This is a genomic window from Mesorhizobium sp. M1329, from assembly GCF_040318035.1.
In the GTDB taxonomy this organism is placed as follows: domain Bacteria; phylum Pseudomonadota; class Alphaproteobacteria; order Rhizobiales; family Rhizobiaceae; genus Mesorhizobium.
This window is the reverse complement of sequence record NZ_JAMYLN010000001.1, coordinates 112,005-340,989: the sequence shown is the minus strand read 5'-3', so window position 1 is coordinate 340,989 and position 228,985 is coordinate 112,005. Positions and strand designations below refer to the sequence as shown.

At 61.3% G+C, this 228,985-nt stretch carries 213 protein-coding genes, 1 tRNA gene and 7 pseudogenes (2 of these 221 only partly in view); 112 read left to right on the top strand and 109 right to left on the bottom strand.

Annotated features, from left to right (window positions below; translation table 11 throughout):
- A protein-coding gene (locus NKH21_RS01685) for a GntR family transcriptional regulator (protein WP_352862862.1) crosses the window boundary here: on the bottom strand, positions 1-841 show its 5' portion. The gene continues 71 nt to the left of window position 1, outside the view; 841 of the gene's 912 nt are visible here — the first part of the coding sequence; its start codon is at positions 839-841; its stop codon lies beyond the left edge, outside the window.
- 167 nt (positions 842-1,008) lie between these two features.
- Here NKH21_RS01685 and NKH21_RS01680 point away from each other — a divergent pair, with 167 nt between their 5' ends.
- From NKH21_RS01680 to NKH21_RS01650, 6 genes and pseudogenes are all read left to right on the top strand, one after another.
- Positions 1,009-2,061, top strand: coding sequence for an ABC transporter permease (locus tag NKH21_RS01680; RefSeq protein ID WP_352862861.1), 1,053 nt, complete (start codon positions 1,009-1,011; stop codon positions 2,059-2,061).
- Positions 2,058-2,843 (top strand): ATP-binding cassette domain-containing protein, encoded by a 786-nt coding sequence (locus tag NKH21_RS01675; RefSeq protein ID WP_352862860.1) that lies wholly within the window; start codon positions 2,058-2,060, stop codon positions 2,841-2,843. The genes NKH21_RS01680 and NKH21_RS01675 overlap by 4 nt, the downstream gene beginning before the upstream one ends.
- Before the next feature lie 93 nt (positions 2,844-2,936).
- Positions 2,937-3,851, top strand: coding sequence for a sugar ABC transporter substrate-binding protein (locus tag NKH21_RS01670; RefSeq protein ID WP_352862859.1), 915 nt, complete (start codon positions 2,937-2,939; stop codon positions 3,849-3,851).
- A gap of 93 nt (positions 3,852-3,944) precedes the next feature.
- Positions 3,945-4,970, top strand: a complete 1,026-nt coding sequence (locus NKH21_RS01665; RefSeq protein WP_352862895.1) for a zinc-binding alcohol dehydrogenase family protein — start codon at positions 3,945-3,947, stop codon at positions 4,968-4,970.
- Positions 4,971-5,299: 329 nt separating this feature from the next.
- Positions 5,300-5,527, top strand: a complete 228-nt coding sequence (locus NKH21_RS01655; RefSeq protein ID WP_023718512.1) for a ribbon-helix-helix domain-containing protein — start codon at positions 5,300-5,302, stop codon at positions 5,525-5,527.
- A pseudogene (locus NKH21_RS01650) lies at positions 5,524-5,941 on the top strand (TA system VapC family ribonuclease toxin); the annotation flags it as partial. The gene NKH21_RS01655 and the pseudogene NKH21_RS01650, both read left to right, overlap by 4 nt.
- A gap of 406 nt (positions 5,942-6,347) precedes the next feature.
- On the opposite strand, the gene NKH21_RS01645 reads toward NKH21_RS01650, so the two are convergent.
- Both NKH21_RS01645 and NKH21_RS01640 read right to left on the bottom strand, forming a co-directional pair.
- Positions 6,348-7,475 carry an NAD(P)/FAD-dependent oxidoreductase gene (locus NKH21_RS01645; RefSeq protein ID WP_352862858.1) on the bottom strand — a complete coding sequence of 376 codons (1,128 nt, stop codon included), beginning with the start codon at positions 7,473-7,475 and terminating at the stop codon, positions 6,348-6,350.
- A gap of 64 nt (positions 7,476-7,539) precedes the next feature.
- The gene (locus NKH21_RS01640; RefSeq protein ID WP_352862857.1) at positions 7,540-8,541 is read right to left on the bottom strand and encodes an SIS domain-containing protein; all 1,002 of its coding nucleotides are present in this window, start codon (positions 8,539-8,541) and stop codon (positions 7,540-7,542) included.
- A gap of 101 nt (positions 8,542-8,642) precedes the next feature.
- On the opposite strand from NKH21_RS01640, the gene NKH21_RS01635 reads away from it, so the two are divergent.
- The 4 genes from NKH21_RS01635 (at position 8,643) to NKH21_RS01620 (ending at position 13,331) form a co-directional block, all read left to right on the top strand.
- A complete protein-coding gene (locus NKH21_RS01635) occupies positions 8,643-9,509 on the top strand; it encodes a PfkB family carbohydrate kinase (protein ID WP_352862856.1) in 867 nt (288 codons plus the stop codon).
- A gap of 159 nt (positions 9,510-9,668) precedes the next feature.
- A complete protein-coding gene (locus NKH21_RS01630; protein WP_352862855.1) occupies positions 9,669-10,505 on the top strand; it encodes an ABC transporter substrate-binding protein in 837 nt (278 codons plus the stop codon).
- Between the two features lie 76 nt (positions 10,506-10,581).
- On the top strand, positions 10,582-12,111 hold the full coding sequence (locus NKH21_RS01625; protein WP_352862854.1) for an amino acid ABC transporter permease/ATP-binding protein: 1,530 nt from the start codon (positions 10,582-10,584) through the stop codon (positions 12,109-12,111).
- A 110-nt stretch (positions 12,112-12,221) separates the two neighbouring features.
- Positions 12,222-13,331 (top strand): LacI family DNA-binding transcriptional regulator, encoded by a 1,110-nt coding sequence (locus tag NKH21_RS01620; protein WP_352862853.1) that lies wholly within the window; start codon positions 12,222-12,224, stop codon positions 13,329-13,331.
- 171 nt (positions 13,332-13,502) lie between these two features.
- Here NKH21_RS01620 and NKH21_RS01615 read toward each other — a convergent pair whose 3' ends face one another.
- The 14 genes from NKH21_RS01615 to NKH21_RS01550 all read right to left on the bottom strand — a co-directional run bounded on the left by NKH21_RS01615 (position 13,503) and on the right by NKH21_RS01550 (position 25,052).
- On the bottom strand, positions 13,503-13,712 hold the full coding sequence (locus tag NKH21_RS01615) for a hypothetical protein (RefSeq protein WP_352862852.1): 210 nt from the start codon (positions 13,710-13,712) through the stop codon (positions 13,503-13,505).
- A gap of 500 nt (positions 13,713-14,212) precedes the next feature.
- Positions 14,213-14,416 (bottom strand): hypothetical protein, encoded by a 204-nt coding sequence (locus NKH21_RS01610; RefSeq protein ID WP_352862851.1) that lies wholly within the window; start codon positions 14,414-14,416, stop codon positions 14,213-14,215.
- A 1,068-nt stretch (positions 14,417-15,484) separates the two neighbouring features.
- Complete coding sequence (locus NKH21_RS01605) at positions 15,485-15,907, bottom strand: hypothetical protein (RefSeq protein ID WP_352862850.1); 423 nt, start codon at positions 15,905-15,907, stop codon at positions 15,485-15,487.
- Positions 15,908-16,084: 177 nt separating this feature from the next.
- Positions 16,085-16,720 carry a ribbon-helix-helix domain-containing protein gene (locus NKH21_RS01600; RefSeq protein ID WP_502911833.1) on the bottom strand — a complete coding sequence of 212 codons (636 nt, stop codon included), beginning with the start codon at positions 16,718-16,720 and terminating at the stop codon, positions 16,085-16,087.
- 212 nt (positions 16,721-16,932) lie between these two features.
- Entirely contained in the window at positions 16,933-17,526 is a 594-nt protein-coding gene (locus tag NKH21_RS01595; RefSeq protein ID WP_352862849.1) for a hypothetical protein, read from the bottom strand.
- Positions 17,523-18,113 (bottom strand): L,D-transpeptidase, encoded by a 591-nt coding sequence (locus tag NKH21_RS01590; protein WP_352862848.1) that lies wholly within the window; start codon positions 18,111-18,113, stop codon positions 17,523-17,525. The genes NKH21_RS01595 and NKH21_RS01590 overlap by 4 nt, the downstream gene beginning before the upstream one ends.
- The gene (locus NKH21_RS01585; RefSeq protein ID WP_352862847.1) at positions 18,097-19,260 is read right to left on the bottom strand and encodes a CpaE/TadZ family protein; all 1,164 of its coding nucleotides are present in this window, start codon (positions 19,258-19,260) and stop codon (positions 18,097-18,099) included. The genes NKH21_RS01590 and NKH21_RS01585 overlap by 17 nt, the downstream gene beginning before the upstream one ends.
- Positions 19,257-19,892, bottom strand: a complete 636-nt coding sequence (locus NKH21_RS01580; protein WP_352862846.1) for a TadE/TadG family type IV pilus assembly protein — start codon at positions 19,890-19,892, stop codon at positions 19,257-19,259. The genes NKH21_RS01585 and NKH21_RS01580 overlap by 4 nt, the downstream gene beginning before the upstream one ends.
- Positions 19,893-19,894: 2 nt before the next feature.
- Positions 19,895-20,422 (bottom strand): TadE/TadG family type IV pilus assembly protein, encoded by a 528-nt coding sequence (locus NKH21_RS01575; RefSeq protein WP_352862845.1) that lies wholly within the window; start codon positions 20,420-20,422, stop codon positions 19,895-19,897.
- Between the two features lie 5 nt (positions 20,423-20,427).
- A complete protein-coding gene (locus NKH21_RS01570) occupies positions 20,428-21,912 on the bottom strand; it encodes a TadE/TadG family type IV pilus assembly protein (protein ID WP_352862844.1) in 1,485 nt (494 codons plus the stop codon).
- Positions 21,913-21,986: 74 nt separating this feature from the next.
- Positions 21,987-22,268, bottom strand: coding sequence for a hypothetical protein (locus NKH21_RS01565; protein ID WP_352862843.1), 282 nt, complete (start codon positions 22,266-22,268; stop codon positions 21,987-21,989).
- Positions 22,255-23,700: a type II and III secretion system protein family protein gene (locus NKH21_RS01560; RefSeq protein ID WP_352862842.1), complete on the bottom strand. Its 1,446-nt coding sequence runs from the start codon at positions 23,698-23,700 to the stop codon at positions 22,255-22,257. Before NKH21_RS01560 ends, NKH21_RS01565 begins: the two co-directional genes overlap by 14 nt.
- A gap of 57 nt (positions 23,701-23,757) precedes the next feature.
- The gene (gene cpaB, locus NKH21_RS01555; protein ID WP_352862841.1) at positions 23,758-24,795 is read right to left on the bottom strand and encodes a Flp pilus assembly protein CpaB; all 1,038 of its coding nucleotides are present in this window, start codon (positions 24,793-24,795) and stop codon (positions 23,758-23,760) included.
- 83 nt (positions 24,796-24,878) lie between these two features.
- Positions 24,879-25,052 (bottom strand): Flp family type IVb pilin, encoded by a 174-nt coding sequence (locus NKH21_RS01550; protein ID WP_352862840.1) that lies wholly within the window; start codon positions 25,050-25,052, stop codon positions 24,879-24,881.
- Between the two features lie 537 nt (positions 25,053-25,589).
- Here NKH21_RS01550 and NKH21_RS01545 point away from each other — a divergent pair.
- The 7 genes from NKH21_RS01545 (at position 25,590) to NKH21_RS01515 (ending at position 31,595) form a co-directional block, all read left to right on the top strand.
- Positions 25,590-26,972, top strand: coding sequence for a TadA family conjugal transfer-associated ATPase (locus NKH21_RS01545; RefSeq protein WP_352862839.1), 1,383 nt, complete (start codon positions 25,590-25,592; stop codon positions 26,970-26,972).
- The gene (locus NKH21_RS01540) at positions 26,972-27,943 is read left to right on the top strand and encodes a type II secretion system F family protein (protein WP_352862838.1); all 972 of its coding nucleotides are present in this window, start codon (positions 26,972-26,974) and stop codon (positions 27,941-27,943) included. Before NKH21_RS01545 ends, NKH21_RS01540 begins: the two co-directional genes overlap by 1 nt.
- A gap of 20 nt (positions 27,944-27,963) precedes the next feature.
- Positions 27,964-28,905, top strand: coding sequence for a type II secretion system F family protein (locus NKH21_RS01535; RefSeq protein ID WP_352862837.1), 942 nt, complete (start codon positions 27,964-27,966; stop codon positions 28,903-28,905).
- Positions 28,906-28,959: 54 nt separating this feature from the next.
- Positions 28,960-29,511 (top strand): tetratricopeptide repeat protein, encoded by a 552-nt coding sequence (locus tag NKH21_RS01530; protein ID WP_352862836.1) that lies wholly within the window; start codon positions 28,960-28,962, stop codon positions 29,509-29,511.
- Positions 29,512-29,520: 9 nt separating this feature from the next.
- Positions 29,521-30,027 carry a prepilin peptidase gene (locus NKH21_RS01525; RefSeq protein ID WP_352862835.1) on the top strand — a complete coding sequence of 169 codons (507 nt, stop codon included), beginning with the start codon at positions 29,521-29,523 and terminating at the stop codon, positions 30,025-30,027.
- A 121-nt stretch (positions 30,028-30,148) separates the two neighbouring features.
- Positions 30,149-30,946, top strand: a complete 798-nt coding sequence (locus NKH21_RS01520; protein ID WP_352862834.1) for a sterol desaturase family protein — start codon at positions 30,149-30,151, stop codon at positions 30,944-30,946.
- A gap of 19 nt (positions 30,947-30,965) precedes the next feature.
- Positions 30,966-31,595, top strand: a complete 630-nt coding sequence (locus tag NKH21_RS01515) for a methyltransferase family protein (RefSeq protein ID WP_352862833.1) — start codon at positions 30,966-30,968, stop codon at positions 31,593-31,595.
- Positions 31,596-31,660: 65 nt separating this feature from the next.
- Here the strand turns inward: NKH21_RS01515 and NKH21_RS01510 are convergent, their stop codons facing one another.
- Positions 31,661-31,987 carry a hypothetical protein gene (locus NKH21_RS01510; RefSeq protein WP_352862832.1) on the bottom strand — a complete coding sequence of 109 codons (327 nt, stop codon included), beginning with the start codon at positions 31,985-31,987 and terminating at the stop codon, positions 31,661-31,663.
- Here NKH21_RS01510 and NKH21_RS01505 point away from each other — a divergent pair.
- Positions 31,986-32,675, top strand: coding sequence for a phosphatase PAP2 family protein (locus NKH21_RS01505; protein WP_352862831.1), 690 nt, complete (start codon positions 31,986-31,988; stop codon positions 32,673-32,675). The genes NKH21_RS01510 and NKH21_RS01505 overlap by 2 nt on opposite strands.
- A 292-nt stretch (positions 32,676-32,967) precedes the next feature.
- On the opposite strand, the gene NKH21_RS01500 is transcribed toward NKH21_RS01505, so the two are convergent.
- From NKH21_RS01500 to NKH21_RS32760, 16 genes and pseudogenes are all read right to left on the bottom strand, one after another.
- The gene (locus NKH21_RS01500) at positions 32,968-33,375 is read right to left on the bottom strand and encodes a thermonuclease family protein (RefSeq protein ID WP_352862830.1); all 408 of its coding nucleotides are present in this window, start codon (positions 33,373-33,375) and stop codon (positions 32,968-32,970) included.
- Positions 33,376-34,028: 653 nt separating this feature from the next.
- Positions 34,029-34,196 (bottom strand): annotated as a pseudogene (locus tag NKH21_RS32765) (hypothetical protein); the annotation flags it as partial.
- 234 nt (positions 34,197-34,430) lie between these two features.
- Positions 34,431-34,898, bottom strand: coding sequence for a hypothetical protein (locus NKH21_RS01495; protein WP_352862829.1), 468 nt, complete (start codon positions 34,896-34,898; stop codon positions 34,431-34,433).
- Positions 34,899-34,907: 9 nt separating this feature from the next.
- Positions 34,908-35,270 (bottom strand): LacI family DNA-binding transcriptional regulator, encoded by a 363-nt coding sequence (locus NKH21_RS01490; RefSeq protein ID WP_352862893.1) that lies wholly within the window; start codon positions 35,268-35,270, stop codon positions 34,908-34,910.
- Between the two features lie 306 nt (positions 35,271-35,576).
- Complete coding sequence (locus NKH21_RS01485) at positions 35,577-35,846, bottom strand: PIN domain-containing protein (protein ID WP_352862828.1); 270 nt, start codon at positions 35,844-35,846, stop codon at positions 35,577-35,579.
- 166 nt (positions 35,847-36,012) lie between these two features.
- Positions 36,013-36,237 carry a type II toxin-antitoxin system Phd/YefM family antitoxin gene (locus tag NKH21_RS01480; protein ID WP_352862827.1) on the bottom strand — a complete coding sequence of 75 codons (225 nt, stop codon included), beginning with the start codon at positions 36,235-36,237 and terminating at the stop codon, positions 36,013-36,015.
- Positions 36,238-36,570: 333 nt separating this feature from the next.
- On the bottom strand, positions 36,571-37,641 hold the full coding sequence (gene gmd, locus NKH21_RS01475) for a GDP-mannose 4,6-dehydratase (RefSeq protein ID WP_352862826.1): 1,071 nt from the start codon (positions 37,639-37,641) through the stop codon (positions 36,571-36,573).
- Positions 37,642-38,112: 471 nt separating this feature from the next.
- Positions 38,113-38,685 carry an FkbM family methyltransferase gene (locus NKH21_RS01470; RefSeq protein ID WP_352862825.1) on the bottom strand — a complete coding sequence of 191 codons (573 nt, stop codon included), beginning with the start codon at positions 38,683-38,685 and terminating at the stop codon, positions 38,113-38,115.
- Between the two features lie 842 nt (positions 38,686-39,527).
- Positions 39,528-40,316, bottom strand: coding sequence for a phosphatase PAP2 family protein (locus tag NKH21_RS01465; RefSeq protein ID WP_352862824.1), 789 nt, complete (start codon positions 40,314-40,316; stop codon positions 39,528-39,530).
- 45 nt (positions 40,317-40,361) lie between these two features.
- Positions 40,362-41,699 (bottom strand): NAD(P)H-dependent oxidoreductase, encoded by a 1,338-nt coding sequence (locus NKH21_RS01460; RefSeq protein ID WP_352862823.1) that lies wholly within the window; start codon positions 41,697-41,699, stop codon positions 40,362-40,364.
- Between the two features lie 42 nt (positions 41,700-41,741).
- Positions 41,742-42,275, bottom strand: coding sequence for a dTDP-4-dehydrorhamnose 3,5-epimerase (gene rfbC, locus NKH21_RS01455; protein WP_352862822.1), 534 nt, complete (start codon positions 42,273-42,275; stop codon positions 41,742-41,744).
- Positions 42,276-42,380: 105 nt separating this feature from the next.
- On the bottom strand, positions 42,381-43,538 hold the full coding sequence (locus NKH21_RS01450; RefSeq protein WP_352862821.1) for a GHMP family kinase ATP-binding protein: 1,158 nt from the start codon (positions 43,536-43,538) through the stop codon (positions 42,381-42,383).
- A complete protein-coding gene (locus NKH21_RS01445) occupies positions 43,495-44,547 on the bottom strand; it encodes an NAD-dependent epimerase/dehydratase family protein (protein ID WP_352862820.1) in 1,053 nt (350 codons plus the stop codon). The genes NKH21_RS01450 and NKH21_RS01445 overlap by 44 nt, the downstream gene beginning before the upstream one ends.
- Complete coding sequence (locus NKH21_RS01440) at positions 44,540-45,808, bottom strand: HAD-IIIA family hydrolase (RefSeq protein ID WP_352862819.1); 1,269 nt, start codon at positions 45,806-45,808, stop codon at positions 44,540-44,542. The genes NKH21_RS01445 and NKH21_RS01440 overlap by 8 nt, the downstream gene beginning before the upstream one ends.
- Positions 45,805-46,458 carry an SIS domain-containing protein gene (locus tag NKH21_RS01435; RefSeq protein WP_352862818.1) on the bottom strand — a complete coding sequence of 218 codons (654 nt, stop codon included), beginning with the start codon at positions 46,456-46,458 and terminating at the stop codon, positions 45,805-45,807. Before NKH21_RS01435 ends, NKH21_RS01440 begins: the two co-directional genes overlap by 4 nt.
- A 167-nt stretch (positions 46,459-46,625) precedes the next feature.
- Positions 46,626-47,793, bottom strand: a pseudogene (locus NKH21_RS32760) (helix-turn-helix domain-containing protein).
- A 200-nt stretch (positions 47,794-47,993) separates the two neighbouring features.
- Between NKH21_RS32760 and NKH21_RS01415 the strand changes: the two are divergent.
- The 8 genes from NKH21_RS01415 to NKH21_RS01380 all read left to right on the top strand — a co-directional run bounded on the left by NKH21_RS01415 (position 47,994) and on the right by NKH21_RS01380 (position 57,929).
- Complete coding sequence (locus tag NKH21_RS01415; protein WP_352862814.1) at positions 47,994-48,782, top strand: WecB/TagA/CpsF family glycosyltransferase; 789 nt, start codon at positions 47,994-47,996, stop codon at positions 48,780-48,782.
- 162 nt (positions 48,783-48,944) lie between these two features.
- Positions 48,945-50,264, top strand: coding sequence for an oligosaccharide flippase family protein (locus NKH21_RS01410; protein WP_352862813.1), 1,320 nt, complete (start codon positions 48,945-48,947; stop codon positions 50,262-50,264).
- Positions 50,265-50,274: 10 nt separating this feature from the next.
- On the top strand, positions 50,275-51,999 hold the full coding sequence (locus NKH21_RS01405; protein WP_352862812.1) for a GumC family protein: 1,725 nt from the start codon (positions 50,275-50,277) through the stop codon (positions 51,997-51,999).
- A complete protein-coding gene (locus tag NKH21_RS01400; protein ID WP_352862811.1) occupies positions 51,996-53,336 on the top strand; it encodes an O-antigen ligase family protein in 1,341 nt (446 codons plus the stop codon). Before NKH21_RS01405 ends, NKH21_RS01400 begins: the two co-directional genes overlap by 4 nt.
- Positions 53,337-53,603: 267 nt before the next feature.
- Complete coding sequence (locus NKH21_RS01395; protein WP_352862810.1) at positions 53,604-54,902, top strand: polysaccharide biosynthesis/export family protein; 1,299 nt, start codon at positions 53,604-53,606, stop codon at positions 54,900-54,902.
- Between the two features lie 23 nt (positions 54,903-54,925).
- Positions 54,926-56,107 (top strand): glycosyltransferase family 4 protein, encoded by a 1,182-nt coding sequence (locus tag NKH21_RS01390; protein WP_352862809.1) that lies wholly within the window; start codon positions 54,926-54,928, stop codon positions 56,105-56,107.
- A 285-nt stretch (positions 56,108-56,392) separates the two neighbouring features.
- On the top strand, positions 56,393-57,421 hold the full coding sequence (locus NKH21_RS01385; RefSeq protein WP_352862808.1) for a glycosyltransferase family 4 protein: 1,029 nt from the start codon (positions 56,393-56,395) through the stop codon (positions 57,419-57,421).
- 103 nt (positions 57,422-57,524) lie between these two features.
- The gene (locus NKH21_RS01380; RefSeq protein ID WP_352862807.1) at positions 57,525-57,929 is read left to right on the top strand and encodes a recombinase family protein; all 405 of its coding nucleotides are present in this window, start codon (positions 57,525-57,527) and stop codon (positions 57,927-57,929) included.
- Positions 57,930-57,958: 29 nt separating this feature from the next.
- Here the strand turns inward: NKH21_RS01380 and NKH21_RS01375 are convergent, their stop codons facing one another.
- Complete coding sequence (locus tag NKH21_RS01375; RefSeq protein ID WP_352862806.1) at positions 57,959-58,873, bottom strand: right-handed parallel beta-helix repeat-containing protein; 915 nt, start codon at positions 58,871-58,873, stop codon at positions 57,959-57,961.
- Between the two features lie 151 nt (positions 58,874-59,024).
- Entirely contained in the window at positions 59,025-59,186 is a 162-nt protein-coding gene (locus tag NKH21_RS01370; RefSeq protein ID WP_352862805.1) for a hypothetical protein, read from the bottom strand.
- Positions 59,187-59,388: 202 nt separating this feature from the next.
- On the opposite strand from NKH21_RS01370, the gene NKH21_RS01365 reads away from it, so the two are divergent.
- From NKH21_RS01365 to NKH21_RS01345, 5 genes are all read left to right on the top strand, one after another.
- A complete protein-coding gene (locus NKH21_RS01365) occupies positions 59,389-61,050 on the top strand; it encodes a GMC family oxidoreductase (RefSeq protein ID WP_352862804.1) in 1,662 nt (553 codons plus the stop codon).
- Between the two features lie 34 nt (positions 61,051-61,084).
- A complete protein-coding gene (locus tag NKH21_RS01360) occupies positions 61,085-62,245 on the top strand; it encodes a glycosyltransferase (protein WP_352862803.1) in 1,161 nt (386 codons plus the stop codon).
- 435 nt (positions 62,246-62,680) lie between these two features.
- A complete protein-coding gene (locus NKH21_RS01355) occupies positions 62,681-64,126 on the top strand; it encodes an undecaprenyl-phosphate glucose phosphotransferase (protein ID WP_352862802.1) in 1,446 nt (481 codons plus the stop codon).
- 522 nt (positions 64,127-64,648) lie between these two features.
- Complete coding sequence (locus NKH21_RS01350) at positions 64,649-65,737, top strand: PqqD family peptide modification chaperone (RefSeq protein WP_352862801.1); 1,089 nt, start codon at positions 64,649-64,651, stop codon at positions 65,735-65,737.
- Complete coding sequence (locus NKH21_RS01345) at positions 65,728-66,735, top strand: nucleotidyltransferase family protein (RefSeq protein WP_352862800.1); 1,008 nt, start codon at positions 65,728-65,730, stop codon at positions 66,733-66,735. The genes NKH21_RS01350 and NKH21_RS01345 overlap by 10 nt, the downstream gene beginning before the upstream one ends.
- 1,932 nt (positions 66,736-68,667) lie before the next feature.
- Here NKH21_RS01345 and NKH21_RS01335 read toward each other — a convergent pair.
- Positions 68,668-70,410 (bottom strand): hemolysin, encoded by a 1,743-nt coding sequence (locus NKH21_RS01335; protein WP_352862799.1) that lies wholly within the window; start codon positions 70,408-70,410, stop codon positions 68,668-68,670.
- Between the two features lie 375 nt (positions 70,411-70,785).
- On the opposite strand from NKH21_RS01335, the pseudogene NKH21_RS01330 reads away from it, so the two are divergent.
- Positions 70,786-71,036: pseudogene (locus tag NKH21_RS01330) on the top strand (DegT/DnrJ/EryC1/StrS family aminotransferase); the annotation flags it as partial.
- Between the two features lie 284 nt (positions 71,037-71,320).
- Here NKH21_RS01330 and NKH21_RS01325 read toward each other — a convergent pair.
- On the bottom strand, positions 71,321-71,833 hold the full coding sequence (locus NKH21_RS01325) for an aspartate/glutamate racemase family protein (RefSeq protein WP_352862798.1): 513 nt from the start codon (positions 71,831-71,833) through the stop codon (positions 71,321-71,323).
- Positions 71,834-72,296: 463 nt separating this feature from the next.
- Here NKH21_RS01325 and NKH21_RS01320 point away from each other — a divergent pair, with 463 nt between their 5' ends.
- Both NKH21_RS01320 and NKH21_RS01315 read left to right on the top strand, forming a co-directional pair.
- Positions 72,297-73,097, top strand: coding sequence for a LuxR C-terminal-related transcriptional regulator (locus tag NKH21_RS01320; RefSeq protein WP_352862797.1), 801 nt, complete (start codon positions 72,297-72,299; stop codon positions 73,095-73,097).
- 326 nt (positions 73,098-73,423) lie between these two features.
- Positions 73,424-73,690, top strand: a complete 267-nt coding sequence (locus NKH21_RS01315; RefSeq protein WP_352862796.1) for a hypothetical protein — start codon at positions 73,424-73,426, stop codon at positions 73,688-73,690.
- A 120-nt stretch (positions 73,691-73,810) separates the two neighbouring features.
- Here the strand turns inward: NKH21_RS01315 and NKH21_RS01310 are convergent, their stop codons facing one another.
- The 4 genes from NKH21_RS01310 to NKH21_RS01295 all read right to left on the bottom strand — a co-directional run bounded on the left by NKH21_RS01310 (position 73,811) and on the right by NKH21_RS01295 (position 78,317).
- Entirely contained in the window at positions 73,811-74,569 is a 759-nt protein-coding gene (locus tag NKH21_RS01310) for a LuxR C-terminal-related transcriptional regulator (RefSeq protein WP_502911831.1), read from the bottom strand.
- 732 nt (positions 74,570-75,301) lie between these two features.
- Positions 75,302-75,958 (bottom strand): Crp/Fnr family transcriptional regulator, encoded by a 657-nt coding sequence (locus NKH21_RS01305; protein WP_352862795.1) that lies wholly within the window; start codon positions 75,956-75,958, stop codon positions 75,302-75,304.
- Positions 75,959-76,291: 333 nt separating this feature from the next.
- Positions 76,292-77,368 (bottom strand): FAD-binding oxidoreductase, encoded by a 1,077-nt coding sequence (locus NKH21_RS01300; RefSeq protein WP_352862794.1) that lies wholly within the window; start codon positions 77,366-77,368, stop codon positions 76,292-76,294.
- A gap of 91 nt (positions 77,369-77,459) precedes the next feature.
- The gene (locus tag NKH21_RS01295; RefSeq protein ID WP_352862793.1) at positions 77,460-78,317 is read right to left on the bottom strand and encodes a LysR family transcriptional regulator; all 858 of its coding nucleotides are present in this window, start codon (positions 78,315-78,317) and stop codon (positions 77,460-77,462) included.
- A 133-nt stretch (positions 78,318-78,450) separates the two neighbouring features.
- On the opposite strand from NKH21_RS01295, the gene NKH21_RS01290 reads away from it, so the two are divergent.
- The 7 genes from NKH21_RS01290 to NKH21_RS01260 all read left to right on the top strand — a co-directional run bounded on the left by NKH21_RS01290 (position 78,451) and on the right by NKH21_RS01260 (position 86,188).
- Positions 78,451-79,533: an amidohydrolase family protein gene (locus NKH21_RS01290; protein WP_352862792.1), complete on the top strand. Its 1,083-nt coding sequence runs from the start codon at positions 78,451-78,453 to the stop codon at positions 79,531-79,533.
- 11 nt (positions 79,534-79,544) lie between these two features.
- Positions 79,545-79,898 carry a Rieske (2Fe-2S) protein gene (locus NKH21_RS01285; RefSeq protein ID WP_292653661.1) on the top strand — a complete coding sequence of 118 codons (354 nt, stop codon included), beginning with the start codon at positions 79,545-79,547 and terminating at the stop codon, positions 79,896-79,898.
- A gap of 112 nt (positions 79,899-80,010) precedes the next feature.
- On the top strand, positions 80,011-81,618 hold the full coding sequence (locus tag NKH21_RS01280; protein WP_352862791.1) for an ABC transporter substrate-binding protein: 1,608 nt from the start codon (positions 80,011-80,013) through the stop codon (positions 81,616-81,618).
- A gap of 100 nt (positions 81,619-81,718) precedes the next feature.
- A complete protein-coding gene (locus tag NKH21_RS01275) occupies positions 81,719-82,765 on the top strand; it encodes an ABC transporter permease (RefSeq protein ID WP_352862790.1) in 1,047 nt (348 codons plus the stop codon).
- Entirely contained in the window at positions 82,762-83,646 is an 885-nt protein-coding gene (locus NKH21_RS01270; protein ID WP_352862789.1) for an ABC transporter permease, read from the top strand. Before NKH21_RS01275 ends, NKH21_RS01270 begins: the two co-directional genes overlap by 4 nt.
- Positions 83,636-85,267 (top strand): ABC transporter ATP-binding protein, encoded by a 1,632-nt coding sequence (locus NKH21_RS01265; protein ID WP_352862788.1) that lies wholly within the window; start codon positions 83,636-83,638, stop codon positions 85,265-85,267. Before NKH21_RS01270 ends, NKH21_RS01265 begins: the two co-directional genes overlap by 11 nt.
- A 186-nt stretch (positions 85,268-85,453) precedes the next feature.
- Positions 85,454-86,188, top strand: coding sequence for a protein-L-isoaspartate O-methyltransferase family protein (locus NKH21_RS01260; RefSeq protein WP_352862787.1), 735 nt, complete (start codon positions 85,454-85,456; stop codon positions 86,186-86,188).
- A 211-nt stretch (positions 86,189-86,399) separates the two neighbouring features.
- Here the strand turns inward: NKH21_RS01260 and ftsH are convergent.
- From ftsH to NKH21_RS32750, 6 genes and pseudogenes are all read right to left on the bottom strand, one after another.
- Positions 86,400-88,333 (bottom strand): annotated as a pseudogene (gene ftsH, locus NKH21_RS01255) (ATP-dependent zinc metalloprotease FtsH).
- Between the two features lie 371 nt (positions 88,334-88,704).
- A pseudogene (locus NKH21_RS01250) lies at positions 88,705-88,980 on the bottom strand (NADH dehydrogenase ubiquinone Fe-S protein 4); the annotation flags it as partial.
- Positions 88,981-89,085: 105 nt separating this feature from the next.
- Positions 89,086-89,580 carry an Hsp20/alpha crystallin family protein gene (locus tag NKH21_RS01245; protein WP_352862786.1) on the bottom strand — a complete coding sequence of 165 codons (495 nt, stop codon included), beginning with the start codon at positions 89,578-89,580 and terminating at the stop codon, positions 89,086-89,088.
- Positions 89,581-89,655: 75 nt separating this feature from the next.
- Positions 89,656-90,126 carry an Hsp20 family protein gene (locus tag NKH21_RS01240; RefSeq protein WP_352862785.1) on the bottom strand — a complete coding sequence of 157 codons (471 nt, stop codon included), beginning with the start codon at positions 90,124-90,126 and terminating at the stop codon, positions 89,656-89,658.
- A 244-nt stretch (positions 90,127-90,370) separates the two neighbouring features.
- Positions 90,371-90,550 (bottom strand): hypothetical protein, encoded by a 180-nt coding sequence (locus NKH21_RS32755; RefSeq protein ID WP_502911830.1) that lies wholly within the window; start codon positions 90,548-90,550, stop codon positions 90,371-90,373.
- A 45-nt stretch (positions 90,551-90,595) separates the two neighbouring features.
- Positions 90,596-90,733 carry a hypothetical protein gene (locus tag NKH21_RS32750; RefSeq protein ID WP_352974341.1) on the bottom strand — a complete coding sequence of 46 codons (138 nt, stop codon included), beginning with the start codon at positions 90,731-90,733 and terminating at the stop codon, positions 90,596-90,598.
- 242 nt (positions 90,734-90,975) lie between these two features.
- Between NKH21_RS32750 and NKH21_RS01230 the strand changes: the two genes are divergently transcribed.
- Positions 90,976-92,370, top strand: a complete 1,395-nt coding sequence (locus NKH21_RS01230; RefSeq protein ID WP_352862784.1) for a Do family serine endopeptidase — start codon at positions 90,976-90,978, stop codon at positions 92,368-92,370.
- Positions 92,371-92,551: 181 nt separating this feature from the next.
- Here the strand turns inward: NKH21_RS01230 and NKH21_RS01225 are convergent, their stop codons facing one another.
- The 3 genes from NKH21_RS01225 to NKH21_RS01215 form a co-directional block, all read right to left on the bottom strand.
- The gene (locus NKH21_RS01225; RefSeq protein ID WP_352862783.1) at positions 92,552-93,241 is read right to left on the bottom strand and encodes a glutathione S-transferase family protein; all 690 of its coding nucleotides are present in this window, start codon (positions 93,239-93,241) and stop codon (positions 92,552-92,554) included.
- Positions 93,242-93,263: 22 nt separating this feature from the next.
- Positions 93,264-93,497: a hypothetical protein gene (locus NKH21_RS01220; protein WP_352862782.1), complete on the bottom strand. Its 234-nt coding sequence runs from the start codon at positions 93,495-93,497 to the stop codon at positions 93,264-93,266.
- Positions 93,498-93,583: 86 nt separating this feature from the next.
- Entirely contained in the window at positions 93,584-94,372 is a 789-nt protein-coding gene (locus NKH21_RS01215) for an IclR family transcriptional regulator (protein WP_352862781.1), read from the bottom strand.
- A 252-nt stretch (positions 94,373-94,624) separates the two neighbouring features.
- Between NKH21_RS01215 and NKH21_RS01210 the strand changes: the two genes are divergently transcribed.
- The 4 genes from NKH21_RS01210 to NKH21_RS01195 are packed head-to-tail and all read left to right on the top strand — an operon-like array spanning position 94,625 to position 99,134.
- The gene (locus NKH21_RS01210) at positions 94,625-95,677 is read left to right on the top strand and encodes an ABC transporter substrate-binding protein (protein WP_352862780.1); all 1,053 of its coding nucleotides are present in this window, start codon (positions 94,625-94,627) and stop codon (positions 95,675-95,677) included.
- 18 nt (positions 95,678-95,695) lie between these two features.
- A complete protein-coding gene (locus tag NKH21_RS01205; protein ID WP_352862779.1) occupies positions 95,696-97,204 on the top strand; it encodes a sugar ABC transporter ATP-binding protein in 1,509 nt (502 codons plus the stop codon).
- The gene (locus tag NKH21_RS01200) at positions 97,201-98,166 is read left to right on the top strand and encodes an ABC transporter permease (RefSeq protein WP_352862778.1); all 966 of its coding nucleotides are present in this window, start codon (positions 97,201-97,203) and stop codon (positions 98,164-98,166) included. The genes NKH21_RS01205 and NKH21_RS01200 overlap by 4 nt, the downstream gene beginning before the upstream one ends.
- Positions 98,163-99,134: an ABC transporter permease gene (locus tag NKH21_RS01195; protein ID WP_352862777.1), complete on the top strand. Its 972-nt coding sequence runs from the start codon at positions 98,163-98,165 to the stop codon at positions 99,132-99,134. The genes NKH21_RS01200 and NKH21_RS01195 overlap by 4 nt, the downstream gene beginning before the upstream one ends.
- On the opposite strand, the gene NKH21_RS01190 is transcribed toward NKH21_RS01195, so the two are convergent.
- Positions 99,108-100,049 carry an amidohydrolase family protein gene (locus NKH21_RS01190; RefSeq protein ID WP_352862776.1) on the bottom strand — a complete coding sequence of 314 codons (942 nt, stop codon included), beginning with the start codon at positions 100,047-100,049 and terminating at the stop codon, positions 99,108-99,110. The genes NKH21_RS01195 and NKH21_RS01190 overlap by 27 nt on opposite strands.
- Positions 100,050-100,123: 74 nt before the next feature.
- Between NKH21_RS01190 and NKH21_RS01185 the strand changes: the two genes are divergently transcribed.
- From NKH21_RS01185 to NKH21_RS01160, 6 genes are all read left to right on the top strand, one after another.
- Positions 100,124-101,440, top strand: coding sequence for an alanine racemase (locus tag NKH21_RS01185; protein ID WP_352862775.1), 1,317 nt, complete (start codon positions 100,124-100,126; stop codon positions 101,438-101,440).
- A 44-nt stretch (positions 101,441-101,484) separates the two neighbouring features.
- Positions 101,485-101,829 (top strand): RidA family protein, encoded by a 345-nt coding sequence (locus tag NKH21_RS01180; RefSeq protein ID WP_352862774.1) that lies wholly within the window; start codon positions 101,485-101,487, stop codon positions 101,827-101,829.
- A gap of 9 nt (positions 101,830-101,838) precedes the next feature.
- Positions 101,839-102,849 carry a succinylglutamate desuccinylase/aspartoacylase family protein gene (locus tag NKH21_RS01175; protein WP_352862773.1) on the top strand — a complete coding sequence of 337 codons (1,011 nt, stop codon included), beginning with the start codon at positions 101,839-101,841 and terminating at the stop codon, positions 102,847-102,849.
- A 55-nt stretch (positions 102,850-102,904) separates the two neighbouring features.
- The gene (locus NKH21_RS01170; protein ID WP_352862772.1) at positions 102,905-104,083 is read left to right on the top strand and encodes a hypothetical protein; all 1,179 of its coding nucleotides are present in this window, start codon (positions 102,905-102,907) and stop codon (positions 104,081-104,083) included.
- Positions 104,084-104,352: 269 nt separating this feature from the next.
- Positions 104,353-104,604, top strand: coding sequence for a helix-turn-helix domain-containing protein (locus tag NKH21_RS01165; protein ID WP_023718464.1), 252 nt, complete (start codon positions 104,353-104,355; stop codon positions 104,602-104,604).
- The gene (locus NKH21_RS01160; RefSeq protein WP_352862771.1) at positions 104,604-105,911 is read left to right on the top strand and encodes a type II toxin-antitoxin system HipA family toxin; all 1,308 of its coding nucleotides are present in this window, start codon (positions 104,604-104,606) and stop codon (positions 105,909-105,911) included. Before NKH21_RS01165 ends, NKH21_RS01160 begins: the two co-directional genes overlap by 1 nt.
- Before the next feature lie 76 nt (positions 105,912-105,987).
- Here NKH21_RS01160 and NKH21_RS01155 read toward each other — a convergent pair whose 3' ends face one another.
- Entirely contained in the window at positions 105,988-106,431 is a 444-nt protein-coding gene (locus NKH21_RS01155) for a MarR family winged helix-turn-helix transcriptional regulator (protein WP_352862770.1), read from the bottom strand.
- A gap of 98 nt (positions 106,432-106,529) precedes the next feature.
- Here NKH21_RS01155 and NKH21_RS01150 point away from each other — a divergent pair, with 98 nt between their 5' ends.
- Positions 106,530-108,131 (top strand): FAD-dependent monooxygenase, encoded by a 1,602-nt coding sequence (locus tag NKH21_RS01150; RefSeq protein WP_352862769.1) that lies wholly within the window; start codon positions 106,530-106,532, stop codon positions 108,129-108,131.
- Positions 108,132-108,325: 194 nt separating this feature from the next.
- Here the strand turns inward: NKH21_RS01150 and NKH21_RS01145 are convergent, their stop codons facing one another.
- Positions 108,326-108,799 (bottom strand): phosphatidylglycerophosphatase A family protein, encoded by a 474-nt coding sequence (locus NKH21_RS01145; protein ID WP_352862768.1) that lies wholly within the window; start codon positions 108,797-108,799, stop codon positions 108,326-108,328.
- Positions 108,800-109,072: 273 nt separating this feature from the next.
- Between NKH21_RS01145 and NKH21_RS01140 the strand changes: the two genes are divergently transcribed.
- The 3 genes from NKH21_RS01140 to NKH21_RS01130 all read left to right on the top strand — a co-directional run bounded on the left by NKH21_RS01140 (position 109,073) and on the right by NKH21_RS01130 (position 110,682).
- Entirely contained in the window at positions 109,073-109,699 is a 627-nt protein-coding gene (locus NKH21_RS01140; protein WP_352862767.1) for a CDP-alcohol phosphatidyltransferase family protein, read from the top strand.
- A 69-nt stretch (positions 109,700-109,768) separates the two neighbouring features.
- Positions 109,769-110,203 carry an antitoxin Xre-like helix-turn-helix domain-containing protein gene (locus NKH21_RS01135; protein ID WP_352862891.1) on the top strand — a complete coding sequence of 145 codons (435 nt, stop codon included), beginning with the start codon at positions 109,769-109,771 and terminating at the stop codon, positions 110,201-110,203.
- Positions 110,200-110,682, top strand: coding sequence for an RES family NAD+ phosphorylase (locus NKH21_RS01130; RefSeq protein ID WP_352862766.1), 483 nt, complete (start codon positions 110,200-110,202; stop codon positions 110,680-110,682). Before NKH21_RS01135 ends, NKH21_RS01130 begins: the two co-directional genes overlap by 4 nt.
- Positions 110,683-110,733: 51 nt before the next feature.
- On the opposite strand, the gene NKH21_RS01125 is transcribed toward NKH21_RS01130, so the two are convergent.
- The 6 genes from NKH21_RS01125 to NKH21_RS01100 all read right to left on the bottom strand — a co-directional run bounded on the left by NKH21_RS01125 (position 110,734) and on the right by NKH21_RS01100 (position 116,129).
- Positions 110,734-111,753, bottom strand: coding sequence for an LLM class flavin-dependent oxidoreductase (locus tag NKH21_RS01125; protein WP_352862765.1), 1,020 nt, complete (start codon positions 111,751-111,753; stop codon positions 110,734-110,736).
- Positions 111,754-111,909: 156 nt separating this feature from the next.
- Positions 111,910-112,116 (bottom strand): hypothetical protein, encoded by a 207-nt coding sequence (locus NKH21_RS01120; RefSeq protein ID WP_352862764.1) that lies wholly within the window; start codon positions 112,114-112,116, stop codon positions 111,910-111,912.
- Between the two features lie 18 nt (positions 112,117-112,134).
- On the bottom strand, positions 112,135-113,277 hold the full coding sequence (locus NKH21_RS01115) for a DegT/DnrJ/EryC1/StrS family aminotransferase (RefSeq protein ID WP_352862763.1): 1,143 nt from the start codon (positions 113,275-113,277) through the stop codon (positions 112,135-112,137).
- A 253-nt stretch (positions 113,278-113,530) separates the two neighbouring features.
- Positions 113,531-114,454 (bottom strand): carbohydrate kinase family protein, encoded by a 924-nt coding sequence (locus NKH21_RS01110; protein WP_352862762.1) that lies wholly within the window; start codon positions 114,452-114,454, stop codon positions 113,531-113,533.
- Positions 114,451-114,897, bottom strand: a complete 447-nt coding sequence (locus tag NKH21_RS01105; protein WP_352862761.1) for an RbsD/FucU family protein — start codon at positions 114,895-114,897, stop codon at positions 114,451-114,453. The genes NKH21_RS01110 and NKH21_RS01105 overlap by 4 nt, the downstream gene beginning before the upstream one ends.
- A 2-nt stretch (positions 114,898-114,899) precedes the next feature.
- Positions 114,900-116,129 carry an ROK family transcriptional regulator gene (locus tag NKH21_RS01100; protein ID WP_352862760.1) on the bottom strand — a complete coding sequence of 410 codons (1,230 nt, stop codon included), beginning with the start codon at positions 116,127-116,129 and terminating at the stop codon, positions 114,900-114,902.
- A 228-nt stretch (positions 116,130-116,357) separates the two neighbouring features.
- Between NKH21_RS01100 and NKH21_RS01095 the strand changes: the two genes are divergently transcribed.
- From NKH21_RS01095 to bglA, 10 genes are all read left to right on the top strand, one after another.
- On the top strand, positions 116,358-117,374 hold the full coding sequence (locus NKH21_RS01095; RefSeq protein WP_352665933.1) for a sugar ABC transporter substrate-binding protein: 1,017 nt from the start codon (positions 116,358-116,360) through the stop codon (positions 117,372-117,374).
- 89 nt (positions 117,375-117,463) lie between these two features.
- Positions 117,464-118,546 carry an ABC transporter permease gene (locus tag NKH21_RS01090; RefSeq protein WP_352862759.1) on the top strand — a complete coding sequence of 361 codons (1,083 nt, stop codon included), beginning with the start codon at positions 117,464-117,466 and terminating at the stop codon, positions 118,544-118,546.
- Positions 118,543-119,331, top strand: coding sequence for an ATP-binding cassette domain-containing protein (locus NKH21_RS01085; protein ID WP_352862758.1), 789 nt, complete (start codon positions 118,543-118,545; stop codon positions 119,329-119,331). The genes NKH21_RS01090 and NKH21_RS01085 overlap by 4 nt, the downstream gene beginning before the upstream one ends.
- A 175-nt stretch (positions 119,332-119,506) precedes the next feature.
- The gene (locus NKH21_RS01080) at positions 119,507-121,975 is read left to right on the top strand and encodes a glycogen/starch/alpha-glucan phosphorylase (protein ID WP_352862757.1); all 2,469 of its coding nucleotides are present in this window, start codon (positions 119,507-119,509) and stop codon (positions 121,973-121,975) included.
- Positions 121,976-122,120: 145 nt separating this feature from the next.
- Complete coding sequence (gene glgB / locus NKH21_RS01075) at positions 122,121-124,334, top strand: 1,4-alpha-glucan branching protein GlgB (RefSeq protein ID WP_352862756.1); 2,214 nt, start codon at positions 122,121-122,123, stop codon at positions 124,332-124,334.
- A gap of 35 nt (positions 124,335-124,369) precedes the next feature.
- Complete coding sequence (gene glgC / locus NKH21_RS01070; protein WP_352862755.1) at positions 124,370-125,635, top strand: glucose-1-phosphate adenylyltransferase; 1,266 nt, start codon at positions 124,370-124,372, stop codon at positions 125,633-125,635.
- Between the two features lie 3 nt (positions 125,636-125,638).
- Positions 125,639-127,084: a glycogen synthase GlgA gene (gene glgA / locus NKH21_RS01065; protein WP_352862754.1), complete on the top strand. Its 1,446-nt coding sequence runs from the start codon at positions 125,639-125,641 to the stop codon at positions 127,082-127,084.
- A 3-nt stretch (positions 127,085-127,087) separates the two neighbouring features.
- Complete coding sequence (locus tag NKH21_RS01060; protein WP_352862753.1) at positions 127,088-128,716, top strand: alpha-D-glucose phosphate-specific phosphoglucomutase; 1,629 nt, start codon at positions 127,088-127,090, stop codon at positions 128,714-128,716.
- A complete protein-coding gene (gene glgX, locus NKH21_RS01055; protein ID WP_352862752.1) occupies positions 128,716-130,749 on the top strand; it encodes a glycogen debranching protein GlgX in 2,034 nt (677 codons plus the stop codon). The genes NKH21_RS01060 and glgX overlap by 1 nt, the downstream gene beginning before the upstream one ends.
- Positions 130,739-132,367 carry a beta-galactosidase BglA gene (gene bglA, locus NKH21_RS01050; protein WP_352862751.1) on the top strand — a complete coding sequence of 543 codons (1,629 nt, stop codon included), beginning with the start codon at positions 130,739-130,741 and terminating at the stop codon, positions 132,365-132,367. Before glgX ends, bglA begins: the two co-directional genes overlap by 11 nt.
- A gap of 16 nt (positions 132,368-132,383) precedes the next feature.
- Here the strand turns inward: bglA and NKH21_RS01045 are convergent, their stop codons facing one another.
- Both NKH21_RS01045 and NKH21_RS01040 read right to left on the bottom strand, forming a co-directional pair.
- Entirely contained in the window at positions 132,384-134,168 is a 1,785-nt protein-coding gene (locus NKH21_RS01045; RefSeq protein WP_352862750.1) for a pilus assembly protein TadG-related protein, read from the bottom strand.
- A gap of 1 nt (position 134,169) precedes the next feature.
- Positions 134,170-134,589, bottom strand: coding sequence for a TadE family protein (locus tag NKH21_RS01040; protein ID WP_352566541.1), 420 nt, complete (start codon positions 134,587-134,589; stop codon positions 134,170-134,172).
- 441 nt (positions 134,590-135,030) lie between these two features.
- Between NKH21_RS01040 and NKH21_RS01035 the strand changes: the two genes are divergently transcribed.
- From NKH21_RS01035 to NKH21_RS01020, 4 genes are all read left to right on the top strand, one after another.
- Positions 135,031-136,623, top strand: coding sequence for a peptide ABC transporter substrate-binding protein (locus tag NKH21_RS01035; RefSeq protein ID WP_352490800.1), 1,593 nt, complete (start codon positions 135,031-135,033; stop codon positions 136,621-136,623).
- A gap of 166 nt (positions 136,624-136,789) precedes the next feature.
- Positions 136,790-137,713 carry an ABC transporter permease subunit gene (locus tag NKH21_RS01030; protein WP_352490801.1) on the top strand — a complete coding sequence of 308 codons (924 nt, stop codon included), beginning with the start codon at positions 136,790-136,792 and terminating at the stop codon, positions 137,711-137,713.
- Positions 137,706-138,824: an ABC transporter permease gene (locus NKH21_RS01025; protein ID WP_352454280.1), complete on the top strand. Its 1,119-nt coding sequence runs from the start codon at positions 137,706-137,708 to the stop codon at positions 138,822-138,824. Before NKH21_RS01030 ends, NKH21_RS01025 begins: the two co-directional genes overlap by 8 nt.
- Before the next feature lies 1 nt (position 138,825).
- Positions 138,826-140,445: an ABC transporter ATP-binding protein gene (locus tag NKH21_RS01020; RefSeq protein ID WP_254819906.1), complete on the top strand. Its 1,620-nt coding sequence runs from the start codon at positions 138,826-138,828 to the stop codon at positions 140,443-140,445.
- Here the strand turns inward: NKH21_RS01020 and NKH21_RS01015 are convergent.
- Both NKH21_RS01015 and NKH21_RS01010 read right to left on the bottom strand, forming a co-directional pair.
- Complete coding sequence (locus tag NKH21_RS01015) at positions 140,366-141,238, bottom strand: site-specific integrase (protein WP_352862749.1); 873 nt, start codon at positions 141,236-141,238, stop codon at positions 140,366-140,368. The two genes, NKH21_RS01020 and NKH21_RS01015, sit on opposite strands and share 80 nt — an antisense overlap.
- 708 nt (positions 141,239-141,946) lie before the next feature.
- Positions 141,947-142,023: transfer RNA gene (locus NKH21_RS01010), tRNA-Pro, on the bottom strand.
- Between the two features lie 204 nt (positions 142,024-142,227).
- Between NKH21_RS01010 and NKH21_RS01005 the strand changes: the two genes are divergently transcribed.
- Complete coding sequence (locus tag NKH21_RS01005) at positions 142,228-143,742, top strand: phosphomannomutase/phosphoglucomutase (protein ID WP_502911827.1); 1,515 nt, start codon at positions 142,228-142,230, stop codon at positions 143,740-143,742.
- Between the two features lie 17 nt (positions 143,743-143,759).
- Positions 143,760-146,030 carry an AGE family epimerase/isomerase gene (locus NKH21_RS01000; RefSeq protein ID WP_352862747.1) on the top strand — a complete coding sequence of 757 codons (2,271 nt, stop codon included), beginning with the start codon at positions 143,760-143,762 and terminating at the stop codon, positions 146,028-146,030.
- Here NKH21_RS01000 and betB read toward each other — a convergent pair.
- The 5 genes from betB to betI are packed head-to-tail and all read right to left on the bottom strand — an operon-like array spanning position 145,994 to position 152,295.
- On the bottom strand, positions 145,994-147,457 hold the full coding sequence (gene betB / locus NKH21_RS00995) for a betaine-aldehyde dehydrogenase (RefSeq protein WP_352862746.1): 1,464 nt from the start codon (positions 147,455-147,457) through the stop codon (positions 145,994-145,996). The genes NKH21_RS01000 and betB overlap by 37 nt on opposite strands.
- Positions 147,458-147,515: 58 nt before the next feature.
- A complete protein-coding gene (betA, locus tag NKH21_RS00990; protein ID WP_352862745.1) occupies positions 147,516-149,168 on the bottom strand; it encodes a choline dehydrogenase in 1,653 nt (550 codons plus the stop codon).
- A 3-nt stretch (positions 149,169-149,171) separates the two neighbouring features.
- Complete coding sequence (locus tag NKH21_RS00985) at positions 149,172-150,179, bottom strand: threonine/serine dehydratase family protein (protein ID WP_502911826.1); 1,008 nt, start codon at positions 150,177-150,179, stop codon at positions 149,172-149,174.
- Entirely contained in the window at positions 150,179-151,708 is a 1,530-nt protein-coding gene (gene betC, locus NKH21_RS00980; protein ID WP_352862743.1) for a choline-sulfatase, read from the bottom strand. The genes NKH21_RS00985 and betC overlap by 1 nt, the downstream gene beginning before the upstream one ends.
- A complete protein-coding gene (gene betI / locus NKH21_RS00975; RefSeq protein ID WP_352862742.1) occupies positions 151,705-152,295 on the bottom strand; it encodes a choline-binding transcriptional repressor BetI in 591 nt (196 codons plus the stop codon). The genes betC and betI overlap by 4 nt, the downstream gene beginning before the upstream one ends.
- 224 nt (positions 152,296-152,519) lie before the next feature.
- Between betI and NKH21_RS00970 the strand changes: the two genes are divergently transcribed.
- Positions 152,520-153,686, top strand: coding sequence for an acetyl-CoA acetyltransferase (locus tag NKH21_RS00970; protein WP_352862741.1), 1,167 nt, complete (start codon positions 152,520-152,522; stop codon positions 153,684-153,686).
- Positions 153,687-153,711: 25 nt separating this feature from the next.
- A complete protein-coding gene (locus tag NKH21_RS00965; protein ID WP_352862740.1) occupies positions 153,712-154,716 on the top strand; it encodes an asparaginase in 1,005 nt (334 codons plus the stop codon).
- On the opposite strand, the gene NKH21_RS00960 is transcribed toward NKH21_RS00965, so the two are convergent.
- On the bottom strand, positions 154,709-156,085 hold the full coding sequence (locus NKH21_RS00960) for a TIGR03808 family TAT-translocated repetitive protein (RefSeq protein WP_352862739.1): 1,377 nt from the start codon (positions 156,083-156,085) through the stop codon (positions 154,709-154,711). The two genes, NKH21_RS00965 and NKH21_RS00960, sit on opposite strands and share 8 nt — an antisense overlap.
- Positions 156,086-156,216: 131 nt before the next feature.
- Here NKH21_RS00960 and NKH21_RS00955 point away from each other — a divergent pair, with 131 nt between their 5' ends.
- A complete protein-coding gene (locus tag NKH21_RS00955) occupies positions 156,217-156,690 on the top strand; it encodes a GreA/GreB family elongation factor (protein ID WP_352862738.1) in 474 nt (157 codons plus the stop codon).
- On the opposite strand, the gene NKH21_RS00950 is transcribed toward NKH21_RS00955, so the two are convergent.
- The 4 genes from NKH21_RS00950 to NKH21_RS00935 all read right to left on the bottom strand — a co-directional run bounded on the left by NKH21_RS00950 (position 156,687) and on the right by NKH21_RS00935 (position 160,929).
- The gene (locus tag NKH21_RS00950; RefSeq protein WP_352862737.1) at positions 156,687-157,076 is read right to left on the bottom strand and encodes a type II toxin-antitoxin system death-on-curing family toxin; all 390 of its coding nucleotides are present in this window, start codon (positions 157,074-157,076) and stop codon (positions 156,687-156,689) included. The two genes, NKH21_RS00955 and NKH21_RS00950, sit on opposite strands and share 4 nt — an antisense overlap.
- Entirely contained in the window at positions 157,073-157,294 is a 222-nt protein-coding gene (locus NKH21_RS00945) for an AbrB/MazE/SpoVT family DNA-binding domain-containing protein (protein ID WP_352862736.1), read from the bottom strand. Before NKH21_RS00945 ends, NKH21_RS00950 begins: the two co-directional genes overlap by 4 nt.
- 72 nt (positions 157,295-157,366) lie before the next feature.
- Positions 157,367-159,490, bottom strand: coding sequence for a methylmalonyl-CoA mutase (scpA, locus tag NKH21_RS00940; protein ID WP_352862735.1), 2,124 nt, complete (start codon positions 159,488-159,490; stop codon positions 157,367-157,369).
- On the bottom strand, positions 159,487-160,929 hold the full coding sequence (locus tag NKH21_RS00935; RefSeq protein WP_352862734.1) for a methylmalonyl-CoA mutase subunit beta: 1,443 nt from the start codon (positions 160,927-160,929) through the stop codon (positions 159,487-159,489). The genes scpA and NKH21_RS00935 overlap by 4 nt, the downstream gene beginning before the upstream one ends.
- A 275-nt stretch (positions 160,930-161,204) precedes the next feature.
- Here NKH21_RS00935 and NKH21_RS00930 point away from each other — a divergent pair, with 275 nt between their 5' ends.
- Positions 161,205-162,737, top strand: coding sequence for a helicase HerA-like C-terminal domain-containing protein (locus NKH21_RS00930; protein WP_352862733.1), 1,533 nt, complete (start codon positions 161,205-161,207; stop codon positions 162,735-162,737).
- Between the two features lie 249 nt (positions 162,738-162,986).
- On the opposite strand, the gene NKH21_RS00925 is transcribed toward NKH21_RS00930, so the two are convergent.
- Positions 162,987-163,859, bottom strand: coding sequence for a LysR family transcriptional regulator (locus NKH21_RS00925; RefSeq protein WP_352862732.1), 873 nt, complete (start codon positions 163,857-163,859; stop codon positions 162,987-162,989).
- Positions 163,860-163,976: 117 nt separating this feature from the next.
- Between NKH21_RS00925 and NKH21_RS00920 the strand changes: the two genes are divergently transcribed.
- From NKH21_RS00920 to NKH21_RS00905, 4 genes and pseudogenes are all read left to right on the top strand, one after another.
- Positions 163,977-164,585, top strand: a complete 609-nt coding sequence (locus NKH21_RS00920) for an isochorismatase family protein (protein ID WP_352862731.1) — start codon at positions 163,977-163,979, stop codon at positions 164,583-164,585.
- Between the two features lie 126 nt (positions 164,586-164,711).
- Complete coding sequence (locus NKH21_RS00915; protein WP_352862730.1) at positions 164,712-165,059, top strand: DoxX family protein; 348 nt, start codon at positions 164,712-164,714, stop codon at positions 165,057-165,059.
- Positions 165,056-165,937 carry a pirin family protein gene (locus NKH21_RS00910; protein ID WP_352862729.1) on the top strand — a complete coding sequence of 294 codons (882 nt, stop codon included), beginning with the start codon at positions 165,056-165,058 and terminating at the stop codon, positions 165,935-165,937. The genes NKH21_RS00915 and NKH21_RS00910 overlap by 4 nt, the downstream gene beginning before the upstream one ends.
- A gap of 163 nt (positions 165,938-166,100) precedes the next feature.
- Positions 166,101-166,253, top strand: a pseudogene (locus NKH21_RS00905) (helicase HerA-like domain-containing protein); the annotation flags it as partial.
- 83 nt (positions 166,254-166,336) lie between these two features.
- On the opposite strand, the gene NKH21_RS00900 reads toward NKH21_RS00905, so the two are convergent.
- The 3 genes from NKH21_RS00900 to NKH21_RS00890 all read right to left on the bottom strand — a co-directional run bounded on the left by NKH21_RS00900 (position 166,337) and on the right by NKH21_RS00890 (position 168,711).
- Entirely contained in the window at positions 166,337-166,684 is a 348-nt protein-coding gene (locus NKH21_RS00900; RefSeq protein WP_352862728.1) for a hypothetical protein, read from the bottom strand.
- Between the two features lie 352 nt (positions 166,685-167,036).
- On the bottom strand, positions 167,037-167,861 hold the full coding sequence (locus NKH21_RS00895) for a L,D-transpeptidase (protein WP_352862727.1): 825 nt from the start codon (positions 167,859-167,861) through the stop codon (positions 167,037-167,039).
- 187 nt (positions 167,862-168,048) lie between these two features.
- Entirely contained in the window at positions 168,049-168,711 is a 663-nt protein-coding gene (locus NKH21_RS00890; protein ID WP_352665873.1) for a haloacid dehalogenase type II, read from the bottom strand.
- A gap of 151 nt (positions 168,712-168,862) precedes the next feature.
- Here NKH21_RS00890 and NKH21_RS00885 point away from each other — a divergent pair, with 151 nt between their 5' ends.
- From NKH21_RS00885 to NKH21_RS00870, 4 genes are all read left to right on the top strand, one after another.
- Positions 168,863-169,741 (top strand): branched-chain amino acid aminotransferase, encoded by an 879-nt coding sequence (locus NKH21_RS00885; protein WP_352862726.1) that lies wholly within the window; start codon positions 168,863-168,865, stop codon positions 169,739-169,741.
- A 107-nt stretch (positions 169,742-169,848) separates the two neighbouring features.
- Positions 169,849-170,445 carry a superoxide dismutase gene (locus NKH21_RS00880; protein ID WP_023677850.1) on the top strand — a complete coding sequence of 199 codons (597 nt, stop codon included), beginning with the start codon at positions 169,849-169,851 and terminating at the stop codon, positions 170,443-170,445.
- A gap of 173 nt (positions 170,446-170,618) precedes the next feature.
- Positions 170,619-171,062, top strand: coding sequence for a c-type cytochrome (locus NKH21_RS00875; protein ID WP_254819933.1), 444 nt, complete (start codon positions 170,619-170,621; stop codon positions 171,060-171,062).
- A gap of 9 nt (positions 171,063-171,071) precedes the next feature.
- Entirely contained in the window at positions 171,072-172,022 is a 951-nt protein-coding gene (locus NKH21_RS00870; protein ID WP_352862725.1) for a cytochrome c, read from the top strand.
- 12 nt (positions 172,023-172,034) lie between these two features.
- Here NKH21_RS00870 and NKH21_RS00865 read toward each other — a convergent pair whose 3' ends face one another.
- The 3 genes from NKH21_RS00865 to NKH21_RS00855 all read right to left on the bottom strand — a co-directional run bounded on the left by NKH21_RS00865 (position 172,035) and on the right by NKH21_RS00855 (position 175,396).
- Positions 172,035-172,418 (bottom strand): SET domain-containing protein, encoded by a 384-nt coding sequence (locus NKH21_RS00865; protein ID WP_352862724.1) that lies wholly within the window; start codon positions 172,416-172,418, stop codon positions 172,035-172,037.
- A 144-nt stretch (positions 172,419-172,562) separates the two neighbouring features.
- On the bottom strand, positions 172,563-173,189 hold the full coding sequence (locus NKH21_RS00860) for a LysE family translocator (RefSeq protein WP_352862723.1): 627 nt from the start codon (positions 173,187-173,189) through the stop codon (positions 172,563-172,565).
- Between the two features lie 80 nt (positions 173,190-173,269).
- A complete protein-coding gene (locus tag NKH21_RS00855) occupies positions 173,270-175,396 on the bottom strand; it encodes a S9 family peptidase (RefSeq protein WP_352862722.1) in 2,127 nt (708 codons plus the stop codon).
- Between the two features lie 676 nt (positions 175,397-176,072).
- Between NKH21_RS00855 and NKH21_RS00850 the strand changes: the two genes are divergently transcribed.
- Positions 176,073-176,498, top strand: a complete 426-nt coding sequence (locus tag NKH21_RS00850; protein WP_023677844.1) for a Ros/MucR family transcriptional regulator — start codon at positions 176,073-176,075, stop codon at positions 176,496-176,498.
- A 102-nt stretch (positions 176,499-176,600) separates the two neighbouring features.
- Here the strand turns inward: NKH21_RS00850 and NKH21_RS00845 are convergent, their stop codons facing one another.
- Together NKH21_RS00845 and NKH21_RS00840 are read right to left on the bottom strand one after the other, a co-directional pair.
- The gene (locus NKH21_RS00845) at positions 176,601-177,026 is read right to left on the bottom strand and encodes a SufE family protein (protein WP_352862721.1); all 426 of its coding nucleotides are present in this window, start codon (positions 177,024-177,026) and stop codon (positions 176,601-176,603) included.
- A 112-nt stretch (positions 177,027-177,138) separates the two neighbouring features.
- Positions 177,139-177,507, bottom strand: a complete 369-nt coding sequence (locus tag NKH21_RS00840) for a DUF5330 domain-containing protein (RefSeq protein ID WP_352862890.1) — start codon at positions 177,505-177,507, stop codon at positions 177,139-177,141.
- 519 nt (positions 177,508-178,026) lie between these two features.
- On the opposite strand from NKH21_RS00840, the gene NKH21_RS00835 reads away from it, so the two are divergent.
- The 3 genes from NKH21_RS00835 (at position 178,027) to NKH21_RS00825 (ending at position 180,963) form a co-directional block, all read left to right on the top strand.
- On the top strand, positions 178,027-179,772 hold the full coding sequence (locus NKH21_RS00835) for an ATP-binding protein (RefSeq protein WP_352862889.1): 1,746 nt from the start codon (positions 178,027-178,029) through the stop codon (positions 179,770-179,772).
- Positions 179,747-180,520, top strand: coding sequence for a peptidoglycan-binding domain-containing protein (locus NKH21_RS00830; protein WP_352862720.1), 774 nt, complete (start codon positions 179,747-179,749; stop codon positions 180,518-180,520). The genes NKH21_RS00835 and NKH21_RS00830 overlap by 26 nt, the downstream gene beginning before the upstream one ends.
- 95 nt (positions 180,521-180,615) lie before the next feature.
- Positions 180,616-180,963 (top strand): DUF1491 family protein, encoded by a 348-nt coding sequence (locus NKH21_RS00825; protein WP_352862719.1) that lies wholly within the window; start codon positions 180,616-180,618, stop codon positions 180,961-180,963.
- Between the two features lie 11 nt (positions 180,964-180,974).
- On the opposite strand, the gene NKH21_RS00820 is transcribed toward NKH21_RS00825, so the two are convergent.
- The 5 genes from NKH21_RS00820 to NKH21_RS00800 all read right to left on the bottom strand — a co-directional run bounded on the left by NKH21_RS00820 (position 180,975) and on the right by NKH21_RS00800 (position 186,740).
- On the bottom strand, positions 180,975-181,985 hold the full coding sequence (locus NKH21_RS00820) for a DUF2336 domain-containing protein (protein ID WP_352862718.1): 1,011 nt from the start codon (positions 181,983-181,985) through the stop codon (positions 180,975-180,977).
- A gap of 387 nt (positions 181,986-182,372) precedes the next feature.
- A complete protein-coding gene (locus NKH21_RS00815) occupies positions 182,373-182,921 on the bottom strand; it encodes a DUF1254 domain-containing protein (protein ID WP_352862717.1) in 549 nt (182 codons plus the stop codon).
- The gene (locus tag NKH21_RS00810; protein WP_352449049.1) at positions 182,914-183,498 is read right to left on the bottom strand and encodes a DUF1214 domain-containing protein; all 585 of its coding nucleotides are present in this window, start codon (positions 183,496-183,498) and stop codon (positions 182,914-182,916) included. The genes NKH21_RS00815 and NKH21_RS00810 overlap by 8 nt, the downstream gene beginning before the upstream one ends.
- A 96-nt stretch (positions 183,499-183,594) precedes the next feature.
- The gene (locus NKH21_RS00805) at positions 183,595-185,754 is read right to left on the bottom strand and encodes a transglycosylase domain-containing protein (protein ID WP_352862716.1); all 2,160 of its coding nucleotides are present in this window, start codon (positions 185,752-185,754) and stop codon (positions 183,595-183,597) included.
- Positions 185,755-186,164: 410 nt separating this feature from the next.
- On the bottom strand, positions 186,165-186,740 hold the full coding sequence (locus tag NKH21_RS00800; RefSeq protein ID WP_352665887.1) for a cupin domain-containing protein: 576 nt from the start codon (positions 186,738-186,740) through the stop codon (positions 186,165-186,167).
- 19 nt (positions 186,741-186,759) lie between these two features.
- Here NKH21_RS00800 and NKH21_RS00795 point away from each other — a divergent pair, with 19 nt between their 5' ends.
- Positions 186,760-187,464: a TetR/AcrR family transcriptional regulator gene (locus NKH21_RS00795; RefSeq protein ID WP_352665888.1), complete on the top strand. Its 705-nt coding sequence runs from the start codon at positions 186,760-186,762 to the stop codon at positions 187,462-187,464.
- A gap of 80 nt (positions 187,465-187,544) precedes the next feature.
- Here the strand turns inward: NKH21_RS00795 and NKH21_RS00790 are convergent, their stop codons facing one another.
- The 3 genes from NKH21_RS00790 to NKH21_RS00780 form a co-directional block, all read right to left on the bottom strand.
- A complete protein-coding gene (locus NKH21_RS00790; protein WP_352525670.1) occupies positions 187,545-187,706 on the bottom strand; it encodes a hypothetical protein in 162 nt (53 codons plus the stop codon).
- A 78-nt stretch (positions 187,707-187,784) separates the two neighbouring features.
- Entirely contained in the window at positions 187,785-189,404 is a 1,620-nt protein-coding gene (gene groL / locus NKH21_RS00785; RefSeq protein ID WP_352665889.1) for a chaperonin GroEL, read from the bottom strand.
- Positions 189,405-189,506: 102 nt separating this feature from the next.
- Positions 189,507-189,869 (bottom strand): co-chaperone GroES, encoded by a 363-nt coding sequence (locus tag NKH21_RS00780; RefSeq protein ID WP_352862715.1) that lies wholly within the window; start codon positions 189,867-189,869, stop codon positions 189,507-189,509.
- Positions 189,870-190,113: 244 nt separating this feature from the next.
- Here NKH21_RS00780 and NKH21_RS00775 point away from each other — a divergent pair, with 244 nt between their 5' ends.
- Together NKH21_RS00775 and NKH21_RS00770 are read left to right on the top strand one after the other, a co-directional pair.
- The gene (locus tag NKH21_RS00775) at positions 190,114-190,386 is read left to right on the top strand and encodes a hypothetical protein (RefSeq protein ID WP_292658482.1); all 273 of its coding nucleotides are present in this window, start codon (positions 190,114-190,116) and stop codon (positions 190,384-190,386) included.
- Positions 190,383-190,649, top strand: a complete 267-nt coding sequence (locus NKH21_RS00770) for a DUF1488 family protein (RefSeq protein ID WP_254819951.1) — start codon at positions 190,383-190,385, stop codon at positions 190,647-190,649. The genes NKH21_RS00775 and NKH21_RS00770 overlap by 4 nt, the downstream gene beginning before the upstream one ends.
- Before the next feature lie 66 nt (positions 190,650-190,715).
- On the opposite strand, the gene NKH21_RS00765 is transcribed toward NKH21_RS00770, so the two are convergent.
- Together NKH21_RS00765 and NKH21_RS00760 are read right to left on the bottom strand one after the other, a co-directional pair.
- On the bottom strand, positions 190,716-190,853 hold the full coding sequence (locus tag NKH21_RS00765; protein ID WP_352665891.1) for a hypothetical protein: 138 nt from the start codon (positions 190,851-190,853) through the stop codon (positions 190,716-190,718).
- A gap of 44 nt (positions 190,854-190,897) precedes the next feature.
- Complete coding sequence (locus tag NKH21_RS00760) at positions 190,898-191,146, bottom strand: hypothetical protein (protein WP_352862714.1); 249 nt, start codon at positions 191,144-191,146, stop codon at positions 190,898-190,900.
- A 234-nt stretch (positions 191,147-191,380) separates the two neighbouring features.
- On the opposite strand from NKH21_RS00760, the gene NKH21_RS00755 reads away from it, so the two are divergent.
- From NKH21_RS00755 to NKH21_RS00715, 9 genes are all read left to right on the top strand, one after another.
- The gene (locus NKH21_RS00755; protein WP_352665893.1) at positions 191,381-191,791 is read left to right on the top strand and encodes a DUF3168 domain-containing protein; all 411 of its coding nucleotides are present in this window, start codon (positions 191,381-191,383) and stop codon (positions 191,789-191,791) included.
- 374 nt (positions 191,792-192,165) lie between these two features.
- Positions 192,166-192,465, top strand: a complete 300-nt coding sequence (locus NKH21_RS00750; protein WP_352490848.1) for a hypothetical protein — start codon at positions 192,166-192,168, stop codon at positions 192,463-192,465.
- A gap of 64 nt (positions 192,466-192,529) precedes the next feature.
- Positions 192,530-193,195, top strand: a complete 666-nt coding sequence (locus NKH21_RS00745) for a response regulator transcription factor (RefSeq protein WP_023718390.1) — start codon at positions 192,530-192,532, stop codon at positions 193,193-193,195.
- 10 nt (positions 193,196-193,205) lie between these two features.
- The gene (locus NKH21_RS00740) at positions 193,206-194,618 is read left to right on the top strand and encodes an ATP-binding protein (RefSeq protein ID WP_352862888.1); all 1,413 of its coding nucleotides are present in this window, start codon (positions 193,206-193,208) and stop codon (positions 194,616-194,618) included.
- A 122-nt stretch (positions 194,619-194,740) separates the two neighbouring features.
- Positions 194,741-195,175 carry an RT0821/Lpp0805 family surface protein gene (locus tag NKH21_RS00735; protein ID WP_352862713.1) on the top strand — a complete coding sequence of 145 codons (435 nt, stop codon included), beginning with the start codon at positions 194,741-194,743 and terminating at the stop codon, positions 195,173-195,175.
- Between the two features lie 222 nt (positions 195,176-195,397).
- The gene (gene ccmI / locus NKH21_RS00730; protein WP_352862712.1) at positions 195,398-196,534 is read left to right on the top strand and encodes a c-type cytochrome biogenesis protein CcmI; all 1,137 of its coding nucleotides are present in this window, start codon (positions 195,398-195,400) and stop codon (positions 196,532-196,534) included.
- 3 nt (positions 196,535-196,537) lie between these two features.
- On the top strand, positions 196,538-196,981 hold the full coding sequence (gene ccmE, locus NKH21_RS00725; RefSeq protein ID WP_352862711.1) for a cytochrome c maturation protein CcmE: 444 nt from the start codon (positions 196,538-196,540) through the stop codon (positions 196,979-196,981).
- A gap of 71 nt (positions 196,982-197,052) precedes the next feature.
- Positions 197,053-199,041: a heme lyase CcmF/NrfE family subunit gene (locus NKH21_RS00720; protein WP_352862710.1), complete on the top strand. Its 1,989-nt coding sequence runs from the start codon at positions 197,053-197,055 to the stop codon at positions 199,039-199,041.
- Positions 199,038-199,499, top strand: a complete 462-nt coding sequence (locus tag NKH21_RS00715; RefSeq protein WP_352862709.1) for a cytochrome c-type biogenesis protein — start codon at positions 199,038-199,040, stop codon at positions 199,497-199,499. Before NKH21_RS00720 ends, NKH21_RS00715 begins: the two co-directional genes overlap by 4 nt.
- On the opposite strand, the gene NKH21_RS00710 is transcribed toward NKH21_RS00715, so the two are convergent.
- The gene (locus NKH21_RS00710) at positions 199,496-199,636 is read right to left on the bottom strand and encodes a hypothetical protein (protein WP_352862708.1); all 141 of its coding nucleotides are present in this window, start codon (positions 199,634-199,636) and stop codon (positions 199,496-199,498) included. The genes NKH21_RS00715 and NKH21_RS00710 overlap by 4 nt on opposite strands.
- A complete protein-coding gene (locus NKH21_RS00705; RefSeq protein WP_502911824.1) occupies positions 199,633-199,884 on the bottom strand; it encodes a CopG family ribbon-helix-helix protein in 252 nt (83 codons plus the stop codon). Before NKH21_RS00705 ends, NKH21_RS00710 begins: the two co-directional genes overlap by 4 nt.
- 205 nt (positions 199,885-200,089) lie before the next feature.
- Between NKH21_RS00705 and NKH21_RS00700 the strand changes: the two genes are divergently transcribed.
- From NKH21_RS00700 to NKH21_RS00680, 5 genes are all read left to right on the top strand, one after another.
- Complete coding sequence (locus NKH21_RS00700) at positions 200,090-201,646, top strand: Do family serine endopeptidase (protein ID WP_352862706.1); 1,557 nt, start codon at positions 200,090-200,092, stop codon at positions 201,644-201,646.
- A gap of 301 nt (positions 201,647-201,947) precedes the next feature.
- Positions 201,948-202,622, top strand: coding sequence for a response regulator transcription factor (locus NKH21_RS00695; RefSeq protein ID WP_254819962.1), 675 nt, complete (start codon positions 201,948-201,950; stop codon positions 202,620-202,622).
- A 6-nt stretch (positions 202,623-202,628) separates the two neighbouring features.
- Positions 202,629-204,098 carry an ATP-binding protein gene (locus NKH21_RS00690; RefSeq protein ID WP_352862705.1) on the top strand — a complete coding sequence of 490 codons (1,470 nt, stop codon included), beginning with the start codon at positions 202,629-202,631 and terminating at the stop codon, positions 204,096-204,098.
- Positions 204,098-207,064 carry a bifunctional [glutamine synthetase] adenylyltransferase/[glutamine synthetase]-adenylyl-L-tyrosine phosphorylase gene (locus NKH21_RS00685; protein WP_352862704.1) on the top strand — a complete coding sequence of 989 codons (2,967 nt, stop codon included), beginning with the start codon at positions 204,098-204,100 and terminating at the stop codon, positions 207,062-207,064. The genes NKH21_RS00690 and NKH21_RS00685 overlap by 1 nt, the downstream gene beginning before the upstream one ends.
- 146 nt (positions 207,065-207,210) lie before the next feature.
- Complete coding sequence (locus tag NKH21_RS00680; RefSeq protein ID WP_352862703.1) at positions 207,211-207,666, top strand: EF-hand domain-containing protein; 456 nt, start codon at positions 207,211-207,213, stop codon at positions 207,664-207,666.
- A 255-nt stretch (positions 207,667-207,921) separates the two neighbouring features.
- Here NKH21_RS00680 and NKH21_RS00675 read toward each other — a convergent pair whose 3' ends face one another.
- A complete protein-coding gene (locus NKH21_RS00675) occupies positions 207,922-210,249 on the bottom strand; it encodes a PAS domain-containing sensor histidine kinase (RefSeq protein ID WP_352862702.1) in 2,328 nt (775 codons plus the stop codon).
- Between the two features lie 330 nt (positions 210,250-210,579).
- Entirely contained in the window at positions 210,580-213,225 is a 2,646-nt protein-coding gene (pepN, locus tag NKH21_RS00670) for an aminopeptidase N (protein WP_352862701.1), read from the bottom strand.
- 154 nt (positions 213,226-213,379) lie between these two features.
- Here pepN and NKH21_RS00665 point away from each other — a divergent pair, with 154 nt between their 5' ends.
- Positions 213,380-213,604, top strand: a complete 225-nt coding sequence (locus tag NKH21_RS00665; RefSeq protein WP_352862896.1) for a hypothetical protein — start codon at positions 213,380-213,382, stop codon at positions 213,602-213,604.
- Positions 213,601-214,578, top strand: a complete 978-nt coding sequence (locus tag NKH21_RS00660; protein WP_502911823.1) for a DMT family transporter — start codon at positions 213,601-213,603, stop codon at positions 214,576-214,578. The genes NKH21_RS00665 and NKH21_RS00660 overlap by 4 nt, the downstream gene beginning before the upstream one ends.
- Here NKH21_RS00660 and NKH21_RS00655 read toward each other — a convergent pair whose 3' ends face one another.
- The 3 genes from NKH21_RS00655 to NKH21_RS00645 form a co-directional block, all read right to left on the bottom strand.
- Complete coding sequence (locus NKH21_RS00655; protein ID WP_352862700.1) at positions 214,579-215,397, bottom strand: helix-turn-helix domain-containing protein; 819 nt, start codon at positions 215,395-215,397, stop codon at positions 214,579-214,581.
- A gap of 106 nt (positions 215,398-215,503) precedes the next feature.
- Complete coding sequence (locus NKH21_RS00650) at positions 215,504-216,385, bottom strand: uracil-DNA glycosylase (protein ID WP_352862699.1); 882 nt, start codon at positions 216,383-216,385, stop codon at positions 215,504-215,506.
- Between the two features lie 37 nt (positions 216,386-216,422).
- Complete coding sequence (locus NKH21_RS00645; protein ID WP_352665909.1) at positions 216,423-217,067, bottom strand: hypothetical protein; 645 nt, start codon at positions 217,065-217,067, stop codon at positions 216,423-216,425.
- Between NKH21_RS00645 and NKH21_RS00640 the strand changes: the two genes are divergently transcribed.
- The 3 genes from NKH21_RS00640 (at position 217,018) to NKH21_RS00630 (ending at position 219,694) form a co-directional block, all read left to right on the top strand.
- Positions 217,018-217,200: a hypothetical protein gene (locus NKH21_RS00640; protein WP_352490949.1), complete on the top strand. Its 183-nt coding sequence runs from the start codon at positions 217,018-217,020 to the stop codon at positions 217,198-217,200. The genes NKH21_RS00645 and NKH21_RS00640 overlap by 50 nt on opposite strands.
- 106 nt (positions 217,201-217,306) lie before the next feature.
- Complete coding sequence (locus tag NKH21_RS00635) at positions 217,307-218,986, top strand: electron transfer flavoprotein-ubiquinone oxidoreductase (protein WP_352862698.1); 1,680 nt, start codon at positions 217,307-217,309, stop codon at positions 218,984-218,986.
- Between the two features lie 111 nt (positions 218,987-219,097).
- Complete coding sequence (locus tag NKH21_RS00630; RefSeq protein WP_352862697.1) at positions 219,098-219,694, top strand: DUF922 domain-containing protein; 597 nt, start codon at positions 219,098-219,100, stop codon at positions 219,692-219,694.
- A 30-nt stretch (positions 219,695-219,724) separates the two neighbouring features.
- On the opposite strand, the gene NKH21_RS00625 is transcribed toward NKH21_RS00630, so the two are convergent.
- From NKH21_RS00625 to NKH21_RS00605, 5 genes are all read right to left on the bottom strand, one after another.
- The gene (locus tag NKH21_RS00625) at positions 219,725-220,762 is read right to left on the bottom strand and encodes an endonuclease/exonuclease/phosphatase family protein (RefSeq protein WP_352862696.1); all 1,038 of its coding nucleotides are present in this window, start codon (positions 220,760-220,762) and stop codon (positions 219,725-219,727) included.
- Positions 220,763-220,841: 79 nt separating this feature from the next.
- Complete coding sequence (locus tag NKH21_RS00620; protein ID WP_352490870.1) at positions 220,842-222,344, bottom strand: AMP nucleosidase; 1,503 nt, start codon at positions 222,342-222,344, stop codon at positions 220,842-220,844.
- A 190-nt stretch (positions 222,345-222,534) separates the two neighbouring features.
- Positions 222,535-222,729 (bottom strand): hypothetical protein, encoded by a 195-nt coding sequence (locus NKH21_RS00615; RefSeq protein ID WP_352862695.1) that lies wholly within the window; start codon positions 222,727-222,729, stop codon positions 222,535-222,537.
- A 30-nt stretch (positions 222,730-222,759) separates the two neighbouring features.
- Complete coding sequence (locus NKH21_RS00610) at positions 222,760-222,912, bottom strand: hypothetical protein (protein WP_023718367.1); 153 nt, start codon at positions 222,910-222,912, stop codon at positions 222,760-222,762.
- Between the two features lie 209 nt (positions 222,913-223,121).
- Positions 223,122-223,466, bottom strand: coding sequence for a DUF2147 domain-containing protein (locus NKH21_RS00605; RefSeq protein ID WP_352490872.1), 345 nt, complete (start codon positions 223,464-223,466; stop codon positions 223,122-223,124).
- Between the two features lie 459 nt (positions 223,467-223,925).
- Between NKH21_RS00605 and NKH21_RS00600 the strand changes: the two genes are divergently transcribed.
- Both NKH21_RS00600 and NKH21_RS00595 read left to right on the top strand, forming a co-directional pair.
- Positions 223,926-224,192: an SEL1-like repeat protein gene (locus NKH21_RS00600; RefSeq protein ID WP_010915070.1), complete on the top strand. Its 267-nt coding sequence runs from the start codon at positions 223,926-223,928 to the stop codon at positions 224,190-224,192.
- Between the two features lie 382 nt (positions 224,193-224,574).
- Positions 224,575-225,696 carry a branched-chain amino acid ABC transporter substrate-binding protein gene (locus tag NKH21_RS00595; protein WP_352862694.1) on the top strand — a complete coding sequence of 374 codons (1,122 nt, stop codon included), beginning with the start codon at positions 224,575-224,577 and terminating at the stop codon, positions 225,694-225,696.
- A gap of 98 nt (positions 225,697-225,794) precedes the next feature.
- Here the strand turns inward: NKH21_RS00595 and NKH21_RS00590 are convergent, their stop codons facing one another.
- The 4 genes from NKH21_RS00590 to NKH21_RS00575 all read right to left on the bottom strand — a co-directional run.
- Positions 225,795-227,783 (bottom strand): acetyl/propionyl/methylcrotonyl-CoA carboxylase subunit alpha, encoded by a 1,989-nt coding sequence (locus NKH21_RS00590; protein ID WP_352862693.1) that lies wholly within the window; start codon positions 227,781-227,783, stop codon positions 225,795-225,797.
- A 112-nt stretch (positions 227,784-227,895) separates the two neighbouring features.
- Positions 227,896-228,270 (bottom strand): hypothetical protein, encoded by a 375-nt coding sequence (locus NKH21_RS00585; protein ID WP_352862692.1) that lies wholly within the window; start codon positions 228,268-228,270, stop codon positions 227,896-227,898.
- 44 nt (positions 228,271-228,314) lie between these two features.
- Positions 228,315-228,695 carry a hypothetical protein gene (locus NKH21_RS00580; RefSeq protein WP_352665920.1) on the bottom strand — a complete coding sequence of 127 codons (381 nt, stop codon included), beginning with the start codon at positions 228,693-228,695 and terminating at the stop codon, positions 228,315-228,317.
- A 31-nt stretch (positions 228,696-228,726) separates the two neighbouring features.
- A protein-coding gene (locus NKH21_RS00575; protein ID WP_352862886.1) for a hypothetical protein crosses the window boundary here: on the bottom strand, positions 228,727-228,985 show its 3' portion. 116 nt of this gene lie beyond the right edge of the window; 259 of the gene's 375 nt are visible here — the last part of the coding sequence; its start codon lies off the right edge, out of view; it ends in the stop codon at positions 228,727-228,729.

The following is a 228,985-nucleotide window of genomic DNA, read 5'->3' as shown; positions in this document are numbered from 1 at the left end:
GCGCTCGGCAGGCCACCTCAATCCGAGTGGAGTTGCGGCTCTCAAGCGCATCGATATAGGCAATGTGTTCGTGGATTGCGGCAAGGTTGCGCTGCTTTTCGTCCTGCTTGTTCCACTGATAGTGATAGTGAAAAATGAATGTGATGATGTCGTAGAAATCATCGATGAAGCGGTTCGGCGACGCCTCGTTTATGAGCCGGTGAAACCGGTTGTCCAGGCCGGAGAAATCGTGAAAACGGCCTTCAATTCGCTCAAGCAGGTCGGCATGCGCCATCTTGAGCGCGGCGAGTTTCGACCATATCGGAGAACTGTCCGGCTGCAGTGAAAACAGCTGTGCCGAACGCAGTTCGAACATTACCCGGATCTCGAAGAGCTCAAGTGCGAAGTCTTCGGTGAAACCCTTGAAAAGCCAGCCTGTATTCGGCCTTTTCTCGATCAATCCAAACCGGCTGAAGCGGATTAGGAATTCGCGAATTCCATTGGTCGCAACGCCGAATTGGCGCGCAAGCTCGAGCTCATTGATGCTGGTTCCAGGCCTGGTGTCACCCCGCAGCATCCACTCCATGAACTGCTGTTCGACGTGCTTGGCGCGAGGCGTGGTTTCGGCGTCCGGATAGTGGTCGTTGTCGCTGACCGGGCGGCCCGTCGACCTGAGGCCGTTACGCTCGGTGACAAGTTCGCGGTGAACCAGTTCCCGCAAAACCTTTCTGACGGTTGTGCGGCTGACGCACATTCGCCGTCTAAGCTCATTTTCGGAAGGAAGTTCACCGGCCAGTTGCCCGTCGCGCAGCATATTTGCAGCTCGATTGAAGGCCTTCTTGTAGACGGTGTCGGTTCTCATCGGATTTTCCCTGCAACAATACCTTGTCCTTTTTAGCATGAACTTTATCCATAAAAAACAACTTGACCCGACCCGGCTGGTTGTTTTTTATCGATAAGAAGAGGACCTGAACACGAATTGAGTTTTTGACGACGCGGCTCCGGGGCGCCGCGGCGGGGAGGGGAAATTTGCCTGAAACGGGAAACACCGGCACGACTGTCGGCGAAGCCGCGTTGCAAGCATCCAGGAAGTCAGAAGCCGTCCCCGGCCTTTCGCTTGGCCTGATGCTGCTGAGCGCTGGTCCGGTGGTCATCCTGGTGCTGCTGATCGCCGTCCTCAGCTTTCTGTCACCCTATTTCCTGACGGGACGCAATCTCAGCAACATCCTCGCCCAGACGGCCGTCATCTCGGTTGTCGCGATGGGCCAGCATCTGGTCATCCTGACGCGCGGCATCGATCTCTCCGTCGGCTCGAACCTTGCACTGGCATCCGTCGTCGGCGCGCTGAGCTTTCATGCCGGCGCGCCCGCCATCCTTGTGATCGCCGTGATGGTTGGCTGCGGTGCCGCGGTCGGCGCCGTCAACGGGCTTTTCTACGTCTTCGGCCGGCTGCCGCATCCTTTCATCATCACGCTGGCGACGTTGAGCATCGCCAAGGGGCTGGCGCTGCAACTGGCCGACGGGCGCGCCATTCCCGGCATGCCGGATTCCATCGATGCGCTTGGCCGCGACGCGGTCTGGGGTCTGCCTGGATCGGTGTTCGTCGTTGCGGGCGTTGCCGCGGTTCTTTTCATCATGGCAAAAACCATGGTCTGGGGGCGCTGGATTTATGCCGTCGGCGGCCGGCCCGACGCTGCATTGCGCATGGGTATTCCCGTGTCCTGGGTCCTGGTTTCCGTCTATGTCATCTCAGGCCTGTGCGCCGGCATCGGTTCCGTCATCCTTGCCGGCCGCACCGACGCCGGTTCGCCGCTGTTCGGCAATCTGCTGGAACTGGATACGATCGCGGCGGTGATCATTGGCGGCGCCAGTTTTCTTGGCGGTCGCGGCCACCTCGGCCATGCCTTGATCGGCGCCATCATGATCGGCGTTATCCGCAACGCGCTCAACCTGCTCAACGTCAACGTCTTCTTCCAGCTCATCGTCATCGGCGTGGTTATCGTCATAGCGGTCGAGTCCGACGTGCTGCGCAATTACCTCGAAGGGCGCGTGCGTTTCCTGCAAGCCGGGAGGCAGTCATGAGCGCCGTTGCGGCCAAAATCGATCACGCGGTCACCGCGGACAATCCCGTGCTAGCGGTACGTGGTGCTACGAAGCGTTTCGGTTCGGTTCTGGCCCTGGACGATGTCAGCATCGAGGTGCGGCGAGGCGAGATCGTCGGCCTGCTCGGCGACAATGGCGCGGGTAAGTCGACGCTGACCAAATGCATCAGCGGGGTGCACCAACTCGATGCCGGCGCGATCCTTTTGGACGGTGCGCCAACGCAGATACGCTCCCCTGCGGATGCGCGCTTCGCCGGCATCGAGACCGTCTACCAGGATCTGGCGCTGTTCGACAATCTGACGCCGGGACAGAACTTCTTTGCCGGTCGCGAGCTAGCTAGGCCGCAATGGCTTCCGCGCGGCCTACGATTTCTGCAGCAGCGCCGGATGGACGCCGAGACCCGCGCTCTGCTGGCAAACCTGAAGGTTACATTGCCGCGGCTGGATGCCGTCGTCGCCATGATGTCTGGCGGTCAAAGGCAAGCGATCGCCGTGGCCCGCTCGACCGTGTTCGCCCGCAAAGTTGTCATTCTGGATGAGCCGACCGCCGCGCTTGGCCTGCGTGAATCACGCCAGGTGCTCAATCTGGTCGCTGCGCTTCGCGACCAGGGCAATGCCGTCATCCTGATCACTCACAACATGGAACATGTCGTCGAGCTCGCCGACCGCGCGGTGGTGCTTCGCCAAGGCCGCAGGGTCGGCGAGCTGGTGCCGACCAAGGGCAACAAACAGGAACTGGTTTCCATGATCGTTGGAGCCTGACCCGTTCGAAATTTGGGGACCTTTCCGGTCCGCAAATGCCTGAAGCGTCTCCCGCCGGGAGGCGTCTCAATCCAAGGGAGGAATACAATGCCAATGAACCGAAAACTGTTCGCAGGGCTGGCGATCGCCGTTGCGTTTTCCGTACCGGCTTCGGCCGCAGACAAGATCAAGGTCGGCCTGATTACGAAATTCCCGGTGCCGTTCTACTCGACCATGGAGGACGCCGCCAAGAAATACGCGGCCGCTCATCCGGAGATCGAACTGGTCACCGGCCAGGGCCAGGCGGCTACCGACATTGAAGGCCAGATCGCTCTGATCGAATCCATGATCACGCAAGGCGTCAAGGGGCTTGCAATCACGCCGGTCGACCCGACGGTCGCGCCAGCGCTCGACAAGGCGGTGGCCGCCGGCATCAAAGTGGTTCTCGTCGACAACAGCATCCCCAACTGGAAAGGCCAGACGGCGTTGGTATCGACCAACAACCTCAATGGCGGCAAGATCGCCGGAGAGTATCTTAAGACGGTGCTCAAGAGCGGTGACAAGATCGGTATTTTGCAAGGCGTTCCCGGGGTGCCGGCTCTGGATGACCGGGTCACGGGCATGATGGAGGGACTGGGCGACGTCAAGGTCGAGGTCGTCGGCAAGGGTGCAACCAACTGCACGCTGGAACTTGGCACGTCAGTGACCGAAGACATCCTGACCGCCAATCCTGATCTCAAGGCAATCTACGCGGCCTGCGGACCGCCGATCCCTGGCGCCGTCAAGTCGATCAGCAATGCTGGCATTGCCAACGACAACCTCATAGTGGTCGGGTTTGACGCCTGCTGCGGTGAGATCGAAGCGATCAAGTCGGGGGCGGAGGACGCCAGCGTAGCTCAATTTCCCGCAAAAATGGGCGAGCTTGGCATCGACACCGTCGTCAAGGCTATCCGTGGGGAACCCGTCGAGGCCAATGTGGATACCGGCGCCGGCCTGGTGACGCTGCAGAACGTCAAGGACTTCGAGTAATCCACAAGCGGTCCGGCGGATTGCACCGCTGGACCACTTCCTGTTGCCGGACCCCAGCTTAGCTAGGGGTGAATTGCAGTCATGGACCCCACCATCAAAGTCGTGCGATGCGCCGAGCCCGGCAGACTGGTGTTTGAGGAGCAGCAGGCACCAGGGGCTCCGCCCGAAGGCTGGGCACTGGTCAATGTCGCCTTTGTCGGGATATGCGGAACCGACTACCACATCTTCGAGGGCAGGCATCCTTACCTCGCCTATCCACGCGTCATGGGCCATGAGGTTTCGGGAACAATCGCGGCAATCAACGCGCCCGTGGACCTGTCGGTCGGAGAGCAAATCCTCGTCAATCCCTATCTTGCCTGCGGAAATTGTGCCGCCTGCCGCCAGAGCAAGCCTAACTGCTGCATGTCGATTGAGGTGCTTGGCGTGCACCGTGACGGTGCCATGAGTGAGCAGATTCTCGTGCCGGCGCAGAACTTGATACCAGCGGCCGGCCTGTCACCGGTCGAGGCTGCCACGGTCGAGTTTCTGGCCATCGGTGCCCACGCGGTCCGCAGATCCATGGCGGGGCCGGGCATGCGCACCTTGGTTATCGGCGCCGGGCCGATCGGCCTCGGCACCGCGCTTTTTGCGCGCATCGCGCAACAGAACGTGACCGTCATGGACGTCGATACCGAGCGGCTGACCTTTGCCGCGAGGCAATTGGGTTGCCTGGTGATCGACGGATCGAAGGGATCGATCGCCGAAACGATAGCGGAGCGAACTGCGGGAGCAGCTTTCGACGTCGTCTTCGACGCCACGGGGAACAGCCGTTCGATGCAGTCTGCCTTTGCCTATGTTGCCCATGGCGGCGTCATGGTGATGGTCAGCGTCGTGCCGGACGACATAACCTTCTCAGATCCAGAGTTCCACAAACGGGAAATGATGCTGATCGGCAGTCGCAACGCGACGCGTAGCGATTTCCAGCACGTCATTACCTCGATCCGCGCTGGAAAAATACCAATCGACCAGCTCGTCACCCACCGCACCACCCTGCGCGACAGCCCACGCGACATCGCAATCTGGGCGCAGCAGAAGTCCGGTCTGATCAAGGCCGTTATCGACGTAGCGGGATCTGGCTGACTTCGGCAACACTATCAAGACATGTCATCGCAGCCCTGGCGCTGCATTGTAGGAGGGGGAGTTGCTCGGTGACGCAAGGCTAAGCGTCGCGCTTGACACGGTATTCGGCGTGGTTTTCCTCAGAGAACAATTGTTCCTGCCGAACTGGCTTGGCGTTTCGCTGATTACCGCGGGCGCAGTTTTCGTCGCATAAAGGTTGAAGCCGCGGAGCGACGATCTTTCCGGCAAAACGTGTTCCACGCAAATCCGCCGGGTATTCGCACCGCTTGAGTGTCCGACGTAGCTAGTCCACATCATGCGTGATGTTTGATGCGCGTCAGGAGAGTGATGTGAGAACCACACTGGCGATTGATGACGACGTCCTGGTCGCGGCCAGGGCCATGGCCCGGCAGCAGGGTCGTAGCCTCGGCGAGGTCATTAGCGATCTCGCCCGGCGCTCGCTGCGCCGGCCTCAAGCTGGCGGCGAGCGCAACGGGATTCCTCTTCTGTCGCCTCGGCCGCATGCACCTCCTGTCACGCTTGAGACGGTCAACGCCTTGCGAAACGAACTGCCTTGACCTTCCTGCTCGGTGTCAATGTGCTGATCGCACTGATCGATCCTGGTCACGTCGCCCATGGCGACGCGCATGGCTGGTTCGAAGAGACGGGCAATGCGGCATGGGCTACTTGTCCGATCACCGAAACGGCGTCCTGCGCATCGTCGGCAACCAAAGATATTCCAAATGTCCCGGCTCGCCCGCCGTCGTTGCGCAAATCGTTACTAAGTTGCGGACTCTGCACGGGCCAAGCTTCTGGCCCGACGATGTGAGCCTGGTTGGCTCCGCGGCATCGATGCTGCGAAAATCCCGACCTCGGCGCAGGTGACGGATACGTACCTTCTCGCCCTCGCCAAGGCGCGCGGCGGCCAACTTGCCAGCTTTGACCGCAAGCTGTCAGCGGCGGCCGTGAAGGGCGGCAAGTCTGCACTGCATTCTGATTCCCACAAGGTTGACCGCCGGACTCTTCGGTGCAGTCTGCCTTTCGATCTTCTTGGCTTTGAATTGAGGATTCCGGAACTTGTCGCACTCAGCGCACTCCAGGGGATCGCGAGCGGCTATCTGACCATAGTTTATGGGGCATTCATCTCTCCCCTGCGCGTTCGCGCTTGGACGCGCGGCGCTGACACTCGTCGCCGTCTCTGTTGCCGTAAGACGACAACCCGATAAAACGATCATGTCACCTATCTCTCGGCAAGGTCACCTCAGCTTCTTAACCTAGACCGCCCTCCGACCAACGTTGAAACCGCGGGAGACGGATATTCGCTGTTAGCGATTCTTGATAAGATTCCTCAGGCGCGCGGTCCATCTGGACAGTTCGACCTCGGCCGCGATTGCCCTTTCAGCTGAAACGCTTTGCGCGGAAGCTTGCAAGCATGGGATGGGGATTTCCGGAAACAATTTCTTTGGCAAGCAATTCGCCGACGATCAATCCGAGCGTGGCGCCGCTGTGGCTAAAGGCGACGTGAAGGCCGGCGACGGTCTCGACGAAGCCAAGCACTGGCTCGCCGTCACCGGGGATTGGCTTCGGGCCAACGGCATAGGTAGCGAGTTGAAGCCGCGGATTGCCGTCGAGCACGGCACTAGCCTCGTCGAGCAGTCCTTTGACCGTCTTGTCGTGCACGGCGTAGGTTCCGTCAGAGTTGACCACGACCTCTTCCTCCGACCACGCCGAATCCAAAACAAGTGCGCCATCCGGCGTCGGGCGTACCGCCACGCGCGGCGTATTCAGCACGGCACGGAGCTCGGTCTTGACCGGTTTGGTCTTCAAGAGAAGTGAAATCGGCGTGGCATCAGGGACATCGACTCCGATCTCCGCAAGCATGGCAGGCGTCGCTGGCCCAACGGCAAGGACGACTGCATCCGCCTTTACCGGCACACCGTCAGCAGTGACCACGCCACGCGCGCGACCACCGGTGGCATCTATCCGCACCCGTCCAGCGTCCTGAGCAAGCCTGCCGCCGCGGGTGCGGAATTCATTGAGCAGCAGATCGATAAGCAAGGGCAGGTCAACCCATCCTTCGCCAGGATTGAAGATGGCACCCTGCGGAGTGATTGCGTTGGCGTTGACACCGGGCGTCACTGCGCCGACTTCGGCAGGGCCGAGCAGAAGCGCGTCATACCCAATATCCTGCTCCAGCTGGCAGATGGAGGCAATCTGGTTCGTCTCATCATCCGCATCCCAGGTGAGGCCGCCGTCAAAGCGAAGCCACGACGCCGTTTCCGGCCTTGTGGCCGCCAGGGTCCGATAACGGTCGATGCCCGCAAGCCTCAAGCGGTGGTAAGCAGTGTCAGCACGTCGCGCTGAGTTCAGCCAGGAAAGTGAACGGCCGGATGCACCGTTGGCCGGTGCGCCGTCGTTGACAATGGTTACATCAACGCCAAGACGAGCGAGGTGCAGCGCGGAAGAGATGCCGACGATACCTGCGCCGATGACGACGACATGGCGCGGCTTTGGGGATGCAGTCATGGAGAAATCCTTCTTCGCGGAAGACGGGCTGGGGGTTGTTGGATGGCTGCAGAGTGCTGCGGAACTAGTAATCCGTGAGCTTCTTCATGTAGCGCCGGCCCTCGAGCATTGGCTGGCCGCGCAGACCGGCCAGCTCGTAGGCAAAACGCCATAGAGTGTCGAAGAAGACCAGGGGCACGAGATAAGGTTTGATGTGTTCGCACATACCGCTGAGGTCGAGTTCCGTTCCATCGAGCACCAGGATGTTTTCCCGGCTGCCGTGCTTGAAAAGGAAATCGCGGGCGCGTTCGGAAAGGCTCCGCGTTTCGTCCAAACCCAGCAAGACCACGAAGCAAGCGTCCCGATCCACCACCTCAAAAGGGCCGTGGAAAAACTCGTTAGCGTGTATGGCCTGCGAGTCGTACCACTGCATCTCCATCAACACGCAGATAGCGTAGGAATAGGCCGCGCCATAGCTTGCACCGCTGGCCAGTGTGTAGATCGTATTGCACGGCGCGAAACGGGGTACGAAGGCCTTAAACCGGTCGGCATAGGTCCGGTGCGCACGTTCGATCGCCGGCTGAAGATGGCTCAGGCTCATCAGCAGATCGGCGGTCAGCCCGGCATTTTCCCGAGCATCGATCAAGCCGGCGAGCAACATGTAGAGCACGCCGTAATTGCTGCGGGCTGCATCGATCGGTTTGCCCGTCGTGTAGGAGGCCTGGTACGCCACAGGGTGGTCGACGGAGCGCGCGAGGGGCGATACTTGGTCAAGCGTCATGCCGATTGTCGTTGCGCCTCGATTTCTTGCGTGATTGGCCGCTCGGACGGTCTCCTTGGTGGTTCCGGTCTGCGAGCAAAGAACAACGAGTGTGTCAGGTCCCAACCGTCGTGGGTCTCGGCAAACGAACTCATCCGCGTTGTAGATATCGCAGGCGAATGTACCGCTGCGACGATCGATGAAGTATTTGCCTGCCATCATGATCGAGAGCGAGCCGCCGCACGCCACGAGGAATAGATGCGAAAACTGCCTGCCCGCCGTAGCGGTCAGCGCGCGTTCCACGTCGGCGGGCAGGGTGGAAATCATGAGCTTCCTCTTTTCGTTGACAGAGCTTGGGCCGGCGCATAATTGACAAACGGCGGCCATTGTGTGAACGTTCTCATATCCATTAAACTGAAAGTCCTGCGATGGTCAAGATTGCCGCGATAGGCGATAACGTGGTCGATTGCTATCTCGCTCGCGGCGAGATGTATCCTGGCGGAAATTGCCTCAATCTATCGGTGTATGTGAGCCGCTTCGGCGGACAATCTGCCTATGTTGGATCAATCGGCAAAGACCGGGCCGGGGACTTGATCCACGCCGTACTCAAGTCCGAGCGCGTGGACGTCACCCGATTGCGACGCCTCGAGGGGGCGACCGCTTATTGCCTCATAGGTCACCGCAACGCCGATCGGATTTTCCTGGATTTCGATCTCGGGGTGTCGATGTTCACGCCAACGCAAGAAGATCTGGATTTTCTCTCAGGCTTTCAGGCCGTCCACATCGGCCAGTCCAGCGGGTTAGACCCGTGGGTTGCCGCGGTGTCGGGTAAGTCACTGTTGTCTTACGATTTTTCCACGCGGCGCGAACGGGAACATCGACGCGAGATCGGGCCTTATTGCTATCTGGCTTCCGTTTCGGGTGACGGCCTCTACGACAAGGAATTGACTGCAATCGCAGCCGAACTGCTTGCATATGGTTCAAAGTGGGTCCTGGTGACTCGCGGTCGAGCCGGCGCCGCACTCTACCGGGACTCGACCTCCTACAGCACGCCGGCGCGACTGGTCGAAACCGTCGACACGCTGGGCGCGGGCGACACCTTCATCGCCAGAACGTTAGTCGGCCTGCTCAGGGAAGAGGCGCCTCAAGCCATTCTCGATCATGCGGCGGAGGCAGCAGCCGCTACGTGCCAGTACTACGGGGCGATTGGCCACGCGACAGCGATCGACATAGGGACAATGACGCCAGAGATCCTCCGCGGAGCGGGGCACCTTCGAGGCGGGAAAGCCATCTAGCTGCGAAATTCCACGGAACAATTGACGCAAGAAATAGACAATGCTAGAGAAAGTGATAACGTTCTCATTCGTTCGCGGAGGCGCCCCCAAGAGCGTTTGACGGATGAGACTTCGAGTGGGACCGCAGGCCGAGTTCGGCCAATCGTAAGAGGAGAAGACATGCAAACGAATTCGAGCAGGCGCCAACTGATGAAATCCGGTCTGGCGCTGACGATCGCGCTGGTGACAGGACTTGGCGCGCTGGCCGCACCAACGCAGGCAAAAGCGGCCGACAACCCCTACAACCTGATCGACCCGACGGTGATCAGCGTCGGAACCATGGGCGATGCGAAACCCTATGTCTTCACCGACGCCAACGGCAACTTCACCGGCTTCGACGCTGAACTCTTCCGCGACGTGGCGCGCCGGCTCGGGTTCAAGGAGGAGCAGGTTGTTTTCACCGGCCAGGAATTCTCGGCGCTCCTGCCGTCTGTCGCCAACGGCCGCTTCGACGTCGCTGTCGCCGCTATTGGGACGACCGCGGAGCGCAAGAAGACCGTCGATTTTGGCGACGGCTATCTCGCCGGCTACCTGTCGATCATTTCGGCTGATCCGGCTCTGACGAGCAATGAGAGCACCGCCGGAAAGCGCATCGGCGTGATCCAGGGAACGCTCCAGGAAATCTATGCCGAGAAGAACCTGAAGGGCGACATCGTCAAATTCCCCGACAACAACACTGCGGTGGCGGCGCTGAACAACGGGACGATCGATGGCCATTTCACCGACTATGAGTCGGCCAAGCAGTATGTGGAGCGCTACAAGAACCTTAAGATAACAATGAATGTGCCGTCCTTCGACGCGCCTGCCGGGTTCGTGGTCAAGAAGGGCAACGACGCTTTCCGCGAAGCGCTCAACAAGGCACTGCGCGAGGCCATGGACGATGGCACCTGGAAACGGCTTCACGAGAAATGGTTCCCGGGTACCCCGATGCCGGATCAATATCTGCCAAAGAAGTAAATTCGCGCGTATTCGTTATCGTTTCCGGCCGGGCCCGTGAGCAACGGTGCCCGGCCGAGTTATAGATGGACTTGATATGAGCTGGTTCGACAACTTCGCCCGCAGCTTTCTTGATTTCCAGGCGATGGCAGAAGTTCTGCCGAACATGGTGATGGTCGGCCTCAAGAACACCCTGATCCTGGCCCTTGCCTCGACGTTTTTCGGGACGCTGATCGGTATCGTACTCGCCGTGATGGGGATTTCCGAGAACCAGCCGCTGAAAATCCTTGCGCGGGTCTATACCGATATCTTTCGCGGGCTCCCGGCCATTGTCACGATTTTGATCATTGGCCAGGGCTTCGCGCGGTTGGGCCGAGAGCTGTTCGGTCCATCGCCTTATCCGCTAGGCATTCTGGCACTCAGCCTGATTGCGGGCGCCTATATCGGGGAGATTTTCCGCGCCGGCATTCAAAGCGTCGAGCGTGGTCAGATCGACGCGACCCGCACTCTTGGTATGACGTATGGCCAAGGCATGCGCTTGGTGGTGATTCCGCAAGGCATCCGCCGCGTCCTGCCTGCACTGGTCAACCAGTTCATCGGCAACGTCAAAGACTCCAGCCTGGTCTATTTCCTTGGCCTGCTCGCTTCCGAACGCGAACTGTTCCGCGTCGGCCAGGACCAGGCCGTGCTGACCGGCAATCTGTCACCGCTGTTGCTGGCCGGCGTGTTCTATCTCGTGATCACGGTCCCGCTAACCCACCTCGTCAACTATATCGACGCGCGCATGCGCGTTGGCAAACGTATCACCGCCGTGCACAGCGGCCTCAAGGAAGTCGCCGAGCTTGCCGAAGCGATCGTGCCGGGCGCAGCGACGTTGCCTGTAGCAGCGCCCACACGCTTCAAGGGCGGCGGCATCGAGGTGAAGAATATCGACATGGCTTACGGCGTCGTCCAGGTGCTTCATGACGTCAGTCTGAAGGTGCAGCCCGGGACGGTCACCTGCCTCATCGGTCCGTCCGGCTCGGGCAAGTCGACCTTGCTGCGTTGCCTCAATCGCCTCGTAGAGTGTCGAGCCGGTGACATTCTGCTCGACGGCGAAAGCATCTACAAACAAACCCCTGACCAACTCCGGCGGCGCGTCGGCATGGTTTTCCAGCAGTTCAATCTGTTCCCCGACCGCAGCGCGCTCGCCAACATCACCCTGGCTCTGCGCAAGGTGAAACGCATGTCGCGCGAGGAGGCTGAGGGCGCGGCCTTGGCGAGGCTGCATGAAGTCGGACTGCTGGAGCGCAAGGATCACCGGCCAGCCAATCTCTCGGGCGGGCAACAGCAGCGGGTGGCCATCGCGCGTGCGCTCGCCCTCGAGCCCGAAATCATGCTGTTCGACGAAGTCACCAGCGCGCTCGATCCTGAATTGGTCAAGGGTGTCCTCAATTTGATGGCCGATCTCGGTCGCGGCGGGATGACGATGGTGGTCGTCACACACGAGATGAACTTTGCCCGCAAAGTCGCGAACCAGGTCGTGTTCATGGACGAGGGGCGGATCGTCGAGGCAGGACGGCCTGAGGACCTTTTCGACAATCCGCAGAGTCCACGTCTTCGGCGCTTTCTGTCAGAGGTACTGTGATTGCAATGATGTGCGCAACCGCGGGGGTTGCAGTGTTCGGCCTTGCGGGGCGGGCTTAACTGCCGCTAGGTCGCCGTCACAACGCGCGCCTTGGCGGCGGAGTTTGCCGAGTGACTGAAAGATTGTCGAAAAACGCAACCATCATAGAGGTCGCTCGCCGGGCCGGGGTGAGTTCCGCCACGGCGGGGCGTGTACTTGGTGACTACGGCTACAGCAGCCCCGAGGTCCAGGAGAAGGTGCGTGCCGCTGCAGCTGAGCTGGGCTATCGCCCCAATCGCCTGGCCAAAGGTCTGATCACCGGTAAGACGCAGACTATCGGAGTTGTGGTTGGCGACATCGAAAGCCCGTTCTACGCGAGCGTGCTTCGCGGAATAGGGGATATGGCGCGCCGTGGCGGCTTCGGGGTTATCGTTACGAATAGTGACGAAAATGCCGAGCTCGAGCGAGAGGCGGTGCAGCTGCTGCTGGAAAAGCAGGTCGACGGTTTGATTGTCTCATCGACTTTCGTGGACGAACCGGATCATCTTCGTGAGGCAGTCGCAGCCCGCTGTCCCGTCGTGCAGTTCGACCGCGTGGTTGCGGGCCTGGAAACCGATTCAGTCGTGGTCGACAATGTTTCCGTAACGCGTAGCAGCATCGCGGCGATGATCGGTGCCGGACACAGCCGCATTGGAATTCTGGCCGAGCTCGGGCCGGGCCAACGCGATGGTGTTGGCTCGTTTGTGGCAAATGCCGATCTCTCCAGCGCTGATATTCGCTATCATCATCCAAGCTGGCAAAGGCTATTAGGTTACCTCGAAGCCCATCGCGCCGCGGGCATTACGCCGGATCCGCAGTTGATCCGCCGCGTGGCGATCTATTCTAGCGAGGCGGCCCGCAAGGAGGCACTCGATCTGCTGACAATGCGCAATGCGCCGTCCGCCCTGTTTACCGCCGATGGCGTGATGTCGACAGGCGTTCTGGAGGCCACATCGGCACTGAAGCTTGTGATCCCAGGAGACCTTTCGCTGCTTTGCTTCGACGATCTCGACTGGATGCAATTCGTGGCACAGGGGATCACAGCCATCGCGCAGCCGGCGCATTTGATCGGAGCGGCCGCGGCGGAGCTTCTCTTGAGGAGGTTAGGGGAGGCCACTTTGCCTTTCGAGCACCGTGTGCTGGCGGCCCGCTTGGTGGAGCGTAACTCAATTGCGGTCCATCGCAACCGCCAGGCCGTCTGATCTCCGGCCGCGACGGTCCGGCTGGAGCTGAATTGCAGCGCCTCTACGCCGGGGTCGATGCCATCCAGGGAGATTGTACTGCCTTGTCGCCTTCGCTTACCTACAGTAACACCGGCCGGTGCGGATCGGCTCGGCTGAATGACAGCCCAGGCGGACTGCTGGGCACGACTACTACTGCTTACGATGCCCCGGCGTGAGCTGCGCAAGAAAACGGGTGAGAACATCCGGGTTCCCGTTGCGGATCTCGATGTCGTTCTTGCGCCGGATAGCGCCGCGCACAAGTCTGGCGCCGAGATAGCGGAACGGCTCTGGAGGCAATGCCAGCCGCCGGTCGATCCCGACCAGACCGCTGGCGCTCCGCCGATCCTTGCGCTCGAGCACCAGACTGGCCAGGACGCGGCGACGCGGCCGCCGATCGGCGTCTGTGCAATGCCGGTTCCGTTGAAGCCCATGCCATAGAAGATGTTGGGATGACCCCGCAGATGATCGAAGACGGGAACATGCTCGGGCACGAGCTAAGGCAATCTTAGCTATACCTCAGAGTCCTGTCGGATCCGCCAACAATTCGCAAAAGTTCGGGGTTCCAGTCGGGCGACCGCCAGAAGGGAGCGGGAATCTCGCCTACGAAGTTGGCGCATTTCGCTCGGTGTGCCGAGCAAACGGCGCCCTCTCCACCGTGGCGCGCAACTAGATCGTCGTGTGGAAACAAGGCGACGACGGGACGTGGCGCCTGCATCGGGACATCTGGAATTTAGGTGCGGCCCAATAGGAATCTCGCGCGGCAGCGTTCAAGCCGTGTCCTGTAACGGCAGAGCATCGCGCACAAAACTTCGCCGCTGCAAGGAGCGTACTTGATAAGGCACCAAGAAGAGGTGCTGTCGCTAACCGCGCGGTTTGGCCTTCGGTTCTGGCGAGCTTTCCGACGGGTTTGCAGCCAAATTCGCAGATCGCCGATCTTTTAGCCACAGAGACTTCTTTCTTGCCAGTAAATCGTCGCGAACGCCTTCAGCGGTAGCTCGGCTAGGCATCGCAGCAATGGCATAGTCGGCCCTATTCGTTCGATAGTCTTCCTTCTGCACCGTCATCGTTTGCTCCCAATTTCCTGCCCCTCTTTTGTCAGGACCAACCGGGCAATTAACTGCCGGTGCATCACACGAGTCAATCGATTAAAGATGCACTCCGCAGTCGCGCCTACATGTCGTTATGCTTGCGCGAGAAGGCTGGAGCCGCGGGCCGGTTAGGCTTGAGATTCTCAAGCTCCCAAGGAATTGCATCTAAAAATCCAAGCGTTCGAGGCGGCTATTTCGCCGTAAGGAAGACCGCTAAATTAGTAGCGCCAGCCCTGCTTGAATTCATCGACAAACCATCGCTCCACGTCATCGCGCACTGGAGTGCTACTCCGGAATTTCAGGTGACCAGGAGACTTCTGCTCAAGCTAGGAAAAGAAGTCGGAAAAATTTGGATTCTCAGGCGCATGAGGAAGTCCGCGCTCCTCGGCCCATTTCGTACAGAAATAGCGAACGGCCTGTTCCGCTTCATCCTTGGTCATGAGGGATGATGACACGCGATCCCACCAACGCAAGTACCTTGCCACACGGCTTCTAATTATCGGCAACGACTGTGAAGTAGGCCACGACAGCTAATCCTGCAGAGACTGGCAGCCAATCGAGAGCAGCATGGAGACCGAACTTGTAGGCGTGCGAAGCCAAGGTGCGGCGAACATCAAAGCTGCGGCATCGATGATGGAAATGGGGCCCAATGGGTCTGCAGGGTAGCCAAAAACTTGCCAAGGCTGCGCTGTTGACGGGCTCAGGTCTCGTATCGGAAGAGCCGTTTGTCGTTTGGCGCAGTCAAGTTCGAACCTGGAGTTTACGCCGATTTTCTGTTCGGCGACGGTATGGTGATCAGCCCCTATGCGCGAGCGGATATCCAGGAGCGCTTCGGCTATTCCAACACGGCAAGCGTTGAGGGCAGAGAGAGTGAGTTTGAAGACGCAGACTTCTCGTGGCAATGTCACAATGTCGTCTGGGTTCAACGCAATCGACCACGCTCAGCAGTGAAATTCGCGGCCAGTGGTCTCAAGACAGTTCCACTGTCAGCGGCAGGCCAGGTGTCAAGATCGCCTTCTGAATCATCGAACGAGGGAACACTCGCTAATTCGAAATGGCGAGCGCGGACGAATACTGGTTTTTGCCCGCTGCCCTTGCTCGGCCCCTGCCAATTCGATCATTCAGGCCGTCGGCAGGTTCAGCCGATAACTCGCCTTGAGTCAATGCGGCGACAAGTAGAGAGCAATCGAGTTCCTCAAGGAACGGAGCCTTCTGGTCGCTCTGAGCTGCCATCCGAAGCGATCTCAATCTTGCTGTCTTTTCGGTACGTTCGGCATGCTCAGCTTCGGCAATGAGCTTCGCGGAGCGGTTAAGCCTTCTATTTTCCAGCCAACACATGTGTTCGGTCCTGCGAAATGTCTTCTTGGACGCAGCCTTTCGCCGCGGATTCGCGCGGCGATCAGCCCGCTTCGGATCCAATTCCGCTTTCCGCTCGCCAAGCCTTCTCTGGCGCCAGTACGTCGTCATGCCCTCTCTCTTCGAGGTTGTCGCCCTTCATTGTAATGAAAGAATCCGCTCCTGCGGCGTGGGCCGTCGGGCTGGCCATAGCGGTCGGGTCCAAGCGAAGGCGCGCAGACAGTTCCTATTCGCCCGAAATGAGGCATCTTCAGCCCGGATTGAGCCTCGCTCCCTGAGGCCGCAGCTCTAACCGTTGACGAACGCCATCAACAACTCCGGTTCTGGTACGGGCGCCCGTACCATATTCAATTGACCTCGATACCGACGTTCGCCGGCCGCGATTACAAAGCCGCTGGCGATCGGTACTTCGCCGGCGTCGAGTTGGGCAAAGATGTCGGCGACATTAAGATCCAGCGCCAGCTTGAGATTTAGTCGTGCATCATTGTTTGCTCCGATCGGCAACTGACGCTTGACCAATTGCTGGAACGAAGCATTGAACGTCAGGATCTTCTTCGATGACGCCAAGGCAAAAGCGGGCGAGGGGCAGGCAAGCAATATGGCATTGATCGTCCTGATCGATGTAAGCTTCCGCAGGACGATGTTTTCATCGGCGAGCCCGTTTATGCAAGCCACCCGTATCGCCGATGTCAGGTTACCAGTGTTGGTCGCACTTTCGGCGATCTCCTCGATCAGCATGCCAATAGTGCATTTCCTACTTTCAGCCATCTGCTTCAGAGATATCCAGAAAGCCTTTTCCAGACGGATGCCGCGGCGTATGCCGCCACGCGCGACCACCCGGAATTCCAGCCCGAAATCCTCTTTCGTGATCGTTAGAAGCAGCCGATCACGATTGGTGGGAGGACAGGTGGCGATAGCGCTCACTCATGATCTCCTGACGCCTTGATGGTCGGCTTCAAAAGGTAACTCAGTGTCGTATTGCCCGTCTCGATGTCGACTGAGCACATCATGTCCCGGATGACCAAATAAGTCTTGCCTCCCTTTCGAGCGTCGATTCGTCTGTCGCGACACGCGCGACGCCAAAAGCGGCGGACGATCTTCTCTGGCAAGCATTCCCTACGCTCCCGTATCCCGCTCTAATCGATCTTGCGATAATACACCTTGCCGTCAGGCTGCTCTATGCGCCGGTAGGAGGAGCTTGGGGCAGGAGGCACCGGTGTTGCGCTCCTCTTTTTGGGCGGGCGTGGTGCTTCCACGATACTGCGTTCGGTCGCTTCTTCACCATCGAGATCGCTGAGCGGCTCCGCCGTGGCGCTGGTCGTCTCAACAAGAGGCTCCGCCACGCTAGAAGCGTCGTCGTGGACCAGCGGCAAGTTCTGTTCAATCCGGGCAATGCTGCCGTTGATCTGGCTGAAGCTACCCTGCAGTTGATTGTCCAGTTTTTCGAACCGGCTTTGGAAACCGTTATTGACGGTGTCGAGCCGGGCCGCAATCCGTTGCTCGAACGATCCGAGCTGTTCCAGCCTCCCTTCGACAGAGCGCAGCTCGTTGATGCCGCTGAAGAGATAGATCGCGGCTGTTAAATTTGCGGCTGTGATCAGCAAGGCGCCTGCAGCGACAACGCCGATTATCGTGACATTGCTCGGTTTCCCAGCGACAGCTTGCTCTATAGGTTGGGTCCCAGGCCCAATGTCGATCGCCGGCATGTCCGGGTCGCTAATCATCGTCATTGGACCACCACCTTTGCACCGACCGAGACGCGCCTGAAAAGATCGATCACATCGGTGTTGGTAAGACGAAAGCATCCCGATGTGCCGTCGAAGCCAACGCCTGAAGGGTCGTTGGTGCCGTGTATGCGATAAAGCGTGTCGTGCCCGTCTCGCGATAAGTAGAGCGCCCGTGCGCCGAGCGGATTGTAGGGACCGGCCGGCACCATCTCCGGCAGCTCCGGCTGGCGCGCGCGCATTTCTCTCGGTGGGCGCCATTCCGGCCATTCGGTTTTCGCCCCCACTTCAACAGTGCCGGTCCAGCCAAATCCGTCACGCCCGACGCTGATCTGGTAGCGCAGCGCCTCACCCTCTCGGGTCACAAGATAGAGCGCCTTCTCCTGCTTGCGGATAATGATCGTGCCCGGCTGTTCCGCGGTTTGGAAAACAACGAACTTGCGCAGGCTGGGGCCCATGGCTGGCAGCGGCGGCTGGTTCGATAGCGCGGAGCGGGCATGGGCGCAGTCCCAGGCCGGTGCCCCCAACGCCAGGCCCAGGATGCAGGCGCCCGCAAGCGTTGGAACGAAGCGATATCTACCGGGCAGTGTCATCGAGCCGCTCTTTGAACATCCGCTTCAGATCCTTGTTGAAGCGTGCCCGCCCGTCCACCTCGGAAGGCATGATGGCTCGGTTCAGCGCATCGGTCAGCAGCGCATTGTCCAAGGTAACCGATTTTATGTGCGGTGCCTTGAATATCCTTTCGAGTTCGCTGCGCGAAAAGTGGTTGCCGAACCATTTGCGCCTGTGCTTGTTGGCGACCAGCGTGATGTTCACCGAATTGCCGCGCAAATCGCGGATCTTCTTGTAGAGCCGCTTGCCCTGCCGCAGCGAGGCGACGTTGAGCTCGAACACGATGAAGATCGCGTCGCTCGTGGAAAGCACAGGATTCTGCCAGGGAGTTTCGATGTTGGGCAGGTCGATGACGATGTCATCGAAGCGATAGGCGACGAGGTCCAGCAGCCGGAACACGAAATCCGCGCCCTGCGGCTCGAATGGGAGTTGCGGCCGTTCGAAGGCGTACAGCGTCAGGCCGGACGGGCGCGAGAGCTTGATGACGTCCATCAGTTCAACATCGAGCCGTTCCGGCTGGCCGATGATGCCGGCAAGGTCGAACTGGTTGAAGAGGTTGAGATAGGCGCCACAATTGGCGCTTTGGAAATCGAGGTCGACGAGGCAGGTCGAAGCTGCACGTTCGGTGGATTTCGAGGCCAGGAAGTCCGCGGCCGACAAAGCGAACGTCGTGGCGCCGGCGCCGCCGCTAGCGCTGATGAAGGTGATGATGCGGCTCTTGGTGCCCTGGTTGCCGGTGTCGTGAAAGGTGACCGCATTCAGAAGCTCCTTGGCATCGAGTGGTTTGTGCAGCCAGTCCGAGGCGTTCATGCGCACCAGGATGCGCGTCTGTTCAGAGGTCAGCTCGTCTGAAACCGCAATCAGCGGCACGGCCGCCCACAGGGCGCGCCCCTCGACAATGCCGGGCTTGCCAAGCAGATCGCCATTTGCAAAGTCGAGGATTACGATGCCCGGCCGCGTGTCGGGGGTCGGGCCTTTGAGAAAGTCATCCGTTTCGGAAATCCGGACATCATAGATCGCCAGCGCATCGAGCCGCGTCGCCACGTCGTGTCTGAATTGCGAATCCGACGAGAACAGGGCGACCTGCTTTCGTTTGGTTGGGAGAACCTTGGTGTTGATAGCGTTCATGGTGATGTGCTCTTCAGGTCTTCGCCCGTGACCGTGCTTAGCATGGACGGCATGGTGACGTTCGCAAAGCCCATCAGCCCTTGCAGAAAGAAGAACTGAAAGGTCACGTTTTGAAGACTTACGGTGATTGTCGGCACCGGTCCGCCCAGCCGGGTCTGATAGCTCAAGCCAGTCGCGCTGTAGGTGACCACCACGTTGTCGCGGCGCAAGCGCGGAAAGAAATGGCACATTCCGGGCCGTTGATTTGCTGCGAGTGGGGGACAGGCATCGTTGTTGGTGTTTGCCGTGTCCCCGCGGAAGACACGGCTGAAGTTGGCGGCATTGAATACGCCCCCGTTGGTGCAAGCCCCTGTACCAGCAGTATATGTGCAGACGAAGGGCCCATATGCCGCGGCAACGACTGGCGCACCCGGTGTCGTCGTCGGCGCCGCAGTCGCAAGGGCCGTCGCAATGGGGTCTGAAATCGAGGCCATCCGGGCGCCGAGCTGGACCGCCTTGGTAGCAGCGTTCCATTGGTAGAAGGCGTGAGCGAAATCGACGAAACCGAGGACAAGGGCAAACAGCAGCGTCGAAACGATGGTCATTTCGACCATCGCCGCGCCGTCGTCCGATTCCGCAAAACGCTTGATCATGATCAGAACCGGATCAGCCGCTCCTCGTGAGAGCCGTTCAGCGTGATCGGGCCGATGCCGATGATCGATAGCATGCCGACCCCGCTGTACGCCAAGGTACCCGCAGCCCTGACGATACAGACCTGCGCGGTGGTTGATCGATATTGGGCGACGCCGGCGACCACAGCGTCATGGCAGGAACCGGCGGCAGCGATTGTCACCGTCACATTCGATTTCTGCCAGCCGCTGACGCGTGCACTGCCTGTTCCCGCCGCATTGCCGAACACAGCGATATTTGCAGCAATGTCGGCGCAGTTGATCGCTGCAAGCCCGGCTTGTGTATACAATTGGCTGTTGCAGCGCGCGGCGAAGCGGCTTGCATCTGAAAGCCCGGCTTCCATCAGGAGTTTTTCGTGAATCAGATTGCCGAATTCGAACACGCCACTCGCCAAAATCAGCATCAGCGGCGTGATCAGCGTCATTTCGATGAGCACTGCACCGCGCTGGTCGCATCGAAATCTATCGAGATGACGCAACAGCGTTCCAAACATGGCCATCACCGGTAAAGCTGAGCTTCGTCGCGGAGGAAATTGTCAAGCGTGCCCTGGCCACCACCCCCAGTAACGTCCACCAGTTCAACCATCACGGATGCATCTTCCGATGGGGACGCAACTGGTTCAGTGAGCAAAAAGCTTGCAAAAGCTTGGACCGGCAGATCCGTGCTGTGGCCGGACAGATTGTTGCCGGCAGCTTGGAGTGCATTGCAGTTCAGGATCGCGCCGTAAATCAACCGACGGTCAACCGTCGTGACAGCGGGCTGGCAAGCTGCCGACGGGGTTCCGATCTCTCCACCGGTCGACGCCGTGCCTACCAACCCGGCCGATATTTCGTAACGGTAGACCTGATAGCGCGTCGGCTTGGTCGTATTCCATGAAGATGGGTAGGCAGCGGAACCAAAGTTGGTGCTCCAGTAACCTGAGAAATTCCAATTTCCATCGCCCATCCGGCCGCCGAGGTATGGAGTGGCCGCGTCGCGTGGAAGGCCCATTGTTCCAGCTTGGGTGAATGAAAGTTGGTTCATGGAAGGACATTGGTTTGCGCTTCCTCGGGTCTTGATTGCCCCTTTGCGGACGTTCGCGGCTGGACCGTATTCAGCACTATTGAAATGGTTGCCGCTTGCCGCAATGCCGAAACGAACATTGAAGGCGTCTTGCACTGGGCCGGCGTTTTGGCCAGTCTTCGTGGTAACGCTGGCGGAACTGTAGCAACCAACTGGCCTTGATGTTGCAATCGTCTGAGCGAGAGCTTGAGCACCGTTCCCCACACCGGCCGGAGGTTCGAGGAAGCCGAAGTTACCAGGACCAGCGGCAGCCCCGTTTCCGACCTTCCTCAGTTCGATCAGTCGACGATGGACAGCCGGATTTGCGATGGCTTGCTCAAGTGTGTATCCGCCCGCTGCATTCGTCCCGTTCACCGTCTCGTAGGGGTTGCACATAAAGACCGGCGTGAAATCGCAGACGCCGGAGGTGAAGCCCGCCACAGCGACTGCGCCGACATTGAAACTGTTGCTCGCGCGGGATGACAAGAAGGAAGCCGGGAAGATTGCGGCAAACCCGACCGGGGTTACAGTGACTTCAACAAAACGGGCAAGTTTGGCGTCATTCAGCTCGTCGGTGATCACATTGGCGGGCACAATGGGGAGATTGTCGGTGGCCGGCAACGAGCGAAGATATCGGCGTGTTACTCCGGCGGAAGCGAGCGTTTGAGGAGGGCCGGCGGTCGAGAAGGTGTATCGATTGCTTACCAGCGTAGCGATCGCCCTGTCAGCACGGCTGATAGCGTCCGATGTCCCATCCAGCTCAGCCGCGCCTGCCAGCGCAAACGCATCAGCCCCCTTCTGCAGATCGTTATGCAGGTTGTTGACCCGGCTCATATCGATCACCAGCAGAGAAAATCCGATGATCGCCGGCAGCATGACGCTGACCAATATCAGCGCTATTCCGCTCTGATCGTGCCAGAACGCGCGAATAATACGCAGCATGGCCTTGCTCTTTTGCTCCTTGACGCCAGGATCCTTCGTTTACCTGACGCGCTGATCCCTTCCGTTCAATCCGCTCAGTCTTTCGGCGTCCCGACATTGACCGTGATCGCCGGCGGCGGCGGCGGTGGCGGTGGGAACTTGTAACTCTGGGCAAGAGCTGCAGCGCGCGCGCCATCCCCCTCAATAGCGGTCCTTTTCGACGCCGGATTGAGAGGGTCGACCGTCTGCAGAAGCGAATTGTATTTCTGGGTGTCGCCCGCGGCCAATGTCACCGTGTCGTAGCGGTTCAGATAGTCCGCGCAGCCCGTCAGCCCGCTGGCGCACAAAAGCATGATCAACACCCTATTTCTTGACATAGATCATCTTGTCCTTGGATTTCAGGTCGAGCATGTGGCCATAGGGGCCGACGACGCCTTCGCCCAGTTCATATTTGCGCACCATGTCCTTGGTTACCTCCAGTTGGCCGAGCACGAAAAATTCCGGGTCGTTGGCCGGCCGTGTCTTGTCGAATGGGGTCGCCAGTTGCTCGCCGGGTTTCACCGGGCGAACGATATGCGGGGTGACGATGACGACCAGTTCGGTCTCTTCCTTCTGATTGCTTGAATTGTGGAACAGCGCGCCGACAATCGGCACTTGGCCCAGCCATGGTACCTGCCTCTGGATTTTGGTATTCTTGCTGGACAAGAGCCCGCCGACGGCGAAACTCTGACCGTCGCGCAACTCGACGACGGTCGCCAGCTTGCGGGTGGTGAAGATCGGGTCGCCGGCCGGCGTGAAGCCGTTCAGGTCACTTACCTCCGGCGCTAGCTCGATATGGATCTTGTCGTCGTTGAGCACGATTGGCGTGAACTGCAGATTCACGCCGAACTGCTTGTACACAATGTTGATCTGGCCATCGCTGTTGAGGCTGCGGATGGGTACTTCACCGCCGGCGTTGAAGCTGGCCGACTCGCCGGAAAGTGTGGTGAGATTGGGCTCGGCCAACATGCGCACGACACCCTTTGCCTCAAGCGCCTCGATGATCAGATCGACCTTGATGTTGCTGTCGATGACGCGAGTGATCAGCGCCGCGAATGGATTGGTATTCGACAGCAGGCCAGTGAGCAGACCGCCCGGTCCGAGCACCACGTTATCTTCATCGACGGCGGCAATGCCCGTTCCAGTTCGGGTCGTTCCGCTGTTGTTCGTGCTCCGGATCGACACACCAAGGTCGCGACCGGCATTGCGCTTGGCCTCAAGCACGCGCACTTCCAGATTAACTTGCTGGCTGTCATCAACGGTAACGGCATTGATAATCGCGTCGGGACCGTATTGCTGGGCCACTTCCAGGATCGACGCCAGCGTGGCACCGTCCTTCACATGCCCGCCAAGCCGGACCTTGCCATTGACCGAGCCGATATCGATCCGCGATCTGGGCGCTACCTGTCGAATTGCCTGCGCCATATCATTGACGTCGACGCCGACCTCGATCTGGATTACGCCAAGCGAGCGCTTGTCTTCGGAAAAGAGATTGACGGTGGTGGTACCGGCGCCCTTGGCAATGACATAGAGCGTCTTGTCTGTCATCGGCTGGGCATCTGCGATCTTCTCGTCGGCGACGACGATATCGCCAAGAGTGGCGTTCACTTCGATCGTCACTGATTGCGACATGGGCAGGAAGATACGATGGACGCTGGGGTTCGACACGTCGATGCGGCGATCGGCTGCCGTAGCCTCAAGGCCGATCGGCAGTAATATCACCGAACAGGCCAGCGCGGCGGCTGCCAGTGTTTCCCGGACCGTTCGCATCTACGTTCCCCTCTTTTTGGCGGCTCTTCGGACGCTCTTTATCCCAATATACCAGAGTTATCTTTGTCGCGGTACATCATATGTTTCGAGCTTCACGCCCCGAAAAACGCCGATAGTCGCACGGGCTGACGGCTCCGGCTGCACATATTTGATCACTTCCTTAACGACCTCTTGCGCCTCGGGTGCCGAGGTCACGGCCGGAGCAGGCTTTGCTTTGCTCAAGTCGTCGAGCCGGGTTCCGACCTGTTCGACGGCCCGAGTCAGGCCATTGATCTTGTCGTCCGCTCGCTTGCGCTCGGCTGCCGCAGCAGCATCGGCTGTCGCCTGCCTGGCGAGTTCGGCCTGCCTGGCTGCGACATCGGCCGGCGTTTCGCCGGTCAGGTCGGAAAGGGTGATACGTTGGGTGATCTCGTCCTTGCTGGCTGCTGCCTGGCGAAGCGCCAGCGACAACTGGCCGGCGCCGGCGGCCAGCGTCAGCTTCTGAGCGTCCTTGGTGCTGGCCTCTACGGTCACCGATTTCACCACTGTCGGACTATCCGTGCTTTCATCGGCGACCTGGTCGACGGCGAGCACCTTCATGCTCTGCAACAGCACGTCGACGAAACTCTGGTCCGCACCTCCAGCATTTCGCACGGTCCGGGTCAAGAGCACGTCGACCCGATCACCTGGGAAAACGAATCCTGCGACGCCGAGCACGTCGTTGACTCTGATGGAAACAGCTTTCATGCCTTCGCCGAGCACCGCCGAAAGCGTGGCGCGCTGGCCAGGGCCGGTAATCTTGGTGGCGAGAACGGGTTCATTGGCGCCGATCGCCTGCAGCGCCTGCTTTGTGCCTTCGCCAGCGAGTAGATCTTTTGTCGTCTTGAAAGCACCGGCCGGAACCGCCCCCGCCGGCCATGTGATTTCACGCAGCTTATCGGCCGACAGCGTGTCGCCGAATTTCAACGACACGGCTGCCACCACAATGGTGTCGCGCGGCACGTCCGTGTTCGCCATAGCGCTGCGTTGACTGGTCAGCCAGATATTGGCGAGAACCACTGCGAGCACGCCGAATACGCCGGCGAGAACGATCATAATGACAGTGTTTGCACGCACTTTCTTTCCCCGCCAGACTCCTTCACCCACCGCCTGGATCGACGCCGGGAGAGCCCCCGGCGTCGATAATGACAATCAAGATATCACGGCAGCTGCCCTAGGAGCGTTGTCCATTGGCCGGCAACCCAGGCACCGACAAGAATGATGGTAGCGATCACTGCGACCGTGATGATGCCGAGCAGGATAGTATATTCGACCATGGCAGCGCCGTGTTCGTCATCGCGGAACTGCCGGGCCATTGTCATGAGCTTCTTCATGCCAATTCTCCCTTTGGAGGTTCAAACCCCGACGAGACGAGCCAAGGATGAAATCGCATACCTGAGCATCCTCCGTCGACTTAATCGTAGTGGCCGATAAAAAGCAGAGTCAATAAGTTAGGGGTCCTTTAACCTCTTTATACCTGTGCTGTGCCTGAAATAGTAATAACGTTTCGAGGTTCTGTCTGCAGCAAGACATTGAATCTGCCTGTTTTTCGCCTGTCTTTGACCATCCGTTCAGAATTTCGCCGCGCCTGTGGCAGAAGCGAGGCGATATTAGCGGATAGGCATATGCCATTATATCCAACGGGTTGCGCGAGCCCGCAAAGCGCCTTTGTGGCCAAAAAGACACAGGGAATGTTTTGGCACGCCCTTGTATACTTACGGCCGGACGCCTCGTTCGAATAGATGAGATGTTTCTTTGACATAGATGTTAAATATGCAAGAAGTATTGAGTTCGGGAACGTGCTCGGTGCCTGCCGTCTTGCGGGGTTGACGTTTGGTTCCCCAAAGCGTGTCCAAGGGGGGTAGCGCAAAATGCTGGGCCGATTCACGAAAGGGCCAAGCGAGCCGCGGGTCGATCCGAAACTCGATCCGATCGTGCCGGCAGTCCCCGCACTCTCCCGTTCTGCGGCATTCGAATCGCCGGGGGATGATTTCCTCACGCTCAAGGTCGAACTCCATCGCCACTTGATTGATCGCTTCAACCTGACCGCCCTGGAAAGTGCGTCCAAAGAGGAAATCCTGAACGAGATCCGCCCGATCGTGCGGGAATTCGTTCGTGCTCGCAACGTGCCGCTTAACGCCCGCGAACTTGACCAGTTGACCAGCGACACCGCTGACGAGATGCTCGGGCTGGGTCCGATCGAGCCGTTGCTCAAGGATGATTCGATTTCCGATATTCTGATCAACACCCACAAGCGAGTCTTTATAGAGCGGCGTGGCGTCATAGAGGAGACGGCGATCCGCTTTCGCGATGAAGCCCATCTGCTGCGTGTCATCAACAAGATCGTCTCGGCTATCGGCCGGCGCGTCGATGAATCGGCGCCAATGGTCGATGCGCGGCTGGAAGATGGGTCGCGAGTCAACATAGCGGTGCGGCCGATTTCGGTGGATGGCCCGCTGGTCTCGATTCGCAAGTTCTCCAAGAACCCCTATTCGCTCGAACGCCTGATGGCGTTTAATTCGATCCGCCAGCCGATGGTCGACCTGTTGCGCATTGCCGTGCAGGCCCGCAAGTCGATCCTGGTTTCGGGCGGCACAGGCAGCGGCAAGACGACCCTGCTCAATGCCCTGTCGAGCTACATCCCAGCCAGGGAGCGCCTGATCACCATCGAGGACGCAGCGGAACTGCAACTGCAGCAGCCGCATGTGGGCCGTCTCGAGACGCGTCCGCCCAATGTTGAGGGAAAGGGCGAAGTTCGCCAGCGCGAATTGCTGAAAAACGCGCTTCGCATGCGGCCGGACCGCATCATCGTCGGCGAGGTGCGCGGCGAGGAAGCCTTCGACATGCTGCAGGCTATGAACACCGGCCATGAAGGTTCAATGACCACCATTCATGCCAACACGCCCCGGGATGCAATATCGCGATTGGAACAGATGGTCGGTATGGCCGGCATGCCGATGAGCCACGATTCAATACGGGCTCAGATTGCCTCAGCCATCGACGTCATTGTGCAGACGCAACGGCTTTCAGATGGTGGAAGGCGGGTTGTTTCCATATCAGAACTCACGGGTATGGAAGGCAATGTCGTACAGGTTCAGGAGCTTTACCATTTCGTCCGCCGCGATGTGACTGCAGAGGGCCAGATCGTTGGGGAATTTCGTGCGACCGGCATTCGTCCGCGCTTTGCCCAGGAAGCGGCGACCCTTGGCCATCAGTTCGCCAAGGACGCGTTCAACCCACAGGTCCCGCTCTAATGCCGACCGGCCAGACGTTGCTCTACTTCATCTATGTACTGGCGGCTGCGTCGCTCATCCTCGCTGCCGAGGCTCTGTACGTGACTTATTCCAAGCGGCGCTCAACGGTCAGTACGATCAACCGTCGGCTGAAGCGGCTCGTCGATGACGCTCCGGCCGAACAGACCTTGCAGCGATTGCTGCGAGAACGTGGGCTTACCGGCTCGGGCGATTTTCTTTTCAATGCTGTTGGCCTGAACAGGCTGTACACCCAATCCGGCGTTACCGGGAATCCGCTGTCGTTCGTCGCGACATTTACTCTCGGTGGACTTGCCCTGGCACTGGTATTTGCGTTCCTGCTGCACTTCTCCACCGTGGTTTCGTTTATTATCTTTCTGCTCATCGGATTCGTCCTACCGTTTCTGGTTCTCCGTCGCGCGCGCGCCAGGCGTATCCAGAAATTCGCGAAGCAATTGCCGGATGCCCTTGAGATGATCGTGCGTTCGCTGCGTGCCGGTCATCCGACTTCCGTGGCTATAAGCCTTGTCGCACGAGAAATGCCTGATCCGTTGGGCACCGAATTCGGCATTGTTTCCGACGAGATCACCTTTGGCCTCAGCCTTGAAAACGCCGTGCGAAAACTCTCGCAACGCGTCGGTTTCGAAGGTCTGCATTTGCTGTCGGTGTCGCTGTCGATTCAAGCCAAGACAGGCGGCAATCTTACCGAAATTCTGTCGAATCTCTCAGCGGTGCTGCGTGAAAGGCAGAAACTTAGGTTGAAGATTAGGGCGCTCTCTGCCGAGGGGCGAATGTCCGCGTGGATCATTTCCCTGTTTCCTCTTTTGATGCTCGCCATCCTCACGGGCCTGGCCCCCAGCTACTACGGTGATGTTTGGGGCAGCCCCTTGATCATGCCTGTGTTCCTGATTTTCGGGCTCTGGGCGCTGCTCGGCGACTTCATCATGTACCGAATGGCCAATTTCGATTTTTGAGGGGTCGGAGCTATGGAGTTGTGACCCAGGATCTGAGCCTGCTGGTGTCCATTGCCGTCTTCCTGGCGGCCGTAGCGCTTTTCCTGGTTGGCGCGCTCATCTTCTTGCCGGCGCTGCAGACGAGGAAACTGGTTGCGCAAAGCCTGATGGCAGAGGGCATTCCCAACCGCCGCTCGCTTTTGGGCCAGGAAGAACTGGCGAAGATTTCAGCACAGCGGCCGGTCGACGCCTATTTCAGATCGATCGAAAAGGAACGCGACGAGCCCAGCGCGCTGGACGCAAAACTCTTTCGCGCGGGCTTCTATCAGTCAAGCGCGCCATTGATCTATACTCTGTCGCGCCTTGGCGCGGTCTGCCTTGGCTTTTCCGTGACGTATGCGCTCCTGTCGCGGATATTGCCACCCGAACTTCCCGGTCTTGTCGCCTTTGCAGGCGCTGCACTGCTTGGGCTGGGATGCATCGTCATTCCGAGCATCGCTCTCGATCGGTTCGAAAAGGGACAAAAGCAGATCTATCGTCGCGGCTTTCCGGATTTCATGGACATGATGATCACCTGCGCCGATGCCGGCATGAGCCTCGAAGCGGCTGTCGAGCGTGTCGGCAGCGAACTGGCTGGCACCCATAGATGGCTCGGCATCCAACTCGCGATCATGAATCTTCAGTTGCGCGCGGGCAAGCCGTTGCGCGAGGCCCTGCGCGAACTATCCGACCGCGTTGGACTGGAGGAGGCGCGCGCGCTGGCCGTGCTGTTCCGTCAATCGGAAGAGCTCGGCACCAGTTTGACCGACGCCTTGCGCGTCTACAGCGACGAAATGCGGGGACAAAGAATTCTCTTCGCCGAGGAACGCGCCAATGCTTTGCCTGTCAAGATGATGATACCGCTGGGGCTATGCATCTTTCCTGTTGTGATGATGGTCGTGATGCTTCCGGTGATCATTCGAATGAAGGGCATTTTCTTCTAGACAGGGATGTGCTTTGGTCAGGGGCAGGATCGGAAAGATTCCTTGGGGGATAAAATGACAAGGCCAATGTGCCTCGTTGCCGCTGCCAGTTTGCTGGCTGTCGTGCTTTCCGGTTGTCAGTCGAATGCGACGGACCCAACGGGAGTCGTCCGCACTAACGAGCCGGCGAAAGTGGAGCTTACTGCCTTCGGCGATGCCTTCGACGGACTGAAGACGGTCAGCGACGTCGAATATTATGCCTCGGACCAAGCCGTTGCCGAAGCCAAGAACCAGTTCCGCTCGGAAAATTATGGCAATGCGGGCGCCTTGTTCTACAAGGCGACGCAACTTGCCCCCAACGATGGTGTTGCGTGGCTGGGCCTGGCCGCCTGCAGCGACCGCATCCACCGCTTCGATCTCGCCGACAGGGCCTATGGCCATGCCTTCCGGCTGATTGGGCCTACGCCCGAATATTACAACAATGTCGGCTATTCCTATCTGCTGCGCGGCAAGCTGCAGGATGCGCGCAGCAATTTCCTTAAAGCATACGAACTGGCCCCCAACGATCCGACCGTCGCCAACAATTTGCGGCTCCTGTCGTCCAGCGTGAAGAATCTCGAACGATAAGGCGCTAGCATGTTGCTTGCCGGAGCGCTGCTGATGAAAGGGCTGGCGGTTTCCTTGCTTGCAAGGATTGCATGGCTCGACTTCACCACCCAAAAAATATCTAACCGCGACGTGCTGCTGCTTTTGTGTCTTGGGCTGGGTTCGCTGCAGTTTATGTCGATCCTAACCGGGTCGTGGTGGGACATGGGCCTGAGCGCGCTTGCCGGCCTTCTGCTGTTCGTTGCGCTATTGCCGTTCTGGGCCATGCGCAAAGTCGGGGCTGGCGATGTCAAGCTAATGGCGGTGGTTTCGTTTCTGATCGGCGGCAGCGGGCTCCTGGCGTTTTCCGTGCTGTTGCTGGTCTTCGCGCTTGCGACCGCGTTAGTCGTGAAGAACCCCTTGATGCTGCCCGAAGGCGCCTTCCGCCTCTACGCTGAGCATCTGGATCGCAAAGGCGTCGTCCCCTTCGGCGTGCCAATCTCGATCGGTGCCATCTGCACGCTAGGGCTTCAGATTTATGGCAACGCACGGTTCTAGGCGGGCTCTCAGTCTGACATGTTTGGCGCGCAAACTAACTTTCAATCAAGCTGGGAGAAACCATTAGCTTGCGCTCAAATTGGCGAAGTGCTTGGATTGCGTCTTGCCGGCGGGACGCCGTATGGACATTCTGAATATCAAAGCGCTCTTAATTGCGGTTCTGATCTTCGTTCCGATCGAATACCTGTTCGCTCTGCGCCCCCATCAAAAGATATTCAGGAAAGCCTTTTTCAATGATCTCATCTATGCGCTGTTTAATGGGATCCCGATAAGCCTTGGCCTGATCGCGGCTATCACGCTAGCAACGAGTACGGTGGGGCGGCTGGTGCCGGCCTACGTCGGCGGCGCAGTATCATCGCAACCTGTTTGGCTCCAGGTGTCAGAGATCATTGTCATTGCGGACATTGGCTTTTACCTGGCCCACCGCACCTTTCACGCCGTTCCCTTTTTGTGGCGCTTCCATTCGATTCATCACAGCATTGAAGAACTGGACTGGTTGGCAGCGCACAGGATTCACCCTGTTGATCAGGCTCTGACAAAGAGCGCGTCACTCGTGCCTGTATATCTGCTGGGTTTCAGCAGCTCGGCGATCGCCCTGTTTGCAATAATTTTTCACGTCCACGGACTTTTGCTGCACGCCAACGTCAGGCTGAACATCGGCCCGCTTCGGTGGTTGATCGCGTCACCCCAGTTCCATCATTGGCATCACGCTCACGAGCGCGCCGCATACGACAAGAACTTCGCAGGTCAACTTTCATTGATCGATGCGCTCCTCGGAACGATGTACCTGCCCGGTAACGCTGTCCCGGAGCGCTATGGCGTCGATGATCCGATTCCATCGACTTACGTCGAGCAACTCGCCTATCCAGTGATCCCGAAGGGCAGAATCAATGAAACTCCCTCCACCGGAGATACGTGATTTCATCGGGCGTGCAGCGATGACCCTTTACTTCACGATCTGCGCGACTTTGAAGGCCGCAACATTTTTGGTAGCTCTTTCCGGCGCAGAATGGACAGTGGCGTGGATTATCGATCTCACCGCACATGTCGCCGCTCTCGGCTTTCTCCTGCTCGTCGTTGTGATGACAGTAGCGCGTCTTCCGCCCCTGGAAACAGCGCAGGGAGTTGAACCCCGAATTTCTGCGCTCATCGGATGCTTTGCCACGGCAACTTTGATCGCAGTCCCTCGCATCCAAGCAGCTCCGCAGATCGAGTTTGTTGCGGACCTGACCACCATAGTTGGGTTCGCTCTTTGCATCTTGTGCCTGTGGTGGCTCGGCAGATCCTTCAGCATCACTGCGCAGGCCAGACGGCTCGTCACGGCAGGCCCTTACCAAATTGTGCGCCACCCGCTCTACGTATGCGAAGCGATCGTCCTGCTCGGCATTTTTCTCGGCAATGCGACATGGCCGACCGTCGCAATCTGCGCCATTGCCCTCGCTTTCCAATATCGGCGGCTCGTGAACGAGGAAAGGGTCTTGCGAGCGGCGTTCCCCGAATACGAAGCCTATGGGCAGACCACGCCAATGCTCATTCCGTCTTTATCCTCATTGTGCTGGTGGCCGTGACTATGCCCATGCTGATCTGCAGTCTATGGATGTAAGGGCGTACCTGGTGATCTTACACGGCGCCGCTAGCAATGCTTCATTCGCTGACCTAGGTGTTGGAGCTCGAAATCACTAGTAATTATTGCCTTGGTCACAGCTCTTTTCGGGCTGATTGACATTTTTTGGTTGCCATTTTCTACAGTCGATTTTTCACCGAGGAACTGGATTGACCTAAGCAAGGTGGCCATTGTCCTCAGCGCATCTTGGATGGCATCCGCAATTGCGCTCCATAGATTGAGATCTGACACAAGCCCAATCGCCAGCGTAATCAAATATCTTTGTGGCTGCTTGAGAATCGTAGTCGTTTCCGCAGCAGCATTCATTCCGCTCGCCATTTCAACCACCGTCTTCATGTATCTGGCGTCGGCCACCTCAAGGCCGCTGGCGGACCCGGTTCTAGCTTCTATCGATTCCGGCCTCGGTTTCGACTGGCAGTCGTTCCTGGCCACGACCAACCAGCCGACTACAGCATCCGTCCTGGTTTTTGCTTATCACGCGCTGGCGTTTCAAATGCCGCTCATTTTGTTAGTCCACGCGGTGAGAAACCAACGAGAACGAGCACTGGAGTTTGTGGCTCTTCTAGCGGTTGCCTCGGTCTTCACAGGCGCACTGATGGCGTTGGCGCCAGCTGAAGGCGCTTATGCCTATTTCAAGCCGGCGCCCGGGCTATTTTCGAACTTCACCGCTGATGCCGGAATGTGGCACCATCATGTGCTTATGGCGCTGCGATCAGGCGAGCCGTTTGATCTAATTATGACTAAAGGCACAGGGCTCGTCACGTTCCCGTCGTTCCACACGGCACTTGGATTGGCGGTGGTCTATGCCGCGCGGACCATCCGGCCACTTTTTGTCGTGTTGGCCCTGGTGAATGCCGCCATGATTGTGGCCACGCTGCCGGAAGGCGGTCATCATTTGATAGATGTGATCGCCGGCACAATCATCGGCATTCTCTCAATCATTGCAGTCAAGATTCCTAGCTATGTGCTCGGAAAGGCCGACCGCGTTGCGAGATCAGCCGCGGGATCGGACGCGGGCCGCTGAGCGGGGCGTTGCCCTCTGACTGCCTGACAATGACGCCGCGGCGGCGAGGCACAAAGGGGCGCCGCAGAGAGGTGGCGTCGGCCCGAACCGTTTGCTGCCGACGTGCTCCGGTACCCCCAGTCATCAGCCGCTGCGGTTTCGACCATGCTTTGTCGCCAAATCAACATGGAATCATGGAATGAGCGTAACGCGTCGAAATACCTAATGGCTGGCCGACGTCCTTCAGGCGGCGCCCAACCTCGCAGAGCCCGTTTGGATAATTTTTGCTCCGGTGCCTTCTCTGGTTCTGCCTTCAACGCCTGAACCCGGTCGCAAGTGCTGGGGACCCTCGCCAATCCCACGGCTTCTGAAACGTTCCGGCCCACAGGCCGAGCTTCGCCGCTTGGGCATTCGCCTGAAGTCCTGCATAGGCACCGTGGCTGTAGCGAGGCCAGTCAAGCGCCTGGCCGTTCTCGACCTGCCAACCGGCAACGTCAGAGCCGTCAGCACGCGCACAGCTGCCAACATAACGGCCAAAGCGATCCCAACTCACAAACCTGCATTGGACCGGCTTTGACGACGAGAGAAAGCCGTCCAGCGCTTCAGCGGAGCGACGGCCGCATGCATATTCGAAGCCTTTGGCGTCATGGCAATATTGCTGCCTCTCGGGCGCGTCTATGCCATTATCGGATAAGGTGGCCTTGGATCTCGATCGTGTCACCGTCAGTGACCGAAGCTATCCCGGCGATCGGGGCCGTCGTCGGTCCGATCGAATTTGAGAGATTGGTCTCGGGGAGGCGGTCGCTGTGCTGGAGGACGAACTGCGTGATCAAGGCGGCCAGGGCGGCTACCGTCACTAAGACGACCCGCTTCGGAACGCCCGCCAGTTGGCGGGCACGCCGGAGCTTTGCTCCAGTGCGTCGGCGCCACCGATCGGAACGATTGTCGTAGCGAGACCTGTCCAAGACCGTTTTCACTCGCACCCAACGCCATCGTGATCGCCGTCGGGCCTGTTGGAATCACTGCCAGTGACATTTACCAGACCGGCCACGACCGGATTGTTTCCCTTGCCGCCTCCGAGTCCAAATCACCGCCGCCGCGCCGTGATGGCTGCGTCGGGGCGACCGAAAACGCCTAAAAAATTGATTGACGATCGCAGCGGCGCGTGCCGCCGCCTTCGATATGTTGTCGCTATTCGGATTGAACGGGTCAACGGTCTGTAAAAGCATATTGGCTGGTACGCATCGCCGCCGCGAGCGTCACCGTATCGTAGTGGTTCAAGTAGTCGGGCGTGCAGCCTGAGAAAAGCGCTGCGGACAACTCGCACGAAAATTCACCCACACGCATGAATGAATTCCTCAACTCTAGACGAAATTATGCGCTATTTGACTTTTGTTGTCGAATCCAGAATAGGTTCGACCGTGAGCGGACACGGTACGCGCATTTGGGTCGCGTGATGCGGACCATGCAAAGCTGCGCCGGAACCCAGTCGAGCGTGCTGCTCACGCTCTCACCCCTGGCATCAAGTGCGCCGCCCCAGCAAGTGCAGACCGTGCGCCGATGTCGACCAAAATATTCTCGCGCGGCAGATGATCGGGCAGCGTCTTACGATCGGACGGTCGCTCGGACGGCGACCTCTCGACGCCGGCTCGCCTCTCCCGCCGCGGGCAATATCGCCGTCGAGGCCTTCCAGGGCGAGAGCCAGTTGATCGGGTTCGGGGCCCTCTCTCGCTTTCACCCTGCAGAAGCCATATTTCTACAGCGTGTGATCTGGCTCTAGCAGCCTTCCGCCCGTAGGGATCGCACCATTCGCACCACGACGGGATCGTAGGGGATTTTTTCGGATCTGCTGTAGTTCATTGTAAAGAGCGCCGCACGGTCATTGCAGATCGCAATGACGCGTACATAGCGGATTTGCCCGTCCCTGAGGCCGGAATAACTGGCCCAAGTCGGCTTAACGCGCCGATAGGTCACTTTCCAGCCTGCCTTTTCGTCCTCGACAATTCGATGCTCTATTTCGGCGCGGAAACTGGCCTTTCCGAGCCTTGCGCCCCAAACAGCAAGAAAGGCCCCGTTTTTGCCCTGAAAAGCTGCCCCCTGGTCGGAACGCTGAGTCAGAACAAAGCCAGGGGGCACATCGAATACAAAGCCAAACTGCTTGACGCCGAAGGGCTGCCACTCTTGCGCATAAAGAAGCGGGGTGGAAAACAACATCGAGACGAAGCTAAGCAGCAAACGGCTCATAGTGTTTAATTAGGGTCGCGAAATATACCGTCCATACCTTGCCGGATCCTGGTCGCAAATTTTTTGCCAACGCGACCTAGCTTCGGCAAGCTGTCGCAGTCGTAGACACCGGCGGCGTTCACTCTTCCCAAAGTCTTTCGCCGATATGGGGCAGTTAAGCCGACGAGAGGCAATTGCCCGCTGCGCAGCGCCTGCGCGACGCGTTTGGCCCGACAGCCCAACCTGAAGCGCGGTCTCGTCGCCGACGTAACCATAACTGTTGAGCGCCCGCGCAGCCGTCGCCCGCGATACGTTTGCCGCGGCGGCCACCTCTTTCAGAGTGATCCCCTTCTGCGTCAAGGCTATCGGTCCTTCGGCGGACCCGGGCGGCATGCCAGGAGCATTTTGGGCCCCGGCATTGCAGCCACCCTTGTCCCGCATATCGGCGGGTTGTCGAACTGCCAAGGCCGCTTGTGCCCGTTTCTTTCCGCAAATAGGATCCTAACCGTGTTTCGGGCCGACCGGCGGTCAAGCGCCTCTGGGCACAAAATGCCTTCCTAGCCAGATGGCGCAGGTTCCCAGGTCGTTGTCGGTCAAAGTTCGGCGAGAAAATCTCGGCGGTCCAAGGGCAGCACGGAATCGAGAGCCGCGAAGGCTTCGGCACGTCGAACAACATAGGCAGGTGGTCGAGCGAAGCGGTCAGTTGCCATTCGCGAGCGGCCCGAGAATTCGGACTCCCTGGTGGCGCGCGGCAAGTGCGAGCTTGCGATCGAGGGTGGCCAGCGGCAACTCGGTTTCGATTGCCAGCGCAAGATAGGCGGCGTCATAGGCGCTGAGCCCGTGCGAACCCGCTAGCGTCAGCACTGCGCCGTCCGATCCGCTGCCGGCGTACTCCAGCGGCAATCGGCGCAGCCGTGCCATGGTGGTGGCAGCTTCGCCCGCCGTGATGCGGCCACGCCGCTCGGCCATCTAGACGACGTTCCGCGGCTCTCGCCAGAACAGGGAAGGGACAGGTGCCGTTGTTCCCGGCAATCGTTGCATCAGGGCGGTCGCCGCCTCGCTATCTTCATCAGGAAGAATCCAGGCAGCCGCCATGGAAAGGTCGACAACGAAAGGCATCAGACGATGATCACCATCAAGCGCGGCGTCCTTCATCGCGCCAGGCCCGAATTTCGTCCTGCGTCACGGGCTTGGCACGGGCGCGAGCGGCGCTGATCTCTTCGATGACGGCCTCGACATCGTTGCGCCGTTGAATCCGCGACAGTTTAGCGATGGGATCGTTGCCGCGTGAAATAATTACCTCCTCGCCGACCCTTGAAAGCAGTTCCGAGAGATGCGTCTTGGCCTCGCCAATGGCCATTTTCCTGTCCTTGTCCGCGTCGGGGCCATCGTGGCGAGCCGTGTGCATTGCCGTTGAGCTGAGTGTGGATTGCCCGACAATCGCTGCTCTGCGCGACAATAGGCGCAATCCTGGCCCGTGATCAAGGCTTGGTCAAGTCACTGGGCCAGGACGCTGCCGACCCTCGGTTCGCCTCGCCATAACCAGTGGATCGCGCCTCAATCCAAAGGGCATCACAAAGCAAAATTGCCCCTCAGTCGCCGGGCCACACCCGAGCCGACATCCCGCGTTGGCCAGCCACAAATATTCGTTTTGCGTCGAGCCGATATGGTAGTCCATGACCGGTGGCCCTTTCTAGACGCTACTGTCCCTGTGCCAGCTCTCTTGCTCCAGACGTTTCAGATCGGCGGCCACCATTTCCGCCACGAGGTCGCTGAACGTCGTCTTTGGCGACCAGCCGAGCTTTGAGCGGGCTTTCGCCGGATTTCCCATCAGGAGATCGACCTCCGTCGGACGGAAATGGCGTGGGTCGACCCGGACGAGGATCTCTCCTGTCTTGCCATCTCGGCCGATCTCGTTCACCCCCTTACCTTCCCACACGATGACGCGGCCGACTGCCCGAAAGGCACGCTCTACGAACTCTCGAACCGAGTGGGTTTCGCCCGTGGCGAGGACGAAGTCGTCTGGCTCGGCGTGCTGAAGAATCCGCCACATGCCCTCCACATAGTCGCGAGCATGCCCCCAGTCGCGTTTCGCATCCAGATTTCCAAGATAGAGGGCGGACTGGAAGCCTCGCTCGATACCGGCAACCGCACGTGTGATCTTGCGGGTCACAAACGTCTCGCCGCGCGTGGGGCCTTCATGATTAAACAGTATGCCATTGGAAGCGAACATTCCGTACGCTTCACGGTAGTTGATCGTGATCCAATAGGCATAGAGTTTGGCCGCCGCATAGGGAGAGCGCGGGTAGAACGGTGTCTCCTCCGTCTGGGGCACCTCCTGGACTTTGCCGAACAACTCGGAGGTTGACGCTTGATAAAAGCGCACCCGCTCTCCCATCTTCAGGATGCGGATGGCTTCAAGCAGCCTGAGTGTGCCAAGGGCATCGGCGTTGCCGGTATATTCAGGCGTCTCGAAGCTTACCTGGACATGGCTTTGAGCCGCCAGATTGTAGATTTCGGTAGGGCGAGTCTCCTGAATGATGCGAATGAGATTGGTCGCATCGGTCAGGTCGGCGTAGTGGAGAAAAAAGCGTGCGTCCGGTTCGTGCGGATCGACGTAGATGTCGTCGATGCGTTCGGTATTGAAGGAGGAGGATCTGCGTTTCAGTCCATGCACAGTATAGCCATTCTCCAGCAGCAGTCTGGCAAGGTAGGCCCCGTCCTGACCGGTCACACCAGTTATGAGCGCAATGCGATCAGTCATTTGGGTCCCATCCAATCTTTGAGGGCTGTGGTGGCGCCGTCGACCGACGGTCCGCCCCCGCACTCCTCTAATGAAAGGCGAAAGCGCTTTGTTCGACCAGAGTGTCATTGTGGCAGGCACGCCAGCAAAGGAGGTAATCCCCACTGCCTCGATGCCCGTCACGGCAACTTCCCGTGCGTCCCCTTTCTGCGTGGCTAGCCTCTTCGGCCTATGCTCGTAGCCGCCCTGCCGCGAGTGGTCAGTTCACAAGCGCGCTTGCGCCATCGCTTCTCCGCGAGCTGCTTGCCGGCCATCCTGCCGTCGGCAATGCCGAACATGTGGGTCGACTGACCAGTGCGGCGCGGGCGATGCCTGCTGAGAAACGGTTCGCGTCCGGCCTGCATCTCGGGTCACCTAGCAAGCGTGGCGTCAGATTGTTGCCGACGATCCCCGCCACCGAGGGTGGCTTGTCGAAAGTTCTCGTAAGGCTTGTTATCGCGTCAGCAAAAATGACAATTCGTGGCCCGCAGGAGAAACATGGAACAGGGTGTAACCCTGGCCCTTTATCGCTTCCACTGTTCGGTAGGTTTGCTCCACCGGAGTGCGGTGCCACCAGTGGTGAAACTCGACGAGAATCTGTCTCGGTAAAACACCAGATCCAAGCACCTCTGGAAGAACGTCGTGCTCTGCCCCCTCAACGTCGAGTTTCAGCACATCTATAGTTGCCAGTCCGAGCATATCCAGGATAGTAGAGTAACGCCTCACGTTGCAGACAATGCTCTTGCCTGTAATCATCTTCGTGGAAAAATTGCTGCGTGTATCATCTTCGGACACAGAAAACGTCTGCTCCCCGTCGAAATTAGATATTCCCAAGGGGTAGATCCGCACAGTGGGGGGTAATTCCTGAGCGGCAATCCAGTCAAGACTGGCCGGAGTCGGATCAAACCCAAAGACCTTTGCACCGAATACTTTGCTGATTTCCTGATCAAATGAAATGTCGTCCCCTAAGCCAAAGGAAAGAACAATAGGGGAGGGGACACCTAGAAGAGGCTCGACCGCAACCACCCAACCTCCATATACGGAGCCGAGTTTTTGTGTAGGAACAGAGCATTCGGGCCGGAGAAGGTGATCGAATCCTAAGGCAGCCCTTACAACGCGCTTACAATACCGGAGCCAATCTGGATTATACATCAATAGTGCCTTTGGCTTATTTATTGTAGCTGTTCCGCCTGACTGCGCCGTCCTCACCGTGTCCAAAATGGACCAGAGCGCCAGATGGGCTCAGTCTGGCCTAACGCGGAGCGGCTATCGCCCTGTAAATTTTACATCAATTCCCTCCCGCGACCAGAGTGCCATTGTGGCAGGCGCTCCAGCAAAAGGAGGTAATCCCATCGCTCGGAGTTCGTAACAGATGCTGCGGGAGCGTCGCCTTGGGGTGGGGTAACGTCTTCGTCCTACTGCATAGGAACTAGCCGCCCCGCTGCGAGCGCCGGCTCACGAGTCCCTACGCCGATGCCCTCGTCCGTAAGCTGTGCCGGCTACTGCGGAGCCGAAGAAGTGGCAATCCGGTCCTTGCGGAGCTGAACGCACAGGGCGGGCAGTTCGAATCGGCCTTGGCGGTTGCAACGAAATTGACCTGGGTTCGCCGAGCGGAGAGATCGAGCTTGTTGAACAGCGCGGCGCGCAATGTAAAATGGCAGAGGTGATACGGCCAGTGGAAGCCGTAGAGGGGCCTTATACAGCTTGCCGAATGCTTATGTTTTGATCCCTTGCATTGAGGTAATTCGCCGCTGTTGCGAACACCCTTCTGCATGATTGTTGTTTGGCCAAGCTGACGCTTCCAGCCCGGCGATGCACGCCCGATAAATTCGAGGTCGTCGTGTCGCTGGCCGGCTTCACACCAATTCCTACTGGAGAAGCCCTTTGGCAAGTTCGCGCAAGCCCTGGAACGCCACAACAACGTACGAGGCCAGAAAGCTGCACAGATAGAAGCTTGGTGGGGCGCCGCGCTCCCACAGGAGAACCAGGGCGCCGAGTTCAAGGCTCGGTCGCGTTTGTGCTAGCCATGCCAAGGTCGCGGCCAAGGCGAGGCTACCCAGAGCATTGGTCGGGTAATGCAGCCCCAAGTAGACTCGCGCAAGCTCTACCACCAAGGTGCAGGTCAGGGCGAGGAGTCCGAGTTCGAAGTGAACGTGAAGAATGGCGATCGCTAGACCCGCGAACAGAACCGCTCGCTCGCTGGGGAACCCGGGGGTGCCGGCGAACGGCGCTGAGCGCAGAACGGCAGCGTCGCCCAGAACATCCGGGATATGAAGCCCAAGTGCGGAGTCAAAAATCGGCTTTGGCGTCGTCGGCAGAGTGCTCTGCAGGAAATGCGCTACGAGCGCCGCGAGGACAGCTGCGCAGACGCCGCTCACCAGCCTTGCCCTCGATTCCGGCCCGTCATGGGCGAACCAGCAATACCAAAGCAAGGACACAGCTATAGCGCCCTCGGTTGTTGGGTAGACGGCAACGAAAGCGAGCCGGCTGGCGAAGGGCTGATTGGTCGCTACGGTATTGACGGCCTTTGCGAGGGGCCTGTCGATCCAATCCGGGTTAAGGGCCAGGAAAGTCGTACCCACAAAGAGGAGGCAAAGCGCGGCAGCATACGTCAGGCAATGTAAATCGGTTAACGTTCGCGCCATCGGTTCGGCCATCTCAACTCTCGGGTTCGGTCGGCGAAACAACTGGAGTCCTGCTAACTAAGCGGTCGCAGAAACCTCGCGACGCAGGGAGGCTGCAGAGCGCCCGAAGAAGGCAAGATCCTGCTCCCGGCGCAGTGCGTCGCAAAGCCGCCCGACCGGAAGCTCGATGTCGTCATAGCCGAGCACCTCGTCCCGCTTCACGTCGCGCAGCAGCCGGCACCCCTCGGCGAGCCCGATCGGCACAAGCCGCTCGGCGTGCACCGTCCGCGCGTTCTCGCAGAGCCCGTAGGTCATGTAATGTCCAAGGCCATCGAGGATCTCTCCGGCACTAAGATCCCGCTTTGCGGCGGCCACCACATCAACGGTCGGCGCACCCAGGGGCGCAATCGCAGCATCGCCGAATATTGCGGCTCTCGCCACCGTGGAGGGCACCTCGAAATGACACAGATGATAAGGCCAATAGAAACAGTAGAGCGGTCCGGGGCCCATCTTATAGAGTGAGAGATAGTGCTTCTCTACGGCATCCTCTGTGGTGCCAAGAACGAAGATACCGGGGTTGGGCATGGCGCCGACACAATAATCAACTATCCCTGGCCCCTCGAGGAGCTGATTGAGCGGATACCAGCCGACCGCCCCCTGGATCGGGCTACCAGGCTCGACCACAGGCCCGTACATGCCGCGCTTCGCCACCCGCATGCCGGTGGCGTTGGCTACGATGGCGTTCTCGAACGAAATCTTCGTGCCGTCCGCGAAGGAGGTGACCATCGGGGCCTTCATTCCCCACTTCTTGGCAAAACCCTCCTGGGTCGTCGGATTTCGGTAGGGATCGTGCAGGCCCTTGATGTTCCCGCAAAGCACCGGACGTATGCCCAGGCCTCTGACCCAACGGTAGAGGTTCATGATTACACCGGGCTGATCGCCCTCCACATTGGTGAGGACCACTCCTGCCCGGTCGGCATACACTTTCAGGATCGGTCCGATCGTGCCGTCGAGCTCGGCATTCATCAGGGCGACATGCTTGCTGTGCCGGATCGCGCGCATTGTGACGTGGGCAGCGAACTCGATCGCGCCTGTCGCCTCGACGATGACGTCGATGCCGTCGGCCTCGCAAATGTGCATCGGGTCCGCCGTGATCGCGCGGCGACCGCGCGCCACGAGATCCTCAAGCGCTTTGGTGCTGGTCGCCTCCGTCACATCGTCTTCGCCTGCAGCGGCATAGGCATCTCGCGCCTTTTCCACGTGCCTGTTGGAAATCGCCGCGAGCTCCATGCCTGGGACATATCGCAGCATCTGCAGCGCGATCCCTTGGGCCATGAACCCGGCCCCCACCATACCCACGCGAATTGGCCGCCCCTGAGCCTGGAGGCTCTCCAACTCCCTGTCGACAATGAACATTTACGTTCCCCTGTGCTGCTCCCGAAAGTGGGCGGCGAAAGGTTAGCGGTCATAATCCGGCCAGCTTCGGTCCTTGTCAGAAATCTGCGCTGGCGCATCCACCGGCCACATCACCGCGAAGGCAGGATCGTTCCAGCGAACACCGCGCTCGGCTGCCGGTGTGTAGAATTCGGAGACGAGATATGTCGCCTCGGAGTGGTCCTCCATGGTGAGAAAGGCGTTCGCGCAGCCCTTCGGTATGACCAGCATCCGTTGGTTCGCCGCTGAAAGTTCCACCGTGAGGTGCTCCTTATAGGTGGGCGATTGGGGCCGCAGGTCGATCAGCACGTCGTACAGGCTGCCCCGGATGCAGCGAAGCATCTTGTCCTCGCCATGGGGAGCCAGCTGATAATGAAAGCCGCGCAGTGTGTGCTTGTGCCTGTTGTATGAAATATTCATCTGCACGACACGATCCGGAAGCCCCTGCTCAGCAAACTCCCGCGAACACCAGCCGCGTGCGAAAGAGCCCCGCTCGTCTTCGAATTTCTCCAGTTCCACCAGGGTGGCGCCGGGAATATCGGTCTTTATGAAAAGCATCGTGGATCCATTGGTCAAATGAGTGTCACGTCGGGTCGCATCTCCCACGATCTCTCCTGAGGGTTGCTCGCGCCGGCGGTCCGCTTGTGCGATCGAAGGACCGCATCAGACTTGCGCCGGATGCAAGAGGCGCGAGCCGTGGACTTCATAGCCGATAGGCACATAGGCTAGGTGTGAGAGTGCGCGTCGGACACTTTCCCGGCGTTCCGGCTTGACCGCGAACATAAGGAATCCGCCGCCGCCGGCGCCACATAGCTTGCCGCCTTCCGCACCTGCATCCCTGGCGAGGTCGTAGTGGCCATTGATCTCCGCGTTGCTCACGCGAGACGCCAAACTCCGCTTCATCTCCCACCCTGCGTGAAGGACGGCACCGAAGCGTTCTATGTCGATGACGGGCTCCGAAAAGATCTCCTGAAGCATGAAGGCATCGTCCCGCATCCGCCTGAGCGTATCGAGATTGCTTGACGTTTTCGCCTTCTGCTCTGCCAGCACGGAACTGGCCGGTCGCTGATGCGATGTCCAGAACATCATCAGGTTGCTGAAGAGATGTTCGACGGCGCCATTGCGCACCCGCTGTGGCTCGACCGTTACCGCGCCGCCCGGCTGGAAGCGGAACAGGTTCATGCCCCCGAACGCGGCGGCATACTGGTCCTGCTTGCCAATCGGTTCCTTGAGGATGTCCATCTCGATGTGACATGCCTCTTCGGCCAGCTGGCCAGGGGTGACACGTTCTCCCCGGAATGCGTGCAGGGCGTTGAGCAGTCCCACCGTGAACGAGCTCGACCCCCCCATGCCCGTCGAGGCCGGCATGTCTCCGACCGTCGAGATGTAAATTGGCGGTTCGATCTCCAGGAAACGCAGGCATTCGCGAGCGATGTTGTTCTTGATCTCCCCTATGGTGTTTACCTGCTCCGTCTGTGAATAGTTCAAGCGGATGGGTTCGTTGAAGATCACGCTGTGACGCTTGACGGTGACATAGATGTACTTGTCCACTGCCGCGCTGAAGACCGCGCCGCAATCGAGATTGTAGAAATCGGGCAGATCGGTACCGCCGCCAGCAAAACTGACGCGCAAAGGAGTGCGTGTCAGGACAAGAGACGGCAGACGCTGTGCAGCGCGATCGATGATGGTCGGAAGGTCCAGTCCTGAGCGGCGCTCCACGACTTTGGTCCCGTCTAGCTGTTCCATATTTTGCCCTCGAAAATCGACGAAATGAAAATTAGGCAACACGCGGCTGTGCCGTTCGCCAGTGCAGCTGATCATCAAGCATCCCCGCCTTGAGCAAATGATCGAGCCAGCGCAGCCGCGTGAAGCGCTTGTCGGTAAAGTCTTCGAATGTAAGTGCGATCGAGCGGAATGCCTCATAAAGCTCCTGCGCTCGAATTCGCGCCGTCCGAAACTCGAAATCCGGGAAAGTCCGTGAAAACTTGCTGAAATCCGCCTTGTAGGTCCTTTGATCCGCGCCCGGCTTCGGTGTCATTGTGAGCTGCGCGCCGGGGACGGCCTCAACCGCGATCTCCGCTATCTCGCGCACCTGAAGATTGAGGCTTTCAACACCCATGTTGAAGGCCTCATTGTGGATGTCTTGTAGCGGCGCCTCCAGCATCAATTTGAAATAGCGCGCGACATCCTGAACATGAACCACGGGCCGCCATGGCGTGCCATCGCTATGGACTTCGACACGTCCAGTGGTGAAGGCGCTGCCCATGAAATTGTTCAGCACGGTGTCGAAGCGCATCCGCGGCGAGAAACCATAGACGGTGCCGTTGCGGCAATAGACGGGCGAGAACCGGTCGTCCGCCAGCGCGCGCAGCGCTTCTTCGGCAACAGCTTTCGATCTTGCGTATTCTGTTTGCGGCGCCAGCGGGGCGATTTCGTCGACGACGGCGGCGTCCGACATGCCATACATGATGCAAGAGGAAGAAAATACGAACCGCCGAATGCCGGCCGCCTTGGCCATCGTGGCCAGACGAATTGTCCCTTCCGCATTGATCTGCCTCGTCCAATCCGCGTTGAGATTTCCGATCGGGTCGTTCGAGAGTGCCGCCAGATGGATTACCGCATCAAAGCCCTGCAGATCCGGGGGTTCGATGGCGCGCAGATCCTTTGTGATCTCGGGCACACTGCCGTTGTCGGCTCCCAGGGTGCACGCACGAAAATATCCTACGTCTAGCCCGACCACCTCATAGCCCGCCGCCAGCAGCAGGGGCACCATGACAGAACCGAGATATCCACAGTGTCCGGTGACGAGAACGCGTGTTGGTTCATTCATGTCTGCCGTGCTCCGCTTTCGAAAGGAGTTGACGGGTGAGGTCCAGAAGCGAGCATTGCTCTCTTACTTGCGCATATAGGCAGTCTGCGGCTTCGGCCGCCTGACGGTCACGATCGTCATCGCCGACAAAGAGTGTGCGTGTGAGGTCGAGATCAAAGTCGCGCTGTGCCTGATACAGCATGCCGGGTTTGGGCTTGCGGCAGTCGCAGCCGTCGTCCCACCCGTGTGGGCAGTGGTAGATCTCCGCGATCTTGCCGCCGACGGCTTCGCACTCGGCGCACATGCGCTGGTGAAGCGTCTCGAGATCAGCGGCGGTCATTGCTCCGCGCGCTATCCCTGCCTGGTTGGAGATGATGATGATGCGGTAGCCGGCCTCGTTCAAAAGGGCCAACGCCTGCTTTGCACCCGGAACCCACGCCCACTGGTCCCATGAACACACATATTGAGCCCGTGGCGGTCTGCAGTTGAGTACGCCGTCCCTGTCTACGAGCATGGTCTTTTCGCGGCTCATAAAGCGCTCCGTCGCGGGTAGACGCTCGATCGAGCCCACGCTGTAATAGCGGTGCTCGCTCAAGAAGGCGGCGAGGCGATGCTGCGTCGCGAGCGGCGTGTAGATGGCCTCCTCGAAGAGGGTGTCCTCGTCGGGCAGGAGTTCGAGGGCGAGATCGGTCAGTATCGAATAGCTGATCTCGACTCCCTGCAGCCCGGGCGTGGTGCGGAGCCGGTCGAAGACGGTCACATTGTCGTTCGCATCAAGGATCACGCTGCCGCGTGAATAGCCGTCCTTGTTGCTGTAGACCGTGATCATTCCAGGCTTGCCAGCCGCACAGAAGCGTTGCCACAGCCGCTCCATGCGCATCGGCCAGTAGTTGTCGCAATACAGCAGCAGGAAACACGGATCTATGAGGTGACGGGCATTGGATACCCGGCTGCTGGTGAGGTCGTCGGGACGGGTGACGGCATATTCGATATTGAGGCCGAACCTGCTGCCGTCGCCGAAATGGTCCATCACCACATGGGGCAAATACCCGAGTAGAAGAAGAACCCTTTCGAACCCGTCCTGCCGCAGCTGTTCGATCTGGTATTCCAAAAAAGGGCGGCCGAGCACCGGCACCATTGGTTTCGGGCGATCGAGTGTGATCGGCCGCATGCGCGTGCCACGCCCGCCGGCCAGGATGACCGCCTGGCGGGGCCGGCTGTAGGTGCGCCCTTCGACATCCGCCTTTTGCAGGCAGGGAGAGCTCGGCAGGACAATATTCATTGACCGCGCTCCGGTCGGTCGGCGATGAGGTATCGCGTGATGGCATGACAGATCGCGGCGTGGACGTCCTCGACGAGTTCGTAGGCGCCTTTTTCGGACCGCACCCATACTGGCTGATCGACGAGCTCTTTAAGCCTGCCGCCGTCAAAACCGACAATGCCGATGGTGGCTACCTTCCTTTCGCGAGCGAGTTCGACTGCCCGCACGAGATTAAGCGAGTTCCCGCTGGCTGAAATCACTATGAGCACGTCACCCGGCTTGGCGAAGTTCTCCATCTGGCCGGCAAAGATACGCTCGTAGCCTTCGTCATTGCCGAGCGCTGTCATCCAGGAGACGTTGTCTGTCAGGCCTATCACCCGGATTGGCGGCCTTCCCGAGCGTTTCGTGGCCTTACCGAGGTCATTGACCCAGTGGGACGCTGTCGCTGCACTGCCGCCGTTGCCGGCGACGAAGACTGTGCCGCCCGCATCGCGTACGGCGCGCAGCAATTGTATCGCCTCCTGCACGGCGTCCGTATCGATCTGCGCCAATGCGATGCAAAGCGATGCCAGATAATCCTGCGTGAATTCTTTAGGGTGCAACCGGAGGGCATCATCTCGCGAACAGTTGCGACATGCCACCACTCCCTGATGGATCGCGAGCTCTGTCATGCCACCCTCGATTGCTGCAATGGTGAGCCATCATCACAGCGTGCGAGCACTTCGAGTTCAATTGCTATTCCGAACGGGAAGCTGGCGGGCGGCGCTCATCGGAGGTACCTAAAAGGAATATCCGTTGTTCTCTCCGTTGCCGCCGGCACGCCGGCAGCATATCGGCGTCAAGATCGTCGCGGTGTCGCCCGATGCCGTAGGCAACCCCCGGCGCTGCGGCGCACCAGCTTCATGCGCCTGGTACCGATGATGCCAAGTGGATGGGCGTGGAAGCGGAGCGCGATTTCACCATCCTCGGTTTCGGCGGCGACCGCTTCGCCGGCCAGCGCCTTGGAAACGTAGATGAAGCCGCCGTTCCGCCTGATCTCCATTGTGGCGCACGCTGCGCGCCACCGCCTCGGCCAGATTAGTCGGGCTCGGGCGGTGTCGTCGGGGCGAGGCGCGGTAATGCTGCGCCCGGGTGTCCGCCTCATGCGGACGCTCATAATTTGTAGGCGTGCCGAAAGGCCTCGAAGGCTTGCCCCTGGGCCGTTCTGTCGGCCTCCGGCACCTCGGCCAGCGGCAGCATCGTCAGGTGGAAGCGCTGGTGGCGGCCGTTCTGCTGCGGCTTGCCGGGCGCGATCCGCTCCAGCGTGATGCCGAGCTTGATGAAGCGCACCGCAAGCGGCGTCAACCCGGTGACGCCGGCCGACGCGAAGGGCGGGCCACTATCGCTTCTGAGCCGATCCGGCAGGCCATGCTGCTCAAACAGCCGCTCGAATACCGGCCAGGCATCGTCATCCGCCGTCGAGCCCGTCGCCTCGAGCGCACTAGGTAGCGGCTCGACGCATCCATCACCGTCAACGGCTCGCAGAGCTACCCGTCACGGGTTCGGAACCAGCCCTTGTGATCGCCTGTCCACACCGCGTTCGGCGCCTCGGCTTGCAACCACATGGTCGGTTGCCACAGGCCCGCAGCCGTGCCCGCTTGTGGACGCTGACAAGGCCGTGCCGCGCAAGGATCGCCCAGCCGTCGAGGTCGATGGCCAGGCCAACTCGGGAGCGATGCGCTTCAGCCGTACAACGATCTTCTTCCCCACGGCGGGTGGGTCTCGTTGGCCGCAACGATCTGTTCCACCAGATCCAAAGCCGTCGCCCGGCCATGATTGAGCGGCGCCCGCGGCAGGTCACGCAAATCTTCCGAGCCGAGCGCGCGATAGCGACCAAGCCATCTGTAGCCGGTCTTGCGCGACACCCCGAACTCAGCACACAGCTGCGTCATCGTCTCATCGCCGGTAAGGCACTCCACAACAAACCGAAGCCGCGCGTCCATAATGCCAGTCTCTTGCCGAACCATCGCCGGTCCTCCCGGCCGGCAAGAAAACTGTCACCTACGCAATCGATCCATTCTGTTACCTATCTATCCGGTTCGGAGAGGATTCCTTTTAAGTACCTCCGATGAGCGCAGCCCGCCAGCTTCCCGTTCGGAATAGCAATTGAACTCGAGATGCTCGCACGTTGTGATGATGGCTTACCATTGCAGCAATCGAGGGTGGCATGACAGAGCTCGCGATCGATCAGGGAGTAGTGCGCGAGCAAGTGCTTGGGGTACCGGTGCACGCCCTGGGCTTGGCGCAGGCAGTCAACTGCGTCTTCGACTGGGCCCTGCGGCGGGAGAGCCGAACGGTTTTCCTGTGCAATGCCCACAGTGTCGTCACCGCCCGCCGCAATCGCGCCCATGCCGAAGCGATGGATAGCGCCGACCTTGTCGCGCCCGATGGAGCACCGGTGGCCTGGATGCTGAGACGGCAGGGACACGCGGCTCAGCCGCGCATCGCCGGACCGGACCTGATGTGGATTTGTTGCCGGAGGGCATCGGAACTGGGCTCGGCAATGTTCCTGTACGGCGGCAGCCCCGGCACCCTCCAGCGTCTCGAACAGTGTATTCGAACCGAGTTTGCCGGCATAAACATCGTAGGCTCTTACTCTCCTCCGCTGCGCCCTCTGTCGGCCGAGGAGGATGAGGCAGTGGTCAGAATGATCAATAAGTCCGGTGCGAGGATCATGTGGGTGGGGCTCGGATGTCCCAAGCAGGAAAGCTGGATGCAGGCGCATCGCGGCCGGGTCAATGCGGTCATGTTGGGGGTAGGAGCAGCTTTCGATTTCCACGCCGGAGACGTCAAGCGGGCGCCGCAATGGATGCAGAAGAGCGGGCTGGAATGGCTGCACCGGCTCTTCCAGGATCCCCGCCGGCTGGCGAGCAGGTATCTCGTGACGAACAGCCTGTTCATCCTGGCTTTGCTGCAGGCATCGCTGCTTCCCAGGCGCAGACTTCGTGACGGTTAGAGGGAGGCGGGACCAGTGAGCACACTTGGACCGCCGTATTGCCGATCTGCGCCAACTCATTCACAGCCGGCTGTTCTTTGGCGCTGCTGCGGGGAGGCGGCGCTGCCATATCTGGACTGTGGGGTGTGCATTGCCTCGACAGGCACCTGACTGGAGGCTACCATGACTCTGAGCAAACAGGCCGCCAGTCTGGCTGTCCTGCATGTCACCGACGTGCTGCAGCCGCTGATCATCTTGCCCTATGCCGGGCGTGTCCTCGGACCCATGAGTTTCGGGCGCTACGCGTATGCGCTCGCCATCGGGCAACTCGCTGCCGTCGTCGTGGCCTATGGATTTCATTGGACCGCGCAACGCAGGGTTGCTTCCCTTCGATACGAGCCGGCGGCGATCGCGTCCCTGGTTGCTCAGGTCATGGCCACCAAGGCGGTGCTGTTCGTTGCTGTATGCCTGGTTGGCCTTGTGCTGGCCGGGGACGTGCTGGCGCTCAGTAGGTCGACATTCCTGTGCGCAATGCTCTCGGCCGCCGGCGGCATTATTTTTCCGGCTTGGCTCTTCGTCGGCCTGGAACGCGCCTGGCAGGCGGCCGTCGCGGTGGTTGTTGCTCGCGTTCTGGCGCTCGTTTGTTTCGTCGCCATGGTCGCATCACCTGACCAGGTCGCACTCGCCGTTGCCATCCAGAGCGCAGTTCCCATCATCAGTGGCGTCATCTGCTTACCTTTCATCCTTCCGATTGGGCTCGGCGGCTTCAGGTCCGTGACGCTTTCGACGATTGGAATGCAGCTGCGCAATGGCTGGAAGGGATGCCTCTTCATAGCGGTGGAGACTGCCCTCGTCACCCTTCCTGTCGCCCTTGTCCAGCATTTCGTAGGTTATGTCGCAGCCGGGCAATATTCTGTCGCCGAAAAATTCCTGTTAGCCGCGCGGGTATTTTTCAAGTTGCTTATGGATACTTTCATACCAAGAGTTTCATACTACGCCCATGTCGATCCGGCAGCTGGAGTGCGACTGATAAGGAGATCGCTATTCACCGTAGCAGGCGGGGCGGCGATGAGTATTGGAATGTTGTTTGTTGCTCCGTATATAATTTTGATTCTATTTGGAGACGAATTTTCAGGAGCAATTCCTATAGTGCGCGCAATGGCAATCATACCGTTGCTAATGAACATAAATACATTCACATCAAATATATTTATGTTCAGTTACGAATATGAAAATGAATGGGCCGCCCTTAATGCATCCGGTTTGCTAGTCTTCCTGGTGGCCGCATATTTTTTGTCTTTCGTCATGGCGGAGCAAGCCATTGTTTACGCCTTGGTGGCGAAGGAAGTCGTTGTGCTCGTGGTTTCAGGCGGCTTCTTCCTCATTGGCGGAGCGGCCGTCCTTCGCACGGCGGCCGCTTGCGACGCAGGCCGGGTGCGAGGATATTCCCCGGCCTCCCAATCCGCGCCGTTGGAGCACGAGGCCGATCATTTCCGGTCATAGGAGAGTCTGTATGTTCGCCACCGATCAATTTGTCGTTCAGCCGTCCGGGCCGCCTCACCAGCCGATCCCACCCAAGGATCGCGACGAGCTGACCGCGAAAGACATCTTGAGATTTGTTCGCCGCAGTTGGCGCCTTTGCTTCCTCTGGATGGTTGTGGGCCTGGGTGTCGGCGGCGCGTATACAGTCCTTTCGCCTGGATACTACACCGCCTATGCAACGATCCTCCTTTCATCTCCGCCCGCTCCGCAACCGGGCGAAGCTCAGGCGGATGAGCGGGTCTATGTAGAGAGCCAGATACAGGTCATTCAGTCGGACGAGGTCGTCGGACGCGTTGTTGACCACACTGGCTTAGCGGAAGACGAAGAGTTTGTGACGGATGACAGCTTCCGCACCCGGATCTCCAGCTATGTGCGGGGCCAACTGGCGTCTCTCTTCGGTATCGAACTGCCGACGGCGCAGCCAAATATTAGGCATGAGGCGATGGACCTTGTGAGGCGCGCATTTTCCGTTGGTCAAATGGGTTCCTCCACCGCCGTCGAGATCGGAGTCACCTCTTCCGATCCCCAGTTCTCGGCCATGCTCGCGAACGCGATCGCCGAAGGTTACATCGGAAATCAACGCGAACGCCGGCAGGCGGCTCGCGCGGAAGAAACATCTGATCTGAACAAGCGGCTGGTTGAACTTCGGGAAAAGGCGTTTGTGACCGAACCACCGATGAAACTTCCACCGGAGCCTGAATCTGCGGAGAGGGCAAGAGCCCTTGTTCGCGAGCAGCAGAGCGCGGCCGAGGTTTATCGCGCGCTTTACAGTACCCTTCTGCAGCGGACCCACTCCGATTTTAGCGCCTCGTCGCTGATCCCGAGCGCAAGGGTCATCACGCCCGCCGAACCACCTCCCCAACGCAGTTGGCCGCCAACGGCCCTGATGGTAGCCCTCTCCGTTATGGCCGGTGGGGTTGCCGGCGTTGGTCACGCATTGATCAGGCAAGTAATGAACCACCGCCTGATAACGGTCGAGGATGTGCACAGGTCGACCGGCCTTGATCGGATTGTAGGGATACGCAGAATTCCCCGCCGCAGGTGGAATGTTGTGGGGCCATGCGAGCAGTCTTTGCAGCGCGTCTACTCAAAGGACGCTCCCGAGCTTCACAGTTCGCTGAGCAAGATTGCCAGCCGTATGCGCGGAGTTCAGGGCCACCAAGGCGGATTTGTGATCGGCGTTGCTTCACCCCTCGCCAAGTCCGGAAGCTCCACGGTGGCGGCTCATCTCGCAAGGATCATTGCCGCGACCGGGCAAAAGACACTGCTCGTTGATGCGAATTGGCAAAAGCCATCAATGGACAAGCCAATGCTGAATGCGGAGCCAGGTCGCAAGCTCGCCAGGGCGTTTGCCACCATTCCCGCGGATCAGGAAGGGCTGGAAGTTCTGGTTCTCAGGCCTACGGGGTCAGTCCCCGAGTTGAATGCCTCGCTCTCCATCTCCGCTGCACTCCAGCATCTGCAGCAAGAATACAGTTGTATAGTGGCTGATTTTCACAGCACCGACCACACCGCTGATCTGGAAGCGGCCATGGGCGTCATCAGCGAGGTCCTCCTGGTGCTGCAGGCACGCCGCACTTTCGCGGATCACCTCAAGGGAATCCTGCGCATCATCCCTGCAGAGAAACTCTCGACAGTAATTTTGACCAGGATGAACCGTGCGGCTTTCAGTTCTAACCGCGAATACAGGTCATGACCTCGCCAGCGACATTGTCACGCAGGAAGGGTTCAAAGCCGGTCGACCTCGTTTGCAGCCATTCCCCTGACGTGCTCGACTACACCCTCTTTCTCTCGGGCATTTGGCTGGCCTGCGCCCTCGCAATATCCCTGCGCCTGCTTGGCCTTTTCTTCATAGTGGTCCCGGTCGGTGTCTGTCTGGCCTATGCCTTGCTGCGGCAAACGGTGCCGCCTCGTCTGCTCGCGGTTTACACCGCCTTCTGCCTCTTCATTGCCCTGCTGTCCAGATATGGGCTGATGCCGGATTCCTGGCAGGTTCACTTCCTTCAAGAAGCAGTCACAAGGCAAATCGTCCCGATTGTAGGATTCTTCGCCGTCGCATGGGCGTCCAAGGCTTATTTCCGCCGCAGGCTGATGAGCGGCAATGCCTTTTTTGGTGCACCCGTTTTCCTGTTCCTGTCTCTCGTTGTCGCGCCGGCGGTGATGTTTCAGCAGGACGTGCACTATCCGCGCGCATCTGGGCAAGCCGCGATAGTGATTCTTTATGGTGCGCTGATCAACAACATGGTCATTGCCGTGTTTTTCATTGCAGGCGGTATTTTTCTGACGAACGACTGGCGCCGATACAGCGGCATTTTGCTCCTTTTGGGAATAGCCCTCGCCAGCCCCTTGGCTCAGTTCAAGGTGCTTGCGGTCACGGTGATCGTCATTCTAATTGGCGTGCCCGGCCGGTTGATGGCCGCAGCTTTGGCGACCGCACTGACTTCGGCCTATGCAGTCGGGTTGAACTTCATACCTCAAACCTTTGCTCTGGACCCGAACTCCGGGATCAGACTCGCGTTCATTTCGGACGCACTCTCATCCGTTGCGGATACATACGGGTTTGGCATCGGATTTGGGAAGGAATCGGTCCGATGGCGATACGAGTTTCCCGGATTCGAGGATATTACCTTTCTTCCCGACACCCATAATATTACGCATGCCAGAATGCTTGAGATACTCTCGACAGGAATTCACAATTCGTTCTTTCAGGCTATATTGCGGACGGGGGTCATTGGTTTCATTTTGATCGTGTCTGCCATTTTGGTCGCCTTCCCGCCAAATCGACTGCCACGCGGTGTTCGCAATCATGCGTCCACAGTCTTCATCACGATTTTCCTCGCCATGTTCGTCAATCCGGCCCTGGAGAGCCCTCTACAGATTGTGGGAATTGCTTTCTCATACGGCTATTTGATCGCGCTTCGCGCCAGCGTTCCGGCCTTGGCTGTGGAACTTCCTCCAGTTGAACTCGGTCGAACGCAGCATTGCGCTTGTTCATACATTGGAACGAACATGGATGCGGCCCACCCGACATAGGGCGGGCTATCTGTCTCGGTAGAAGGGATCGCGTTGTGCGATTTTGGCGCGGCAGGAGCAGGAGAGCCGTCCGCTGATTTGCCCGCTCATACAGCCGTGCCGGTTCCATGAGGAGTGCCTCGAATGAGCCAGCGAACCAGCCATTTTCCTCGGCCTCGGCCATGCCTCCTCTGGTAGCATAGGCTGTCCATTGCGCAGGTTCGCCCGCGCCGGAGAAACCCGTGCTACGTCGCCCGTAGAGATACGGGGGACCCCGTTAGGTGACCCATGAACCTGTTGAGATTCTTGCTGTCGGCGCTATCGATGACCATGGCTTCGACCCGCCTCGCTTCGTTCGCTGGCGCTATCGCTCTGATTCCGACAGCGGCACTTGCCGACTACACGCTACAGCCCGGAGATACGCTGGAAATATCAGTCCCCGGTATTCCGGATTTCAGGCAGCGATTGCTGATCGGAGTGGACGGCGAGGTGAATTTAGCGCTGGTTGGAGCGGTTCACGTCAGTGGCCTTTCCATTCAACGAGCGCAGGCAATAATCGCTGACAGTCTCGCCAGTAAACAGTATCGGCGGGGGGCCGAGGACGGCCGTGAAATAACGCAGTTTATCCAGACCGACCAGGTCTTCGTTTCGCTTGCCGAATACCGGCCCATCTATGTTTATGGTGATGTGGCCAAGCCGGGAGAGTACATCTTCCGGCCGGGTATGACCGTCCGACAGGCTGTGGCGGTTGCGGGTGGCTACAGCGCTGCCCAGGTTCGCATCGCCAATCCGCTTATGGAAGCGGCCGATTTCCGTTCCGAGTACAAAGCCCTATGGGCGCAATTCGCAACGGAACAGACTCGCATTTGGCGCCTTCGCACCGAACTCGGCGAAGAAGTCGAATATGTCGAGAACGGGCAGGTGCCTGAGGCGCTCGCAGAACGATTGAAGCAAACGGCAACGGCGCATATCGAAGCTCGTCTGTCAGACAGTGAAAAGGACAAGGAGCTTCTGCGACGTGCTGTGGAGGACACCAGCCTGCAGCTGGGGCTCCTGTCTGAAAAGAAGAAGAAGGACGAAGAGGGAAGCCAGGCCGACACCGACGACTACGAGAGCGTCAGGACGCTGTTTCAGAAGGGCCTGGCGCCGACCACGCGACTATCTGAAGCCCGTCGAGCGGTGCTTATGTCATCAACCCAACTGCTCGATACGATCGTCCAGGCATCGAACATCGAGCGCCAGCGCGGCGAATATGTCAGACAGTTGAACAAGATCGACAGTGAACGACAAATCGCGGCCTTGGGAGAGCTACAGGAGGCCTATATGAATCTGGCCCAGATATCGGCGCGTCTTGAGGGTACTGCGCAGAAGCTGGCGCTTACGGGTCAAGGGCAATCCACCTTGCTGACAGCCGCGGGTCGGCCCGAGATCTCAGTCCATAGGAAGCGAGAGCAGGGCGCCGAGACGCTCCCCGCCAGCGAAGATTTCGGGCTTGCGCCCGGCGACGTTGTGGAGGTCGTTTTGCCAAAAGTCGACTTTTCCGGAGCCGTCGCGTCGTCGCCCCGGCCGTCCGGGGTGCCGAACTGAGATTCGGACGGGGCGGGACTGCAATGCGCGTCTTGATGGTTCATAATTTCTACCAGATAAGAGCCGGAGAGGACAGCGTGGTTCGGGAGGAGTTCGCGTGCCTCAAGCAGAACGGGATCGACGTCGAGCTGTTCTCCGCCACAAATGACGATATCGTGCGCGTCGCGCGGAGAATTTCTACCGCCCTGGGGGTTATATACAACCCTCATTCACGGCGGGCCCTGTCCCGAAAATTGGCGGAATTTTCACCGGATATCGTCCATATCCACAATTTCTTTCCTCTCCTGAGCCCCTCTATCCTGGATGCGTGCCGCGAGGCCGGCGTGCCATCAGTAATGACCTTGCACAATTTCAGGATTCTCTGTCCCAGCGCCTTGCTTTATCCCGATGAGAGGCTTCGGGAGCGAAGTCTGCGCCACGCCTGCTGGTGGACCGTTCCGAAGAAGGTCTACAGGAATTCCCTGGCGGGCACGCTCGCCGTTGCCGCAATGGTCGAGTTTCACAAGAGAGCCGGCACCTGGTCCCGCAAGGTCGACCGCTTCATTGCCCTTACCGACTGGGCCAGGCACAAGCTTGTGGAAGGCGGCCTGCCGGCCGAACGTATCGTCGTCAAGCCGAATGCCGTTGCCAGGCCGCCGAAATTCGGTGACCTTCGTCGCAATGGAGGGCTGTTCGTCGGACGACTGGATGAGCACCACAAGGGAGTGGCCACGCTGCTCGAGGCGTGGAAGAAGATCGACTATCCGTTACGGATCATCGGCGACGGGCCGTTGGCTCCGCTCGTCGAGCAATCTGCGGGCAAGCGGGTGGAATATCTCGGGCGTCAGTCGCGCGAGACGGTGCTGAAGGAGATGCAGGCTGCAGCATTCCTGCTCTTTCCGTCGAAAGGGTGTGAATTGTTTCCCATGACCGTCATCGAGGCCTTCGCAAGCCGGCTGCCGGTCATCTGCTCGAAGCTGCCGTGGATCAAAGGGGTCGTGGAGCCGGACGTCACCGGCCTTGTCGTTCCTGTCGGCAATGCCGGCGCGTTGGCCGATAAGGTGCGCTGGGCGCTTTCAAACCGATCTGCCTTGGAGGAAGTGGCAAGCCGGGCCTATGCCGCCTATCAGGAGCAATACACGCCCGAAGCAAACTTCAATCGTTTGATGGCCATCTATGAACCCCTGGTGAGGCGCCCGATCCGGGCCTTCGCGGCAGTCTCGTGAGGTGAGCCGGAACATGCGCCGGCAGGAAACGACTTTAGGGCAGATCAAGCTTTCACGCGTCAACGAGCGCAGGGCGGGCCGAGGTACTGCCCATTTGTCGTTTATCGATTGGCGCCGAGGATCGATCCTGCCGCCTCGCATACTTCGGAGAGGTCCTCATTTGCTTCCATTGCTGAGATACGGTGCAACGGGACGCAGCGGCCGCCCGCAGGCTGCTATTTTTGACGGTTTGATCGAATGCGCATTGTCTTGACCCGGCGCGAACCTTTGGATTCACCTGATGGCGTGAGCATCTTCATTGTGGCACTTGCCCAGGCGTTGCTCGAACTGGGGCACCAGGTGCAGATTGTGGTCGGCACCTTCGAAAGCCGCCCAAAATTCCAGCGACTTCTTTCGCCTCGCCTCGAGTTGCCGATAATCGGATTGAGCCGCACGCCGTTGACCGGACCGGCCTCAGTCGCGGCATGGCTGCGGGCGATCGGTATCATCAATCAGTTCCGGCCGGACCTTGTCATCCACAGCGAGACGATGCCGCTGCCGCTGCGTGGCACGATCGTCCAGGTCGTTCACGATCTCGAGAGGCGGAAAGGGGCGCTTGCGCCAGAATGGCGAGCCATTCGACGCGCGAGCATGCGGCGCTGCCATTACGTCGTCGCCACCACGACCGAGCTTCAGGAGGAACTGGTGCGAGATCTTGGGCTGCCAAGCGACCAAATCCTGAAAATTCCCAAATGCATCGATCTCGAGTCATATGCGTCTCGCGGGCTGGCAGAGCGCGAGCGGGCAATCGTTCACGCCGGCACCTCGCCGTACAAAGTGCCGGAGGCTACTATCCGGGCATTCGGCGCCCTCAATGACGCATCTGTAAGGCTCTACGTGACAGGTGACATCACAAGACCGGTGCAGGAGGCGGTCGATGCTCTTTCTGAACCGATAAGGGGGCGCGTAGTCCTTCTCGGCATGGCAGAGGGAGCATGCGTTCGCGAGCTACACAGCCGCGTTCGCGTCGCCGCTTTCCCCACGCGTTATACGGTTCCTGTCGGCTCGGCAACGGTGATGGAGGCGATCGCCAGCGGCACACCCATCGTCGGGACCTCAAGGCTCAGCCGGGATCTCCTGGCGGATGGGGTGAATGGGGCAGTGGTCGAGCCACAGCCCGAGGCGATGGCCGCAACACTAAAGGCGGTGCTGGACGATGATGACCTTTGGTCGCGCTTGTCGACAGGTGCCCGCCAGTGGGCGGGACGGTTCGATGCACGGGGAATCGCAAAGCAATATCTCGAGCTCGCGGATCTCTCCGGATATGGGAGATGATAAAGGGACTGCCGAGCCGCGGCAGCATTCAGGCTCCCAGATTCGGCGGCTTCGTCGAGCACCTTGGAGCCTCGCTGAAAGCTTCTTACGATTGGAGAATGCGATGATCATCGGCTACTGTCGTATCAACACCTTCGAACCCGCTGCCAGACTGGAAGCGCAAAAGCTTTATCTTGCCCGCTTGGGAGCCGAGAACTACTTTTGCGAGAAGACTAGCATATTCGGTTCGACGCCGGAGCTGGAGAGGGCGATCGAATGTGCCAGGAAAGGAGACGTGATTGCGGTCACGAAGCCGTACCGTGTTGCGCGTACAACCCGTGAAGTGCTGTCGCTCATCGAAAGGCTTGGCAGCAAGGATGTCGGTCTTCGCATCGTCGACACACCTATCGATACGAGCACGACGACCGGACGCATGATTCTCGCATCGGCGCCTCTCTGGACGCTTGGGATGTCGCCGTCGCGCTCAATGCTATTAGACCTGCTTCTCTTTTGGCGTCGTCGTCGGTAAGTCGGATTCGACGTACCAGCGCACTCTACTCACTGCCAGTTGAAGGCGAGCCGCAATGCCGGTCTGGGCTCAAATGGCTTGCGCTCGATGGACCAACCGGCATTCACGGCCGCCCTTTGCCAGATGATGTTGCCGGGATTGGCGAGTGCGTAGACGCAGCAGTCCCTAACACTGTGCTTTTCAGCGCCTTCTGATATCCGCGTATGGAACGACAGGCCGTTGGAGGTCGGGGCGTCCCTGCCGTCCCGTGGCTCATTGTACGTGTCCCGGCTCCGGCAGCGGTTGAACGCACAACCGCCACTGCCGACCTTACCCTGAGGAACGGCCGAGAAGGCGCCGTTGCCCTGTTGAACGGCATCGACGTCATCGACCAGACAATTGAAGCTTCCCTCCAGCATGACGCCGACGCCTGTGGGGCTGTTATTGTAGAAGACGAGTCCACGTCGAATTGTACAGCGGTCCGAGTGAAAGGCCGAAATGTTGTCCTCGGTCCAGGAGGTGGGACCGTTCTCGGCCGAGAATTCTTCCAGGCTGGTATCCGGAGAGCGGTCGAACTGCACATTCTGTCCACGGGGGAACGGCCCGCGCGCGTCGTGGAGTTCGAGGAAGCTCATCTGGGTGCCTGGAGACTCGAAGACATAGATATTGGAGGAGCCGCGGGACGCCTTGACACGGATGATGATCGCATCCGGGCAGCTTTCCAGCTCTATGTTGTTGCGGTTCCGACTTGGCCCGGTCACCGAGGGGGGAGCGCCGACATGATCGATCTCGAGATCTTGCAAGCGTATTCCGGCGGCTCCGCGGGCGTATATCCCGCTGCCCATGGCATGACGAATGCGGCAGCTGCGGACGATGACACCCTGATGGAGTGCCGTGATCCCGTTGCCATAGGGGGCGTAAATGTCAAGATTTTCAATGATCTGCCCATCCGCGCGCGTGAGCACGGGTCCGCTTGGACGCGGAAGGGAGACGGCACCCCCGAACCATTTATCGTCCGATTGCCCCTGGGCCAGAGGCACCGCTGCACCGACGGCACCCGAGGCAGGCAGCGCTAGCAGCCCGGCAAGGAGACGGCGCCGATTAAGGCGCCGGGGTTCAAGAGACTGCCGGCCGCGCGACATGGAATCTTTCAGCCCGCCCAGTTCGGGTGCTAAACGTCGACTCGGCTTGTGCCGAGACGTCGAGATGGCCAACGAGATGCAGATAGACCCTGCCTCTCGGCAAGGCGGCTTCTTCGACCAGGTTGTCGTCAGGCATCCCCATTTCCCCTGTGCGCCAGCGGCGCAGGTTCCCGAATGCACATCGGCGGCAGGCCGATGCACGCACAGCACTCCACACACCATCTCTCCATTCTGCCCGCCGCGGAAGCCCTTCATAAGGCTTAACCCCGATGGGCAAAGTGCCATCGGCCGGATTCCCTGCCATTCTTTGAAGCTGGTAACAAGCGGAGCGCGAGGCGATGTCGGTTGAAGGGGACGTCTTTGACTATGTGATCGTCGGAGCCGGGGCGGGAGGTTGCGTCTTGGCCAACCGTCTGGCGGCTGACGGGACCAATATGGTCTGCCTGCTCGAGGCGGGGCCGGCCGACAGCAGCATCCTGCTGCACATTCCGGCGGGACTCTACAAGACATCCTCGAATCCGAAATATGCCTGGCAGTTCGAAACGGAGCCTAGTCCGGGGACGGCCAACCGTTCTATTCCGATGTCGCAGGGCAAGACACTAGGCGGTTCGACCGCAATTAACGGCATGAACTACAACCGCGGCGCGGCTGCGGACTTCGACGAGTGGGCCCACGAGGGCAATCGAGGCTGGGGCTACGCCGACGTGCTGTCCTATTTCAAGAGAACCGAGCGGAGGCTTGGGGCATGCGATCCCTTCTACCGCGGGACGGACGGACTGCTTCCAGTTACCGATTGCGATTGGCGACATCCACTATGTGATGCATTCATCGAGGCCGCGGTCAATGCCGGCATCCCGCGTAATCCCGACTACAATGCAGCAAGCCAGGCCGGTGTGGGCTACTATCAGCGCTATATCGATAACGGATGGCGCGTGAGTGCAGCACGGGCTTTCCTACGACCGATCGCCAGAAAGAAGAACTTGGACGTCCGAACGAACGCGCAGGCCACTGCCGTCGTGTTCGAGGGAAAGCGTGCCATCGGCGTTCGATATGGACGAGGAGGGCCGGGTCATCCCACGAGCTGTGTGAGGGCCCGTCGAGAGGTGATCCTCTCCGCTGGCGCGGCGAACTCACCAAAGCTGCTGCAGCTGTCTGGCGTGGGTGCTGCGAGTATTCTCTCCGGACTTGGAATTCCGGTTGTGCACGAATTGCCCGGTGTCGGTGCAAATGTTCAGGACCACTACATAGTCCACCTGATCGCCCGGGTGGAGGGCATCGAAACGGTCAGCGGACACGGCTTCGCCCTCCTGCGCGAGGCAGCGAAATGGATGCTGGGCCGCCCTAGCTTTCTCGCCGTCAGCCCGTCGCTCGTCTACGGGTTCGCCAACTCGCGGGATCTTCACTCCAACCCCGATATCCAGCTTGACCTTGCCCTGGGCAATCTTACCGATCACGGCGGCGCGCGGCGGTTTCCGGTCATCAAGCTTGGCTATTATCAGTTGCGGCCGAAGAGCATCGGACATGTTCGGGCGGTCTCGGCAGATCCGTCTCAAGCGCCGCTGATCCAGCCCAACTATCTCGCCGATGATCAGGACCGACAGGTCGTCATCAACGGCATGAAGACTGTGCAGCAGCTGTTTAGGGCCCCCGAGCTCAGGCGCTACAACTGCACGGAAGAGCTTCCCGGCCCGAAAATAACGGACGACGCCGACCGGCTGCAGTTTGCCCGCGAAACCGGGCTGACAGCCTATCATTTGTGCGGATCGTGCCGGATGGGCCCATCCAAAAGTGTTGAATCTGTCGTGGACGACCAGTTGCGCGTCCACGGCCTCGAGGGCCTGCGGGTCGTTGATGCTTCCATCATGCCCTCCGTTCCCTCGGCCAACACTTCGGCCGCTGTCTTTATGATCGCGGAAAAGGCAGCAGACATGATCCTGGGTCGGCAACCCCTCCCGGCACTGGGGCACTATGCGCCGGGCCAACCTGTGGCGGCCGAATAGTTGAAAGTCGAATGACAAGTGCCGGGAGAATTCCTTGAAGAGACGTACACTGGTTGCCTCTGAATTCAATGCGAAGGATCGGGCTCACTTTGCGTCGGCGTATGAGTTTTGCCGTATCGTTGCCGAATGCGAGGATGCCGATCTGATCGCCCCTGGCATCGACAACTACCTAACGAGACGCTTTCACGCCATCTTGCCAAAGCACGACCGTCACAACGTCCAGCGTGACTTCAATAGACTGACAAACGCGTTTCGCAAAGGGCTGGGGTTAATGAACGCGCCTAGCATTGAGCATGTTCGGCTCACGCAAGATTATGACCTTTTCTTCTTCGTCGCCTGGAGTCCGCAAAGCCTTGTAGAATTGTCTCGGATCCACGACTGGCGCCGCCGATGCAAGGTTGCTGTCGCGTATCTATTCGAGCTCTGGTCGAGCACTCTCGAAGAGGACCGCCGATATCTGAAGCTCCTGGACCAGTTCGACCACGTGTTCCTGTTGCACAGCGCGTGCATACCGCGCCTGCCTCAATACACCCGCACGCCCTGTTCCTTTCTTGCCACGGCTGTCGACGGCCTCATTGCCACCCCGTATCTATCGCCGGTCAAACGCGTGATCGACGTATACTCGATCGGCAACCGAGCCGCGAAGATACACGGACAGCTTCTGAAGCTGGCCGAAGAGCGGGGCCTCTTCTATCTCTACGACACGCTCGCAAGCACAGATTCCCGGGTGAAGGCCTGGCATGAGCATCGTTTGCTGCTCGCCAATCTCATCAGGCGCACTCGCTATTTCATGGCTTTCAGTCCAGCGACGCTTGCAAACTCCAAGGCCGTCACGGTTGCCGGCGAGCAGGTGCTGCCTGCCCGTCTTTTCGAAGGGGCCGCGGGGGGCGCCGTCATGCTTGGGACCGCGCCGCAATGCGCCGAATTCGGCGCGCACTTCGACTGGCCAGACGCCGTGATCGAGGTATCACCAGACTCCAGCCATATCGCAGACGTAATTGGCGAACTCGACGCAAACCCCTGCCGTACGGAATTGTTGCGCCGGACAAGTACGGTCCGTTGCCTGGAGATGCACGATTGGGTCTACCGTTGGGATCACATCCTAGCCACGATCGGCATGGAGCCGCTCCCACGCCTCCACGCTCGCAAGCTCCAGCTGCGACGGATCGCCGCCGATGCTATGGCGCTCGCCTAGGCGATCAGGCCCGAAAATGAGACCCGGTTTCGGGTTCGGCGCTCAGCGACGCCCAAACAAAGAGAAAGGGCGGCAGTTTCGGACCGGTCGCTTCCATCGGAGCGTCCGCCGCCTCAGGCGTGCGCGCGAGAGTATATCATTTCGAGGTACTCGGAAGGCTAACAGGCGCCGGAAGCGGGCAAGGAAGGTCGGTGTGTCCGCCGGCTCTACCCTTTGGGGTTAGAGCTTATGCCGAATTGGATTCGCGCAGTGTCGCTGCCATTCTCTGGCCATTCCCCGTGCTACCGCAGCCACCGCAACCGAACTTCGCGTGAAGGGGCAATGATCGCAGGCGACGGGTGCCACGTCACGCTGGGCACTCCGGTGGTTTTCAGCAGAGGAGGGGGTCATCGCGATGTTGGTCGATGAGTGCGGCTTCGAACGCAGGTGAACGTCATGGCACTTCTTCATGAAGGCCCCCGTGCGGGCGCCACGTCAAACGCACCGCGGTGGAACGCGCACGTCAAGGTCAATGTTCTTCTGCAGTCGTTTCCGCTTCTCGAGGCAATATACGTCGTGCTGCTCAGCATCGTCTCGGGAATGCTATATGATTTTGTGAGTTTCGGACATTTCGGCGAGTACGGCCGGAACTTCGGGCTCGGTGTTGCTGTAGCCGCCCTTTTTTCGACTTCCGCATATGCGCGCGGCCTGTATCTGAGTTCCGAGCTGCGGTCGCTGGCCTCTCAGATCAAGGAGGTCGCGCTGATCTGGACGGCGGTCTTTCTTTGCCTGTCGGTTGTGGCGCTTGCACTCAAGGTGGGAGACATGTTTTCGCGCCAAGCCGTCATGCTGTTCTTCGTGACGGGACTTGGCGGCATCATCTTCGTGCGCCTGGGCGCCGGACGACTGTTTGCCTCCTTGACCAGGTCGGACATGCTTGCCAAACCGCAAGTAGTGATCGTAACGCAATCGGACGTGCGCGTGCCAAGTGGCGTTGTCCAGGCAATCGAGGCTTCCGGATGCCAGGTCTGCCAAACGATTACATTGCCGGCTGCATCCAGCGAGAGCTCGCTCCTTGAGTGTATGGATAAGCTCATTGAACATGTGCGTCGGCGTTCTGTCGACGAGATCGTCCTTGCTGTCAGTTGGGCTGACATATCCCTGATTGAGAAAATCACGGCCCACCTTTGCGTGGTCGCGGTACCCGTAAGGCTCCTTCCGGACCACGTCGTTAGCGCGCTCTTGAAGCGACCTGTCGTCAACCTGGGGGGGACGAGGGCGATAGAATTGCAAAGCGCGCCCCTGACGGCGCCTCAGCTCCTGATGAAGCGGCTCTTCGATCTTGTGCTGACCACTGTCGCCCTCCCATTTCTTCTGCCCCCTTTGGCCGTTGTAGCGGCGCTGATTGCGCTCGAATCCAGGGCACCGGTGCTCTTCTGTCAGCGTCGGGCCGGGTTCAATGGCCGCACGTTCAAGATCTATAAGTTCCGAACCATGACGATCCTGGAGGACGGGCCCGTTGTCCCTCAAGCCTGCAGGGGCGATCCCCGCATCACCCGCGTTGGGCGCATATTGAGAAGGTTCAGCATCGACGAGTTTCCACAGCTATGGAACGTGCTGAAGGGCGACATGTCGTTGGTAGGCCCACGGCCGCACGCGCTCGCGCATGACAGCGAATACAGCCAGATCATCTCTCTCTATCCGGCTCGGCACAAGGTGAAGCCGGGGGTCACCGGCTGGGCACAAATAAATGGCTGGCGCGGCGCCACGCCTGATGTCCACATGATGATCAAGCGTGTCGAACACGATATGTGGTACGTCAACAACTGGTCGGTCTGGCTCGACGTAAAGATCCTGCTTCTGACCGTCCCCCGCATCTGGACGGGGCGAAACGCCGTCTAGCCCAACTTGGCCGATTCGAGACCGCTGGAGGCGATTTTGTGTGGCAAGTGATTGATTTGCAAGGAGTGGCGGCTGGCCGACGATCCATCGATTAACTGCCAAGCGACACCTCATTCGGAAAAAGCGAACCTCTTCTTCGACCTTATCAGTTGAATACGACTTTGGGTGAGGCTCGACACCATGAGAGGTGCGGCTCTACTACAAAAGGCGCTGTTACAGAACAACCGAACGCAAGCGATGATCAGTGCGAAAAACAGCGACCGCTCAATGCATAATCTGCGACCTCAGGCAAAAGTGCCCGCACGGCAACGGCGTTGGCAAGTTGCCGCTTTGGGAGCGGAGGGGGAATGCTATGGCTCGAAAGGTTGACGAAGATCGTGTCTCTCTGGTCGTGAGTTCCACTCGAATCGAACGATCTCCACGCCCAGACAAACGAGGATGACGGCTTCTGTGAGCCCGCAACAAACCCGAACCACTGACCGAACTGCGGGGCCTCCCCTTGTAGAGTATGCTACGGCGAGGTTGGTTCCCCAAGGTCGGCTTGCATGCATCAAAGGGCAAAATATCCTGCTCAGTTCAAGGCAGGGGGCAGTTTTTACGCTCAACGACACTGCGGCGGATATCTGGCGCTCGCTTGAAGAAGGCGTGCCGGTCCAGGCTATCTTGGGCGAGATGGCAGCCCGTGGCGTTGATAGGCAAGAGGCCCATGGCTATGTCGAGGCTGCCCTTCAAGACTGGGAACAGCTCGGCCTAATCCAGCCGGCTCCACCGCCGGGCCCAACCGCAGCTCATCAACATATCTGCCAGGTCGTTGCTGTTCCAGGCGTGTGTGTGCGCATACTGTATCCGGCGGCCGTCGCCTTTCCGGCCTCGACCGTATTTCAGCATCTCGAAGTTCGAAACAGTGCCGTCGACGTCCTATTCCATCTGGTTGAGCGTGGGCAGCGGATCCACCTGTTCCGAAACGGCCACTGGACTGATTCCTGTGGTCGAGACGAGATACCCATTATGGTCAAAGGGCAACTGCTGGCCGAAGTGCTTGGGCACAGTGAATATGAACTCGCTCTGCATGCGGCGGCGCTGTTCAAGAACGGCCGCACGCTCCTCCTTTGTGGTAACCCTGGCTCGGGCAAGACCACCCTGACACTGGCGCTGGTCCACGCGGGGTTTGGCTTCGCGGCAGACGATGTGACACTTCTCGACTCGGCCGGACAAGGTGTCGGCCTTGCTTTTGCGCCTTCAGTCAAATCGGGATCATGGTCCATTCTCGGACAATATTTCCCCGAACTCGGCAGGTCTCGGGTTTACCGGCGTCCCGATCGCAGGCGTGTGCGTTTTCTTGTGCTTCGGGATCATGTCCCTCCCGTTCCCCGGCCGGTGGGCTGGGTGGTCTTGCTCTGTCGGACGCAGGATGCCAAACCTTCCCTGCGGGTGATTGACCCGACCGAGATCCTGCGTGGCTTGCTGAACGGTGCCTTTGCGCGGAATAATGAGCTAAGTAGCACTGCGTTCGACGTTCTTTGCCAAGTCATCCGATCGGCAGAGGGGTTTTGCCTGACCTATGCCAACTTGGGTGACGGCTTGGAACTGCTGAAGGCGGCATGCCGATGAAGCCCACCAGGGATGCGCTGGAGGCCCTGATCGCGGGACTTAACGGCCGCCTGGTGGTAACGGCCGACTGGCTGGCGGTAATTGCACTCGCCAACCACACTCTGCTTACGCCCGTCTTGTTCGCCACTCTTGCGCACACGGGCCAGCGTGACCGGCTCCCCGAAGAGGTGGGCCAGTATCTTCAGTTCATTTACCGCTGCAACCGGGACCGCAATTTGCGCTTGCGCAGGCAGCTGAATGAAGCCGTTGCTGCCCTCAATCAGGGGAGCGTCGTTCCGGTCCTGCTCAAAGGGGCCGTTCCCTTGTTCCTTTCATCGAGCGGCAGGGTTCCCGACAGAATCATGAGCGATCTCGACTTGGCTGTGGAAACAACCAAAGAAGGGGCTGCCCGGGCTTGTCTTGCCAAGCTTGGCTACGCCGAAGTGACGGTCGCTGGTGGCATGGCGCGCCCGCAAGATGTCGGTCTCCTGGAGCTCCGGCCATACCGCGAGATTGACCGTGAGCCCCCGAGACTTGCACGCCGTCACGGCCTTAGGGCGAAAATCCCCGCCCCACAGTCGCGGGCCCTCCACTGGATGATGCATGATCTCATCAAGGAGGCGGACTACTGGCGCGGAAGGACCGACTTTCGCCACCTTTATGATCTGGCACGGCTGGCGGAACAGCATAAGCTGGATTGGGCGGCGCTCCGAACATCCTTGCCCGACCAGAGCGCGCGGAATGCGTTCGATACTCAACTCTTGGCCTTGAGTCACTTCTTTGGCGTCAGCGCACCGGCGCAATATGTGCGGCGTCCATGGGTTCGCTTTCAACACTGGCGGCGCGTCTTCCCCTTGTACCATCCCGTCCTCGGCGTTCCATTGCGCCTGGTCGGCAATTCGCTGTGGGGTATGTGGCGACTCCTACATGGCGATGGTTTGGGCCGACGGAGTCCGCTCGACTTTGGACGGCGCGCCACCACCATCCTCCTTGACGGCGATCTCGGGTCAAAAGCGTAGTAATACTTAATTTCCTGAATTGTATCTTGATGGCGCCTTGTCTTCACGAAAGGCAAATGTCAAATTAGGGCGCTGGATTTATTACTCAAGGATGGGAGCAAGTTCGATGAAGCGCGGGGAGACAGACAACCATACCCAGGAAGAACAGGCGCGTCGAGAATTTCTAAAGAATGCCGGGCGTTTTGCTGTTGTAACGCCTCCATCCATTGCTCTGTTGCTTGGCACGAGCTTAAACTCGCAAGCTATTGCCGCATCGCATGGCGCACGTCCCGGCAATGGAGGGGGCGACACGAACCACATCCACTCTGGTCCACCTGGCCGCAATTGACCCTTCCGCGTCTGCGCGGTCCATCCTGATCCGGTCTAAGGAAGGGTCGGCCGTAAGGATGTCAGCAGCGCATGCCGAAACTGAACGCGTCTTAGAGGTTGCTCAAGTAGGGGAGCACGGTCCGCGTTACTTCCTCCTGAAGCGCGTCCGCCGGCAACGGTCTGCACCTCGCCGATCGCGACCGGCGTCGAGAGCGCCTTGAACGAAGGCTGTCGGATCCCGGCAGGAAGGCCCTCGGCAACATTGTTGATGTCGATTGTTGATGTCGACCGGCGACTCTTCGCCGAACGGTCAGAGTGCCGTCATCAGGATGATCTCCAGCAAGGTTTCGCCGGCGCGAACCCACGGCTCCGATCGTGTGTATCTTAAAGCCGACAACGCTCCCGGACCGCGGTGCGCGTATTTCGGTCGGTTGAGCACGTCATCTGCTTTTCGCCAGCTTCGGCGAGCTTGGCGACTTGTCTCGGCAGTCGTGACCAGTTGCTGCCGTCGCTCGTCCGCCCGAACGTAGCGCCGGCACCGCGGCAGCCCGTCTGGGATGGAGAGCGCGCCGGACCGCCGGCGTCAGAGGCATGCGTCCGGCAATCGGCGGGTTCTCGTGGAGTATGCGTTCCAGGCGCACATGGGCGCGCTGCGCGCGGACACGATACTTTTCCATTGCCATGATCTCAATCGGGGCAAGGGCCCGACCACAATAAGCGACGCCGCAAACAGGACGCCCCCCGGAGATTTCCTAGTTAATAGCTCCCGCAGCGCAAGCGGACGCGCCGCGGCGCTTAGGCGGAATCGGCGGCTCCTCGCAGTGGACGATAGAGCTGTTCCCGACCCCCTACGCAGATCTGGGCGTAGCGATCCGACCGGATCGTAATGCCCGCATGAATAAGCTCGGAGTTGCACGAACTTCCTCAGAGGCGTCCGCTGCTTCAAGGATCAGGGTATCCGTTCGATGAGAAGACATGTCGCGCATCGCGAAGCCGGCGACCCAGGCGCCGGCAATACGCAGTCGACACGTCCTAGCCCTCGCGCAGCTCCAGGATGAAATCGTGAGCGCCGACGAGCCCCCCCGGCTTCATGGGCACAGCCGGATCGGCGAACGCGATGTTCTGGCGAATGGACCCGTTGAGGAGCACGTTCTCTTCAAAACGACGCCGATCTCGCGCCGAAGCCAGATTGGGTTGACCATCGGCGCATCGACGCCATCGACCAGCTTCACAGGCCGGCTCGCGTCGACACACCATAGGCCCGCACCGCAAGGCTGGGGAAAAAACGTCGCTCGATGGCCGAAAGAGCCAGCTCCTCTCAGCGCCGCGCCATCAGACGGGCATTCTTGTGGATGTTCATTTAGTACCCTGCGGTGAGTGCTGAAACTTGGCAACTCCAGTCTCCTCGGTTCGGTCCGCATGAACTACGGAAAGCTCACAACTCCAGTCAGTTCCATCCCGATGACATCGGGATGGAACTCCATTGAGCGTGATCTTCTCGGAAAACCGGGCTCCGCTTTTGGTACGCTGACCTTCGCTTCGGGATCGTGGCTTTGAGGTACTATGATCCAGTTCTTATTCGGCCAGGGCAGGCTCGCGGGATGTTAGTTCCCGCGTAGTCCTTCAGGTCACATAGAACGAGGCTGCGGTGAGCGACAAATGTGGGGAAAGGGTGGCGAACTGTGTTTGAGATGCGCCGCCACCTCCGTCACTGTCGAAAGAGAGAGCCCCGGTTGCACTGTCGTAGATAATATGATCGGAGCTGTCATGCGCGGCTGCACCAACAAAGAAGGATTTGAATGGAAGCCCTCCCGGCTGAAGCCCGGCGAAAACGGTATCGCTAAGATGGAATGTGTCCTGGGAGCGCTTGAAGTCGGTGATCTTATCGACATTGCCCGTTCCAAGAGCAGTATTGAACGAAAAGGCATCGTGGCCTCCGTAACCGGTCAAGACGTCAGCGCCGAGCCCGCCGTTGATGACATTGTTGCCGGCATTGCCCTCGATGGTCTGGGCGAACTCGTTGCCGGTGAAGCTCACTGCCGTGGTGCCGGACGCGTTGTTGGTGGCGAGATGCTCGATCTCCGAGCCGGCCGAAAGCGCATAGCTCACCGAGGCGATCACACTGTCGTTGCCGCCGCCCACCGCCTCAACCGCCTTCTCGTTGGCATTATCGACATGGTACGTGTCGTCGCCGCCATAGCCGATCATCGTGTGGCCGCTGGTTCCATGCAATACATCGGCGCCGCTGCTGCCGTACAAGGTGCCATCGCTGGTGTCGCCGGAAGGAGCGACAATCCCGGTTCCAGACCCTGTCTCGGTCCCGGTCGAGCCAGTGATTGGGGTGGTGACGCTCGCGCCCGTGACAGTGTCGGTCGAGCTAGCCCCTGCGTAGTCCCAGGTGAACTGGTTGTCGACGTGTGCCACCGGGGTGGCGGTGGGATCCTCGTGGACGTCGGCTACGACCGCCTTTGACGCATCCCAAATGGTGTTGTTGGGATTGCCAGGGTTGGTGTAGCTCGAGTTCAGGACGCTGACCCCGCCGGAGCTTACATTCCAGATCAGTCCATTCGACGAGGGGAGCCCGCGGCCTTGATCCTCATTGATACCGTCGAACGACCTCGTGTGATCGAAGGTCACATCGCTCGCGTAGGAAGAGAACGCGCCATTGCCCTGATGGATGGCGTCAACGTGATCCACCCTGCCACCGGTCGATCCGTTCTCGAACATAACGGCCACGCCGGTCTGAGAGTTGTTACCGTCGATCACCCCATTTGAGATCGTCGTATTCGGGCTGCCGTATACGGAGACGATGTCCTCCGGATGCGAACTGCCGGCGTCGTTCACGGCATAGAAGTCGGTCAGCGTACTATTGCCCGAGTTGTTGAACTGGACGAACTGACCGCGCGGCATTGGGCCATGGAAGTCGTAGCCATCGACGTGCGAAAGACTCGCGCCGGGCGAGTTCACGAGATAGATGCCAGTCGAGCCTTCCCGCACCGTGGTATTACGAACGGTCAAGTTCGAGGCGTTTTCGGCGTTGATGTTGTTGATGTTCGGGCTCGTCTCAGGGTCAATTCCCGCCGGCGGGTCGGCGTTGATGACCTCGGTGTTCTCGATCGTCACGCCGTTTGCGCCGGATACCATCACCCCGTCGCCTTCGACGTGATGAATAAGACAATTGCGCAGGATGACATTGTCGTGCGTAATCGTGACCGCGTCCCCGTTGGTGACGTAGATGTCAAGATTTTCGATCACCTGGCCATCATACTCTGATTGGATCGGTGTGGTGGTGTAGGTAAGACCCTGCGCCGGCTGCGTGGTTGCCGTCGATGCGGAAGCGGTGGAAATGGGAGCTTCGGTCGTCACTCGGCTGCCTCCGTCGTCGCGCGTAAGTTGTTCAGCCTTTCCGGGTGTATCCCGAGTATTTCCTTGTCGCAACTCATCGATGTCATGTGGTTCTCCAGTTGAGTAGTAATTACTATAAGTATCTCTAAAGACACTCATCAACAATAAAACGATAATCTATCGTCTTAACGAAATTCTGAAAATACAACCAGAAATTTCATATGGAGATATAATGCTAACGTTCATGACCATAATACGGCCCGGATAAGGCTATACTGAGACTCTCCCGGGCGATTGGCGTTGCGTTCAAGCTTGCGCCTACGTCGAGTTGCAAACGCCGTCTAGTATCTCGGATCACGCGTGAACTTACCCCCGAGGAGACAAGGTCATGCACGCATGAGCGTTACCGACACGGTCCGGCACAGCTCGAAACAGGTGATCTACGAGGGCCATCCTGACCTCGGCCACAACTACCGACTGACCGACCTGCACGCTGCCATCGGCGTGAGCAACTGCAACGGCTTCCCGCACTCGTCACGCGGCGGGGGCAGCTCGCGGCGCAATTTGGTGAGCGCCTTCGCGATATCGCCGAACTGGAAACACCTGCCGAGCCTTGCTGGACTCGCAGCAACTGGCAAGGCTACTGTTGAAAATTCCCCCACTGGTTCGACCAGCGGGGCCGTCTGCCCCCCTGGAGGGCGCCGTGTTTGTCCTATTGCGATACCGAGGCGATGCGGGAGCTCCTCCCTGAGATCAGTCGGAGCGCCGACGACGGCGTGCATGCGGTGCTGATCCTCATCAGGCCGGATCGCATGTGACGCGGAAAAACATCACCCTGATGTTCATGCCGCCCGCTCACCGGAACTGAAACGTGCGGCAATTCATGACAAGGGGCTCTCCAACCGTATATTCAAGGACTACGACGAGATCCTCAATCATTGCTGCGCCGCAAAGAACAAGCTCCTTTTCCAACTCCGGAGGACCTACGGACCCTGTGAGCCGCCCCTCGCAATGTGGTTTTTGGCGGCAGCAAAATGTGCGAGACCGTGCCGTCTAGGCGACCGTTTTGATATGCGCCGGGGCGGCGTCCTGCCGCCAATCTGACAGCAACTGGGACAGGCTCGATGATCGGAATTGAGAAGCGGGAGCGCAATGCGACTTCGTGCACGGCAAGCGGTCCGCCACCGATGACGATTGCCTCTGCCGCGCCCTCCGAGATCGCAGCCTCACACGAGCGAACCAGGCTCGCTTCGAGGCGGACGGGATCCATTAGTCCGACAACGTCGCCTTGTGTAAGTCGCTCGCCGGTAAAGAGAGCCTCGTAACCATATTTGGCCACCCGCTCATGAATAGCCAAGACCAGACCCGGTGTAGTCGTCACGACCGAGAAATTCGGAGACCGTCGCTTGCCGCTTCGATGGTTCCTGCCTCGGCGATCCGGCAACCGGAATGCACGACTTTAGGATTCCAGGATCCCCGGCGCCGTGGTTCGCCGTGGTTCTGAGCCGTCATTCACGTGGACGACCTGACGCAGGGCTTGACGCGTCAGATGAATTAAGTCGCGAATCGACCAAGCCCTCAACCTTGGCAATCGTATCGAGGTAACCATAGCGGAACGGGCCGTCTCATGTTTTCCTTTCATCGGCCCGCGGGAAACCAAGCCGGTAATCCTCGCGGCCGCGCAATCCTTTGCCACGATGGGCTGAGTCGGTGAAACCACGAGCTCGGGTTCTTGACCAAAAGCCCAGGTTGAAGATCCGGGATACGCCTCGATGATGCTGCCCTACGCCTAATGAGGGTATTTTGGTGTACGGTTTTCCTGGCGTAAGGTCAAAAAAGAAACTGTGCGGTTGGCGCGTGGAGCACCTAATCGACGTGTGTGTCCCAAGCGCGCCAGGTGAGAAGCGATGATGACAAGGCAATCTTTCATAACCGTGCTTGTCGGGCCGAGCGAGTTACTTCGAGAAGGTCTTAGTCGAATCCTGAATGAAGAAGATTTTTGTGCCCTTTTCTCTGCGGCTTCTGTTAACGATCTTTTGCAAAGGCCGCTACCGCATCACCGGTCGATCTTGCTAATCATAGATATCGGCGGTGCTGATGCGGAAGCTGAATTCGCACAAATTGTTGAGTTTAAGGCGATTTACCCAGACAGCCATGTCGTTGCGCTAGCTGATCACTGTCGCACGGCCGATATAGTTTCAGCTTTTCGGGCGGGGGCTGACGGGTATCTGACAAAGACCGCTGCTTACGACACCTTCATCAAAGCTCTCGAATTGGTTATGCTTGGGCAAACGGTGCTACCTGCGGAAACTTCGATGGTTATTCAAAATATAAGGCAAGGTTCGAACAATGAACCGATAGCTGATGAGTTACCAAAGGTGGAAGGTAAAGTGGAGAGCGAGGATCAAGAAAAGGTAATTTTGTCGAATCGCGAGAACTGTATTCTGCGCCGTTTGATCGAAGGGGAGTCAAACAAAGCCATCGCGCGCGAAATTAACATTGCCGAAGCTACGGTGAAGGTACACGTCAAAGCCATACTTCGAAAGATTCGGGTCCGCAACCGAACACAGGCTGCAGTTTGGGCGATGAATCATGGTATGCTTACTCCACCGTCTGGCAACGGCGCGTCGGAGCGGTCTCACCATCGGCATGATCTACTTGAAGCAAAAAATGCATACCTCGTTTTCGACAATCGTCCTCCTATATGACCGACAGATCTTCGTTCTGGCTGGTGCAATCACTTGCAGAAGCCTCCCCGATCAAGAACGCATGGGCTCAAATCATTCCGGGCGGATGGCCGAAGAAGCGCGGTGGAAATCGTATCAGAGGGGCGTATCATCTGGATTCCGCCAATGTAACCACGACCCGTCTTAGATCCGGTTGTTTTTTTGCCCGTTGTCCTCTGTACTCAACAGCGTACTCAACAGCGGTGGATCACGAATTGGATCGCCTCAAACGGTTTGAACTCTGTGCGTGATTGAAAAAATAGACGGATCTTTACTGCCATTGTGAATTTAAGGGGATTTTTCATTAAATGGGCCAAACAAAGACTGTTTCTGGTTTGTCGTTCAGCGAAGCCCGGATCGGAACGGTTGAAGGCGGAGAATACGGCCTCCTGGTTTGGAAATGCGACCAACTGGTGGCGGTCCTTACCCAGATCGACGAGGAAGCCTACTCCACCAAAGGCAAATGGTTCCTCGAGACGGGATTCGGGCTGCTGAGCGGGCAGCACAAGAATTTCGATACGATCGAGGAGGCCATAAGATGGGTAGGAAGACACACCTTCCCCGACCCTGCTTAGTAGCAGATTAAGCCGCCGATTGCGCCCTTGGACTTTCACAATATATATAATCGATTGGGATGTACTCGATCGGGCAAACAGTCGAATACAGCCGCGAGAGTCACCCAAGGTGGCGTCGGCTCACTCCTCAGCCAGAGTTCCTTCTGCGAGAAGATCGTTGACCTTGCAGGCGACTTCGGTGCGGTTGGTCGCCTTTAGTTTCTTCATGATATTGCGGATGTGGACCTTCACCGTGCTTTCGCGCAAATTCAGTTCGTAGGCGATCATCTTGTTCGCCTTGCCGCGCCGGAGTGCTTGCGCAACCTCGGCCTGCCTAAGCGTGAACATGCCTGCCAAAGGCTGCGTGTCGCGGCTGCCCGAATCTATCAGGTGCCGCATAGCAAGGACACTGCTCGCCGGCACGAAGATGCCTCCCGCTGCCGCCAGGTTGATAGCCTCGACGCAGACATCGATTCCAACAGAGGTCGGAATGTAACCGCGTGCACCGCATTCGAGAGCGGTCAGTATCTGGGCAAGGTCTTCGGTGTCGGCCAGGACGACCACAGGGACTGATTTGAACTCGCACGAAATATGCCTGATCTCGTCAGCGATGCCACGATCGGTGACCTTCCGACTGCCAAGGTTGAAGAGTATGGCTGCAAGGGGAGGGGCCGAGCTCTTTCTGACGCGCCATTCCTCGAGGGACCCCAAGGCGGCGACATCCATGCCGAGTTCGTGGTCCACGAGAGCCGATGCGAGACACTCGCGGTCTAGAGCCCTTCCGTCCAAGATGAGGAGGCATTCCCTGCCTGTCTGCCTTTGGACGATTCCCGTTCCGCCGGACGGGACTTCTGACCGATTGGCCGAATTATAATTGTGCAGTCCTGCCGTGGCACCCATGTCAATACTCCCTCTTTCCCACACAAGTCGCCTTGCGCTGGCCGACATAATTTCCACATTCTCTCCCAGTGAAAGTCTGGTACTGCGCGTTTTGAAAGGTCGAGACTCGATTACCCCATTTGCGTCGTTTTCAGTTCCCCAACCCCCAGCGATAGCCAGCGTGGGTAAGTGTAGGGGTTATTTATAAGCAGTCTCTAACATAGATTGCTTTTTTCGTAATTTTCAGGGAACCGATGCCAAGCTGGACCCAATGGGCTTCTGTCCGAAAGACGCATGCATTGGACCACCTAGCCACAGGCAGCCGAATGTGAGTCAGCTGGTGCCTTCCGACATTTCACCGGCAGACCAGAACTGCCGAAAGTGCCCTTGACATTGTCGGAGGACAGTGCGGGTAGCCTTGGCTCAACACTTTCGTTCGAGCACGCCGTGGTAAACGGCCCATTGCGCATATTTCGGCAGCACGCCGCCCTCGCAATAGGCCAAGCTGCCGCGGTCATGATGACCTCGCCTTGTCACACTTTGATCAGCAGGAAGGGGGTTGCGTTCCGCTCGGCCCAAGCCTTCGACCGCCTCGAACCGGATACCGCTGCCGTCGAGACATACCATGCTATGCTAGGTGTCCGGCGCACGACCAGCCCTCCGTAAATGTCGTCTCGAACTGTTCCGGCTACGGAACGATCGTTTTCAGCGGAAATTTTGGCTTCCATGTGCTGGCATTCAAGCAGCTAGCCGCTACCTGAGATACTCGCTGTCGAATCCGGCTGTTTCGACCAGCTTCTTGCGGTTGATCACCTCAACATGGCCTGACTTGAAAGAGACGAGATCCGCCTTGCGGAGCTCCCTTAAAGTTCGGTTGACGTGAACCGTGGTCATTCCGAGGATATCGGCCAGTTCATGCTGGGCAAGAGGACACTCATATCTCCCATCCACCGACAGCCCAACCATGGAGAGCCTCTCCTCCAACTCGAGCAGGAAATGGGCGGTACGCCTCATCGCGTTCCGCCGGCCGGTATTCATGAGATGTTCGGCAAGGATGGCGTTCAGGCGCGCCAGCGAGCTGGCGATTTTCTTCCCGATGCGGCCGTCCGACAGGATGGCCTCGACCAGTTCCTTACTGGAAATTTCATAAACAGCTAGTTCGGTTATGGACGCCAGCGACGCAAGATGGGGTCCGTCCAAGCCACGGAAACCGACGACGTCCCCCTTGAGGGGAGTGTCTATGATCTGCCGCTGTCCGTCCGGCAGTGCGTGATAAAGAATTGCCCAACCCGATTTTACAATGAATAACTCACTGTCGTCGTCATCCTGGCGGCATATCACCGAATGGGGTTTATAGATTTTTGCGGTAACACCGAGAAAATCGTTGTTCCCCCACTCGTTTTTCGACAACGTTCCCCCTATGGGATGCGAGCACATGAACTCCAATAGTGTCTGCATGAAGAATCGCGAATCTGCTTCTGTTGCCACACGACTGACAATAGTTTCTCCCGGACACATCGACAGAACGACCTCTTAGCCTAAAGGCGGGTTGGCCCACTGTCCTCGTCTGTTCGAATGAGGTAAACTGCCGTTAACCTAGAGAGTGTTCAGGGGCGGTCAAGTCTCCCGGTAAGGCCAGAAAACGGGCTCCGAAACGCCAATCACTTTGCGACGCAGTAGTACGGCTTGGTTGTGCAATACTAAGGCTGATCCGATTTCGTCCCGCTATGCGGCACGTGACAATTAGAGATCAAGCAAAACGTCCCCTTGCGGGCGGCTGCAGCACGCCAGGACGTAGCCTGCCGATTTGTCTTCCGATGACAGCCCGCCCAAGTCATCCATGACAACTTCGCCGGACAGCTTGGCGATCCGGCACGTACCGCAAACTCCCTGTCGGCAAGCGGTCGGAACGTAAACTCCACATTGGCGCGCAGCTTCCAGCAGGGTCTCCCCGGTCGCGCAGTGATGCGCAATGCCTGAGCGGGCGAAGCGGACCGAAGACGAAACCTTTGAATCCGACACCGAGCGCGAAACGTTGCCGCCTCCGAAGCTCTCCTCATGATACTGTGAAGGAGCGACGCCGATTGCCTCCAGCCAGCCGCGCGCTGCCTTCATGTAGGATTCCGGCCCACAGGCAAAAACCGTGCGGTTGTGCAGATCGGGAACCAAGGTCAGGAGTATCTCACTGTTAATTCGCCCGGTTGGACCCGTCCAGGCCGGGTCTTCCTTACTGCAAATGCAAGTCACTTGAACATTGGGAAAGCGAGCGGCAAGTGCGTCCAGTTCAAGCCGAAAGATGATGTCGTCCGGCGTTTTCGCACTGTGAATGAAGCGGATATCCTGGTCGGCTGCGCGGTCGGTAAATGCGCGCAGCATCGACATGACGGGAGTTATCCCGCTGCCACCCGAAAGGAAAAGGGACTTTCCGTGCGGCAGATCATCGAGATTGAACGAGCCGAGCGGCCCTTCGATCTCGATCCCATCACCCGGCTTCAAATTGTCATGGAGCCAATTCGAAACGAGCCCGCCCGGCGTCCTTTTCACGGTGATCTGCAGGTCTAGCGGCCGCGTCGGTGGTGACGAAACAGAGTAAGAGCGCGTCACTGCGGCACCGTCGATCCTCAGGTGCACCAGAACATACTGGCCAGCGCTGAAGCAGAACATCCGATCTGAATCGGGTGTGAGAACAAATGTTTTCACATCGTGCGTCTCGTCGATCACGCGCCGGCAGAGCACAAGCTGCGGCGTGGTCTGTGCCCACTGCCGGTGAAGCCTTGTTGGGGCGAAGCCGGGGGCGCCTAAGGCCGCATGTGCGTTCATCATTCAACTCGGGTTTGAAGTCGAGCCAAGATGCCACTTCAAAACCCGCCGAACAGCCGCGCAATCCTGCCTTTATGATCGGTAATTTCGATTAAACTTCCAGGGACATTACAGCCACCTGGAGAGCTCGAATGCCCTTGCGAATAATGGGTTCGTGTTTGCGGCGCGCAAGTATCGCGGTGTGGACTGGCTGGTGCAGCGTCGGCGCTCCCTCGACGAGGAACGATGGGAGCTCGGCCGTGAACCGGCGCGCATCGTCGCTGCGCATATAGCAGGTGCCGCCCGTTCGCCGCAGCATGATCTCCGCCAGAGTTTCCGATCCCGTCGAAAGCCGGCAGATCGCCAACTGGGCCAGCAGCTCTGCGTGCGTCTTTTCCAGCACGGCGGTGTAGCCCGGGCGAATGTAGGTGTCAGGGTCGACGTCGGACAGCGTTCTGGCAGCCGTCGAAACCATCACATATTCCTCGACCATCAGATGTTCGTAGGCGATCTCAGGCAGGTAACGAGGCGCATAAAGCACGGCGATATCCAGATTTCCCATGCTTAGGTCGCTGACCATCTGGTTCGAATAGTCCGACTCGACATGGATCGAGGATTTGGGAAGGGCCTGGCACAGTGTCTCGACCCATCCGGGCAGGACCGAGCGGGTCATGCCCACCTGTGCGGCGATGCGCAAGGTGCCCTCGAAACGGTTGAACGCTCGCACATCGTGTCGAGCTTGCGACCAGGTCGACAGTAGGGATCTGGCGTAGGCTTCGAACCGCCGTCCTGCGGCTGTCGGCTCAGCACCGGCACGCCCGCGCTGAAAGAGCTCGGACCCGATGGCGCTCTCCAGATTCTTGATGCGGGTGCTGATCGTCGACTGGGTCAATCCCAACCGATCGGCGGTGCGATTGAAGTTTCGCGACTCGATGATGTCGAGAAAGGTTTCGATGTGATCTAGCTGCACGTGACTTCCGATCGAAAAAGTCGATCATATTGCGCAGGATCATAAGCTTGATCAAACAATACTCAAGGCGGAAGCTGCACGCAGTGAGATCGGCCGGCAGATCGACCAGGCTGAAGCTACGGAGCTGAGCAACGTGTTCATAGTCGACTGCGATTGTCACAATTACTGGTCAAGCGCGACCGTATTGGAGCCTTACCTTTCCGGCCTATGGAAGGACATGTTCGTCGAAGGCGAGAAGACAGGTCCCGTTGGCGCCTTCCCGCATGGCCATCGTCCCTGGTTTCATCCGCAGGACTTCTCCCGCAAGGACGTCCGTCCGAAAACAGAAGCCGATAACTATCTCATCATGAAGGAAAAGCACCTGGACAAGTACAAGGTCGATGTGGCGATCCTGACCGGCGACGAGCCGATCGAGGCTTCCACCCTCGCTAATCCTTATTATGCCAGCGCCCTCGTCAGCGCCTACAATGACTACCAGATCGACCAGTGGCTGCCGAAGGACGATCGTTTCATGGGCTCGATCATCATCGCGCCACAGGATCCGAAGCTCGCGGCCGCCGAGATACGCCGTCTGGGCAATCACCCGCGCATGGTTCAGGTTCTCGCTTCGCAAGGCTCCGTCAAGCCCTATGGCGATCCGTTTTATCATCCGATTTATGAGGCTTGCGCCCAGGTGGGGCTGCCCTTTGCCATTCATTTGGGCGGCCATGGCGGCGTGAATTCGACGGCGATTGCTCCGGCCCCGACGACGTTCTTCTGGGAGACGCATGCCATCCTGCACATGTCGGCCATTTCGCATGTCGCAAGCATGATTGCGCATGGCGTCTTCGAAAAATGGCCGGACCTCTACTTCGTGGTCATCGAGTGCGGCGTCGCCTGGGTGCCGTCGGTATTGTGGCGCCTGGACGCCGATTACAAAGCGCTACGCAAAGAGACGCCATGGCTGAAGATGCTGCCGTCCGAATACTGCCGGCGCAACATCCGCTTTTCCACGCAGCCGCTGGAGCAGCCCGCAAATATCCAGCATCTCTGGTCCACTCTCGAGGCGATGGATGGCGAAAATACGCTGATGTTTGCCTCCGATTATCCGCATTGGGATTACGACGATGCCAACACGCTGCAAATCCCCCCTGCTTGGAAGAGCAAGATCATGGGGCTGAACGCGCTGGAGGTCTACAAGCGCATCCCCCGCGCGCAAGCGGCGAATGCCGCCTGAGGAAGCAGACGATGCCCGAGAAAACATACATCTGCAGAGTCGACGAGATCGAAACCGGATCTCCCTTCATCGCCAAGATCCGCAGCCTTTCGGTCGGCGTTTTTCGCATCGGAGACTCATTCCACGCGCTGCTGAACGTTTGTCCGCACCGAGGCGCTCCGCTTTGCGAGGGGCCGCAATGCGGAACAACTGCACCGGTCGAAGAGGCGCAATTCATCTATCACCGCGAAAACGAGATCGTGCGCTGCGCCTGGCATGGCTGGGAATTCGACATCAAATCAGGCGCGGCCCTGGTCGATCCGTCCGTTCGTGCGCGCACATTTCCAGTCACCGTCGAGGCGGGCAGCATCTATGTGACGGCCTGATTGAGGTACGGATTCGACGAGTAGCAGAAAGGGTGATCGCGGCTAACGGGCAGATTTCTTCACAGGGTGCGTGACGAACAATAACGCGGAAAATCCGCAATGGGAGAATCAAATGTCAGAATCTGAATACAAGCTTGGTATCGCTCAAAGCCTGATTGGCCGCGGCAAGATTTCCCGTCGCGACTTCATTCATCTGGGGCTAGCCGCTGGGCTTACGCTCACCGCTGCGGACAAGCTCTTCGTCAGCACGGCCCGGGCCGAACCGCTGCAGGGCGGCTTCGCCAAGCTCGGCATGGCACATGGCGCAACGACGGATTCGATCGATCCGGCCGGCTACCTGGACACCTTCACACAGACAGCGTTCTCGGGCTCGATGTCCAACAGCCTCACCGAGGTCGACGCGAAAGGCAACGTCCAACCGGACCTTGCCGAGAGCTTTGAATCATCCGATGGCGCCAAAACCTGGGTTTTCAAGCTGCGCAAGGGCGCAACCTTCCACAACGGCAAGAATGTGACGGCGGACGACGTCGTGACTTCGCTGCGCTATCATATGGGCGACGAAACCAAATCGGCAGCGAAGCCGCTGCTTGAGCCCGTCGCCAGCATCAAGGCGGATGGTCCGCAGACGGTTGTCTTCACGCTGAAAAGCGGCAACGCCGATTTCCCCTACATCATGAGTGACTACCATCTGGTCATCATGCCGGCCAAGGACGGCAAGGCGGATTGGGGATCGGGCGTTCGCACCGGCGCTTTCGTGCTTGAGAATTTCCAGCCCGGCGTTTCGGCCAAACTCAAGCGCAATCCCAACTACTTCAAGAACGGCAAACCCTATCTCGACGAGGTGGAGTTTATCGCCATCACCGATCTCGCCGCTCGCATGGCCGCGTTATCGACAGGGGAGGTGGACTATATTGGCCGCGCCGACCTCAAGACCCTCGGCATGTTGAAACGCAACCCCAAGGTGGAGATCGTCGAGGTCACCGGCTATGGCCACTATACCTTGCCGATGAATGTCACGATGGCGCCGTTCGATAATCCGGACGTCCGAATGGCCTTAAAGTGGGCGATCAACCGTCAGGAGATCGTCGACAAGATCTTTCTCGGCCACGCCACTGTGGCCAACGACAACCCGATCGCGCCGGCGATTAAATTCGCCACAAACCCGCAGCCGCAACACAGTTTCGATCCGGAGAAGGCCAAGCACTATCTGAAAAAGGCCGGGATGGAAAAACTGAAGGTGGACCTCTCGGTCGCCGATGCCGCTTTTGCGGGCGCTGTGGACGCGGCTGCGCTCATCCGCGAGACGGCAGCCCAGTGCGGCATCGACGTAAACGTCGTGCGTGAGGCCGAGGACGCCTATTGGGACAATGTCTGGCTCAAGAAACCCTGGTGCGCTTCCTATTGGAGCGGTCGGGCGACGGCCGACTGGATGTTCACGCAAGCCTTCGCCGCGGACTCCAGCTGGAACGAGTCGTTCTGGAAGAATCCCCGCTTCAACGAGTTGCTTGTCCAGGCGCGCGCCGAGACGGACGAGGCCAAGCGGGCGGCAATGTATGCCGAGATGCAGCAACTGACCCATGATGATGGCGGCAGCATCGTGCTGGTCTTCAACAATTTCGTCAGCGCCAAATCCAATAAGCTCGCACATGGCGAAGTGGCGCCGAACTGGGAGAATGATGGACTGAAGATGGCCGAACGCTGGTGGATCGCCACTGCGTGAGAGTGCGGGCCGGACCCGCGATGGCTACTGGGCTCCGGCTTGCAGCCGCGTGCCCTGCCGGGTGTGGCAGGGCAGCGACGGCAACGGGAAACGCGTCCAAATGAACCCCGTCGCAAGAACGGTTCTGCAGCGCCTTGGCCTCGGCCTGGTCACGCTTTTCATCGTGTCCATCATTATCTTCTCTGCGATTGCAATGCTGCCGGGCGACTTCGCCAAGGCGATGCTCGGACAATCCGCAACACCCGAAACGGTCGCCGCCTTCCAGCGAGAAATTGGCATCGACCGTCCGCCTGTCGAGCGCTACTTCGTCTGGGTCGGGCAGATGCTTCACGGTGATTTCGGCTCTTCCTTCGCGAGCCGCACCGGATATCGGCGCACCGTCGCCGAGATCATCGCGCCACGCCTCTATAATACGATGTTCCTCGCATCGATGACTGCGCTGATCGCAGTTCCGCTGGCCCTGGGACTGGGCATCCTCGCTGCGCTCTACCGCAATGGCTGGTTCGACCGGCTGGTGAACGCAGTGACGCTGACAACCATTTCGTTCCCGGAGTTTTTCGTCGCCTATATGCTTGCCTACCTGGTCATCTCGCGCGACACATTCATCGGATCCGAGTTCGCACAATCCCTGCCGCATTGGCTCGCAGTGTCACTGAACTGGCTACTCAACGCAGTTCCCAAATTCCCGACATTGTCCAACGTGAACGACCAGACGCCGTTCTGGGACCACGTCTGGAAAGTAGCCTTGCCGGCGACCACGCTTACGCTCGTCATCGTGGCACACATGATGCGCATGACACGAGCGGCGATCATCAACATGCTCGCAAGCCCCTATATCGACATGGCGCGTCTCAAGGGAACGTCGCCCATGGCCATCGTGCTCAGGCATGCCTTGCCCAACGCATGGGCTCCGATCGTCACGGTGGTGGCGTTCAATCTTGCTTATCTCGTCGTCGGAGTGGTCGTGGTCGAAGTGGTGTTCGTCTATCCCGGCATCGGTCAGCTGATGGTCGACGCGGTCAAATCAAGGGATGTTCCAGTTGTCCAGGCTTGCGCCCTGATTTTCGCGGCGACCTATATCCTCCTCAATCTGACTGCCGATATCATTTCCATCGCCACCAATCCCAGGCTCTTGCATCCGCGATGACCAGCTACGAACCCATCGCTCAGGTTCACAGGCTGAGGCGCTCGCGCGCCACCCGGGTCAAAACGGCACTGAAGAAGGCACCGTTCAGTGCCTGGTTCGGCATCCTCGTGATCATCGGCTATGTCATCGTTGCGATCTTCGCGCACTGGATCGCCCCATACGGCGAAACGCAGGTCTTCAGCGAAGCCTTCGCACCGTGGAGCCAAGAGTTCAAGTTGGGAACCGACCAGCTCGGCCGCGATATGCTCACGCGCTTGATTTACGGTGCGCGCAACACCATCGGTATCGCCATCGCGACCACACTGCTGTCCTTCGCAGTCGGCGTCTCGCTCGGCCTTCTCGCTGCATTGTACAGGGGATGGCTGGACCAGATACTCTCGCGTGCCGTGGATGTGTTGATGTCGATCCCAAGCCTGATCTTCGCCCTGGTGCTGCTCTCGATTTTCGGCTCGTCGATCACCAGTCTGATAATCATCATTGCGCTGCTCGATTCTACCCGTGTCTTTCGGCTCGCACGCGCCGTCGGGCTCAACGTGGCAGTGATGGAATATGTCGAAGTGGCGCGATTGCGCGGCGAAGGCCCGAAATGGATCATCGCCAAGGAAATCCTTCCCAACGTGATGCCGCCGCTGGTTGCGGAGTTCGGCTTGCGATTTTGTTTCGTATTCCTCACGATCGCGGCACTGTCCTTCCTGGGCGTCGGTATTCAGCCACCGACCGCCGATTGGGGATCGATGGTGCGCGAGAATGCGACCCTGATCACCTACGGCGATGTCACGCCGCTGCTGCCGGCCGGCGCGATTGCCCTCCTCACGGTCTCCGTGAATTTCGTCGTGGACTGGTTCCTGCACGCAACAAGCGGGTTGCGGGATGAAAAATAGCGCTCCCGGATTGCGCGAAAAAGGCAAGGATCTGCTTCAGATCCGCAATCTGCATGTGGAGGGGTTCTCGGACGAGCGATGGCATCCCATCGTCCGCGGGGTCGATCTGGCGCTGAAGCGGGGGGAGGTTCTTGGCTTGATCGGCGAGTCGGGCGCCGGCAAATCCACCATTGGCCTCGCCGCGATGGGTTACGCCAAGCCGGGCTGCCGTATTACTCAGGGCTCGATCCTGTTCGACGGGATCGATCTTCTGGCACTCAGCGAAACAGGGCGGCGTCGCCTCAGAGGCTCCCGTATCGCCTATGTCGCGCAAAGCGCCGCAGCCTCTTTCAATCCGGCCCACCGGCTCCTCGATCAGACTATCGAAACTGTGGTGGCGCATGGGATTGCCAGTCGAGAGAAAGCGAACCGCAGTGCGGTCGATCTTTATCGTCGTCTTCAGCTTCCAGATCCGGAGACCATCGGCTTTCGCTATCCACATCAGGTATCCGGCGGACAGTTGCAACGGGCAATGACCGCGATGGCGATGGCTTGCCGCCCGGACCTCATCGTTTTCGATGAACCAACGACGGCGCTCGATGTGACGACACAGGTCGAAGTTCTCGCCTCCATTCGCAACATCGTGGAGGAATTCAACACCGCTGCAATCTATGTGACGCATGATCTGGCGGTGGTGGCCCAAATGGCGGACCGCATCATGGTTTTGCGCCATGGACTTACCGTGGAAGAGGCAGAAACGCGCCAGATGCTCGCCTCGCCCCGCCAGGAATATACCAAAACGCTCTGGGCCGTGCGCAAGCTCGCGAAGCCCGAAGTTCCAGCCGATGAATATCTGCTTACCATAGACAACATCACGGCGGCCTACGGCCGGGCGGTTAAGGTGCTCCAGGATGTCTCCATCAAAGTTCCACGTGGAAGAACAGTGGCTGTGGTCGGCGAATCCGGTTCCGGGAAATCGACGCTCGCTCGCGTTGTTACCGGGCTGCTGCCCCCGCTTTCGGGGTCGATTTCCTTTGCCGGCCAGACCCTTTCCAAGACCCTGAAGTTGCGCCCAAAAGAGATCCTGCGCCGCATACAGATGATTTATCAAATGCCCGACAACGCGCTAAATCCGCGCCAGACGGTCGAAGAAGTCATAGCGCGACCGCTTGAATTCTATCTTGGCCTCAAGGGTGCGCAGCGGGACCGGCGGATCGGCGAACTCATGCACATGGTCGAGATGAGCGAAGCTTACCTTGATCGTCTGCCAGCCGAACTGTCGGGCGGCCAGAAGCAGCGCGTTTACATCGCCCGAGCGTTGGCCGCCGATCCGGAACTCATCATCTGCGACGAAATCACGTCCGCGCTCGACCAGATTGTGCAGGAAGAAATCCTGAAGCTCTTAATGCGGCTTCAGCGCGAGCTCGGCATGAGCTACATTTTCATCACCCATGACATTGCCACCGTGCGAGCGATCGCCGACGAAATTGTCGTCATGCACCAGGGTAAAGTCGTTGAGCAGGGATTAAAGAGCGAAATTCTCACGCCGCCGCATGCCCCCTATACCGAACGGCTTTTGTCCTCCGTGCCGGAAATGGATCCGGATTGGCTGACAAGGCTGCTGGCCAGCCGGAGGATGTGATCGTCGGGCAGAGTGTTCTTCCATGTCGCCACGGTTTACAGTCTCGCGGTAGGCGCTCGGCGAAGCCGCGCTCGATCGCAAACGGACAGCGCGCATCGCCCCGTCCAAACGAGGTGAGGGACCCTTTGCCGTCACTCGGTTTTCTGAGAGCATGACTGAGTACGCGCAATCCGGAGCCGATATTCCATGCCGACAAGAACCGATGCTAGTGAAGCGCGCCGGTGGTTTGCCGAAGACCTGCGTGTCGCATCACCTGTCTTGCACAACCCTGCGGTCATCGAGGCCTTCGCAAAGGTTCCGCGCGAACACTATCTTGGCAACGGGCCCTGGCGTATCCATTCGCGATTGCAAATCGGGGCGGTCCATACCAGCCCTTCAGCCGCACTTCATGAGATTTATCACGACGTTCTGGTCTTGCTTGACGAAAAACGCGGACTAAACAGCGGCTTGCCGTCGCTTTGGGCATTGGTTTTCGACCATCTGAACATCGCTCCCGGCCAGACTGTCCTTCAGGTGGGCGCCGGTGTCGGCTATTTCACCGCCATCCTCGCTGAACTGACGGGTTCAGAAGGACGCGTGATCGCCTATGAGATCGACGAAGAACTAACTCGGCGCGCGCAAAGCAATCTTGCTCATTATGCCCATATCGAAGTGGTGTCTGGTGATGCAACGCAGGCGGTCGATCTGCCAGACCTCGATGTCGTGATCGCTTTTGCCGGAGTGACGCACGTGCCGGAACGGTGGCTTTCAAATTTGTCCGATGCTGGCCGGATGGCATTGCCGTTCACAGGTGAAGACCGACGAGGTTTCATGATGCTTCTGGAAAGGGCTGGCGATACGTTTCCCGTACGATCACTGGTGCCATGCGGGTTTTACCCCTGCAGCGGAGCCAGGCGCAGTGACGAAGAAAAAAGGCTTTGATGGCCGCCCTCAAGGCTGCGCGAGGCAAGGTCACCCATCTCGCCCAATATCACCGAGGGCGACCAACAAACGGCTCGAGAACGCTTGGTTGGTGACCGACACATACTGGATTTCGAAGGCCTAGAGATCGACATCGATCTCGCGTGTCGCCGTCGTAGCGTGCGGCACGGCGTTCCACGAAGGATCTATACCAGCGGGCGCAGTCCGGAACTCATTGCGTCCCGAATTTCCCCGATCCGCGCGTGGGGATTGCAGCCGCGGTCCTGGCCGGCTGCAGCGCAGGCTTTCTCTTGTCCGACGATTGACTAGACCTATCCCGTACAGCGCGATCCGCCGCCGAGACATCTCCGACCAGCGACGCAAGTTCGGTCTCATCGAGCGTCTCGGTCTCGAGCAGCCTGCGTGCCGCCCTTTCCAGCACGTCGCGCCGCTCGATGAGCAGGCTGACGGTTCGTTCGAACGCGGCCTCCACAATGTCGCGCACTTCCGCGTCGATGGCATCGGCGGCGGCTTCGCCGTAGTCGTGCTCGCGCGGTCCGCCGGCGAGCGGGTTGGGGCTCAGGAAGGAGCGTGGATCCTTTTCCAGCGCCACGTGCCCGAGTTTTGCCGACATGCCGTAACGCGTCACCATGGCGCGCGCTATGTCGGTTACCTTGGCGAGATCATCGGCGGCTCCGGTGGACAGATGGCCGAATACGATCCATTCGGCCGCCCTGCCGCCGAGCAGCACCGCCATCTTGTTGTCCAGCTCCTCGCGCGTCATCAGGAAGCGGTCCTCGGTCGGACGCTGGATGGTGTAGCCGAGCGCGCCGACGCCGCGTGGTATGATCGACACCTTGTGCACCGGGTCGACGCCAGGCAGGACCATGGCTACCAGCGCATGACCCATTTCATGGTAAGCGACGATCTCGCGCTCCTTCGGGTTCAGGAGCCGATTGCGCTTCTCCAGTCCCGCGACGATGCGCTCCACCGCATTGTTGAAATCGTCCATCGTTACCGCATCCGCCTTGCGGCGCGTGGCGAGCAACGTCGCCTCGTTCACGAGATTGGCCAGGTCAGCACCGGTGAAACCGGCCGTCAGCGCCGCCACTTTTTCCGCATCGACATCCGTCGCCAGCTTGGCCTTGCTCATGTGAACCTGCAGGATCTTGATGCGACCCTGCTTGTCGGGCCGGTCGACCAATACCTGGCGGTCGAAACGGCCGGCGCGCAGAAGTGCCGGGTCAAGGATTTCAGGACGGTTCGTCGCGGCCAGCAGCACGACGCCGGTCTGTGGATCAAACCGTCTAGTTCGACCAGAAGCTGGTTGAGCGTCTGCTCCTTTTCGTCATGGCCGCCGACCATGGTCCCGCGGGCGCGGCCAAGCGCGTCGAGCTCGTCGATAAAGATAATCGCGGGGGCCTTGGACCGCGCCTGTTCGAAAAGATCGCGCACGCGCGCGGCCCCGACCCCCACGAACATCTCGACGAACTCCGAACCGGAGATCGAGAAGAACGGAACCTTGGCTTCGCCCGCGACGGCCTTGGCGAGCAGGGTCTTGCCCGTGCCCGGCGGGCCGACCAGCAGCACGCCTTTGGGCATGCGGCCTCCGAGGCGGCCGTATTCGCCTGGGTTCTTCAGAAAATCCACAATCTCCTGCAGCTCGGCCTTGGCTTCATCGACCCCCGCCACATCGTCGAACGTCACCCCGGTATTGGCTTCGACATAGACTCTGGCCTTGCTCCGGCCGATTTGCATCAAACCTCCGACGCCGCCATTCATGCGTCTTAGAAGCAGCATCCACAGGCCGAAGAAGACGAGCACCGGCACAACCCAGGAAAGAAGGTCGCTCAGCAAGGTGCTCTCGACCTGGCCGGTCACAGTGACACCGTGCTCCTGCAGGTCACGGGCAAGGTTCGGCTCGACGCGTGTGGTGATAAACAGCGGCCTGCCGTCTTGTGGCTCCTTGAAACGGCCCTGGATGAAGCGGTCCGAAACCTGCACCTCAGCGATTTTGCCGGCGTTCAGCAAGGCCTCGAACTGGCTGTACGGTATTTGGGCGACGTGCTGCGTCGTGGCATAGATGTACTGGACGACCATCACGCCCACGAACGCCGCGACCCAGTACCAGATATTGAACCGCGTCTTTCTGTTGCTCATGTCCATGGCCGCCTCCAGAAGGAAACGGATATAGGTCGCCTAGCCCGCGCGGCATCGGTGTAGGCGGGGTCCGGCGCAAAAAAGTGGGAGGCCCAGACCAGCCGGCGACGATAATGGGCCTGTCATTGTCCTTTCCTGCCCGGCCAACGCGTCGTGCCGTTTCTTCCGCTGGATAGAGTCCGTCATGCGTTGTTGAAATGGCGGTTGACGGCTGCATTGCACTCGCCGGTAAGCGCCTGCGAAATGGCGGCGCTGCTGCTCTGCAGCAACGCCGGGCGGTTCCAGACAAGGTGTGCGCGGCCTGCAGCCCCGTTTCCGCATCGGACGATTCGACGCTGGACTTTTCGGCCGCCGGGCTCCCTTGAACCGTGTAGGCAGCGTTCGGCATAGTCGATAGCCGCCTGAGCCGTCGGAAAATCGAGCTCCACCTGGGTCAGCGTGTCACCACTTCCGGTGTAGCCCATCAGCGGTTCAATGACCGGCGCAGTACGCCACTCGAACACCAGCCGCCAGCCTTTCGGCCGCGCACGGCCCGAGGTCATGACTGAGCGGCAAGGCTTGTAGATCCGCGCGACCGGATCATGCGGGAACTCGGATCGACCGAATGACAGCGCTCGCCCGCGGTTGTCGTTTGCCGCTCCGAGATTTTCCACGACTGGTGTGACTTATCTTTCTTGCTTCTGCATCATTCATCCCTCCCATTTTGGCGAAGGATGCGCCGGAGGCGGCGGCCTGCCGCCTCCGACTTACTCCATGGGTCAGTGGGTGATCGGGATGCGCTTCACCTTCGACTGTTCGTTCGGGTTCTTCGGCAGTGTCAGGGTCAGGACGCCATTGGCAAAGGACGCCTTGACCTTGTCGTCCTCGACCTCGTAGCTGAGGGGTATGCGCCGCTCGAAGTGACCGTAGAAGCGCTCGGAGTAGTCCTTCTCGTCGGTCTCCGACCGCTTTTCGCCACGCAGGGTCAGCACGTCCTCATCGAGCAGGACTTCGATATCCTTCTCTTCCATACCGGGGACTTCGGCGGTGACGCGAAGCTCATTATCCGACTCCGAAATCTCCACCTTCGGCCAGCCGCTATCGAAAGGCAAAAGCTGTCCCGCAGTAGGCAAGCGCGTCTCGAAGCTCCTCAACATATCGTCAAAGAGCCTGTTTACCTCGCGGTGAAGCGAAAGAAAGGGATCGCCACCGCTATAGGTGCTCGGGGCCTGGTTGCTGTTGCGGCCCCACGGGATAAGGTCACGCATGTTCATCTTCATTCACCTCCACGTTCAACCGCGCGGCACCGGGCGAATGCCGGTGCCTGTCGCTTCTGATTCACTCTGACCTCAGGCTGCGTTCTTTTCGGCGTCAATCTGCCGCGGCGCTGCCTTAGCCGTGCTGCCGACGATGGCGATCCGGCGCTGTTTCATCTCTTCGGGAAGCTCGCGCTTGAGATCGATGTTCAGCAGCCCATTGTCCAGGCTGGCGCCGACGACCTTCACATGGTCGGCCAGTTTGAACCGACGCTCGAAGGCGCGCCCGGCAATGCCGCGATAGAGATACTGGCCGTTATCGTCGCCAGATTGTGACCCGCTCACAACCAGCAGGTTGGGCTGATGAGTGATGGTCAGCTGATCCTGCGAGAAGCCGGCGACCGCCATGGTGATGCGATAGTCGTCCTCACCAGTCTTGGCGATGTCATAGGGCGGCCAATCGTCTATCGCAGTGACACGGCTCGCATCTTCCAGCATGTTGAAAATCCGGTCGAAGCCGATGCTGGACCGGAACAGAGGGGTAAAATCGAGGTTTGTCCTCATAGCCACATCCTCCTTTGAGCAACATGGATACAAGAAGCGCCAAGAGCGCCTTGACGCCTCCTGGACTTACGCCGGACCCGTTTGGCGACCGGCAATTACTTATTTATAACAGTGCCTTACGCGTTCAAGAGGGCTATAGGAAAATTTTCAGCCAGACGACTAGGTCGCAGAGAACACCTCACCCGCCCGCGAGTTCCTCGCCAGCGGGCGGATGCCTCGGATGCTGAGAGTGGCCGCGTTCAACTCAAAGTCGATCGACGGATGCTGTAAAACCGGTGATCGCGATGCTGTCGATCTCACGACCCCGACCGGCGCCGGGAAGCTTCCCCAATTGGTCCAATTGGCGCAACGCGTCCATGATGGCATCGAAGCTGACCGGTTCGGTGACTCCCGGCGGCATGCGCAGCGCCGGGACCGATTCCACTGCACAGGCATCCGATGCCCATGACGAAAGGGTTGCGCGCTTCTCCTAGACGTCCAGCGTCACGTCGGTCAGCACGTCCTGAGGTCGCTCGAAATGCCGCGCCGGATGGAGCAACCGGTCAAGAAAAACATCCGGTCCCTCGGGCCCGATTGGGGGAAAACTCGTCGAAATGGCACCTTCCATCGATAGTCCTCCGCTTTGAAAGTCTCCTCTGTTGACGTCATCTTTGGTGGCTCTCGCGATTCCCACCAACTGAGATTTTGGAGAGTTTCGACCAAATTTCAATGGCCTCGCGAGGACACATCCTCGCAGTTCAGCCCCCATCAACATTTTTTCGAACCGGTGAAACAATCGGCGTGAATGTCAGTTCTTGCGTCTGGGACAAATCGCAGCAGCGCCAGGGCGGTCGGGCAGGAGAATCAATCATGTCTTACATTTGCAGGAAGCGACTGTGCATTGGCCTCGTCGCAGGAATTTTGATGCTCTCGGCTGGTGGCTTTGCTCCGCTTTCAGCACAGGATATCCCGAACGACTTCAGCGCAATCGTGCGTCAGAAGCTGCCGGCCGTGGTCGCGATCACGACGAGGCAGATCATCCAGGACCAAACGATGCTCGACGATTTTCTCAACCCCTTCGACAGCCGCGGGCCCGCTCAGCCGCAGGTGCGAGAAGCTCTTGGCTCCGGCTTCGTGATCAGTCCCGAGGGCTACATCGTCACCAACAATCATGTCGTGGCCGACTCCACCGAAATCCACGTCGTATTCTCCGATAAGGAGACTTCGCCGGCGCGACTGGTAGGCCGCGATCCAGCAACCGACATCGCGGTGCTGAAGGTCGATCCACGCCCCAACATGACGACCACCGCCTGGGGTGACTCTGACGCAATGCAGCCGGGTGCCTGGACGATCGCGATTGGCAGTCCCTTCGGGCTCGGGGGAACCGTTACCGTCGGCGTTCTTTCCGCCCGCTCGCGCGACATCCAGGCCGGCCCTTACGACGATTTTCTCCAGACAGACGCCTCGATCAATAGAGGCAATTCCGGCGGCCCGCTGTTTAACGCGCGCGGCGAAGTGATCGGCGTCAACACGGCCATCGTCTCGCCGTCGGGCGGCAGCATCGGCATCGGTTTCGCCGTGCCGTCCCGAACTGCTCGAAGCGTCGCCGATCAGTTGATCCGCACCGGCCGGATCGAGCGCGGCTTCATCGGAGTGCGTCTCCAGGAGGTGACGCCGTCGCTTGCCCAGGCGCTTGGCATATCGAGCACCAAGGGAGCGCTGGTCGCCTCGGTCGAGCCCGGCAGCCCGGCGGAGAAGGCAGGCTTACAATCGGGCGATGTGATCACCCGGTTCGACGGCCAGGACATCCAGGGCGTCCATGACTTGACGCTGGCGGCAGCGAACGAAAAGCCAGGGTCGAAAGCGACGCTGACGAGGAACCGCGGCGGCTCCCAGCAGGAGGTTGAACTAACCGTCGGTCAACGCAAGGACGAGGAGGTACAGACTGGTGCCGTTCCGAGTCCGGAAGGGGCGGACCAACGCCTCGGGCTGTCGCTCAGCCCCATTCCGGATGAAGCGCGCCAGCAACTCGGTCTCCAGCCGGGTACCACCGGGGTGTTTATCCAGGAAGTGGCGCCGAATAGCCCCGCTGCCGAGAACGGCCTTCGGCCAGGCGACGTCATCGTCTCGGCCAACAACCGCAATGTGACGCAGTCGTCGGATATCCAGCAAGAGTGGGCGAAATCCCGTCAGCAGAAAAAGCCCGTCCTGTTCCGCATCGAAAGGCAAGGACAATCGCTTTTCATTGCAGTGGCCGCCTCCTGACGCGGTGCTGCGTCAGGCCATGCGCGGTGACGAAGAAGTGGCCTTGATGGCCACCCTCAAGGCTGTCCTGGCAAGATTACCGGACTCGCGCAGTATGATCGAGGCCGACCAGCAAATGGTCGCGAGAACGCTTTGGCTGGTGACCGGCACATACTGGATTTCGAAAGCCTGGCGATCGATATCAATCTCGCGTGTCGCCGCCGTAGGGTGTGCCATGCATTGAAGGGCGTTCCACGAAGGATTTATACCATTGCGCCAGTCGTGGCCTTCCCTGCAGGAAGTCCGCCAGTCCGCGGAATTCCGGCCAGCTTAGACGAGTGGCGAGCGCGATGTGGCCGACATGGAGCGGCGCGTCGAATTCGACCTCGCGTTCCACGAAGTCATAGGATTCGATAAGCTTCGTCGTCATGCCTGCGCCCAAGGCGGGACAACGCAGATGTTCAGGGCGACGCTTGTTTTCCCAGCGGATGGAAATGCCTGCGTCGCACATGCCGCCGGCGAGCGCCTGGAGGCGCAAGGCGGACCACTTGGCCCGCCCTGTTTCGGGCATGAGCCGACAATTGCTTTCGAGATTGTCGAGATAGTCGCAGATTACGCCTGAATCGAAGATCGCATAGCCGTCCTCCAGAACGAGAACGGGCACCTTGCCAAGCGGATTGATCGCAAACACATCATCATTGCGATTGATCGGGCTCGTCTCCTGATGAATGACGCACAGACGTCCGGCAAGCCCAGCCTCGTGGGCAAAGACCAGAACCTTGCGCGCGTAGGGGAGTGAGTCTGGTAGATGAGTTTCATGGACCGGTTCTGCGTTAGGTCTGGAACGCGGGCAACTCGAGCAGTCCGTGGCCCAGCCGCTCTTCTGCTCCATGGTTCCCGGTTCGGCGCCATCGTCATGCGTCCTTTTCCAGTTCGGACTCGGTCACGATGTTCAGCACCCGGCTCGACCGGTCGAGCGCAAGCTCCTGCGACATGCCGGAAGCCGCGACGGCCGTGGCGAGACCGGCAAGGCCGGCGGCACCCGAAGGGGTTGTGCCTGGACCGTTTGCCTCGCGAAGCCGGCTCTTCGCGTCGGCAAGCGCCGCTTCGGAGACGGTTATGACCCGAGCGTTGGCTCGGCGGAGCACGTCCGCCCTAGGGCTAGCTCCGGTGGACGTGGGATCGCACGCATCGATCCGGGACCTTCTTAGGGTCGTTCCCGTACCGATTTGTACTAGCTTCCCGCCAGCGACAACCCGCGGGCGCGCTCGCATAGCAGGACAAGCAATTCACCCCGTCGCGCTTCCGGCGTGTCGACGGGCAACACGAAGCAAAGAGTCTTGTTGATCGCCCCGTTGCCATCGCGGATGGGCGCGGCCATGCACCAGGTGAAGCGGTCGGCCAGAGCAGCCGTCTCACTGAAACCTTGCTGGCGCGCCAGAGCTACATCGCCGAAGAACTCGGCTGGCGCAATGACGCGGCCGTCGGGAAGCTTGTAGTCGCCAGGCGGAATGAAGTCCTGTATTTCCTGCTTGCTCATATGGCCGAGCAGCAGCCTTCCAGACGCCGTCCACGGGATCGGCACCTCGACTCCAACATCGCTTGAGATCCGGAACGGGCCGGGCGAGTCCCGGCAATCAAGGACGACGTATTTGTTCCCGCGCAGGCCACACAGTTGGACGGTCTCGCCCGTCTCCGCGCCTAGTCTGTCCAGGGTTTCGATGATGCGCCGATAATGGGCATTATGATGTGAGTAGGCCCAGCCGAACAGATGCATCGCCTTTCCGAAATAGACATAGCCTTCCGTCCCGACGTTCTCGAGCATTTCGGCTTCCAGCAGGCTGTTGACGATCTCATAAGTGGTCGAACGCGGCGCGCCGATCATCTTGGCGATATCGCCGACGCGCATCGGCGCGCGCTGCCGCAGAAGCGCTTCAAGCAGCGTGATGACGCGGTCAATCCCGCGGCGCCGTTCGCCATTGCGCGGCTCGGTGCGGACTTCCCTTTCGATCAAACCAGTCACGCCATCGCTCATGTGGGCCGCACCCCGCGCAAAATCATTTCGGCACTCGTCCCAAGACGCTTGAAAGATGTCAAGGCTCAGTCTAGCATCCGATCTGTCCGATATACAGGCCTATTGTCTGGAATATCGGACAATAACGAGCCAGGCGCAGAAACTCCTGACGAGAAAAAGCGCGGTTTCCGAGATGCGGCAACCGGCGAGTTTTCTCGTCTCGACCCCGCACGTCAGGCATAACCTCAGAAGGGAACAATCATGACCAAATCATCGTTTTTCGCATCCGCCAGCGCCCTTTGCCTCGGTCTTCTCCTCAGCGTTGGCGCCGGTTCGCAGGCCAACGCCGCCGCTAAATGCATCAAGGGCGACCGCAAGGCGCCGTATACGATCGGCTGGGCCAACATCTATTCAGTGCCGACCTGGATGAAGCAGACACAGGGCACGATCGAAGCCGAAGTCGAGACTTTGAAGAAGCAAGGCTTGGTCGACAAGCTCGTCGTGACCGACGCCCAAGGCGATGCCAACGTCCAGATTCAGCAGATCCAATCGATGATCGATTCCGATGTCGATGCCATCATCCTGATCGCTGGCTCGTCGACTGCGCCGGCGCGCGTGCTGGCGGACGCCTGCGCCAAGGGCATCGCGATCATCAATTTCGACAGCCTCGTCGACACCGACCAGGTGACCGCCAAGGTCAACACCGATTCCTCACAGTGGGGCGATCAGGCGGCCAAGTTCCTGATCGACGCCATCGGCGGCAAGGGCAAAATTTTGATCCTCAATGGCCCAGCCGGCGTTTCGGTCAGTGACGACCGGCGCAAAGGCGCCGATGCCGAGCTTAAGGCTCATCCCGATGTGAAGGTGCTTGCCGAAACGAACACGCCCTACAATGTCGCGCCCGCCCAGGAAGCCGTCACCAGCCTGCTTTTCGCCAATCCCGAAATCGACGGCATCCTGTCGCTCGGCGGCGCTCTGTCGGCGGGTGCCGTGCTCGCGCTCGACAAGCAGGGTCGCGACCAGGTGCCGATCACCGGCGAGAATGCGCGCCAGTTCCTCGAACTGTGGAAGGAAAAGGGCTTGAAGAGCTGGGCGACGATGCAGCCGAACTGGCTCGGCGCTTTCGCCACCTACACGGCCGTACAGGCGCTGGACGGCAAGGATGTGCCGGCTTTCGTCAAGATCCCGCTGCCGGTGATCGACAATTCCAACATCGACGAATATCTCGCCCGGGCTAAGGATTTCCCGGCTGACGGCTACATCTATTCGCCGTACGATGAGGATCTGTTCAAGAAGCTGCTGGCCCAGAAATAGGCCTGAAGGGTTGTAGCATTGACAACCACGGCTACGCTTCTCGCCGCGCGGGGGGTGTCGAAGTCCTTCTTCGGCAACCCCGTCCTGCGCAACGTTTCCATCGCTCTGCAGCCGGGCCGCGTGCATGCGCTGCTCGGCGAGAACGGCGCGGGGAAGTCGACGCTGATCAACCTTTTGTCCGGCGCTCTGCGCCCGGAGGGCGGGGCGATCGAGGTTGATGGACGCCCGGTATCGCGCATGAGCCCCGCTCATGCGCGGCACGCCGGGATCGCGGTTGTCCAACAAGAACTCAGCCTGACGGCCAGTCTCTCGATCGCCGAAAATATCGGGCTCGGCGCCTATCCCAAGAGATTCGGGTTGGTCGATTACACCGAACTCGCCGCACGGGCCAGGGCCGCATGCGATCTTGTCGGCCTTCGCGAACCGCTGTCGACGCCGGTGGGGCATCTGTCGCTCGGCCGCCGTCAGATGGTGGAGATCGCCAAGGCGCTTTACCGGCGGCCGCGCGTGCTCATTCTCGACGAACCCACCTCATCGCTATCGGCAACCGAGACAAAAACCCTCACGGACCTGCTGGAAAGGCTTCGGGCCGAGGGCATCGCCATTCTCTACATCTCACACCGGCTGAACGAAGTGATGACGCTGTGCCAGCATGTCACCGTACTGAAGGACGGCGCCTGCACGGCGGACCGCTCCCTGGAAGAAACTGATGCCGCCGGGCTGGTGCGGCTGATGGTCGGCCGCGACCCCGGCGATCTGTTTCCACGATGGCAGCCTTCGCCATCGCCAGCCAACTCCATCTCGGTTCGTAATTTTTCGGCCGGCCTGATGCGCGACGTCGATCTCGACATCAGGACGGGCGAGGTGCTTGGGATCGGCGGTCTGGTCGGGCAGGGGCAGGAGGATTTGCTGCTTGGCCTCTACGGCGCGATCCCGGCTAGGACGGCATTCGCGACCGTAAACGGTGCTTCGGGTTTGCCGGGCGGCGTGCCGAAAGCCAATGCGCTCGGCCTCGCCTATGTCCCGGCCGACCGCAAGCGCGAAGGCCTGCACCTGATCCATCCCATCATCACCAACATGATGCTACCAGCCTTCGCAAGGCTGCCGGCGTTGAAGCTGCGCAGCCGGCGTGCCGAGCGCGATATGGCGAGGGGACTCGCCGCCCAGCTTGCCATCAAGGGCGACCTCGACCGCCCGGCGCAGGCACTCTCAGGTGGCAACCAGCAGAAAGTCGCGCTGGCGAAATGGATGCCACACGATCCGCTTGTGCTTCTCCTCAACGACCCGACGCGCGGCGTCGATGTGGAGACCAAGCGTGAGATCTACATGATGCTTCGCAATCTCGCTGCCGCCGGCAAGGCGATCGTCCTGCTCAGTTCCGACACACCCGAACTGGTGCACCTTTGCGACCGCGTCGCCGTGGTCCGCCAAGGTCGCATCATGGCCATGCTCGAGCGAGAGGCACTGAGCGAGGAAGCCATCGTCTCGGCCGCAATGGGCGCCGAACAGCAGAAAGTTGCGGCATGAGCACGGTTGTATCCTCAAGCCAAGCCGGCGCCCTCTACTGGCCGGTTCAGCTGCGCCGAAATGTTGGCGTGCGCAGCCTGTTTGCCGTGGTTCTGGCGTTCCTCGTTGCCTACGGCGTGTTGTTCCCCGGCCTCTTGACGGCGTCCGGCTTCGCCAAATTCACCCAGAGCTGGTTTCCGCTGGCGCTGGTCGCGATGGCCCAGGCGATCCTCATGCTCACCGGCGGCATCAGCTTGGCGATCGGCGCAATGGTCAGTCTCGGCGCGGTAATCGCCGCGACGACGATGATGGGGCCGCTGGGCGTAGCCGGCGGTACCGCCGTGGTGGCGCTGACCGGTATCGGCATCGGTGCCGCGACCGGGTTCATCGTCGTGAAACTTCGGTTGCCGGCCATCGTGGTGACGCTCGCCGGCTCCTTCATCATCGGCGGTGCTGCGTTGCTCATCCTGCCGAGGCCGGGCGGCGCCATTCCGGAGTGGCTGTCGGACCTGCTTGCCGGCAACACGCCGGCGGCATTCGTGTTGCTGGTGCTCGTCGTACTTTTGTGGAAACTCTATCTCGCCACGCCGCTTGGGTTGAGCCTCTATGCCGCCGGTGAGAATCCGGTCGGCGCCTATCGCTCCGGCGTGCCGGTCGATGGCGCGCGGATCGCGGCTTATGCGATCAGCGGTCTGCTTTGCACAGGCGCCGGCCTGTTCGTCGCCGCGCAAACGGGTTCGGGCGATCCGGTCATAGGCACGGCCTTCACGCTGAATTCCATTGCCGCCGCGGTGCTCGGCGGAATCGGCTTCCTCGGCGGCCAGGGCACGATGCGCGGCGCGCTTGCCGGCAGCCTGCTGCTCAGCCTGATGATCAGTGTCATGTTCTTCCTCGGCTTCACGCCAGTTGCTCAGTATGTCGCCCAAGGCCTCATCATCATCGGGGCGGTCGCCATCCCGCAATTCCGCAAGGTGCAGCAATGACAGCACGGAAAGAGAGCGCGCGCGGCAGGCGGGCGTTGACGATCCTGCGCAGCCGGCCCTTCCTCACGGTCGCTATCGTTGCCGCGGTGTGGATCGCGGCGAGCTTCGCTTCACGTGGCTTCGGCGCTTATGGTCATTTGCGCTATTTGGTCGAGTTGGGCGCGGTGATCGGCCTGGTCGCGGCGGGCCAGACCTTCGTGGTGATTGCCGGCGGCATCGACCTTTCCGTCGCGGCGATCGTCACGGTCAGTGCCGTCAGCCTCCCGCTGCTCCCATTGCAGGCGGATCCGACCGGGCTCACAGCCGTTCTTGCAGTGCTTGCGTTGACGACCGCGATAGGTCTCGTAAACGGGCTGGGCGTGGCGCTGTTGCGCGTTCATCCAATGATCATGACTCTGGCGATGGCGACATTCCTGCAGGGCCTCCTGATCATCATCGCCGGCGGCAGCGCCGTGACCGCCGAGAACCCGCTGGTCCGCTGGCTCGGCAATGCGCGGCCAGCCGGTATTCCGGCAGGCGTGCTTTTGTGGGTGGCCATTTCCGTGATCGTTCTGACCACGATGCATGCGACATCCCTAGGCGCCCGGATTTTCGCCATGGGCGCCAATCCGCTTGCCGCGGCGCTCTCCGGAGTTTCCGTCGCCTCGACCACGCTCGCGGTCTATGGGATCAGCGGCTTCTGTTCGGGACTTGCCGGTGTGTTGGTCCTCGGCATGAACGGCCAAGGCTATGTCGGGATCGGAGATCCCTATCTCCTCGCCTCGATTGCCGCCGTGGTGCTCGGCGGCACCTCGATACTGGGCGGGCTCGGCACCTATGCCGGTACTATCCCCGGCGCCATCCTGCTGGTCACGATCACGGCGCTGATCACCGTCGTCAATGCATCGCCCGGCTGGCGCAGTATCCTGTTCGGGTCGCTGATTCTGGGGCTGCTGCTTCTCTCAGGCAGGGAGCAGGCCCGCCGATGAAATATCGTGCAGCCGGTAGATACGCCTTGCGTTGCCGAAGAACAGCGCCGTTTGCTCGTCCGCGGAAAGCTCTCCTGCAATGGCTTTGAAGCTGTCATATACTGCATCGAACGACGCATGCAGGCCGGCGACTGGGAAGTCACTGGCGAACATCGCGCGCTGCGTACCGAAACAGTCGATGCAATGCATGACAACCGGCTTCAGGCTGTCGAGTGTCCAGTCATGATCGTAGGCGACCAGATCCGATATCTTGATGGCAGCGTTGTCGCACTCCGACAAAAGCCGCAGCCCTTCGCGCCACACCCGCATCCCGTCCGCATCGCGATCGATAGGGCTGCCGCAGTGGTTGAGAACAAAGAGCTGGTCCGGAAAGGCCGCTGCGAGGCGCGCCGCACCGGCGAGCTGGCGCGGAAACACCATCAGGTCGAAAACCAGCCGGTGGCGCCCAAGCAGGGACAGGCCGGCACGCCAGGCCTGATCGTCCATGATGCCGTCACGGGCAGCAAAACAGCGGGCAGGATCCGGATCCCAGCTCAGTATGTCGCGCACACCGACGACACGGTCGAATGCCGCCTGCGTCTCGACCAGCGCCGGCGCTTGGCGGCTCGCCAGCGGTATGTGAACGACATAACGGGCGGCCACGCCGCGCGACTTGTCGAGCGTTTCAAGCCACCGCGTTTCGCCGACGCAGTCATCCCCGGTCCAGCCGGCTTCGACATGGACGGTTGCGACGACATTGTGCCGGCCGGCATCGCGCAAATAATCTTCAGGAAGGTAGTTTCGCCGCAACGGGCCAAGCTCCCCCAGACCGCCGCGTTCGCCAGCCGTTGTGGCGAGCCAGGGGTGCCGGCTGAGGCCGAGATCCCAAAGATGATGGTGGGCATCGATGATCGGTCCGCGGTAAGGTGTTGGCACGCATCTCTCTCATGGTGTGGCCGGAATCGGAAATCGATCCGGACTTCATCCTGTGAAGGAAGGACTAGCATCGGATGACCGAAAGCTCACCCGTACTGTCGCTGGCGACCCGAGAAAATTTCCTCCTCGATGACCGTATCCGCGGCGTGCCGCCTGGCACGCTCGGCTTGGACAGCAGCCTTGTCGCGTCTGAGCACTGGCATCCAGCGCATGGGCGTATGTCGTTGCCGGTGTTGACCGTCGACGAGGAGGCCTTCATCGCCAATCGTGACCTATTCCTGCGCTATGCGCGAGAACAGGGCTCCGTGATCGCCCCGCATGCCAAGACCCCGATGGCGCCTGATCTTGCCCGGTCCCTGATCGAGGCCGGAGCATGGTGCACGACCGTCGCCGACATACGGCAGGCCACGGTGATGCTCAGAGCCGGACTCTCTCGGCTGATCATCGCCAATGAGGTCGGCGGACCAGGTGGTGCGAACCGGCTTGCGGTTCTTGTCAGCGCCTGGCCAAGCGCCGAGTTCTACGTTTTCGCCGACTCGATCGCCGCCGTGAATGCGCTTGCCGAAGCCTGGCGGGCCAATGCGACGCTGCCGCCATTGCGCGTGCTCGTCGAACTTGGTGCGGGGAGGGCAGGCGCCCGGACCACCGGCGAAGCGGAGGCAATTGCCGACGCGATTGCAGCAGCCAGCGGCCGGCTGCTGATCGCCGGCGTCGCAACCTATGAAGGTGCCGCGGCGCAGCCCGATCCTGGCCGCACCGATGAGGCAATATCCGCACTGCTGACAATGACAGCCGACATGTTCCTGCGGCTCCGCGCTCGCGTCGGCGGCGACACCCCGCTGATCGTCACGGCAGGCGGCTCGGTATACTTCGACAAAGTGGTCGCAGCGCTTTCGCCTCTCGTTTCCAGGGACAGCAGCGCGACGCTGGTGCTGCGCAGCGGCGCCATCTTCTTCCACGACCATGGCGTCTACGACCGCTCGCTCGGCGCACTCGATGCCCGCGAGGGTTTTGCAGTCGGCGGCTTCAATGCGTCCGCACGAAATTCGTTCCGTCCGGCTTTGCGCCTGTGGGCCGAGGTACTGTCGCGGCCGGAGCCCGGCCTTGCGATCTGCGGCATGGGCATGCGCGACGTGTCGTTCGACCAGGGCTTTCCGATGGTCCTGACCATCTTTCGTGCCGGCAAGCAGCTGCCGATAGCGCGTTCCGAGGTCTTCAAGCTCAACGACCAGCACGCCTTCCTGACAATTGCGTCGGGCGATGATGCCGTCGGCGACACCGTTGAATTCGGCATCTCCCATCCCTGCACCTGCCTCGATCGCTATCGCGTGATCTTCGGCGTCGACGCGGCCGGGTATGTCAGCCACGCCTTTCCCACCTATTTCGGCTGACCATCGTCGCGATTTCCAAAAAGAGAACCTCGAAAGGATCCAATATGATCAAGTACTTCCAGTCCGGCTCCCGCATGTCGCAGGCGGTCGTCTATGGCGGCCTCGTGCACATAGCGGGCCAGGTCGCAGACGATCGCAAGGCCGGCATCGAGGGTCAGACGAGCGAGGTACTCTCTAAGGTCGAGGCGCTCCTGGTCGAGGCCGGCAGCAGCAAGTCAAAGCTCGTGGCGGTCAATATCTTCCTGCCGCAGATTGGCGATTTCGACGCCATGAACAGTATCTACGATGCCTGGGTGGATTCCGCCCGTCTGCCGGCGCGTGCCTGCGTCGAGGCGCGTCTCGCTGATCCTGACCTCCGCATTGAAGTCACCGCCGTCGCGGCTGTGTGAACCGCCGCCATGCACACCGGCATCAGCCATTCGCTCGATTTCGATCGGGACGGCAAGACGCTCAGCCATCTGAGCATCCCGTTCTCGATAGACCGTTCGCCATATTTCCAAATCAAGGTCCCGATCTGCCTCATTCGCAACGGTCAGAGTCCGTCTCTCCTTCTTATGGCCGGCAATCACGGCGATGAATATGAAGGCGAGCTGTCCTTGGCGAAGCTGGTCCGCCGGCTCGATCCAGCGCGCGTCAGGGGCCGCGTCACCATCCTGCCGATGGCCAATGTGCCGGCGGTGATGGCCGCCAAACGCTGCTCGCCGCTCGATGGCGGCAATCTCAATCGCGCCTTTCCCGGAGATCCGTCGGGCGCGCCGACAAGCCGGCTCGCCAACTTTCTCGAGACAGACCTGTTCCCCCGACACGACATTGTCTTCGACATCCATTCGGGGGGCACTTCGATGGAACATCTGCCGACTGCACTCGTCGAGCGCAATGCCGATCCCGAGCGCCACAGGCGCGGGGTGGAGCTGATGCGGGCGCTCTGCATGCCCTATGGGTTCGTGGCCGACAATGGCCAGGCCTCGCCGACCTCCATGGGCGCAGCGCGCCGTGCCGGCGCCATCGGCGTCAGCGGTGAGTTCGGGGGCGGCGGCACCGCCACGGTCGACACGATGGCGATCACCGCTCGCGCGATCGACAATCTGCTGATTGCGCTAGGCCTGGTCGACGGGCCAGTTGTTGGCGCGGAGTCAATGGATTCGATGCCGACGCGACTGCTTTCGCTTTCGCGGCATAGCCAAGGCCTCTACGCCACCCGCCGCGGCTGGTTTGAACCCGCCGTGAGGGTTGGCGACAGCGTGAGCGCCGGACAATTGGCTGGCTGGTATCACGATCTCGAAAGGCTCGATTTTGCCGAGGAAGCCTTGCATTTTGCCGAAAACGGCATCGTGCTTTCGCGGCGGCTGCATACAATGTGCGAGGCAGGAGACTGCCTCATGCAAGTCGCCGAACCCATAGAAACCTAAAGGGAAACCGCACGGCGTCTGCCTGCTGCGTCACTCTGGAGAACTGAGGATATCTATGCAGCTTTCCATGTGGACCTACCCCTGGGATGTCCAGGATCTGGGCTTCGAGATGGTCGAACGCGATCTGGTCGAACGCGCCGGGGTCAACATGATCAGCCTTGCGGCCTCGTATCATGCGGGGCGCTTCCTTCAGCCGCGCAGCCCGCGCCGCAAAGCCTATTTCCCGGAGGACGGCACGATCTACTTCAAGCCAACCGCCGCGCGCTGGGCTGACCTCGCAATTCAGCCCAAGGTGGCGGACGTGATCTCGCAGGGCGGCGACGTGCTTGGCGAGCTCGTCCGCAGACGAGACGCCAATGGGCTGGGTGTTTCGTGCTGGACGGTGTGCCTGCACAATACCCGCGCCGGCATGCTTCATCCGCAGGTGGTTACCCGAAATGCCTTCGGCGATCCCAATTATTACAACCTTTGTCCCTCGCATCCGGATGCGCGCGCCTATGTTCGCGCGCTGGTCGCCGACGTTACGCACACTTACAAGCCGGACAGGATCGAGCTCGAAAGCCCGTCATTCATGAGCTTCGCCCACGAATACCATCACGAGAAAGACGGTGTCGGGCTGGCCGCGGAAGATGACTTCCTTCTGTCGCTGTGCTTTTGCCCGTCCTGCCTCGCCCGCGCCGCTTATGCCGGCATTGACGGCGAGGCGGCGCGTAAACTAGTCAGAGGGTGGATCGTCGAGACCTGTGATCGTGCCGTTCCGGCACCGCGTTTTCCGGACTTTCCGAACGGTAGCTTCGATACCTTCCGGCCCTGGCCAGAATTATACGACTTTCTGCTGTGGCGGTTCGAGCCGGTGACCAGCTTGGTTGCCGAGCTGCGCGACGTTGCCGATCCGGGCACACGTGTCCTCATCATTGACCTGAAGGACGGCTGGTTGGGCGGCTGCGATCTGGCGGCTCTCGGCCAGGCTTGCGACGGCGCGATCCTGTGCGCCTACGATATGCAGGCCAGCGATGTCGCAGATCTGATGGCCACTGGCCGTGCCACGCTTGGAGCAGAGAAATTCCTTGGGACCGGTTACCGGCTGTTCCATCCGGAAATGGCAGGCCCGGACATTCTCGCCGCCAAAGTGAAGCCGGCGCTGGCGGCGGGCGTCGATGGCATCAATTTCTACAATTACGGCCTAGTCCCTGCCGCACGCCTCGATTGGGTGAGCGCCGCACGATCTCTGTGAACAATCGATTCACTGCCGATCCAATAGGCCTCATTTTGTCTCGAGCATTGCGCGTAATGGAGAGGCGCTCGGAGGACTTCCTGCATGGATCCTCGCATCGCCTTTGGCCGGCGGCCAGCAGCCTATTCTAGCTGAAAACCGAGGCATGGCTGTGAGGGCCACGCGGGAGGGAGGGAGTTATACGGTAGAGCGTATCTCACAATTTTATTCGCTCTGGCGCATATTGAAATTTATCTTCTGAAGCGTATATCTCATAGGAGAGGTACGCTGTGGACCAAATCGCCCGAACGCCTAAGCAACTCGGAGATGCCATCCGGCGGCGGCGCCGCAAACTCGGCCTGAACCAGGCCACTGTCGGGGAGCACACGATGTTGCGCCAAGCGACCATCTCGGCCGTCGAGAATGGTGCGCCCGGGACACAGCTCGGAACGCTTTGCGACATTCTCGCAGCGCTCGACCTTGAATTGGTTGTCCGCTCTCGGACCAGGGCAAAGTCGACCGAGATCGAGGACGTCTTTTGATGGCTCGTCCGCGGCGGCACCTCCCGCTCAACGTCTTCTTGAACAGCCGTCTCGTCGGACGGCTGAATAGACAATCCAGCGGCGCGATCGATTTTCAGTATGATCCGTCCTGGCTTGCCTGGGAGCACGCGCTACCAGTCTCGCTATCTCTGCCGTTACGTGAAGATCGCTACATCGGTGCACCCGTCGTTGCCGTGTTCGACAATCTCCTGCCCGACAGCATCCCCATTCGCCGCCGTATGGCTGAGCGTGTTCACGCCCAAGGGATAGACGCCTACGACTTGCTTGCCGCTGTCGGACGGGATTGTGTCGGCGCACTGCAATTCCTGCCGGATGATGTCGAGCCGGGCCCCGCCGGTATTGTCGACGGCAAACCCGTTGACGATACCGAGATTGCTCGTCTCCTCCGCGATCTGGCATCGGCCCCCCTCGGGCTGGGCGAGGATGAGGATTTCCGGATCTCGATCGCTGGCGCTCAGGAAAAGACTGCGCTCTTGTTCTGGAAAGGACGTTGGTACAAGCCGCTGGCGACGGCTGCTACAACGCACATCCTCAAGCCACAGATTGGACGCTTGCCAAATGGCATCGACCTTTCCTTCAGTGTTGAAAACGAATTTTTCTGCCTTAAGATGACAGCCGCCCTGGGACTCCCTTGCGCCGTCGCCGCAATCGAGGAATTCGAAGGCAATCGCGTGCTCGTAGTCGAACGTTTCGACCGCCGATGGACGAGTGACAACCGTCTCCTGCGCTTGCCCCAGGAAGACTGTTGCCAGGCTTTGTCTGTGCCTCCGTCGCTGAAATACGAATCCGATGGCGGGCCTGGGGTTCCAGCTATCCTTGGTCTGATGAAGGGAAGCGATCAACCGGAGCTAGATCAAGCTGCGGTTCTGAAGGCCGTGGTCGCCTTTTGGCTGCTCGGCGCCACAGATGGGCATGCCAAGAATTTTAGCGTCTTTCTTTCTCCCGGCGGCCGGTTCCGCATGACGCCGTTATTTGATGTGATCTCAGCGCAGACCAGCCTTGATGCGGGACAGATCAGGCGCAACAAAATGAAGTTGGCGATGGCTATAGGCGACGCACGCCACTACCTTATCGATAGCGTGATGCCGCGCCATTTCATCCAGACCGCCGCCAAGGCAGGAATTGGTCCAAAACCCGTCACGGCAATCTTTGACGAGCTGCGCCAACAGGCGCTAATGGCAATTGAACTAGTTTCTGCATCACTCCCAAAGGGTTTCCCTTCGCAAGTCGCAGATGCCATTGGCAATGGGGTCAAAGCTCGCGTGCGCAGACTGGAAGAGGTGTGATGCTGAAGATCGAGGCACAACCAGGGGACGGTCCAATTGATCTTCCTTAGCAGCAGCAACGCCGCGCGGGACGTAATCAACCTTCGGGCTTGCCAGCCTGTAACTTTCTGACCAGGCCGATCAGCTGATCCAGTTCCGCGCGTGTAAGCGGAAGCATCTCGCCAGGGGGCTTGTGATATTCCCTTGTTAATTCCTCAATGGTTGCAGCACCCTTGGCCGTAAGCTTGACAAGTTTGACACGGCGATCGCTTGGCGACGGAACCCGTTCGGCGAGCCCCGCCTGCTCCAACCGGTCGACCAGCCAGGTCGCCGTCGAAGGGTCGCAGTGCCATTGAGCGGCCAATGCGCCGATCGGCTTGCCCGCATCTTTGTCGAGCGCGAAGAGGGCGCGCGAGTCGTTGGGCGTCAGGCCTAATTTCTGCTGGATCGCCAACCGGTCCGGCGCGGACCGCATAAGGAAATCAAACATCAGGCGCCAGGCCTCGGTGGCGTGCTGCAAGCGATCTTGGCTCGGTCTCATTCCACGCTCCCTTCGCGTCTTGACACATATTTGGACCAATCATATGATTTGATCAATCAAAATGTTTTGGTGATCAAAGCAATGAGAGGAGATCCGAGATGACCAACACCACGGTTCTCGTCGTCGGAGGCGGCCTGAACGGTCTGACGGCGGCCGCCCTATTGGCTCACAACGACATTGCGTGTGTCCTCGTCGAGCGTCATCCCGACACGTCAATCCAGTACAAGTTTGCCGGCATTTCCCCGCGCAGCATGGAGATATTCCGAAGCCTCGGCCTCGAGGAGGAGATTCGTGCAAATCGTACGGGGGACCAACAGGCGGGCGCTATTGCGCGCGCCAGGAATCTCGCCGATCCGGAGATTCAATGGGGCGGACCGGCGTGGCCGGATGCAAGTGCCCTCAGCCCCACGCAACCGGCGACGTGTGATCAGCACGTCCTGGAACCGATTCTGCGCCGCTACGCCGAGCGGAACGGTGCAGACGTGCGTTTCAGCACGGAGCTGGTGACTTTCGATCAGGACGAGACCGTCGTCCGCGCGGAAATTCGCGATATCGCGACCGGCGCGAAGGAGGTCATCTCGGCCGACTATCTGATCGTCGCGGACGGTGCGAACGGTTCCTTGCGAGAAAGGCTGGAGATCAGCCGCAGCGGGGCAGGCGGCCTTCAGCACTGGATGAATGTCGTCTTCGACATGGACATGCCTCCAACGATAGGCGGCAAGCGCTTCACGTCATGCTTTGTGACCGACCTCAACGGGACCTTCACGCCCAGGGAGGGTGGACGATGGCTTCTGGCGCTCCAGTACTTTCCCGAAAAGGGCGAGAAACCTCAGGACTTTGATGAAGCCAAATGCAGGGAACTGATCATACGAGGTGCGGGCCGGTCGGACATCACGACGAGGCTTGTCGATGCGCGCTCCTGGGAAGTGGCCGCCCTCACAGCGCGCCAATTCCGCCGAGGCCGCGCGTTTCTTGTGGGGGATGCGGCACATGTGATGCCCCCAACAGGCGCTTTCGGTGGCAATTCAGGTATCCACGACGCCCATAACCTTGCCTGGAAGCTTGCGATGGTGGCACGCGGACATGCCGATCCCTCGTTGCTGTATAGCTATGACATGGAGCGCCGGCCGGTCATCGAGGCTACTTTGGCGCAAGCGCTCGCCCGCCTGCAGAAATGGTTCGACGATCCGTCGAAGCGGTTGCCTCCTCCGGTTGCGATCGTCGAGGATTACGATATGGTATTTGGCCAACGCTACACTGCAGGCATCGTGACTCGAGAATCCACGCCGGGCGATCACCCGTTCCAAAAGTCCACGGAGCTGTCGGGCCGCCCTGGCACGCGTTTACCGCATTTCGCGGTCGAGCGCGCCGGCCAGCGGATTTCGAGTCTCGATCTGTGCGATCGCGATCTTCTTCTCCTCTGCGCCGATGAAGCATGGTGTCAGGCCGCTGACGCCGTAAGCCAGCGCCTCGGAATGCCGCTGACCTGCCACGCCTTGGGTGCCAATGGGAATCTGATTGACTTGGACCATCGGTGGCCTTCCGCGCTCGGGGTTGAAAGCGGCGGTGCCGTCTTGGTCAGGCCGGACGGCTTTGTCGCGTGGCGGTCAATCCACGGTGTGCCTGATCCCGTACAGGTGCTGATCGAAACACTTGACGGGTTTGGCTTCCGCACGCAGGCACACGAACACCATCGATGAGCGGCGCGGATGCCTCCTGCGTTCCGCCACGCCCATGTCGTCGCCGGGAATGCAGCGCACGAAGCCCGGCCGCTACGACTTCCTTGCCGATCCCATCGCCTGGAATGGCCGCGATCCTGTAGCTTCGCATCGGTCCGGTCCGTGGCGCTACACTCCGATGGACCACCGTGGCCTTGGCGGACCGATTGTCGCCGTTACCGCAAATGGTCGATCAAACCCTTCAGCAGGAGCAGCAACGCCCCAGCGACGACAGCCGCGGCCGCATCGTCCAGCATGATGCCGGCCCCACCCCTTACCTTGTCATGCATGATACGGATGGGCCAAGGTTTGACGACGTCGAAAAACCGGAAAGCAAGGAAGCCTGCTGCCCACCAGAATGGGTCGAGTGGCAGCATGGAAAGTGTTACGGCGGCGCCGAAGGTCTCATCGATGACAACGATCTGCGGGTCCTCCGTCCCGGTACGGGAGATGACATGCGATGACGCCCATACGCCGACGGCGAACAGGGCCGCATAGGCAAGCACGGTCAGCCAAGGCGATGCAGGTATCAAAGCTGCGGCAACAGCCACTCCGACCATTGCGCCGACCGTGCCCGGCCATAATGGAGATAATCCCGCGCCAAGAGAGGTCGCGAGCAGGTAGGCGAACTTGGGTGGAAATTTATGCATCGAGTTTCGCCGGACTTCCCGAGGATGGCAAGCAATCATAGTCACATCGTTCGGGTGCGACCGCCAGACCGCCGGCCGATTTGCTCCGTCAGCTCGGCGAGCGCCTTAATCCGCCGGCCGCATTCGCCGAAAGAAATCGCCGTTGCGGCGAGTTGAGAATGTTGCTGGGTCCGGTCTTGGGCCGCTTTGGCCAAATGGAACGGTAGCGACGGTGGAACAAACCCGCAAATTGCTGGTAAAGCTCGGTGAAACGACATTATCAGAGGAACCGCCATGATCGCCGGTCTCATGAAAAGTCGCATCGACCCGCTATGGGAGCAGGCCGCTTCTCCGCTGATCGGGATCGGCATGACGCCGAACCAGGTTACTGCCAGCGGGCTCGTGCTCGTCGCTTTGTCCTCGGCGGCCTACGTCTACCACCATTCAAGCCTCGCCTTTGGCCTTTGCCTGGCGTTTGCCTTCACCTTCGATGCGCTGGACGGTGCCGTCGCCCGCCGGACAAACATGAGCACCAAGGCCGGTGGCTATTTCGATGCCGTCGTCGACCGCTATCAGGAATTGGCAGTCTTTGCGGCAATCGGCTGGGTCGCTGATCTGTGGGCGACCGCAATGTTCGCGTTCGCCGGCGGGATACTCACAAGTTACGCCAAGGCGCGGACGGCGCTGGAAATCCCTGTGGAAAACCACGGTTGGCCGGATTTCTTCGAGCGGATGGAACGCCTGGTGTTCATTTGCGTGCTGCTCGCCGCCGACGGAGTCGCGACCGCCATGGGCGCGGCTTCGCCCTGGATTCTGGCGGGTGGGTTCGCGTTGTACGCAGTGCTGGCCAACGCCACAGCGCTGCAACGGATTAGTCGCGCATTTGCGATGCTGAAACGAGCCGACGGGAAGCAGCCGTGAGACTGCAGCCCACTTGCGGCTAGCCTCACATGAAGGTATATTATGCTTCACATGAAGGAGGCAGTGATGATGCTGGCGTTTGGAAATGTCGCCGACGTGCTGGGACTGTCGCCCAAGGAAACGGCTGCACGGTCGCCATTCGGGCTGATGGCTCGAATTGAAGACGGATTGCCCATCGGCGCGCTCGAACGCGTCTCACAATTGCTGGCACCGGCCGACGCCCAATTCAAATATCGCCTCGTTCCAAAGGCAACCTATGAACGTCGCAAGAGGGGTGCTCTTCGACTGTCTTCGGAAGAGGGCATGCGGGTGGCACGGGTTGCTCGTGTATGGGACTTGGCCCTCGACGTCTGGAAGATCGAAGATGAGACTCGTGACTTTCTATTTCGGCCGCATCCCATGCTGGAAGACCGGCGCCCGATCGAAATGGTCATCCAAAACGAGATCGGCGCCGAGCTGGTGATCGATATCCTTGCAGGCCTGAAGTACGGCACCGCCGCTTGACGGCGCAGATACTCGATCGGACGCTGCTGTGCTTCAGGATCGGCGATCCTGCTGGCACCTATCCGATCTTTGACGCGACGGGCTCGACGATCGCGCCCGGCCGCTGGAACACGCCCGGCAGCCCGGTGATCTACACCAGCGAGCATTATTCGACTGCGTTGCTGGAAAAGCTGGTGCACGGCAGCGGCAGACTGCCGCCCAACCAGCACTACGTCCAGATCATGGTTCCGCGCGGGCTGAGCTACGAGATATTTTCGCAGCCGTCGCTGCCGGGGTGGGACATGATGCCGGCAAAGGTGAGTAAGGAATTCGGCGAGACGTGGTATGTCGAGCGCCGCAGCGCGATCTTGATCGTGCCAAGCGTTGTGGCTCGCCTCGACAACAACGTGTTGATCAATCCGGCCCATCCGGAGTTTGCCTTGATCACGGCCAGCCTGCATCAACCCGTATATTGGGACAGTCGCCTGTTCGGCTCCTGAGCAGGTCAGGAGGGGCAGGTTCCTGCCTGCGGCGTCGATTGCTCAAACGCGTCAGCGCCAGCCCAAGCCAGGGGCGACATGGGTCAGGATCGCCTCGAGGACGTGGGCATTGTAGTCGACGCCGAGCTGGTTGGGGACGGTAAGCAGCAGCGTATCGGCCTCGGCGATGGCTTCGTCGCCCTTTAGCTGCTCGATCAGCACGTCCGGTTCGGCGGCATAGGAGCGGCCGAACACGGCGCGTCTGTCTGCCTCGATGTAACCGAAATGATCTCCGCTCTGGTTACCGCCGAAATAGCCCCGGTCGCGATCGTCGACCAGCGCAAAAATGCTCCGGCTCACCGACACCCGAGGCTCGCGCGCGTGACCGGCCGCCTTCCAGGCCTCGCGAAAAGCCCTGATCTGTTCGGCCTGCTGGATGTGAAACGGCTTTCCGCCTTCGTCGAATTTGAGCGTTGAGCTCTGCAGGTTCATCCCCAGTTTCGCCGCCCATTCTGCGGTGGCGTTTGTGGCGGCGCCCCACCAGATGCGCTCGCGCAGGCCTTCCGAGTGAGGCTCGACGCGAAGCAGGCCAGGCGGGTTGGGAAACATCGGCCACGGGTTGGGCTGCGCAAAGCCTTTGCCCAGCAACACTTCGAGCAGCACTCCGGTGTGTCTGCGGGCCATGTCGGCATCGCTCTCGCCCTCTTGCGGGGCGTAGCCGAAGTAGCGCCATCCCTCGATTACCTGCTCCGGCGAGCCGCGGCTGATGCCCAGCTGCAGACGCCCTCCGGCGATTAGATCGGCGGCGCCGGCGTCCTCGGCCATATAGAGCGGGTTCTCGTAACGCATGTCGATCACCGCCGTGCCGATCTCGATTCGGCTGGTCTTCGCCCCAACCGCTGCCAGCAGCGGGAAGGGCGAGGCGAGCTGGCGCGCGAAGTGGTGCACGCGGAAATACGCGCCGTCCGCACCCAGTTCCTCGGCCGCGACGGCCAGCTCGACGGACTGCAAAAGCGCATCGGATGCCGTCCGCGTCTGCGATTGCGGCGAGGGCGTCCAGTGCCCGAACGAGAGGAAACCAATCTTCTTCATGAAATAGCCAGCCTAGAGGGACGACAGGTGCAGACTATGCGTCGGCGCAGCGCAAAGCATCCCGAAATCGGAACCGACCGCCCCAGTTTGAGGTGAACGGTCCGTTGTTGATCAGCGATGCCGTCAATGGCGAACCTGCTGCCGGCGCGAGCGCATCTAGGAAGGTACCGCGAACGCGAGCACTATCGCGATGAGGATCAACAGCGGCCCCATCCATTTAAAATGGGTTCCAAAGTTGGTCCACCATGCCTGCTGTTGGCCGGGGCGAGCTTGAGAGGGGTCCGCGAAAAATCCGAAGCCGACGCCAGCCATCCACAACCCGGCGCAGAACATGATGAACTCGTCGATGTAATCCGCGACCACGCTTCGAAGCTTTCGAATTTATGCCGCCGCTACATGCGCCGAATTCGAGCCGATATAGTTACGGATCGTTTCGATGATCCGGTCCTGGTCGGCCTCGCTCAGATAGGGATGCATCGGCAGGCACAGGATGCGATTCGGCAGCTCTTCCGAAACGGTAAGGCCGGTCGGCGTGCGCGGATAATCGCGATAGGCGATCTGGCTGTGCAGCGGTTTCACATAATAGATGACTGACGGAATGCCCTTTTCACCGAGATGTGCCTTGAGCCCGTCGCGTTTCGGCGTTTCGATCGCGTATTGCGCCCAGGCCGAGCGGCCGCCGCCCAGATTGCGCGCCGCCTTGACGATATCGCCGAGACCTTCGGCATAGCGATTGGCGACCGCTTGCCGTGCCACCATCTCGTCCTCGAGGATGGCCAGCTTCTCGATCAGGATCGCCGCCTGAAGCGTGTCGAGCCGCGAGTTGATGCCGACGCGGACATTGTCATATTGCGTTTCGCCCTTGCCGTGAAAAGCAAACGACCGCAGCTGTTCGGCCAGCGCATCGTCATTGGTGAACATCGCACCGCCGTCGCCATAGCAGCCGAGCGGCTTTGCCGGATAGAAGCTGGTCGAGCCGACGGTGCCGAACGAGCCGCACATCTTGCCGTCGGCCGAGCCGCCGGTCGCCTGCGCCGCATCCTCGATGACCATCAGGCCTTCGCGATTGGCGATGGCCATGATCGCCTCGTAATCGGCGGCGAGGCCGAACAGGTCGACGGGAATGATTGCCTTCGGCCTCAGCCGGCCCTCCGCCTTGATCATGGCGATTGCCGCCTCGAGGCTGGCGATGTCGATATTGTAGCTGTCGGGATCGACGTCGACGAAGACCGGTTCGGCCTTGGTCAGCGCCACCACTTCGGCCGTGGCGGCAAAGGTGAAGCTCGGCACGAACACCGCGTCGCCCGGGCCGATGCCGGCGGCAAACAGCGGCAGCAGCAGCGCATCGGTGCCGTTGGCGCAAGCGACCACATGCTTGGTGCCGATATAGGCGGCGAGCTTGTTTTCGAATTCGGTGACCTGAGGTCCGAGAATATAGCGGCCCTCATCGACAACCCGGTCGATTGCCGCTTTCAGCCTGTCGCGGATGCGTTCGCGCTGCGCGCCAAGATCGATGAACTGCATGTCGGCCTCAAACGGGTTTAATCAGATAACCGGCCGCTGGTAGCAGACTTGGCACGGCCGAGAAAGCCGCAGGGCAAAACCCTGAATTGCTCAAGTGTCGCAGCCTGTTACCTCTGATTTCCGATCTGCCCTCTTAAACGCGGGGAAATCCGGGCTTCGGCCGGCTCGATATGGACCTTCACAACCCGCCCCGCCGGTCGGCGAAACATAAAGTGATCGCGGCAGGCAGATCCGTGAGCGTGTTGCCAGCCGGTCAAGCGAGTTCATGCCGCCATGGCGGATTGGCGCCGGCCCGCGATACCGTCACCGCCGCGGCCTTGGCGCCGAGCGTCAGCGCCTTTTGGATGGCGTCTTCGGGCAAACTGGCGATTGCCGTCTTCGAGAGCAGACCCTGTTCGTGCAAGGAGGCAAGAATGCCGGCATTGAATGTGTCGCCGGCGCCGACGGTATCGACCACCTCGACCTTGTCCGGGACGACCGTGACCCGGTGCTGGCTGCTGTAACCGACCGCGCCCTCGCTGCCATGGGTGACGACGATCAGCTTCGGACCGCGGTCCAGCCAGTTGCGGACGACGTCCTCATGCGAGCCGGCTTCGCCGAACCAGTTCAGATCCTCGTCCGACAGTTTCACGATGTCGGCCATCGCCATCATGTTGCGGATGCGCCTGAGGTGCTTGGCCTTGTCCGGAATGAAGTTTGGCCGGATGTTGGGGTCGAGCATCATCACGCGGCGCTCATGCTCGCGTCGCATGAACTCCTCATAGGCCGACCCGGCCGGCTCCGAGATCAGGCTGATGGCGCCGAACAGCATGGCCTCGATCTCGCTGCCGAGTTCCGGCAGGTCCTCCATGGTCAGCATGCGCCCGGCGGTGTTCTCGTCATAGAATGTATAGGTCGCCTGGCCGTTGTTGAGGCGCACGAAGGCGAGCGTGGTCGGACGCGACGAGGTGTGTGCATAGGTGGAACTGACCTTGCTGGCTCCCAGCGCCTCCCTGAGCTGGCCCCCGAACAGATCCGACGACAGGCCGGAGAAGAACGCAGCAGGCGCACCGAGCCGGCCAAGCGCAATTGCCGAGTTGAAGACGGCGCCGCCGACATAGGGCGCAAAGGCCGGCTCGCCCTTCGTCGTGGTCCGCGGCAGCATATCGATCAGGGCTTCGCCGCAGCAGAGGATCATGAAGTCTTGCTTTCCGGCGGATAGATCACGCCCTTGCGAATGATGATGTTGGCATAAAGCCGCGGCTCACTCGTCGCGACGATTGCGTGCGCGGCCTTGACCCGTGCATAGAAGTCGGCACCGGCAAGCGCAACCACCTTGCGGCCCGGCGCACGCATGGCGCAGATCGCTTCCATCTCATGGTGAACCGGATCGGCGAGCAGGGGATCGCCTTTGGCCGAGGCGCGAAACAGCGCCTGCGGCACGGCGTCGTCGACCGGCAACACGCTCAATACCGCATCGAGCACGGGGACGAGATGATGACCGTCGGCGCGGATCAGCCGCTGTGCCTGCTGCTCGGCCGGGTAGTTGCCGTCGACCAAGGCGATCTCGTCGCCATGGCCCATGGCGCGCAATATCGCCAGAAGCTCCGGGCCGAGCAGCGCCGGGATGCCGATCAGCATGCTCAGAAGCTCCGGGAAATCGTGGTCGAGCCGATGAGGAAGCGCTCCGATAACGGCAGGCTGGCGCCACCCAGCGCCCGCGCATGGATACCGACGGTTCCCTCGCGAACGGCCGGCAGCCTCAGGCCTTCGCCGTCGATCCGGCCGATGGCCTGGATGACGGCATCGACAAGCCGCCTGCGCACAGCAGGCGGCATCCATCCGTCGATCACCGCGGCTTCGAAATCAATGACGGAGGACGCCGAAACGATGGCGTAGGCGAGCGCCTGCGAGGCGCTGGCGATCCAGTCGTCAAGGTCGGCGCCGAGCTCGCCCCAGTCCCCCGGTGACGTCCACAGATGCGAGGCCTCGACGCCGCGCGCGTTGAGCGCCTTTTCCAACATGGCGATCGATGCCACGTCGATCAGCTGCGTCGGCTTGCCGTCCGGCCCGGGCACCGGCATCGAGCCCAGCGCGCCGGCATTGCCGGTTGGGCCGCCAAACAACCGGCCGTTCAGCACGATGCCGCCGCCGGCAAACGCGCCGATATAGAAATAGACGAAATCGCGTGCCGCACCCGCCGCCTGGCCGAACACGAGCTCGGCGCCGCAGGCCGAGGTGGCGTCGTTCTGCAGATAGACTGGAAATTCGCATTGCGCCTGGATGTCGGCGCGGATGTCGCGATGGCGCCATTCGTCCATGATTTCGCGCGGTGCACCGGCGGTGTCGGCCCAGTTCCACAATTCGAACGGCATGGCGATGCCAAGCCCGGCAATGCGTTTGTCTTGCGCCGGGGTGAGTTCGCCGCGCATCTTCTTCATGCCGTTTGTGACGAACTCCACCGTCTCGCGCGGCGCCGGATAGCGGTACGAATGCTGCAGCATCGAGCGCACATTGCCGAGGAAATCGATCAGCACCAGCTCGGCGCTGCGGCGGCCGATCTTCAGGCCGATGAAATAGGCGCCGTCGGGATTGAGCGCCATGGGTATCGAGGGCTGGCCGATCTTGCCGCGCAACGGCGCCTGGCGAACGAGCAGATCGTCCTCCTCCAGCTCGCGCATGATGACTGACACTGTCTGCGCCGAGAGCCCGGTCATACGTGCGATGTCGGATTTTGCCAGGCTGCCGTGCTGGCGCACCAGCGACAGAACCAGCCGCTCATTGTGGTCCCGCATGCCGCTTTGATTGGTGCCGCGGTGCAGGCGGCTTTCGGCCGCATCGGGCGAGCCGTGCCTTGTAATGCCGGTCTCCACCCTGTTCCTCCCGTTGTTTCCCCTCAATGCTTTTGGTCTAGAGTGAGTGAACAATCCTGCGTTGTCAATAATAAATAAGAGTGATTTAATTATTGACAGTGCTGGCGGACTGGTGTCTCTTGAGGTCGGCGCCGACACTGGGAGATTTCGTCGGACGCGCTGCAGATGCCGGTTGGCCGGCATCCTAAATGGTTCCATGGGAGGAAAATCGTGACCACGTCAAAACTGTTGAAATCCACCGTGTTTGCCGCGGCCGGACTGAGCCTGATGGCCTTTGCTTCGACCGCGTCCGCAGCCAATGTCAGTGCTTGCCTGATCACCAAGACCGACACCAACCCCTTCTTCGTCAAGATGAAGGAAGGTGCCGCCGCGAAAGCCAAGGAAATCGGTGTCGATCTGAAAGCCTATGCCGGCAAGGCGGAAGGTGACAATGAGGGCCAGGTTGCGGCGATCGAATCCTGCATCGCCGACGGCGCCAAAGGCATTTTGATCACCGCCACCGACACTGCGGCCATCGTGCCGGCGGTGAAGAAGGCGCGCGATGCAGGGGTGCTGGTGATCGCTCTCGACACGCAGCTCGAGCCTGCCGATGCCGCGGATGCGACGTTTGCGACCGACAATTTCAAGGCCGGCGAGCTTATCGGCTCCTGGGCAAAGGCTACCTTGGGCGACAAAGCCAAGGATGCGCACATCGCCTACATGGATCTGATCGCCAGCCAGCCCTCCGTCGACGTCCAGCGTGATCAAGGCTTCATGAAGGGCTTCGGCATCGACCTCGGCGATCCCAAGAAGATCGGCGACGAAACCGACGCACGCAACGTCTGTCACGATCTGTCGAGCGGCAATGAGGATGGCGGGCATACTGCCATGGAGAATTGCCTGCAGAAGGATCCGGATATCAACGTCGTCTACACCATCAACGAACCTGCGGCCGCGGGCGCCTACCAGGCGCTGAAGGCCGTCGGCAAGGAGAAGGACGTCCTGATTGTCTCGGTCGATGGCGGCTGCCCCGGCGTCAAGAACGTTGCCGAGGGCGTGATCGGCGCCACTTCACAACAATATCCACTGCTCATGGCCTCGCTCGGCATCGAAGCGATCAAGACCTTTGCCGACACGGGCAAGAAGCCAGAGCCGTCGCCCGGTCTGGATTTCTACAACACCGGCGTCACGCTGATCACCGACAAGCCTGCCGCCGGCATCGAATCCATCGACACAAAGCAAGGCCTCAGCAAGTGCTGGGGTTGATTTGATCCCCTGATCGGCTCAACTTCAAAACAACAATAGAGAATGTGGAGCGGTTTCGGCCGCTCCACATCACAGGCGGGGAGGCCGACTTGAGCGTCGAAACAACTAGGAGCAAGGGACCGCAGGAATTCGAGACGGTCCTGGCCGCCAGCGACGCCAGCGTCGCTTCATTCGAGACGCATTCCCGCTCGACATTGGAGAGCATCCAGCACCGCTTGCACAAAAGCCCCGCCATGGTGCCGCTGATCATCCTGCTCATCTCGGTGGTTCTGTTCGCAGTCGTCGTCGGTGGCCGCTTCTTTTCTCCCTTCACCCTCACCCTGATCCTCCAGCAGGTGGCGATAACAGGCATGGTCGGCATCGCGCAGACACTGGTGGTGCTCACCGCTGGCATCGACCTGTCAGTCGGCGCCATCATGGTGCTGAGCTCGGTTGTTATGGGCCAGTTTGCCATGCATTACGGTGTTCCAGCGCCGGTCGCCGTTGCCGTCGGGCTGCTTGTCGGCGCGATTTGCGGCTTGATCAACGGCATTCTCATCGCCTGGGTGAAACTGCCGCCCTTCATCGTGACGCTCGGCACCTGGTCGATCTACGCTGCCATCAACTTCATCTATTCCGGCAACGAGACCATCCGCAGCCAGGATCTCGAGGCTACGGCACCGCTGCTGCAGTTTTTCGGCGGCTCGTTCAGGATCGGCGGCGCCGTCTTCACCTACGGCGTGCTGTTGGTGCTGATCATGGGGGCAATTGCCTGGTACGTGCTCAATCACACGGCATGGGGCCGGCATGTCTACGCAGTCGGCGACGACCCGGAAGCCGCGGAACTGTCGGGGGTGCGCGTCAGCCGGATGCTGGTCACGGTCTACACCCTGACTGGCATCATTTGTGCCATCGCCGGCTGGGCTTTGATCGGACGCATCGGATCGGTCTCGCCACAGGCCGGGCAGTTCGAGAACATCAATTCGATTACCGCCGTGGTGATTGGCGGCACATCGCTGTTCGGCGGCCGCGGTTCCATCCTCGGGACCATCTTCGGTGCGCTGATTGTCGGGGTGTTCGCGCTCGGCCTCAGGCTTTGGGGGACAGATCCCCAATGGACGCAATTGTCCGTCGGCGCCCTTATCATCATCGCTGTTGCTATCGACCAGTGGATCAGGAAGATCTCGGCATGAACCAGACTCAGGAACCGATCCTTACCGCCCGCAGCCTGGTCAAGCGCTACGGCCGTGTCACCGCTCTCGACAGCGCCGACTTCGACCTCTATCCGGGCGAAATCCTTGCTGTCATCGGCGACAACGGCGCCGGCAAGTCGTCGCTTATCAAGGCGATTTCCGGAGCCGTCACCCCCGACGAAGGCGAGATCCGGCTTGAAGGCAAGCCTATTGCATTCAAGTCGCCGATGGAGGCCCGCGAAGCCGGCATCGAGACCGTCTACCAGAATCTGGCGCTGTCGCCGGCGCTGTCTATCGCCGACAACATGTTCCTCGGCCGCGAGATCCGCAAGTCGGGGTTTCTTGGCAGCTGGCTGCGCATGCTCGACCGTCCGGCGATGGAAAAGCGTGCCCGCGACAAGCTCACCGAGCTTGGCCTGATGACCATCCAGAACATCAGCCAGGCGGTCGAAACGCTCTCCGGCGGCCAGCGCCAGGGCGTGGCAGTGGCGCGCGCCGCCGCCTTCGGCTCGAAGATGGTCATCATGGATGAGCCGACGGCCGCCCTTGGCGTCAAGGAGAGCCGCCGCGTGCTCGAACTGATACTCGACGTCAAACGCCGAGGCCTGCCGATCGTGCTGATTTCGCACAACATGCCGCATGTCTTCGAGGTGGCGGACCGCATCCACATTCACCGGCTCGGCCGTCGCCTGTGCGTCATCGATCCGAAGCAGTATACGATGTCCGACGCGGTCGCCTTCATGACCGGCGCCAAGGTGCCGCCGGAAGCGGCGCTGGCGGCTTGAGCAAGAACTTGAGGCCCATCGCCGAGGAGCCCAAACGCGCTGTTTCAAAATACCAAATTGCCGCAGGGCAACTCGGCTTGCGGTCGCCTGAATCGATTGAACATTCGGCGGGATGCATTAGCATTGGCAGAGATGGTGAAAGCCGCATGATCCTGGCAACGTCACGAGAGGCAGCATGACGCGCGCGATGACAACCGAAGCTCCTCTGCCCACGCTCGAAAACCCGGATCCCAAGACGCTCGCCGAGGAAGTCTTGCAGGCCCTCAAATACAGGGTGGGCAAGGGCACCAACGTTGCAACCCAGTACGATTGGCTCACCGCCTCGATCAAGGTTGTACGCGACCGCATCGTCGATCACTGGATGCAGGCGACCCAAGAGGCCTACGCCCAGCAGGAAAAGCGCGTCTACTACCTGTCACTGGAATTCCTCATCGGCCGCCTGATGCGCGATGCCTTCTCCAATCTCGGCCTGATGGACAATATGCGCGAGGCGCTTTCGTCGCTTGGCGTCGACCTCGACATCATTGCAGCGCTCGAACCTGACGCTGCCCTTGGCAATGGCGGGCTTGGCCGGCTTGCCGCCTGCTTCATGGAAAGCATGGCGACCGTCAACATCCCCGCGCATGGCTACGGCATTCGCTACGCCAACGGCATGTTCCGGCAGGAGATCCATGACGGCTGGCAGGTGGAACTGCCCGAGACGTGGCTCGATCACGGCAATCCCTGGGAGTTCGAGCGCCGCGAACGCTCCTTCGAGGTCGGCTTCGGCGGCTCGGTGGAATCGATCACCTCGAAGGACGGCAGGCTCGAGCGCCATGTCTGGAAGCCGACCGAACATGTTCTGGCCGTTGCCTACGATACGCCAGTGGTCGGCTGGCGGGCCAACCGCGTCAACACGCTGCGTCTATGGTCCGGCATGCCGATCGACCCGATCTTACTCGACAAGTTCAACGCCGGCGATCACATCGGCGCGCTCGCCGAAAGCAACAAGGCCGATGCGTTGTCGCGTGTCCTTTACCCGGCCGATTCCCACAAGGCCGGCCAGGAGCTGCGGCTCAGGCAGGAGTATTTCTTCTCCACCGCCTCGCTGCAGGACATCGTCCAGCGTCATCTCAGTCAGTATGGCGACCTGCAATCGCTGCCCGACAAGGCGGCGATCCATCTCAACGACACCCATCCGGCCATCGCCGTCCCCGAGTTGATGCGCCTGTTGATGGATGTCCACGGCATGGATTTCGACCAGGCCTGGAGCATCACCAAGCGCACCTTCGGCTATACCAACCACACGCTGCTTCCCGAAGCGCTGGAAAGCTGGCCCGTGCCGCTGTTCGAGCGGCTGTTGCCGCGCCACATGCAGATCGTCTACGCCATCAACGCCGAGGTGCTGCTCGAGGCGCGCGCCTCCGACCAGTTCTCGGACGAGCAGATCAGTCGCATCTCGCTGATCCAGGAAAATGGCGATCGCCGCGTGCGTATGGGCAATCTGGCCTTTGTCGGCTCGCACTCGATCAACGGCGTGTCGGCACTGCATACGGAATTGATGAAGGAGACGGTGTTTGCCGACCTCCACAGGCTCTACCCGGATCGCATCAACAACAAGACCAACGGGATCACACCGCGGCGCTGGCTGATACAGTGCAATCCCGGCCTCACTGCACTCACCCGAGAGGCGATCGGCGACGGCTTCCTCGACGACATCGACGAGATAAAGCGGCTCGATCCTTTCGCCGAGGACGCCGCCTTCCGCGACAAGTTCGCCGCCGTCAAACGGGCGAACAAGACGAGGCTTGCCAATCTCGTTGCCGACCGGCTCGGTATCAAGGTCGACCCCTCGGCGCTGTTCGACATCCAGGTCAAGCGCATCCACGAATACAAGCGCCAGCTCTTGAACATTCTCGAAGCGGTCGCGCTTTACGACCAGATCCGCTCGCATCCTGAGCGCGACTGGATGCCCCGCGTCAAATTCTTCGGCGGCAAGGCGGCGCCCAGCTACCACAACGCCAAGCTGATCATCAAACTTGCCAACGACGTCGCCCGGGTGATCAACCGCGACCCGGCGGTGCGCGGCTTGCTGAAAGTGGTATTCGTGCCGAACTACAATGTCAGCCTGGCCGAAATCATGATGCCGGCCGCCGATCTTTCGGAGCAGATATCGACCGCCGGCATGGAGGCGTCCGGCACCGGTAACATGAAGTTCGCGCTGAACGGCGCGCTGACCATCGGCACGCTCGACGGCGCCAATGTCGAGATCAAGGAATGCGTCGGCGACGACAACATTTTCATCTTCGGCCTGACCACCGATGAGGTCGCCGAGCGACGCAACAATGGTTACGATCCGCGTGCCGTGATCGAGAGATCGCCTGAATTGGCGCAGGCGCTTGCCGCGGTTTCGTCCGGGGTCTTTTCGCCTGACGATCCGGACCGTTATCGCGACCTGATCAAGGGTCTTTACCAGAGCGACTGGTTCATGGTCGCCGCGGATTTCGATGCCTACGCCGCCACCCAGCGCGACGTCGATGCCGTCTGGCGCAACAGCCCGGACTGGTACGCCAGAGCGATCCGCAATGTCGCCCGCGTCGGCTGGTTCTCGTCCGACCGCACGATCCGCCAATATGCGAAAGACATCTGGCACGTGCCCGCCTGATGTGATTGCATGAGACCAGGAACAATGTGGCCCTAGTGGAGTGATTTGACCTTCGCATCCCTTGGAAGGTCAGGCGGCCTGCGACTGTCGAATTCAAAACTTCACTAGAAACACACACTTGGTGCCCGAGGAGGGACACTGCCTGATGAGCAAGCCGCGCGCGACCGTTGCGACAAGCGGGCCGGACGGACTGACGCCAGCCGGCGATGTCGCGGCGATTGTCGCCGGCACGCATGGCGACCCCTTTGCCGTGCTTGGCGTACATGAGGCGGGGAAGGGCTTTGTCGCCCGCTGCTTCGTCCCCCATGCCGAGTCCGTCACCGCCTATACGCTGACCGGCAAGAAGGCCGGCGAGCTGTCGAGACGCGACGACCGCGGCTTCTTCGAGGGCAAACTGTCGCTGCGCAAACGCCAGCCGTTGCGCTATCATGCCAGGAATTCTGGCGGCGACTGGTGGCTGACCGATCCATATTCCTTCGGCCCCGTGCTCGGTCCGCTGGACGACTATTACATCGCCGAAGGGTCGCATCTCAGGCTGTTCGACAAGCTCGGCGCCCATCTCATCGACCATGAAGGTGCATCGGGCATGCATTTTGCGGTGTGGGCGCCCAACGCAAGGCGCGTCTCGGTGGTCGGCGACTTCAACGAGTGGGACGGCCGCAGGCATACCATGCGCGACCGCCGCGATACCGGCATCTGGGAGCTGTTCATTCCCGACATCGGCGCCGGCCGCCCTTATAAATACGAGATCATCGGGCCGGATGGCGTGAGATTGCCACTCAAGGCGGATCCGTTCGCCTTCAAATCCGAGCTGCGCCCGGCCACCGCCTCGGTGACGGCGCTGCCGCCGGCGCATGAATGGGGTGACGAGGCGCACCGGAACTACTGGCGCAATGCCGACCACAGGCGCGAAGCCGTATCGATCTACGAGGTCCATGCCGGGTCATGGCGGCTTCACGACGACGGCAGCTTCCTGTCTTGGGATGAGCTCGCCGACAGGCTGATCCCTTACGTGGTCGAGATCGGTTTTACCCACATCGAATTCATGCCGATCTCCGAACACCCTTATGACCCTTCCTGGGGCTACCAGACGACCGGCCTCTATGCGCCGACTGCCCGCTTTGGCGATCCGGACGGTTTTGCCCGCTTCGTCGACGGCGCCCATCGTGCAGGCGTCGGCGTCATCCTCGACTGGGTGCCGGCGCATTTCCCAGTTGACGAACACGGTCTGGCAAAGTTCGACGGTACCGCACTCTACGAACACGCCGATCCGCGCAAGGGCTTCCATCCCGACTGGAACACCGCGATCTATAATTTCGGGCGCCGCGAAGTGATTTCGTTCCTGGTCAATAATGCGCTGTTCTGGGCCGAGAAATATCACGTTGACGGACTGCGCGTCGATGCGGTCGCCTCGATGCTTTATCTCGATTATTCGCGCAAGGCCGGTGAATGGATTCCCAACGAGAAGGGCGGGCGCGAGAACCTCGAAGCGGTCAGCTTCCTGCAGCGTATGAATAAGGAGGTCTACGGCCACCATCCGGGTGTGATGACCATCGCCGAGGAATCGACCTCGTGGCCGAAAGTCTCGCAGCCGGTGCATGAAGGCGGACTGGGCTTCGGTTTCAAGTGGAACATGGGTTTCATGCATGACACTTTGGAGTATTTCTCCAAGGAGCCCATCTTCCGCAAGCATCACCACAACGACATCACCTTCGGCCTGGTCTACGCCTTCAGCGAGAATTTCGTGCTGCCGCTGTCCCATGACGAGGTGGTGCACGGCAAGGGCACGCTGCTCAACAAGATGGCCGGCGACGACTGGCAGAAATTCGCGACGCTGCGCGCCTATTACGCCTTCATGTGGGGCTATCCCGGCAAGAAGCTCTTGTTCATGGGCCAGGAGTTCGCACAGCGCCGCGAGTGGAGCGAGGCGCGCGCTCTCGACTGGAACCTGCTCGATTTCCGGCTTCACCGCGGCGTCTGGCAGACGGTGCGCGATCTCAACTATCTCTACCGCTCGCGCCCGGCGCTGCATGCCCGCGACTGCGAGCCGGAGGGCTTTTCCTGGCTGATCGTCGACGACAGCGCGAACTCGGTATTTGCCTGGCTGCGCAGCGCGCCGGGCGGCAACCCGGTCGCCGTCATTTCCAACTTCACGCCGGTGCCGCGCGACAATTACCGCGTGCCGCTGCCGCAGGCCGGAAAATGGCGCGAGATCATCAACACCGATGCCACGGATTATGGCGGTTCCGGCAAGGGCAATAGCGGCGTCGTCGAGGCTGAGGCGGAAGGAGGAGGCATTTCGGCGACGATGCTTTTGCCGCCGCTGTCGACGATCATGCTCGAATTCGTCCCGGACTGAGCTATGTCTGGAGCATCTAACCTGGGAGGATAGGAATGGCTGAAATAAAACGAACACAGCCGCTGGCACGCGACGCCATGGCTTATGTGCTGGCCGGCGGTCGTGGCAGCCGGCTCAAGGAACTGACCGACCGCCGCGCCAAGCCGGCGGTCTATTTCGGCGGCAAGACCCGCATCATCGACTTCGCGCTCTCCAATGCGCTCAATTCCGGTATCCGCCGCCTCGGCGTCGCTACCCAGTACAAGGCGCATTCGTTGATCCGCCACTTGCAGCGCGGCTGGAACTTCCTGCGGCCCGAGCGCAATGAGAGTTTCGACATCCTGCCGGCCAGCCAGCGTGTGTCGGAAACGCAATGGTATGAGGGCACCGCCGACGCTGTGTACCAGAACATCGACATCATCGAGGCCTATGGGCCGGAATACATGGTCATCCTGGCCGGCGACCACGTCTACAAGATGGATTACGAATTGATGCTGCGCCAGCATGTCGACGCTGGCGCCGACGTCACCGTCGGCTGCCTCGAAGTGCCGCGCATGGAAGCCACCGGCTTCGGCGTCATGCATGTCGACCCCAAGGACACCATCATCTCCTTCATCGAAAAGCCCGCCGATCCGCCGGGCATTCCCGACAAACCGGATTTTGCGCTGGCCTCGATGGGCATCTATGTGTTCAAGACCAAGTTCCTGATGGAACAATTGCGTCGCGATGCGGCGGAGCCCGGCTCGAGCCGCGACTTCGGCAAGGACATCATCCCCTATATCGTCGAGCACGGAAAGGCGATTGCCCATCGCTTCGCCAAATCCTGCGTGCGCTCGACCGCCGAGAACGAGGCCTATTGGCGCGACGTCGGCACGGTCGACGCCTATTGGGAAGCCAATATTGACCTGACCGACATCACGCCGGAACTCGACCTCTACGACCGCGACTGGCCGATCTGGACCTACGCCGAGCTGAAGCCGCCGGCAAAGTTCGTGCATGACGAAGATGGCCGCCGCGGGTCGGCCGTGTCGTCTCTCGTATCGGGCGATTGCATCGTTTCGGGCGCCTCGCTGAAGCGAAGCCTGATCTTCACCGGCGCGCGCATCAATTCCTATTCGACGCTGGAGGAGGTCGTCATGCTGCCCGACGTCCATGTCGGCCGCAACGCCAGGCTGAAGCGCGTGGTCATCGATCACGGCGTCACGATTCCGGAAGGGCTGGTGGTCGGCGAGGATCCCGTCCTCGACGCCAAGCGTTTCCGCGTTTCGGAAAAAGGTATCTGCCTGGTCACGCAGGACATGATCAACAGGCTGGGATCGTAGTGCATGCAGGTTCTGTCGGTGGCGCCCGAGATCTTTCCGCTGGTCAAGACCGGCGGGCTCGCCGACGTAACCGGCGCCTTACCCGTGGCATTGGCCGGCAAGGGCGTCACCATGCGCACCCTCGTCCCCGGCTATCCGCAGGTGATGGGCGCCTTCAGGAAAAAGAAGGCGGTTCAGCAATATCCATTGCTGCAGGGCGGCAAGGCTTCGGTGCATGCCGTCCAGATCGCCGGGCTCGACCTGTTCGTGCTTGATGCGCCACATCTTTTCGACCGTCCCGGCGGCCCATACGGCAACGCGACCGGCGCCGACTGGCCGGACAATTGGCGCCGGTTCGCGGCCTTGAGCCAGGTAGGCGGTGATATTGCCGGCGGCGCAATCTCGGGCTACCTGCCCGATATCGTCCATGCCCATGACTGGCAGTCGGCAATGACGCTTGCCTATATGCGCTACGGCAAGGCGGTCGGCACGCCGTCGATGATCACCGTGCACAACCTTGCCTTCCAGGGTCAGTTCGGCGCCGGCATCTTTGGCGAGCTTGGCCTGCCGGCAGCGGCCATGGCGCTCGACGGCGTCGAATATTATGGCGGCGTCGGCTTCCTCAAGGGCGGCCTGCAGGCCGCGTGGGCGATCACCACGGTCAGCCCGACCTATGCGCAGGAAATCCGCTTGCCCGAATTCGGCATGGGCCTCGACGGCCTGATCAACATGCGCTCAGTCGATCTCCATGGCATCGTCAACGGCATCGATACCGAGATATGGAACCCGGAAACCGACAAGCATCTGGCCTCCAACTACACGGCAAAGACGCTTAAGGCGCGAATGCCCAACAAGGCCGCGGTCGAGGACCGTTTCAACCTCGATCGCGATGACAGCCCGATCGTCTGCGTCGTCAGCCGACTGACCTGGCAAAAGGGCATGGACATACTGGCTGCGGCCGTCGACGGCATCGTCGCGGCAGGTGCACGGCTGGCAATCCTTGGGTCTGGCGACGCTGGGCTGGAGGGCGCATTGCTTGCCGCCGCAGCCCGCCATCGTGGCCGCATCGGCGTCGTCGTCGGCTATGACGAGGGGCTTTCCCACACCATGCAGGGCGGCTGCGACGCCATCATTATCCCATCGCGCTTCGAACCTTGCGGGCTGACGCAGCTTTACGGCCTGCGCTATGGCTGCGTGCCGGTCGTCGCCCGCACCGGCGGCCTTGCCGACACGGTCATCGATGCCAACGAGGCCGCCATCTCTGCCGGCGTGGCGACCGGTTTCCAGTTTGCCCCCGCCAACGCCGGCGCCCTGCTGTACGCCGTCCGTCGCCTTGTCGAGGCGCATGCCAATCTCGCAGTGTGGACGTCGATGCAGCGGCAAGGCATGAAGGCCGACGTTTCGTGGGACAAAAGCGCCGAAAAATATGTCCAACTCTATCGCTTGCTGCTTTCGAAAAGGGCTGCCTGACTGATGATCCGCACTATCGCCACCAAACCCTATCCCGACCAGAAGCCCGGCACCTCCGGGCTGCGCAAGAAAGTCCCGGTGTTCCAGCAGGAGCACTATGCCGAGAACTTCATCCAGTCGATCTTCGACGCCCTGGACGGGTTCGGGGGTAAAACCCTGGTGATCGGCGGCGACGGCCGCTTCTATAACCGCGAGGTCATCCAGAAGGCCATCGCCATGGCCGCGGCGAACGGCTTCAGCAAGGTGATGGTCGGGCAGGGCGGCATCCTGTCGACGCCGGCCGCTTCGCATGTCATCCGCAAATACAAGACCTTCGGCGGCATCATCCTGTCGGCCAGCCACAATCCGGGTGGCCCGCATGAGGATTTCGGTATCAAGTACAATGCCGGCAATGGCGGCCCGGCGCCGGAAAAGCTGACCGACGCGATCTTCGAAAAAACCAAGGCGATTTCGAGCTTCAAGATCGCCGATATTGGACCGGTCGACATCGACACCATCGGCACGGTCAAGGCGGCTGACATGACCGTCGAAATCATCGATCCGGTCGCCGACTATGCCGAACTGATGGAAAGCCTGTTCGATTTCGACGCCTTGCGCGCGCTGTTCAAGTCGGGCTTCCGCATGCGCTTCGACGCCATGCATGCAGTGACCGGCCCCTACGCCAAGGAGATCCTCGAAAACCGGCTAGGCGCGCCGAACGGCACCGCCCGCAATTTTATCCCGCTGCCGGATTTCGGCGGCCACCATCCCGATCCCAATCTGGTGCATGCAAAACACCTCTACGACGAGATGATGGGGCCGGATGCGCCAGACTTTGGCGCTGCCTCGGATGGCGACGGCGACCGCAACCTGATCATCGGCAAGGGCATTTTCATCACCCCGTCAGATTCGCTGGCCATGCTCGCCGCCAACGCCCATCTGGCGCCGGGCTACAAGGCCGGGCTGAAAGGCATCGCCCGTTCGATGCCGACCAGCGGTGCTGCCGACCGGGTCGCCGAAAAGCTCGGCATCGGCATCTATGAAACGCCAACCGGGTGGAAGTTCTTCGGCAATCTGCTCGATGCCGGCATGGCGACGATCTGCGGCGAGGAAAGTGCCGGGACCGGCTCCAACCATGTCCGCGAAAAGGACGGCCTATGGGCCGTGCTTTTATGGCTCAACATTCTTGCCGTTCGCGGCGAAAGCGCCAAGCAGATCGTTACCCAGCATTGGGCGGCCTACGGCCGTAACTACTATTCGCGCCACGACTACGAGGAGGTCGAGACCGATCGTGCCAACGCGCTTGTCGACGAGCTGCGCGCCAAGCTCGGCTCGTTGCCTGGCACCAGCGTGCGCGGCATGACGATCGCCAGCGCCGATGATTTCGCCTATCACGATCCGGTCGACGGCTCGGTCAGCAAGAACCAGGGCATCAGGGTGTTGTTCGAAGGCGGCTCACGCGTCGTCTTCCGCCTGTCCGGCACCGGCACCTCGGGCGCGACGCTACGGCTTTATGTCGAGCGCTACGAGCCGGACAAGAGCCGCCACGATCTCGACAGCCAGGAGGCGCTTGCCGATCTAATCGCGGCGGCCGACGACATTGCCGGGATTCGCAGCCATACCGGCCGCGCCAAGCCGAGCGTCATCACCTGATGTCGTCGGGACTATCCGCCGGCTATCGTCCGCGATTTGGCGGGCTTGCCGGGCAGGGCGGCATTCGCTTCGCCGCATGGTCCTCGTCGGCTCGGCGCATCTGGGTCTCGATTTTCGAGGAACACGGCAACCGTGAAGTCGACCGGCTGGAACTCCAGTCGGAAGGCGAGGGCGTCTACGCACTTTTTGTTGCCGGTCTCGCCGCCGGCACCCGATACGGGTTCCGCGCCGATGGCGACTACGCGCCGGAACACGGTCTCTGGTTCGATCCCGACAAGCTGCTGGCCGATCCCTATGCCGTCGAGATCGACAGGCCCTATGCCTATGACGGCCGGCTGGCCGCGCGCCGTGGCGCGGGGGCCGACACGGCGTCGCTGATGCCGAAGGCCATCGCTGGCGCCTTGCCGGAACCCTTGCCTGCCTTGCCGCCGCTGTTTCGGCCCGGCGGCCTCATCTACGAGGTGCCGGTACGCGCCTTCACAAAGCTGCATCCGGACATTCCCGAGAAGCAACGCGGCACCATTGCAGCGCTCGCTCACCCCCTCGTTATCGAGCATCTGCAAAAACTCGGCGTCGCAGCCATTGAGTTGATGCCGGTGACGGCATCGATCGACGAACGGCATTTACCGCCACTCGGTCTGCGCAACGCCTGGGGTTATAATCCCGTGACCTTCATGGCGCTCGATCCGCGACTGGCGCCCGGCGGTCTGGCCGAGTTGCGCGGAACGCGCGCCGCGCTGCGTGAGGCCGGCATCGGCACCATTCTCGACCTGGTGTTCAACCACACCGGCGAAAGCGACCGGCTCGGCCCGACATTGTCGCTGCGTGGGCTCGACAACCGCGCCTACTACCGGCACGAGGCTGACGGCGCTCTGGTCAATGACACCGGAACCGGCAATACGGTTGCGGGCGATCATCCGGTCGTCCGGGAAATGGTCCTCGACACGCTTCGCCATTTTGTCCAGCACGCCGGTGTCGACGGATTCCGCTTTGATCTGGCGCCGATCCTCGGCCGTGCCGACGGCGTTTTCGACGCTGATGCGCCGCTGCTGAACGCCATTCGCAAAGATCCTGTTCTTGGCGACCGGGTGCTGATCGCCGAGCCTTGGGATATCGGACCGGATGGCTATCAGCTCGGCAATTTTCCGCCGCCCTTCCTCGAATGGAACGACAGATACCGCGACGATATCCGCCGTTTCTGGCGCGGCGACGGCGGCATGATCGGGGCGCTGGCAACGCGGCTTGCCGGTTCGTCCGATGCCTTTGCCAAAGCAGGCCAGACAATTACCCGCAGCGTCAATTTCATCGCTGCGCATGACGGCATGACGCTGGCTGATATCGTTTCCTATGAGCACAAGCACAACGAGGCCAATGGCGAACAGAACCGCGATGGCCACGACGACAATCTGTCCTGGAACAATGGCGTCGAGGGCCAGACCGGCGACCGCGCGATCGTTACGGCCCGTTTCGATGACCAGCGCGCGCTGCTGGCGACACTCTTTGGCTCGCGCGGCACGATCATGCTGACGGCCGGCGACGAGTTCGGCCGCACGCAGCGCGGCAACAACAACGCTTACGCGCAGGACAATGACATTACCTGGCTCGACTGGTCCGGGCGCGACCGGGCGCTGGAGCGGTACACGGCTCTGCTCGCCAAGATGCGTCGTGCCGTGCCGGCGCTTTTGGACACGGCATTCCTGACCGGAGAACCGCCTGCGGGCTCGAAAATCCCAGACGTAGCCTGGCTGACGGAAACCGGCGTGCCGCTCGACGGTGCCGCCTGGCACGATCCCAGGCGGCACCGGCTGGTCATGGTTCTCGGTACCGGTGAGAACAGTCGCCTTGCGGTGGTCATCAATGGCGACCGCCGGGCCTGCATGTTCACGCTGCCGGAACGGGCCGGTTTTCTTTGGCGCCCAGCTATCGAACCGGATAGTAGCGATATCTTACGGCCGGTGCTTGGGCGAACGGTCATGTTCATGATCGAACGCAGGACCGCGCAGACGGGCGCAGGGGAGAGCCATGATGGCTGACAATGCCGAATGGTGGCGCGGCTGCGTCATCTACCAGATCTACCCCCGCTCCTTCCAGGACACGACAGGCGACGGCAGCGGCGATCTCAGCGGCATCACCTCGAGGCTGGCCCATGTCGCATCGCTCGGTGTCGACGCGGTTTGGCTGTCGCCTTTCTTCAAGTCGCCAATGGCCGACATGGGTTACGACGTTTCGGATTACTGCGCCGTCGATCCGATGTTCGGCACATCAGAGGATTTCGACGCGCTGGTTGCAGAGGCGCATCGGCTCGGCCTGAAAGTGATCATCGACCAGGTCTTGTCGCATTCGTCGGATCGGCACGAATGGTTTGTCGAAAGCCGCACGAGCCGCGACAACCCCAAGGCCGACTGGTACGTCTGGGCAGACGCGAAGCCCGACGGCACCGCCTCCAACAACTGGCTGTCGCTTTTCGGCGGCCCGGCGTGGGAATGGGACGCAACGCGCAGGCAATATTACCTGCACAATTTCCTCGCCTCGCAGCCAGACCTGAATTTCCACAATCCGCAGGTGCAGGACGCGTTGCTGGAAACGGTGCGGTTCTGGCTCGAGCGCGGCGTCGACGGTTTCCGGCTGGATACGGTCAACTACTATGTCCACGACCGCTGGCTGCGCAGCAACCCGCCTTTGGCGGAAAGCGTCGCCGGCACCAATACGGCAACCAGCACCTATCTCTATCAGGAGCATCTGTTCGACAAGAGCCAGCCGGAAAACCTTGCCTTCCTCAGGCGCTTCCGGGCGTTGCTTGACGAATATGAAGGCCGCGTCGCTGTCGGCGAGATTGGCGACGAAACCCGTTCGTTGCAGACGCTCGCCGCCTATACTGGCGGTGGCGACAAGCTCCAAATGTCCTACACATTTGACCTGCTCGGCCCGCAATTCTCGGCGGCGCACGTGCGTGGCTGTGTCGAGGCGTTCGAAAGTACTGTGTTCGACGGCTGGGTTTGCTGGGCCTTCTCCAACCACGATGTCGTGCGCCATGTCAGCCGCTGGACAAGGCCGGGCGGCGATCCGGACAGGGTGGCGAAATTCGCGATCGTGCTGCTTTCTTGCCTGCGCGGATCGATCTGCCTCTACCAGGGCGAAGAACTCGGGTTGGAGGAGGCCGAACTGGCGTTCGGGGATTTGCGCGATCCCTTCGGCATCCGCTTCTGGCCGGCAATCAAGGGGCGGGATGGGTGCCGAACGCCGATGGTCTGGGAGGCTGGCGCCGACAATGCCGGCTTTTCGACCGGCAAGCCGTGGCTTCCGGTCCCGGCAAGCCATCGCGCTCGGGCGGTCGACGTCCAGGATGGCGAGCAAACCTCCGTCCTGGCGAGCTACCGGGCGATGCTGGCCTTGCGCAAGCAGCATCCGGCGCTGGTTCGAGGCTCGATCCGGTTCCACGATGCCGAAGGCGACGTCCTTGCTTTCATTCGCGAAGGCGGTGACGAAAAGCTGCTCTGTGTCTTCAATTTCGCCGACGAGCCGGCCGGCTGGCACTTGCCACCGGATGTGGAAGCGATAGAGCCAATAGATCTTGGCGGTGCTGCCGGCGTCTTGCAGGAAAGAACTCTGTCGCTGCCGCCGTTGGGCTGCTTCCTCGGCCGGATCGGCTGAGCTCTATTTCATCATCTCATTGAACGAGCACGGAGCGCCCGCAAGTCGCGCCGACAACCCGCACATCGGCCTCGCCGACATGCACGCCGACAGCTGCAAGCACGTTATAGACCAGTTCGTCGACCGGCGCCGTCACCCCGTTCAGAGCCGTTACCACCGCCGGCTTCACCGTTCCGAGCAGGGCCGTCACGTCCAGCCCGAGGCCCAGTGCATTGACCGAGAGCGAGAGGCCGCTGACCAGCGATGTCGTGAGCGATTGCGTCAGGTTTTTCGTGGCGACAGTTTTTATCGTCTTGTTGGCGATATCGGTGCTGTCGAAGGTCAATGTGGTCGGATCGTTGTTGGTGATGGCAAGCGATGACGAACCCTTCACATCGAGCAGATTGAGGGTGAGCAGCAGAAGCCTCACGCTTACCTGTGCAATCGTGGCATCGGAGAACGATTGCGGATTGCTGAAATCGGCGAAGGCCGATGGGTTGTTGTCGGCGTCGCTGGCGGCAAGGTGCAGCGAGGCCACGCCAGGCTGCGCGGCGATCGAGACCTTGATGCTATCCGGCCGGCCCGTCGGGCAGCTGATGTCGGTTAGCTTGGCTTCCGCATAGGCGACTTCGACATGCAGAGGCAAGTTGACGGACAGCAGACTGATGCCGCCGCCGAGATTGGAATTGCCGATGCCGACTGTGGTGACCAGCTTGATGCGCGTCTGCGCGGTGCGCACCACGGTGCCTTTTTCCCCGACGGCCAGCCAGGGTGAGTATTGCATCGGCTCGCCGATGGCGATGGCGAGCGTGGTGGAGGTAAGTCCCGGAATAGTGGCGCCGAGATCGACCTGGACCTGGTTTGAGCCATTGGCCAGCGAGGCGGCGGCACCCAGCATGCCCATCGCGCTTGCGTCGACGGAAAAGCCGGGAGACTTTTGTCCGAGGCCGAGCTTACCGATCGAGCCAAGATCGATAAGATGACTGAGGGGTATTTTGACCGTGTTGGTGGCCCTCGACGCAATCGTCTGCAGCACAAGTTTGCTGGCGCTGCCCGACCCGGACGCATTGGCCATGGCGGTCGCGATCTGGCCTACCGTCGCTTTTGACGCCAGCACGTCGGAATAGCTGACACCTGTCAGTTGCAACTGTACGGCAAGGGCATCGACGAACGAAAGCACGTTTACATCGGCCGAGATCAGCGCGTTGTAGTCCATGACGCTGAGCGCAATGTTGGCGCCCAGCAACTTGCTGAGAAGTGCGTTGAGGATGCCGCCATTGACGCTGAGGAGCCTGGACCCGACCGAGAACATCGCTTGCGGGGTCACGCTGGCAATGGCTTCGGTGCCGACGACCGGAGTAGGGATGAGCGAACTGGCGAAATACCGGGCGGGGATTTTTTTCAGAGTGACGCGAACGGCGTTGTAAGGCGTTTTACCGGCTTCGAAGCGCTTGTCGACGCCAACGGAGGACGCCGCTGAGTATCGGCCGCCGGTGACCGACACGACGGTTTTGCCAACCGTGGGAACGATTGTCTGACCTGGCTTTTGAACAATGATGCCGGGCATTCGGTTGTCACTGAGCGTGGTTACTGCCGCGGCTTCCATATTGTTGATGTTCGACGCCGCGGTGATCGCCGCCAGATCGGTCATCGCCTGGGCTTCCCTGCGCTCCGTGTAGATCGAACCTTCGTCGACAGCGAAGGCCGCCAGCCCCAACGCGAATGGCGCTATCAGCGCCGTCATGACGGCAAAGTTCGCCTTCTTGTCGCCAACCATCGAGCGAGCGATCCCCCCGATGCCCCTCAGCAAGAACCGCGACATTTCAAATGCCTCCAATCCGGATGGTCGACCTGCGTGAGATCGTGGTTTGCGGCATCGCAAGGCTGGGCAACAGGTTCCAGATTGGCAGGTTGCTGGCATCGTACTGGATCGACACGACGAACTGATTTCCGTCGGCCGTGCTGTCCGTCGCCTGATAGGTCAGCTTGCCGGAATCGACGAACGGGTATCCACTGGCATTGTTTTTGACGAAACTCGCCACCAGCGCCTGGCGCTCAGTTTGGTTCAATCCAGCAATCGCAGTGCGGGCGGCATCGGCGGCGATTTGCTGCAAGGAGTTGCTTGCACCAAAATAGATACCGTATGCAACCATTCCGAGTAGGAGCAAGATAAAGATCGGGGAAAGCAGGGCGAACTCGACCGCGGAAGTTCCGGACTCTTCTCCAATTTTGCGTAGATTCATCCGTATTTGGCGCAATATTTTACGCTTCAATGTGACAGTATTACTGTCTATCTTGTTCATTGCCCTTGCCCGTTGGAACCCGAGGTCGATGTGCCGATCCCATCGAAGTTTGTAACCCTTGGTTGCCTAAGAACCAATTAATACATTCTGGTAAACTGAAATGATCGGCCAGATTATTTCCCAGATCGGCGTTCTGGCCAGGAAACCCAGTCAAACTCATGGTTTCGACCATTGATTGGCCGCCCGCAAAACGACTGCCCCGGCCCCCTTACTTTGGGTGACCCCGAGAGTCTGTTGAAATAAAAAATCTCCACGTTACTGTTTGGCCACCAGCTGCCGGAAAGGGAACCGGCTGCGCGCTCGAAAGGAACCAGCCAATCGGTTTCGGGGCGTCAACACTTAGAGACGTGGCTGAAGGGCGACGTCATTAGGGAGAACTCCATGCTGAAACATGTGCTGAAGGCGACGGTACTCGCCACGACCATGGTCTTGGCCGCCGGTACGTTCTACACGCCGGCTTTCGCCGAAACCGTCTACAACCGCGGAGCCGCCGCCGAAGCGGAGACGCTCGATCCGCACAAGACCTCGACGGTCTACGAAGCAGATATCATACGCGACCTATTCCAGGGCCTCGTCATGCATGACCAGAAGACGAATCTCATTCCGGGCGCCGCCGAAAGCTGGACGGTGTCCGACGACGGCACTGTCTACACCTTCAAGCTGCGCAAGGACGGCCTCTGGTCGGATGGCAGCCCTGTGACGGCGGACGACTTCGTTTATTCGTTCCGTCGGCTGGAAGATCCGGCCACCGCAGCCGAATACGCTTCCATGCTTTATCCCGTGAAGGGTGCCGAGGAAGTCAATACCAAGAAGGGCAAGCCGGAGGATATGGGCGTCAAGGCGATTGACGCAAATACCCTCGAAGTCACGCTTAAGGCGCCAACGCCTTACTTCCTGGAGATGCTGACCCATCAGGCAACCTATCCGGTCAACAAGGCGTCCATCGAAAAGCTTGGCGCCGACTGGATCAAGGCAGGCAAGCTGGTCTCCAACGGGGCCTTTACAGCGGCAGAGTGGATTCCCAACGACCATCTGAAGCTGGTCAAGAATCCGAAATTCTGGGACGCCGCCAGCGTCAAGTTCGACGTGGTCAACTACATCCCGACCGAGGATCGCTCGTCTGCGATGAAGCGCTTCGAGGCCGGCGAATTCGACAGTTACGGTGACCTGCCGACCGAACAGCTCGCCGACCTCAGGGCCAAATTCGGCGATCAGGTCCGTGTCGGGCCATATCTCGGCATCTACTATTACGCGATCAAGACCGACAAGGCGCCGTGGGACAATGTCGAACTGCGCAACGCCATCTCGATGGCGATCGATCGCGATTTCCTTGCTGAAAAAGTCTGGCAGAATTCGATGCTGCCCGGCTATTCGATGGTGCCTCCAGGCATCGAGGGCTACACGCCGGCACTGGCCAAATACGCCGACATGTCGCAGATCGACCGCGAGGACGCTGCGAAGAAGATCCTCGAGAAACTCGGCTATACACCCGAGCATCCGTTGAAGATGCAGATCCGCTACAACACCTCGGAAAACCACAAGAACACCGCTGTCGCCATCCAGGAACAGCTGAAGCCGCTTGGCGTCGAGGTCAGCCTGCTCAACACCGACACCAAGACGCACTACTCCTTCCTCGAGCAGAAGGGCGACTATGACGTGGCGCGTGCCGCCTGGATCGCCGATTACAAGGACCCGGAAACCTTCCTCGGCATATCCCGCAAGGCCAGCGGCAATAATTATTCGAGCTATGACAGCCCGAAATTCGAAGCGGCAATGGATAAGGCCGCCGCCGCCGGCGGCAAGCCCGAACAGCGCATGAAGGAACTCGCCGAGGCCGAGCGCATCCTCGTCGACGACGTCGGCGAGATACCGCTTCTCTACTACAGCTACCACGACATCGTTTCCTCGAAGCTGCACGGCTTCGACGACAATGTGATGGACATCCATCCGTCCCGCTTCATCAGCAAGGACTGATCCCTTAGCCAGACCGCCGCGCAACTCAACGCGCGGCGGCGCCGGTTTGCCATCGCATCGGCCCGGGAACCGGATTCGATTTTCGACAATGTCGGTGCGAAGATTTGAAGGCTAGAGCGCAATCGTCCAGCCGGACGCGCGCTGCTCTGGATCAAGCGGGGCATCGATGCTGCGATTCGTTTTCCGGCGGCTGCTGACCGCCATCCCGACGCTGTTCGTCATCGTGACCATAGCGTTCTTCCTGATACGCGTCGCGCCGGGCGGCCCGTTCAACCAGGAGCGGGGCCTGAGCCCCGAGATCAGGGCCAATCTCGAAGCCCAGTTCGGCCTCAACGACCCGCTCTGGCTGCAGTACCTTCATTACTTAGGCAATCTTCTGCGCGGCAATTTCGGCCCCAGCTACAACATGCCGGATTTCACCGTCGGCGAGCTGTTCAGGGAAGGCCTGCCGATCTCGATCCAACTCGGCGCTTCGGCGCTCGTTCTGGCGCTGCTCCTCGGCAGCGTGCTCGGCACTGTTGCCGCGCTCAACCAGAACAAGCTTGCCGACTATTCGGTGATCGCGCTGGCGACCGCCGGCAGCACCATACCAACTTTTGTCATCGCCCCGGTAATCCAGCTTGTATTCGGATTGACCTGGAAGCTGCTGCCGATCGGTGGCTGGGGCGATGGAGCCCTCATCAATAAGGTCGGCCCGGTGCTGACCCTCGCTCTGCCGCAGATCGCCATCGTTGCCCGCCTGATGCGCGGCTCGATGATCGAATCGCTGCACTCGCATCACATCCGCACCGCGCGCGCTCTCGGCCTGTCCGACTGGTCAGTCGTCGTCAAGCATGCACTGCGCGGCGCCATCCTGCCGATCGTCTCCTTCACCGGTCCGGCAGCTGCAGCCCTTCTCACCGGCTCGATCATCGTCGAGACCATCTTCTCTATCCCGGGCATCGGCCGCCATTTTGTCGTTGCCGCGCTCAACCGCGACTACACACTGGTGATGGGGACGGTGGTGGTCATCGCGCTCTTCACCATTGTCTTCAACCTGATCGTCGACGTCCTCTATGGGGTCGTCGATCCGAGGGTGCGCTATGACTGACATCGCAGTTGCCGCACCAGTCGTCGGCCGGTCCCTGTGGGGTGACGCCTGGGCGCGCCTCAAGGCCAATCGCGCGGCCATGTTCAGCCTCTATTACCTTGCCTTCATCGCCGTCATCAGCGTGTTTGGGCCCTATTTCGTGCCGCACCAATACACCACCATCTATGCCGACTATGTCCGTACGCCGCCGAGCTTCTCCGCCTATCCGAAGGCCGACATGATCGAAGGCGCTCTCGATGAGGCGATCAGGCGTATGCGCGTCGACATCAAGGAGTGGCGGCAGGAGGGCAGCCGTGTGTTCGTTACCGTCAAATCGTCCAAGCCGATCGACGACCGCAACATTCGCTACCTTGATCGTTCCGATACCTTTGATGACACAAAGATCGAGAGCAAATCGCCGGACGGTCTCGAAATGGTGATGAGTGCCTCGATCAAGCAGCAATATTTCCTGTTCGGCACCGACAATACCGGCCGCGATCTCCTGTCCAGAACGCTGATGGCGGGGCGCATATCGCTGGCCATCGGCCTGCTTGCTGGCATCGTGGCCGTTGTCATCGGCGTGCTCTACGGCGCCACCGCCGGTCTTGCCGGCGGCAGGGTCGACGAGGTGATGATGCGTGTCGTCGACGTGCTTTATTCTTTGCCGTTCATCTTCTTCGTCATCATGCTGGTGGTGTTCTTCGGCAGGAACTTCGTGCTGATGTTCCTGGCCGTCGGCGCGGTGCTGTGGCTCGACATGGCGCGCATCGTGCGCGGACAGGCGCTGTCGATCCGCCGGCAGGAATATGTCCAGGCGGCGGAGGCGATGGGCGTCGGCCAGCGCGGCATTCTGCTGCGCCATGTGATCCCCAATTTGCTCGGGCCGGTGGTGATCTACATGACGCTGCTGGTGCCGCAGGTCATCATCCTGGAGAGTTTTTTGTCGTTCCTCGGGCTCGGCGTCCAGGAGCCGATGACCAGCTGGGGCGTGCTGATTTCGGTCGGCGCCCAGAACATCGGTTCTGCCAACTGGCTGCTTTTGTTCCCGGCCTTCTTTCTCGTCTCAACGCTGTTCGCGCTGAATTTCGTCGGCGATGGGCTGCGCGACGCGCTCGACCCGAAGGATCGTTGAGATGGCTGCTTCCGAAACCATCCTCAGCGTCAAAGACCTTCGCGTCCGCTTCCGCACCCTCGACGGTGTGGTGGAGGCGGTGAAGGGCATCAATATTCACGTCAAATCAGGCGAGACTGTTGCCGTCGTCGGCGAATCCGGTTCCGGCAAGAGCCAGACGATGATGGCGGCGATGAGCCTGCTCGCCTCGAACGGCGAAGCCACCGGCACCGTCGATTATCGCGGTCGCAATCTTTTGACCTTGAGCAAGCCCGAGCTCAACAAGATCCGCGGCCGCAAGATCAGCATGATCTTCCAGGAGCCGATGACGTCGCTCGACCCGCTCTATTCGATCGGCAACCAGCTGATCGAGCCGATCCGCAAGCATCGCGGACTTGGCGCCGCCGCGGCGCGCGAGGAGGCGCTCAAGCTGCTGCGGCTGGTCCATATTCCCGATCCGGAGCGGCGGATGAAATCCTATCCGCACGAGTTGTCGGGCGGCCAGCGCCAGCGCGTCATGATCGCCATGGCGCTGGCCAACGACCCCGACATACTGATCGCCGACGAGCCGACGACCGCGCTCGACGTGACCATCCAGGCGCAGATCCTCATGCTGCTCGCCGAACTGCAGCGCAAGCTCGGCATGGCGATCGTCTTCATCACCCACGATCTCGGCATCGTCAGGCGCTTTGCCGATCGGGTCTATGTGATGCGCTATGGCGAGGTGGTCGAGGAGGGCGAGGCGGAAGCGATCTTCGCCAACCCGCAGCACGCCTACACCAAGATGCTGCTCGCCGCCGAACCGACCGGCACCAAGGCGCCGCCGCCTCCGAATGCCCCGGTCCTGCTTGAAGGCAGGAACGTCGAGGTAACCTTTAAGATCGGCGGTGGATTTCTTGGCGGCGAGCCGCTGCTGCTGCGCGCCGTCGATCGCATTTCGATACGGCTGAAGCGCAACCAGACGATCGGCATCGTCGGCGAATCCGGCTCGGGAAAATCGACGCTCGGCCGCGCCTTGCTGCGGCTCCTGCCCAGCGACGGCATCATCCGGCTTGGCGACCGCGACATTTCCCACGCCGACCGCCAGGCGATGCGGCCGCTGCGGCGCGAATTACAGCTGGTCTTCCAGGACCCGTTCGGCTCGCTGTCGCCACGCATGACCGTCGGCCAGATCATCACCGAGGGGCTACTGGTCCACGAGCCCAATCTGTCGGGCAGGCAGCGCGATCTCCGCGCCGTCGATGCCTTGCTCGAAGTCGGGCTCGACCCGAACACGCGCAACCGCTATCCGCATGAATTCTCTGGCGGCCAGCGGCAGCGCATCGCCATTGCGCGCGCCATGATCCTCAAGCCGAAAGTGGTGGTGCTGGACGAGCCGACCTCGGCGCTGGACCGCTCGGTGCAGAAGCAGATCGTCGAATTGCTGCGCAAGCTGCAGGCCGACCACGAACTGTCCTATCTGTTCATCAGCCACGATCTCGCCGTCGTGCGCGCCATGGCCGACTACATCATCGTCATGAAGCAGGGCAAGATCGTCGAGGAGGGACCGGCCGAGGCGATCTTCAGCAATCCGCAGGCAACCTACACGCAGACACTGATGGCAGCGGCCATTGACGTGACGCGATTTCGCCTGAGCGCATAGCCTTGCTGGCGATCCGCCACATGTCGACGTCGCACAGCACAGGCCACATGGCGCGGGTATAGCGAAGCACATTCGGGGTGACATCGTCGCCGAGCCCGGCTTCCACGCGGCAGGTGCGGAACGCCTTCTCGATGCGCTTTGTCGGTTTGCCCAGGCTGTCATGGACGACCGGCCGGCAGTCACAATCGATACGCTTCCAGCGGCGCATATGGGCGATCAGCCGTGACGGCAGTCGCGCCGGCGGACGCCATTTCTTGCTTTTTTTCGCGTGCTGATCTTTGCAATAGAGCACACCGCGGCCTAGGTCCGGCCAAGCTCCTGCGGCCTCGCCATCCCAATTGAGTTGCAGGATTGAAGGATGTCGGCAGCCAGTGTAGAGCCCCACAATGATAAAGCGGCAGAGATGAGCGTACTGACCGTGCTTCCGGCGCAGCCGCAATGCCGCGCGCAGCAGTCCCGCTGCTTCCTCGCGCGTCAGCCAGCGCTCGCGCGCTGCTGGTTTGTCTGGCAAGGTGACGGACGGTTTCGGATCGAGACCGTATTCCTTGGCCCAAAAGTTGATCGCCGAGCGGAGGTCCTCAAGATCGCGACGCGGGCCTGATGTAAAGTCCTTGTCTCGCCACGCCGGGAGTAACGCACGGCGGGTCTCCATCGCCGCGGCGTTGAGCTTGGCGATTCGCTCACGCTCTACTCGATTGCGCTCGCGCGAACGGTGCTCGACATAGGCGCGGCAGCGATCTCCATTGATGCTCGCGACCGGCTCGGTGCCGAAGAATTCGTTCAGAAAACGCATCCTGGCGAGAAATTCCTTTCGACCGGCAATCTTGGCCTGGCGCGCTTCGGAATAGGCGGCGAGGATGTCACCGACAGTCAGGCTGCGCGCATCGGTCTTGGAGATCGGCTGCTGATATTTGTCGGCGGAAGCAGGCCCGAGTTGAGGGCGCAGTATACCTACGCCGCTAGACACCGCTGCCGTACGGGCATGATGATGGGTCGTCACGATGATCACCCTTTTCGCTACGAACGTGTTCGTCCTGCGGACGGGGATCATTGGAGAGGCAACAAGACCGGCTCTGCAACAAGCAAAATGGGCGATAGCGCTGCGAGAAACAAAGACTTGCGAAATGCGGCGAAGGAATCGCACCGACTTGGCTTTCCCGCCGGATGATGAGTTTGGTGAGTTCCCGGAGGGTAGCTGACAGCCGCATCAAAATGGTGGCTCGGGCTATCCCATGTCGCGGTTGCAACTGAGGTGTAAATCTCACGCCGGCCTTCACGGGACGACTTGGCATTCCGAAGCGGGGGACGTTTCCGGTGCCTTGGAAATCTCGCTTTTTGTCCGTGACATCCGCTCGCGTCGGCAATATCGGGATCCGATGCCACTGGGGCACCGCTTGGCCTCTCCTCGGCCAGACTTGCCATCTTGTCGAATGTAAAGGCGCAATTTGGAAAGAGCGCCTACGAGCCCTAAACCGTGCCTCCCGGGTAGACATGTTTTTTCTGGTCGGAGTGGCAGGATTTGAACCTGCGACCCCATCGTCCCGAACGATGTGCGCTACCAGGCTGCGCTACACTCCGTGACCAGACCGCGGGCTTATAGCCGCCGCGTTTGGTTACTGCAAGCGCCTATGGCAGCGCTTCCGTCGCATTTCTTTGGCTTTAGCCGCCACGTCATACAGGTTTCAGTTTCCTGTCGCACAAACACGGCTTAAAGGGGCTTCTGTGTAACCGTCCACTTGTCTCGAAGCACCTGATTCAGCCGCCTGGAGTTTGCAGTTGTCGATGAAGATCGTTAGCGATGTCAGACCAAACACTTTTGAGTTTGAAACCTCGGCGTTGATCAAGCCGTCCGGGTTTCGCGAATATGATGCGCGCTGGTGGTTCGGCCATCCCGGCTCGAACGAAACGCCGGAACTCAATCTCATCGGCGTCCAGGCGCTCGGCATGGGGCTCGGCACGCTGATCCGTCGCCTGGGTGCCGGACCCGGCATCGTCACCGGTCACGATTTCCGCTCCTATTCGCTTGCCATAAAGCTGGCGCTGGTTTCCGGGCTGATGGCGGCCGGCGCACGGGTCAAGGATGTTGGGCTGGCCCTGTCGCCGATGGCTTATTTCGCCCAGTTCGCGCTCGACACGCCATCCGTCGCCATGGTCACTGCCTCGCACAACGAGAATGGCTGGACCGGCGTCAAGATGGGCGCGGCGCGCCCGCTGACTTTTGGTCCGGAGGAGATGAGCGCGTTGAAGGCGATCGTGCTCTCAGGCGATTTCGACCTTGTCGGTGGTGGCTCCTATGACTTCGTTGCGGATTTCCGCAAACCCTACCTTGACGATCTGACAGCGGGAAAGCGTATCTCCAGGAAGCTCAAGGTGGTGGCCGCTTGCGGCAACGGCACCGCCGGGGCTTTCGCTCCCGAGGCACTGGAAAGGATCGGCTGCGAGGTGATCCCGCTCGACGTCGAGCTCGATCATACGTTTCCCAATTACAATCCCAACCCCGAAGACATGCAGATGCTGCACGCCATTCGCGACAAGGTGCTGGAAACGGGCGCCGATGTCGGGCTCGGTTTCGACGGCGACGGCGATCGCTGCGGCGTGGTCGACAATGAAGGCAACGAGATCTTCGCCGACAAGGTCGGCGTCATGCTGGCGCGCGACATTTCGCACCTCTATCCCGGCTCGACTTTCGTCGTCGATGTCAAGTCGACCGGATTGTTCATGACTGACAAGGTGTTGCGGGAAAATGGCGCCGTCACCGACTATTGGAAAACCGGTCACTCCTATATCAAGCGGCGCGTCGCCGAACTCGGCGCTGCCGCCGGCTTCGAGAAATCGGGCCATTTCTTCTTCAATCCGCCGATCGGCCGCGGCTATGACGATGGCCTGGTAACGGCCATCGCCATATGCCAGATGCTGGATCGCAGCCCGCAAAGCAGCATGGCCGACCTCTACCGCGACCTGCCGCTGACCTTCGGCACGCCGACCATGTCGCCACACTGCGCCGACGAGCTCAAATACGGCGTCGTCGAGCGCGTCGTAGGCGAATTTCGCAAGATGAAGGACGAGGGCGCGGTCTTCGCCGGCCAGAAGATCGCCGAACTGATCACCGTCAACGGCGTCAGGGTCGTGTCGGAGGATGGTACCTGGGGGCTGGTGCGGGCATCATCGAACAAGCCGGAGCTTGTGGTGGTGGTCGAAAGCCCGGTATCGTCCGAGCGGCGCCGGCAGATGTTCGAAGCCGTCGATGCGGTGCTGCGCCGCAGCCCCGAAGTCGGCGCCTACAATCAGACCTTTTGAGCACGAGGCTTGTTTTCATGACCGAACGGATCGTCAGTTTTGTGATGAGCGGTGGCGTTGGCTCGCGGCTGTGGCCGCTGTCACGCGAGGACAATCCTAAGCAGTTCCATGATTTCTCCGGCGACGGCTCGATGCTGGCCAAGACGCTGCGCCGACTGACCGCGCGGCCGGAAGGCGAAACGCCGGTTTTCCTGATTGCCTCGGAAAGGCATGCCGACCGCGTTCATGCCGACATTGCTGGTCACGAGCTTTCCGGCGGCGGTCCGCTGTTCGAGCCGACCGGACGCAACACCGCCGCGGCCGTCGCTTTGGCAAGCCTGCGCGCGCTGTCGGAATTCGGCGACAGCCTGGTGCTGGTGGTGCCGTCCGACCATGAGATCGCGACCGCGCAGCAATTCTGGCGGAGCGTCGAGGCCGGCACGGCTGTCGCGCGCCAGGGCAGGCTGGTGGTGTTCGGCATCAAGCCCGCCCAACCCGAGACCGGTTATGGCTACATCGAGGTGGCCGGCGAGCGCGATGGCGTCTGCGATGTCTCGCGTTTCGTCGAAAAGCCCGATCTCGCTACGGCGCAGAGCTATCTCGAGGCCGGCAATTTCTACTGGAACACCGGCATCTTCCTGTTTCGCGCCAGTGCCATGCGCGACGCGTTCATGGCTTTCCAGCCCGACATCTGGAGCGCCACAGAGGCTGCCTACCAGGCTGCCACATCGGATCTTTCCGGCCTCTACATGCCTCTGGAGCTCTATGCCGCCATCCCATCGACATCGATCGACTATGCGATCATGGAGCGCGCCAGCGGCATCGCCATGGTGCCGGCCGGCTTTCGCTGGAACGATCTCGGCTCCTGGCAGTCGCTGCTCGACGTCGGCCCCTCCGACACGCAGGGCAATGTCATCGTCGGCGATGTCGTCGCCATCGATTGCGAGAACTCCTATATCCGCAGCGACGGTCGCCTGCTGTCGGCCATAGGCCTGAAGGACGTCGCCATCGTGTCGACCGCCGACGCCACTTTCGTCGCGCCGGTCAGCCACAGCCAGAACGTCAAGAAGATCGTCGAGCAGCTCGAAAAAAGCGGCCGCCTCGAGACCAGGTTCACGCCCGCCGACGACCGCGTCATCGAAAGCGGCGCCTGGCAGCGCCGCGTGCACCATTGGCTGTTCGAGGAGACGGTGCCGTTATGGTCGACAGTCGGCGTCGATGAGCGCCATGGCGGGTTCCACGAGGCGCTCGGCTTCGATGCCGCCCCGCTGATGAAACCCAAGCGTATGCGCACGCAGGCCAGGCAGATCTACGCCTTCGCCGTCGCCAAGGCGCGCGGCTGGAACGGCCCGGCCGATCGGCTGATCAGCCACGGCCTCGAATTCATGGCCAGGCACGGACGTACCGACAATGGCGGCTGGGTACGCACGCTCAACATCGACGGCACTGTCGCCGACGCCGCCGAGGATGCTTACGACCATTCCTGCGTGCTCCTGGCGCTGGCACATGCCCATATGTGCGGCAATCCCGATGCGTTGCGGCTTGGCGAGGAGACCTTTGCGTTCATCGACGCGCATCTCGAGGACGAACGCCTGACAGGCTTCCGCGAGACCTCGAGCGGCGAGGGCGAGCGCCGCTCCAACCCGCACATGCATCTGCTCGAGGCATTCCTGGCCTGGCATCAGGCGACCGGCGAGCGCGCCTATCTTCGCCGCGCCGCGCGCATCGTCGATCTGTTCCGCAGCCATTTCTTCGACCCGGAAAGCTGGACGCTGGGTGAGTATTTCGACCATGAATGGCGGCCGGCCCCTGGCGAGAAGGGCACGTGGACCGAACCCGGCCATCATTTCGAATGGGCCTCGCTGCTGGTCGACTTCGCCGGGCGCAGCGGCCAGAGCGGCTTGACCGGCCTAGCCCGGAAGCTTTACGCGTCGGCGATTGCCAATGGTCTGAACCGCGCCACGGGCCTCGCCTACGGCGCCGTCTCGCGGCAAGGACTGCCGCTCGACCGCGTCTCGCGCAGCTGGCCCCAGGCCGAAGCGATCAAGGCGGCGATCGCGCTGGACGGTTCGGGCGGTCCCGACCTGAAGCCGGAAATCGAGGCGCGTGTCGGCCGACTGTTCCGCTGGCACATCAATCCCGCACCGCTCGGCCTGTGGATCGACCGCATCGACGAGCGCGGCCGTTCGTTGGCAAGCGAGGTGCCGGCCAGCATCTTCTATCATCTGGTCTGCGCGCTGACCCAGTATCTGGATGGTACCGCCCGCAAGGATCAGTACGGGCTGGCGACATCCCCGGTCTCGACATAGACCGACTTCAGCTGCGAATAGAGTGCCAGTGCCGCGAGCGAATTCTCGCGGCCGATACCGGACTGCTTGAAGCCGCCGAAGGGGATTTCGACCGGCGTCAGATTGTAGGCGTTGATCCAGCAGGTGCCGGCCTGCAATTCGGCGATGACGCGGTGGGCGCGCTGCAGGTCGCGTGTGAACACGCCGGCGGCGAGGCCGAATTCGGTGTCGTTGGCGCGATCGATCACCTCGTCCTCGCTGTCGAATTTCAGCACGCTCATCACCGGCCCGAAAATCTCCTCGCGGGCGATGCGCATCGTGTCGGTGACACCGGTGAACACCGTCGGCTCGACGAAGAAGCCACCCTGGAAGCCCTGCAGCGAAGGCACGTTGCCGCCGCAGGCGAGCACCGCGCCATCCTGCTTGCCCGTCTCGACGTATGAGATGACCTTGTCGTGCTGCGCCTTCGAGACCAGCGGCCCCATCTGCGTGTCCGGATCGAGCGGATCGCCGATGCGGATTTTCTTCGTCCGTTCGGTCAGCCTCTCGACGAAACGGTCATGGATGCTGCTCTGCACGAACACCCGCGTGCCGTTGGAGCAGATCTGGCCGGTCGAATAGAAATTGCCGAGCATGGCGCCGCCGATGGCATTTTCGAGGTTGGCGTCATCGAAGACGATCAGCGGCGACTTGCCGCCGAGCTCCATCGTCGCGTGCTTCATCTTCGAGCCGGCGAGCGACAGCACCTTGCGGCCGGTCGGCACCGAGCCAGTCACCGAGACTTTGGCGACGACATCATGTCCGACAAGGCCGGCGCCGACATCGCCAAAGCCTTGCACGACGTTGAACAACCCGTCCGGCAGGCCGGCCTCGGTATAGATTTCGGCGAGCGCCAGTGCTGAAAGCGGCGTGTTCTCCGACGGCTTGAACACCATCGCATTGCCCATGGCGAGCGCGGGTGCGGATTTCCAGCCGGCGATCTGGATCGGGTAGTTCCAGGCGCCGATGCCGACGCAGACGCCGAGCGCCTCGCGCCTGGTATAGGCAAAGGGTCCGCCGAGATCGACGGCCTCGCCATTAAAGGCGGCGATGGCGCCGCCGAAATATTCGAGGCAATCCGCCGCCGACGGGGCGTCCGCAACGAGCGTCTCCTGGACCGGCTTACCGGTATCCAGCGTCTCGATGCGCGCCAGATCGGCATTGCGCGCCCGCAAAATGTCGGCGGCGCGGCGCAGGATGCGGCCGCGCTCGACCGGCTTCAGCCGTGCCCAGGCCGGCTGTGCCGCACGCGCGGCCTCGATCGCGAGCTCCAGCACGTTCGGTGTCGCCGAGCGCAGCATGGCGATGGTCTCGCCGGTTGCGGGATAGATGACCGGCAGCGCAGCGCCGCGCTCGTCGTCGATATAGCGGCCGTTGACATAATGCGATGCCGTTGGCTGGGCGCGCATGACTGTTCTCCAAATCGTCTTTTCGCGGCATGCGGAATATGCGTCCGCGGATCATGGCCTATCTGTCCGACGCCTGCCAGCGCGGATTGATCCATGGTTCCTGGTTGGACGGTGGCAGCGGCGTACGCCCGAGAATGTGGTCGGCGGCCTTCTCGCCGGTCATGATCGACGGCGCGTTGAGATTGCCGTTGGTGACGCGTGGAAAGATCGACGAATCGGCGACCCGCAGCCCTTCCACGCCAATGACGCGGCATTCCGGATCGACGACGCTCATCGCATCATCGGCACGGCCCATCTTGCAGGTGCCGCAAGGATGGTAGGCGCTTTCGGCGTGGTCGCGAATGAAGGCGTCGAGCTCCTCATCCGATTGCACATGCGAGCCCGGCGACAGTTCCTTGCCGCGGTACGGATCGAAGGCCGCTTGCCCGAAGATCTCGCGGGTCAGCCGGATGCAGTGACGGAACTCCGTCCAGTCATCCGGATGCGACATGTAGTTGAAGCGGATCACCGGCTTCGATTTGGGATCGGGCGAGCGCAGCGTGACCGAACCGCGCGACTTCGACCGCATCGGCCCGACATGCGCCTGGAAACCATGCGCCTTGGCCGCCGCCTTGCCGTCATAGCGGACCGCGGCCGGGATGAAGTGATACTGGATATCGGGATAGTCGACGCCGGCGCGCGAGCGCACGAAGGCGGCCGCCTCGAAATGATTGGTGGCGCCGAGGCCGGACTTGAAGAACAGCCACTGCGCCCCGATCAGCGCCTTCGAGAACGGGTTCAGCACCGAGTTCAGCGTAATCGGCTTCGTCGATTCCTGCTGGATGTAAAGTTCCATATGGTCCTGCAGATTGCGGCCGACGCCGGGCCGGTCGGCGATCACCGGAATACCGTTCTCCCTAAGGTGCTGGCCGGGGCCGATGCCGGACAGCATCAGGATCTTGGGCGAGTTGATCGAGGACGCGGCAACGATCACCTCGCGCCGCGCTCTGACCACCTGAATCCGTTTGCGCACTTCGATCTCGACGCCGGTGGCGCGTTGATTCTCGACGATTATTCGCCGGGCGAAACCTTTGACCAGGCTGACATTTTTCCGCCTCAGCGCCGGCCTCAGATAGGCGCTCGCGGCCGACCAGCGACGGCCGCCGCGAATGGTCTGCTCCATCGGCCCAAAGCCTTCCTGCTTCGCGCCGTTATAGTCGTCGGTCAGCTCGAAGCCGGCCTGCCGGCCTGCCTCGACGAAGGCGCCATAGAGTGGGTTCGTCCTCGAGCCGCGCTGCACGGTCAGCGGGCCGCCATGGCCGCGCCAGCCATCCTCGCCGCCTGCACTGTCCTCCATGCGCTTGAAATAGGGGAGCACGTCGGCAAAGCCCCAGCCGGCCGCGCCCTGTTCGGCCCAATGGTCGAAGTCGCGGGCATGGCCGCGCACATAGACCATGCCGTTGATCGACGACGAGCCGCCGATGACCTTGCCGCGCGGCGTCGCCAGCACGCGGCCGCCGAGGTGCGGCTCCGGCTCGCTGGCAAAGCCCCAGTCGTAGAGGCTCATATTGAGCGGGATCGACAGCGCTGACGGCATCTGGATCAGCGGCCCGATATCGCTGCCGCCATATTCGATAACGATCACCGAATGCTTGCCGTCCTCCGACAGCCGGTAGGCCATGGCCGAACCGGCCGAGCCGGAGCCGATAATGACGAAATCCGCTTCAAGCATGGTTCATGCGCGCCCATGGTTCATATGCGCAATGAAATCGGCCAGCGAGACGTTGCCGCCGGTTGCCATTACGAGAACGGTCTTGCCGGTCACGTCGACCTTGCCGCCCAGCAGTGCCGCGAGCGAAGCAGCGCCCGAAGGTTCGAGCACCAACTTCAGCCGCTCGAAGGCGATGCGCATGGCGCGCCGCACCGAAGCATCGTCGACGGTGACGCCGCGAACGCCGGCGGCCTTCACCGCTGCGAACGGCGCGTCGCCGGGCCGTCGCGACATCAGCCCGTCGCAGATCGATTTCGGCCCGATCGGCATGGTTTCGATGGCGCCATGCGCCAACGACGAGCCCATGCCGTCAAAACCTTCCGGCTCCACGCCGATGATCTTCGTGGCTGGCGACAGGTAGTGGAAGGCCAGCGACACACCGCCGATCAGACCGCCGCCGCCGACCGAGCAGAACAAGAGATCGGCCTCGGCCTGCCTGGCGGCGAGCTGGTCGAGTGCCTCCAGCCCGGCGCCGGCCTGGCCGGCGACGATCTCCGGATCGTCGAACGGGTGCAGCAGCGCCAGGCCTTCGCTCGCGGCGATCTCGCGCGCCTTGGTAGCGGCGACTTCCTCACGCGCGCGCTCGCCATGGTCGGTCAGCACGACACGGGCGCCATAGCCCGACGTGGCATCGCGTTTGGCGGCAGGCGTGTCGATCGGCATGACGATGGTGACGGGAATGCCAAGCGCCTGGCCTGCCGCCGCCAGTCCTTGCGCGAAATTGCCGGAGGAATAGGCGACGACGCCCATTTTTGCTTCGTCGGGCGACAGCCGCTTCAGCCGCCAATAGGCGCCGCGCACCTTGAACGATCCGGCCCATTGCAGCGACTCGGCCTTGACGAAGACGCGCGCGGCGCCGGTCTCGCGGGCGAGTGCCGCCGATTCCAGCAGCGGCGTGATCTGCGTCGCCTTGGAGGTGACGGCATAGGCCTGCCTGAGATGGTCGAGCGAGGGGACGAGACTATCTGCCATCATTCGCCTCGCGGAAAGCGCTTCTGCTCTTCGAGCAGGTCAAGGTTCATATGGTTGCGCATGTAGCGCTCCGATGCCTTCTGCAGCGGCTGGAATTCCCAGGGGTAATGGGTGCCGTTGCGCAGCGCCGGGTAGACCACCCAGCGGCGTGCCTGGCTGGTACGCACCGCCGCGTCGAAGGCCGCCATGTCCCAGCGCCCCCGCACCTTGTCGGTGAAAGCGGCCACCAAAGCCGCATTGGCCGGATCGGCGGCGAGGTTGGTCAATTCCCGGGGATCCGATTCAAGATCAAACAGTTGCGGCGGGTCGATCTCGCAATGGATGAACTTGTAGCGGCCCTCGCGGATCGCCACCATCGGCGCATTGGAGCCTTCAGCCGCATATTCCATCAGCACCGGCGCGGAGCGTTTCTTTCCGTTCAGCAGCGGCAGCAGCGACTGGCCGTCGGTCCATGGCGCTATCGCGCTGATGTCGATGCCGGCGAGGTCGCAAAGCGTCGGCGTCACGTCGAGGTTGGAGACCGGCGTCTCGATCAGCCCGGCGTGTATGCTGTTGCCGGCGATCATCAACGGCACCCGCGCCGAACCTTCGAAGAAGCACATCTTGAACCACAGGCCGCGCTCGCCAAGCATGTCGCCATGGTCCGAGCAGAACAGGATGGTCGTGTCGTCGAGCATGCGCGTAAGCTCGAGCACGGACAGCAATTCGCCGAGCTTGTCGTCGAGATATGAGATGTTGGCGAAATAACCGCGCCGCGCGCGGCGGATCTGCTCCGTGGTGATGTCGAACCTGTCATAGTCGCTGGCGCGGTAGAGCCGCTGCGAATGCGGGTCCTGCCTGTCATAAGGAATGAAGCCGACCTCCGGCTCGAGCGCCGGGCAATCCTCGTAGTGGTCCCAGTAGCGCCGCCGTGCGACGTAGGGATCGTGCGGATGGGTGAAGGAAACCGTCAAGCACCAGGGGCGATGTGCGGCGTCGTCGGAGACGCGGGCAAAATCATAAAGCTTCTGCACCGCATGGAAGGCGACCTCGTCGTCATATTCCAGCTGGTTGGTGATCTCGGCAGTACCGGCGCCGCTCACCGAGCCGAGATTGTGATACCACCAGTCGATCCGCTCGCCGGGCTTGCGATAGTCCGGCGTCCAACCGAAGTCGGCCGGATAGATGTCGGTGGTCAGCCGCTCTTCGAAACCGTGCAATTGGTCCGGGCCGACGAAATGCATCTTGCCGGAGAGGCAGGTGTGATAGCCGGCAGCGCGCAGATGATGGGCAAAGGTCGGGATCGAAGACACGAATTCGGCGGCGTTGTCATAGACCCCTGTGCGTGACGGCAACTGGCCGCTCATGAATGCGGCGCGGCCCGGCGCGCAGAGCGGCGAGGCGGTGTAATTGTTACAAAAACGCGCCGAACGTGCGGCCAGCGCCTTCAGATGCGGCGCGTGCAGGAAGTCCGCCGGCCCATCCGGAAACAGCGTTCCGTTGAGCTGATCGACCATCACGATCAGGATGTTGGGTCGCTTGGATGTCACTGCTTCTGCCGTCCGCTGAGCTTCGTTTCGAGATAGTCCTCGACCAGTGCAATCGCGGTCGCGGCATCGGGGACGCCGTCCTTCAGCGCGCGCCTGATATAGAGCCCGTCGATCAGCGCCGCCGTCGCTTCGGCGACCCGGTCGGCCTCGCTTCTCGGCAGGATGCCGGTCAGCCCGCTGAGCAGATTGGAATGCAGCCGCCGCGCATAGACCCTGAGCAGCCGGCGAAGTGCTGCCGATTTCTGCGCCTCGACATAGAAGGCGAGCCATGCGGCGATCGTTTCGGGCCGGAACTGGATGTCGGAGAAATTGACCGCGACCACTGCCGAGACCCGCTGCCGCGCCGAGCCGGCTGCGCGAAGCGCGCGGCGCGTGTCGGCGGTGAGCTCGCTCAGGATGTGCCGCATCGTCGCCAACAGCAATTCGTCCTTGGCACCGAAATAATGGTGGGCAAGCGCCGAGGACACGCCGGCCCGGCCGGCGATTTCCGACATGGTCACATCAAGCGAGCCGCGCTCGCCGATCGCCGAGATCGTCGCGTCGATCAGCGCCCTGCGGCGTAACGGTTCCATTCCGAGTTTCGGCATTCTTGCTCCGGCCTGTCGTGGCAAGATTATTTTTTATTGACGCATCAATCAACAAAAATCCAGCCTGATTTGCTGGCAAAAGCCAGGCACTATGACCAGATGATCAAGATCAAGCGATTGTACGGTTCTGGCCCCTTCACGAAGCCGGCGGAACGGTTCATGCTTGAACAATGCTGAGCGCGCCGCAGTATCGCGTGGCCCAGGTCCACAGGATGGAGATCGCCATGACAGCATGCATCGTCGGTTGGGCGCATTCGCGCTTCGGCAAGCTCGAAGGCGAGACGTTGGAGGGCCTGATCACCAAGGTGGCAGTCGAGGCGCTCGATCATGCCGGCATCGGTCCAGATGACGTCGACGAGATCGTGCTCGGCCACTTCAACGCCGGGTTTTCCGCCCAGGATTTCACCGCGAGCCTGGTCCTCCAGGCCGACGACCGGCTGCGCTTCAAGCCGGCGACCCGCGTCGAGAACGCCTGCGCCACCGGCTCGGCGGCGGTCAGGCAAGGCATCCGCGCCATCGACGCCAATGCCGCCCGTATCGTGCTGGTGGTCGGCGCCGAGCAGATGACGACGACGCCCGGTCCCGAGATCGGAAAGAACCTGCTCAAGGCCTCGTATCTGCCGGAGGACGGTGACACGCCGGCAGGCTTCGCCGGCGTCTTCGGCAAGATCGCCCAAGCCTATTTCCAGCGCTACGGCGACCAGTCGGATGCGCTGGCGATGATCGCCGCCAAGAACCACAAGAACGGCGTCGAAAATCCCTACGCGCAGATACGCAAGGATTTCGGCTACGAGTTCTGCCGGCAGGAAAGCGAGAAGAACCCGTTCGTCGCCGGTCCGCTGAAGCGCACAGACTGCTCGCTGGTGTCGGACGGCGCCGCCGCGCTTGTCCTTGCCGACACGGCCACGGCGCTGAAGATGCGCCGCGCCGTGGCCTTCCGCGCTAATCAGCATGTGCAGGATTTCCTGCCGATGTCGAAGCGCGACATCCTCGCCTTCGAAGGCTGCGAGCAGGCCTGGAACCAGGCGCTGAAGCAGGCGGGCGTGACGCTCGGCGACCTGTCCTTCGTCGAGACGCATGACTGTTTCACGATAGCCGAACTGATCGAGTATGAGGCGATGGGCCTGGCCGGGCCGGGTGAGGGCGCCAAGCTGGCCCTGGATGGCGAGACGGCGAAAGATGGAAGGCTGCCGGTCAATCCGTCGGGCGGGCTGAAGGCCAAGGGCCATCCGATCGGCGCCACCGGCGTATCCATGCATGTGCTGAGCGCCATGCAGCTCGTCGGCGAGGCGGGTGGCATCCAGGTGCCGGGAGCAAAGCTCGGCGGCATCTTCAACATGGGTGGTGCTGCGGTCGCCAACTACGTTTCCATTCTCGACCGGATCAGATAAACCCGCCCGCATTGCGGGAGGTGACATGACAAATCCGGTTCTGGTCGAGGTCTTGCGCGGCGCAATCGTCGAGAGCGCGCATCGCGGTGCTGTTGCCGTATTCGACGCCGACGGCAAGGCTGTCTGGGAGATCGGCGACACGGGACAGCCGGTGTTCCCGCGTTCGGCGGTCAAGGCGATCCAGGCGTTGCCGCTGGTCGAGAGCGGCGCTGCCGATGCCTACGGCTTCGGTGATCGGGAGCTGGCGCTGGCCTGCGCCTCGCATTCCGGCGAGCCGCCACATGTCGAGCTCGCGCGGGCCATGCTGGCGAAGGCCGGCCTCGACGAGACGGCACTCGAATGCGGCGCGCATTGGCCGTCGAGCCATGGGGCGACGCTGGCACTTGCCCGCGCCGGCAGCGTGCCGAACGCGCTGCACAACAATTGTTCCGGCAAGCACTCAGGCTTCCTATGCACCTGCGTTCACAGCGGCATCGCCCATCGCGGTTACGTCAAGGCTGGCCATGCCTCGCAGGAGATGGTGCGCGAAGCGATGCAGGCGGTGACCGGTGCCGCCCATGACGCCGATCACCGCGGCACCGACGGCTGCTCGATTCCGACCTATGCCGTGCCGCTGCGCAGCTTTGCCCTTGGCTTTGCCCGCATGGCGACAGGTGCCGGCTTCGAGCCGGTGCGCGCCCGGGCGGCGGAGCGGCTGCTTTCCGCCTGCATGGCCGAGCCGTTTTTCGTCGCCGGCACGGGCAGGTCCGATGTCGCGATGATGGAGGCAGCGCCGGGCCGGATTTTCGTCAAGGGAGGCGCCGAAGGTGTTTTTTGCGCCGCCCTTCCGGAGCTTGGCCTTGGCATCGCGCTGAAATGTGACGACGGCGCTGGCCGCGCCGCTGAAGTGATGGTCGCGGCCGTGCTGGCAAAGCTTTTGCACGCCAACCACGCGCTCGCGGCGAAACTGACCGAACAGGCAAATCCGCCTATCGAAAGCCGGATCGCCGCCAAAGTCGGCGCGCTCCGGGCCACGGCCGCCCTCAACTGACGTGGTTGCGCTCGACGGTCAGATGCGCATAGCCGGCATTGCCTGACGCGGCGAGGTCGCCGGTCACTGGCTCGGCCCAGCGCTGGCCGACGATCGCGCCGTTCTGAGCCCCGTCGATGACATTGTCGGAAATGATTGCCGTCCCGGCACCTTCGACCACGGTGACGACGATGCCGGTTCCTGCCTTGCGGATGACGTTTCCCGTGGCGACCACATTGCGCATGAACGGTCCCCAGCCGATCTGCATGCCGTAGAGCGGCGCATTCTCGACGACATTACCGGCAACTGTGGTGTCTGCCTCGACGCTGATGCCGACGCCGAAGCCGGGCGCATCGGCAGGGTAGGGGCCGCTGGTCGACAGATTGCGGACGATGTTGCCGGAGCAGACGCCCATGCGGCCGCCTTCGTTGAAATTGACGATCGAAATGCCGTTGGCGGCGCCATCGACGATGTTATTGCCGATGACCGCGCCTTCGAATGAGAATTCGGAATACACGGCCGTTTCGCCCGCGCGCGAGCAGGTATTGCCGGCGACCTGCAAATTGCTGGCACTGTTGGCGCGGATCGCCGAAAACGCGCAGTCCGAAACAATGTTGCCAGAGATGATGACATTGCTGGCGCGGAAGGCATTGATGCCATTGCCGTTCTGGCCGGTTCCGCCGCTGCGCGCCTGGATGCGTTCGATGCGGTTGCCGCTGACGATGGTGCCGTCTTCCGCTGCCTGCCAGCGGTGCACGAGGATGCCGCCATTGGCGCAGTCGGAGACGCTATTGCCTGATATTTCCAGGCCATCGGCCTCAACCGAATAGATGCCGGCGTCGGCTGCGCCGGATATCTCCGAGCGCTCGATGCGGCCCGAGGCGTGTTCGAGCGCCAGACCGTTCTTGCCGCTGCCGGTCATCTGGCAGTTGTCGACGACCAGATGGGCGATGCGGCGCAGATCGAGCAGGCCTTGCGTGTAGTCGCCCATCCAGCGATTGCTGCCGTCGAACACCAGCCCGCTGAGTTCGATATGCTCGGCCTGTTCGGCCATTATGAGATGGCCGTTGCCGCCGTAGACGATCCGCGACGCGCCCGGCACGCCGGACAGGCGCACCCGGCCGGGCAGCGACAGGTTGGAAACGACATAGATCCCCGGCGGCAGGAACACCGGCATGTCGCGGTCGTGCGCGTCGCGCAGCAGCTTGGTGAAAGCCTTGCTCTGGTCGTCAAGCGCGCCGGGCCGGACGCCGAGCTCGGTCGCGTTGATGGCGCCACGCATCGCGGCTTTCTCGATGCCGGGCAGGTTTTTCGCCGCGGCCTTGCCGAACGAAAGCCCCATGACGGCAAAGCCGGCGGTCTGCGCAAGCAGCATTCGTCTGTTCAACATCGGCACAGATTCCTTGCGTTCGACGGTCGCGCCGCAGGATTCGTGCCAGACAGGATCGGCCCGGACCGACCCCGACGTCGGTTCGCCGGCTACGGCTTGTGGAGTCGTCGCGTCAGGCATAAGTTCGATTGATGAGCAGGGCCTTCACCCGCGAGGAAGACAGCGAAAACGCCATCGCCGGCATCGGCGAGCGGCCGATCAGTCATCATCGCAATCTGGTGACGGAACACGGCCTCGCGCTGATCGATGCGGAGGTGGCCGCTCTGCGCGACGAACTGGGCCGAGCCGAAAAGAGGGCCGACCGCGAGCGGATCGCGCTGGTGTCGCGTGATCTCCGCTATTGGACGGCGCGGCGTGAAAGCGCCGAGCTTTCGGTGCCGGAACCGGGCAGCGACATGGTTCGCTTCGGTATGGGCGTCACCCTGGAAAGCGACGACGGCAAGAAGGTGCACTGGAAGATCGTCGGCGAGGACGAAGCCAATCCGGCCAAGGGGACAATTTCCCATATGTCGCCGATGGCGATGGCGCTGTTCGCCAAGAAGGTCGGCGAAGTTGCCGTGGTCAATGGCAAGGAATGGGAGATCGTCAAGCTCTCCGACAATTAGTCTTCGAGCTTGATGACATGATCGCGGAAGAACGCCGCGGCGCCGGCCTCGTCGATTTCGCCGGCGGCGACGCCCATGACGAATTCGTAAAGCGTGCCGTCATTGGCCGACAGGGCATAACCATTCACAATCAGAAATGCGCCGGCAGCGACAATGGCCGTGCGTTTGTTGCCGTCGACAAAGGCATGATTTCTGCCAATGCCGAAGACGTAGGCGGCTGCGAGTTCTTCAACCGACGGGTCTCCGTAGTTGGCCTTGTTCTCGGCGCGTGCGAGCGCCGATTCAAGGGCATTTTCATCCCTCAACCCTTGTGCTCCGCCGTGTCGGTGCAACTGTTCCGCGTGCATCGCTTCGACTGCACGCCGCGTCAGAAACTCCCAGCTCATTCGGCGAGCTTCTGAAGCGCTACCTTGTATTTGTCCATCACCTCGCGGGCAGCTTTCATTTGCCGCTCGAAGCTGTCGTCCACCGGCTTCAGCGCAAGACCGTCACCTGTTTCAACGATTTGAAGCTGGTCGCCGGCCTTCAGGTTCAGACGATCGAGAATTTCCTTCGGCAGGATCACGCCTTCGGAATTGCCGATCTTACGAATGGTCGTGTTCATGGTGAGACATCCTGTTGCAACACTGATTATAACTCAGCCTGTTTTCGTTGCAACAGACATTACAACAAAGCGTCAGCCGGCCTGCAGCAGCCGATCCATCAGCCGGTCCGCCGCTTCCGGGATGACCGTGCCGGGCGGGAAGATTTCAGTGGCACCTGCCTGCCGCACCGCGTCGTAATCTTGCGGCGGGATGACGCCGCCGGCGACGATCAGCATGTCGTCGCGGCCGAGCTTCGTCAGCGCAAGCTTGAGTTCGGGAATGAGTGTCAAATGGCCTGCCGCCAGCGACGAGGCGCCGACGATGTGCACGTCATGCTCGACCGCCAGCCTGGCGATCTCGTTCGGCGTCTGGAACATCGGCCCGACGGTGACGTCGAAGCCGAGGTCGGCAAAGGCGGTTGCGATCACTTTCTGGCCGCGATCATGGCCGTCCTGGCCCATTTTGGCGACCAGGATGCGCGGCTTGCCGCCGGATTTTTCCTCGAACGCTACGATCTTGTCCTGCAGCCGGTCGACGACTGGATTGTCGCCGAGCGCGTTGCGATAGACGCCGGAGATCGTCTGCACCGAGGCGACATGGCGGCCGAAAACTTTTTCCAGCGCCAACGAAATCTCGCCGACCGTGGCGTTGGCGCGTGCGGCCCGGATGGCGAACTCCAGGAGGTTTCCGTTACTCCCGGCAGCACGGGTCAGCGCATCGAGCGCGCTCTCGACGGCGGCGACGTCACGCGTGCCTTTCAGCCGCTGCAGCTTCGACAATTGCCGCGCCCTGACTTCGGCATTGTCGATCCTCAGCACGTCGACCTCGATGTCCGTCTCCGGGCGGTGGGCATTGACACCGACCACGATCTGTTCGCCGGAATCGATGCGCGCCTGGGTGCGCGCGGCAGCCTCTTCGATGCGCAGCTTCGGTAGGCCCTTTTCGATCGCCGCGGCCATGCCGCCGAGGTCCTCGACCTCCTCGATATGCGCAAGCGCGCGCGCCGCCAGATCATGCGTCAGCCGTTCGACATAGGCAGCGCCGCCCCACGGGTCGATGATGCGCGTCGTGCCGGACTCTTTCTGCAGGATGAGCTGTGTGTTGCGGGCGATGCGGGCCGAATGGTCGGTCGGCAGCGCCATTGCCTCGTCGAAGGAATTGGTGTGCAGCGACTGCGTGTGCCCTTGAGTGGCGGCCATCGCCTCGATCATGGTGCGGATGATGTTGTTGTAGGGGTCCTGCGCCGTCAGCGACCAGCCCGAAGTCTGGCAATGGGTGCGCAGCGACAGCGAGCGATCGTCCTTAGGCGAAAAGTTCTTCAGCATCAGGCTGGCCCACAAAAGGCGGGCTGCTCTCAGCTTGGCGACTTCCATGAAGAAATTCATGCCGATCGCCCAGAAGAAGGAAAGGCGCGGCGCGAAACGGTCGATGTCGAGGCCGGCCGCGACGCCGGCGCGCGCATATTCGATACCGTCGGCAATCGTGTAGGCGAGCTCGAGATCCGCCGTCGCACCTGCCTCCTGCATGTGGTAGCCGGAGATCGAGATCGAATTGAACTTCGGCATGTGCTTCGACGTGTAGGAAAAAATGTCCGACACGATCCGCATCGAAGGTTTCGGCGGATAGATGTAGGTGTTGCGCACCATGAACTCTTTCAGGATGTCGTTCTGAATGGTCCCGGCGAGATCCTTCTGCGCGACGCCCTGTTCCTCCGCCGCCACGATATAGAGCGCCATGATCGGCAGCACCGCGCCGTTCATCGTCATCGATACCGTCATCTCGTTAAGCGGGATGCCGTCGAACAGCTGGCGCATGTCGAGAATGGAATCGATGGCGACGCCGGCCATGCCGACATCACCGGCGACGCGCGGATGGTCGCTGTCGTAGCCGCGATGCGTGGCGAGATCGAAGGCGACCGACAGGCCTTTCTGGCCGGCGGCAAGGTTGCGCCGGTAGAAGGCGTTGGACTCTTCGGCCGTCGAGAAGCCGGCATATTGCCGGATCGTCCAGGGTTGCTGGACATACATCGTCGGATAGGGGCCGCGCACGAAAGGCGGCAGGCCCGGATAGGTATCGAGGTGCGGCAAGCCCTTGAGATCGCCCTGGTTGTAGAGATGCTTGGCGGCGATGCCTTCCGGCGTCATCCGCTGACCTTTGACCTCGACCGGAACCCGCCGTGGCGGCGACCAGCCGATCTGGCTGAAATCCGGGATCATGGTGCGGCTCCGATCGACTGATCGATGCGGATCGGAAACAGCGGCTCGCACACCGCAACGCCTTCGGTGAAGGCAGGCCGCCTCTCCGCCGCCAGCGTCTCGACAGGACGCTCGGTTTTCGGTGGGTGCAGCGTCGTGCCGACGATCGCCCGTTCGCCCGCCTGGTAGGCAGCGTTGCGGCGGGCGGAAGCTGCCTGGACGCGTTTCTGGATATCGCCTTGCTCAAGGCTGGACAGCACGCCACCTTCCGCCTCGATCTGCTGGAACTCTTGCCAGGCCGCCGTGCAGAGCTCCGCAGTCAGGGCTTCGACGGCGCCCGAACCGCAAGCCGGATCGGCGACGTGGTCGATGTGGCTTTCATTGGCCATGATCAATTGCGCGTTGCGGGAAACGCGGCGGGCAAAACCCGCGGGCAGGCCGTGCGCGATGGTGTGCGGCAGGATGGCGATCGAATCCGCGCCGCCGGCGGCAGCCGCAAAAGCGGCGATGGTGGTGCGCAGGATGTTGGTTTCAGGGTCGGCCGCCGTCATCATCCTGAAGGAGGTTTCGGCATGGATGCTGGCGGTGGAGGGCGGTATCGAGCAGGCCTCCTGGACACGCGCCCACAGCCTGCGCAACGCCCTGACCTTGGCCATCGACACGAACTGGTCCTGGTCGACGCTCAGCGCAAAACCGATATGCGGCGCCGCGTAGACGAGCGGCTGGCGCGCCTTCTCGAACAGCCTCAGATAGGAGACGGCCGAGGCGAGCATGGTGCCAAGCTCCTGCGCCTCGGTGGCGCCGGCATTGTGGAACACCCGCCCGTCGGCTTCCAGCAGCACGCCGGGCACCCCCATCGAAAAGAAATGCGCCAGCGACTGCGGCATCGAAGCCTGTAAAGCCTCGATCGACATGCGTAGCTTGCCGGTCCCGGCAAAGATCGCCGCCGGATCGATGCCGAAGGAGAGGTTGAGCTTTGCCGGGTCGGAGCGGCGCTTGGTCAAAAACGCCACCAGCCAGTCGGCCACGGCTCGGCTCCAGGGATGGGCGTCGATGCGGATCTGGATGCGGTTGAGCGGCACGCCGTCGAGCACGCCCTCCAGCGCCTCCGCCGTCCTCGGCAAGCCGTAGCCGAAGGCGTTCGGAGCGCCTTCGAAGACAAGCGACAATCCGGTAGCACCCTGCGCGATGTCTTCCAGCGCCTGCGCACTGGCGCGGCCTATGTCCGGATCGTCGATACGCTGGCTGACGATCCATGGTGAACCCGGTTTGGCGCGCACGACAGGCTCGGCGGTCACCGAACGCTCGTAGAGCGGCTCGATGCGGATGGCGTCGTCCGTATGCGAGACGAGCTTTTCCTCGAAGGACCCGCCGGCCAGCGCCTTCTCTGCCAGCGCCAGCCATCGTTGCCGGTCGACGTTCGGAAGTTCGGCATCCAGGGTCAAGGCACCGGCGACCATCCGTTCTCCTCGTTCTAGCGGCCGCAGCGGCCGACCATGTCAGTCTACGGTCCCCGGCCCGATATCACAATGCAGCACACATGCCGTGCAACACGCCTTTCGTGACGGCGACCGTCAATCGATTGCCAAACATGGGCAGGTTCCGCAAGCTCCAAAAGCCATTTTCAACGACGCCCATTGTCGCTGCGCAATGGCCTCACTATACCTGCGGCGGGGCTCCCTTTTCTTCAAGGGATCAGGGCATTCGACCCTATAGGTTTGCGGAGACCGGACACATGGCCGACGATACCAGTATCTTCATGGGAGCCAGCCGCAAGCCGGACGACAGCTATCAGCGGCCCGAACAGCTTTTGCTGCAGTATGGCAATCGTCACGGCCTGGTCACCGGCGCGACCGGCACCGGCAAGACGGTGACCCTCCAGATATTGGCCGAGGGTTTCTCCAATGCCGGCGTGCCGGTATTCTGCGCCGACATCAAGGGCGACCTGTCGGGCATCGCCATGATGGGCACAGCGCAGGATTTCCTGGTCAAGCGGGCCGAGCAGGTCAAGCTCGATCCCTATGAGTTCCAGGAATTCCCGGTCATCTTCTGGGATCTGTTCGGCGAGCAGGGCCACCCGATCCGCGCCACCATCTCGGAGATGGGACCGCTGCTTCTGTCGCGGCTGATGAACCTTTCCGAGGCGCAGGAAGGCATCATGAACATCGCCTTCCGCATCGCCGACGAGGAAGGCCTTTTGCTGCTCGACTTGAAGGACCTGCAGTCACTGCTTGCCAATATCGCCGACCGCGCCGACGAGATCGGCGCCCGCTACGGCAATGTGACGAAACCTTCGGTCGGCGCGATCCAGCGCACGCTGCTGGTCCTGGAGCAGCAGGGCGCTGCCAATTTCTTCGGCGAGCCGGCATTGCGGATCGCCGATATCATGCGCACCACGCGCGATGGACGCGGCGCCATCAGCGTGCTCGCCGCCGACAAGCTGATGATGAATCCACGGCTCTATGCGACGTTCCTGCTTTGGCTGATGTCGGAACTGTTTGAGGAACTGCCGGAAGTCGGCGACCCGGACAAGCCGAAGCTGGTCTTCTTCTTCGACGAGGCGCATCTTCTGTTCGACGAAGCGCCGAAGGTGCTGGTCGACCGCGTCGAGCAGGTGGTTCGACTGATCCGCTCGAAGGGCGTCGGCGTTTATTTCGTCACGCAAAATCCGCTGGATATCCCTGAAACGGTGCTGGCCCAGATCGGTAACCGCGTGCAGCACGCACTTCGTGCCTATACGCCGCGCGAACAGAAAGCCGTCAAGACGGCGGCCGAGACGTTCAGGCCCAATCCCGATTTCGACTGCGCAACCGTGATCACGCAGCTCGGCACCGGCGAGGCGCTGGTCTCGACGCTGGAAGCCAAGGGCGTGCCGTCCATAGTGCAGCGGACGCTGATCCGCCCGCCGTCCTCGCGCCTTGGCCCGATCACGCCCGAAGAGCGCCGCAAGCTGATCACTGAGAGCCCGGTTGCGGGACAATACGACCAGACCATCGACCGCGAATCGGCTTTCGAGATGCTGCAGAAAAAGGCCAAGGACGCCCAGGAGGCGCAAGCCCAGCAGCAGGAGAGCGGCCGTTCGCGCTGGACCATTCCCGGCTTCGGCAACGACGATCCCCAGCCGACCGGCACCCGCCGCGCGCCGCGGCCCTCCAACCGCCAGACGGTGGCGGAGGCTGCGATCAAATCAGTCGTGCGCTCGGTCGGCTCGTCGGTCGGACGGGCGATCGTGCGGGGTATTCTGGGGAGTTTGGCAAGGGGGCGGTGAGGGAGCATCGAACCACCGAGTTTGACAAATGCTGTCTTGGCATCAAGCTCAGCAGAAAATTTGGAGGCAACCGACGGCGGCTATGCCAGAAGTAGCCGTTCGGACATGCATTTCTCAACGACCAGAACGGGCGGCATCACGCATAGCGCGAACGTCAGGTTTGGAGACGCGCTTACGAATGACCGATCATGGGTTGAATCCGCTTTCTCGCGGTACCGTCGTGGTCACCACCCATCGCAGCGATTACGCTCAACGGGCGCCGAACCGCTCGATGAGGATGTCAATCAGCGCACGCACCTTTCTGGGCGCGGTCCCGCCAGGTGGCCGCACCACGTAGATCCCAGCCTCTGGCGGAGGATAATCCGCCATCACTTGTCTCAACGTACCCTCCGCGATCGGCACGTCGGCCAGGAAGTCGGGCAGCGCGGCAATGCCCAGCCCAGCCAAGGCAGCCCTCAACAGTGCGGTGCCGTTGTCCGCCTTGAAGCGTCCGCGCGGGCTGATCGAGATCGTCTTGCCGCTGACGACGAAGCGCCACGTCTCGTTGCCCTGCAAGAGGCATTCGTGCTGGGCGAGGTCGTCCGGTGTCATGGGAGTTCCATGTTTAGCAAGATAGGCGGGACTGGCGACGCACGTCCCGCGCAAGGGTGCGATCCGCCGCGCAATCAGGTTTGAGTCCGCCAGAATACCCACGCGGATGCCGACGTCGAAGCCTTCGCCGACAAGGTCGACGAAGCGGTCGCTATAGGCTGTATGGACATGCAGCCTTGGGTGACGGCTGGCCAGTTCGGCCAGCACGGAGCAAAGGTGCGTGACGCCGAAGCTCAGCGGGGCCGCAATCCGCAACCGGCCCCGCACATCCCCTTCGGGCGAAACCGAATCTCGGGCCGCCTCCAGTTCCGAGATGGCGCGGACAGCGTGCTCGCGCAGGGTGGCGCCTGCCTCGGTCAGTGCCGCGCCGCGCGTCGTGCGGACAAGTAGCTGCGTGCCAAGATCCTGCTCCAGCCGTTGGAGCCGCCGGCTGACGATCGACTTCGGCAATCCAAGCCGGCGCGCAGCCGCGGATACCCCGCCTGCATCAGCCACCTCAACGAAGGTACTCAGCACTTCCAGATCGAACATGGCGTTCCACTTTTTGAGACACCGTGGCCTGCTTAGCACGGCTATCGTCCCTCGACCAGCTACGGCATTGATACCGACGAGCCGGGCAAGTACCCAGCGCAGATGAAAGGAAATGCCATGAATAAGCAGCAAGGCGTCTGGAAACACGAGGACACCGTTCTGATACTCATCGACTACCAGAAAGAGATGTTCGACACCGTCCGTTCCGAGACCCCGGCCAATCTCATCGACCTCAACGTGCGGCTGATGATCAAGGCGGCCAAGGCCTTCAAGGTCCCGATCATCCTGTCAACAGTCGGCGTCGAGATGGGCGTCAATCATCCGACGCGTCAATCCATCCTCGACGAGCTGCCGGGCATCCAGATCATCGACCGCACGTCGATGAACGCCTGGGAGGACGTTGCCTTTCGCGAGGCTGTCGCAAAGACGGGCCGCAAGCGGCTCATCTTCGGCGCGCTGTACACCGAGATCTGCCTTGCGTTTCCGGTGGTCGACGCACTGGCGGACGGTCACGACGTCATGTTCGTCGTCGATGCTGTCGGCGGACTGTCGCAACTCGCACATCGGACCGCGGTTGATCGGCTGACGCGCGCGGGCGCTGTCCCCAATACCGCCTTCGCGCTAGTGACCGAGCTATTCCGCGATTGGGCTACACCCTACGCGAACGCCGCGCGCACGTTGCTCAAAGAGTACAGTGTCGAGGCCCAGGCGCTCGTGAGCGCGTGACCAACGGGCGGCGAGCCGTCCTGCTCTCATCCCTTGCCGCACGCCCCGGCGTGCGGCGCTTTTCTCCCTATCGAGAGGATCTAGCCATGAATAGCGATAGGCAGCGGATCATCTTGAGGGCCCTGCGTGGCCTCGTCGCCTTTTGCCTTAGTCCTGTTCGGAACCCTCAAGCTGATCGGCATGCCGATGATGGTGGATGTATTCGACCATGTCGGCCTGGGCCAGTGGTTCCGTTACGCGACCGGCATGATCGAGGTGGGCGGCGCGATCCTGCTGCTCAGCCCGCGGTTCGTCGGGCCTGCCGCCCTGGTGCTCGCCGCGACCATGATAGGCGCGATCATCTCCCACCTCACCGTGGTCCCGGGATCGCCCGCGCCTGCCGCGTTGCTGCTGACCCTGTCCTCCGTGATCCCCTGGTCGTATCGCGGCAGCACTCTTGCGTTGCTCCGGCTGACGCAACGGGTGTCGGCATGAGTGCGGCGGTGACCACATCGCGGCGGGTCGTTTATCGTACCCGCGGCCATGTTCATGGGCCGGTCACCCGGCTCATGAGCCCGAGCGACCTCGGCGAGTTGTTGAAGCCGCTCGTCTTCCTCGACATCTTTTCGCTTTCGGACTCCAGCAAGAGCCCCTTCGACCTCCATCCACATTCGGGCATTGCGACTGTGACCGTCTTCACTGAAGGCGATGCGAGCTTCGATGACGGCCAGGGTAGCTCTGGCACTATCGGCTATGGCGGTGTCGAGTGGATGCGTGCCGGCCGCGGCGTCTGGCACGGCAAGGAATTGGGAGCGGGCCATTCCAAGGGGCTCCAGGGCTTTCAGCTCTGGCTGGCGCTTCCTGCCGACCTCGAACTTGCGGATGCCGAGAGCCAGTATCTCAAAGCCGCTTCCATTCCGGAAGTCGGCCCCGCCCGTCTCATCATTGGGCGCTATGACGGGCAGCAGAGCCCCGTCCGCGCGCAGGCTGGCGTCAACTATCTCATCGTGACGTTGAAGCCGGGCGAGAGCTGGCGGTATGAAACGCCCGCCGGCCAAACCGTGGGATGGCTCGCGGTTTCAAGCGGCGAGGTTATGCTCGATGCGCCAGCGTCGGCGGGCGAGATGATAATATTCGACGACAGCGACCGCGCCATCGAGATGCGCTCGACTGGTGTGGTCGATGCAAAGCTGGTGATTGGTAGCGCCGCACCGCACCCGCATTCGCTCCATCTAGGGAACTATTCGGTTCACACCTCGGCAGAGGCGCTGAAGGCCGGGGAACGGCGTATCATGGATTTGCACAAGGAGCTGATTGAGCGCGAACGGCAACTGCCGCCACACAGTAGTGGACCGGTGCCGGTGCTCCGCTAGGAACCGCCGATCGCAGGCGCTGGTCTCGGCGAAGCCAATGGCGCGGCCCGCGACGGCCGATGCTGCACGGCGGCTGGAACGGGCATTGGCGCGCGGCCGCGTCCTTGGTGCTTTGCAGAGAGCGGCGGCGGTCGCTGTTTTCGTCGCGGCCGGCTGGCTTGGGAAGAGTGCGCCGTCCATGGTGCGGACGCTGATCGACAGGCCGTCCTCGCGCCTTGGCCCGATCACGCCCGAAGAGCGCCGCAAGCTTATCGCGGAAAGCTCGGTTGCGGGACAATACGACCAGACCGTCGATCGCGAATCCGCTTTCGAGATCCCGGAGGCAGGGCGAAGTTCAGCTTCGCGCGATGAGCTACCGTCGCGCCATATTAGTGCGAAATGCCAATAGCGCCAGGATGTTCAAGTCGGGTCGGTAAGGAAGGGCATGATGTCCACGCCGTCTCCCGGGAAGACCGTGAAATGCGGGTGGTTCTCGAACAGGCGGGCGGCGGCATCGATGGTATCGGCCTCGACGACAATATAGCCGCAGAAAGGGTTCACGGCGTCGGCGATGCCGTCCCTGGTAACGCGCCTCGTCTTACCGACCATGCCGCCGCGATCGGGGAAAAATGCGGAATTTCTCTCCTCCCAGTCCGCCCAATGCTGTAGGCCGACGGCATCAATCGCGTCCTGCTCGGGCTTAGGCAGGCTGCGAAAGCGGGCGAGGTCTTCGGGCTTCATGGTGTAGACGGCAAGAAAACGGGGCATGCGGCAATCTTCGTGCGGACAGCAGGCATGCTAGCCTAGACTGCTGGGCGGCCGAAGTCACTGCGCATTACCACCCTCTAAGTACCCACCGGCTATTTGCGTCAGTTCGGAAGTCTGCTCTTGTCTGAGCGGCCTCCAAGGACTGTAATAAACGATGGCCGCTTGCAGAATACGGACGTTGTCAGCGCAACGAGTATAGATAGCGGCGCAGATCTGCCGTTGGCACGCTGACGGTGGACGTCGCGTTTGGGTGATAAATTGCCACATAACGCAAAAAGTCCTGTGCCAGGGCGCCATTGGACCGGAAGTCAGACAGAGCGGCGAAAGCCCGCCGCCCGCGCTTTCGGCCAGCTCAGAAGATCGAGTTTGTGATCGATTTTATCGGGCCGAGCAGGATCGATCCTTCCGGCACGCCGGCGTCGATCGGAATGGCTTTGCGGTTTGCTGTCGCCACCATCGGCTGGCCGATATCGGCCGTCACCACGACGGGGGTCTTGTTCGGCACACGGTCGTAGAGATCGATAATGTCCTGGTTCATCAGGCGAACACAGCCCGACGACACCGATTTGCCGATCGACCTCCATTCCGGCGAACCGTGCAAGCGGTAGAGCGTGTCCTGGTTGCCCTGGAAGAGATAGAGCGCCCGCGCGCCTAGCGGGTTCTTGAGCCCCCCCGGCATGCCGCCATTATCGGCGCTGTACGGCTTCAACTCCGGCTGCCGCGCTATCATTTCGTCCGGCGGCGTCCATTTCGGCCATTTCTGCTTCCATTGGACCACGGCATCGCCCGACCATTCGAAGCCGGCGCGGCCGAGCCCGACGCCATAGCGGATCGCCTGGCCGCCCGGGCGCACCAGGTAGAGGAAGTGATTGGTCGTGTCGACGACGATGGTGCCCGGCTGCTGCCCGGTCGGATCGTCAACGATCTGGCGCAGGAACTGCGGGTCGATCTTGTCGACCGGTATGGCCGGCAGCTCGAAGCCGCCGTCCGACATCGGCCCATACATCGTCACATAGTCGCCGAGCGCCGGCTCGACATAGGTCGGCGGCGGTGGCTCGACCGGCTGTTGCGACAGCGTTGTGCAACTGGAGACCGCGACCGAGGCGGCGCCAAGGGCTGCTGCGTTGAGGAAACCGCGACGGCTCAGGCGAAAAGAGGACGATGGGGGTGTGAACATGATTGCCTTTTTTAAGTCTCAAATCGCAACAAAGCATAAATGCGTCCGGTTGCGCGCCCGGTTGCGCGCAGGGTGCTCGAGCAATGCCCGGCGCGATAGGCTGTTCCAATTCTGGCCGCAGGGTGGACAAACAAAGGCAAAGCTGTGACTGGATCGTCACTGTTGCGCCGACGCAACATTTCCGGTGTCAACCCGCGGCAACCAGGCCTTCGAGGGACGGCAGGATCAGAGCCGGCGGGAAATCCCGGTATTCCTCTGGCTGATTGGCACGGTTGATCCACACCGTCCTGAAGCCGAATTTGGTGGCGCCGGCGACGTCCCAGCGGTTGGAGGACTGGAACGAGACAGCGCCTGGATAGAGGCGCCAGCCCGTGGTGACCATGTCGTAGACCGACGGATCGGTCTTGAAGCGCCTGACGCTGTCGACGGAAAAGATGTCGTCCAGGACCTGGTCGAGCGCGGCGGACTTGACGGCGGCCTCCAGCATTTCAGGCGAACCGTTGGACAGGATCGCCAGCCTTGCCCCCGATGCCTTGAGCGCCTTGAGCACGGCCGGTACCTCCGGATAGCAGTCCAGCCGCCAATAGGCCTCGAGCAGCTTCGCTCTCAGCCCGGCATCTGCGGATGGAACCTTGCGCAGGGCGAAGTCGAGCGCCTGCTCCGTGAGCTGCCAGAAATCGGCATAGGCCCCCATCAGCGTCCTGACCCAGGAATATTCCAGCTGCTTGGCGCGCCAGATCTCGGACAGCAACTGGCCGTCCGGCCCGATCTGGTCGGCGTGACGGCGCACGGCCGCATGCACGTCGAACAGCGTGCCATAGGCATCGAAAACGTAAGCCGCGAACTGCATCCGACAGTTTTGAGGCCGCGTAAGGCAAGGCGCAAGCGCTGATTGCAGTCCGCCCGCCCGCTGGCCTCAACAAATCTCAGCCAAGCCGGTTGACGGCGGCCGCCAAAGCATCTTCCAATGCGCCGCAACGAGCATCGGACGGAACCTGGCAATGACACTGGCGACTGCGGCGCAATCCGCGACATGGACCTTCGTCGACGGCGACTGGTACGAGGGCAACGTTGCCATTCTAGGGCCGCGCAGCCACGCCATGTGGCTCGGCACCAGCGTGTTCGACGGCGCCCGCTGGTTCGAGGGCGTCGCTCCCGATCTCGATCGCCATGCAGCGCGGGTAAACGCCTCGGCGATCGCGCTCGGCCTGAAACCGACGATGAGCACCGAAAAGATCGTCGGCCTGACCTGGGACGGGCTGAAGAAGTTCGACGGCAAGACGGCGGTCTATATTAGGCCGATGTATTGGGCCGAGCATGGCGGCTATATGGGCGTGCCGGCCGACCCGGCCTCGACTCGTTTCTGCCTTTGCCTCTACGAATCGCCGATGATCTCGCCGGCTGGGTTTTCGGTGACGGTGTCGCCGTTCCGGCGCCCGACCATCGAAACCATGCCGACCAACGCCAAGGCCGGCTGCCTTTATCCCAACAACGGCCGAGCCATCCTCGAAGCCAAGATGCGCGGCTTCGACAATGCGCTCGTGCTCGACATGCTGGGCAACGTCGCCGAGACCGGCACCTCGAATATTTTCCTGGTCAAGGACGGCCATGTCCTGACGCCGGCGCCGAACGGCACCTTCCTGTCCGGCATTACCCGCGCGCGCACCATGGCCTTGCTTGGCGAATACGGGTTCACGACGACGGAAAAGACGCTGTCGATCCGCGATTTCCTGGAGGCAGACGAAATCTTCTCGACCGGAAACCACTCGAAAGTCGTGCCGGTCACCCGTATCGAGGATCGCAATCTGCAGCCCGGACCGGTGGCCAAGAAGGCGCGCGAACTCTATTGGGAATGGGCGCATTCGACTTCGCCCGGCTGACCCGCTAAAAAGCGGCCGGCGCTTCGTTTCCGGAGTTGTTCCAGACCAATCCAGTCCTATGTTAGTCCGGTATCGACACCGGATTTTTCCACGAGGGAGTACGACCGATGGCTTTTGAATTGCCCGCCTTGCCCTATGATTACGAGGCTTTGCAGCCTTACATGTCCAAGGAAACGCTGGAATATCACCACGACAAGCACCACAAGGCCTATGTCGACAACGGCAACAAGCTGGCCGCCGAGGCGGGCATGGGCGATTTGTCGGTCGAAGAAGCCGTCAAACAGTCCTTCGGCAAGAATGCGGGGCTCTTCAACAATGCCGCCCAGCACTACAATCATATCCATTTCTGGAAATGGATGAAGAAGGGCGGCGGCGGCAACAAGCTGCCGGGTGCATTGCAAAAGGCGGTTGACAGCGATCTTGGCGGCTACGACAAGTTCAAGGCCGACTTCATCGCCGCCGGCACCACCCAGTTCGGTTCGGGCTGGGCCTGGGTCTCGGTCAAGGACGGCAAGCTGGCGATCTCGAAGACGCCGAATGGCGAGAACCCGCTCGTCCATGGCGCGACGCCGATCCTCGGCGTCGATGTCTGGGAACATTCCTATTACATAGATTATCGCAACGCCCGGCCGAAATATCTCGAAGCCTTCGTCGACAGTCTCATCAACTGGGACTATGTGCTCGAACTCTACGAAAAGGCCTGATCCGTTCCAGAAAGCCCCGGCAGAACCGGGGCTTTTCTTTTTCAGCATCAGAACGACAGCTGCAAAAATTTCACGCAAGCGTGAGGCGAAGCGTCGGAATTTTTAAGCCATCTTTGCCGTTTGTCATCGGGGTGGGACCGCATCCTGAATGCCTTCAACATGGAGCCAAGTGAATGAGAAAGCTTATCCTCGCCATCTCGATGCTCGCCTTCGCCGGTTCGGCGGCATTTGCCGACCCGGTCGCTGACCGGCAGGCCCTGATGAAGGAACGTGGCAAGATCGCCGCCGGCTTGTCGAAAGTGGTCAAGGGCGAGACGCCCTACGACGCAGCTTCGGTGCTGACGGCGTTGCAGGCACTGCAGGCCAACGCCGAGAAATTCCATGCCGGCGTCGACACGCTTTTCCCGGCGGGCAGCGACACCGGCGACACTACCGCGTCGCCAAAAATCTGGCAGGACATGGCCGGCTTCAAGACGGCTGAAGGCAAGTACCTCGCCGACGTCAAGGCGGCGGTCGCCGCAGCACCTGCGGATGCCGAGGCGTTGAAGGCACAGTTCAACACCATCGGCGGCGGCTGCGGCAACTGTCATCAAAACTACAGGGTGAAAAAAGGCTGATGGCGGGCAATGCGCTTGCTGAAGAAACTTGTCGGCGCCGCCCTCGTTCTCGGCGGTGCGGCCGCGATTGCCGGCTGGTTCCTGTCGGCTCCGGTCAGGCTCGATGCCGCAACGCTGGCTGAGCTTGGTCCTGGCGACGCCGCCAGGGGCAAGCGCATCTTCTACGCCGGCGGCTGCACATCATGTCATGCCAAGCCCGGCTCGCAAGGCGACGCCCGCCTTCAGTTGGTCGGCGGCCTTGAACTCAAGACGCCATTCGGCACCTTCGTGCCGCCGAACATCTCGCAAGATACCAGGGACGGCATCGGCGCCTGGTCGGTCGAGGATCTTGCCAACGCCATGCTGAAGGGCGTGTCGCCCTCGGGCGAGCATCTCTATCCTGCGTTTCCCTACACCTCCTACGCGCGCATGAAGCCGGCCGACATTGCCGATCTCTATGCATTCCTCAAGACGTTACCCGCGGTCGCCGGCAAGGCGCCCGCCAATTCGCTGGCATTTCCCTTTAGCGTCCGACGCGGTCTTGGTCTGTGGAAGCTGCTCTATCTGAGCGACCAGCCGGTCGTTTCCTTTCCCGACGGCACATCGGATCCGGTGTTGACAGGCCGCTATCTGGTCGAAGGCCCCGGCCATTGCGGCGAATGCCACACGCCGCGGGACCTTACCGGCGGCACCAGGAAGAGCCAATGGCTGGCAGGTGCGGCCGCCGCCGAAGGCAGCGGCATCGTGCCGAACATCACGTCGGGCGAGGGCGGCATCGCCGACTGGTCCGAAGCCGACATCGCCAACTATCTCGAAACCGGCTTCACGCCGGATTTCGATACGGTTGGCGGTGCCATGGTCGACGTGCAGCGGAACATGGCCGTGCTGACCCCGGAGGACCGCGCGGCGATCGCGGCCTATTTGAAAGCCGTGCCGCCGCATCCCAACGGCTATCCGGCGCGCAAGAAGCCAGCGAGCTAGCCGCTGTCCGGTCTAGCGGTCGCCGAGAAAGTCGAAGCCGGTTTCGAAGAAATGATTGTAGTCGCAGGTCATTTCCTCGCCGGGGGCAATATCCCGCAAGGCATAGGTCTCCTCGGGCTGCGAGACGTCGCAATTCGGGTCGTCGGCATGGTTCATGTAGCGCGCATCGTCGGCTTCGAAGACGATGTAGTTCGGGTCGCGCCGGTCCGGGTAGGCGTAGCGGTCGAGATAGGTTTTCACCGGCCCGGTTTCCCGCTCGTAGGCCGCCACCTCGATGCGGCGGTCGTATTTGGGGTCGAGCTTCCAGACCAGCGTGCCGCGGGGAATGTGGTTTTTGGCAAAGACGCCGATGCCCTGGATGGGCGATTTGTCGAGATAGACATCGACGAGCAACATGGCAGATCCCTGGGTGATTGAGTGTTGGCGGCGGCCGTGAAAAGGCCGCGCACTGGGTAGCGCGCGACCTTTGCAATTGCGAGCGGAAAATCAGCTGTGCCTGCTCAGTTTCCGAAGCTTCATACGGCGTCGCCTGTCGAGTCCCTAGCGCTGTTGCAGCGCCAACCGAATGCCCAAGGCGCAATAGATGCCGCCGACAGCCTTGCCTTGCCATCTCAGCACCGTCGGGTTTCGGCGCAGGAAAGCGCCGAGGCCGCCCGCACCCACGGCGAAAACCACCGTGCTGACGAGGCCCAACAGAACAAAGATCACGCCCAAGGTCGCCAGTTGAAGCATCACCGATCCGTTTTCAGGCCGCACGAACTGCGGAAGAAATGCAAGGAAGAAAAGCGCGGTCTTGGGGTTGAGAACCTCGGTCAAAACAGCCTGCCGAAATGCTTTGGCGGCGGGGACCGCAAGTGCGCCGGCGGCCGGATAGGCAGGCGTTTTCTCGACGATCGCTCGAGTGCCGAGATAAATGAGGTAGGCCGCGCCGATGTACTTCACGATGCTGAAAAGCGCCGCCGACGTGGCAATGATCGCCGAAATGCCGACGATCGCCATGAAGGTGTGAACCACGTCGCCGGTCGCGATCCCCGCGCCGGTCGCAATGCCAACCCTGGTTCCGGAACTGGTAGCCCGCGCCACGGTCAAAAGGGTGGCGGGACCCGGGATGAAGACAAAGCCAAGCACAATCGCGACATACGCAATCAGTGTGGTGAGATCGATCATTGGTGGCGTCTCCGCAACTCTGACCGCGAATGAAAGCCACGTCTCGGGGCGGAAGGCAATAACCGCTCACCCCCGGGTTTTCACGCCGCAAGCTCGGCCTTGCCTGTCACCTTGAGCGCGAAGGCGTAGGTGAACGCGATTTCCTCCAGCCTGGAGAACCGGCCGGAAGCACCGGCGTGGCCTGAATCCATGTTGATCTTGAACAGCACCGGATTCCCACCTGTCTTGCGGTCGCGCACCCGCGCCACCCATTTGGCCGGCTCCCAATAGGTAACGCGCGGGTCGGTCAGGCCGGCCAGCGCCAGGATCGGCGGATAGTCGAGCGCGGTGACATTGTCGTAGGGTGAATAGGCGGCGATGGTCCGGTAATCCTCCGCCGAGGCGATCGGATTGCCCCATTCCGGCCATTCCGGCGGCGTCAGCGGCAAGCTGGCGTCGAGCATGGTGGTCAGCACGTCGACGAAGGGAACCTCTGCCACGATGCCGCCGAAGCATTGCGGTGCCATGTTGGCGACAGCGCCCATCAGCATGCCGCCGGCTGAACCGCCCTGTGCCACAATGCGGTCATGGGCCGTGTAGCGCTCGGCGACGAGGTGCTGGGCGACCGCGATGAAATCGGTGAACGTGTTCATCTTGTTCGCCCGCTTGCCGTCGTCGTACCAGCCATAGCCCTTGTCCTTGCCGCCGCGAACATGAGCTATCGCGTAGACAAAGCCGCGGTCGACCAGCGAAAACAAATTGGTGTTGAATGCGGCCGGCACGGTGATGCCATACGAGCCGTAGCCGTAAAGCAGGCAAGGCGCCGACCCGTCGAGCGGCGTGTCGCGGTGATGGAGGAGCGAGATCGGCACCAGTTCGCCGTCGGCGGCGGGTGCCATCAGCCGGCGTGTGACGTAGTGTTCCGTGTCGTGGCCGGACGGCACTTCCTGGGTCTTGAGCAGCACGCGCTCGCGGGTGCGCATGTTGTAGTCGAAGACCTGCGCCGGGGTCGTCATCGACGAATAGGAAAAGCGCATGATCTCGGTGTCGTATTCGTAGGAGCCGGACAGGCCGAGCGAGAAGGCTTCCTCGTCGAAGGAGATCAGGTGCTCCTCGCCGCTCTTGCGGTCGCGCACCACGATGCGCGGCAGGCCTTCCTTGCGCTCGAGCCGGACCATGTGGTCCTTGAAGCCGATCACCGAAAGGATCAGCCGCCCCGCTTCGTGCGGCACCAGTTCCTGCCAGTTGGCGCGCGCCGGATCATGCGCCGGCGCCGTCATGATCTTGAAGTCCTTGGCGCCGTCGGCATTGGTGAGGATGAAGAAAATGTCGCCGCCTTCCTCGAGCTCGTACTGCAGGCCGGTCTGGCGCGCCGCCACCAGCTTCGGCTCTGCGAACGGATCGTTGGCGCTCATGATGCGGTATTCCGAGGTCTCATGGTCGTTGATGCCGATCATGATCCACTCGTTGGAGCGCGTGCCGCCGACATCCATGAAGAAGCCGGGATCGGTCTCCTCGTAGATCAGCCGGTCGTTTTCAGGACCGTCGCCGAGCGCATGGAACAGCACTTTGGAAGGACGGTGGTTGGGGTCTAGGCGGGTGTAGAAAAAACCGTCATTGCCGGCATCCCACACACCGCCACCGCCGGTGTCCGGGACCCTGTCCGCCAGATCGTTGCCGCCGGCCAGATCGCGGACGCGCAGCGTGTAGAATTCGGAACCCTTGTCGTCGAAGGCCCAGAGCAGCTTGCTGTGGTCGTCCGAATGATCGACGCCGCCCAGGCGGAAATACGGCTTGCCCTCGGCCTCGGCATCGCCGTCGAGCAAGATCTGCTTGTCGCCGCCGTCACGCGCCGTGCGGAAATAACGCGGCTGCTGGCCGCCAAGCTTGAAGGAGGAGCCGTAGGCGTAAGGCCCGTCCTTCATCGGCACGGAAGAATCGTCTTCCTTGATGCGTCCCTTCATTTCCGCGAAAAGCTGCTTCTGCAGTTGGACCGTATCGGCCATCAGCGCCGCCTGGTAAGCATTCTCGGCTTCGAGGTTGGCGCGGATTTGGCCGTCGAGCAGGGACGGATCCCTGAACATCTCTTGCCAATTGGTGGCCCTCAGCCAGGCGTAGTCATCCGTCCGCGTCATGCCGTGATGCGTGTCGAAGATCGGCCGCTTCTCCGGCTGCGGCGGGGTGGCGGTCGGAAACGTGGCGGTCGGAAACACTGGGGTTTTGGTCATTGCGTCTCGCTGTGGAAGCTACTTGAATGGCGAATGAACACGCCGAGCAGCGCGGGTTCAAGGGCTATGATCTATTGTTGTGGTGGCTCGAGAGGACGGGCTGGAGGAGCGGATAACGAATATTTCTTCTCGGACTGCCGCGGTTCTCGCCGTCGCTGCGATGACCCCTGCCAGTGCCGGTCAATCTCATGCAATTGCCTTCGCGGCTTGGCAAGTGGCCGATATGGCTGGGTCTACGGAAATACATTACCCCATTTCAATGACACGGCGCACCGCTCTTGCCGACGGCCCGCGAGCAACAGTAACGCTTCGCAACCTATGATTTTACTGAATCCGCCGATCATCCAGGCTGTAATGCCGCCGGCAGGGTCAAGCATCGAACTCTATTTACCTGCTGCCGTTTGTGTAATGGCTGCTTGCCGCGGCGTCAGTCGATGCTGGTCTGACCAGAAAAAACGGCAAAGTTACACTTTGCACGAAAGAGTGAAGCTGAATATGGAAGATTTGACTTGTATCGCTGAATAGACCGAAAGAAGCGAATTGACTTACTTGGCGGCCCGGCCCATTAAGATGCCGCGACGCGAATCGCGGAGGCTTTTTCCTGCACAAGTTCGCGCGATGCCCAACTATCGAAACGGGCGCAAACAGAAACAATTCTCGTTGGGGCCTGAACGCCATGGATATTACCGAAACACCTTCCAGAAACAGTGACGCGCTGATCGAGCTCACCGCCGACGTGGTGGCCGCCTATGTCAGCAACAATCCCGTACCGGTCGGCGAACTGCCGAACCTTATCGCCGATGTCCATGCCGCTCTCGGGCGCGTCGGCGGGGCCGCCGAGCAGCCGCCTGCCGACAAGCAGAAGCCGGCGGTAAATCCGAAGCGTTCGGTGCATGACGACTACATCATCTGTCTTGAAGACGGCAAGAAGTTCAAGTCGCTCAAGCGTCACTTGATGACCCACTATGATCTGACGCCGGACCAGTATCGCGAAAAGTGGAACCTGGACCCGAGCTATCCGATGGTTGCGCCCAATTATGCGGCCGCCCGTTCGCAGCTCGCCAAGAAGATGGGTCTCGGCCGCAAGCGCAAGGGGCGCTGACAAGCGGCTCTTCCGGTTTGACACTCAAACGGCGCCTGCGGGCGCCGTTTCGTATTATGGGTCAAGGTCGAACCCGCCATGGTGCCTGCAACTGCCGTCCGGTCAGGCGGTCTGCTTCAACGCTGCTTCGGCATCACGCTTGATGCGCTTGACCATAGAGCGAAGACCATTGGCGCGCTGCGGCGACAGGTGCTCGTCAAGTCCGAGTGCCTTTAGCGTTGCCTCTGCGTCAGTCCTCTGGATTTCGCTGGCCGGCCGTCCCGAAAACAGCGCCAGCATGATGGCGACCAGGCCGCGCACGATATGCGCGTCGGAATCGCCCTTGAAGGTGATAACGGGATCGGCGCCTTCGTCCTGTTCGGTGGTCAACCAGACCTGGCTGACGCAGCCGGGCACCTTGTTGGCCGGTATGCGTTGCTCGTCGGGAAACGGCGGCAGCGCTTCACCCAGTTCAATCACATAGCGATAGCGGTCTTCCCACTCGTCGAGCAGGGAAAAGTCCTCGCGGATGGTCTGGATCGTCGTCATTCCCCGGATATAGTCATCCGGCGCTGCCACGTCACGGAAAAAGAGGGGAAACGCCGCAGGCGCCGAAAGCGGGTTGCCTTGCGGTCTGGCGATGGATTCGGCCGAAACCGTCTCAGTTCTTCGCCGGCAAGTGCAGTTTGGCCGGCAGATCGACTTTCGCCGGCAAGACGATTTCCTCGGGCACGCTGCCGGTAGTCGTCACCGTATCGGGTTCAGCGGCCTTGTGGTCCAGCATGGCGGCCGCGATCTTGGCGGTCTCCTTCGCCCGGGCGGTGATGGTGTGCATTGCCGATTTGCCGGTCTCGCACACGTCCGGCTTGCGCTCGCAGATGCCGGCGATGTCGCCGAGGGCTTCGCGCGCGGCAAACAGCGCCTGGAGCGGCCCGACGCTTTCGCGGCCCGCATCATCGGCGCCGACACCCAGCGGCAGCGCCAGAAGCACCAGCGAAAACCAGAAAGCAGCTCTTATCAAAAAGCCCATCTGTCTGTCCTTTATGACGGTCATGCATCCGAACCGCACAACCCTTGTACCGCGATACTGGCACAGACGCGCAAAGGACGGCTTGTCCCGAAAGCAACAGTTTTCCTCAAATTTTAGGCAGATTCGAAACGAAGCGTTTTGAAGTTCATTAGCCTCGAAAGGCTCAGATTTTATTCAGCAAATGATAACCATCCAACCACTTGTTTTTCCTCGTTATTTTTTGCATTGGTGACAGTTTGATGCCATCGGCCGCAACGCCAGGCGCGGGCGGTCCGGATAACGCTCCGTTTACTATGGCGGCAATTGCCCCGGTTTTTCCCCGCCGGAATCTCGATATTTGCAGCCTGCCGGGGGACGATCGGCCCAGCCTTATCCATTCCTTAAACGCTGGATGCGAGTTTCGGATCGACAAAAGCCGCCTGCAAAGCAGGGCCGTTCACGACCGGGTGCGTTGAGTTGAGTGCGATCAAGGCCAGATACGCCGAGTTGCCGGGCGCGATAGCCGCCGGTTGCGAACGGATGGTTCATCCGTCCGTCCTCGGCCAGAGCGATCGTCGCCGCCACAGCCGGTTCATTGGCGTCATGCTGGCGACCCCTTTCTTCAGCGCGGGTGCAGCGGTGACGCTGGTCACGTCGGGCATGGGTGCGGCCGTGACTGTGGCTGCGATCTTTGCGGCGTTCGGCCTTTGCTGGTTCGCCGCCCTGCTGGTGGCTGCATCGGGCAAGATGACCCTGGCCGGCCAACTCGCCTTGGTCGTCGGCAGCGTTGCGCTCGGTGCACTTATCGCTGCCGCCGGTGGTGTCGCCTCGCCAGTTGCCTTGCTCGCCGTGGCGCTGCCGTTTGAAGCCTGGTGGATCGGCCAGTCGCGCCGTGCCGTGACCTGGGGCGCCATATCTGCCCTTGTCGCAGTCTTGCTGCAGCCTTTAGCCGGTTCCGTCTTGCCGCTCGACCAGACCGAAATCGCCGCATGGCACTGGCTGGTACCACTGGCCTGGGCACTCACGCTCATTCCGCGTATCGCTCCGCTTCGTGGCGCCGCCAGCGCACAGCTCGATCCGGCCGGCAGCGACCGGCTCGAAGACCTCATCGACGCCGTCGTGCTGCGAATCGCGGCGCATGGCGAGGTTCTGGACGTGTCGGCCAAGGCACGCACGATGCTGAGGCTGCCACCGGAGTTGCTTTTCGGCACCGGACTTTTCGATCGCATCCATCTGTCCGACCGCGTCCCGTATCTCAGTGCGCTGGCCGATATGCGCGATGGCGCCCTGTCGCGCCGGCTCGACCTTCGCGTCCGGCTGCCGCAGAGCAGCGGCGTGACGGCCGACAATTACCGGCCGTTCTCGCTCGAGATGATGCGCGCGCCGGCGCAGGGGACTGTCTTTACGCTTCTTCTGCGCGAGAACGATGAACTGGCCGGACTGCGCCAGGAGCTTGCCGCCGCCAATGAGGCGGCTGCCTCCGCCGAGGTGGCAAAAGGACGTTTCCTTGCCGTCGTCAGCCATGAGTTGCGCACCCCGCTCAATGCGATCATCGGCTTTTCCGACATGCTGCTGCACGAGATGTTCGGCAGCTTCAAGGATCCGCGCCAGAAGGAATATGTCGGGCTGGTCAGGGATTCGGGCCAGCACCTGCTTGCCGTCGTCACCTCAATACTCGACGTGTCGCGGATCGAATCGGGCGCCTACGCGACCGAACCGGAACCGTTCCGCTTCCGCGAAGCGGTCGAGATGTGCCAGTCGATGATGTGCCTGCAAGCCGAGGCAAAGGCCATCGATCTGCAGGCCCAGATCGCGCCGGACGCGGGCGAAATAAATGCCGACCGTCGCGCCGTGCAGCAGATCCTGATCAATCTTGTCTCTAACGCGATCAAGTTCACGCCCGAAGGCGGCAATGTCGTCATCGGCGCCAAGCGCATCGGCTCGCGGCTGCATTTCTGGGTCCGGGACACCGGCATCGGCATTGCCGAGGAAGATTTCGCCAATCTCGGCAAGCCGTTCATGCAGATCCAGAACGACTATACGCGCCGTTTCGAAGGCACCGGGCTCGGGCTTTCGCTGGTGAAGGGGCTGGTGGCGCTGCACGAAGGCACCATGTCGATCGAAAGCATGCCGGGCGAGGGCACCACGGTGACGATCAGCCTTCCCGTGAGCGGCCCGACGGGCCGCTCGACGGAGAAGACCGGCGTGGTGCCGATGTCCGCAGCCAAAGCCAGAGCGGACGGTGGCAAAGGGGAGAGCAATGGGTCGCTCCGCAAAACAGCCTAAGGCGGTCAAACGCCGCGGCAATGCCTTCGAACACGGAGCGATGGCCCTGGGCAGCCTGATCTCGCGCAATCCGGTTGTGGTCGGCTGCTCCACGGCATTCCTGGTGACGCTGTTCTACGTCTCGGCGAACGCCCTTTGGTACCAGCCCTTTCCGCATGCCGGCGCGTTTTTCGCCACCAGAAGCATCGAACGCTTTCCGCGGGCGGAGAGCGACGAGCCCGAAACCACCATCAACATCGTGCGTCCGGCCGCTGCGCCGATCAAGAGCGACCCGGTCGTCGAACAGGTCCAGGGCATATTGAAGGATCTCGATTTCTATTCCGGCACCGTCGACGGTATTCCCGGACCGAATACGCGCAAGGCCATCCAAGCCTATCAGCAGAAGGTCGGATTGAATGCCTCCGGGGAGATCGACGGCGTCCTGCTGGATCAACTGGGCGCCACGCCAAAGACCGCGGCCGTGGTTCCGCATCCCGTGCCGCGGCCGGTCGAAACGGCCGCTGCTCCGGCCGCCATTCCGGTGTCCGCACCGGCAAATGCGGCAGCGCAAACGCCTGATCCGCGCATCGTCAAGATCCAGGCCGGACTGAAAGCGTTCGGCAATGACGACATGCAATTGGATGGTGTCGTCGGCGCGCGCACCAAGGCCGCGATCAAGGAATTCCAGGCGCTGTTCGGCCTGCCCGAGACCGGCGAGCCCGACGAGATCGTCTACGTCAAGATGCGCGAGATCGGCCTGACCAACTGAGGGTCGTGACGGCCGCTTGGCGGTCGGCTCGGCAAAGACCGTTTACGGTCTTCCGGCCGATGCTGTAAGGACCGCCGCATGTCCAGGAATTTTTTATGCGGGTAACCACCGATCTGTGGGTGTCGGCGCTGTTACGCCGGGTTTTCAGCGCCGGCGGCTTTGCCGCCGTGGTCAAGCGCGGCGCGACGGAAGCCGGTGCGGTTTTCGTGCTGGCGCGGGGCAGGCTGGGGGAGATGGCGCTGTTCGGGCCGGCGCCGCAGACGAGCTACGATTCGGCCAGGCCGGACGACCGTTTTTTCAGCCTGCTTGGCGAAGGCGACGATGCCGCCATCTTTGACGCGAGGCTGGAGCGCGAGAAGAGATTCGATCCGGATATCTGGGTGGTCGAAATCGAGGCGGGCGCCATTCCCGTCGAGGAGCTTATCTCGGTCAAGGCGTCTTAACGGCAAGCCGTTCAGACGCGACGCGCCTTTGGGGTGGCGGTCATATCGGCGCCGTTCAGCTTGTGCAGGTCGGCGTTTGCGGCGACGCGCCCGGGCTTGCGAACGATTTTCGACACGGTGTCGGCCTTCCAGCCGCGGAGCCTGTCCAACGCCGCTTCGCGGTGCAGCAGGCGGTAGCGGTCGAGGAAGATGCGGATCGCCTGCGGGTGCGGAAACGCGGTCGGATAAATGGCGGCCGTGATCAGGAACGCCTTGTCTTCGCTGAGGTCGAGCGCGCGCAAGGCGGCCAGCAGCGGTGCGTAATTGTGGCTCGCGGTGAGCGTCCGCGCCGTTAAAAAATCGACTTCGAGCGCATCGGCGAGCGCTGTCTGGAAGAATGCCGCATTACCGGTCAGCGCGGTCTCGCGCAGCTTGACATAGGTTTGTGGCTCGACGAACGGACCGATGGCGGTGCCGCTCTCGGCGCGCATCATGGATCGCAGCCTGTGGCGGACAGTTTCGGCGGCGGCATCGGAAGCCTCCTGCCTGTTGGCATCGGCCGCAACCACTTCGGCGTTTTCAGACGCGGCGTTGGCAGTCGCCTCGGGCTGCTGCGACCGTACCAGCGTCGGCCTTTCGAGCACTTTGATGAGATCCGCGATCGTTTGATTGAGATCCTTGCGGCGGGCAATAGCACGGGCATGCGGCAGGCCGTGACGCCCGATCAGCGCGATGAGGTCGACGTCGCTGAGGGCACGCGAGCGGATGAGCAGCGGAGCGGCGATGTCGACCCGCTCCTGGCAAAGCCGCCGCACCAGCGCGGCGGGTGCATATTCGCATTCGGAAAGGGCTGCCGCGACGTAGCGGCGCGATTCGACCGAGACATTATCGAACAGCGGCAGCGTCAGATCTTCGAGCTGCGCGATCTCGCGGCGCGAAGGGCGGGTGAGCGAACAGAATGCCGACACGGCGGCGCGAAACAGCCTTTCGGCCTTTCCCGATTCAGCTCCTGCTGCGATTTGCCTGAAATCCGAAGCTGACACGAAGGATACGCCCGACACTCGACACGATCTGGACGGCGCTCTGCCGGGCTGTACCGGTTTCGCGTTTCCCAAGAACAAAGATCAATTTAGCGGCGATCCGTTAGCGCTCCGTTAACCTACTGCCTTCTTAATCGACTATGGAGGCGTTGCGTTGTGCTCCGGGGCAACCGAGAGGAATACGCGAACCATGGGCATGGTACTGTCTTTCGTGCCGCGAACGGCGGCAACCAATCGAGCACAACAAACCGCGCCGGCGGCAGTGATCATCTTTCCCGGGGTGCGCTACGAGCAGCGGCCGCTGACGGGCGAAACGCGGCCGGCCGGCCCCGACAAGCCTGGACCTTCGGGGACATTGCCGGTACCTCATCACTGAGCATCGGAACCGGCTTAAAAATCCTGCAGTTCGCAGGAACTCTGTTCGAGAAACCGCGAGACGATCGGCTTCCAGCTGTCGTCGGGCACGAACGAACGGATGACGAAGACGCCTTCCTCTATCGGCGCCTCGACGAAGATGGCCCCTTGCAATTCCTCGGGAAGATCCTTGCGGACCTCGATCATCTGGGCGGGCGTCAGCACAACGGTGTCGAGCAGGCCTGCGGTCGCGCTGTGGTCGTTGAACGAGTAGATGTTGTGGCCGCCGCGGTCATAGACCGATATCGACCAGAACGGCACCTTTCCCGGCGCCTTGACCCGTACCATCCCTTCGGCAAGGTCGAAGCGGCATGCCGCCGCATAAAACAGCGGATCGACCGATTTCACCACCGGCGCGCCGCCGGCTTCCGCGTCGAGCCTGGTCATCTTGTAGAGATCCGAAGCCATGGCCAATCGCGACCAGGCGTCGCGTTCGGAAAACTCGGGGACGAGCAGCAGCACGATGATGTGCACGATGCCGGCGCCGAGCAGGCCGAGCAGCACGGCATGCAGCAGGCTACGCATTGCAGCCGACCTTCTGGATCTGCGGCAGCGTGACGTCCGAGAGACCGGTGCTGCTGGCGATCGGCGTGTCGTAGAACGTAAGCACCAGGTACATCTTGCCGGCGCCGCTGGTCAGCAGCCAGTTGCCGGGCGCAGGGCGGCTGCCGACGGAAATGACTACCGAATTGTCGGCCTGGCGCAGCACTTGATAGGACTGCAGCGCAGCCGGCCTCGGCTTGCCGGTCTCGACCACGCCAAGCGACTGGTCGGCGGCATAAAGCGTCCAGAACCGAGCGGTGGGAAAGCCGCCCGCAATCTTGTAGGCGCATTGCCGCTTGAGCTGTTCGCCGCCGGAATCGCGCTCGGCTATGAAGGACAGTCCTTCCGCCTGTCCGAGCGCTAGCACGCCTTCGCGAGCCACGCGGGCCTTCGAATAGGGATCTGCCGTCGGCGTGCCGATATCCGGGAAGGCGGTCCATTGGCCGATCCTGATGGCGCCGACGCCGTCCTGCAGCTTCAGTGCATACCAGACGCTGCCGCCACCGCCGACGACGGCGATGGCAAGCGAAAGCAGTGTCAGGAAGGCGTTCTTGAGCATGAGGAGGCAGGAAACCGAAGGCCGGGACTGAAAGATTGCCGCTCGGGGATATCGCGGCGCAGGGCCTTGTGGCAAGCGGCCGCGTGGAATTGGCCGTCACAGCGCCGAGAGGGTCTCCGGTGCAGCGGGCGCGTCGAGCACGGGTGCCGCCTGGAACAGCTTGCTCAGTTCCTTCAGGGTCTGGGTGGTCCGGCTGGACAGCACCGGCGGACGCTCGGCGGCGGCGTCGGCAGCTGCCTGTTCGGCGTTCTTCTTTTCCGCTTCCTCGGCCTTGGCGGCAATTTCGGCATCGACGAAGGGGTGATCGAGGCCGGGGATCGGTCTGAGGTCGATATTCTGGTGCGCATAGAGCATCAGGCGCTGCCACACCATGGCCGGCAGCGTGCCGCCGGTCATCTTGTTGGTCGCGGTGAAGTCATCATTGCCGAGCCAGACGGCGGCCGTGTAGTTGCCGGTAAAGCCGACAAACCAGGCATCGCGGTAGGACTGGGTCGTGCCGGTCTTGCCGGCGACGACGATGTTTGGAAGGGCGGCGCGCCGGGCAGTGCCGATCACCGGCACCGCCGCCAGCATGGTGTTCATGTATTTGAGCGCCTGCTCCGACAGCACCCGATGCGGCGGCGGCGCATCCTTGGCGAAGTCGTAGACGACCTCGCCGGTACGAGTGAAGAGTTGGCTGACGCCGTGCCGGGTTCCGGCAAAGCCGTTCTGGGCGAACACGCTGTAGCCCGTCGCCTGGTCCATCACGGTCATGCCCGACGTGCCGAGCACCATGGTCTTGTGCGATTCCAGCGGCGACTCGACGCCCATCGCCTCGGCCATCGCCTTGATCGGCTTGATGCCGAGATAATCCTTGGCCAGCCGCACCGGCACCGTGTTGATCGATTTGGCCATCGCCGTGATCAGCGTGACGTTGCCGGCCGACCCGCCATTGTAATTGTGGGGCGACCAGCTGCCCCAGGAGATGGGTCCGCCGGAAACCACCGAATCCGGCGTGAAGCCATGCTCCATCGCCGTCGCATAGACATAGGGCTTGAACGAGGAGCCGGTCTGGCGAAGTGCCTTGGTGGCGCGGTTGAACTGGCTGGCGCCGTAGTCGCGGCCGCCGACGATCGCCCTGACCGCGCCATTGGTCTCGATGACGACGATGGCGCCCTCGGTAACGTTGTATTCCTTGCCGAACTGGCGGAGGTGGAACTCCATCGATTCTTCGGCCGCCTTCTGGATGTTGGCGTCGAAGGTGGTGTGGGCGACAAGCGAGTGCGGGCCGCCTTTGGCGGCGATCTTCTTGACCTCGTCGAAAGCCCAGTCGAGGTAATAGTCGGGGCTCTTCTGCTCGCCGCGGTCGACGATTTCGGCCGGGTGCAGCCTTGCCTGCAGCACCTGGCCTTCGGTCATGAAGCCGGAATCGACCAGGTTGGACAGCACCACGTTGGCGCGCGCCCGGGCAGCGGGCAGGTTTATGTGCGGCGCGTATTTGGTCGGCGCCTTGAACAGGCCGGCCAGCATCGCTGCCTCGGCGAGGTTCAGGTCCTTGACGCTCTTGCCGAAATAGAAATCGGCTGCGGCCTCGATGCCGAATGTGCCGCCGCCCATATAGGCGCGGTCGAGGTAAAGCTGCAGGATTTCCTTCTTCGACAGATTGGCTTCGAGCCACAGCGACAGGAAGGCTTCCTTGATCTTGCGCTCGAACGTCCGTTCATTTGTCAGGAACAGGTTCTTGGCCAGCTGCTGGGTGATGCTCGATCCACCCTGGACGACGGAATTTGCCCGCACATTCTCGAATATGGCGCGCGACAGGCCGAGCACATCGATGCCGTAATGGTCGAAGAAACGGCGGTCCTCGGTGGCCAGCACCGCCTTGATGACATGGTCGGGCATCTCGTCGACCGGCACCGAATCGCGTTGGATAATGCCGCGCTGGCCGATCTCGTTGCCGTAGCGGTCGAGGAAGGTGACGGCGAAGTCGCCTTGCGTGCGCCAGTCGCCGGCGGTTATCTGGAAGGCCGGCAAGGCCAGCGCCAAAAGCACGACGATGCCGCCGGCACCGAGCGTAAAGCCTTCACTCAACAGTTCGATCAGGCCGCGGCGCCAGCCGCCGACGCGGAAACGCCGCGAGAAGATGGTCGCCGCCTCCCAGAACTGGCGCGCCCTGAAGCCGACTTCGTAGGCCGAGGAATCGATCCACGCATCCACCGCCAGCAGCCTTGCGGCGATTGGACCTCTTCTCTTGCGTGGTTCCAAAGGACTGGCCATTCCAGGATCCGGCTGCGGCGATGCCGCCAACTGAGAAACCGCATGCCGGCAATTTCACGGCGGCGCGCCGCTATGACTATTCGTCCATTTTGGCGCTGCCTACAAGGGCGATGAAGATGAGGGCGATGAAGATGAGCGGGAGGTTTGTCGAAGGGAAGACGGCTCCCGTGCGGCGTCAGTGAGATGCTGACGGCCCTGCGCGAGAGGCGCCGGTGCGCGCCGTCATCCGCTTCGTTGCGACGGTCGTCAAGAACCGTGCCGGGCTGATCAGCGGCGAGACGCGATAATGGCCTGGTACCGCCGCCCGCACACCCAGTGATTTTCAGCGGAATCAGTCAAACCTTCGCGGGTCTGCTGCAGCGGCCTGCCGTCGCGAACGGCATGCACTCGCAAGGCGATCAGGCGTGTATCTATTTCTGCCGTGCGACCGTTGCAGCGGCGGTGCGTGCGGATGTCAGTCCAAATCGGGTGCAGAGGCCTGGAACACTATCGAAGTCCATATCCAGTTCGTACTTCCGCAAAAGTTCGCCCGACTTTGTTCTGTCTGGCCAGATGACGGCCAGTTCGCGGAAATAGTTCTCGAAGCCAGCGGGCGAAATCACCTCGATGATTTCGCACTGCGTGTCGCCCGCGTTCCAGAACGTATGCCATTCGCCTCGCGGCTTGAACAGCCATGTGCCCGGCCCGGCGGTAACAACGTTCTCTCCAAGCAACGCGCCCAAACTGCCGCTCAGCACATATGAATATTCGTCTTCACGGTGATGCCGGTGCAAGGGCGCGGCCAGCGCACGAGGGGCGAGCGGATGGTGCACGATGGAGAAGCGCTCCCCGGTGTGGAATCCGTCTATCTTCCAGTGGATGCCGAAACCGCCCAAGTCAAAGCGGTCACCAGCTCCAGGCAGAATTGTGATGGGGTCCGATGAATGGCTGTGAGGCGAGTAAGCCGTCGCACGTTGGAGGCTTGGATCAGGCACTGCGCGTTCCATATCATCCTCCTGAAAATGGGTGTACGCTGCCGATCACCCATTTCTACGAGCCATTCACACCCAAGTCAATATCGGTGATCATATGAGTTCACTGAAAGAAGGCCAGCGTCGCTCATACCGGCTGCAGCGACGCGCGATCAAGCAGGCCGAGACCCATCTTGCGCTCACCCGCGCAGCATTCGATCTGCACAGTTCGGTGGGTCCATCGCGAACGACGGTGAGCGCCATCGCCGAGAAAGCGGGGGTGCAACGGCTAACCGTCTACCGCCATTTTCCCGACGAGGAAGCGGTCTTCAATGCTTGCTCGGCATATTCGTTCGGCCAGGACCCGCCCCCCAACCCTGAAGCCTGGCGATCGATCGTCGAACCGGAAGTCCGGCTCCGGACGGCGCTTTTCCAACTGTACAGCTACTACAGGCGCAAGCGGCAGCTCCTAGCCAATTTGTATCGCGATGCCGAAATGCCGGTTGTCGCTGCCGCGCTGGCCCGCCGGCGAGAGGTTCTCGCAAAAGGCGTCGCGATCCTTTCACAAGGCTACCTCGACCCGGATGGCGGAACTGCAAGGTTGCTCGTTGCCGCGATAGGACATGCGCTGGACTTCACGACCTGGCTGTCGCTTGTCGAGAACCACGGCCTCTCTGACGAAGAGGCGGTGGAAACCATGCTCGTCCTCGTCCGCAGCGTCAGGTCGAGTTTGCGGGATGCCGAGGTAACAAGCCGTTGACTTGACAACCGTCGGCGCTGGAAACGGATGCCTGTAGACTTTTAGCCGCCGGTCTCATGATCTGACGCTGATCTCGCGGATCACATGGGACGCTTGTCCGCGATCTTTTTCGGGTCGCGGCCTATTGTGCCGGCGTCGGCTTTCCTGTGCTTGTCGGCAAGCCTGCGAATGCGATCGAAGCGGCTTTCCTCGGCCACTTTGGTCTTCGCCGCCGCATTTGGCTTCGGGACGAATGCGATCATGGATCGATCTCCTTGCCGAGGGGCACGCCGGGGAAGATACCCCGGCGGCTGTCTTTCAGGCTTGTTTCCGGCAGCTGGTCAATAGCCCATGCCGCCGGTCGAAGCAGCGGCTTCCTTGGCTGAAACGTCGGTGATCATGGCTTCAGCAGTGATCAGGAGCGCCGCAATGGAGCCCGCGTCCTGCAGCGCCGTCCGCACCACCTTAGCGGGGTCGACGATGCCGGCCTTGATCATGTCGACATAGACTTCGTTCTGGGCATCGAAGCCCTGGTTGTGGTCCTTGCTATCGGCGAGCTTGCCGACGACGATCGAACCTTCGACGCCGGAATTCTCGGCGATCTGCCGGATTGGCGCTTCGAGCGCTCTCGACACGATCGAAATGCCCGCCGTCATATCGGCATTGGCTCCGGTCAGCCCGTTCAGCACAGCCCTGGCGCGCAGCAACGCGACGCCGCCGCCGGGAACGATGCCTTCTTCGACGGCGGCGCGCGTGGCGTTCAGCGCATCGTCGATGCGGTCCTTCTTTTCCTTGACCTCGGATTCGGTGGCGCCGCCGACGCGGATGACGGCAACGCCGCCCGCCAGCTTGGCGAGACGTTCCTGCAGCTTCTCCTTGTCATAGTCGGAAGTGGTTTCCTCGATTTGCCCCTTGATCTGCTGGACGCGCGCCTGAATCGTGGTCTTCTCGCCGGCGCCGTCGATGATCGTGGTGGTGTCCTTCTCGATCAGCACGCGCTTGGCGCGGCCGAGCATGTCTATGGTGATGTTCTCCAGCTTGATGCCGAGATCCTCGGAAATCATCTGTCCGGCGGTAAGCACGGCGATGTCTTCCAGCATCGCCTTGCGGCGGTCACCGAAGCCAGGTGCCTTGACGGCCGCGACCTTGAGGCCGCCGCGCAGCTTGTTGACGACCAGCGTCGCCAGCGCTTCGCCCTCGACGTCCTCGGAGATGATCAACAGCGGCCTGCCGCTTTGCACCACGGCTTCGAGGATGGGCAGCAGCGCCTGCAGATTGCCGAGCTTCTTTTCGTGGATGAGCACGTAGGGGTCTTCCAGCTCGGCGCGCATTTTTTCGGCATTGGTGACGAAATAAGGCGAGAGATAGCCGCGATCGAACTGCATGCCTTCGACGACGTCGAGTTCGGTTTCGGCGGTCTTGGCCTCCTCAACGGTGATGACGCCGTCATTGCCGACCTTGTCCATCGCCTTGGCGATCATGGCACCGACGCTGGTGTCGCCATTGGCGGCAATGGTGCCGACCTGCGCGATCTCGCCTGAGGACTTGACCTTCTTGGCTCGGGCCTGGATTTCCTTGACGACGGCGCTGACGGCAAGGTCGATGCCGCGCTTGAGGTCCATCGGGTTCATGCCGGCGGCGACGAATTTGGCGCCCTCGCGCAGGATGGAAGCGGCAAGCACTGTGGCGGTGGTGGTGCCGTCGCCGGCGAGGTCGTTGGTCTTCGAGGCCACTTCGCGCACCATCTGTGCGCCCATGTTCTCGAACTTGTCGGAAAGTTCGATTTCCTTGGCCACCGTCACCCCGTCCTTGGTGATGCGCGGCGCGCCATAGGCCTTGTCGATGATGACGTTGCGGCCTTTGGGGCCGAGCGTCACCTTGACGGCGTTGTTGAGGATTTCGACACCGCGCAGCATGCGGTCACGCGCGTCGGTGGAGAATTTGATTTCCTTGGCAGACATGATTTTTTCCAGTTCGGTTGGTCGTGGCAAGACGCTTGCAGCGCGCCTGAATCAAAGCTTGGAGCATCCTTTGCGCGCCCGGTTGGGCGCGCGGCATTCCAATCAGGCGGCCTTCTTGGCAGCCACGCTCTTGGCAATGATGCCCATCTCGCTCTTGTCGATGATGCCCATCTCGCTCTTGTCGATGATGCCCATGATGTCGGCCTCCTTCATGATCAGAAGGTCCTCGCCGTCTATCTTGACCTCGGTGCCGGACCATTTGCCGAACAGGATGAGGTCGCCGGCCTTGACGTCGAGCGCCATCAGCACGCCGCTTTCGTCCCGCGCACCCGGCCCGACGGCGATCACTTCGCCTTCCTGCGGTTTCTCCTTGGCATTGTCGGGGATGATGATGCCGCCCTTGGATTTGGTGTCGCTTTCGGCGCGCCGAATGACGACGCGATCGTGGAGTGGCCGGAATTTCATGGGGACTCTTTCTGGGGCCGGCTTAGGCGGCCGCCCCTCTCTATAGGCGCTCTGGCACTCGATTGATAGGAGTGCCAAAAAATATTCATAGGGCATGTCAAATATTGAATGTATTATTTTGCTTGGCCATCCCCCGGTGTTCGGGGCCTTGCCGAATATTAATGAAATTGAATTTCTGTCCTTGAACACCTATTTTACGGTGAAGCTCACATTCACGACTTTCGCTGCAAGGGAGATTTTACCGATGGCCGAAGGCAATCAGAACATCATGGAAAAAGCTCAGGCTCGCTTCATGGAAAATCAAAAGAAAACAGCGGAGCGGAACAAAGCAACTGCCGAATATCTCTCGGAGGCGAAGGCCAGGATGATCAAGACGGCGAAGCTGAGGGAATTGCGACTGGCCAAGGAAGAGGCGGATCGCGCGGCGGCAGCTCTGAATCCGGTCGCCCCAAAGAAGAAGCGGGCGGCGCGGACAGTCAAGCATGCCGTATCCGCATCGACGGAGGCCAAATCATGAGCCTGACATTTCCCAATCCCAGCCGCAGCTACGACGAGGCAAGCAAACGCATCCGCTTCGTCGGCCATGACGGCATGTTCCAGATTTCCTTCTCGGTCGCAACCGATGCCATCTCCAAGATGCAGCCGGGAACGGCGGCCTCGGAAGCTACCTACCTGGCGGCATTCGACACGGCTTCCAACTCGATCCACGATGTTGCCAGGAATGCCTATGCCCGCACCCGCAGGAGCATATATGTGCTGACTGCGGCCGATTTTCGCTAGATCCGTCGCGATCCGTCCACAAGACGCTTTCTCGGCGCTTCCGGTCCGCCTTCGCCCGCCGCGATGTCACGACTGTTCAGCCGATCGACCGCCCGCATCGCGCGTGTTTATGCCGACCATGGGTTGCTGCTTGAGCTCGACCGGCTGGCCGGTGACGGTCCAGCAGTGAGAACGTTCCATACGCAGCGCGTAGCGGTTTGCCATCTTGGCGTCCTTTAGTTTCCGCCCGATCGATGAGTGTCGCTCGGTCAGGCTTGGGCGACGAAGAATACTGCCGCCAGGACAAGCACCGTCCACAAAACGACGGACAGCTTCAGGGCCAGGCTACCGTGCGCCGAGAACACCTCCCGCGTGCGGTTGACCAAATTTTCGATGGTCATCGACATGGTCGGCGCCGCAATCGCGACCGTCGGCGCCCTGAACCCAAGCTTTCCGAAAACAGGCAGCAGCGGTGGCTCGCGTACGAAAACGACCTCGAATGTTTGGAAACCAGACATCTTCATAGCATCGTTCTTCGAACTCCCTGCATGCCAAATGAATTCGCGTCACTCTCAAGGGCGTCCGTGGCGCGAAAGGCCGCGGGATCGCGGGTTGCAGGAGTAGGGCTTATTCCTGAGAGCATGAAGGTTCATAATCCGCATGAGACGCGCTGATTCGAGCTTTGCCGGGATGCCTTCATGCAACGCAGCTACGCAGCCGGGAGGTCGACGCGACGGGCGAAGGGAAAGACGATGACCGCGCCGGCCGTCGAATTGCAGAGGGCCATATTCGAGGCAGTGAACGGCGATCCCGACCTGTCGGCGGCACTGGGCGATGCAAGACTGTTCGACCATGCGCCGGAAAATGTTGCGTTCCCCCACATGACCTTCGGCCGCACCAGCGTCTACGATTGGGCAACGGGGATGGAGAACGACACAGAACAGTTGCTGACGTTGCATGTCTGGTCGAAATCAGAGGCCAGCAAGGAAACCAATGACATCATGGACCTGGTCAGCACCCGCCTGCGCGATACGGCACTCTCGCTTGGCGGACATCGCCGCGCCCACCTCAAGCTCGAATTCGCTGAAGCCCGCTACGACGAGGACCTTTCGGCCCATCACGGGCTGCTGCGCTTCCGCGCCGTGATCAAGGACGAGGGCTGACCACCGGGCACCTTTTCGCAAATCGGGCAATTTTGTTCTTGCTTTGTGCCGGCAGCTATGCTATTAATTCAACTATGGTGCTGATGGCGCCAGCGACCCGCCGCAGAGGCGGGTTTTTTGTTTCAGGTTCGGTTCGCCTGAACTGCCATCGGTTGCCTTGGGCCGGATGCTTCGTCCTCCCAAATGGTCCTGCCCGCCAGATGATGCCGGTTGTCGGCGAAGGATTGGAGGGCTAGGTTAAACATTGGCGATTTCGCGGGGCCGGGCGGCGAAATGGCAATCCGGTAATCTCGCGCTTCAGGGGTGTGGCGGGCATGCATTCGGGCGTTCACCGTTCATATCACGTTCAGCACCGGCGCGTTAGAACGCTGGCCATGAAAACCCTTCGCTTCCACTTCCGGACCATGGCACTGGCGCTCTCAGCCGCCGGCCTGCTTGCGTCGCAAGCGATGGCGATCCCCGCTGTCGCGCCCGAGTGGACTCAGCCAGTCGTCCTCGCCGCGTCCGACTGCTACGCGATCGGCCAGCAGGTGGCGGAGCAGAATGGCGGCACCTTGGCCAAGGCCTCGCAGTCGACACGCGGCGGCCAGCCGGTCTGCGTCATCGTCGTGCTCGTTCCGGGCAAGGATGGGCAGCGTCCCCGTCGCTCGGAGATCGTCGTTCCGCTGAACTGAACCGTGCCGTTTCCCAGTCTGCCGGAATCGGCCTATATCTGAACAGCTTCAACAGGCCTTCCGCATGCGCGTACTCGTCGTCGAAGATGACAAGGATCTCAACCGGCAGATTGGCGACGCGCTGGTCGATGCCGGCTATGTCGTCGACCGCGCATTCGACGGCGAGGAAGGGCACTTTCTCGGCGACACCGAGCCCTACGATGCCGTGGTGCTCGATATCGGCCTGCCGCAGATGGACGGCATCAGCGTGGTCGAGCGCTGGCGGCGCGGCGGCCGCAAGATGCCGGTGCTGATCCTGACGGCACGCGACCGCTGGAGCGACAAGGTTGCCGGCATCGACGCCGGCGCCGACGACTACGTCACCAAACCTTTCCACATCGAGGAAATCCTGGCCAGGGTGCGCGCCCTGATCCGGCGTGCTGCCGGGCATGCCTCGTCCGAGCTGACCTGCGGGCCGCTGCGTCTCGACACCAAGGCCTCCAAGGCCGACGTTGACGGCGTGCCGCTGAAGCTGACCTCGCACGAATTCCGCCTGCTTGCCTATTTGATGCACCATATGGGCGAGGTCGTTTCCCGGACCGAACTGGTCGAGCATCTCTACGACCAGGACTTCGACCGCGATTCCAACACGATCGAGGTCTTTGTCGGACGGCTTCGCAAGAAGATGGGCATCGACATGATCGAAACTGTTCGCGGCATGGGCTACCGCATGCGTAAGCCGGAGGCGTAACGCGGAACCGCTGCCTACAAAACCCGCCGTCTCGAACACGCCGTCGCTGCGGTCATGGCCGCGTTCGGTGGCGTTTCGCGTCATCGCCTTTTCCACGGTCTGGGCGATCCTCACTCTGGTCGTCATCTTCACCTTGATCACCACGCTTTATCGCCAGGCTAGCGAGCGCGGTTTCGACAGCCTGCTTTCGGCGCATCTGTTCAACCTGATCGGCTCGGTCGGCGTTTCCGAAAGCGGCCAGTTGACGGGCGCCCCCGACCTTGGCGATTTGAGGTTCTCGGAGCCGAATTCCGGCTGGTACTGGTCGGTCGAGCCCGCCTCGGAAGGTGTGCACGGCGATCTTCATTCGTCGTCGATGACCAAGGCGATCCCGTCGCCAAGCGTTGCCGAGGTGCCCTTCAATGCCAGCTTCCAGCGCAGCTATTCAGCGGACGGCATCGAAGGCGAACAACTGGAGGTGTTCGAGAGCGAGTTCGTCCTCGATGCGAAAAACCGCGCCGCGCGCTTCCGTGTCATGGGCAACCAGACCGAGCTCGAGCAGGAAATCGCCACCTTCCAGCGGCGCCTTTTGACCTATCTGTCGCTGTTCGGCGTCGGCATGATCGCCATCAATGCGATTGCCATCCTGCTCGGCCTGCAGCCGTTGCGCCGGGTCAGGAATGCGCTTGCCATGGTGCGCGAAGGAACCGCGCAACGCCTAGACGGCCGTTTCCCGGCCGAGATCGAGCCGCTCGCCAACGAGACCAATGCACTGATCGAGAACAACAGGCGCATCGTCGAGCGGTCGCGCACGCAGGTCGGCAACCTGGCGCACTCGCTGAAGACGCCGCTTGCCGTGCTGCTCAACGAGGGGCGGGCGCTGGGTGGCGCCAAAGGCCAGCTGATCGCCGAACAGGCCGCTTCCATGCAGAAGCAAGTGGATCACTATCTGCAACGTGCCCGCGTCGCCGCGCAGCGCGACAGCGTCGTCTACCGGACGCCGGTGGCGCCGCTGGTCCAGCGCATGGTGCGGGTGCTGCAGAAGCTCAACCCGCACACGGCGCTGTCGCTCTCGCTGCCGGCCACCGACATCGTCTTTGCCGGCGAACGCGAGGACCTGGAGGAGCTGCTGGGCAATCTGCTCGACAATGCGATGAAATGGGCAAGGAGCGCGGTCGCCGTTTCCGTCAAGCCCGTTGCCGACGAGGAAGGTGCGGCCAGACTGTTCGAGATTAGCATCGAGGATGACGGCCCCGGCATTCCCGACGACAAGGCGCGCGAGGTGTTGCAGCGCGGCCGGCGTCTAGACGAGACAAAACCGGGCAGCGGGCTCGGACTTGCCATTGTCGCCGACCTTGTCAACGAGTATGGAGGCGTTCTGGCGCTGGAACGATCCGTCATGGGTGGATTGAAGGCGATGGTTCGATTGCGGAGCCTTCAGTAATGCTTTTCCAGATTGCTTTTCCTGGTGGCCGGCTGCGGCCAAATTTCCGACAAACATCGACATTATGGCCGCGTCAGCCTGCTGACAGCGCGGCGGTCCAGCCCAAGAAAGCCGGTATTGGCATGAAGATTCGCGTCGCGCTCGTTTCCGCCCTGCTCGCCGTCTCCGGCTGCACGACGCTCGGCAAGGGCTCGGTCGTTACGGTGACGCCGGCCGCGACGCCTCCCAGCGGCGCCAAGGTGGCGACGACGATCATCTCCGCCATGGGCGGCGGCCTCGTCGGCGGCTCTATCGGCGCCGGCCTGAGCGAGACCGAGAAACGCAGCGCGCTCGAGGCGGAATACAAGGCGCTTGAATACACGGCGAGCGGCCAGAAAGTGGCTTGGAAGAGCGACAGTTCGGCCCATCGCGGCGAAGTGGTTGCCGCCCAGCCCTATCGCGTCGGATCGCAGGACTGCCGGCAATACACCCATACGGTGTTTACCGGCACCGCTGGCGCCACCGCGCGCGGAACCGCCTGCCGCAATGCCGACGGCAGCTGGACGCCGCTGACGTAGCTGGTCCGGCCGTCGATCCGCCGATTCCGGTCCGGCACTAAAGCGCGGCGCGTTCGACCGGCCTCGTGCGACGCGCTTTAGGTTCTTGTTTTGATGCATGGTCGTTATCGCAATACCGCTGCACACTTTTCGCGACATGCATTATCGATCGGAGCGGTCCCGCCAAAGCGTCGCAGCACGCTTGTGTTGGCAGGGCAAGGGTCTCGTTCTATTGGAAGAGCCATGCTGTTCTGGGTCATAGCCGCAATCCTGACGCTGGGCGCAAGCCTGGCGGTGCTGCTGCCGTTGACCGGCGGTTCGAAGAACGCGTCCGCTGCCGGTGATCACGACCTTGAAGTCTATCGCGACCAGCTGGCCGAGCTTGACCGTGATATGGCGCGTGGCCTGATCCAGCCAATGGAGGCCGAAGAGGCTCGCGCCGAAATCGCCCGCCGTATCCTTCCCCTGAGCAATGCCGGCCAGGCTGGCGACACGGCGACGCAGCCGTCGCGATCGACGAGGCTGGTGGCGACGGCTGCCGTTCTGGTTGTTCCGCTGGTCAGCTGGGGCCTTTATGGCCAGCTCGGCTCACCCGACCTGCCGTCGCAGCCACTCAGCGAACGCCTGGCCAAGAACCCCGCCGACAGCTCGGTCGACGAGCTGATAGCCCGCGCCGAGGCGCACCTGGCGGCCAACCCATCCGATGGCCGCGGCTGGGACGTGCTGGCGCCGGTCTATCTGCGCATGCAGCGATACGCCGATGCGGTGACCGCCTATCGCAATGCCATCCGCCTCCACGGCGACAGCGCCGCCCGCCAGGCTGGTCTTGGCGAGGCGATCGCCAATGCGGCCGGCGGCATTGTCTCGGCCGAGGCGCAGGCGGCGTTCGAGGCGGCGTTGAAGCTCGATCCGGCCAATCCGAAGGCCTCGTTCTATCTCGCCATGGGCATGGCACAGGAAGGCCGCACAGCTGAAGCCACGGCGGCCTGGCAAGAGATGCTTGCCGCCTTGCCGCAGGGCTCGCCGTGGCGCGGCGCCGTCGAGCAGGCGCTGGCCGAATCCGCCGCCCGCAGCGTCGCTTCGGAAACGCCTGCGAAAGGGCCGAGCGCCGAGGATATCGATGCTGCTTCCTCGATGTCGCCGCAGGACCGGCAAGCCATGATCAGCACCATGGTTGCCGGCCTCGACGAAAGGCTTCGGCAAAATCCGCGCGACGAGGAAGGGTGGATGCAGCTCGTTCGTTCCTATGCCGTACTGGGCAAGACAGACCAGGCGCGTGACGCGCTCAATCGCGGTATCGCCGTCTTCGGCGCGGACAGTGACCAGGCCAGGAAATTCACCGCCTTTGCCGCCTCGCTCGGCGTGACGGCGACGGAGTAGACGATGACGCGCAAGCAGAAACGACTGTCGGTGATCGCCGCGGGGCTGGCGTTTCTCGGTGTTGCAACCGGACTGACCTTCTATGCGCTTGGCCAGAAGGCCTCCTATTTCTACATGCCGGCCGATCTGGCCACCGCCAGCCTTCAGCCTGGCCAGCGCATCAGGCTCGGAGGTCTCGTCGAAAAAGGCACCGTCGAGCGTAGCCAAGGCGCCACCGTCGCCTTTTCGGTGACCGACAACCAGAAGGACGTCAAGGTTACCTATACGGGCATCCTTCCCGACCTTTTCCGGGAAGGGCAGGGCGTGATCACCGAAGGCTCGTTTGGTCCTGACGGGGTCTTTGTCGCCGATAGCGTGCTGGCCAAGCATGACGAGACCTATATGCCCAAGGAAGTGGCCGACGGCCTCAAGGCCAAGGGCGTATGGCAGGAGAGCAAGAGTGAATAGGAAGGTTCCGCAAAAGTGTTCCACGGTTTTGCGGCAAGAACCTGCGGCAAGATCTAGCGAGCGCGGCGACAATGGTTGAAACCGGACATTTCGCCCTGGTCCTGGCGTTTGCGCTGGCCCTGGTGCAGACGATGGTGCCGCTGTTCGGTGCGCGCACCGGCAACCACAAGATGATGGCCGTCGGCGCACCGGCCGCGCTGACCGGCTTTGCCTTGACGGCGCTGTCTTTCGTGGCGCTGGCAACCGCCTATGCAGGCTCCGATTTTTCGGTTGAGAGCGTCTGGGAGAACTCGCATTCGCTACAGCCGCTGATCTACAAGATCACCGGAACCTGGGGCAATCACGAAGGTTCGATGCTGCTCTGGGTGCTGATCCTGACCTTCTTCGGCGCGCTCGTCGCCGTCTTCGGCGGCAATCTTCCGGCGACGCTCCGGGCCAATGTGCTTGCCGTGCAAGGAGCGATCGGCGCCACTTTCTTCCTGTTCATCCTGACGACGTCGAACCCGTTCGTCAGGCTCAATCCGGCGCCTGTCGAGGGCCGCGATCTCAACCCGATCCTGCAGGACCTCGGCCTCGCCATCCATCCGCCGCTGCTCTATCTCGGCTATGTCGGTTTCTCGATCTGCTTTTCCTTCTCGGTCGCTGCCCTCATCGAGGGCCGCATCGATGCGTCTTGGGCACGCTGGGTGCGGCCATGGACGCTGGTGGCCTGGATGTTCCTGACCGGCGGCATCGCCATGGGCTCCTACTGGGCCTATTACGAGCTCGGCTGGGGCGGCTTCTGGTTCTGGGACCCGGTCGAGAACGCATCCTTCATGCCGTGGCTGGCGGGCACGGCGCTGCTGCATTCGGCGATCGTCATGGAAAAGCGCTCGGCGCTGAAGATCTGGACGCTGCTTCTGGCGATCCTGACCTTCTCGCTGTCGCTGCTCGGCACCTTCCTGGTTCGCTCCGGCGTGCTGACCTCGGTGCACGCCTTCGCCACCGATCCGACGCGCGGCGTGTTCATCCTCTGCATCCTGACGCTGTTCATCGGCGGCTCGCTGGCGCTGTTTGCCTTGCGCGCCTCCCGGCTGACGGCCGGCGGCCTGTTTCACCCGATCTCGCGCGAAGGCGCGCTGGTGCTGAACAATCTGTTCCTGACCACCGCCACCGCCACCGTGCTGGTCGGCACCCTCTACCCGCTCGTCGTCGAAGCCCTCTCTGCCGACAAGATTTCGGTCGGCGCGCCGTTCTTCAACCTGACATTCGGCCCGCTGATGGTGCCGCTGTTGGTCGTCGTGCCGTTCGGGCCACTGCTCGCCTGGAAGCGCGGCGACATTTTCGCGGTCGCCCAGCGTCTGATGGCGGCTTTCGCGGCGGCGCTGCTCGCCGTGCTGGTGACCGCCCTGTTCATCGATGGCGCATCGGTGTTGGCGGCACTCGGTGTCGGCCTTGCCTTCTGGCTGATCTGCGGCGCGCTCACCGATCTCGCCGTCAAATCCGGCTTCGGCACCGTCGCGCCCGCCGCCATGCTCAGGCGCTTCGCCGGCCTGCCGCGCTCGGTCTTCGGCACAGCGCTTGCGCATCTCGGTCTCGGCCTGACGACGCTCGGCATTGTCGGCACGCTTTGCTTCGGCACCGAAAAAATCTTGGCGATGCATGCCGGCGAGACCGTCGAACTGTCCGGCCACAAGCTGCGCTTCGAGGGGCTCTACCCGGCCCAGGGGCCTAACTACAGTGAGGATCGCGGCCGCTTCGCCCTGCTTGGCGCCGACGGCAGCGTCACCGACGAGATCACCTCGGCCAAGCGCTCATATCCGGTGCGCCAGATGACCACGACCGAATCCGGCATCAGGATGATCGGCTTCAGCCAGCTCTATCTTTCGCTTGGCGACGAGGGCAGCGATGGCTCCGTCGTCGTTCGTCTGTGGTGGAAGCCGCTGGTGACGCTGATCTGGGGCGGCGGACTGGTGATGATGGCGGGGGCGGCGATGTCGCTGCTCGACCGCCGCCTGCGCGTCGGCGCACCGTCGCGCCGCAAGCCTGCGACCGTCATGCCATCGGCGAGCCCGCAATGAGAAGGGTCACACTGGCCTCGCTGGTCCTGCTGCTGGCGTTGTTGTTCGCCGGCGCCGCGCAGGCGGTCAAGCCCGACGAGGTGCTCGCCGACCCGGCACTCGAGGCGCGGGCGCGCGCTTTGTCGGAAGGCTTGCGCTGCATGGTCTGCCAGAACCAGTCGATCGACGAGTCCGATGCCGACCTCGCCCGCGACCTGCGCATCCTTGTGCGGCAGCGCCTGGTCGCCGGCGATACCGACCAGCAGGTGATGGACTATGTCGTTTCGCGCTACGGCGAGTTCGTGCTGCTGAAGCCACGCTTCAATCTGCGCAATGTCTTGCTCTGGGGGACGCCAGTTCTTCTGCTGCTCGTTGGCGGGACGTTCATGCTGCTGGCCGCCCGCTCGCGCCGCTCTGTGGCGACCGCTGCGTTAACTGCCGAGGAACAGGCGGCGCTGGACAAGATGCTGGATAGCTAGTCCGCTAATCCGGCCATTCCTCCGGCGGCCAGTCGCGCGACGTGTCTGGCGGCGGCCGGGTTCTCTCCTGCGACGAAGGCGACTTGCTGTTTAACGTCGTCCAGTGCTTCGCGCGACCAGGCGACGAACCGCTTCACGCCTTGTCCGCGCGCTTGGCTTCCACCGCTTCGATCATGGCGTCGATTTCCGCTATGGCTTCGTCGTGAGGCACGACACGGCCAGCTGCAGCGTCGGCTATGCCGTGTTTGATACCTTCGATGATCTCAAGCTCGTGATCGACATAGGCCGAAACCGCCTCGGCCGCGAGGAAGGATTTACTGCGCCGAGTGACAGCGGCGATCCGCTCAAGCTTCAGCTTGGTTTCGGACGAAACCCGAATCGTCATGGTGGCGCTTGCTGTCACAGTGAAAGCCTTGTGCTGAACTGATAGGGCATCGAACGGGCACGACCAAGAGATTTGTACGCCTTTGTCGGTGAATACATTACGGAAGTTTCATGTACCGGAAACGGCGCGGTAATGTGCGGCTCTCTATTTCCTTTGTCGAGGATGCCAATCAAGGGGCGTCCCTTGAAAAGAGGATACGAGAACCATGAATATTGCCCCCAATTCATATCTTCGCACCCGCAAACGCCTGCTGGCCGCAGCCGCATCCCTGGCCATTGCCGGCGCGATCGGCTTCGGTGCTGTTGCCACCGGGACAGCCCCGGTTCTGGCCGACGCCGTGCGTGTCGAGGCACCGCAGGTCCCGAGCTTCGCCGATGTGGTCGAGCGCGTTTCGCCGGCGGTCGTCAGCGTGCGTGTCAAGGCCAAGATCCAGTCGACGGCCGATGACGGTTCCGGCCAGATGGACGACGAGGACGGTCTAGGCAATCTTCCCGACAACCCGCAGCTGCGCCGGTTCTTCCGCGAATTCCGCGGTTTTGGCGATCAGGGTGGCGATCAGGGTCCGAACGGAATGCGCCGTTTTGGACATCGTGACCGCAACAACGACCAGCCGCGGCCGGTGGCGCAAGGGTCCGGCTTCTTCATCTCCGATGATGGCTATCTCGTCACCAACAACCATGTCGTCGAGGAGGGCACCGCCTTCACCGTGGTGACCGATGACGGCAAGGAGCTTGACGCCAAGCTGATCGGCACCGATCCGCGCACTGATCTTGCCGTGCTCAAGGTCGATGACGGCAACAAGTTCACCTATGTCGACTTCGCCGATGATTCCAAGGTTCGCGTCGGCGACTGGGTGGTGGCTGTCGGCAATCCGTTCGGCCTCGGCGGCACGGTTACCGCAGGCATCGTTTCGGCCCGCGGCCGCGATATCGGCGCCGGTCCCTATGACGACTTCATCCAGATCGACGCCTCGGTGAACCGCGGCAATTCGGGCGGCCCGACCTTCAACCTCAACGGCCAGGTCGTCGGCATCAACACCGCGATCTTCTCGCCGTCGGGCGGCAGCGTCGGCATTGCCTTCGACATTCCCGCTTCGACTGCCAAGCAGGTCGTGCAGGATCTGATGAAGAACGGTACCGTGCAGCGCGGCTGGCTCGGTGTCGAGATCCAGCCGGTCACCCCCGAAATCGCCGAGTCGCTTGGCCTTGGGTCCGGCAAGGGCGCGCTCGTTGCCAGCGCGCAGGACAACGGTCCCGGCAAGAAGGCCGGCATCACCGCCGGTGACGTGATCACCCAGGTGGACGGCAAGGACGTTGCTTCGCCGAAGGAACTCGCCCGTCTGATCGGCGCATACCCGCCCGGCAAACCGGTCGATGTCACGGTGTGGCGCAACGGCAAGAGCGAGGCAGTCAAGGTCGATCTCGGCAAGCTGCCGTCGAGCGACAAGCAGGCCTCGGCCGACCAGCAGCCTGCCCCAGCGCCGAAGACGGACACGCTCGCCGATCTCGGCCTGACCGTCACCAAGTCCGACAATGGCAAGGGCCTTGTGGTGACCGATGTCGATCCCAACAGCGATGCCGCCGATCGCGGCATCCAGCCCGGCGACGTCATCACCTCCGTCAATTCGACGGAAGTGAACGGCACCGGCGACGTCGACAAGGCGATGGCCGACGCGGTGAAGTCCGGCCGCAAGGCGGTGCTGATGCAGATCACCCGCGACGACAGCAACCGCTTCGTTGCGCTGCCTGTCGCCAAGGGCTGACGACCGGTTCGACTTTTCCGGTGCGGCGGTTTTCAACACCCCCGAGCCGCCGCCCGGGAAAGCACGGGGCCTGAATACGTTAGTCAGTCATCGTGTTCCGCCCCAGCGGCAGCGGGCTTCCCATCGCCCGCTGCCGCTCGAACATGCCGCTCAAGGCGTGAAGCGGTTTTAGGCTACGACATGCTAAAACAAAGACTTACCGCGTTTCCCTGAATCACTTTGTTCGCGATACGCCATGGAGAAGGCCACGATGCATATGCCGGCCACTCAATCTTCCAGCGAAATCGCGTATAACGGTTCTATGAAGATTCTCGTCATAGAAGACGATCGCGAGGCAGCCGACTATCTGCAGAAGGCGTTCGCCGAGGCCGGCCATACCGCCCATGTCGCCGGCGACGGCGAAACCGGCTTCGCGCTCGCCGATTCCGGCGACTATGACGTCATGGTCGTCGATCGCATGATGCCGCGCCGCGACGGCTTGTCCGTCATTGCCGGGCTCAGGTCCCGGGGCAATACGACGCCCGTGCTGATCCTGTCGGCGCTCGGCGAAGTCGACGACCGGGTCACCGGTCTGCGCGCCGGCGGCGACGACTATCTGACCAAGCCCTACGCCTTTTCCGAACTGCTCGCCCGCGTCGAGGTGCTGAACCGCCGCGCCAGCGCCAGGGAAGCCGAAACCGTCTACCGGGTCGGCGATCTCGAACTCGACCGGCTGTCGCACTCGGTGCGGCGCGCCGGGCGCGAGATAACGCTGCAGCCGCGCGAGTTCCGCCTGCTCGAATATCTGATGCGCCATGCCGGCCAGGTGGTGACGCGCACCATGTTGCTCGAGAATGTCTGGGACTACCATTTCGATCCGCAGACCAACGTCATCGACGTTCATATCTCGCGGCTGCGAGGCAAGATCGAGAAGGGCTTCGACAAGCCGATCCTGCACACGGTTCGCGGCGCCGGCTATATGCTGAAAAGCGGCTAGAACCCCATGGCTCTTTCCGTGCCGGCCATCATGAAGACGACGGCAGCGCGGCTTTCAGCGCTTTATCTTCTGCTTTTTGCGCTGTGCGCGGTGTTGCTGGTCTTGTACATGACCTCGCTGTCGGCGCGTATGCTGACCGCCCAGACGCAGGAGACGATCAACGACGAGGTGCTCGGCCTGGCCCGCGCCTATCAGCGCGGCGGCCTGCCGGTGCTGGTCCGCGTCGTCGAGCAGCGCTCCCGCCAGCCCGGCGCCAATCTCTATCTGATCGCCGATGCCAACGGCCAGATCCTGACCGGCAACGTGCAGAGCCTGGAGCCGGGCGTGATCGAGGCCGAGGGCTGGACCACCGAGCCGTTCTCCTACCGCCGCTTCGGCGAGGGCGAGCTCGAGCGGCAGCGCAACCCGGTCTCCGACCCGAACGAGCCCGCCCAGAGCGAAGTACAGGCCGAAGGCGAGAAGGGCCATAACGCCACTGCCCTGGTGCTGCGCCTGCCCAACCAGATGATCATGCTGGTCGGCCGCGACCTCGGCGAGCCGGAGCGCTTCCGCGCCGTCATTCGCCGCGCTCTGATGCTGGCGCTCGGCATGATGGGCGTCGGCGGGCTGCTGATCTGGTTTTTTGTCGGGCGCGCGGCGCTGAAGCGCATCGACAGCGTGTCGGAGGCGAGCCGCCGCATCATGGGCGGCGATCTTTCCGGCCGGCTGCCGGTCACCGGCGCCGGCGACGAGTTCGACCGGCTGTCGGAAAACCTCAATTCCATGCTGGCCAGGATCGGCACGCTGAACGAGGGGCTGAAGCAGGTCTCCGACAACATCGCCCACGACCTGAAAACGCCGCTGACCAGGCTGCGCAATCGCGCCGAGGCGACGCTTTCCGGCAAGCACAACGCCAGCGACTACCGGCAGGCGCTGGAAGGAACGATCGCCGAATCCGATCAACTGATAAAGACCTTCAACGCCATCCTGATGATCTCGCGGCTGGAGGCCGGCTATTCCTCCGAAAGCACCACCAGGGTCGACCTGGCCGCTGCCGTGCACGACGTTGTCGAACTCTACGAGCCGGTGGCGGAGGAGGCGGGCGTGACGCTCGAATCTTCGGTGCAAGGTTCTTTCATCGTCAACGGCAATCGCGAGCTGATCGGCCAGGCGCTGTCCAACATCGTCGACAACGCGATCAAATATTCGACCGACTCGACCTCCAGGCCTACGGTTCGCGTGACGCTGGAGCGTGTCGGTGGCGAGATCAGGCTCGCCGTTTCCGACAACGGCCAAGGTATTCCTGACGATGTCGACCGCGCCAGGGTGACCGAGCGTTTCGTGCGGCTGGAAAAGAGCCGCTCGCAGCCGGGTTCCGGCCTTGGCTTGAGCCTCGCCAAGGCGATCATGACGTTCCACAACGGACGGCTTGAGCTTCTGCCCGGCAATCCCGGCTTGTCCGTCGTCATGAGTTTTCCCTGGCGGGAGGATCGCTGATGGTGGCGAGGATGGCAGTGCGACGCCTGGAAACGGACTGGTTGTTGAAGCCGGCGGTAAAGCTGGTTCCGCTGGATGCAGGCCGCGCCAGGCAGGAATTGTCGGAGATCGCCGACGCCGCGCGGCAAAAAGAACTGCCGCGACTGGCGAAATTTCTGGCCGGCAAGGGGGTCGTCCAGGATTTCCTCGCCGCCGTGTTCGACCTGTCGCCGTTCCTGCGCGATACCGCGCGCCGCCGGCCGCAGATACTCGATACGCTTTTCGACGGGACGGTCGAGGCGCGGCTGGCATCGATCGGCGCCGCGGTCGACAAGGCCGCACGCGCAGAGGCCGTCTCCGAAAGCAGCCTGATGATGGAGTTGCGTCAATTGAAGGCGGAGGCGCATCTCCTGATCGCCTTGGCCGATCTCGCCGGCGAGGCCGAGACCTCGTTGACGGTGCAGCGACTGAGCGACCTTGCCGACGCCTGCACGCGTGCGGCCGTCGATTTCCTGCTCCGCGACGCGCATGAGCAGGGCAAGCTCCGATTGCCGGATCCCAAAAGTCCGGCGCGACGCTCGGGCTGGATTCTGCTCGGCATGGGCAAGCTCGGCGCGCATGAGCTGAACTTCTCTTCCGACATCGATCTTGTCGTCTTCTTCGACCCCGATGCGCCAGCTGTCGTCGATCCGCTCGATGCCACAGAGCTGTTTTCGCGACTGACCCGCCGGCTGGTCCGTATCCTCCAGGACCGCACCGAGCACGGTTACGTCTTCCGCACCGATCTCAGGCTTCGTCCCGACCCCGGCTCGACGCCGCTGGCGATCCCGGTCGAGGCGGCGCTGCGCTACTATGAGGCGCGCGGCCAGAACTGGGAGCGCGCCGCCATGATCAAGGCGCGCCCGGTGGCCGGCGACGTTGCCGCCGGCGCCGCGTTCCTGAAGGAACTGCAGCCCTATATCTGGCGCAAATACATGGACTATGCGGCGATTGCCGACGTCCATTCGATCAAGCGCCAGATCCACGCCCACAAGGGCCATGGCGAGGTCGCGGTCAAAGGCCACAACGTCAAGCTCGGTCGCGGCGGCATCCGTGAGATCGAGTTCTTCGTCCAGACCCAGCAGCTCATCGCCGGCGGCCGCTTTCCCGAACTGCGCGGCCGCGAGACCGTGCCGATGCTCGGCGAGCTCGCCGCGCGCGGCTGGATCACCGCCGACGCGCGCGATGCGCTCACCAGGCAATACTGGTTCCTGCGCCGCGTCGAACACGCCATCCAGATGGTTGCCGACCAGCAGACGCATATCCTGCCGGAGGACGAAGAGGGGCTGGAGCGCGTCGCCCGCATGCTGGGCTTTGCCGATGCGGCAGGCTTTGCCGAAACGTTCCGCGCGGCGCTGCACCAGGTCGAGCGCCACTATGCAGCGCTGTTCGAAACCGCGCCGGAGCTTTCGGCCGGCATCGGCAATCTGGTCTTTACCGGCGACGTCGACGATCCCGATACCCTGCAGACCTTGCAGCGGCTCGGCTTCCAGCGGCCGAGCGACATCTGCCGGGTTATCCGCGGCTGGCACTTCGGCCGCTACCGCGTCACCCGGTCGGCGGAAGCGCGCGAGCGGCTGACGGAACTGACGCCGGCGCTGCTGCAAGCCTTCGGCCAGACGCGGCGGGCGGACGAGGCAGTGATCCGCTTCGACGAATTCCTTGCCGGCCTGCCTGCCGGCATCCAACTGTTTTCGCTGCTGCAGTCGAATCCGGCTTTGCTGAAGCTGATGGCAACAATCATGGGCGCGGCACCGCGGCTAGCCGCCATCATCACGCGCCGGCCGCACGTCTTCGATGGCCTGCTCGATCCGGCGCTGCTGAGCGAACTGCCCAACCGCGCCTATCTGTCGGCGCGCCTTGCCGCCTTCCTCGAAGGCGACAGAGCCTATGAAGACGTGCTCGACCGGCTGCGCATCTTTGCTTCGGAGCAAAAATTCCTGATCGGTGTCAGGCTGCTCGCCGGGTCGATCGACCCGCCGCGCGCCGGCCGCGCTTTTTCCGATCTCGCCGACCTGACCATCGAGGCGGCATTGCAGGCGGTAATGGCGGAATTCGCAGTGCGTCATGGCTATATTGCCGGCGGCAGGGTGGCGCTGCTCGGCATGGGCAAGCTCGGCAGCCGCGAACTGACGGCAGGTTCCGACGTCGACCTCATCCTGCTCTACGATCACGGCGCCGATGCCGAGGAGTCCGACGGCGACAAGCCGCTTGCCTCGTCGCATTACTACAGCCGGCTGACGCAGCGGCTGATCGCCGCCGTTTCCGCGCCGACCGCCGAGGGCGTGCTCTACGAGGTCGACCTTCGCCTGCGGCCGTCCGGCAACAAGGGGCCGGTGGCCACGCATGTCGATGCCTTCAAGAAGTATCAGCGCCAGGACGCCTGGACGTGGGAGCACATGGCGCTGGCGCGGGCCCGCGCGATCGGCGGGGATGCCGAGCTCTGCCGCGAGGTCGAGGAGGAAGTTGCCGCAGTGCTCGCTCTGCTGCGCGATCCAGCCAAGGTGATATCCGAGGCATCCGAGATGCGCGCCATGATCGACAAGGAGAAGCCGCCGCGCGATCCCTGGGACATCAAGCTGATCCCGGGCGGCCTCATCGATCTCGAATTCATAGCCCAGGTTGCGGTGATCACGGGAAAGATCGAGGCAGGCCGCAGGGCCACCGGCACGGCTGAGGTCCTGTCGCGCCTGGCGCCGGATTTCGCCAGCACCCAGGTCAGGCAGGAACTGGTGGATGCCTATTCGCTCTGTCTGGCGCTGACCCAGATGATACGGCTTTGCCTCACCGGCGCGTTCGAACGCGACGACGTTCCGCCAGGGCTTTCGGATCTGCTTCTGGCGGTCACCGACCTGCCGGATTTCGGTGTGCTTGAAGCGCATCTCAAGGAGACGTCGCAGAAGGTCAGAAAGGATTTCGACCTTCTGCTTCGTGCGAAACAGCCGTGACTGCAACCAGCCGTACGGATGGGAGCATCGGACCCAAAATTACGACCTGCTTTTGGGAGGTTCCGATGTTCAATCAAAGAGATAGAGCGGGGGATTGAAGGTCCGCCGCTTTAGCATCGGGGGTGACGATGCAACAGGAGAAGACCATGAGAAAGACAACCCGACTTGCACTCGTTTTCGCAGCCCTGGCCGGCGCCGTCGGCACCGCTGCCTATGCAGACGAGCACTCCGGCGCCGGGCCGCGCGACGGCATGATGATGCGCCTTGGCAAGGTCATGAAGGACAATGACGGCACCATCACCTTCGACCAGTTCTCCGACGCCATGAACGCCCGGCTGAAGAAGATGGTCGCTGACAATGGCGGCAAGCTGACCGTGGCACAGCTCGCCGACGCGCTGGAGAAGGCACGCTTCGAGCAGATGGCCAGGCGCATCATCGCCCGCTACGACACCAAGGGCGACGGCACGCTGACCGCCGACGACATCACCAGCCGCCAGAAGAAGGTCTTCGCCATGCTCGACCGTGACAATGACGGCAAGATCGAGAAGAACGAACTGCCGAAGGGCGGTAAATGGGGTGGCAGCGGCAACGGCATGCAGTAAATATAATCGTATGAACTCCGGCGGCACCTGCCGCCGGAGACACCAAGGGCTCCATTTCTTCGCGCCCCCCTCTGTCCTGCCGGACATCTCCCCCACGAGGGGGGAGATCGGATTGCGCTCCGGGCTTCGCCAATTTTCAACGTTGCAGAAAAAGAGCTGGCGTAAATGAGAGCCAATCTCCCCCCAAGTGGGGGAGATGTCCGGCAGGACAGAGGGGGGCGCTGTCCCGCCGACTTTTCGAAATTTCCAAACGCTTTACGCCGCCGCCCTGACCGCCTGCGCGGCTTTCTTGATCGGGATGCGTACCGAGACGATCGTGCCGACGTTTTCGGTCGAGCGGATCTTCAACGCGCCGCCCTGAAGCTCGGCCAGCGAGCGCGAGATGGCGAGGCCGAGGCCGGAGCCGGCATGGCTCTTTGAGAATTGATTTTGCACCTGTTCGAACGGCCGCCCGAGCTTGCTCAGCGCCGCCTTCGGGATGCCGCAGCCATTGTCCTCGATCGTCAGGATCAGCGCGCTGGAAATGCTGCGGGCTCTGACCGAGATGTGGCCGCCTTGCCCGGTGAACTTCACCGCATTGGACAGAAGGTTGATGAGGATCTGCTTGATCGCCCTGCGGTCGGCGAACAGCGTCAGCGAATCGGCAATGCGGGTTTCGACGGTGATCGACTTTTCCGCTGCCTGCAGAGAAACGACGCGAACCGTCTCCCTGATAAGCGGGCAGAGATCGATTTCTTCCTGATCCAGCGCGAACTGGCCAGCCTCGATCTTCGACATGTCGAGGATATCGTTGATCACGCCGAGAAGATATTTGCCGCTGCCGTTGATGTCGGTGGCATACTCTTCGTAGCGCGGCGAACCCAGCGGTCCGAACAGCCGTCGTTCCATCAGTTCTGAGAAGCCGATGATCGCGTTGAGCGGGGTGCGCAACTCGTGCGACATGTTGGCCAGGAATTCGGATTTGGCCCGGTTTGCCGCTTCGGCGCGCTCGGTTTCCTTCATGTATTTGCGATTGAGTTCGACGAGCTCACGAGCCCGTTCTTCTTCCGCGCGGCGGGCAAGGCTGAGGTCGTGGATTGTCGCCATCAGCCGGCGCTCGCTGTCGACCAGCTTCTCCTGGTGCAGCTTGATCTGGGTGATGTCGGAGCCGACCGAGACGGTGCCGCCGTCCCTTGTCCGCAACTCGTTTACCTGCAGCCAGCGGCCGTCGGCAAGCTGGCGCTCGAAGGTGACGCCCCCCTGCGGTCCGTTGGTATTGGCAAGCCGCCGCTCCGAGGCGAAGGCCAACATGCGTTCTTCCAGCACGGCGCGCGGGGCGCCCGGCATCACATCGCGATCCGACAGGCCGTTGTCCTGCTGGTATTTGGAATTGCACATGATCAGACGCTCGGACGAATCCCACAAGACGAAGGATTCGTTGATGTTTTCGATGGCCGTCCTCAGGCGCAGGTCCGCGGCTTCGGAGCGCAGCGCCAGATGCCGCTGCTCGGTGACGTCGACGGCGATGCCGATCAGCTGGATCTCCGGCGCTTCCGGATCGATAACCTGTGCTCTTGCCCGCATCCAAACCCATTGCCCGTCGGCATGGCGCATCCGGAACACCTGGTCGATATGGTCGATCTCGCGTGCGACGATCCTGTTGGCGAGTTCGAACAAATCGCCGTCCTCGGGATGAATGATTTCGTCGACTTCGCCGAACGACAGCATCGTGTCGCAAGGCTCGTAGCCCAGCATGTCGTACATCGAGCGCGACCAGTACATCTTGCCGCGCACCATGTCCCAGTCCCAAAGGCCGCAGCGGCCGCGCACCAGCGCCATGTCGATGCGCTGGTGGGCTTCGAGATAGATGCGATCGGCGGCCTGGGCGCGCGCCGCCTGGCCGAAATAGGCGTAGAGGATGATGATCAGCACACCGGCCGTCAGCACGAACAGCGTGACGTTGAGTGAGACCGTCTTTCGCCAGGCGTCAAAAACTGCCTCCTGCGGCACGAACGCTGCCGCGGCACCCCTTCGGCCATTCGCCAGGCTCACTGCCGCGTACCAGTCCTGTCCGCCGATGCTGACCTCCATTACCCCGGCGCGGTCGCCGAACATGAACAGCGGCTGCCCGCCCTGCACGACGCCATCGAGCGATCGCCCCTCCCAGTGCATCGACTGCGGCGATACGGCAATGATCTTGAAGGCGCTGTCGGTGATCGCCAGTACGTGGCTTCGGCCCATCGCGCCCTGACGACCGGTGCTCTCCAGCAGGTCCTGGATCGCGCCGGGCGCGGAAACCATGGTCGCGTCGGCGGCGATCGAACTGGCCAGTTGGCCGGCGGCCAGCGCAAGAATCGCCTTGGCGTCGCGCTCGATCTCGTCGCGCTCGTTCATCAGCGACAGAAAGCGCAGTACTGCGATGATCAACAGAAACATAATAATGAGGGCCGGTATCGATCGCCGCAACAGCGGCTCGGCTGCCAGCAGCCGTCGGTAGGCAGGTTCGGCGATGAGCCGCGTATTGCCTGCGAGACCGTCGCTTCGCGCCTCGCGACGCTCAAACGCCGTCCCACCGGGCGCGCCCCACGCGTCCGCCTTCGCCATAAATGGCACTCCCCGATTTTCTGTCCCGCTTGACGATCCGGCAACGCCGCACTTCCGAATCGTCACTAAAGAATCAAAGGTGATTCGCCTTGTCCAGAGGCGCGGCGAAAAAAGATTAAAAATCGACTAAAATAGTTGGAGCGCCGACTATCCTTCCCCCCAGAGTGGAGGGTGGCCCGTAGGGCCGGGAGGGGTCCGCAGCGAAGCGCTCCATCTTTTATCAACGGTCGAGGCCGGTGGGGTCGGTCGAGGCCGCGCACTGCCGCAATGACCCCACCCGTCCATCCGCCTTCGGCGGCTGCCCCCTCCCGTCGAGGGGGAGGGGAACTCTTACGCCAGGGTGCGCTCGACGATGTCTCGCAAATCGGCTGACAGGTTCTCGACATTGGCAATCGACAGCAGCGCTTCCCTTGCCTTGGCCTGCCGCACGGGTTCGAGCGAGCGCCACGACCTGAGCGCCGTCGCCAGCCTGGCGGCCACCTGCGGGTTGCGTTTTTCGACCTGCAGCACCGTTTCGGCGAAAAGCCGGTAGCCTTCGCCGTCAGCGCGATGGAAGCCGGTCTGGTTGGTGCTGGAAAACGTACCGATGAGTGCCCGTACCCGGTTCGGGTTGGCCATCGAGAACGCTGGGTGGCTGATCAAGGCGCGCACTGCGTCGACGGTTTGCGGGCCGGGCACGCTGGCCTGGATCTGGAACCATTTGTCCATGACCAGCGAATCGGTCGCATATTTCGCCTCGAAATCGGCCAGCGCCTTAGTCGCCTCAGGTGAGCCGTGGTGACGGTGCGCAAGCACGGTCAACGCCGCGGCACGATCCGTCATGTTGGTCGCCGATTGGAAGTGCCGGGCGGCGAGCTCCGCGCCTCCCGGCAGCAAGGAGAGATAGTCCAGCAGGACATTGCGCAGCGCCCGCCGCCCGGCATTGGCCGCGTCAGGGCTGAACGGACCATTGTCGGCGAGCCGATCGTAAAGGTTGGAGAATACCTCGCTGTTGGCCTCGGCGATCGCCACCGCGAGCGCCTCGCGCGCCGCGAAAATGGCATCGGGGTCGATGTTCTTGCCGATGTCGCGGGCGATATCGGCCTCGCCGGGCAGCGCCAGCGCCAGTGCCCGATAGGCGGGTTCGAGCGCTTCGTCGCCGGCTATCTTGCCGGCAAGCCCGGTCAGCCGGGCGCCGAACTCGGGTTGCCTGTGGTCCAGGATCTGGCGAAAGGCTGCAATCAGCGCATCGGTCAAAAGCGTGTTGAACGCCTGCCAGCGCGAGAAGGCGTCGCTGTCGTGGCCAGCCAGAAAAAACTGGTCGTCGGGCCGCTGCTCGACCGAAAGCGTGACCGGCGCCGAAAAGCCGCGGTTGAGCGACATGGCGGGCCGCTCGGCAATCCCGGAAAACCGGACGACATGGCGGCGTTTGCGGATATGGATGACACCGTCCTCGACATTCGCCCCTTCGACGCCGCTATGGGCTATCGCCTCGCCACCGGCGCCAACCAGGCCGAACGCAAACGGAATGTGCATCAGCCGTTTGCGGCTTTCCGCCGGTGTTGGCGGCACCGACTGCTCGATTTCGAGCGTGAATTCCCGCGCCGCAGGATTATACGCCGAGCTGACGGTCAGGTTCGGCGTACCGGCCTGATGGTACCACAGCGAAAACTGCGACAGGTCGCGACCGGACACGTCTTCGAACACCTTGATGAAGTCTTCGATCGTCGCCGCCTGGCCGTCGTGACGTTCGAAGTAGAGGTCCATGCCGGCGCGGAACGTCTCGGCGCCGAGGATGGTATGGATCATGCGCACGACTTCCGAGCCCTTTTCGTAGACCGTCGCCGTGTAGAAATTGTTGATCTCGCGGTAGCGGCGAGGCCGGACCGGATGCGCCAGCGGCCCCTGGTCCTCGGGAAACTGATGGGCGCGCAGCGTACGCACCTCGGCGATGCGCTTGACGGCGCGCGAGCGCTGATCGGCCGAGAATTCGTGGTCGCGGAAAACCGTCAGCCCTTCCTTCAGGCAAAGCTGGAACCAGTCGCGGCAAGTGATTCTATTGCCTGTCCAATTGTGGAAATACTCATGCGCGATGATGGCCTCGATATTGGCGAAATCGGCGTCGGTCGCGGTTTCCTGGTCGGCCAGAACGTATTTGTCGTTGAAGATGTTGAGACCCTTGTTCTCCATTGCGCCCATATTGAAGTCGGACACGGCGACGATGTTGAAGACATCGAGGTCGTATTCGCGGCCGAATGCCTCCTCGTCCCATTTCATCGACCGTTTCAAAGCGTCCATGGCGTAGCCGGCGAGCCTCTCCTTGCCCGGTTCGACATAGATTCCGAGCTCGACGTTGCGGCCAGACAGGGTAACGAAACTGTCCGAGATCTTGCCGAGGTCGCCCGCCACCAGCGCAAACAAATAGGACGGCTTGGGGAAGGGGTCGTGCCAGACCGCATAGTGCCAGCCGCCGGCAAGCTCGCCGCTGCCGGCCGGGTTGCCGTTAGACAAAAGCAGCGGCGCCTCATGGCGCTGAGCTTCGATGCGCACCGTATAGACCGACAGGATGTCGGGGCGGTCGAGGAAATAAGTGATGCGGCGAAAGCCCTCGGCCTCGCATTGCGTGCAATAGACGTCGCTGGAGCGATAGAGGCCCATCAGCGCTTCGTTCTGTGCCGGCGCCAGCACGGTTTCGATTCTCAGTTGGAAGCGCCTTGTCGCAGGGGGGCTAATGATTGTCAGTTGGTCGGGCGTGGCGAGAAAATCCGCAGGGCTCGGTTCCTGGCCGTCGATGGCGATGCTGCGGAGCGTCAGCCCGTCGCCATCCAGCACCAGTGGCACCGACGCCGCAATCCCGTCGCGACGTTCGACCGTCAGCACGGCGGTGACATGCGTTGCTTCAGGCGAAAGGCGGAAAGTCAGGCTGGTTTCCGGAATGAGATAATCACTGGGGCGATAGTCTTCGAGCTTGAAGACCTGGCCGGTATCTGTGCGCATTCCTTGATTTTTCCTGTCGGTCCGGGAGCGGCGGGCGGGTCCGCTGGTCCAAATAATTTGAAGTCTGCGCTCTTTACACGAAACACTCCCTCGACAAAACTGCAGCGACGTCTATTTCGGGCGATCATTTCCCAAGCATCGTCGCGAGGCTTCCATGACCGTCGTCACGCCGAAATTCGGAATGAGCGCCTCTACATCGCGTCGCGAGGATATGGCCTTCATCAAGGGCGCCGGGGAGGCGGGTACGATCGGGTCGACGCCTGCCGCGCTCGATGCGGTGACCGACGCGCTCTGCCGCCCCTACGGCATCAGGCATATCGACATGCCGGCAACGCCGGCGCGCATCTGGGCGGCGATCAAGGAAGCAAAAGGGGCGTGACAGCCAGACCGGATTTGCCAGTGCTTGCTGCCGGCGACCACGCCGGCGAGCACAGCACGCTGACCGGGATCGTGCTCAAGATCGTATCGGTGGCGGTCTTCGTCGGCATGTCGTCCTGCATCAAGGCGGCAGGCACCGTGCCGGCGGGCCAGATCGTCTTCTTCCGCTCCTTCTTCGCCATCTTTCCGATCATCGCCTTCCTCGCCTTCCAGGGAAAACTCGGAACCGCCTTTTCGACGAAGCGCCCGCTCAACCACATTGCGCGCGGCGTCGTCGGTGTCTGTGCCATGGGGCTCGGCTTCTTCGCGCTGACGCGGCTGCCGCTGCCGGAGGCGATCACGCTGAACTACGCGCAGCCGCTGCTGGTCGTGGTGTTCAGTTCGATCTTCCTCGGCGAAGCCATCCGCATCTATCGCTGGAGTGCGGTTGCCGTCGGCCTGGTCGGGGTGCTGATCATCTCGTGGCCGGAACTGACGCTGCTCAGTTCGGGCGCTGCCCTTGGCGATCAGGAGGTGCTCGGCGTCATCGCCGCCCTCATCGCCGCGGCGATCTCGGCAATCGCCATGCTCCTGGTTCGCAACCTCGTCCAGAGCGAGCGGACGGCGACCATCGTGCTGTGGTTTTCGGTAACTGCGAGCGTCATGGCGCTGCTTTCGCTGCCATTTGGCTGGCAGGCGCTGACGCCAGCACAGGCGGGGCTTCTGGTTGCCGCGGGTTTTTGCGGCGGGCTTGGCCAGATCCTGATGACCTCGGCCTATCGCCATGCCGAGGCTTCCGTCGTGGCACCCTTCGAATACACTTCGATGATCCTCGGCGTCGTCGTCGGCTATCTGGTCTTTGGCGACGTCGCCACGATCAACATGCTGGTCGGCGGCATGATCGTGGTTGCGGCGGGGATTTTCATCATCTGGCGCGAGCGCCAGCTGGGTCTCGAACGCACCCGCACCCGCAAGGCCGTCGCGCCGGAAGGGTGATCAGCCCTTCGCTGCGTCGGTCCGCTCTTTCGCCAGCCGCATCAGCACCGCCCGCGTCTGCTCGTCGGCGGGGAAAAAAGATTCGATCGCCAGTTCCGACAGCGTCACGTCGAGCGGCGTGCCGAACACGGTGATGGTGCTGATGAACGACAGCACCGCGTCGCCATGGGCAAGCTTGAGCGGATGGACAATCGCGTTTGGTTCGACCGGCGCCGGCCGGCTGCCTTTAAGGCCGGACGGATAGGCCCGAAGCTCGCGCTCGAGCTCGACCAGAACCGGATCGGCGGTAGCGTCGTTCTGCCGCTTTAGCCGCTCCAGAAGATGCGTCCGCCACTCCGCAAGGTTGACGATGCGCGGCGCGATGCCGCCGGGATGCAGGCTGAGGCGCAACACGTTGACCGACGGCTTCAGCAGGGAGGCATCGGCGACATTGGCGAGGAACGGGCCGATGGCGGCGTTCGCCGATACCAGGTTCCAATGCCGGTCCACGGCAAGCGCCGGGAACGGCTCGTGCGCCTTGAGCACGGTCTCGACCGCCGCCATCGCCGGTGCCATCGAGGCATCGTCAAGTGGTCGTTCGCTGAAGCTCGGAGCAAAGCCGGCGGCCAGCAGCAGCTGGTTGCGCTGCCTGAGCGGGATCGAGAGCTGCTCTGCCAGATGCAACACCATATCACGCGAGGGTGCGGTGCGGCCGCTTTCCACGAAACTCAGATGCCGCTGCGAGATCTCGGCCTCCATAGCAAGGTCGAGCTGGCTCATGCGCCGGCGTGTACGCCATTCGCGAATGAGACTGCCGGCGGAAATCTGGGCTGCTGTCATGACGAGACGACTAGGCCGGAAGTGGGCGCATTTCAATTGCCTGCGAGGTCATGATGCCGCCCTTCCTTCCTCGCAAGGGGAGAACGGAAGACGCGCTCTGCACCCATTACCCAAGCGCACGCAACTTCGCCTTCACTTCGAGGAAATCCCGCCACGCCAGCTTCTTGTGCGCCGGCGTTCTCAACAAATAGGCCGGATGCAGGGTCGGCATGGCGGGAATGGCGACGCCAGACGGGGTCGTGTGGACGCGCCAGTTGCCGCGCAGCCGCAATATGCCTTCGGAGGTGTTGAGCAGGGTCTTTGCCGACGGGCCGCCGAGATTAACCAGCACCTTCGGATTGACCAGTTCGATCTGCCGCTCGATGAACGGCCGGCAGATCTCGGTCTCGTGCGGCGTCGGCGTGCGGTTGCCCGGCGGCCGCCAGGGAATGACATTGGCGATATAGACAGAATTCCGATCAAGACCGATCGCGGCCAGCATGCGGTCGAGCAGCCGGCCCGAACGGCCGACGAACGGCAGACCCTCTATGTCCTCGTCGCGGCCCGGTGCTTCGCCGACCAGCATCACCGCGGCAGTCGGATTGCCGTCGGCGAACACCAGGTTCTTGGCGGTGAATTTGAGATTGCAGCCGTCGAAGGTCGCCATGTGCTGGCGAAGCTCGTCGAGGTTTGCCGCCGACCTCGCCAGTTGCCGCGCCAATGCCGCTTGCGCCTCATCGGGCACCGTTGACATGGCCGGGGACGTTCGCACTACCGGTGCCGTATTCGGTCTCTCGCCCATTTCGGCGCGCGACACGCTCGTCGAACGTTGTGGCGCCGCATTTTCACCGGCCGGCAGAGCGGCCGCCGCGGGCGCCCGCTCCGGCGGCCTGGCTTCTGCAAACCTGTTTACCGGCTGTTCTTCAAGTGCCTCGTCGACGCCGGCGCTGGCGTAGAAGGCCAGCAACTCGGCGAGATCGGCTCGGCTATTGGGGGGGGCGGCAGTCATGGTTTCACATTCGGCCGCGGCGCTTGAATTTGCAAGTTCAGCTCGACGGTATGCGCGGATCCTGCACCAGATAGAACGTCCAGCGCGGCGTGTAGTCGGTGATCAGGAAATAGAAGCTGGCGGTCTTCAGCGGGTCGATCTTGCCGTTTTTGAACAGCAGGCGGTCATACGGTTCGAAATTGCGGTCGAAATCGGCGTAGCTGCTCGACCAGATATTTTCGGGCGTTTTGTTGCGCTGGTCGAACGACAGGCCGTCGCCGAACACGCTCGGCTGATCGAGGATCTCCTGGAGTTCGAACTGGAACTCGACCCAGGCCTGGCCGCTATTGTTGAGCACGTCGATGCGCATGTACATCAGACCGTTGGCGAAGTCTCCCGCCTTGCCGAACGGCTGGATCGGCTTTGTCGTGCGAATGGCCAGCGTTACCGGCGTCGCTGAATTCAGCTCTTCGGTGATGACTAGCGGATCCTCCTTCGTGCCGATGCCGGAAGCCCCGGTGATGCGGAAGCCGCCGCGCTCATCGGAAAAGGAATAGGCGCCTGTCGCCCAGACCAGTTGCTGCTCGGCATGGGCATCCAGGGCCGTGAGCGGCAGAAGCGCCAAGAGCGCCGCACGGCAAATCCGGCCGGGCGTGAAAAAAAAGCGCGTCGATGAAAAGCCAGCCGGCCCGAATATGCGCATGGCGGGAAGTATGGCCGATAAGCAAGCCGTCGAACAATTAAAAACATCGGTGCGACATATCTGTGCAAACGGAATAGGATTGAAGATTGATGCTCGCCACGGCGAATCTGTGCGGCAGGACGCGACTTTTTGACGAAATCGGTATTGTCACGTCCTCGCCGGTTTCCCGTCGCTATTTGATGCGCTATGCAACGCGTGAGCCAGCAAGATGCCGGGAATAGCGAGCCAGTGAGGGGTCGATGAGCGATATCGAACGCGAAAGCATGGAATTCGACGTGGTCATCGTCGGCGCCGGCCCGGCCGGCCTTGCCGCCGCCATCCGTCTCAAGCAGGTCAATCCCGAGCTTTCCGTCGTCGTGCTCGAAAAGGGCGGCGAAGTCGGCGCGCACATCCTGTCCGGCGCCGTCGTCGATCCGATCGGCATCGACCGGCTGCTGCCCGGCTGGCGCGAAGAGGAGGGTCATCCCTTCAGGACACCGGTCACCGACGACCATTTCCTGGTTCTCGGCCCCGCCGGTTCGTTCCGTCTGCCCAATATCCTGATGCCGCCGCTGATGAACAATCATGGCAACTATATCGTCTCGCTCGGCAATGTCTGCCGCTGGCTGGCGACAAAGGCCGAGGCGCTGGGCGTCGAGATCTATCCGGGCTTTGCCGCGGTCGGCCTGCTCTACAACGAGGCCGGTGCGGTCACCGGCGTCGTCACCGGCGACATGGGTGTCGAGAAGGACGGCACGCACGGTCCGGGCTTTGCGCCGGGCATGGCGCTGATGGGCAAATATGTCTTGATCGGCGAGGGCGCGCGCGGCTCGCTGGCCAAGCAGCTGATCGCCAAGTACCACCTTTCCGACGGCCGTGAGCCCGGAAAATACGGCATCGGCCTCAAGGAACTCTGGCAGGTCAAACCGGAAAACCACCGGCCGGGCCTTGTCCAGCATTCCTTCGGCTGGCCGCTCGATATGAAGACCGGCGGCGGCTCCTTCCTCTACCATCTCGAGGACAATCAGGTGGCAGTCGGCTTCGTCGTTCACCTGAACTACAAGAACCCCTATCTGTCGCCGTTTGACGAGTTCCAGCGCTTCAAGACCCATCCGGCGATCCGCGGCACCTTCGAAGGTGCCAAGCGTCTGGGCTATGGTGCCCGCGCCATCACCGAAGGCGGCTGGCAGTCGGTGCCGAAACTGTCCTTCCCCGGCGGCGCGCTGATCGGCTGCGCGGCCGGCTTCGTCAACGTGCCGCGCATCAAGGGCTCGCACAATGCCGTGCTCTCGGGAATGCTGGCGGCCGAGCATGTCTGTGATGCGATAGCCGCCGGCCGCGCCAATGACGAGCTGGCCTCCTACGAGGCCGCCTGGCGCGCTACCGATATCGGCAAGGACCTGAAGAAAGTGCGCAACGTCAAGCCGTTATGGTCGCGCTTCGGCACCATTGTCGGCGTCGGCCTTGGCGGCCTCGACATGTGGCTGAACACGCTGTTCGGCTTTTCGCCCTTCGGCACGATGAAGCACGGCAAGGCCGACCACGCCACGCTGGAACCGGCCGCCGCGCACCAGAAGATCGCCTACCCGAAGCCGGACGGGGTGCTGACCTTCGACCGGCTGTCGTCGGTGTTCCTGTCCAACACCAACCACGAGGAGAACGAGCCGGTGCATCTGCTCGTCGCCGACATGGACCTGCAGAAGCGCTCCGAGCATGACGTCTATGCCGGGCCCTCGACGCGTTACTGCCCGGCCAGCGTCTATGAGTGGGTCGACAAGGATGGCAATGCCGCCGCCGATCCTGCCGCCAAGGATGTGCGCTTCGTCATCAACGCGCAGAACTGCGTGCACTGCAAGACTTGCGATATCAAGGACCCGGACCAGAACATAAATTGGGTGCCGCCACAGGGCGGCGAGGGCCCGGTCTACCAGAACATGTAAGTCACAAGGTTTGCTCCGGACCAAACAAGATGAGGAGCAGCGCAACCGTAGGATTGTTGAATAGACCGCCTGCCTGTGTTTCCTTTCTGTGGCGACAGGGAGGAAGGAAAAATGCGTCTGGCAGTTCTGACGAGCGCTGTGGCGATCTGGGCGTTGTGCACCCCTTCAGCCTTGGCCGACACTAAAGTATTGGTCAAGACACGAACTTATAACATTGCCGGAACCACCGGCGCGGCCCTGATCGAGGCCATGGATCGCGGTGGGCCGAAGCACGGCTTCATGACCCACGCCATCGCCCAGACCGGCTACAGCGTCGATGATTGGACCTTCGACGCCTACACGGAAAACGGCGTCTGCCGCCTGCGCCAGGCCAACGGGACGCTCAATCTCTTCTATACCTATCCCAAACTAGCCTCAGCCACGTCGCCGGCGCTGCAGAAGCGCTGGAAGCGGTTCTTCGCTGGCGTCCGCGCCCATGAAGAGACCCATGGCCGCATCGCCAGACAGATGATGCGGGCCACCGAAAAGTCGGTTCGAGGGCTGACAGTCGGTGATGACCCGCACTGTTTCGAGGCACGTCGCGAGGCAAAGCGCCGGATCAATGCCATCTATGCCGAATACGAGGCAAAGCAGATCGCCTTTGATGCGCACGAGCATCGCGACGGCGGCCCTGTCGAGCACCTCATCCGCGCTTTTGTGGGCCAGTAATAAGCCAGGTCGAGATTGGACTGCGGATTTTCAGCTTCGCGTCCCGCCAGGCAGCGCCGCAAGCGCGGTCGCCGTCTGGTGCTCGTCGAGCGGCTTTTGTTCATCCGACCGTAGCGAAAACTCCACCAGCACCGGCAGATGGTCTGAGCCGGTGTCCTCAAGGGTCGACGCCGAACGGATAACGATGGCGCCCTTGCTGAAAACCTGGTCGATCGGCAGTCCGGCGAAGCGCAGGAAATCCGGCAGCCTTCTGTAGAGCCAGGTCGGCCCGACCGACGGCATTACAGTCAGCTTGCCAAGCGATGCGACGCGCCGGACGGCGGCGCTCCATGGCGCTGCGTTACAGTCGCCTGCCAGGATCGACGTCTCACCAAGCGAAGCGATTTCGTCAGACAACCCTCCAATCTGCCGTGATTGGTTGTGGGGCCATGGCCACGTGAGGTGGATGGCGGCGACATCAACGTCGGTTCCGCCGAAATCGACCGTGGCGATCGCCATCGCGCCGCGGCTGTCGCAGTGCGGCTCCGTGCCTATGGCAAACGGTCGTCTAGACAGCAGCGCAACGCCGAATACGCCATTGGGATACGGGCACAGGATCCGGTAGGGATAGGCGCCGGACAGCAGCGCAAGCTTTGCCTTCCACATCTCGGACACCTCGTCGAGGGTGATCACATCAGGCTGCGTCCGGCCGATCAGCGACAGCACCTTCTCAGGCGTTGGATTGTTGAACCTGAGGTTCATCTGCAGCAGGCGGTAGACCGCCCCGCCACCGGGTTTGGCTTCGTAGGCGGCCTGCACCTGCCATAGCCGCGAAAGCGGCAAGGCATTCGACGTGGTGGCAAACGCGGCCACCGCAAACAGCAATGCGGCCGCGGCCTGCAGGCGAAACGAGGTGGCGAGCAGCGGCAGTGCGCAAAGTGCCATCAGCACGGAAAAATGGACGCGGAAATGAGCAAAGGAATCGAGGGCCGGATGCAGCGATCCGAGAAACCCGACCACCAGCGCGGCCGAAAGTGCAAGCATTGCGACGAATGCCAGCGCAACCGTCATGTCCAGAACACGTGCCATCGCTTTGTCTATCGGCAGAAGTGCGGCTCAATCAAGATGACGAAATGTCCTGACCTGGACCGACACATGCGATTCGGCATTACTGGAAGGCAGTTTCCGAAAAGCTCCTGAGCTTGCGCGAATGCAGTCGCTCCATCGGCATTTCAGCCAGCTTCTCCATCGCCCTGATGCCGATGGTCAGATGCTGCGCTACTTGCCGCTTGTAGAACTCGGTCGCCATGCCGGGCAACTTCAATTCGCCATGCAGCGGCTTGTCGGATACGCAAAGCAGCGTGCCATAGGGCACCCGGAAGCGGAAGCCATTGGCGGCGATCGTCGCCGATTCCATATCGAGCGCGATCGCGCGCGACTGCGACAGCCTCTGCACCGGCCCGCGCTGGTCGCGCAGCTCCCAATTGCGGTTGTCGATAGTGGCGACGGTGCCGGTGCGCATGATGCGCTTGAGATCATATCCGGAAAGCCCGGTGACCTCGGCGACCGCTTCCTGCAGCGCCACCTGGATTTCGGCTAGCGGCGGGATCGGCACCCAGACCGGAAGATCGTCGTCAAGGACATGGTCTTCCCGTACATAGGCATGCGCCAGCACATAATCGCCCAGCGCCTGCGTGTTGCGCAGGCCGGCGCAATGGCCCAGCATCACCCAGGCATGCGGCCGGAGCACCGCAATATGGTCGGTGATCGTCTTGGCGTTGGAAGGACCAACGCCGATATTGACCATGGTGATGCCGCCATGGTTCGGCTTCTTCAGATGATAGGCCGGCATCTGCGGCAGGCGAGATGGCGCAGCACTCTCACCGGGCGCGCCGCCTCCCACTTTGGTTACGATGTTGCCCGGCTCGACGAACTCGACATATCCGTCACCGCCATTGGCCATCAATTCGCGTGCACGGGCGACGAATTCGTCGATATAGAATTGGTAGTTGGTGAACAGCACGAAGTTCTGGAAATGCTGGGGGCTGGTCGCCGTATAGTGCGACATCCGGTGCAGCGAATAATCGATGCGTTGCGCGGTGAACGGTGCCAGCGGCCGTGCCTCGCCCAATCCCACTTCGAACGTGCCGTTGGCGATCTGGTCATCAGTGCCGTCGAGGTCCGGCACGTCGAACAGGTCACGGATCGGCCGTTTGATGCGTTCGGCAGCAGTGCCGTCGACATGGGTGCCTTCGAGGAAAGCGAAATGCAGCGGGATGGGAGTGGTCGATTCCGAGACTGTGACCGGAACGCCGTGGTTGCGCATGATCAGGCGAAGCTGTTCGGTGAGGTAGCTTTCGAAAAGAGCAGGCTGGGTGATGGTGGTTGAGAAATGTCCCGGCGTCGGCATGTGGCCATAGGCCTGCCGCGAGTCGATCTGTGTGAATGAACTCGTGGTGACGCCGATCTCCGGGTAGAAGGCCCGGTAGCGCTTGTTGTTGTCACCGCCGGCGGCGAGCGCGGTAAATGAATCGCGCAGGAACTTGGTATTGCGGTCGTAAAGCACCTGCAAGGCGGCAACCGCCTTCTTGGCATCGTCGAAGCTCTGTCGGCTAAACGGCTCCGGCGTAACGACAGATTCGATGGCTCGGGGATAGATTCGCTTTTCCATGACCTAATATAGAGAGTTGGGTGCGCCGTTGGGAGGGGGTAAGGCGGTTTCAGGACGCGCTGTGGGCGTTTTTCTTCCCAGTGGCCTAAAGCGCGTCGCGCCCATCCGGCCTAATGTGACACGCTTCAGGTCCCTGCTATCATGCATGCCGTCATCGCAAAACCGCTGCACACTTTTTGCGCGACATGCATCAGCCGCGCCGCAAGCTGACCAGCAGCACAAAGCCGACGCCGGACTTCCTCAGCGCAGGCGCCTCGATGGTCGAACCGGCATCGGCGCGCATCGTCGGCACGGCCAGGACAGGGGCCGCCAGGAGGATCAGGATGAGCGCCGTCCGCGGCAGAAGCCGAAGGGTCTTGACGACATTGGCAGTGAGGCGGGTCATGGCGTGGTTTTCTATGTCTCGCTGGCGGGTTCAGTGGCGAAGCTGGTTCGGGCAACCGAGCCGGCAGGAAATGGCGACGTCCCAGGCGCGGGCCGGACGGCCGGCTTCGGCGACAAGGACGGCGAACAGCATGCCGAACAGGCTCATCAACAGGCAGACGATGGTGAAGCGGCGGGCAAGCATTGCGCGGTGTCTCCTTCAACACGCATGACAATGCCTTGCCCAGGCTGAACCGGCTCTGATCCCGGCGTTCATCTGGGGTTCAAAATGGTTGATGATCTCTGAGAGGGTCCGCCTTGAGTGCAGCGACCCATGGCGACGCCATGGCTGCGAGACCGATAACATGAAAACGGGGCCGACTGGCCCCGCTCACCACGGCAGGAAAAGCACGATCAGAGCTTGTGCCAGGTCTGGCTCTTGCAGATCAGCCCGCCGAGCACGCAGCCGCTCATCTTGAGCGAACTGCCGGAAAGCGAAGCCTTGCCCGAATAGGTCTTGTCCGTTTCCGGGTCGGTTATGGTGCCGGCATATTTGTTGTCGCCGGCAACCTTCAGTGAACCGATGTTCTTGCCGGCAAATTTGCCGGATTTGAGCGTAATCGAAAATGCCCCGCCGCCACCCGAAATGGCGGCAGTCGATCCGGCTTGCGTTTTCCAATTGCCTTCGATCGGATCGGCCCATGCCGCGCCGGTCATCACTATTGCGGCCGCGAGGGCCAGGCTCACTTGTCGAAACATGTCTCTCCTCCCTCAGGCAAATCCAATCGCGCTCCGCCCCGGCTGTCTGCCCCTTACGCAAACGTAAGCTAGTCCAGCTCCCGGAAAAACAAAAGCGGTGCCGCGACAGAAGGGTTGCGGGTTTTTGCCCGCTCCCGAACGGCCGCGCCGGCGAAAAATGAAACGGGCCGCACACGTCTTTGTCTTCTGTGGTTAGCGGAGTCTTGATCCGCGCCTCGCAAGTTTTCTTTAAATTTTGTGCAAACCGGCGCGATTGCTGGCTTTGTATCCTTAACGGATTTTCGCGTTTACCTCTTGTTTTAGCTTTGTTTTCCTCAAATTAAGCACGCCATTTAACGACGGATTCAAGCCTCTGCGGCATTCTCGAAAGCATCGAAAGAGCGGCCGCCCCCGAAGGTGATCAAGGACACCGAGGGACAGACGGAGACAGCTCTCGGGAGCCAGAACAGGGGATTTGAAATGGCACGTTTTGAAATGCTTGAAGCCGGCTTCGGCGCCATGGGGGCAACTGCCCAGGCCGATATTCTTTTCGAGTTGGGCATGATGTATGCGACCGGCCGCGATTGCGAGACCGATGTCGTCGCCGCCCACAAATGGTTCAACATCGCCGCGATCAAGGGTTCGGCCCGCGCCGCGGAACTGCGCTCTGAATTATCGGCCGCCATGTCGAAAGTCGAAATCGCTAAGGCGCTGCGCGAAGCCCGCGAATGGATGACGATGCACTGAATTCGCCGGCATCGACTTCACAGGGGTGATGACCTCACGACAGGGACGCTTCGGGTCAAGGCCGCGCAGACGGCCGGGCCCGAAAAATCAAGGCCGCGCATGACGGCTGGGCCAACAAGATCAAGAACACGGCGGACGAGCCGTGCAATAAACTGGACAAAAGAGGGAAGGCGAGCGGGTCCCACCTCGGGAAGCTTGATGACAAAAGCCGCGACCGGCCGGAACAAGGCTGGCGCGGCTTTGTCTTTGGGACAGCGTGTTGCAGGCCCAATTGAGTGCCGGCGATGCGTCTAGACAGCTCCGGTGAAGGATGAAATTCTCCCGCCACTCTGGAAGAGGCGCGGCCGGAATGGTCGCGCGAGAGTGGAGGAGTTGTGTCACCATGAAGAAATTCAGTATTTTGAGCGCAGCCATATTTGGCTTGATGATGACCGCGCCAGTCGCCTTCGCCGATGACATCACCTTTTCGGTGGTCGGACCGATGACCGGTCAGCTTGCCACCATCGGCGATCAGTTCAAACACGGGGCGCAAGCCGCTGCCGACGCGATCAACGCGGCCGGCGGCGTCGATGGCCGCCAGGTCAAACTCGACATCGAGGACGACCAGTGCGATCCGAAGCAGGCGGTTTCGGTCGCCAACCGCATCGTCGCCAATGGTGTCAAGTTCATCGACGGCCATGCCTGTTCGGGCTCCAGCATCCCGGCCTCTGCCGTCTATGCCGAAGCCGGCGCGCTGATGATGAGCCCGGCTTCGTCGAACCCGGTGCTGACCGATGCGGCGGCGAAGGCCGGCTGGCCGACTATCATGCGTCTCTACACGCGCGATGATGCGCAAGGCGCCTTCATCGGTCCGTGGATCGCCAAGAAATATGCCGGCAAAAACGTCGTCATCCTGCATGACAAGAGCGCCTACGGACAGGGCGTGGCCGACGCCGTCAAGGCGACGATGAATGCGGGTGGTCTCAAGGAGGTCATGTACGAAGGCATCAACGCCGGTGAAAAGGATTACGCGGCGCTTGTCACCAAGCTCAAGGACCTGAAGCCTGACGTCGTCTATTTCGGCGGCTATCACCCCGAAGCCGGCCTCATCCTGCGCCAGTCGGCGGAACAGAACCTGAAGTATCAGCTGATCATGCCGGACTCGATTGCCACGCCAGAATTCTGGCAGGTTGCCGGTCCGGCCGGCGAAGGCACCATGTTCGTCTTCCCGTCGGATCCGCAGGCGAAGCCCGAAGCCAAGGAAGCCATCGCCAAGATCAAGGCCGGCGGCTTCGTGCCGGAGGGTTTCACGCTGTTTTCCTATGCGGTGATCCAGGCCTTCGCCGAAGGCATCAAACGCGCCGGCAGCGACGATCCGGCAAAAGTCGCCGAAGCGTTGAAGAACGGCCAGCCGATCAGCACGGTTGTCGGCCCGGTCACCTTCGACGAGAAGGGCGACCTCAAGAACGCCAGCTACGACATCAACCAGTGGCACGACGGCAAATACGCGCCGATCCAGCCATGATGGCCGCGGCGCAGCAAGACGCGCGGCTGTAATCGAACATGGCCGGGGTCAAACCCGGCCATGTTGTCTTTGGCGACGCCTCTGTAACGCGTTAGAGATCACTTCGTGGATAGGGAAACAGCAGTCGACTGAGGTTCCTCAGCAAAGCGAACCAGCACGGTCCCGTCGGTGACCTGCGCGCCTTCGGCAGCGATCTCGGCGATAACCCCGTCATGGGGCGCGGCAATGGTGTGCTCCATCTTCATCGCCTCCAGGATCAGCAGCGGCTGGCCCTTGATCACGGACTCGCCTCTGGCTGCACGCACCAATTTGACCAGGCCGGGCATTGGAGCGCGCAGGCTGCCGGAAGCGGCGGCGGCTTCGTCGGCTCGCGCCAGCGGATCCGGCACGGCAAAACCGTAGCCGATGGCGCCATCGAAGACCGTGACGTGGCCCGGCCAGCGGGCGAGGCGAGGTGCCGCGCGAAGATCATGCGAATTGACGCTGTCATAGGGCGCATCCAGCGCCACCTCGAACCGTCCGTCCGGCCGCACCGACACGCGCGCGACGATCTCCTGCTCGCCAAACTTCAGCAGCGTGCGCCGCACCACAGCGTGGAAATGCGCATAGCCTGCCAGCGACGACCAGGGATCGTCCAAGGACAGCAACTCGCTCGCACCGGACGCGGCAAGTGCCGCGGCGGCAATTGTCTCACCGCTCGGCGGCGGAACCGCCGTCAACGCCAGTTGATGCCTGGCGATCAGGCCGGTATCGACATCGCCCGCCGCAAAATCCGCATCAGCGGCCAGCGCGGCAAGAAAGGCAGTGTTGACCGTCGAGCCGGCGATTTCGGTCTGCGACAGCGCCGCGCCAAGAGCCGTGAGCGCCGCACGTCGGTCCTTGCCATGAACGATCAGCTTGGCGATCATCGGGTCGTAAAACGGCGAGATCGCATCACCGGCGCGCACACCGGTTTCGATGCGCATGGTCGCACCCTCCGGTGACGGCTGCGGAAATTTCAGATGGTGCAAGGTGCCGGTCGCCGGCAAAAACCCTCTCGCCGCGTCCTCGGCATAGATGCGCGCCTCGAAGGCGTGGCCGGAGAGCGCGATCTCGCTCTGCGTCTTCGGCAGTTTTTCGCCGGAGGCTACCCGTAGCTGCCACTCGACCAGGTCGATGCCAGTGACCATTTCGGTGATTGGGTGCTCGACCTGCAGGCGGGTGTTCATTTCCATGAACCAGAAACGGTCGGCCTTCAGACCTTGCGAGGCATCGACGATGAACTCGATGGTACCGGCGCCGGAATAGTGGATTGCCTTGGCGGCTTTCACCGCCGCCTCGGTCATCGCCTTGCGCAGTGCCGGCGTCATGCCCGGGGCAGGGGCTTCCTCGATCACCTTCTGATGGCGGCGCTGCGCCGAGCAGTCACGTTCGTGAAGATGCACGGCGTTGCCGAAATTGTCACCAAACACCTGCACTTCGATGTGGCGCGGCTTGTCGACATATTTTTCCACCAAGACGCGGTCGTCACCGAACGCGGCTTTCGCCTCGCGCCGTGCGCCCGACAGTGCTTCAGAAAAATCATCGGGATGCTCGACACGCCGCATGCCCTTGCCGCCGCCGCCGGCGCGCGCCTTGATCAGCACCGGGTAGCCTATCTCGCGCGCCTTGGAGGCGAGCAACACGATCTCCTGCGCTTCGCCATGGTAGCCCGGAACGACAGGCACGCCGGCCTTTTCCATCAGCCGCTTGGCCGCGTCCTTCAGTCCCATGGCACGGATCGAGGCCGCCGACGGCCCAATGAAGATCAGCCCAGCCGCCGCGACCTGGTCGACGAAATCGGGGTTTTCCGAAAGAAAGCCGTAGCCCGGATGGATGGCCTCGGCACCTGTGGCCAAGGCCGCCGCGATGATCTTGTCGCCGCCCAGATAGCTTTCGGTGGCGGGAGAGGCGCCGATATGCACCGCTTCGTCGGCCATTTCGATATGCAAGGCGTGAGCGTCGGCATCGGAATAGACGGCGACGCTGCGCACACCCATCCTGCGTGCCGTGCGGATCACCCGGCAGGCGATCTCGCCACGGTTAGCGATCAGGATCTTGGCGAACATCGGGCCTCCACAGGCAGAGCTTGCCGCCAACGGCGCGAATTCTCGTCACGCGAGCTGCGGCGATGCCCTGCTTTGTAGTCTGGCGGTCAAAGGGTAGGCAAGCGAGGCCTGCCTACTTTGAGGCCGCGATTTCGCAAGCTCCCCCGGTCGTGACCTTGTAACGGTTGCGGGTGGCCTGACAGGATTTCATCGCCATATCCTCGGCAGCCTTTTGCGAGGGCGCATTCAAGCGTGAGCCGCACAGGATGTACAACGAACGCACCCGGGAATACGGAGTGGTCGCATAAGCTGAATGGCCGCTGGCCGCCACATAGGCCTTATATGCCTTGGTGCATGGCCGATCCGCGGTTGCCGGAAAATACGGGTAGAAGCGGACGTCGCCCTTGCTTCCAGCCAGTGATTCCGCCGTGCCGACATTGGGGCCCGAGATTAGAAGCAACCCAGTTATTAGCAAGAAGACTGCTTGTTTGACGCTGATAGACTTCATTTTTTCCCACCCATTGGAAACGTCGAAGGCCGCCGAGTGTCGGCCTATTTGGAGGCAGCTATGGCGCATGCCCCTGCAGTCGTGACCTTGTACTTGCTGCGCGCGGACTGGCAGGACTTCAACGCCAGCGCTTCGGCAGCCTTCTGGGATGTTGCATTCAGATAAGCACCGCAAATAGTGAATTCGGTTGCCCAGTTGAACGGCGTCATCGCGTAGGCCGAGTGACCGCCAGCCGCCACATAGTCCTTGTAATTCTTGCCGCAGCCTCCGATTGTACCCGGTGCAAAATAGACCGGAAAACGGCTGTCGCCCTTGCTTCCCGCCAGCGATTCGGCGGCGCCGACATTCGGTGCAGAGGCCATAAGCAGTGCAAGTACCGATATGGTTGTTCGCCTGATGGATAAAGATTTCATTGCCCAGCCCATTTGAGAAACCCCAACACTGAAAGATATTCGCTTATTTGGAGGCAGCGATTTCGCAGCCCCCACCTGTTGTAACCCTGTAACTGTTGCGGGTGACCTGACAGGATTTCAACGCCAACTCTTCGGCAGCTTGCTGTGACGGTGCATTCAAGCGCGAGCCGCAGATGATGTACAGCGAACGCACCCGGGAATACGGGGTGGTTGCATAGGCTGAATGGCCGCCGGCCGCTACATAGGCCTTGTAGGCCTTGGTACATGGATCCTTCGGGTTCTGCGGCAAATAGGGATAGAAA

Bases quoted from the DNA above. Each gene is read 5' to 3' on its own strand.
- NKH21_RS00605 (WP_352490872.1), bottom strand. From the start codon at position 223,466: ATGTTTCGACAAGTGAGCCTGGCCCTCGCGGCCGCAATAGTGATGACC.
- NKH21_RS00600 (WP_010915070.1), top strand. From the start codon at position 223,926: ATGGCACGTTTTGAAATGCTTGAAGCCGGCTTCGGCGCCATGGGGGCA.
- NKH21_RS01585 (WP_352862847.1), bottom strand. From the start codon at position 19,260: ATGAACGCTATCAACACCAAGGTTCTCCCAACCAAACGAAAGCAGGTC.
- NKH21_RS01170 (WP_352862772.1), top strand. From the start codon at position 102,905: ATGCAGCTTTCCATGTGGACCTACCCCTGGGATGTCCAGGATCTGGGC.
- NKH21_RS01675 (WP_352862860.1), top strand. From the start codon at position 2,058: ATGAGCGCCGTTGCGGCCAAAATCGATCACGCGGTCACCGCGGACAAT.
- NKH21_RS00645 (WP_352665909.1), bottom strand. From the start codon at position 217,067: ATGCGCATATTCGGGCCGGCTGGCTTTTCATCGACGCGCTTTTTTTTC.
- NKH21_RS01060 (WP_352862753.1), top strand. From the start codon at position 127,088: ATGATCCGCACTATCGCCACCAAACCCTATCCCGACCAGAAGCCCGGC.
- NKH21_RS00650 (WP_352862699.1), bottom strand. From the start codon at position 216,385: ATGACTGCCGCCCCCCCCAATAGCCGAGCCGATCTCGCCGAGTTGCTG.
- NKH21_RS01260 (WP_352862787.1), top strand. From the start codon at position 85,454: ATGCCGACAAGAACCGATGCTAGTGAAGCGCGCCGGTGGTTTGCCGAA.
- NKH21_RS01185 (WP_352862775.1), top strand. From the start codon at position 100,124: ATGACCGAAAGCTCACCCGTACTGTCGCTGGCGACCCGAGAAAATTTC.
- NKH21_RS00790 (WP_352525670.1), bottom strand. From the start codon at position 187,706: ATGATCGCATTCGTCCCGAAGCCAAATGCGGCGGCGAAGACCAAAGTG.
- NKH21_RS01405 (WP_352862812.1), top strand. From the start codon at position 50,275: ATGTTCGCCACCGATCAATTTGTCGTTCAGCCGTCCGGGCCGCCTCAC.
- NKH21_RS01110 (WP_352862762.1), bottom strand. From the start codon at position 114,454: ATGATCCTCTGCTGCGGCGAAGCCCTGATCGATATGCTGCCGCGGACC.
- NKH21_RS00700 (WP_352862706.1), top strand. From the start codon at position 200,090: ATGAATATTGCCCCCAATTCATATCTTCGCACCCGCAAACGCCTGCTG.
- NKH21_RS00755 (WP_352665893.1), top strand. From the start codon at position 191,381: ATGACCGCGCCGGCCGTCGAATTGCAGAGGGCCATATTCGAGGCAGTG.
- NKH21_RS00850 (WP_023677844.1), top strand. From the start codon at position 176,073: ATGGATATTACCGAAACACCTTCCAGAAACAGTGACGCGCTGATCGAG.
- NKH21_RS00680 (WP_352862703.1), top strand. From the start codon at position 207,211: ATGAGAAAGACAACCCGACTTGCACTCGTTTTCGCAGCCCTGGCCGGC.
- NKH21_RS00655 (WP_352862700.1), bottom strand. From the start codon at position 215,397: ATGACAGCAGCCCAGATTTCCGCCGGCAGTCTCATTCGCGAATGGCGT.
- NKH21_RS01390 (WP_352862809.1), top strand. From the start codon at position 54,926: ATGCGCGTCTTGATGGTTCATAATTTCTACCAGATAAGAGCCGGAGAG.
- NKH21_RS01175 (WP_352862773.1), top strand. From the start codon at position 101,839: ATGCACACCGGCATCAGCCATTCGCTCGATTTCGATCGGGACGGCAAG.
- NKH21_RS01225 (WP_352862783.1), bottom strand. From the start codon at position 93,241: ATGGAGCAGAAGAGCGGCTGGGCCACGGACTGCTCGAGTTGCCCGCGT.
- NKH21_RS01590 (WP_352862848.1), bottom strand. From the start codon at position 18,113: ATGACACTGCCCGGTAGATATCGCTTCGTTCCAACGCTTGCGGGCGCC.
- NKH21_RS00595 (WP_352862694.1), top strand. From the start codon at position 224,575: ATGAAGAAATTCAGTATTTTGAGCGCAGCCATATTTGGCTTGATGATG.
- NKH21_RS01265 (WP_352862788.1), top strand. From the start codon at position 83,636: ATGAAAAATAGCGCTCCCGGATTGCGCGAAAAAGGCAAGGATCTGCTT.
- NKH21_RS01610 (WP_352862851.1), bottom strand. From the start codon at position 14,416: ATGACGGTGCAGAAGGAAGACTATCGAACGAATAGGGCCGACTATGCC.
- NKH21_RS01195 (WP_352862777.1), top strand. From the start codon at position 98,163: ATGACAGCACGGAAAGAGAGCGCGCGCGGCAGGCGGGCGTTGACGATC.
- NKH21_RS00615 (WP_352862695.1), bottom strand. From the start codon at position 222,729: ATGACCCGCCTCACTGCCAATGTCGTCAAGACCCTTCGGCTTCTGCCG.
- NKH21_RS01005 (WP_502911827.1), top strand. From the start codon at position 142,228: ATGAAGATCGTTAGCGATGTCAGACCAAACACTTTTGAGTTTGAAACC.
- NKH21_RS01490 (WP_352862893.1), bottom strand. From the start codon at position 35,270: ATGCCGCCCGGGTCCGCCGAAGGACCGATAGCCTTGACGCAGAAGGGG.
- NKH21_RS00630 (WP_352862697.1), top strand. From the start codon at position 219,098: ATGCGTCTGGCAGTTCTGACGAGCGCTGTGGCGATCTGGGCGTTGTGC.
- NKH21_RS00760 (WP_352862714.1), bottom strand. From the start codon at position 191,146: ATGTCTGGTTTCCAAACATTCGAGGTCGTTTTCGTACGCGAGCCACCG.
- NKH21_RS00685 (WP_352862704.1), top strand. From the start codon at position 204,098: ATGGTGGCGAGGATGGCAGTGCGACGCCTGGAAACGGACTGGTTGTTG.
- NKH21_RS00620 (WP_352490870.1), bottom strand. From the start codon at position 222,344: ATGGAAAAGCGAATCTATCCCCGAGCCATCGAATCTGTCGTTACGCCG.
- NKH21_RS01270 (WP_352862789.1), top strand. From the start codon at position 82,762: ATGACCAGCTACGAACCCATCGCTCAGGTTCACAGGCTGAGGCGCTCG.
- NKH21_RS01460 (WP_352862823.1), bottom strand. From the start codon at position 41,699: ATGTTCATTGTCGACAGGGAGTTGGAGAGCCTCCAGGCTCAGGGGCGG.
- NKH21_RS00720 (WP_352862710.1), top strand. From the start codon at position 197,053: ATGGTTGAAACCGGACATTTCGCCCTGGTCCTGGCGTTTGCGCTGGCC.
- NKH21_RS00800 (WP_352665887.1), bottom strand. From the start codon at position 186,740: ATGGAACGCGCAGTGCCTGATCCAAGCCTCCAACGTGCGACGGCTTAC.
- NKH21_RS01625 (WP_352862854.1), top strand. From the start codon at position 10,582: ATGAGCTGGTTCGACAACTTCGCCCGCAGCTTTCTTGATTTCCAGGCG.
- NKH21_RS01210 (WP_352862780.1), top strand. From the start codon at position 94,625: ATGACCAAATCATCGTTTTTCGCATCCGCCAGCGCCCTTTGCCTCGGT.
- glgB (WP_352862756.1), top strand. From the start codon at position 122,121: ATGAGCAAGCCGCGCGCGACCGTTGCGACAAGCGGGCCGGACGGACTG.
- NKH21_RS00830 (WP_352862720.1), top strand. From the start codon at position 179,747: ATGGGTCGCTCCGCAAAACAGCCTAAGGCGGTCAAACGCCGCGGCAAT.
- NKH21_RS01630 (WP_352862855.1), top strand. From the start codon at position 9,669: ATGCAAACGAATTCGAGCAGGCGCCAACTGATGAAATCCGGTCTGGCG.
- NKH21_RS01140 (WP_352862767.1), top strand. From the start codon at position 109,073: ATGATCGCCGGTCTCATGAAAAGTCGCATCGACCCGCTATGGGAGCAG.
- NKH21_RS01510 (WP_352862832.1), bottom strand. From the start codon at position 31,987: ATGAAGACGGTGGTTGAAATGGCGAGCGGAATGAATGCTGCTGCGGAA.
- NKH21_RS00625 (WP_352862696.1), bottom strand. From the start codon at position 220,762: ATGGCACGTGTTCTGGACATGACGGTTGCGCTGGCATTCGTCGCAATG.
- NKH21_RS01135 (WP_352862891.1), top strand. From the start codon at position 109,769: ATGCTGGCGTTTGGAAATGTCGCCGACGTGCTGGGACTGTCGCCCAAG.
- NKH21_RS01505 (WP_352862831.1), top strand. From the start codon at position 31,986: ATGTATCTGGCGTCGGCCACCTCAAGGCCGCTGGCGGACCCGGTTCTA.
- NKH21_RS01030 (WP_352490801.1), top strand. From the start codon at position 136,790: ATGCTGCGATTCGTTTTCCGGCGGCTGCTGACCGCCATCCCGACGCTG.
- NKH21_RS01445 (WP_352862820.1), bottom strand. From the start codon at position 44,547: ATGAATGAACCAACACGCGTTCTCGTCACCGGACACTGTGGATATCTC.
- NKH21_RS01015 (WP_352862749.1), bottom strand. From the start codon at position 141,238: ATGCGTTTTCTGAACGAATTCTTCGGCACCGAGCCGGTCGCGAGCATC.
- NKH21_RS01595 (WP_352862849.1), bottom strand. From the start codon at position 17,526: ATGACGATGATTAGCGACCCGGACATGCCGGCGATCGACATTGGGCCT.
- NKH21_RS01020 (WP_254819906.1), top strand. From the start codon at position 138,826: ATGGCTGCTTCCGAAACCATCCTCAGCGTCAAAGACCTTCGCGTCCGC.
- scpA (WP_352862735.1), bottom strand. From the start codon at position 159,490: ATGATCCCGGATTTCAGCCAGATCGGCTGGTCGCCGCCACGGCGGGTT.
- NKH21_RS00845 (WP_352862721.1), bottom strand. From the start codon at position 177,026: ATGACGACGATCCAGACCATCCGCGAGGACTTTTCCCTGCTCGACGAG.
- NKH21_RS01300 (WP_352862794.1), bottom strand. From the start codon at position 77,368: ATGAACGCACATGCGGCCTTAGGCGCCCCCGGCTTCGCCCCAACAAGG.
- NKH21_RS00805 (WP_352862716.1), bottom strand. From the start codon at position 185,754: ATGGCCAGTCCTTTGGAACCACGCAAGAGAAGAGGTCCAATCGCCGCA.
- NKH21_RS00890 (WP_352665873.1), bottom strand. From the start codon at position 168,711: ATGCAGTTCGCGGCTTACGTTTTCGATGCCTATGGCACGCTGTTCGAC.
- NKH21_RS01285 (WP_292653661.1), top strand. From the start codon at position 79,545: ATGCCCGAGAAAACATACATCTGCAGAGTCGACGAGATCGAAACCGGA.
- NKH21_RS00580 (WP_352665920.1), bottom strand. From the start codon at position 228,695: ATGGGCTGGGCAATGAAATCTTTATCCATCAGGCGAACAACCATATCG.
- NKH21_RS00950 (WP_352862737.1), bottom strand. From the start codon at position 157,076: ATGAGCTGGGAGTTTCTGACGCGGCGTGCAGTCGAAGCGATGCACGCG.
- NKH21_RS01540 (WP_352862838.1), top strand. From the start codon at position 26,972: ATGCCGACCGGCCAGACGTTGCTCTACTTCATCTATGTACTGGCGGCT.
- NKH21_RS01240 (WP_352862785.1), bottom strand. From the start codon at position 90,126: ATGAGGACAAACCTCGATTTTACCCCTCTGTTCCGGTCCAGCATCGGC.
- NKH21_RS00855 (WP_352862722.1), bottom strand. From the start codon at position 175,396: ATGACCAAAACCCCAGTGTTTCCGACCGCCACGTTTCCGACCGCCACC.
- NKH21_RS00745 (WP_023718390.1), top strand. From the start codon at position 192,530: ATGCGCGTACTCGTCGTCGAAGATGACAAGGATCTCAACCGGCAGATT.
- NKH21_RS00715 (WP_352862709.1), top strand. From the start codon at position 199,038: ATGAGAAGGGTCACACTGGCCTCGCTGGTCCTGCTGCTGGCGTTGTTG.
- NKH21_RS01280 (WP_352862791.1), top strand. From the start codon at position 80,011: ATGTCAGAATCTGAATACAAGCTTGGTATCGCTCAAAGCCTGATTGGC.
- ccmI (WP_352862712.1), top strand. From the start codon at position 195,398: ATGCTGTTCTGGGTCATAGCCGCAATCCTGACGCTGGGCGCAAGCCTG.
- NKH21_RS01530 (WP_352862836.1), top strand. From the start codon at position 28,960: ATGACAAGGCCAATGTGCCTCGTTGCCGCTGCCAGTTTGCTGGCTGTC.
- NKH21_RS01440 (WP_352862819.1), bottom strand. From the start codon at position 45,808: ATGAATATTGTCCTGCCGAGCTCTCCCTGCCTGCAAAAGGCGGATGTC.
- NKH21_RS00775 (WP_292658482.1), top strand. From the start codon at position 190,114: ATGGCCGAAGGCAATCAGAACATCATGGAAAAAGCTCAGGCTCGCTTC.
- NKH21_RS00610 (WP_023718367.1), bottom strand. From the start codon at position 222,912: ATGCTTGCCCGCCGCTTCACCATCGTCTGCCTGTTGATGAGCCTGTTC.
- NKH21_RS01415 (WP_352862814.1), top strand. From the start codon at position 47,994: ATGACAGAGCTCGCGATCGATCAGGGAGTAGTGCGCGAGCAAGTGCTT.
- NKH21_RS00960 (WP_352862739.1), bottom strand. From the start codon at position 156,085: ATGTTGAACAGACGAATGCTGCTTGCGCAGACCGCCGGCTTTGCCGTC.
- NKH21_RS00825 (WP_352862719.1), top strand. From the start codon at position 180,616: ATGCGGGTAACCACCGATCTGTGGGTGTCGGCGCTGTTACGCCGGGTT.
- glgA (WP_352862754.1), top strand. From the start codon at position 125,639: ATGCAGGTTCTGTCGGTGGCGCCCGAGATCTTTCCGCTGGTCAAGACC.
- NKH21_RS01045 (WP_352862750.1), bottom strand. From the start codon at position 134,168: ATGTCGCGGTTCTTGCTGAGGGGCATCGGGGGGATCGCTCGCTCGATG.
- NKH21_RS00925 (WP_352862732.1), bottom strand. From the start codon at position 163,859: ATGTTCGATCTGGAAGTGCTGAGTACCTTCGTTGAGGTGGCTGATGCA.
- NKH21_RS00895 (WP_352862727.1), bottom strand. From the start codon at position 167,861: ATGTTCACACCCCCATCGTCCTCTTTTCGCCTGAGCCGTCGCGGTTTC.
- NKH21_RS01495 (WP_352862829.1), bottom strand. From the start codon at position 34,898: ATGAGCCGTTTGCTGCTTAGCTTCGTCTCGATGTTGTTTTCCACCCCG.
- NKH21_RS00765 (WP_352665891.1), bottom strand. From the start codon at position 190,853: ATGGCAAACCGCTACGCGCTGCGTATGGAACGTTCTCACTGCTGGACC.
- NKH21_RS01380 (WP_352862807.1), top strand. From the start codon at position 57,525: ATGATCATCGGCTACTGTCGTATCAACACCTTCGAACCCGCTGCCAGA.
- NKH21_RS01125 (WP_352862765.1), bottom strand. From the start codon at position 111,753: ATGAAGAAGATTGGTTTCCTCTCGTTCGGGCACTGGACGCCCTCGCCG.
- NKH21_RS01485 (WP_352862828.1), bottom strand. From the start codon at position 35,846: ATGGCCGAGCGGCGTGGCCGCATCACGGCGGGCGAAGCTGCCACCACC.
- NKH21_RS01025 (WP_352454280.1), top strand. From the start codon at position 137,706: ATGACTGACATCGCAGTTGCCGCACCAGTCGTCGGCCGGTCCCTGTGG.
- NKH21_RS01080 (WP_352862757.1), top strand. From the start codon at position 119,507: ATGACGCGCGCGATGACAACCGAAGCTCCTCTGCCCACGCTCGAAAAC.
- NKH21_RS00695 (WP_254819962.1), top strand. From the start codon at position 201,948: ATGAAGATTCTCGTCATAGAAGACGATCGCGAGGCAGCCGACTATCTG.
- NKH21_RS01520 (WP_352862834.1), top strand. From the start codon at position 30,149: ATGGACATTCTGAATATCAAAGCGCTCTTAATTGCGGTTCTGATCTTC.
- betI (WP_352862742.1), bottom strand. From the start codon at position 152,295: ATGCCGAAACTCGGAATGGAACCGTTACGCCGCAGGGCGCTGATCGAC.
- NKH21_RS00865 (WP_352862724.1), bottom strand. From the start codon at position 172,418: ATGTTGCTCGTCGATGTCTATCTCGACAAATCGCCCATCCAGGGCATC.
- NKH21_RS01525 (WP_352862835.1), top strand. From the start codon at position 29,521: ATGTTGCTTGCCGGAGCGCTGCTGATGAAAGGGCTGGCGGTTTCCTTG.
- NKH21_RS01450 (WP_352862821.1), bottom strand. From the start codon at position 43,538: ATGATCAGCTGCACTGGCGAACGGCACAGCCGCGTGTTGCCTAATTTT.
- groL (WP_352665889.1), bottom strand. From the start codon at position 189,404: ATGTCTGCCAAGGAAATCAAATTCTCCACCGACGCGCGTGACCGCATG.
- NKH21_RS00590 (WP_352862693.1), bottom strand. From the start codon at position 227,783: ATGTTCGCCAAGATCCTGATCGCTAACCGTGGCGAGATCGCCTGCCGG.
- NKH21_RS32750 (WP_352974341.1), bottom strand. From the start codon at position 90,733: ATGGAAGGTGCCATTTCGACGAGTTTTCCCCCAATCGGGCCCGAGGGA.
- NKH21_RS00665 (WP_352862896.1), top strand. From the start codon at position 213,380: ATGACCGTCGTCACGCCGAAATTCGGAATGAGCGCCTCTACATCGCGT.
- NKH21_RS00690 (WP_352862705.1), top strand. From the start codon at position 202,629: ATGGCTCTTTCCGTGCCGGCCATCATGAAGACGACGGCAGCGCGGCTT.
- NKH21_RS01200 (WP_352862778.1), top strand. From the start codon at position 97,201: ATGAGCACGGTTGTATCCTCAAGCCAAGCCGGCGCCCTCTACTGGCCG.
- NKH21_RS00780 (WP_352862715.1), bottom strand. From the start codon at position 189,869: ATGAAATTCCGGCCACTCCACGATCGCGTCGTCATTCGGCGCGCCGAA.
- NKH21_RS00955 (WP_352862738.1), top strand. From the start codon at position 156,217: ATGAGCAGGGCCTTCACCCGCGAGGAAGACAGCGAAAACGCCATCGCC.
- NKH21_RS01580 (WP_352862846.1), bottom strand. From the start codon at position 19,892: ATGATCAAGCGTTTTGCGGAATCGGACGACGGCGCGGCGATGGTCGAA.
- NKH21_RS01230 (WP_352862784.1), top strand. From the start codon at position 90,976: ATGTCTTACATTTGCAGGAAGCGACTGTGCATTGGCCTCGTCGCAGGA.
- NKH21_RS01410 (WP_352862813.1), top strand. From the start codon at position 48,945: ATGACTCTGAGCAAACAGGCCGCCAGTCTGGCTGTCCTGCATGTCACC.
- glgX (WP_352862752.1), top strand. From the start codon at position 128,716: ATGTCGTCGGGACTATCCGCCGGCTATCGTCCGCGATTTGGCGGGCTT.
- NKH21_RS01345 (WP_352862800.1), top strand. From the start codon at position 65,728: ATGCCGATGAAGCCCACCAGGGATGCGCTGGAGGCCCTGATCGCGGGA.
- NKH21_RS00875 (WP_254819933.1), top strand. From the start codon at position 170,619: ATGAGAAAGCTTATCCTCGCCATCTCGATGCTCGCCTTCGCCGGTTCG.
- NKH21_RS01180 (WP_352862774.1), top strand. From the start codon at position 101,485: ATGATCAAGTACTTCCAGTCCGGCTCCCGCATGTCGCAGGCGGTCGTC.
- NKH21_RS00840 (WP_352862890.1), bottom strand. From the start codon at position 177,507: ATGGGCTTTTTGATAAGAGCTGCTTTCTGGTTTTCGCTGGTGCTTCTG.
- NKH21_RS00810 (WP_352449049.1), bottom strand. From the start codon at position 183,498: ATGCTCAAGAACGCCTTCCTGACACTGCTTTCGCTTGCCATCGCCGTC.
- NKH21_RS00585 (WP_352862692.1), bottom strand. From the start codon at position 228,270: ATGAAGTCTATCAGCGTCAAACAAGCAGTCTTCTTGCTAATAACTGGG.
- NKH21_RS00815 (WP_352862717.1), bottom strand. From the start codon at position 182,921: ATGCGTAGCCTGCTGCATGCCGTGCTGCTCGGCCTGCTCGGCGCCGGC.
- NKH21_RS00900 (WP_352862728.1), bottom strand. From the start codon at position 166,684: ATGCCCCGTTTTCTTGCCGTCTACACCATGAAGCCCGAAGACCTCGCC.
- NKH21_RS00945 (WP_352862736.1), bottom strand. From the start codon at position 157,294: ATGAACACGACCATTCGTAAGATCGGCAATTCCGAAGGCGTGATCCTG.
- NKH21_RS01085 (WP_352862758.1), top strand. From the start codon at position 118,543: ATGAACCAGACTCAGGAACCGATCCTTACCGCCCGCAGCCTGGTCAAG.
- NKH21_RS01320 (WP_352862797.1), top strand. From the start codon at position 72,297: ATGATGACAAGGCAATCTTTCATAACCGTGCTTGTCGGGCCGAGCGAG.
- betA (WP_352862745.1), bottom strand. From the start codon at position 149,168: ATGCTTGAAGCGGATTTCGTCATTATCGGCTCCGGCTCGGCCGGTTCG.
- NKH21_RS01395 (WP_352862810.1), top strand. From the start codon at position 53,604: ATGAACCTGTTGAGATTCTTGCTGTCGGCGCTATCGATGACCATGGCT.
- NKH21_RS01160 (WP_352862771.1), top strand. From the start codon at position 104,604: ATGGCTCGTCCGCGGCGGCACCTCCCGCTCAACGTCTTCTTGAACAGC.
- NKH21_RS01575 (WP_352862845.1), bottom strand. From the start codon at position 20,422: ATGTTTGGAACGCTGTTGCGTCATCTCGATAGATTTCGATGCGACCAG.
- glgC (WP_352862755.1), top strand. From the start codon at position 124,370: ATGGCTGAAATAAAACGAACACAGCCGCTGGCACGCGACGCCATGGCT.
- NKH21_RS01040 (WP_352566541.1), bottom strand. From the start codon at position 134,589: ATGAATCTACGCAAAATTGGAGAAGAGTCCGGAACTTCCGCGGTCGAG.
- betB (WP_352862746.1), bottom strand. From the start codon at position 147,457: ATGCGCGCCCAGCCAACGGCATCGCATTATGTCAACGGCCGCTATATC.
- NKH21_RS01365 (WP_352862804.1), top strand. From the start codon at position 59,389: ATGTCGGTTGAAGGGGACGTCTTTGACTATGTGATCGTCGGAGCCGGG.
- NKH21_RS00770 (WP_254819951.1), top strand. From the start codon at position 190,383: ATGAGCCTGACATTTCCCAATCCCAGCCGCAGCTACGACGAGGCAAGC.
- NKH21_RS00750 (WP_352490848.1), top strand. From the start codon at position 192,166: ATGAAAACCCTTCGCTTCCACTTCCGGACCATGGCACTGGCGCTCTCA.
- NKH21_RS00705 (WP_502911824.1), bottom strand. From the start codon at position 199,884: ATGACGATTCGGGTTTCGTCCGAAACCAAGCTGAAGCTTGAGCGGATC.
- NKH21_RS01370 (WP_352862805.1), bottom strand. From the start codon at position 59,186: ATGCCTGACGACAACCTGGTCGAAGAAGCCGCCTTGCCGAGAGGCAGG.
- NKH21_RS01310 (WP_502911831.1), bottom strand. From the start codon at position 74,569: ATGGGTGCCACGGCAGGACTGCACAATTATAATTCGGCCAATCGGTCA.
- NKH21_RS00870 (WP_352862725.1), top strand. From the start codon at position 171,072: ATGCGCTTGCTGAAGAAACTTGTCGGCGCCGCCCTCGTTCTCGGCGGT.
- NKH21_RS00835 (WP_352862889.1), top strand. From the start codon at position 178,027: ATGGTTCATCCGTCCGTCCTCGGCCAGAGCGATCGTCGCCGCCACAGC.
- NKH21_RS00880 (WP_023677850.1), top strand. From the start codon at position 169,849: ATGGCTTTTGAATTGCCCGCCTTGCCCTATGATTACGAGGCTTTGCAG.
- NKH21_RS01480 (WP_352862827.1), bottom strand. From the start codon at position 36,237: ATGGCCATTGGCGAGGCCAAGACGCATCTCTCGGAACTGCTTTCAAGG.
- NKH21_RS00885 (WP_352862726.1), top strand. From the start codon at position 168,863: ATGACACTGGCGACTGCGGCGCAATCCGCGACATGGACCTTCGTCGAC.
- pepN (WP_352862701.1), bottom strand. From the start codon at position 213,225: ATGCGCACAGATACCGGCCAGGTCTTCAAGCTCGAAGACTATCGCCCC.
- NKH21_RS01670 (WP_352862859.1), top strand. From the start codon at position 2,937: ATGAACCGAAAACTGTTCGCAGGGCTGGCGATCGCCGTTGCGTTTTCC.
- NKH21_RS01150 (WP_352862769.1), top strand. From the start codon at position 106,530: ATGACCAACACCACGGTTCTCGTCGTCGGAGGCGGCCTGAACGGTCTG.
- NKH21_RS01035 (WP_352490800.1), top strand. From the start codon at position 135,031: ATGCTGAAACATGTGCTGAAGGCGACGGTACTCGCCACGACCATGGTC.
- NKH21_RS01275 (WP_352862790.1), top strand. From the start codon at position 81,719: ATGAACCCCGTCGCAAGAACGGTTCTGCAGCGCCTTGGCCTCGGCCTG.
- NKH21_RS00920 (WP_352862731.1), top strand. From the start codon at position 163,977: ATGAATAAGCAGCAAGGCGTCTGGAAACACGAGGACACCGTTCTGATA.
- NKH21_RS01465 (WP_352862824.1), bottom strand. From the start codon at position 40,316: ATGGCCGAACCGATGGCGCGAACGTTAACCGATTTACATTGCCTGACG.
- NKH21_RS01560 (WP_352862842.1), bottom strand. From the start codon at position 23,700: ATGCGAACGGTCCGGGAAACACTGGCAGCCGCCGCGCTGGCCTGTTCG.
- NKH21_RS01115 (WP_352862763.1), bottom strand. From the start codon at position 113,277: ATGCAGTTCATCGATCTTGGCGCGCAGCGCGAACGCATCCGCGACAGG.
- NKH21_RS01000 (WP_352862747.1), top strand. From the start codon at position 143,760: ATGACCGAACGGATCGTCAGTTTTGTGATGAGCGGTGGCGTTGGCTCG.
- NKH21_RS00860 (WP_352862723.1), bottom strand. From the start codon at position 173,189: ATGATCGATCTCACCACACTGATTGCGTATGTCGCGATTGTGCTTGGC.
- NKH21_RS01145 (WP_352862768.1), bottom strand. From the start codon at position 108,799: ATGCATAAATTTCCACCCAAGTTCGCCTACCTGCTCGCGACCTCTCTT.
- NKH21_RS01605 (WP_352862850.1), bottom strand. From the start codon at position 15,907: ATGACGACGTACTGGCGCCAGAGAAGGCTTGGCGAGCGGAAAGCGGAA.
- NKH21_RS00965 (WP_352862740.1), top strand. From the start codon at position 153,712: ATGACAAATCCGGTTCTGGTCGAGGTCTTGCGCGGCGCAATCGTCGAG.
- NKH21_RS01515 (WP_352862833.1), top strand. From the start codon at position 30,966: ATGACCCTTTACTTCACGATCTGCGCGACTTTGAAGGCCGCAACATTT.
- rfbC (WP_352862822.1), bottom strand. From the start codon at position 42,275: ATGCTTTTCATAAAGACCGATATTCCCGGCGCCACCCTGGTGGAACTG.
- NKH21_RS00635 (WP_352862698.1), top strand. From the start codon at position 217,307: ATGAGCGATATCGAACGCGAAAGCATGGAATTCGACGTGGTCATCGTC.
- NKH21_RS01635 (WP_352862856.1), top strand. From the start codon at position 8,643: ATGGTCAAGATTGCCGCGATAGGCGATAACGTGGTCGATTGCTATCTC.
- NKH21_RS01640 (WP_352862857.1), bottom strand. From the start codon at position 8,541: ATGATTTCCACCCTGCCCGCCGACGTGGAACGCGCGCTGACCGCTACG.
- NKH21_RS00985 (WP_502911826.1), bottom strand. From the start codon at position 150,179: ATGGCAGATAGTCTCGTCCCCTCGCTCGACCATCTCAGGCAGGCCTAT.
- bglA (WP_352862751.1), top strand. From the start codon at position 130,739: ATGATGGCTGACAATGCCGAATGGTGGCGCGGCTGCGTCATCTACCAG.
- NKH21_RS01570 (WP_352862844.1), bottom strand. From the start codon at position 21,912: ATGCTGCGTATTATTCGCGCGTTCTGGCACGATCAGAGCGGAATAGCG.
- NKH21_RS01565 (WP_352862843.1), bottom strand. From the start codon at position 22,268: ATGTCAAGAAATAGGGTGTTGATCATGCTTTTGTGCGCCAGCGGGCTG.
- NKH21_RS01105 (WP_352862761.1), bottom strand. From the start codon at position 114,897: ATGCTGATCGGCATCCCGGCGCTGCTCGGCCCGGAGCTTCTGGCGATA.
- NKH21_RS00735 (WP_352862713.1), top strand. From the start codon at position 194,741: ATGAAGATTCGCGTCGCGCTCGTTTCCGCCCTGCTCGCCGTCTCCGGC.
- NKH21_RS00935 (WP_352862734.1), bottom strand. From the start codon at position 160,929: ATGGTCGCCGGTGCCTTGACCCTGGATGCCGAACTTCCGAACGTCGAC.
- NKH21_RS00910 (WP_352862729.1), top strand. From the start codon at position 165,056: ATGAGTGCGGCGGTGACCACATCGCGGCGGGTCGTTTATCGTACCCGC.
- NKH21_RS01545 (WP_352862839.1), top strand. From the start codon at position 25,590: ATGCTGGGCCGATTCACGAAAGGGCCAAGCGAGCCGCGGGTCGATCCG.
- NKH21_RS00675 (WP_352862702.1), bottom strand. From the start codon at position 210,249: ATGGCGAAGGCGGACGCGTGGGGCGCGCCCGGTGGGACGGCGTTTGAG.
- NKH21_RS01245 (WP_352862786.1), bottom strand. From the start codon at position 89,580: ATGAACATGCGTGACCTTATCCCGTGGGGCCGCAACAGCAACCAGGCC.
- NKH21_RS01355 (WP_352862802.1), top strand. From the start codon at position 62,681: ATGGCACTTCTTCATGAAGGCCCCCGTGCGGGCGCCACGTCAAACGCA.
- NKH21_RS01550 (WP_352862840.1), bottom strand. From the start codon at position 25,052: ATGAAGAAGCTCATGACAATGGCCCGGCAGTTCCGCGATGACGAACAC.
- gmd (WP_352862826.1), bottom strand. From the start codon at position 37,641: ATGACTGATCGCATTGCGCTCATAACTGGTGTGACCGGTCAGGACGGG.
- NKH21_RS01155 (WP_352862770.1), bottom strand. From the start codon at position 106,431: ATGAGACCGAGCCAAGATCGCTTGCAGCACGCCACCGAGGCCTGGCGC.
- NKH21_RS00970 (WP_352862741.1), top strand. From the start codon at position 152,520: ATGACAGCATGCATCGTCGGTTGGGCGCATTCGCGCTTCGGCAAGCTC.
- NKH21_RS01645 (WP_352862858.1), bottom strand. From the start codon at position 7,475: ATGACTGCATCCCCAAAGCCGCGCCATGTCGTCGTCATCGGCGCAGGT.
- NKH21_RS01435 (WP_352862818.1), bottom strand. From the start codon at position 46,458: ATGACAGAGCTCGCGATCCATCAGGGAGTGGTGGCATGTCGCAACTGT.
- NKH21_RS01400 (WP_352862811.1), top strand. From the start codon at position 51,996: ATGACCTCGCCAGCGACATTGTCACGCAGGAAGGGTTCAAAGCCGGTC.
- NKH21_RS00930 (WP_352862733.1), top strand. From the start codon at position 161,205: ATGGCCGACGATACCAGTATCTTCATGGGAGCCAGCCGCAAGCCGGAC.
- NKH21_RS01315 (WP_352862796.1), top strand. From the start codon at position 73,424: ATGGGCCAAACAAAGACTGTTTCTGGTTTGTCGTTCAGCGAAGCCCGG.
- ccmE (WP_352862711.1), top strand. From the start codon at position 196,538: ATGACGCGCAAGCAGAAACGACTGTCGGTGATCGCCGCGGGGCTGGCG.